Source organism: uncultured Dysgonomonas sp., from assembly GCF_900079725.1.
Taxonomy (GTDB): Bacteria; Bacteroidota; Bacteroidia; order Bacteroidales; family Dysgonomonadaceae; genus Dysgonomonas.
Window position 1 is genome coordinate 1844573 of the sequence record NZ_LT599032.1, and the last position, 230686, is coordinate 2075258.

The following is a 230686-nucleotide window of genomic DNA, read 5'->3' on the forward strand; positions in this document are numbered from 1 at the left end:
CACGAAGATGCAAAATCAGCTAATTACCTGACGGTTATCAACAAGAACGTAAATTATTTACTCGACATAGTCAACCAGCTTCTGGACTTTCAGAAAATAGAAAATCAAAATATACAACTTACACTTAAAGATGAAAAGATAAACAGCCTCTTACAGGAAATATACACCCAATTCACCCATTCGGCAGAGTTGAAAAACATCGACCTAAGCATTTCATTACCGGAAAATGAAACATTCGCCTTAGTCGATAAAGAAAAGATTATGAAAATCATCGTTAATCTTCTGGGTAACGCGATCAAATTTACAAAATCGAAAATAGAGCTTCGATTGGAATCTTTTGACGACCACTTTGAAATAAGTGTATCTGATGACGGACCAGGCATTCGCGATGAAGAAAAAGACAAGGTCTTCGACCCTTTTTATCAAACAGGTACAAAAAGTAAAACAAGTGCCGGAACAGGTATAGGATTGGCTTTCTCTAAAATGCTATCAGAAAACCACAAAGGTAGCCTGTCACTGAGCGATAATGCCTGGGGAGGAGCATCGTTTATTCTGTCCATCCCTAAATTGTATGACGAAGAGGCTCTCATAGAATCTGTTCAAACAGAAGAAGTTTTACAATCATCCGAAATCGCAGATACAGCAATCGACACGGCCTCTTCTTTCAAAGATTTCAGTATTCTATTGGTAGAAGACAATACAGAATTACTCGATATGGTTGCCGATTCACTAACTCCCTTCTTCTCTATATTGAAATCGGGCAACGGGAAAGAAGCCTTAAATATATTATCTGAAAATAACATCGACCTTATCGTAAGTGATGTGATGATGCCCGAAATGGACGGATTCGAATTGTGCAAAACCATCAAATCCGACATTAGCTATAGCCATATACCTGTTGTCTTACTAACAGCAAAAGTAACACTCGATGCTAAGATAGAAGGTATGGAATATGGTGCAGACGTATATCTCGAAAAGCCTTTTTCAATCAAGCAACTACATAAACAGATAGAAAATCTCCTGAAACTCAGGCTATCTCTCCAAAAAATAATTACTACATCTCCTGTTTCCTCGGCTATAGACATAGCTATGCCAAAGAAAGACAAGGAATTTATTGAGAGACTCCATACTGAAATAGAAAAGCACATCACCGAACCGGATTTTTCTATTGACACCATCGCTGAGACTATGTTTATGAGCCGCTCCAGCTTCTACCGCAAAATGAAAGGTGTCACAGGTCTGTCTCCGAATGATTATCTGAAGACATTCCGTCTGAATAAAGCAGCAGAGTTGTTGCGTGAAGGGGAATTACCTATCTCTGAGATATGCGAAAAAGTAGCATTCAGTTCCTCATCCTATTTTGCAAAGTGCTTCAAGGCTCAGTTTGGAGTATTGCCGAAGGATTATCCGGGTAATTAAGTAATCAGGATAAATTAATGCCGTATTTTAATGTTCAATTATTTTCTCCATTTTTTCTACGCGCAATCAAAGATTGCTTGTGTTCCTTTTGTCCAAAGCCCCAAAAGGAACCAAAAACTCTTTAGCGCCCGCTTCAAAGGCCGACCCGTTAACAGCAGAGACGGCTAAACGAAAAAACTCGCTGGAAAGTTTCTGATATCTGAATACTCAGATAAGCTCAAACACGTTTTCGTTTTTTAGCCTTTCTCTTCTGACGGGTACCCGTCTGTGAAGCATACGGCGCAAGGCTGACGCGGATTTAATCACCAATTGGCTTCGCCCTACTCGTGCGTCAGCGGATGCGCATTAGTGACGCAGGCGGGTACCTGCCCGGTGCAGTCGGCGTGAAAAGGGACGGGGCGATAGCCCGTTCGTCACTTTTAGCCGGCAAACCGTTGACAGGTCGCCGAGGAACGAAGCGCTAGCCTTTTGCTTCCTTTTGGGCAATGCCAAAAGGAAGGACAAGCCCGGGAGGGCGCGGCAGTAATGAGCCAAGACAAAAAAGTTATTGCAAAGAACATTTATATGATTTAAATAATTGACCGTTTTCAATAAACAATGAGTAGAAGCAAAATTCATTTTGATTATACCATTGCGAGAAAACGCCTAATGAAATTGAACATTAAAACAGGACAATAAATATTTTTAAAAACTTAATAAGAAGGCTTATATAAAAGAAAACAACATTTTTATTTTTATCTTAGTGCATCGGAAACTCAGACTATAAATCAACTCACTAGAGAAGTTTTCGCTGTATTATTTTTAATTATAAAATCATTATTATGGAAAATCAAGAACAGTATGCCAAAGGCAATAAATCTGTGGTTAGTATGGGAGAATGGCTTGTAACTATGCTTATAATGATCATTCCGTTAGTAAATTTCATAATGCTGTTCGTATGGGCCTTTGGGAGCAATACACCTGAAAGTAAGGCCAACTGGGCAAAAGCTCAGTTAGTATGGATGGTAATAGGTATTATACTTGTTGTCATTTTCTGGGGAGCCATTGCCGCAATATTTGTCGGCGCAGCTTCGCGGTGACAAATATATTTTATAAGGAAGCACGGAAGCCTTTTTTTAAGGCTTCTTTTTTTATTATAAATCGTCCCGCCTTTCTTATTAAGCAATCGAAAGATTCGTACAGTTACAGGGAAATTTTAAATTTATTGAGAGTCTTGATATATCGGTAAATCTTGCACCGGATGCAAATTACTTTATCTATGTAGTAGTTTTTAAACCGATTTATATTTATCCCGCTAGCAGGGACTTATTATACAATAAGCACTACAAGTCCTCAAACAGGTAAAAAAGTGTTACTTGTGTTACTTTTTAACTAAATACGGTTAAGAAAAGTAAAATACAGATATGGCTATTTGCTGATAGTTCTTTGAAGTGTTGATTGGCCCCTCCAACCTCTCTCAAGGGGAGGGTAAAGAGTGACAGATAGAAAATCGTGTAAAATGTGTCAAGTTTTGAGCATAAGCTATTGGCTAAAAGCGATCAACTAATAGCTGAAAAGACTGTTACCTATGTTACCTTTTGAAAAAGTTACATGTTATTTCGCCCTGCCGACAGTTACAAGTAGACAAGATACAAGTTGTTGACTGTTTACTGTTAACTGTAAATAGTGTTACCTTTTAACAAGCAATAAGTTCTAAGCTATGAGTAAAAACAGTTTGTAAATCTGCTAATCTTGAAGTTTGCTGATCGAATTGGCACATTAAAATAAAGGTATATGTTTTTTCTTTTCGAAAAAGGTCGTACTTTTGCACACTAACTAAAAAAGTTACAATTAATAAACTAATTCGATGAATTTTGTTGAAGAACTAAGATGGAGAGGTATGATACAAGAGATCATGCCGGGTACGGAAGAACAACTGCAAAAGGAACTGACTTCGGGCTATGTGGGCATTGACCCTACTGCCGATTCGTTACATATCGGACACCTTGTGAGTGTGATGATATTGAAGCACTTCCAGCGTGCAGGACACCGTCCCATCGCTCTTGTAGGCGGAGCAACAGGTATGATCGGAGACCCCTCTATGAAGTCTGCCGAACGTAATCTGCTGGATGAAGCTACTCTTCGCCACAATCAGGAATCGATTAAGAAACAGTTAGCTAAGTTTCTCGATTTCGAGTCTGACAAGCCGAATGCGGCATTGTTGGTAAACAACTATGACTGGATGAAAGACTTCTCTTTTTTGAATTTTATCCGCGACATAGGAAAACACATTACTGTAAACTATATGATGGCCAAAGATTCTGTAAAGAAACGCCTGAGCGGGGAAGCTTCGGAAGGCATGTCGTTTACAGAGTTTTCATATCAACTGATGCAGGCATACGATTATCTCCACTTATATGAAACATTGGGCTGTCGCATTCAGATGGGTGGTTCCGACCAATGGGGAAACATCACCACCGGAACAGAACTTATACGCCGCAAGGCTTCAGGCGAGGCTTTTGCCCTTGTTTGTCCATTGATAACAAAAGCAGACGGAACTAAGTTCGGCAAGACCGAATCGGGTAATGTATGGCTCGAAAGAAGATATACTTCTCCTTACAAGTTTTACCAATTCTGGCTGAATGTAAGCGATGACGATGCAGAAAAATATATCAAGATATTCACAGCTCTCAGTAAAGAAGAAATAGAAGCATTGGTTGCGGAACAAAAAGCGGCTCCACATCTTCGTCCGTTACAGAAACGCCTGGCAAAGGAAGTTACTGTCATGGTTCACTCCGAAGAGGACTATGATCAGGCTGTTGAAGCATCTAATATTCTGTTTGGTAACGCAACTGCCGATGCTTTGAAAAAACTGGATGAAGAAACATTCTTACAAGTATTTGAGGGTGTACCCACATTCGATATATCCAAAGATGAGTTATCTGCCGGAATCAAGGCTGTGGATTTACTGACCGAAAATGCATCTGTATTCCCATCGAAAGGAGAAATGCGCAAGACAGTACAGGCAGGCGGAGTAATGGTAAATAAAGTGAAAATAGAGAACTTCGATGATATGATAGATTCATCGTTTCTCATCGCCGGAAAATATATTATTGCACAAAAAGGAAAGAAAAACTACTTCCTATTGGTAGCTAAATAAAATTATTATTACTTTTGTACTCGCAAAAGTAATATTGTCTCATGGTGTAATGGTAGCACTGCAGATTCTGGTTCTGCCTGTCTAGGTTCGAGTCCTAGTGAGACAACAGTTTTAGAAAAATCAAGAAGTTATAAAAGTCACTTAACCAGTGGCTTTTCTTATTATAGACCAAGAGTTTTAACCTCCAATAAGTGGCTCCGAATCCGGAGTTATACTTTATAATTCGATATTTCACAAAGAAATCCAATAATCTTGTATTTATTTATCAGAAAGCACTCTGAGATTCTATTGTTAAAAAAAATTGAAACTTTTTTATCTGTTCAATTGTTAAAATAAGGAATTGCACAAAGCTAACGTCCATTTTTCAGGATGAATTGATACATTATCAATCCTGATAAATAAAATCAAAAATAATATGGGGAAAGAAAAAACATTATGTAATAACAACTGGCATTCTCTCGAAGTCGGTGAAGTTTTAGAGTTACTAACAACTAATGCAACAAAAGGCTTACCCGAAAAAGATGCTAATGAACGGCTTGCTGAATTCGGAGAAAATATCCTTCCGGAAAAGAAAAAAGAAAGCCGGCTATTACGTTTTTTCAAACATTTCAACGATATTCTTATTTACATCCTCCTTATAGCTGCTATAGTTACCGCATTCCTGGGGCATTGGGCAGACACAGTCGTAATTGTGATTGTTGCCGTAGTGAACGCCTGTATCGGATACTTTCAGGAAAACAAGGCTGAAAAGGCGCTGGAAGATATAAAGAAAATGTTGTCTCATACAGCCCAAATCGTAAGAGACGGAAAAAGGCTTGAAATAGGAGCCTCGCATTTAGCTGTAGGGGATTTGGTCATCCTCCACCCTGGAGATAAGATTCCGGCCGATCTCAGGCTGATAAAATCAGATAATCTGAGAATAGAAGAATCAGCTTTAACCGGAGAATCCATTCCATCGCAAAAGAATGTAGGAGCAATAGCCGCGGACACCCCTTTAGGAGACAGGGATAATATGGCCTTTTCTACAACCACAGTTAGTGCAGGAACCGGAATGGGTATAGTTGTAGCCACAGGACAAAATACAGAAATCGGAAAGATAAATCGTATGATGTCGGAGGTAAAACTTATTACAACACCTTTGCTGCGACAGACCGCTAAGTTTGGTAAAACCGTATCTTTCGTGATAATTGCCATTGCTGTATTGGTTTTCATCTTCGGATATTTTTATCGCCACTACGATACAGGCGAATTATTAATGTCCGTAATCGGACTTGCTATTGCAGCTATTCCCGAAGGGCTTCCTGCCATTTTATCAATAATATTGGCTATCGGCGTACAGAATATGGCTAAACGAAAGGCTATAGTCCGCACTTTACCCTCGGTAGAGACGCTGGGTTCGGTAGCTGTTATCTGTTCTGATAAGACCGGGACTCTGACTAAAAATGAAATGACAGTCAAGACTCTTGTAACAAGTGACGATCAGTTTGATGTAACAGGCACAGGATATTCTCCTGTTGGAGATGTAGTGAAGGATAATGAGATCGTTGACTTCAATGCTGAATCGGTACTGGATAACCTGATAGGCTGTTTTTACATATGTAATGAAGCCTCTCTGGGAAAAGATGAAGAGGATAACTGGTACATAAAAGGTGATCCCACCGAAGGTGCACTCATTACCTTATATGAGAAGGCTTCTGTAGATCATCACGAAACAGATAGAATTGCAACTATTCCATTCGATTCGGAATATAAATACATGGCTACTCTGGTTGAAGCGGAAGACAAAAATATCATATACATAAAAGGTGCGCCCGACCGCCTGCTGGATATGGCTGGCAAAGAACTATCACTGAACGGAGAGAAACCATTCGACCGAAAGAACTGGGAAAATGCAATTACCGGATTAGCCGGCAAGGGCCAGCGTGTAATCGGGGGAGCATATAAAATAGTAGGTAAAGACCAGAAAAACCTCTCGCATGAAGATTTACACGAGGGCGTTACGTTTCTCGGTCTGGCAGGAATCATCGATCCTCCAAGAGAAGAAGCTATTGAAGCAATAAAACAATGTTCTGAAGCCGGTATAACCGTAAAAATGATAACCGGAGATCATATCGAGACTGCAAAATCGATAGGACTGGAAATGGGAATTGGCGATGGAATCAAGGCTTTGGAAGGAAAAACCATTGAACAGATGACTGATGAAGAATTAGAATCAGCAGCTGTCGAATATAACATTTTTGCACGTACCAGCCCCGAGCATAAACTCCGCTTGGTGAAAGCCTTGCAGGCCCGTAATATAATATGCGCTATGACGGGAGACGGAGTAAATGATGCCCCGGCGCTGAAGAAAGCGGATGTAGGTATAGCGATGGGTATAAAAGGTACAGAGGTAACCAAAGATGCAGCGGAGATGGTATTGGCCGATGACAACTTCTCTACTATTGCTGCTGCGGTAGAGGAAGGTAGAAGGGTATATGATAATCTCAAGAAAACCATCTTGTTTATATTGCCTACTAATGGAGCCGAGAGTTTTCTTATCATAGCCAGCATCCTGTTCGGAACGCTTATGCCACTTACTCCTATACAGATACTTTGGGTCAATATGGTTACATCGGTGACTATTTCTCTGGCTCTTGCCTTTGAAAAACTAGAGCCGGATACGATGAAACAACCGCCGCGTTCTCCCCAAACTCCATTATTAGACGGATACTTTATATGGCGCATCCTGTTCGTATCTGTTCTTATAGGAGGGGGAACCTTGTTATTGAACCTATATTTGTTGAATAATGGAGTGAGTGAAGATATTGTCAGAACTGTAACAATACAAACTATTGTAATCACCCAGATGTTTCACTTGTATAATAGCCGCAGCATCCGCAAGTCTGCCTTCTATGGAGACTTTTTCGGTAATAAGGCAGTATTTGTAGTATCGGGATTGCTTATCTTATTACAACTTTCAATAACATATATTCCATTTATGAATCAAGTTTTCGGAACGGTTAAACTTCCACTGCATTTCTGGATATATCCGTTCGTTTTTGGATTTATTATCTTCATCATAGTGGAGGCTGAGAAATGGGTTATGAGACTAATAGATAAAAAGACTGATAAATAACAAATCAGATAAGTAACAAAATAAAAAAGCTGCATATTTTTCAATATACAGCTTTTTTATTTTGTTGTCTCACCAGGACTCGAACCTAGACAGGCAGTACCAAAAACTGCAGTGCTACCATTACACCATGAGACAAACATTTGCTTTTCTTAAAGCGATACAAAAGTATATGTTTTTTTGTAAAAAACAAAAAAAATATCTCATTTTTCAATTTTATCATGTTAATCGACCGATTCAAAAGGAGTTGTGACCTGATATTTATATTTTTTGAACAATAAGTTTCACCTATTTCGGGTACATCAGACTACATTTGTAATATTCGGCAAACCAAGAAAACACATAAAATATCCAGATGGAAAATTGATATAAAACCATAAAACAAAGGAGTAATAAATGCCTGCATATACAAGAACGCACAATATTTAAAATATAGTCAGTATAAAAAATAAAACAATATTGTATAATACCTAAAAATAAACACCTTATTTAAATGAAGAAGATTCTTATTTTAGCTTTGGTCTTATCGAGCACCAGTTTATTTGCTCAATGGAAGCCTGTAGGGGATAAACTCAAAACCAAGTGGGCAGAAACCCTTAATCCGAACAATGTATTACCAGAATATCCCCGTCCAATCATGGAGCGTACAGACTGGACAAATCTGAATGGGCTATGGGAATACGCTATACTGCCTGTAGGTAAACAAGAGCCTCAGCAATTCGACGGACAGATATTAGTTCCTTTTGCTGTAGAATCAAGTTTGTCCGGGGTACAAAAGGAACTGGGTAAAGATAAAGAACTTTGGTACAAACGTACTTTCGCTGTCCCTTCAAATTGGAAAGGAAAGAAAATTCTATTGCACTTTGGAGCCGTAGACTGGAAAACCGAAGTGTTTATAAATGACATTAAAATCGGCTCCCATACCGGAGGATATACTCCGTTCAGTTTCGACATCACACCTTATCTGGCTTCCGGAAATCAAAAGCTGGTAGTCAAAGTCTGGGACCCTACTGATGACGGTGACCAGGCCAGAGGAAAACAAATAAAAAACCCGCATGGAATATGGTACACTCCTGTATCGGGAATCTGGCAGACTGTATGGATGGAACCTGTAGCGCAAAAGCACATTGCAGCTATTAAAACAATTCCGAATATAGACAATAGCCAGTTATCTATTGATATCTGTACAGAAGGTACTACTCCCGGAGATATAATAGAAGTGACAGTAAAAGACGGGGCGAAAACGGTAGCAACAAGCAAATTTGCCGCAGGACAGTCTACTGATATAAACATTCCTGATCTAAAACTCTGGTCTCCTGAGACTCCATTCCTGTACGATCTGGAAGTTACCCTATACAATAATGGCAAGGCGGCAGATAAAGTGAAAAGCTATGCTGCCATGCGCAAAATATCCTCTAAAAGAGACGCCAATGGCATCTACCGTTTCCAGTTAAATAACAAAGATTATTTCCAGTTCGGCCCCTTGGATCAGGGCTGGTGGCCTGATGGACTATATACAGCCCCTACCGATGAAGCGCTGGCATATGACATTCAGAAAACAAAAGATTTCGGGTTCAATATGATCCGTAAGCATGTAAAGGTTGAGCCGGCACGCTGGTACACACATTGCGACCGTCTTGGAATCCTTGTTTGGCAAGATATGCCTAATGGCGGACCATCCCCTCAGTGGCAAATGCACAATCATTTCAATGGTGTGGAAGTACAACGTTCTATCGAGTCCGAAAATGTATATCGGAAGGAATGGAGAGAAATTATGGATTATCTGATTTCATATCCTTCAATTGTAGTATGGGTTCCGTTCAATGAAGCATGGGGACAATTCAAAACTCCTGAAATTGTAGCTTGGACCAAGAATCACGACCCTTCCCGCCTGGTAAATCCAGCGAGTGGTGGTAATCATTATCATGTAGGGGATATGATCGATCTACACAACTATCCGGGACCGGACATGTTTTTGTATGATACCAAAAGAGCAAATGTATTGGGAGAATATGGCGGCATTGGCCTGCCTCTCGAAAATCACCTTTGGCAGACCGATAAAAACTGGGGATATGTTCAATTTAAAAATGCGAAAGAAGTAACAGATGAATACATCAAATATGCAGAAGCATTGAAAGGCTTTATCAAAAGAGGATTCACTGCCGCAGTTTATACCCAGACAACTGATGTAGAAGGCGAGGTAAACGGATTGATGACATATGACCGCAAAGTCATTAAACTGGAAGAACCGCGACTAAGACAAATCAACCTGGAAATATGTAATTCTTTGAAATAAACTATATAATGAAAAAATTACTTTATCTCTTATGCCTCACCGGACTATTTAGTTGCGGTGGCGCTAAAGAACCGGCACAGATTATCAAAAACGACTTACGGGCGCCTGCTTACCCATTGGTAACGATTGACCCCTATACCTCAGCGTGGTCGGCAGCCGATAATCTGTATGATGAATCAGTGAAACACTGGACAGGCAAAGAATTCCCTCTATTAGGGGTAATACGTGTCGATGGAGAAGCATATCGCTTTATGGGCGTAGAACAAACTCCTATAAAAGCTGTAGCGGGCATGTCTGTAACAACAGCCTGGGCAGGCAAATATACATTCAATGCTCCGGATAAAGGCTGGGAAAAAGCTGAATTTAACGATAACGGATGGAAAGAAGGACAAGCCGCATTCGGCACTTCGGAGGAAACCAATGTAAACACACTTTGGGAAACCAAAGACATATGGGTACGCCGGAATATAAATCTGGAAAAAGACCTGTCGGATAAAAAAGTATTCCTCATATATTCGCATGACGACATTTTCGAGCTGTACATCAACGGTATACAGGTGGTAAAGACAGGATATGAATGGAGGAAAGATGTACAGATCACACTCAGCGATGAAGTGAAAAGCACACTGAAAGCAGGTAAAAATGTCATTGCTGCCCATTGCCACAACAAAATGGGAGGAGCTCTCGTAGATTTTGGTATCTATGTGGAAGATGATATTGAAACATTCCTGAGTACAACAGCAGTACAGAAATCGGCTGATGTACAAGCAACCCAGACCCATTATACTTTCGAGTGCGGAAACGTGGAACTAAAACTCTCTTTCCTTGCACCACTGCTCATGGATGACCTGAATCTCGTGTCACGTCCGGTAAATTATATCTCATATGATATCAATTCATTGGATGGTAAGGACCATGACGTTCAAATCTATTTCGAAGCCGCGCCAAATTGGGCTTTGAATATTCCATCGCAGGAAAGCAAGGCCGAAGGATTTGAAAAAGACGGGCTTTTATTCCTCAAAACAGGAAGTGTAAACCAGAAAGTCCTGGGAAAAAGAGGTGATGATATCCGTATCGATTGGGGTTATTTCTATCTGAGTGGTGAGAAAAGCAACTCTACATATAATGTCGGTAACCCTTATCAGATGAGAAACGATTTTGTAAAGAACGGAAAACTTGCAGGAGACGTAAGCTCCAAAGACAATGCCAGTCTGGCTATATCGCAGACTCTGGGTAACAGTAAATCCGCCTCAGGAAAAGTACTTATCGGATACGACGACATATACTCTATCCAGTATTTTGAAGAAAACCTTCGCCCATACTGGAATAAGAAAGGCGACAAATCTATCGAGCAAGCTTTTGTTGAGGCTAATAAAGAATTTGTCAGCCTAAGCAACAAATGTAGCGATTTCGATTTCAGATTAATGAATGAAGCTGCACAAGCAGGAGGAAAAGAATATGCAGAATTGTGTGCGCTGGCTTATCGTCAGGCGATATCTGCCCATAAACTCGCTGAAGCACCAAACGGGGACTTGTTATTCTTATCTAAGGAAAACAATAGTAACGGATCCATCGGAACAGTAGACGTAACCTATCCCTCCGCTCCGTTATTCCTATACTACAATCCGGAACTGGCGAAAGGCCTGCTCAACCATATTTTCTACTACAGCGAAAGCGGCAAATGGACTAAACCGTTCCCTGCACACGATATAGGCACATATCCTTGGGCCAACGGACAAACATACGGCGGAGACATGCCTGTGGAAGAAGGCGGAAACATGCTGGCTCTTACTGCCGCGATAGCCGCTGTGGAAGGAAATGCAAAATACGCTGAAAAACATTGGGATGTACTGACTACATGGACAGATTACCTTGTGGAAAAAGGGCTCGATCCGGAAAACCAACTTTGTACCGACGACTTTGCAGGTCACTTTGCACACAATGTAAACCTTTCGGTGAAAGCAATTATGGGTATCGCATCTTACGGATATCTGGCAGATATGCTCGGGAAGAAAGACATCGCTGAAAAATATACGACCAAAGCCAAAGAAATGGCACAGGAATGGATAAAGATGGCTGATGATGGCGACCACTACCGCCTGACATTCGACCAACCGGGAACATGGAGCCAGAAATATAATTTGATATGGAACAAGATACTCAAATTAAATATATTCCCTGATTCTGTGGCTCAGAAAGAACTTCCTTATTATCTGACTAAACAGAATGAATACGGTTTGCCACTCGACAGCAGAAAGAATTATACAAAATCCGACTGGATTATCTGGACTGCAACTTTGGCTGATGACAACGCGACATTCCTGAAATTTATTACACCATTGCATAAATTTATGAATGAAACGACCGACCGTGTACCTATGAGTGATTGGTACAATACGGATAGCAAAACACATGTCGGCTTCAAAGCACGCTCGGTAGTAGGCGGATATTACATCAAAATGCTGAATGACAGAATGACAAAATAATTTTCTATAGTAATTAAATAAATACTTTTACATTGTACTGGGCTGCGATAGTCCGGTACAATTATTTTTCTTACTCAGAATATCACCGGTTATACGTTCAGAAAACAGAATAAATTTTAAATAATACATATGAAAAAAGGTCTTTTAAATAGCTTAATCGCAGTCACACTCTTCTTATGCAGCAATAGTATCTCTGCATTGGGAGGCGACATTGATGTTACAATCGTAAATCGTCCGTCAGTAAAGGCCCTCAACAATTATTACACAAGTAACAGGGCTCCATTATTACCCAATAATTTCATAAAATTACCGGTCGGCAAAGTGCAACCCAAAGGCTGGACAAAACGTATGCTCGAACTTCAACGGGACGGGTTGGCCGGACAACTGGGCGAGATCAGCGCATGGCTCAACAAAAAGAACAATGCATGGCTAAATACAGGAGGAGAGTACGGATGGGAAGAAGTCCCATACTGGCTCAAAGGATATGGCAATATGGCCTATATATTTAATGACCCTAAGATGCTTGCCGAAACAAAGATATGGATAGAAGCAGCCATAAAAAGCCAGCAACCCGACGGATACTTCGGCCCTATAAATGAGCGGGACGGAAAAAGGGAACTTTGGGCTAACATGATAATGTTATGGTGCCTGCAATCCTATTACGAATATTCGAACGATAAGCGTGTTATTGATCTGATGACTAATTATTTCAAATGGCAACTGACCGTTCCTGACGAAAAATTTCTAAAAGACTACTGGGAAAATTCCAGAGGAGGGGATAATATCTACAGTGTATACTGGCTATACAATATTACCGGAGACTCTTTCCTACTGGAGCTGGTTCATAAAATACACCGCAATACTGCCAACTGGATGCAGGATTCGACTCTTCCTAACTGGCATAACGTGAATATAGCCCAAGGCTTCCGGGAACCTGCTACCTACTATATGCTCACCAAAGACCCTGCGCATCTTCACGCCACCTATAACGTACATGATCTCATACGCCGCACATTCGGACAAGTATCGGGGGGAATGTTCGGCGCAGATGAAAATGCACGTATGGGGTACATAGACCCTCGCCAAGGCACGGAAACATGCGGTTTTGTAGAGCAAATGGCTTCGGATGAAATGATGCTGTGGTACACCGGAGATCCGTTGTGGGCAGAACATTGCGAAAATATCGCGTTCAATTCCTATCCAGCTTCAATGATGCCCGACCTGAAATCGTTGCGCTATATCACTTGCCCGAACCATGTGCAGAGCGACTCGGAAAACCACAAGCCGGGTATCGACAACGGAGGGCCTTTTCTGGCAATGAACCCGTTCAGCAGCCGTTGCTGCCAGCATAACCACGCGCAAGGCTGGCCTTATTTTATAGAGAACCTGATTCTTGCAACTCCTGACAATGGCGTTGCAGCAGCCATCTATGCGGCCTGCGAGGCAAAAGTAAAAGTAGGTGACGGCACTGAGATCACTATCGGCGAAGATACGCAATATCCGTTTGACGGAGCAATCCGGTTTAAAGTAAACACGCCGAAAAAGGTAAGATTTCCATTCTATCTCCGCATCCCGTCATGGACAAAGGATGCGCAACTGGAAATAAACGGGAAGAAAATCCCTGCGGATCTGGTTGCAGGTAAATATGCGTGTATCAACCGTGAATGGAGCAATGGAGATATCATAAAAGTTACCTATCCGATGGAGTTCTCGCTGAAAACATGGCAAGTGAACAAAAACAGCGTAAGCGTTAATTACGGTCCTTTGACTTTATCTCTCAATATTGATGAAGAATACAAGAAAGTGGATAGTAAAGAAAGCGCCATCTGGGACTCGAAATGGCAGGAAAGTGCTGATCCCTCCAAATGGCCGTCATATGAGATATATCCCAAGACAGCTTGGAATTATGCTTTAGTTCTAGATCCGGAGAAACCATTCAGTAACCTTGTTGTTGAAAAAAGGGCATGGCCTGCGGATAATTATCCTTTTACGCAGCAGAACTCTCCGCTTGTAATAAAAGCAAAAGGGAGACAAATACCATCCTGGAAATTGGACCAATATAAATTATGTGGTGTATTACCCGACGAAGACTGTGAGAAATCATCCCGGGTGGATAATATTACACTTGTCCCTATGGGTACTGCCCGGTTAAGGATAACTTCTTTTCCGGCATCATACGAGTAACTTAGCAATTATTTGAGTTTTATTCGGAACGGGACTATTTCTTGAGAGATAGTCCCGTTTTTATTTGATCTTATTAAAGAATCTTTATCTATGTTATTAGCCGATAGCCTTTAGCTGTTAGCTTATAGTTCTTTGAAGTATTGATGGCCCCTCCAACCTCCCCGAGGGGAGGCTACAGAGAGGGTAAAAGCTAATTATTAATTTTTCATTCTTAATTATTAATTGCTCTTTGTGTTACCTTCTAACTATCATAGTTAACGGATACAAAAACAACAAGATAAAAACAAAGGAAAAACTGTCAGATGTGTCAGGTTTTAACTAAATGTAGTTAATAAACGTAAATGCGATAATAAGTCATGAATTATGAGTTATAAATGATGAATTGGACTTTGCGCCTTAGCATCTTTGCATGAAAATACTATTTACCATAAAGCCACTTATGCGATAGTCTAAGCTAACGGCTGATAGCTATCAGCTAAAAGCTGAAACATGTGTTACTTTTTAAGAGTTACAAGTTACTGCGCCCTGCGGGCAGTTACAAGTTACGAGGGAAAAAATTATTAATTTTTCATTCTTCATTCTTAATTGTTTTTTGTGTTACCTTTGTTACCTTTTCATATATAAGTTGGTAAGAACTGATTATTTTTCAGGATAAAAAGATTGCTAATTTTCATGGCAATTATTTGTCATATTAGTGAAAATAAATAAAAGCTATTCATTAAGAGAAGAATTATAGCTAACTTGCAGCCGTTTTTGAAATAGCCTCTCCTGAGGCTATACTTTTTATCAACTAAACATCTTTTGATGAACGATTTTATTTCACTTATCAAGCGGTTTGTTCCGCCATACAAAAGACAAGTAGTACTCAATATCTTTTTCAATATACTGAGTGCTTTCCTTAATGTATTCTCATTTGCATTGATTGTTCCAATCCTTCAGATTCTATTTAAGGTGAACGACAAAGTCTATGAATACATGCCGATGGATTCTTCAAGTATATTCAACTTTAAGATTCTGGAGAACAATGTATATTATTACCTTTCCCAAACTATGGATACTCATTCGGCGGCCGCTGTTCTGCTTATATTAGGCCTGATTCTGGTAGTAATGACCATATTGAAAACAGGAACTACCTACCTCAGCGCTTATTTCATTACGGATGTGCGCACCGGGGTTGTAAGAGATATACGCAAACAGATAAACGACAAAGTCTTGTCTCTTCCTCTTGGCTTCTTCTCCAATGAACGCAAAGGTGACATTATGGCTCGTATGACCGGAGATGTGGGTGAAGTAGAAAACTCTGTGATGAGTTCCCTGGATATGATCAGTAAAAACCCGATTATGATTATGATATATCTGGGCACATTGCTCTTCATCAGCTGGAAACTTTCTATATTCGTATTCATTCTTTTGCCTGTTTCCGGATACATCATGGGTAAAGTTGGTAAGAGCCTGAAAAGACAATCCGTAGAGGCTCAATCCCAATGGGGCGGTATGATGTCACAGATAGAAGAAACCCTTAGCGGACTGCGTATTATTAAAGCATTTAATGCCGAAGAAAAGATGATCGAACGTTTCGATAAAACAAGTAATATATTCCGTAACATGTCGAACCGTATCGCACGCAGACAACAATTGGCTCACCCTATGAGTGAACTGTTAGGGACAATAACCATTGTTTTGGTGCTATGGTACGGAGGATCCCTCATTCTGGAAGGTAGCGGATATATGGATGCATCGAGATTTATATATTACCTGACTATTTTCTACCTGATTATCAATCCGGCAAAAGATCTTTCTAAATCGGCATATGCCATCCAGAAAGGTATGGCTTCGGTAGAACGTATTGACAAAATATTAAAGGCTGAAAATAATATAAAGAGCCCTGAAAACCCGAAACCAATATCTTTCAACAGGGAAATAACTTATCGGAATGTATTGTTCAGATACGAGACAAACTGGGTAATAAAAGATGTCAGTATCACAATACCAAAAGGCAAGACCATTGCACTGGTAGGGCAATCCGGTTCCGGTAAATCAACAATGGCCGATCTCCTGCCCCGCTTCTATGATGTAAACGAAGGAGGTATCTACATCGACGACACCAATATTAAGGATGCTGATGTACATGATTTACGGGCGCTGATGGGCAACGTGAATCAGGAAGCTATCCTGTTTAACGATACATTTTTCAATAATATATCGTTTGGGGTAGAAAATGCCACAATGGAACAGGTTATCGAGGCCGCCAAGGTAGCTAATGCACATGACTTCATTACCGCCACAGAGAAAGGGTATGAAACCAGTATAGGAGACCGTGGCAGCAAACTGTCGGGCGGACAACGCCAGCGCGTCAGCATTGCCCGTGCAATACTGAAGAACCCGCAGATATTGATTCTGGATGAAGCAACATCGGCTCTGGACACCGAATCGGAACGCCTTGTGCAGGACGCTTTGGAAAAACTGATGAAAAACCGTACAACACTGGTTATCGCTCACCGTTTATCTACTATCAAGAATGCGGATGAAATATGTGTGATGAGCGAAGGTATAATCGTAGAACGCGGACATCACGACGAATTGTATGAGATGAACGGATATTACCGGAAACTGTGTGATATGCAGCAATTTTAATGTGCTGATATGCCGATGTGCCAATTATTCAATGAACTGAATGACAAATTCTAATTATAAAGCGCGAACTTGTTTACTTGTAACTCGTAATTTGCAACTAAAATATGGGAAAGAATAAACTTGCCAAATTTGCCAACATGGAGGAATATCCGCATGTATTCCAATACCCGTTTGCAGTTCTGCAAGAAAAGGGATTTGAAATGAAAGGCAAGTGGAATGCGATGTTTTTCAAAAATGATAATCCTATTGTTCTCGAACTGGGTTGCGGTAAAGGCGAATATACTGTAGGTCTGGCGAAACTGTTTCCTGACAAGAATTTTATCGGAATAGATATAAAAGGCGCCAGAATGTGGACAGGTGCAAAGCAGTCATTCAACGAAAAATTGACAAATGTAGCTTTCCTGCGTACCCATATCGAACTGATAACCCACTTCTTTGCCAAAGGGGAAATTTCCGAGATATGGATAACGTTCCCCGATCCGCAAATGGGTAAGGTAAACAAGCGTATGACTTCAACCCGTTTTATGAAACTGTATCGTCAGATTCTGTCAGACAATGGTATCATACACCTGAAGACCGATAGTAATTTCATGTTTACATACACCTGTGAAATGGTAAAAGCCAATACGCTTCCTGTATTGTTCCAGTCAGATGACCTATATCATTCGGGACTAGTGGATGATATTCTTAAAATACAGACGTTCTATGAACAACAATGGCTTTCGCGTGGTTTAAATATCAAGTATATAAAATTTGAGTGCGCCGGACGTGATAACTGGACCGAACCGGATGTTGAAATAGAGAAAGACCCGTATCGCAGTTACGGACGCAGCAACGAATTAAATCAATCAACTAAAAATGGCTAATATATATCCTAAACTGATTATCGACGCACTACGCAATGTGCGTTATCCCGGTACAGGGAAAGATATTGTAGAAATGGGCTTCGTATCCGACGATATACATATCGATGGTATGAAAGTAAGTTTCTCCATGATGTTTGACAAACCGAACGATCCATTTATCAAATCGGTTGTAAAAGCGGCCGAGACGGCTATACTCACATACGCAGACCCTAATATTGAAATTAAAGGCAATATAGAAGTAAGAACCAAACAGGCGGAGCAACCAAAACCTGCGACACTTCTTCCTCAAGTGAAAAATATCATTGCCATATCATCAGGCAAAGGCGGTGTGGGTAAAAGTACCGTATCGGTAAATCTGGCTGTAGCTTTAGCTAAAAAAGGCTATAAGGTGGGTTTACTGGATGCTGATATATTCGGGCCGTCGCTGCCTAAAATGTTTGCTGAAGAAGAGGCTCAGCCATATTTAGAACCTATAGATGGCAAGGAATATATTATCCCCGTTGAAAAATACGGTGTAAAGATGCTTTCCATAGGCTTCTTCGTAAACAAGAACGATGCTGTGGTATGGCGTGGAGCAATGGCGGGTAATGCTTTGAAACAGCTTATAGCCGATGCCAATTGGGGAGATCTCGATTATTTCCTTATCGACTTTCCACCGGGAACGAGCGACATACACCTTACATTGGTGCAGACACTGGCTATCACAGGAGCGGTAGTGGTAAGTACGCCTCAGGAGGTGGCTCTGGCCGATGCTCGCAAGGGAATCAATATGTTTACTAATGATAAGGTCAATGTGCCGATATTAGGGCTGGTAGAAAATATGGCATGGTTCACTCCTGCCGAACTGCCGGAAAACAAGTACTATATCTTTGGTAAGGACGGAGCGAAGAATCTGGCAGAAGATATGAATGTGCCTCTACTCGGACAAATCCCTATCGTACAGAGTATCTGCGAAGGAGGAGATAAAGGTGTGCCGGTGGCCCTGAATGAGAATACGATAACAGGTATGGCATTCGCTCATTTGGCTGATAACTTTATAGCTTCGGTGGACAAACGAAATAGTCAATTTGCCCCTACCCAGAAAGTAGAGGTAAGTAACAAATAATAAGACGAGAGGACATTCTGATGTCCTCTTTTCATTTGGATCATTAACTCTATTACATTCATATTTGTATATTTGCATTTAGAAAAGCACTATTATATATTACTAAACCAATATCTATGCAACTAATTGACGGGAAAGCCATTTCGGCGCAGATGAAGAAGGAAATAGCAGCAGAAGTAGCGCAAATAAAGGCGGCAGGAGGAAAAACACCACATCTGGCCGCTGTGCTTGTCGGACACGATGGTGGCAGCGAAACCTATGTAGCCAGTAAAGTACGGACATGTGAAGATGTCGGATTTAAATCATCCCTTATCCGCTTCGAAGACAATGTCAGTGAAGAGGATTTACTAGCCTGCGTCGATAAGTTGAACAACGATGCTGATGTGGATGGCTTTATAGTTCAACTCCCTCTGCCAAAGCATATTTCGGAGCAGAAAGTGATTGAGGCAATAGATTACCGCAAAGATGTGGATGGCTTTCACCCTATCAATGTAGGACGCATGTCTATCGGTTTGCCTTGCTTTGTTTCGGCTACTCCGGCAGGCATATTGGAGCTGTTGAAAAGATACGAGATACCAACTCAGGGGAAACATTGCGTTGTTCTTGGCCGTAGCAATATAGTAGGTAAGCCTGTAGCCAATCTGATGATGCAGAAGAGTTATCCGGGCGATGCTACAGTGACGGTCTGCCACAGCCGTACGCCAAATATCAAGGAAGTATGCCAGAGTGCCGATATCATCATTGCCGCCCTTGGTGTTCCGGAATTCCTTAAAGGCGATATGGTCAAAGAAGGTGTTGTTATAATAGACGTGGGCACAACCCGTGTACCATCTACCGAGACTAAATCCGGATTCAGACTAAAAGGCGATGTGGCTTTCGATGAAGTTGCGCCTAAAGCATCTTATATCACTCCCGTTCCAGGAGGTGTAGGACCTATGACCATTATCTCATTGATGCGGAATACATTATTAGCTGGTAAGAAAGAGATATACAGCTGAGAATCAACAAGCTACAATCAACCACAATAAATAAGCCTGTAAACATTTGATTTACAGGCCCATTATTAATCTCTGTGACCCTGGCGGGAATCGAACCCACAGCTAAGGAACCGGAATCCTTTATTTTATCCATTAAACTACAGGGCCATTCATTGGCGACACAAAAATATAAAAATATTCTCAGCTTTTATATTATAACCCATAAAACAATTCGGAAACGGGGCTGAAACTTCATCTCTCCCCTAAATCCATATACATATTCTGGAAAAATGCTTTTGCGCTCTTTTCCAGTTCAACATTTCCTGATTGGTGAATAATCTCCTGCCTGTCATTATCATAAGTAATCGTTCCTGTAGAATCTGTCATACAAAAACCATTTACATAAGAATAAAAAGCAAACTTGCGACTATTCGGATTCAACATATCTGTACTAAATCTAAAATCAGTGTATTTTAAGTTTAACTGAGACAGTAAAGTAGCTGCCAGATCATTCTGTGAACCAAAATCGGATACAACCCTTGGTTCTTTTACAGCTCCACCCAGCCAAACCATTGGAATATGGAATCGTCTGGGATCGCTATTGTTCAACCCACCGGGATATGACTGCATCGCATGGTCTGCAATAAATATAAGGAGTGTATTATCCCATAAGGCTGTTGATTTCAGCCGCTCTACAAAGTTACCCAAACATTCGTCCGTATATGATACTGCATTCAGGAAAGGCTCCTCAAACTTATGCACAGGAACATCGAACGGCTCATGGCTGCTAAGCGTTAACACAGTCTTCATAAATGGTGTATCCTGCTCCTGTGTCGTTATATCTTTATATGCTCTGTCAATAAGAAATTTATCCGGAGCACCCCACTTAGTCATTCGCTCATTCAGCGGAAAATCTTTATCCGAAACAACTTCTTTAATCGCACATGCTCCAACAAAATATGACCGCATATTAGCAAAGTCTGCATCGCCCCCGTAATAAAATGAAAGGTTCTCATATCCTACCTGTTTCAATGTCCTTGGAATAGTAGGCAGATTCTCCGTTTTTTGCGGATACTTCATAATGGCAACCGTTGGATGTGCGGGATAACCGCTGAGAACGGAAACCAACCCTCTGTCGGTTCTGAAACTATTCGCATAAAAATTATCAAATAAGATACCCTCTTTTGCAAAACGGCTCATATTAGGCGCAATTACAGAATCCAAGGCCGCTTCAGCAGAAAAACTCTCCAGAATAAACAATATTATGTTAGGCCGGTCAGTATTTAGCAATTGCGGAATACTGTCTGCGGAGGGTTGCATCATTAATGTATCAAAAATAGCCGTAGCTTCGGCCTTATCATAAAACTGGTATTGCGAACCGAAATTATCCGATTTGAAGAAAGAATACATCAAATTGAACTGAGGATTAATCGCCGCATGATTCAGAAACATATTATCACTAAAATAGGCCTTCCCTACATTCATTGTAGATACAGTGACTCCACCGCGTATAGGTAAGAATAAAGCTCCGGTCAAAAGTATCATAACCAGACAGACTTTCCATATAGATTTAGGTACGGTTAATTTTAATATCTGCTTACGGATTATAAACACATAACCAATATATACAATCAGGCTAAACACTACCGCAGCCAAAAATCCCATAATAATTTCCAGAGCGGAAGCACTTGCAAAAGTTTCTTTCGGCTTTTGTAAATAAAGGAACACAGTAGAATCGAAATGAAAACCCCAATACGGATATACAACAAGGTCAACTACTGCTATAACGACTACCAATGAAAGAATTATTCCAAAAAACACATTCAATATCTTAGCTATGATTTTTGGTTCTATCCAGATGGAAGAAATGAGTATAAGTGCAGGAATGGCTGTAAGATATCCACTCATAGACATATCGAGCGGTAAGCCATGATACAGCACTTGAAAGATTTCAGAAGATGTAATTCCTCCTCCGGCAGAAGAGTGCATCAACATAAAAGCCAGCTTCTCTATACAAAATATAAATATAAAATAGATAAATATAGTGATAAGAAGTAATGCCCTTTGTTTCATTAGTTTAAGTATATATTTATATTATGAATAAAAGAACGTGTTTAATACAACATTATTTAATAGTTAAAAAAAGGTGACAAAAGTTACACTTCTTCCACTATTTCCATCATCGCCACGTTTCCTTTGCTTATTAGGTATCGATCTTATGTCGAAGACATGGAACGAGTCTCCTGTATAGATAAAGATTTCCCAAATACATCACAGACTGCTTTATTCCCCGTCTAAGGAGGTTGCTACTGACCGCTTACAAAACACAAAGATAAAATATATCGGAAAAAAGTACGAGCCTTTTATGGAATTTCAACACAATATTGCTCTATTAAGTAAAAATAGAAGTTTAATCCTTAAAAAATCAAATATTATGGCTAGTATAGATACAAACAGTGGAGGAAAGGACAAAAAAGGAAAACCTCAACGAAGAACTTTAAGAGTGGACTTCACCCCGATGGTGGATATGAATATGCTCCTTATCACATTTTTCATGTTTTGCACCACACTCAGTATACCACAAGTAATGGATATTGCAATGCCTGCACCAGAAGGGGAGATAAAGATTCCCGGATCAAAATCTGTTACCGTAATATTGGGAGAACAGGACAAGATCTACTATTACGCAGATGTTGCCAATTACGATGACTATACATCGCTGAAGGAAACCGATTATATGGGCCTACGGCAGATGCTTCTGGAACGGAACAGCTTTGTAGCTTCCAAAATACAGGATTTGAAAAAGAAATATTACAGAAAAGAAATAAATGAGAATCAGCTAAAAAGTCTAATATCTGAAGCTAAAAGGGCTGACGAGGGACTCAATGTTGTTATTAAAGCGACCAAAGATTCCAATTATAAGAATCTGGTAGATGCTCTCGACGAAATGCAAATATGCGGGGTTGATAAATACTCTATCGTTGACTTGCAAGAAGGGGATAAGTTCCTGATGGAGAATCTAAAAACAAAAGGCGCGCTGACTGCAATGGCCGAAAGGCCAAAATAAGTAACAATCTTCACACATTCATATAAACAGGGAAAAGCCGGCTACTAATATAGTTTCCGGCTTTTTCTCAAATTATATATGGATAGTTGATCTCTAAATCATAAAATGCAGGCGGTTCTGTAAATTCACTTCGGCTATACCTCCATCAATGTCCAGATACAGGATATTCATATTCGGATAAATTTCCTTGATACGTTTTTCCACCCCTTTGGCTACAATATGGTTTGCGATACAACCAAATGGCTGCAAACACACCACCTTATTCACTCCTTTACGGGCATAATGGGCAATCTCCCCGGGTATCAGCCAGCCTTCCCCGAACTGATTAGAGAGGTTGAGAACTTCGGATGCTGCTTCGGCTTTGGCATATATGGATTCTGAGGCTTCATAGAATTTGAATTTGCTCAATATCTTTTCCGATTTCTTTACCTTACCATTGATATACCACCAGATCAGAGGTTTCATAGTTTTTGAAAAAATTGTTTCCTCAGCCAGTCCATTCTCTACATTCACCTTACTGTTCACAAAGAACTGCATCAGGAAGTCGAGAAGCGGAGGCGTGGAAACCTCTACATTCTTAGAGCGAAGCCACTCCGAGATATTTGCCTGCGCATAATTATTATACTTTACAAAGATTTCCCCTATAAGGCCTACTTTAGAATATTCTTTATCAAAAATCGGCACATTATTGAAATCCTCGACTGCTTCTTTCAATAAACGAAACAATGTTTTCACATCTTTTGCCCTAACGGCATCTATTCCTCGTTCGATATAGAAGTCAAACACTTCCTGCGAAGCACCTTCTTTCTTTTCCCTGACGGATATAGCCCCATGCATTTGCTGCAAGCCATCACCATAGAGCACCAGTGGAATAGCCAGCTTCGCAATCTTTTTCCATTCCAGTGTAAACTCACTTTCTCCGTTTTGATAGGTATCACCCGAACTTAATGCGATGACGGGTATATCGTTAAACCCGGCATTTTGCAGTCCGGTCTTGATTTGCGCAATATAATTAGTTGCCCGGCATTGCCCACCGGTTTGGGTTATCGCCAGAACAATATCCTTTACATCGTAATTTCCAGATTGCAAGGTGCTGATGATATCACCAAGAACAAGAGTGGACGGATAACAAACTTCATTATTGCCATACATTAAACCCAGATCGGCGGATAGTTTATTCGATTTCGGCAGGTTTTCCACCTTTAAACCTAGTATTTCACCCAATGCCGGGGCAAACGGAGATATAAAGTCACAGAGCCACGGTATAAGGATTGTTTTATTGCCGTCCTTCGCCTTTTTGTACGGGACAGAATAACCCTTGTATTCCTGAGCAGTAGTTACATCAAAAGACTTTACTGCTTTCAATGACTCTACTAAAGAACGAAGACGCAAACGGATAGAACCCGGACTGGCAATTTCGTCAATACGAAGCACTGTTATATTTTTACCAACGGCCTTCAGTATATCCCGTGTCTCATCCATAAAAAATGAATCGGGGCCACAACCGAATGAATTCAGCTGTATCAATTGCACATTCTGAGGTAATTTTGCGACTTCCATTGCAGCCTGTACCACGCGATTAGGGTACGACCATTGGGATATGATATTCAGTTTTCCGAAGCCATGACTTTCGGGCTTGCGAAAAACATCGTCCGTTAGTACGATAACCCCGAGGTCGGAGAGTATTTGCCCTACTTTCTGATGTATCAGAGGATCGGTATGATATGGGCGGCCTGCAACAACAAAAATCAATTCTCCTGTTTCTATTGCCTTATCCAGCAATTCTTTCTGATAAGCATATAACTCCTGCTTCAATCCGTTCTTTACCTCCAATGCCTTTGAAAAGGCTTTCTCGAAAGAAGACTTGGTTACGCCCAGTCCTGATAAATAATTGAAACAGCCTTTCGCCAAAGCTTTATCACTACTGAAAGTAATCACAGGCTCATCGAATGGGATACCATGACGGCCCGATGGGTCAATTGAACTTTGAATCACATCAGGGTAACCACTGACAACAGGGCAGTTAAATGAGTTGGATGCTTGTCCGAACTCCTTTTCTTCCTTTGGCACTATCGGATAAAATATCCTGTCCACTTTTTGCTCTATCAAAGCAAGGATATGCCCGTGTACCAGTTTGGCAGGGAAACATATATTATCGGACATCACCCCTCCTACCCCTTTCTGATAAAGAGGGAATGTGGATTCGGGTGATAAACGTACATTAAATCCGCATTCTGATAATAATGTATGCCAGAACGGATAATTATCGAACATGTTCAGTACACGAGGGATACCGATGGTCTTCCCCCTCTCTATATTGTCTGCATTGACAGAACGGGTGAAAAGTATCTCATTTTTCTTATCAAAGGCATTATAACCTTCTTTTCGATCATTGCTTTTGTTGTAAAATACCTTTTCACATTTATTGCCTGCATAGCTGATGTTTCCATTATTAAATTTGAAACGAAGTACCGAGCAGAGATTTGTACAGCCTTTACAAGTCAGTTCTTTCGAGTCTATCGAACTTACATCGAACAGAGCGTCCTCCCCTGCAAAAGCAGTTTCTTCCTGTCCTTTCCGCCAAAGGCGTTGCGAATATAGAGCAGCACCCAAAGCCCCCATCAATTCGGGATGGTCGGTAGAACTTACTGTTTTACCCGACAACAATTCCAAGGCTCGATAGACAGCATCGTTACGGAATGTTCCACCCTGCACTACAATATGATCGCCCAGCTGATTCAGATTGGATATTTTCAATACTTTAAACAGGCAATTTTTTACCACAGAATAAGCCAGTCCAGCGGCGATATCGTCATTGCCTGCATTCTCGCGAAGCGACTGCTTCACCTTCGAATTCATAAAGACGGTACAGCGTGACCCTAAATCGCTCGGATATCTGGCAAGACAAGCTGCACGGGTAAAGTCTGCCAACCCCATATTCATTGTGGTTGCAAAATTCTGTAGGAATGAACCGCAACCGGCCGAACATGCTTCGTTCAGTTCTATATTTGATATCAGCCCGTTACTGATAAATATCGACTTTATATCCTGACCGCCGATGTCGAGAACGAAGGATACATCAGGGTCTACATATTGCGCTCCCGAAAGATGGGCAATAGTTTCCACTATACCATAATCAAGTCCGAGTGCAGACTTCATCAGGTCTTCGCCATACCCGGTAGCCGCCGAAGATAGGAACTTTACCGTAACACCTTTTTCTTCAGCTTCTTTATAGAACAACTCCAGCCCCTCCATTACTTTCTTGAGAGGATTACCTTCGTTATTTCCGTAGAATTTATAGATAATATTCGCATCGGTATCCATTATTACCACTTTCGATGTGGTGGAACCTGAATCGATACCTAAGAAGCATTCTACATACTTTTCTTCACCCAATGCTTTAAACTGCAAAGCTTTCACATTGCGGTTGGCATCCCATTCTATATACTCCAGTTCGTCTTTGAACAGAGCCGGCAACGCTTCACTGTGGTTAGACGAAGTAGACTCATTGAGCTTCTCGATCAGACAATTTAATTCAAAAGATTTTGCGCCATCTTCTTCATATAAAGCAGCTCCCCAGGCAGGGAAAAATTCTCCATTCTCAGGTACAATAATATCCGAAGCCTCAATTTTCAATATATCGCGGAAAGAATTACGAAGGGCAGGGATAAATGTCAATGGGCCGCCGATACAGATCACTTTAGGTACCACATCACATCCGCGGGCAAGTGTTGTAACCGACTGCAAGGCTACAGCATGCAAGATAGATGCTGAAATATCCGAAACGGGAATATTACGGCTTATCAGGTTCTGCACATCTGTTTTGGCAAATACGCCACAACGTGATGCTATAGGGTATATCTTATCATAAGTCAGAGCCTTTTCACCCAGTTCATTTACCGATATATTCATTAAACTGGCCATCTGGTCGATAAAAGCACCCGTCCCTCCGGCACAACTTCCATTCATACGGATATCGGGATGACGGCCTTCACTAAAGAACACCATCTTGGCATCTTCTCCACCCAGATCGATAAGTGTATGGGCTGCAGGATAAACATTCTTTACTACCTCTACGGCAGCAACGACTTCCTGTACAAAGGGTATCCCTACACGTTCTCCGATACCCATACCGGCCGAGCCTGAGATATTAATATTAAATATAGTATCGGGATATAGTTCATCCACCTTTTGCAGTTCAGCTACAAGCGTTTGTTGTATATTAGCCTGGTGGCGACAATAGGACTTGTGTATAATTTGTTGATTATTATCTAAAACGACAATCTTCACAGTTGTCGAACCTACGTCAACTCCCATTTTATATTGTTGTCTTCTATTCATAATTATAATGTAGTTTAGTTTGATTCTATTTTTTTATCATATGGCTTTAATGCATTGATTGTAAACTCAATCACATATTTCTCATGATTGGCGATCAACTCATCATAGATATTTCTGGGTATTTCCATTAATGTCATGGCCAGATTACCAAACATGAAAGGGAACATACACAGCGATAATATATTCAGCAGAAAATCGGCAGCAGGAGTATCCCTGATTGTACCTTTCTTTATTTCCTCTTCGATACGCTCTTCAATCTTACTAAAAGAACTATATGGATTACGGGCTTTTATCCTGTTTGTCAGACCAGCAGGGTTAAGACTTACTTCATTCAGTATGAATGCAGCTATTTGCGGATATTCGAAAAGGATTTCATAATAAGTATGTATCCAAGTTTCGATAAGTTCAAAAAATGGCAGGTCGGATGTTATCGTCTCAAATATCCTTTTTGTGAATACATCGAGAGCGTCTTCAAATATGATTTCAAATAAATTATATTTCGATTGGAAATAATAATTTACCATGGCCACATTCGTACCCGAGGCCTTTGCTATATCCCTGACACTGGTTCCCTTAAAACCATTTTTGATAAAAAGCACTTGCGCCTCTTTCAGAATCCGTTTCCTTACTTCCGAAGAATCTTCATTATTAAACATGTGTTCTAAACGATTGTTTAGTTACAAAAATAAAAAAGATTATCGGACTAAACAAGTGTTTAAGTATTCAATAGTATTTTAATACAATAATTTAGAACTTAAATAAATACAACATTAAGCACCTATATTGGTCATTCTTTCAGGAAAAATGACTTAATTGCGACGAATATTTACATCTGTAAAAATTGCCTGATATGATAAAAAATAAAATCCTTCTATTCCTCTTTCTCATTCCATTCAGTATTTCAACTTTCGCCCAAAAGCCGAAAAGCCTTGTAGCCGTAGGCGCAAAAATAGAGAAGTTAGCCGATGGTTTCAGCTTTACCGAAGGGCCTGCCGCAGATAAAAAAGGGAATGTATATTTTACAGACCAGCCAAACGACAAGATCCTAATATGGTCGACAGATGGCAAGCTATCGACATTCATGGAAAATACCGGACGGGCAAACGGCCTCTATTTCGACCGGAACGGAGACTTGCTTTCGTGCTCGGATATGGATAATGAATTGTGGAGTATCGATAAGAAAGGCAATCATACTGTTCTAATCACAGATTTCAACGAAAAGAAGCTAAACGGTCCTAACGATTTGTGGATACATCCAGACGGGGGGATTTATTTTACCGACCCCCTATATAAACGTGATTACTGGACTCGAAGCCCTGAAATACAACAGGAAGGACAATATGTTTATTATCTTTATCCGGACCGGAAGACTGTCATAAAAGTTGCGACAGACCTTGTCCAACCAAATGGCATAATTGGCACTCCTGACGGGAAACAATTATATATTGCCGATATCGGGGCAAATAAAACATATGTTTATGACATCCTTCCCGATGGTTCTCTGACCAACAAAAGACTATTCACCTCATTAGGTTCGGATGGAATGACTATTGATAATGAAGGGAATATCTATCTGACAGGACGGGGTGTCACAGTCTTCAATCCGAAAGGAGAGCAAATAGAGCATATTCCGGTTGAAGCAAACTGGACAGGCAACGTTTGCTTTGGAGGCAAAGATATGAAAACCCTCTTTATTACAGCTTCTCAGTATCTATATAGCTTGCGCATGAATGTAAAAGGAGTCAGATAGTTCACTTTCTGCTACCGAGAAAAGCCAATGCTTTTTCCATATCTTCCGGAGTATCTATACCGATAGTTTCTGCATCTGTATATCCCACACGGATACGGTATCCGTTTTCTATCCAGCGAAGCTGCTCCAACGATTCCGCCTTTTCCAATGAGGACTGAGGTAATCTGGTTATTTCATTCAGAATATCGGAGCGATAAGCGTACATACCAATATGCTTGAAAAAAGTATGTTTATCGAGCCATTCGGTATGGTGCGCATCCCGGATATAAGGTACAATGGAACGGCTGAAATAAATGGCCTCGTTCTTTTTATTCACAACTACTTTAGGCGAGTTCGGGTTGAACAGAACTTCAAAACCATCTTCTTTCTTAAATGGTTTTACCAATGTTGCCAGTTCGACACCTTTATTGTCAAAACAGTTTTTTAGAGTTTCGATCTGTCCGGGTTGAATAAACGGCTCATCACCTTGCACATTGATTATCACATCAAATCCCCCTCCTACTTTAGCATATGCCTCTTGTATACGATCCGTACCGCTCTTGTGATCCGGCGAAGTCATTACAGCTTTACCACCAAAAGATTCTACGACTTCGAATATCCGGGAATCGTCTGTTGCAACCCACACTTCATCAATGGCTTTCTTTACCTGCTCATAAACACGTTGTATCATAGGCGTTCCCGCCATATCGGCAAGAGGCTTTCCCGGAAAGCGCGTAGAGGCATAGCGCGCGGGGATAATAGCTATAAATTTCATATTGAATCTTATCATGTATAATGCACAAATTTAAGAAATAAACTTGTTATTAATTACCAATAAGAATCAGTAAAACTTTTTTCACCGACTCTTAATAAAAATACCCTGTTCCTATACAGAGATAAAGTTATTCCGAAAGATTGCATCTTTAAGATTTTTGTCTACAAAAAAGACAGCCTCATCAGCTGTCTTTTATATTTTAGATTCCAAAGAATAATATCGGCTTATCCCACACTACCTTCCAGACTTATCTGTAATAGTTTTTGGGCTTCTACTGCAAATTCCATAGGCAGATTTTGCATCACTTCTTTTGCATATCCGTTTACAATCAGGCCGACAGCCTCTTCCGTACCAATACCACGCTGGTTACAGTACAGTATCTGGTCTTCACTGATTTTCGATGTTGTAGCCTCATGCTCAATGATTGCACTTGGATTGGCAATATCCGAGTATGGGAAAGTATGTGCACCGCATTTATCGCCCAACAATAAGCTGTCGCATTGTGAGTGGTTACGAGCGCCTTCTGCTTTCGGAGATACCTTTACCAGTCCACGATACGAGTTTTGGCTTTGTCCGGCAGAAATACCTTTCGATACGATGCGGCTCCGGGTATTCTTCCCTATATGAATCATTTTCGTTCCTGTATCAGCCTGTTGGAAATTGTTCGTTACGGCTACAGAATAAAACTCGCCGATAGAATCATCCCCCGCAAGGATACATGAAGGATATTTCCATGTTACAGCTGAACCGGTTTCCACTTGTGTCCACGATATCTTAGATCCGCGTCCTTTACAAACACCCCGTTTAGTCACGAAGTTGTAAATACCGCCTTTACCTTCTTTATCGCCCGGATACCAGTTCTGGACAGTCGAATATTTCACCTCGGCATGGTCGAGAGCGACAATCTCTACAATAGCCGCGTGCAACTGATTTTCGTCACGCATAGGTGCTGTACAACCTTCGAGGTAACTCACATATGAATTATCGTCGGCAACGATCAGTGTGCGTTCAAACTGGCCTGTATTAGCAGCATTGATGCGGAAGTATGTAGATAATTCCATCGGGCAACGAACGCCTTTAGGAATATATACGAACGACCCGTCGCTGAATACTGCCGAGTTGAGTGTCGCAAAGAAATTATCACGATACGGCACTACCGACCCGAGGTATTTTTTCACCAATTCGGGATGCTCCTGTACTGCTTCACTGAATGAGCAGAATATAATCCCTTTTTCGGCCAGTACTTCTTTAAATGTCGTTTTCACCGAAACACTATCCACTACCGCATCTACAGCCATACCCGTCACACCTGCCAATATTTCACGCTCGTGAAGAGGCACGCCTAACTTATCAAAAGTCTTCAACAGTTCGGGATCTACCTCATCCAGACTCTTAGGTCCGTCTTTCTTTTTGGGTGCAGCAAAGTAACTGATGCTTTGGTAATCTATTGGCGGAATCTTGAGCATTGCCCAGTCCGGCATATCCATTGTAAGCCAGTGACGGTATGCTTTCAGCCTATATTCGAGCAACCATTCGGGCTCGTTCTTCTTTGCCGAAATCAGACGGACAACATCCTCGTTGAGTCCTACCGGAATAACCTCTGTTTCTATGTCTGTTACAAATCCGTATTTGTAATCGCCGGAGGTAACATCTTCTAAAATTTTATCTTGAGTTTCTTGCATGAGTAATTATTTATTTAGCCGATAACCCTACTATCGGGCTGTTAACTCTTTCAGTTTGCAAAGATACGATATTCCACGCACTTAAAATACATATATAAATATTTTGCATCACTCATAGAACAGATAGAACAGGCTTTTGTTTGCTCTTTTTCGTTTTTATAAGGACTTACCCCCTTTTAGTATAATATTATTAAAGCAGTACGCAATCGGATGTATTTCTATTTTTCGCTATTCTTAAAAACTTAATCCGTACTTTTGTTCTTCATAAGCAAAAGAAGCTATTTAATACAACATTATTTAATCATAACTGACTATTGCTGTTTTTAAATACGAAAACACAAAATAGGTCCGAGACCTTAATCCGAGACAAAGTGGGAAAAAGCAAATTTTATACAAAAGAGGAAGAATTAGCAAACAGCCTGTCACATGCTGTAGGTATTCTGCTGGGCATCAGCGGAGGATATATACTCCTCGCCACTGCTATTGAGAATGGTAGCGGATGGGCTATTGGTTGTGTTATCGCTTACCTTTTCGGTATGATGGCGTCATATATCACATCTACATGGTATCACGGCTGCAAACACGACCGGAGGAAGATTTTGCTTCGCAAATGTGACCATGCTGCCATTTATCTGCATATAGCCGGCACGTATGTTCCATTTACGCTACTGGTACTGCGTAACGAAGGTGCATGGGGATGGTCACTTTTTGTTTTCATCTGGCTGGCTGCCATAGCAGGCCTGATACTTAGTTTTGCCAGACTAAAAGACCATAGCAACCTCGAAACCATCTGCTTCGTACTAATGGGTTGTGCCATACTTGTCGCTTTCAAACCGCTGGCGGACGCCCTATCTGCCGATGGACGTATCGAAGCCCTTTACTTGCTTATAGCAGGAGGAGTCTCATACATAGTGGGAGCCCTCTTCTACTCGTGGACAAAAAAGAAATATATGCATACTGTTTTCCACTTCTTCGTATTGGGTGGAAGCATCTGTCATATGATTGCAATCTATTTCCTTTTGTAAAAAGGTAACACATATCAGTTAACAGTAAACAGTAAACAGTAAACAATTACAATTCCTTTCAACTTATTACTCAATACTTACTACTTGTTAAAAGGTAACAACCAACGGTCACAGGAGCGAAGCGTATGTAAAGGTAACAATCTTTTTAGCCTTTGTAGGGGCGAATAAATATTCGCATGAATCGACAATGGACGAAAGATGCTTCACTCCTACAGCTTCCCCCAAAAGGTAACAAAGGTAACAGATATATCAGTTAACAGTCATCAACTCATAAGCAGGGGAAGCGAAGCATCCGTAAATAAAAAGACTCCGTGCTACTCCGTTTACTCTGTGGTTAAAAATAAAAGGTAACAAAGGTTACACTATTTCATTCATTTGCTATTATGCTAATTTGTAAATCTGCCAATCAAAACTTCAAAGAGCTATAAGCTATTATTACATAGATAAATCAGTCGAAAGTTTATATACAAATCAGTCCTGCTTTTCAAGATTAATTGTAACACCCCGTTTTTTCTTCCGTCATAATAAAAAAATTAATGTTACATAAATTAAGCTTAATGATGAGAAGCGCAATCATTTTATTATTTATTTCCCTCTTTAGTATTTCTTTGCAAGCAATTGACGTGAAAGGACGTATAATCGACGTGAATACAAAGAAGCCAGTCGAGTTTGTAACGATGGTGTTGCTAAAAGCCGACTCTACATATATTACCGGCTGCCAGACCGATACGTTGGGATTATTTGCAATGGCCGGGCAATTTCAGAAACAGGATTATCTCCTGAAAGCATCCTTTCTGGGATACAGGACTGCATTTATAAAGATAAGTAACTTGTCGTCGCATCTCGATTTAGGCGATATCGAACTGACAGAAGAATCGAAAGCATTGGGAGAGGTGACAGTGACAGCCAATAGAATAATAAATAAAGTGGACAGGCAGATAATTCTTCCCGACTCGATGCAGATAAAAAGCTCAGTGAATGCTTTCGACCTACTCAGCAATATGTCTCTTGCCCGCTTGAACATAGACCCGGTAAATCAGACTATAAAAGTAGGTAATGAAGATGTACAATTACGGATCAATGGCGTACGAGCCACAGTACAGGAAGTGGCAGCTCTTCGTTCGAAAGATATTCTGCGCGTGGAATATTTTGAAGATCCCGGCGTGCGTTTCGGTAACGAAAATGTAGGCGCGGTCGTAAACCTGATCGTGGACAGGCAAAAAGATTATGGAGGATATGTATCCTTCGATGGGCGTAATGCTCCTTATACAGGATTCGGTGACGACAATGTTACTTTTAAGATGAATAATAAAGCGTCGGAATTCGGACTTAATTATTACATAAACTACAGGTCGTACGACAAACGATGGCTTGAGCAGAGCGAACTATTGAATTTCCCGACAAATCCGGTTTCCCGGGAACAGAAAGGAATAGAAGCTCCGATGGCATATCAGTATCACCGTTTCAATCTGACATACAACCTGACATCTGTAGACAAATATGTACTCAATGTGGCTTTTAAAAATCAGCTTTATAACTACGACAATACAACCGATTTCAATAATTTCTACTCGGACAGACTAACCCCGACTTATTCCAGCTCGAAACGAAATGGATTAGAATACACTCCTGCTCTGGATATATATTATAAACAGGAATTAAAGAACAAGCAGTCGCTGGCTGTCAATATAGTGGGCACATACATCAACTCGGACAGTGAAAGCAACTATCTGGAGTCGGAGAGTTCTGTCCCACAAACAGAGATTTACAATAAAATAGACGGTAATAAATATTCTATTATCGGAGAAGCAGTCTACGAAAAGCAATTCGAGAACCTTACCTTTAGTGCCGGAGCAAAGCATACGCAGGGTTTTGCGGATAATACATACAGAGGGAATACGGATACAAAGACAGAAATGAAAAACTCGGATTCGTATGCTTTTGCTCAGGTACAGGGTAAGATCGCTAAAAAATTAGGTTATACTTTAGGACTAGGAGGCTCACGTATCTGGTTTAAGGAGGGAGAGAATGACGCATCATTTTATTCAATGCGCCCGTCAGTACAACTGAATTACCCATTCAATGATAATCTATCGCTAAAATATTCATTTGTAGTCAATAACAGAACCCCTTCTTTAGGGCAACTCAGCAGCGTTGAGCAACAGGTAGATGCTTATCAGCTCAGCAGGGGAAACCCCAATTTAAAACCATCCAATATATACAACAACAAATTGACATTAAACGTCAATAAAGGTTTCTTAAATATTAGTTCAACATTTGGGTATATGTATTTTGACAAAGTAATTGTCAACACATACGCCATAGAAGGGGATAAAATCGTATCTTATTCCGACAACCACAAAAGCCAGCAATACCTCTATTGGTCAGGAGATGTTACCGCAAAACTAATAAAGGATATATGGACGCTGACAGGATGGTTTGGCATGCAGCGCGATATCTTCAACGCAAATTCGGGAATGGCACATACTCATAATTCCATATATGGAGGATTTCGATCAAATGTATTGTATAAGAATCTTAGCTTTGTGGTTGGGGTCAATTCCCGATATAAGGAATTGTGGGGCGAATCTATTTACTACGGAGAAGACTGGAACTATGTAGAAGCCGGATATAAACATAAGGAAGCCAAGCTTTCGGTTGGGATGTCCTATCCATTCAAAGATTATTGGAGTTCGGGCAGCAAAAATATATCATCGGTAAAACCTTCAAAGTCGTGGATATATATAAAAGAAAATGGGCATATGCTCTATCTGCGTTTCTCTTGGAACATGTCTTTCGGACGAAAGCATGAAGCCGGAAAGAAAAGTCTGGATAATGCCGATACAGATAAGGGGATACTGTAGAAACTACTCCCCTCCCACAGTCAACTTGCTCACCAACACCGAAGGTAGTCCCTGACCCACAGGGATACCTTGTCCGTCTTTGCCGCAAGTCCATGCACCTTCATCTATTTTCAGATTGTTGCCTATCATGGTGATGTCGGCCAACGCCTTCGGGCCGTTACCAATGATGTTTATATCTTTTATTGGCTGGGTTAGTTTTCCGTTTTCAATCAGATAACCTGTCTTTACAAAGAATGTAAAGTCTCCGGCGCCGATCTGTACCTGTCCGTTTGTAAAGTTATCCACATACACACCTTGTTTTACAGATGCTATAATATCAGCTTCCGGCGTATTTCCTTCTTCCATATAAGTTACTCGCATACGAGGTAATGGTGCGTAACGGAACGATTGACGCCGCCCGTTTCCGGTTGGCTCCATACCGTAATGCTTTGCGCTGATACGGTCGTGCAGGTAACTTTCGAGAACACCATCTTTTACAATGTATGTCTTTTGGCTTTCCACACCTTCGTCGTCAAAATTGATTGCGCCACGGGCATGTTCTATTGTACCATCATCCACTATATTGATACCGGGCATGCAAATCCGTTTGCCGAACTGGTCGGAGAATATTGATACATTTTTTCGGTTAAAGTCAGCTTCAAAGGTATGTCCGATAGCTTCGTGCAGCAAGATACCCGAACTGCCGGCACCCATAACCACAGGCATTTCGCCACCTTTAGGCTTTATGGCTTCGAACATGAGGGAGGTCTGTGCTACGGCTTCCCGGGCAATGGTTTCTATTAATTCATCATTAAGAAACTCAAACCCTTTACGATAAGCTCGTGAACAATAACCATTTTCTATTTTGCCATCCTGTTCCATCGTACAAGAGCCCGACATAATGCACATAGGACGGTAGTCCCATGTAAGTACCCCTTCGGAATTAAAGAAGAGGACATATGATGTAGAGTCGTTCAGACTTACAGATACCTTAATAACACGTGTATCGAGTTCAAATATCCTGTCATTCAGCTTCTGGACAAATATTTTCTTATCCTCAACTGATACTCCGAGCCACGTTTTCTTTACCTGATAATAATTCTGAAAATGACTTTCCCTTATTTCAATCGAATTATTAGATCGCGTAGGCATAGAAGCAATGCTTGCTGAGGTTCGAGCCGCCTTCAATAAGTCATTCACATTTGTGTTCTCTACATAGGCATATCCGGTCTGATCTCCCGATACCACCCTTACTCCCGCTCCGTAATCGATATTCGAAGCGGCACGGTTTACTTCTCCATCCCGGAGCGAGATATTATTGCTGAATGTATGCTCAAAGTATATATCGGCGTAATCTCCTCCTTTACTCAGGGCTTCGGAGATCACTTTCAGTAAGTCATTTTCCGTGACAGAGAAATGTTGCAGTATATTTTGTCTGTTTATATTATCTATCATAACAATTCTGAAGTCTCCATTTTCTTAAATTTGTTTATCTGCCATATAAACATCCCCGCAGTCAACAATGTTGACAAACCGTCTGCCACCGGCAATGAGAACCAAACTCCATTTAGTTCGAAAAAGTGCGGCAATATAATCAGAGCAGGGATAAGCAACAGAAACTGGCGTGTTAGGCTAAGAAAAATCGATTTCGCCGCCATCCCTATACACTGGAAGAAATTAGTAACCACAATCTGGAAACCGACCAATGGCAGCATCACGGTTATGATGCGTAGAGCTTTCGATGCTTCGGCGGCCAACGGGGCAGAAGGATTGAAAGGTTGCACGATAACATTAGGCAACAGTAATCCGATCGCACAGCCTACTACACCAATACATACCCCTACCTTTATTGTATAATTGAGGGTCTCTTTCACCCTGTTTATTCTTTTAGCTCCATAGTTATATCCCACTATAGGTTGCATACCTTGTGTAAGCCCTACCAGTACCATGATAATAATCATTACCAGCGTATTGGCAATGGCATACGCTTCTATGGCTACATTACCGCCATACACTTTCAGCTTGTTGTTGAGCATGAATACCACAACTGACGCTGCTACCTGTATAAAGAAAGGAGACAGACCGATGCTGGCGATAGCCCATACTATCTTCGGATTCAGTCCTATATTTTTCTTACGTAGGCGCAGCATACTATTCTGATTCATAAAGTGATGCATAACGAAGCACAACCCGATGAACATGGAAATGATAGTCGCGATAGCAGCACCTTTAATACCCCATTCCAGTACAAATATAAATATCGGTGCAATAATAATATTTGCTATCACCCCGATCAGCATCGTATACATTGCCTTGGTCGGATAGCCAGATGCACGCATCATACTGTTGAAATTGAAGCACATGGTGAGAAAGATATTTCCCGGCAAATAATATAAAAGGAATTCTTTTGCATAAGGGAACGTTTCTTCAGTTGCACCTATTTGCATCAGTATAGGATCGAGGAACATAAATAATACTGTAACTAATGTTCCTGTCAGTATTAGGGTCATCAGAAAAGAGTTACCGATGATTTTCTCTGCAGTTTCCTTATCGCCCCTACCCAAACAGATAGATATCCGGCTAGCCGATCCCGCCCCCACCAGCATACCTACTGCTGCCGTGAGGTTCATTATAGGAAGAACGATTCCCAGTCCTCCAATAGCGTGGTCTCCCAGATTGGGGCCATGTCCGATATAAATACGGTCGATAATATTGTATAGCGCATTGACCATTGTTCCCACGATAGCCGGGAGCGCATATTGCCAGAGTAGTTTACTTATCTTTTTATTCTCTAATTCATCTATGTTTGCAGTTTTCAACATTTTTAATCTGTTCTAATGCGGTTAAGGAGTGTAGCCCTCCCATCTTTGAGGGTGCAAAGGTACAACTTATATTACTTATTTCATGTGCAAAGGTCACCGATTTTGTTTATAGCAATTTTCGTTTTTTGTTAAAAAAAGTACCGCTTTAAGGTGTGGCATTTATTAAAGCGAATACAAAATGTGTATTTGTTATTATATTTTTTAACTTTGCGTGGTTATTCACATACGAACCAATTTTTATTTTTGAAATAAAAAAATCTGAAGATAGATTGATAATGAATATACTAGAATTAAGCGAACAGGAAATCTTTCGTAGACAAAGTTTAGAAGAGTTGAGAGCGTTAGGGATAGAACCGTATCCGGCAGCGCTGTATGATGTAAATGCATATTCAAAAGAGATAAAAGAAAGCTTCAAAGACGAAGCAGAGCGTCGTCCGGTAACTATTGCCGGCCGTATCATGGGCCGCCGCATCATGGGTAAAGCTTCATTTGTAGAGCTACAGGATGCTGAAGGGCGTATCCAGGTATATATCTCACGTGACGATTTGTGCCCGACTGAAGATAAAGAGCTTTATAATACAGTTTTCAAAAAGTTACTGGACATAGGAGACTTCATCGGCATCAAAGGATTTGTGTTCCGCACACAAATGGGTGAAATCTCTGTTCATGCCGAAGAACTAACTGTATTGGGTAAATCGCTTCGTCCGCTTCCTGTAGTGAAGGTGAAAGACGGGGTTACCTACGACGGATTTACCGACCCGGAACAACGTTATCGCCAGCGTTATGTCGATCTGATTGTCAACGAAGGCGTAAAAGATACTTTTCTGAAACGTACGAAGGTTTTCAACTCTATGCGTGAATTCCTGAACGGACACGGATACATAGAAGTGGATACTCCAGTATTGCAAAGCATACCGGGAGGAGCTACGGCTCGCCCGTTTATTACTCATCATAATGCATTGGATATTCCATTGTATCTGCGTATTGCAAACGAACTTTACCTGAAACGTCTGATCGTCGGAGGTTTCGACGGTGTGTATGAGTTTTCCCGCAACTTCCGCAACGAGGGCATGGACAGAACACACAACCCTGAATTTACGGTAATGGAGTTTTATGCAGCATATAAGGATTACAACTGGATGATGGATTTCACCGAGCGTATGCTGGAAAAAATCTGTATGGATGTGCATGGAACGACCAAAGTGAAGATGGGTAAAAATGAGATTGATTACAAAGCGCCTTACCCGCGTGTGACTATGATAGATTCCATTAAACATTTTACAGGTGTAGATATTAGCGGAATGAATGAGGTTCAGCTTCGCGATGTTTGCAAGCAGCTTGGCGTGGAACAAGACGAAACAATGGGTAAAGGCAAACTGATAGATGCCATCTTCGGAGACAAGTGTGAAGGAAACTATATACAACCTACATTCATTATAGATTATCCTGTGGAAATGTCGCCACTAACAAAGAAACACCGTAATAATCCGGAACTTACCGAACGTTTTGAATTGATGGTAAACGGTAAGGAACTTGCGAATGCCTATTCGGAGTTGAATGACCCGATAGATCAGCGTGCACGCTTCGAAGACCAGTTGAAATTGTCGGAAAAAGGTGATGATGAAGCTATGTTTATCGATCAGGATTTCTTACGCGCACTGGAATACGGAATGCCGCCTACAAGCGGTATCGGAATCGGTATGGACCGTCTGGTAATGTTTATGACCGGACAGGAAAGTATTCAGGAAGTTATGTTTTTCCCTCAGATGCGTCCCGAAAAAGTAGTGAAGAAAGATCCTGTAGCAAAATATACAGAACTGGGAATTTCGGAAGAATTAGTTCCTGTCCTGCAAAAAGCCGGATACCTTACAGTGGAAGACTTGAAAGATGTAAATCCACAGAAGATAAGACAGGATTTAGGAGATATCAACAAAAAACATAAACTGGAACTGGCATTGCCTTCAGTTGAAGTGATTGAGAGTTGGGTGAAAAAAATTAATTAATCTCCCTATTTCTAACTAAAACGTAAACACATGAGTTTTCCCGGTAAGATTGCAATTTTAGGTGGTGGAACGTGGGCGACTGCATTAGCCAAGATTATGCTGAATCATGAAAAGCATATCAATTGGTACATGCGCCGGCCTGAACAGATACAAGATTTCAAAAAGACAGGACATAACCCGTCCTATTTATCAACGGTTGAATTTAATCTGGACAGAATTTCATTCTATTCTGATATTACTCAGGTCGTTGAGGATTCCGATACACTGATCTTAGCTGTACCATCCCCTTTTCTTAAAAGCCATCTGGAGAAACTGAAAACCAAAATAAGCGATAAGTTTATTATTTCGGCCATCAAAGGGATTATCCCTCCCGAAAACCTGCTGGTTACCGATTATCTGACGCAATTCTACGATATCCCTGTCGAAAATATGGCTATCGTCGGCGGGCCTTGCCATGCCGAGGAAATAGCATTAGAGCGACTGACATATCCTACCATTGCTTGCCCAGATATTGAAAAGGCACAGGCCATTGCCGGAATATTCAATAACAGGTTTGTACGGGCATCCGTATCAAATGATGTATCAGGTATCGAGTTGGCGGCTGTGTTGAAAAATGTATATGCTATTGCTTCGGGTATTTGTCACGGACTCAAATATGGAGATAACTTTCAGGCGGTGCTGGTATCGAATGCAATATCCGAGATGGAACGTTTTGTAGACATTGTATCTCCGATAGAAAGACGGATTCAAGACTCTGCATATCTGGGAGATCTTCTGGTTACTTGCTATTCCAGTTTTAGTCGTAACCGTACATTCGGCTCTATGATCGGAAAAGGTTATTCCGTAAAAGCAGCCCAGATAGAAATGGAAATGATTGCCGAAGGATATTATGGTACAAAATGTATCAGGGAAATGAACGAAAAATATAATGTGAATATTCCTATAGCTGATCTGGTGTATCGTGTATTATACGAAAATGCATCAGCGCGCGAGGGAGTTAAAGTATTGAGAGAACAAATATTAAAATAAATAAAGGTTATGGATAAGGTTATCAAATTAGACATTAGCAAGACTTTAGGTTTTATTAATCAGGCTGATATCAACAATCAGGCTGCTTTGGCAAAGAAATGCAATGAAGCATTGCACGATGGTTCGGGTAAAGGAAACGACTTTCTAGGTTGGCTGAACTTACCGTCATCGATTACAGATGCTGAATTAAAAGATATAGAAGATACTGCAAAAGCGTTACAGGCAAAATGCGAAGTGATTGTACTTGTTGGTATCGGTGGTAGCTATCTGGGATCAAGAGCAGTTATCGATTCTTTGTCAAATGCTTTCGACTGGTTGCAACGCGACCGTAAAACACCTGTAATTCTTTATGCAGGAAACAATATCGGTGAAGACTATCTTGTGGAATTACTTGCATACCTGAAAGGAAAATCTTTCGGCATCATCAATATATCCAAATCGGGAACAACTACAGAACCTGCTTTGGCTTTCCGCATTCTTAAAGCAGAGTTGGAGAAGACTGTAGGTAAGGAAGAAGCGAAACACCGTATCGTAGCTATTACCGATGCTGCACGTGGCGCATTGTTTACGCTGGCTACAAAAGAAGGATTTAAGAAATATGTAATCCCTGATAATGTAGGAGGACGCTATTCTGTGTTGACTCCGGTGGGCTTACTTCCCATCGCATTAGCAGGAATCGATATTCGTCAGTTGGTTGCAGGCGCTGCATATATGGAAAAAGAAACCGCTCCGGCTGTACCTTTCGAAAAAAACATTGCTGAAATATATGCCGTTACACGTAACGAACTATATAAGACTGGCAAGAAAATAGAAATCCTCGCTAACTTCAACCCGAAGTTGCACTACATCGCAGAATGGTGGAAACAACTTTACGGAGAGAGCGAAGGCAAGGAAAATAAAGGCATCTTCAATGCTGCTGTTGACTTTACTGCCGACCTTCACTCTATGGGACAATGGATACAGGAAGGTGAACGTTCTATCTTCGAAACTGTTATATCAGTGGCTCAACCGAACGAAACATTGACAGTGCCTACTGATGAGGAAAATCTTGACGGACTGAACTTCCTTGCAGGCAAACGCATCGATTTCGTAAACAAAATGGCTGAACTGGGCACTCAATTAGCTCACGTTGACGGAGGTGTACCAAATATCAAAGTGGAATTACCTAAGTTGGATGCATACAGCATCGGACAGTTGCTATACTTCTTCGAAAAAGCATGCGGTATCAGCGGGTATATCTTAGGAGTGAATCCATTCGACCAACCGGGAGTGGAAGCATATAAGAAAAATATGTTCGCCCTCCTTGACAAGCCGGGTTTTGAAAAGGATAGCGAAGCTATTAAGAAAAGATTATAATACAAAAGCCATTAGTAAATAAGGGTGTGTCAAAAGCAAATTGCACTATCAAATTGTTACCCTCTTTGTCATTCTGAATGCAATGAAGAATCTCGACCATCCAGACACGAGATGTTTCACTCCGTTCAACATGACAAACAGAATGTGAAAATTACTTTCGACACACCTTCATTCGCTAACAGCTATCAACTAAAAATATGATAGAAAAAAAACACTTACTCGGTATGACCATGGATGACTTCTATGGCGTGGCCGGCGAGTGCGGTCTACCCAGATTTGCTGCAAAGCAAATCGCAGATTGGGTATACAAGAAAAGAGTAACATCAATAGAGCAGATGACAAATATCTCTGTAGCAAACAGGGCTTTGTTGTCGGAAAAATACGATGTGGGAAGATATATCCCGCTCGAATTTCAGCAATCTGTAGATGGCACTGTTAAATATTTATTCAAAACGGAAAACGATAAACTTATCGAAGCCGTGATGATACCCGAAGACGACAGGGCTACGCTTTGTGTATCTTCACAGGTTGGATGTAAGATGAACTGCCTGTTTTGCATGACAGGAAAACAGGGATTTAACGGAAATCTTTCTGCCAACGAAATATTGAATCAACTTTATTCGGTTCGTGAAGCCGAAAATCTGACGAATGTTGTCTTTATGGGAATGGGTGAGCCTCTGGACAATTATGAGCAATTGAAAAAGACACTCGAAATTATGACCGCCGATTATGGCATGGCATGGAGTCCGAAAAGAATAACAGTATCTACAACCGGCGTTACGCCCAAGTTGAAACGTTTTCTGGATGAAAGCAATGCCCATCTGGCAATCAGCATCCATAGCCCGGAGAAAGATCAGAGGCTATCCATTATGCCGGCAGAAAAGGCTTTCCCTATAGCCGGGGTGATGGACTTATTAAAAGAATATGACTGGACAAAGCAACGACGCTTGTCTTTTGAATATATAATGTTTGATAATTTCAACGATTCACTCGTTCATGCCAAAGAACTGGCGCAGATGCTCAGGGGAATCGAATGCAGGGTAAATCTTATACGTTTCCATGCGATACCGAATGTGGATCTGAAAACATCGACAAAGGAAAAGATGGAGGCATTCAGGGATTATCTGACAAGTAAAGGTGTTACTTCGACCATACGCGCATCGCGCGGCGAAGATATATTTGCGGCGTGTGGCATGTTGTCGACAATGAAAAGTAAAAAGAATGAAGAATAATCAGGTTATATTTAACGGGATCCATGATGGGAAGATGACTTTGCCGAAAGACTTTGCCGTTCTTTTTCCTAAAATGACCCGGTTATTGGATAAAGCATATAAAGTAGAATTTACGCTGAACGGCAATCAGCGGTTCCGGCAGTATATATGGACGCTCAACGGCGGAAGTACTATCGGCTGGCTTTGTAAACTGGAACATTGTGTGCCCCAGGGGCGTAATATTATACCCGAGCACATTCTGCTATCCCAAAATATGGGAGGGATTGTAGAATATTGGCTCGAAGATAATACTATGGAGGCGGAGAGTTTCATAGATGCCAATCAGTTTACATTCTCGCTGGTAGATTCCACGGTCGGTATCGGAGGATGGGAACAAAACTATGCTGATGAATGTAAGTTGCAGGGTATAGAACCGATGAATACGTCCGACTTTCTGACTTTTGCTCTCGAAACGAATGGGAATACGACTTTCTATAATCATAAAACAAAAGAAGTTTTCGTTTATTTACATGACGACTATTCACCATTCGAGATTACACCACACAAAGGTCATCCGTTATGTACAATTTATCAATACGATAAAGCCCCGACTTTTGTTGACTTTGTCGAAACCCTGGCCGGACAATGGCTACAGGTTATAGAATCTAAAAACTAAATCAAACTATGATAAAAGTAGGTATAACACAAGGTGATATAAACGGGATAGGATACGAAGTTATTCTGAAAACATTTGCAGATATCCGGATGGCAGAGATGTGCATCCCTGTCATTTACGGTTCGGCAAAAGTAGCATCCTTTCATCGCAAAGCAATGGAATTACAACCTGTATCTTTCAATCAGATAAATAGTGCAAAAGATGCAGTGGTAAACAAAGTGAATATCATCAACTGTATTAATGAAGATACTAAAATCGAAATAGGGCAATCGACCGCAATAGCAGGAGAAGCAGCATATAAATCGCTTGAAAAGGCAGTTGCTGACCTTAAAAGCGGACTGATCGACGTCCTGGTGACCGCCCCTATCAACAAACATAATATTCAGCGTGAAGATTTCCATTTCCCCGGGCATACGGAATATCTTGAAGAACGGTTCGGTAAAGACGGAGATAAAAGCCTGATGATCCTTATCAAGGATTCGCTCCGTATAGCTCTTGTAACAGGGCATATCCCGTTGGCTGATGTACCGAAATCATTGACAAAGGAAAAAATAATGGACGCTGCTATCCGCTTCGAAGCCAGCCTGAAACGCGACTTCAGAATTGGGAGGCCGCGTATCGCAGTACTATCCCTTAATCCGCACGCAGGAGAAAACGGCTTACTGGGAACAGAAGAGAATGATATCATCACTCCTGCCATAAAGGAATTACAGGACAAGAAGGTACTTTGTTTTGGGCCTTATCCTGCCGATGGTTTTTTTGGGGCAGGTGAATTCGCCAAATTCGACGGTATACTGGCAATGTATCACGATCAGGGTTTAGCTCCTTTCAAGACCCTGGCCATGGAAGACGGCGTTAACTTTACAGCCGGATTACCTATTATCCGCACATCTCCGGCTCACGGAACAGCCTATGGTATAGCCGGAAAGAATGAAGCATCGGAAGAGTCTTTCCGCCAGGCCGTCTATATGGCGATAGACACTTTCGGAAACAGGATAGAATTTGATAAAGCACATGCCAACCCTTTGAAGAAACTCTATGTAGAAAGAGGCGGCGATAACGAAGTACTTGATTTGACTACTGAAGAATAATTTTTTTCACTTTCAGATTAAACCTTTTTGATTGACTTTAGTCAAAAAATATTAATATTTATGAATTATGCTATAATAGCAGCAGGAGAAGGCTCCAGACTGGCTCAAGAAGGTGTTACTTTGCCGAAGCCTTTGGTAAAGCTGGATGGCAAGGAAATGATTCGCCGTTTGATTGATATTTTCCTCAAGAATGATGCTTCTTCGATAAGTATTATTATTAACGAGGAAATGATACAGGTTCAGGATTATATATCCAAATTAAAGCTTGATGTACCGTTTAACGTTGTGGTGAAATCTACCCCCAGTTCGATGCATAGTTTTTTTGAACTGAGAAATTTCCTACGGGATGGAAAATTCTGTCTGACAACAGTCGATACCATATTCAAAGAAGATGAATTCGGCAACTTCATACAGGCTTTTGCCTCAGATGAAGATAATGACGGAATGATGGCCGTAACAGACTATATAGACGACGAAAAGCCATTATATGTGGACGTTGACAGTAAAATGAATATAAAGGGATTTCTTGATAATTCGGATAATTGTAAGTATATATCGGGTGGAATTTACGGACTCACCCCAAAAGCAATAGATACATTAGAATCCTGCCTCGAAGCAGGGCAGTCACGGATGCGCAATTTCCAACGACAGCTGGTAACTGATAACCTGAATCTGAAAGCATTTCCTTTTGTTAAGATTGTTGATGTAGACCATGCAGAAGATATTAAGAAGGCGGAGCAATTTGTAAAAAATAAAGATGTCAAAAATTAGAATAGCAGGAGTCAAAAGGAATACTAAATTTTCTCCCAACCATATTGGTAATGATGGTATGATATTCAACCTTACGGCCGAATGTCTGCGTAACATGGGATATGAAGTAAGAGAGTATACCGAATCCGAGTTTGTACTGAGCGAGGAGAACGAGATGTATATTTTCAATATGGCCCGCGACAAAAGCACAATCAAACGGCTGAAACAATATGAGGCAGACGGTGCGATAATCATAAATCCAGGAACAGGTATCGAAAACTGTACCCGCACTACCATGACGCGTTTGCTGATGGATAACAGTATACCGCATCCTGAAAGTATAATCGTAGATGTGACCGACGACCCTACCGAAGAACTGGAGAAAATGAATACCGGTGCTTTCTGGATAAAAAGAGGCGATTCACATACGATTCATCGTGAGGATGTCACTTATGCACGTAATATAGAAGAAGCTAAATCTATTTTACAGGAATTTGCATTGCGTGATATACCCAATGCTGTGATAAACGAACATCTTGTAGGAGATCTGGTCAAGTTTTACGGGGTATACGGAACTGACTTTTTCTATTGGTTCTATCCTTTCGATCTAAGCCTCACCAAATTCGGTTTGGAAGCTGTAAACGGGAGCGCGAAAGAATTTCCATTCGATCTGGACGCTTTGAAGAAGACTTGCAGTAAAGCCGGAGAAGTACTGAATGTGGATATATACGGCGGGGACTGTATCATTGCCGCTGACGGTTCGTTCAAAATTATTGATTTTAATGACTGGCCTAGCTTTGCGCCTTGCCGAGAAAAATCTGTTCCGTATATTGCTGAACGTATTTCGCAAAAGATATCTGCAAATACGGATATGTAACATTGACAAAATGTAAACAATGTCGTATTGACAAACATTTTCAGAAAATTAAATGTAGTCAGATTATATATTTTTAACCACTTTGATATCAATGCATTTTTTGATAACTTTGTGCCTTTATTGAAAAAATGAAACAAAAGAATCTCTTTCATATAATTATCGCATCAGGCTTTGGTACGGGTTTCTCCCCGTTTGCACCCGGTACAGCGGGCGCAGCATTAGCTACTCTTATATGGATTATCCTTTCTTTGTTTGTTTCTCCCCTGCCCCTATTACTGATAACCATTGCATTAATTATCATATTTACAGTTCTTGGCGTTTGGTCGTCAAATGTGCTTGAACCCTCTTGGGGCAAAGACCCGTCACGCATTGTTGTCGATGAAATGGTAGGTGTATGGATAACCCTTCTGGCTGCCGATGCAGGAAATATATATCATGCGCTGATTGCATTTGCCTTGTTCAGGTTATTTGATATATGGAAACCATTGGGTATCCGCAAAATGGAGGGTCTGAAAGGCGGATGGGGTGTAATGATGGATGACGTGCTTGCAGGAGTGTATGGCTTTATAATATTATTAGGAGGAAAATGGCTGATTGGGTAAAGAAGGTCACGAAAACCATCTCTGAAAAAGGAGGGATTTTTATGTTTGTGCGGGCGCAATTCTCCTCACAACTATCTAGTTTGACCGACTTTACAGTAACCATATTACTCACTAATATCTTTGGCGTCTTTTATGGCAACGCTACCCTTTTCGGTAACATTTCGGGAGGAATAGTCAATTGCATTATAAATTATAAATGGACATTTAAGGCACAGGACAGTAAGATAAAACACGTTGCTATTAAATATGTGATGGTCTGGCTGGTGAATCTGTTCTTAAACAGGGAAGGAACCGTACTGGTAACAGAACTGGTGACCAAGTGGCTGCCGATGGAAAGCCTTCCGGAGATTATAGCCAATAATGTGTTCCTGATACCAAAGATAATTGTGTCACTTATCGTGGGTTTTGGATGGAACTACAATATGCAGCGTCTTTTTGTATATAGGAACAGGGATTTCAAAAAGTATTTTGTAAAAAAGAATAAACCGGAAGATAAAAAAGAAGAAGTTATAGAAAGCGAAAAGAAACATACAGATGACATATAGAGAGGTGTTGCTGTATGCACAACTATATATAAACCTTAAAAAGTGGAAGAATAAGAATGAAAGCTAGAGATATTGCTCAACAAATAATTTATAAAATTATTGACCCTCTTGTCAGGGGGATGGTAAAGATTGGTATAACCCCCAATTTTATTACAGCCACGGGATTGATCCTGAATGTCGTAGCTTGTATTATTTTTATTTGTGGTGCTATGCGGGGGAAAGTCTTTTTCGGACATACCTATGGCCATGCAGGAGATCTATCGTTCGTTGGTTGGGGCGGATTCGTCATTTTATTTGCCGGACTATTCGATATGATGGATGGACAGGTTGCCCGTGTTGGCAAGATGAGTTCACGTTACGGAGCTTTGTTCGACTCGGTGCTTGATCGTTACAGCGAATTAGTCGTATTGTTCGGTATTTGCTATTACCTGATTTTGCAAGGCTATTTCTTCAGTTCATTATTTGCATTTATTGCCCTCATCGGATCCATGATGGTAAGCTATGTACGTGCCCGCGCTGAAGGATTAGGGATAGAATGTAAAGGAGGATTCATGCAGCGTCCCGAGCGTGTGGTGACTATTGCTCTGGGATGTATACTCTGCGGCCTGTTCGGATACTTCTTCCCTGATTATCGTGTTGCTGTGCCTCACAAAGAAAGCATTCCTTTGTTTGAACCAATACTAATAATGGTGGTTCCGATCGCTTTTGTTGCCATATTTTCAAATATCACAGCTATTAACCGCCTGAGACATTGCAAAAGAGTGTTGCAGGAACAAGACAGAAAAGATAAAGCAGGAGAATAAATAAATGAAGCTACAAATTTCCTTACCAACTCTGAGAGAGAGCGTTATTGTTGTTGGGATAACCATACTATTTTCTATATTGACAAGTATATTTGTAGGGCTTCGTCCCGAACATTTCCTCTTGATCGCCCTTTTTCTCTTGTTGTTTTTCGTTAATACTAAAACCCGCAAATTAGCTGTAGGATTATTGCCATTTCTCATATTCGGCATTTCTTACGACTGGATGCGTGTTTACCCTAACTATCTGGTAAATCCGATAGATGTAGAGGGATTATATAATCTTGAAAAAGCATTATTCGGGATTACTGTAGATGGAGCAGTACTTATTCCTTGCGAATATTTTAATCTACATACAACTGCAATCGCCGATTTCCTTGCCGGAATTTTTTATCTGGGCTGGGTACCCGTTCCTGTCGCATTCGGTCTGTATTTGTATTTCAAAAAAGACAGGGATATGTTTCTCCGCTTTGCGATGGTCTTCCTTTTTGTCAATTTGCTTGGCTTTGCCTGTTACTATGTTCATCCCGCGGCACCACCTTGGTATGCGATGAATTACGGATTTGAGCCGATATTGAATACACCCGGCAATATGGCCGGCCTGGTTCGTTTCGATGAACTGATAGGTTTCCCTTTATTTAATTCTATCTATGGACGTAATGCTAATGTATTTGCGGCAGTTCCGTCCCTGCATTCGGCATATCTGGTAGTGGTGCTCTTTTATGCAGTAAAGAAGAAATGTAACTGGGGCATTCTGTCCGTTGTCACAATATTCTTAGTAGGTATATGGTTTACAGCAGTATATACATCTCATCATTATATTATAGATGTATTGCTAGGTATCCTTTGCGCAGTTGTGGGAATTGCCTTGTTCGAATTTGTATTGATGAAGCTGAACGGGTTTAAATCATTTTACAGCAAATATCTTAATTATATAAAGTAAGTTACGGGAGGTTCACAGCCGGCTGATAACTGAAAAAAGGCGTATGAAAGAGAAATTAATAAGCAGGGATATGATACAAAGCCTGCATCCTATATTGAGAGGACGCTTTGGAAACGTCCTTACAAATATTGTATTTAGTGTGGGAGGACTAAATAAGGTAAATGCTATTTACGATGCCTCCAAACAGTATACAGGTCTTGAATTTGTGAATGATATGCTCGACAAAATGGGGATCATCCGCAAATATGAGAATTATGAAGTTCTCGACCAGTTTAAAGAAGGACCGTTCATCACAGTTTCGAACCATCCAATAGGTCATATAGATGGAATAATAGCTATTAGTACAGTAGCAGGTAAACGCCGCGACTACAAGATGATGGTAAATTGGATGCTGAGCCAGATAGACACGATGGACGAGCATTTTATCGGAGTCAATCCTTATGCTAAAGGAAATAAGATGAAAGATCTGAAATCGAGTCTGGGAGGTGTAAAGCAATGCCTGGAACATTTGCATGACGGACATCCGTTGGGGCTGTTTCCGGCAGGAGGTGTATCAACCAATCATCTGACTAAGACCGAAGATCGTGAATGGCAACCAACTGTTCTTAAATTGATAAAGAAAGCAAAGGTCCCGGTCATTCCTATGTATATAGATGGAAGCAATTCGTGGATATATCGCACATTAGGATTTATAAGCTGGAAAATAAGGACTATACGTCTATTACATGAAACGACTAACAAAAGAGGTAAGACTATTTATGTACGTTTTGGTAAACCGATTTCGGTTGAGGAGCAAGCCAAATTCACAGATATAAAAGAGTTTGGCGAATTTCTGAAAGCACAGACTTATGCTATGAAGAAGAAAAGATAATTGAACGTATTCCGGCATACTCTTCGACATTAAGATATAAAGGCATCTGAGAAATCAGGTGCTTTTCTTTTGGTTAAATGCAATGTCAAAATATCAAGCTCTTTTCATAAAGGTTTTGAAAAAATTGCTAAATTTACAAAACTTTAAATCTCTAATTATGAGACTTTTATTTTTTTTGTATATTTATCTTCATGTCTATTCATTCCTTTGCCCAAGAATTTGACAAACAAAACATATACTATCAAGCTCTGAAATCGCATTTTGAATATATTGAGGAGCAACATGGCAAACGTCCTGATTTATGGAGAATGGCAAGTATATATTATATTGAGGAGGATTTTATTACAACTAAAGGATTTCCTGATTTTGTTGATAAAAATAAGATTCAAGTTCTATCATTGTCAGATATCAAGGAAAAAACAAAAAATAAGAAGTCTATCAATTTATTAGCTGTACGACCTGCACAATGGGAAGAAGGTAAAGTGATTATAAATGTAATAGAATTCTCAGTATCAAGGAAAGGAAATAATTACTCTTATCTTAATTTGATGGATGGGACATCATATCAGATAATTTATAATTCAAATACTAAACAATATTCTTTAATACCCATCAAATAGAAATCCTCAAACATTATTGTCTGAGGATTTTAAAATTTCATGGAGCACAGCACCAAAGTATCGAATCCTTTTTATGAGGATTTTGAGAAAATTGTTAGCTTTATGGAGAATTTATAGGTACATCATATAATTTTTTTACGTTGTATCTCATCTGCAATTCCTCGTAATTCTGTAGATATAGCATCAATATCCTGATATGCTTGGACTATATTTAGTTCTGTAAGTGATATATTGAACTTTTCAGGTACTCTATTCATATAAAGGATTTCAACATCTATATTACCTTGATATTTTGTTTCCGCCCAATATTGACTTATGATGACATCTTTATATCCATTTGGTTCTATTAATAATCTTATTTCATTATTTATTTTTTCTTCTACATTAAAATGCCATTCAAGCTCATTGGGTGGAGTCTTAATTTTTATCTTGGGAATAACATCATGAGCTGTAACATTAGATATGTTTTTAAATCGCAAAATAATATATCTGTTTTGTCTTAGGATTAATGGTACTATTTTAGGGGTATTTTGTTCTTCCCATTGCCTTTTTAACTCAGAAACTTGTTCTTTGTTTTGTCTTAAACTCCAAAACGTGGCAAACGCCATAAGTAAAGTAGCAAAAGCACTAATTGCAACAAACCAATCTTGTATTTCCATGATATTTTTTTCCAAAGATAAAATAAAAATCCCCAACATTTCTGCCTGAGGATTTATTTCGTGGAGTAATCCGGACTCGAGCTACAAAATAAATATCAGATTATCTGCTTTATTTTCCATCTATCTTTATCTATATTATCGAACAAGTAAAAGCAACGGGATTCACTAAAAAGTAACACTCTGAAAAGACTTTAATTATGTTACCTTTGTTACCTTTTTGAAATAGTTATAAGTTACTTCGCCTTGCAGGCAGTTACAAGTTGTTAACTGATAACTGTTGACTGTTAACTGAAAAAAGTGTTACCTTTGTTACCTTTTAAGATTTGAAAAAGAATGTTGGATATAAGTAAAATAAAAGGAATAATCTTCGACTACGGAGGCACTATCGACAGTAATGGAAAACATTGGGCCGAAGTGCTTTGGGTTGCGTATGTGGATAATGGAGTGCCGGTTTCGAAAGAACAGTTTCGTGAAGCTTATGTCTACGCCGAGCGTTATCTGGCTACACACCCCGTTATTGAAGCAGAGGATAACTTTTTTATATTGCTTAGAAAAAAGATAGATTTACAGGTAGATTACTTAATTAATAAAGGTTTTTTACCCGAAAATGATAAAACAAAGGGCTATAGCCTTGCTATTTCGACACAATGTTATACCTTTGTCAGGGGCTTAATAGAAAAAGAGAAGCCCTTGCTCGGAATATTGAAGAGTCGTTATCCTATGGTATTGGTCTCTAATTTCTATGGAAACGTACAATCTGTTTTGAGCGATTTCGGATTACTGGATTATTTTGATGATATAATTGAATCTGCTGTTGTTGGAGTAAGAAAGCCTGATCCTGCTATATTTGGATTAGGAGTCCAGAGCCTGGAAATTCCGGCTTCTTCGGTAGTGATTATCGGAGATTCTTACACAAAAGACATCGTTCCCGCCCGCAGCCTTGGGTGTCATACTATTTGGCTCAAAGGTACAGGATGGGAAGAGGATGCCGAAGATGCAACAGCCGACCTGATTATAGATGATTTCATAGAGTTGAAATCAGCTTTTCAGCTAGATTGAAAAGTAGTACTTATTTTTTTGATGATATTATAGTGCCAGCTGTATTGTTGCTACCAATAATGGAAGTTGCCGGGCGAATGCTTTGTGATGGAAAATATCGGGTTGGGATAATAAAATGATAGTGAGGGTACACTTGATGCTATTCTATTATATGTTGTCTGATGAGACAGCAGAATTTAATGTAAGCTGCGGGTTGCAGTATAACTTAAAATTTTAATTAAAAATGGGAAAAGTACAAGTAGGAGAAGCCAAGGGAAAACTTGGTATTCTTACAGTAGGAGTTGGAGCTGTTGCTACAACTTTCATGGCAGGAACGTTGTTAACACGTAAAGGACAAGGAGTTCCTGTAGGGTCAATCACTCAATTGGCTACAATGCGCTTAGGGAAAAGAGAAGAAAACCGCTTCCCTAAAATCAAAGATGCAGTGCCTTTGGCTAATCTTAATGATGTCGTATTCGGCGGATGGGACATTTTTGAAGAAGACGCTTATGAGGCTGCTAAACATGCAGATGTTTTAACTAAAGAAGACTTGGACAAGGTTAAAGATGAAATGTCAGCTATCAAACCGATGAGAGCTGTATTCGATCAGGACTTTGTAAAACGCTTGCATGGTACTTGGGTAAAATCGGCTCCTACCAAATGGGAATTGATGGAACAAGTAAAACAAGACATCGAGAACTTCAAAAAAGAAAATAATTGCGATCGCATCGTAGTTATCTGGTGCGGTAGTACAGAAGTGTTCACTCCTCTGGGTGAAGTACACAAAACACTTGCAGCTTTCGAAAAAGGGTTGAAAGAAAACCACAAAGACATTGCTCCTTCAAACGTGTATGCATATGCTGCAGTATCTATGGGTATACCATATATCAATGGTGCGCCTAACCTGACTGTAGACATACCTGCAATGTGGGAACTGGCTGCAAAAACCCAGACTCCGATATGTGGAAAGGACTTCAAGACAGGTCAAACAATGTTGAAGACTGTATTGTCTCCGATGTTCAAGACCCGTATGCTTGGTCTTAACGGATGGTTCTCTACAAACATTCTTGGTAACCGCGACGGTGAAGTTCTTGACGATCCGGGTTCATTCAAAACAAAAGAAGAATCGAAACTTTCGGTTATCGACAACATCCTTCAACCGGAACTTTATCCTGAACTTTACGGTAATGTTTACCACAAGGTTCGTATCAACTATTATCCGCCTCGCAACGACGACAAAGAAGGATGGGATAATATCGACTTGTTCGGATGGTTAGGTTACAAAATGCAGATGAAGGTAGACTTCCTTTGTAAAGATTCTATCCTTGCAGCTCCTCTTTGCTTAGACCTTGTTCTATTCTCAGACTTGGCCAAACGTGCAGGAATGAGCGGCATACAAGACTGGTTGTCATTCTACTTCAAGAGCCCTATGCACGAGCCTAGCAAGGTTGCAGAGCATGACTTGTTTATCCAATATGTGAAGTTAAAAAACACACTTCGTCAGATGATTGGAGAAGAAACAGTAGACTTTATCGACTAATTCTTACCAGAGATAAAATGAGAAAGAGGCATCTATACAGATGCCTCTTTTGTATGTATTAACCCTGTGATAAGACTTATTTTCTTAATCTTACATAATCCACAGCATGCCCTTCCCCCTTGTGAAGTATCAGACTGGCACGCTCACGTGTAGGGAGAATATTTTTACGCAAATTTTTGCGGTTTATTTCCCTCCAAATGGTTTTAGCGGTGTTGATCGCATTCTTATCCGCTAACTTTGCAAAGCTGTGAAAATACGAATCAGGATTCGTAAATGCTCCTTTCCTGAACTTCATAAAACGGGAGATATACCATTCCTCCAATTTCGGTTCATCAGCATCTACATAAATCGAGAAATCAACAAAATCGGAAACGAATATACGAGGCTTCTCATTGGGATAGTCCATTCCACTCTGAAGCACATTCAGACCTTCCAGGATAAGTATATCCGGCTGGTCTATAACCTGATATTCGTTTGGAATAATATCATAAATAAGATGTGAATACTTGGGCACCTTTACATTTCTTTTCCCTGCTTTCAGATCGGTGACGAACTTCAATAAAGTCTTTATATCATATGATTGAGGAAAGCCTTTTTTGAGCATAATGCCCTTTTCTTCTAATATCGCATTCGGATACAGGAATCCGTCGGTAGTTATCAGAGATACACGGGTGTTTTCTTTCCAGCGGCTAAGCAACGCCTGTAATACACGGGCGGTAGTGCTCTTACCCACCGACACACTGCCTGCAATACCTACGATAAACGGTACTTTCATCGATTTTTGATTGAGGAACTTTGTCAGTACCGACTGGCGACTGGTACGCGCATTGAAGTAATAGCTCAATAATCGGGAAAGGGGTAGGTAAATATCTTCTACTTCATCAATGGAAAGCTCGTAGTCGATACCTTGCAGGGTCAATAACTCTTCGTATGTGAGCGTCATCGGTTCCGAGTCGCGAAGAGCAGCCCATTGATTACGGGAAAACTGAATGTAAGGGCTCGAAGGAAATGTTTCCATTCTTTTATTTTTAGAATAAGAATGCTACAAAGGTAGAAAAACTTACAAGTTATGAGTTATTATAACCGGAGTATTTTATCTATAGGTAAAGCTTATGGCTTTGGAGTTCTTTGAAGTATTGGGATAAGTAATAAGTTGAAAGTTATATGAGATACGAGTAGACAAGACACAAATTGTTTACTGCTACAGTAAAGCCACTTATGCGATAGCCAATGCTAATGGCTAATAGCTAAATAGCTAAAAGCTGAAATATGTGTTACTTTTGTTACCTTTTCAAAATAGTAAGTATTGAACAAAAAGTATAAAGGAGTTCTAATTGTTAACTGATGACTGATGACCTGCGAGCCAATTATTAATTTTTCATTCTTAATTATTAATTGCTTTATCTTATTCTGTGTATTTTTGCATGTGAAAACATTATAATATGATTACTGAACAACATAAAGATACTGCGCAATGGGCCATGCGATTTGCTTTGCAAAACGGATGCCAGGCTTCACGTGTTTCGATTATCACGGCAAACAACAATTCGTTTGAATACCGTAATACGCAACTGGACAAATTGCACCAAAGTTCTGAAAACAAATTGTATATCGAATTTTTTATCGATGGCAGATATGGTACATTTTCTACCAATCGCATAGAAAAGTCAGGGTTGGAAACATTTATCAAAGAAGGAATCATTTCCACTAAATATCTGGCCAAGGATACCTTACGCCAACTCCCAGATTCTGACAGGTATTATAAAGGAGGCAGCGACGGATTGGACTTATATGACAACTCATTTGAAAGCATCAGTACCGATAAAAAACTGGATATAGCCGGGCAAGCGGTTGAAGAAATATATGAATCGGATAAACGTATTATCTCCATCACTTCATCATATGATGATGGTGTGGGTGCTGAATACATGATTGCCAGCAACGGATTTGAAGCAGAAAGTATAGACTCGGCCTTCAACCTGACAGTAGAGGTTGCCCTGAAAACAGACAGCGATGCCCGGGCCGAATCTTATTGGTTCGATAGTTCTATCTACTGGGATGATCTGAAAAAGACCGGAATAGGAAAGACAGCGCTAGAGAGGTCGCTACGGAAAATAGGCCAACGGAAAATCAAATCGGGCAGATACGATATGCTGCTCGACAACACCACCGCATCACGTTTATTTTCTCCAATAATGGGAGCGATGTATGGAACAGCATTGCAACAAAAGAATTCGTTCCTGTTAGATAAACTCGGACAGCAGATTGCATCCGACAAGCTGACAATCATTGACACTCCGCATCTTGCACGTTCGTTTGGCGCCAGATGGTTTGATGGCGAAGGAGTCGCCACCAAAGAGCGTATTATCATAGACAAAGGTATATTACAAACATACTTCATAGACACATACAACTCGCTAAAAATGGATATGGAGCCTACAATAGCTTCGCCATCCATTATACAAACTACACCGGGAAGCCAAAATTTTGACGGATTATTACAATCTGTGCAAAAAGGGATCTGGATAACAGGCTTCAATGGCGGCAACAGTAACCCTACAACAGGCGACTTTTCATTTGGCATAGAGGGTTTCCTTATCGAAGGCGGTATAGTAACCACTCCTGTAAGCGAGATGAACATTACAGGCAACATACTTGTTCTATGGAAAAATCTTGCAGAAGTAGGAAATGACCCGCGTGAAAGTTCGCCATGGCGGTTACCATCCCTCTTGTTCAGCGATGTAAATTTTAGCGGATTATAAAGCATGAAATTATTCAGATTACTATCAATATTCTTTTTATTTCCATTATCGATCTTTGCACAAGTTCCTTCCACTGAAGTAAGGGCCGCATGGCTTACGACCAACTGGGGGCTGGACTGGCCTAAACAAGGAACCAGCGTAGATGCACAGAAAAAGCAATTAAGAGATATTCTTGATCAGTTGCAAGAAGAACATTTCAATGTCGTGTTATTTCAGGCACGTGCACAGGGACGTGTGTTCTACAGGTCTAAGATAGAACCTTTGAGTACCTACTTTAATCAGGCGGAAGGTTTCGACCCATTGGCCTTTGCCATTGAGGAGTGCCATAAAAGAGGTATGGAATGTCATGCCTGGCTTGTGACTTACACGATGGATAAAGCTAAGATGAAATACACAGGAAAAGGTAAAAGACGGAGGGGCACTGTAGTCAAAGACAAACCCGATTACTACAAAGAAGTCCACGGAACCTGGTATCTCGATCCCGGAAGGCCTGAATCAAAAAAGTTAGTTTCATCCATTGTAGACGAAATAATAAAGAACTACGACGTTGACGGCATACATTTCGATTACATACGCTACCCCAGTAATACTCAGAAGTTCCCCGACGATGACACCTTCAAGAAATATGGTAATGGGAAAAGTTTGCACGACTGGCGCAGAGACAATATAAACCAATTAGTGGCGGATATTTACGACAATGTAAAAGCAATTAAACCTTGGGTGCAGATAAGCAGTTCTCCTCTGGGACGGTACCAGGTATTGCAGCATGTGGCACCCAATGATGGCTGGACAGCTTATGAAACCGTCTTCCAGGACGCAGGCCATTGGATGAAAAGTGGAAAGCACGACTTGGTATTCCCTATGATGTATTACAAAGAGCACCGCTTCTATCCATTTCTCGACGATTGGGTGGCAAACAGCAACGGACGGATTGTTGTGCCGGGATTAGGAGTTTATCAGATGGATGAGCAGAACTGGTCGTTAGAGGATATCCTGAACCAGATGAAATATACACGGGACAATAATGTAAAAGGACAGGCGTACTTCCGTACCGGAAATATTCTAAGCAATCTGAAAGGGGTCAGGGATTCTATCCGGACCTATTACCCTACCCCTGCTAAATTGCCGCCTTTGACATGGCTGGATAATATATCTCCAAACTCTCCTGTCATTACACAAGTATATAAAGATCAGGGTTATCTGCTTATAAAATGGGATGCTCCCGATAGTAGCGAAACTTATACATATAATATATATGCTTCTCCTACAGAAGAAATAGATATAAATAATTCCCGCAATATATTGGTTACGGGCTTACGTACCAACAGCTACTCGTTTCCGGTAACGGTCGGTGAATTCGGGTTCCATTATTTCGTTACAGCCTCTGACCGATATCACAACGAGAGTGTACAGTCGTTTCCTGCATACTTTGTACATTCAGAAGAAGAGCATTAATCCAGTTCGGTCTTGAGCTGATTGATTGTCTTATGCAAAACAGGATGGATATAATCTCCCGCGATCTCTGCTAAAGGTAATAGGACAAAAGCTCTTTCATGCAGGTGCGGGTGCGGTAAGATCAGTTTTTCATTGGCATACACCTTATCGTCGAATAATAAGAGGTCGATATCGATTATCCTGTCGGCATAAACTTTATTTTCCGATTTGGTAGTACGTCCCATTTCTTTCTCGATTTCCTGTGTCCGTTGTAACAGTTCCATCGGGCGCAATCTGGTCTTTACTTCGCATACTGCATTCAGAAAGCGGTTCTCCGACTCAAAACCTACAGGTACGGTAACGTAAAAAGCGGAAGTGGTAATAACTTCACCAATCCGCTCTTCTATTCTGTTTATTGCATGATTAAGGTTCTCTCCTCTGTCTCCCATATTCGAGCCCAGACCCAAGAATACATCATGCTGAATTTCTTTATCCAGTAACATTTAGATTATAAGCATTGCATCACCATATGTACCGAAACGATACTTTTCTTTCACTGCCATATCATATATATCCATAATACGGTCGTATCCACCAAAAGCGGCTGTCATCATCAACAGTGTAGATTGAGGCAAATGGAAGTTGGTTACCATTGAATCGGCTATACCAAAATCGTATGGAGGAAAGATGAATTTATTGGTCCATCCTTCATTGGTTTTCAAATGCCCGTCTGTACTTACAATGGTTTCTATTGCGCGCATTACGGATGTACCCACTGCACAAACACGATGTCCTGCATCTTTTGCCCTATTTACATGCATGATGGCTTCTTCGGTAATCTGCAATTGCTCCGAATCCATCTTATGCTTGGTCAAATCTTCTACATCGATATCCCGATAGTTACCCAAACCTGAATGCAACGTAATGTATGCAAAATCAACACCTTTAATTTCCATACGTTTAAGCAGTTCACGGCTAAAGTGTAATCCGGCTGCAGGAGCAACCACTGCACCTTCATTCTTGGCAAAGATAGTCTGGTAACGGTCTTTATCGTCGGCTTCTTCACCTCTGTTCAAATATTTAGGTATAGGAGTTTCCCCTAATGCATAAAGAGCCTTACGGAACTCTTCACTAGGCCCATCGTATAAGAAACGAAGCGTACGTCCGCGCGAGGTTGTATTATCAATAACTTCGGCTACCATAGAGTCATCGTCGCCAAAGTATAATTTATTTCCGATACGGATTTTACGTGCAGGATCTACCAATACATCCCACAAGTGAAATTCTTCATTCAGTTCCCTAAGTAAAAACACTTCGATAGTAGCTCCGGTCTTTTCCTTATTCCCGTACAAACGGGCAGGAAAAACCTTCGTGTCGTTAAAGATAAATACATCCTTATCATCGAAATATTCGATAATATCTTTAAAAACCTTATGCTCAACTTCTCCGGTCTTGCGATTGACAACCAATAAACGGGATTCATCCCTGTTTTTCGCAGGATGAGAGGCTATCAATTCCTCAGGCAAATCAAACTTGAATTGAGAAAGTTTCATATTCTATATATAAATTAATTTAGTTTCTATTATAATCTACAAACATACAAGGATATATCCTGATATCCTAATCCATAAGGGCGTCTACCACTTCATCTATCTGTTCTCCGGGAATGCACTGATCGAGAGTAACATCTCCTATCCGGGTACGTTCCAAAGCTGTCAGATGTCCCCCTGAGCTTAAAGCCAAGCCGATATCCCTTGCCAATGCCCTTATATATGTGCCCTTGCTGCACACTACCCTGATCTTTATCTCAGGCATAGTATAATCAAGAAGTTCAATTTCATCTATTGCCAGCAGTTTAGGCTTCAATTCAACCTCCTGCCCCTCGCGTGCAAATTCATAAGCCCTTTTTCCCTCTACCTTACAGGCAGAATATGTAGGGGGTACCTGCTGAATCTCTCCGATGAACCGTATCAATATCTGATTAACCAACTCTTCGGTTATATGCTCTGTAGGATAGATTCCGTCAACTTCCGTTTCTAAGTCGAAAGACGGAGTCGTCTCCCCTAGTCTTATGGTTGCAATATATTCTTTGGTCTGATACTGGAATGTTTCTATCAGCTTGGTCTTTTTTCCGGTGCAGATAATCATCACTCCTGTAGCAAGCGGATCTAGTGTTCCGGCATGACCCACTTTTAGTTTCTTAACCCCCAATCTGCGACAAAGCTTGTTCCGCAATTTTCGTACCAAATCAAACGATGTCCAATTAAGCGGTTTATTTATGTATAAGACCTCTCCTGAAATAAAATCCATTAAATGATAGTTAATTCATGTCCCGAAAGCAATAGAGCCAACAGGATGCCACCAACAATAATACGATACCAGCCAAATAGTTTAAAGCCGTATTTAGTTACAAAACCAATAAAGAATTTGATAGCCAGTAGTGCTACTATAAATGCAACCACATTACCGATAACCAATACGCCTATATTATCTTTTAACAGTTCAAATCCTGTATCGGACATTATCAGCTTCAGCAATTTATAACCTGTTGCAGCAGCCATAGTAGGAACAGCCAGGAAGAATGAGAATTCGGCCGCATTCTTACGGCTGAGCCCGCGGCTCATACCTCCTACAATAGTAGCCATAGAACGGGATACACCCGGTATCATCGCTATACACTGATAACAACCTATTATAAAGGCATTCTTATATGTAATCTCCTGCTCTCCTTCTTCAGGACGGTTAAACCACTTATCTACAAACAGCATAAGGATACCTCCTAAAACAAGCATAATGGATACAACCAATACACTCTCCAGCAGTTCGTCTATCATATCATTAAAAATGAATCCTAATATGGCAGCCGGGATGAATCCCATCAGTAATTTCCAGTAGAACTCATATTTATATAAAACATATTTTAGAAAACCTGTATTTTCAGATTCGGGAACTTCCCTAAAACGAAAAAAACGTTTCCAATATAATACAATTACCGACAAGATGGCTCCAAACTGGATAATTACGGTAAAAGCCTTTACAAACTCGTTACTCTCTACTCCCAAAAGACTTTGGGCGATAATCATATGTCCGGTAGAAGACACAGGAAGAAATTCGGTCAGGCCCTCTACAATAGCAATAATAATTGCTTCAATAATGCTCATTATAAATTATAGTTTTGTGATTAGTCGCGTTCTTTCTTCTCGTCAGCCAATTCCTTCTTACGAGGATATAGAATGCCCACAATCATGAGCAGAAAGCCTGCAAAACAAATCATCGGCGCCACAACGATTCTCCTTGCACTGAAAATATCCGGTTCAAAACCGCCTTCAACACTTGATGCAGGTCCTGTCATCAATATAAATCCTACAATGATGAGAACAACAGATACTGCACAAATGATGTAATTCTGTTTGCCAAATGCAAAATCTTTCTTATCCATATTTTTAGACGTGATAAAGTTTATTCGTTGTCATTCTTAAATACCTGTTTACTGCAGATATTGTAGCAAGAACGGTAATTAATATTCCCAGAATCAATACAAGTCCATATACAATCAGTAATTCGGTCATTGTTACAATTGATATGAGTTCGGGATATTCATTCGTAAAGTAGTATATAACCCCTGTTATGGCTACATTAGCCAAAATAGCAGCTATTATACCAGAAACAACCGTACTCATTATAAACGGACGCCTGATAAAACCATTCGTTGCCCCAACGAGTTGCATTGTATTAATTAAGAAACGCTTCGAATATATATTTAATTGTATTGTATTCCTTATTAATGTAAAAGATATAAGAATAAGTATAACGGCCAATACAAGAAGGATAGAACCCACCTTCGACAGGTTCTGATTAGCCGACGCGATATCCTCTTCTTTAAAAGACAAGCCTTTGGTCAATTTGAAATCCTTAAAGCTGGCTTCAACTTTTTTTATACTGTCTGTATTTACGTATTCCGATTTGATAAACACATCGAAATAACTCCGCGAAGGGTCATAACCTAGCACTTCTTCCGGATCTCCACCCAGATCATCCACCAGTTGTTTCTTAACTTCTTCCTTACTTATGTAAGTTGTTGATTTAACATAGGGGTTGGCCTCTATTTTATCCTTCGTTTTCTGAATAGTAGCGGCGTCCATATTCCCGGTCAATTCGATAGACATCCCCATATTTTCCTTAAAATATGCAGCCAAACCTTTTCCGGTGAAGGCCACTAATATAGTCAGTCCCAACAAAAAAAGCACAAGAGTGATACTTATAGTAGATATTACTCCTGAGGTAAATAAAGATATTGTTCTAGGTTGCCGTTTATCAGACATCTGTACAGAGACAATTAAAGGTCACAGACCTGTTTGTTATTTTGCATGCAACAACATTAGTTATGATTAAGTAATGCTGCATAAATAGTCCTCATTCCGAAATAGTCCTTACATGCGGGCACAACGCACCCAAATTCGCTGCAAAGAAACAAAATAAAAGCATGTATTAGAACTATTTTTGTTTTTTTTAATAAATAAGACTTCTTTTTGCTGAAATATATAATTCATACCTATTAGGAAACAGCCCAAACTGTCTATTTGTTTTAATAATCAGGCTTATTTTTTATACTACTTGTTGATATATGTATTTTATCATACTACTTTTATCTATAAGATACCGACTACCAGCTTTTAGAAGTTAGCCGATAACTCTTTAAATATTTAAATTCAAATTTTAAAATTGATATAGAAACTAGAAAAAGGTGTCAAGTTTGTAAACTTTTAGAAAGGCCGGGATCTTTTTTATATTTCATTTTTTTAATAAACATTCCCTTATATGCACAAAAAGAGGCAATGGATTCGTTAAAATATTATTGTATATTTGCGTTTAACAATTAGTATAGGGCATATATTCCTAACAACTATAAGTGACATATTTAACTAACGAAATAATATCATGCAAACAAATGAAACCAAATCGGGGCTAACCCCGGCTAACTTCTCGGGCAAAGTAGACGGAAAAGATGTACAAATGTATGTTCTTTCCAATAACAAAGGGGCTGAAGCAACCATTATCAATTACGGTGGAAAAATAGTATCGCTTTCTGTTCCCGACAAAAACGGAAAACTAACAGATGTCGTACTGGGACATAATAATCTGGCGGAATACCTGAATTCGGAGGAACCATATTTCGGTGCGGTCTGCGGACGTACGGGAAATCGTATAGCAAAAGGACAGTTTACACTAGATGGTGTGACATATAAGCTGGCTATAAATAACGGGCCTAACAATCTGCATGGCGGATTGAAAGGATTCAATGCCGTAGTATGGGATGCTAAACAAATTGATAATCAAACATTAGAATTAAAATATCTCTCAAAAGACGGTGAAGAGGGATTCCCTGGCAACCTGAATGTAAAAATGACTTATACACTTACAGATAATAATGAATTTTCAATAGATTACGAAGCCACCACTGATAAAGCGACTATCCTTAATCTGACGAACCATTCATATTTCAATCTGTCGGGAGAAGGAGATCCGAGCATAAACGATCATGTACTGATAATGCACGCTTCTAATTACCTCCCTACGGACGATACAGCTATCCCATATGGTAAACCTGAGGCTGTAGTAGGCACACCATTCGACTTTACTACTCCTCATGCGATTGGAGAAAGAATAGAAACTGACTTTGAACAGTTACATTTTGGCAAAGGATATGACCATACTATGATATTGGATAAAAAGGAAGGAGAATGTGCTTTGGCTGTAGAATGCTATTCACCAAAAACAGGTATCCGGATGAATATATCTACGTCCGAACCAGGTGTGCAAATATATACCGGAAACTGGATGACCGGGAACTTCGAGGGTAAACACGGACATCGTTATCCTATGCGTGCTGCTGTTTGCTTCGAAACTCAGCATTTCCCTGACAGTGTTAACAGACCGGAATATCCTAGCGTAATACTACGTCCGGGAGAAGTATTCAAAAGTAATACTATACATGCATTTTCTGTAAAGAAATAATCCTCATTCATATTAATAATACTACAGCAGGTGGTAGTGAATACGCTGCCACCTGTTTATTTTATAAGCAAAAAAATATTTAACGCAACCTTTTAGTCATAACTAATTATTGCCGTTTCAGGCATGAAAGCAATAATTAATAATCGACAGTGCAAGACGAATCAAATAGATCTTTAACCTCAGACTATACCTAAATCGTATTATAATGAAAGTATTCTCTTATATATTTTTTATATCCGTTTTGTGCATTGGTATATCCTGTACTGATAGTAAAAAGAAACAGTTTATCGAAGAAAATACTGTTTTTGCGACACATCAAACTTCAGATATGCTAAGGAATATTGGTGAACCGGACGGCAACAACTATCCGAGAACTACGAATAAAGAAGGTAAACTGGTAACAACAAGTATGTATGACTGGACTCCCGGATTCTTTCCCGGTTCTCTATGGTATTTATACGAGCTATCTGGGGATTCTGTGTGGAAAAACAATGCTGAGAAATGGACCACCAGTCTGGAACCCTTAAAAACATTCACTGCCCACCATGATCTCGGGTTCATGATGTATTGTAGCTACGGGAACGCCCTTAGGCTGGCTCCTAAAGATGAATATAAAGAGATCATCATACAAAGTGCATATTCGCTGGCAACCCGTTACAGTGAGAAAACCAAAGCAATAAAGTCATGGAACTATCACAGATCGTGGGACGGAGAGGAATCTCATTTTCCTGTTATCATAGACAATATGATGAACCTCGAATTATTACTTGAAGCCTCAAAGTTGTCAGGAGATAAAAAACTATATGATATTGCTGTGGCACATGCAAATACAACTTTGAAAAATCATTTTAGAGATGATTACAGCAGCTATCATGTTGTTTGCTATGATTCGCTTACCGGGGAAATACACCATAAAGTTACGGCACAAGGCTTTAGCGACAATTCGACTTGGGCCAGAGGTCAGGCATGGGCAACATATGGCTTTACTATGATGTATCGTGAAACGAAAGACCCGGCTTATCTCGAAGCTGCTATTAAGATTATGAATTTCTATCTAAAACACCTTCCCGAAGATTTGGTTCCTATTTGGGATTTTAATGTAGGACAGAAAAGTTATATACCAAAAGGGAACTCCTATGCAGTGGAATTTCAAGCAAGCTTAAAAGATGCATCCGCTGCAGCAATAGCATGTTCAGCTTTGTTCGATCTGGGCAATTTCTCGAAGAATCAGGATTATACAGATACAGCCATAAATATGTTGAAGAATTTGGCTTCTCCTTCATACAGGGCACAATCAGGAACAAATGGTGATTTTCTGCTTATGCATTGTGTCGGAAGTATTCCCCACCATTCAGAAATTGATGTTCCATTAGTTTATGCTGATTATTACTTTCTGGAGTCATTAGTTAAATATAAGAAGCTATCACGTTAAATAAGTTATCTCACAACCCAAAATAAGCCTGAGATAAATGGATTTATTACAGGCTTATTTATCTATATATATGAGCAGGTAGAATCTGAACCTATCGGCTTTCGTCCTTTGATAAATTGAGTTAGGGGTTAAGGTTTTAAAGCAGGGAAAAAGTGTTACATATGTTACTTTTTAACTGGTAGTATGTTTTAGTTATAAGCCGTTGGTATTTGTTTTTTGGTAAAGGCTAATTAGCTCCGCTGACTGCTGGTTGTTACCTTTTAACAAGTAGTAAGTATTGAGTAATAAGTTGAAAGTTATATGAGACACGAGGTACAAGTTGTTAACTGCTAACTGTTGACTGTTGACTGAAATATGTGTTACTTTTGTTACTTTTTAGATGAAAGTCTTCGGGGATACTGATATTCATCGGTATGGTTTCTGCGATATCCTACAGTGCTTAATTCCGTGGGGGCATGTACTCACAGAGCGACAACAACAAAAAAGTCCCACACTATATCTAGTGAAGGACTTCTCTTCTTAAAACGGCGGTAACCTACTCTCCCACTTGCGCAGTACCATCGGCACGACCGGGCTTAACTTCTCTGTTCGGAATGGGAAGAGGTGGAGCCCCGGTGTTATAACCACCTGAATGCTTTTTATAGTGGATAGTTGATAGTGGACAATGGTTTATATGTAACTGTCAACTCTCAATTTTCAACTATATTGACTGATGTAAAAGAGTAAGTATTGTTATGATTATTGTCTAATATAGCAAACCTCTGGTTTGTTGTTCGGTGCCAGTTTACTACGGTGAGTCTACTGGCACCATTGAAAGCGTCCGGGCAATTAGTACTACTCGGCTATGACATTGCTGCCTTTACACCTGTAGCCTATCTAGGTCGTAGTCTACAACCACCCTTAATGGATATCTTATCTTGAAGTCGGCTTCGTACTTAGATGCTTTCAGCACTTATCCAATCCGGACTTAGCTACCCGGCGATGCTCCTGGCGGAACAACCGGTAGACCAGGGGTCCGTCCAACACGGTCCTCTCGTACTAGTGTCAGATCTCCGCAAATATCCTGCGCCCACGATAGATAGAGACCGAACTGTCTCACGACGTTCTGAACCCAGCTCGCGTGCCACTTTAATGGGCGAACAGCCCAACCCTTGGGACCTGCTCCAGCCCCAGGATGTGACGAGCCGACATCGAGGTGCCAAACCATTCCGTCGATATGAGCTCTTGGGAATGATCAGCCTGTTATCCCCGGAGTACCTTTTATCCTTTGAGCGATGGCCATTCCATACTGAAACCACCGGATCACTATGCTCTAGTTTCCTACCTGATCGACTTGTGGGTCTCTCAGTCAAGCGTGCTTATACCATTACACTCTACGAACGGTTACCAATCGTCCTGAGCACACCTTTAGAAGCCTCCGTTACTCTTTTGGAGGCGACCACCCCAGTCAAACTACCCACCATACACTGTTCCTGCATCCGCAGGTTAGATTCCAAACAATTAAAGGGCCGTATTTCAAGGTTGGCTCCACAAGTACTAGCGTACCCGCTTCATAGCCTCCGGCCTATCCTACACATCAAGTGCCCAGAATCAATGTAAAGCTATAGTAAAGGTTCACGGGGTCTTTTCGTCCCATCGCGGGTAATCGGCATCTTCACCGATACTACAATTTCACCGAGATCACAGTTGAGACAGTGTCAAGATCATTACACCATTCGTGCAGGTCGGAACTTACCCGACAAGGAATTTCGCTACCTTAGGACCGTTATAGTTACGGCCGCCGTTTACTGGGGCTTCAATTCAATGCTTCTGATTGCTCATGACATCTCCTCTTAACCTTCCAGCACCGGGCAGGTGTCAGGCTATATACGTCTTCTTTCAAATTTGCATAGCCATGTGTTTTTGTTAAACAGTTGCCTTGACCTATTCTCTGCGGCCAGCCGTGAAGCTGGCACCCTTTATCCCGAAGTTACAGGGTCATTTTGCCTAATTCCTTAACTGTGAATCGCTCGAGCGCCTTAGTATTTTCAACCCGACTACGTGTGTCCGTTTGTGGTACGGTTGCTATATAGATTAGCGTTTAGCGGTTTTTCTAGGCAGTCTGTTTACCTGCATTATCTACGCTCCCGAAGGATTGTAGTACTATCAGTTTCAACTCTCACGGCGGATTTGCCTACCGTAATCAACGTCTACTTCCTTTAACCAAGTAATCCGTCACTTGGCAGCAGTGTCACTCCTGCGTCCCCACATAACTCTAGATAACAGTACCGGAATATTAACCGGTTCTTCCATCGGCTTCGCCGTTCGGCTACACCTTAGGGTCCGACTTACCCTGATCCGATTAGCGTTGATCAGGAAACCTTAGTCTTTCGGCGAGGGGGTTTCTCACCCCCTTTATCGTTACTTATACCTACATTTGCTTTTCTACACGCTCCAGAAAGGCTTACGCCTCGCCTTCAACGCTGAGTAGAATGCTCCCCTACCGATAATATTTTATCCCATAGCTTCGGTAACATGTTTATGCCCGATTATTATCCACGCACGACCACTCGACTAGTGAGCTGTTACGCACTCTTTAAATGAATGGCTGCTTCCAAGCCAACATCCTAGCTGTCTTAGTAGTCATACTTCGTTAATTCAACTGAACATGTATTTGGGGACCTTAGCTGATGGTCTGGGTTCTTTCCCTCTCGGACATGGACCTTAGCACCCATGCCCTCACTCCCGGTATTAACTTATGCCCATTCGGAGTTTATCTGGACTTGATAGGCGGCGAAGCCCTCGCATCCAATCAGTCGCTCTACCTGACATAAGTAATTCGCCGAGGCTGCACCTAAATGCATTTCGGGGAGTACGAGCTATCTCCAAGTTTGATTAGCCTTTCACCCCTACCCTCAGGTCATCCGAAAGCTTTTCAACGCTTACCGGTTCGGTCCTCCATTTGGTGTTACCCAAACTTCAACCTGCCCAAGGGTAGATCACTTGGTTTCGCGTCTACTCCTACTGACTAAAGCGCCCTGTTAAGACTTGCTTTCGCTTCGGCTGCGTACATCTTTGTACTTAACCTTGCCAGTAAGAGTAACTCGTAGGTTCATTATGCAAAAGGCACGCCGTCACAATTTAATGCTCCGACCGCTTGTAGGCACATGGTTTCAGGGTCTCTTTCACTCCTCTGTTCGAGGTGCTTTTCACCTTTCCCTCACGGTACTGGTTCACTATCGGTCTCTCAGGAGTATTTAGCCTTACCGGATGGTCCCGGCAGATTCACACAGGATTTCTCGTGTCCCGCGCTACTCAGGATACTGCTAGGCTTCGGATATGATTCGTATACGGGATTATCACCCTCTATGATCGTTCTTTCCAAAACGTTCTACTTCAAATCGTTCTTGCCACAGCGCAGTCCTACAACCCCGGTATTGCCTAAACAATACCGGTTTGGGCTCTTCCCATTTCGCTCGCCACTACTTTGGGAATCATTTTTATTTTCTTTTCCTACGGGTACTTAGATGTTTCAGTTCCCCGCGTTTGCTCACTACATACATAGTGTAATATCCTCTTCGGATATTGGGTTGCCCCATTCGGAAATCCACGGATCAAGGGTTATTTGCACCTTCCCGTAGCTTATCGCAGCTTATCACGTCCTTCTTCGCCTCTGAGAGCCTAGGCATCCCCCATGTGCCCTTTCCTACTTTCTTTTTTTCTATCTAATAAACTCCCCGAAGGGGGCTTATTAGCAGGGTTTGATAGATTATATCATAATCTAACTTTACTTGCTCTTTTTTTACATCATGTCAAAGATCGTTTTTCTAATTGAGAATGGATAGTGGATAGTTGACAGTTCTTTTTGTCAATTATTAATTGTCAATCCTCAATTGAAAGTGTGGAGAATAACGGATTCGAACCGTTGACCCCCTGCGTGCAAGGCAGGTGCTCTAGCCAGCTGAGCTAATCCCCCGTAAGGTAATTAATAATGATGAATTAATAATTAAGAATTGGTTTTTACCGTTATTGTTAATTGTTAACTGTTAATTATTAATTGCGATGCCTCTGCATTGCGGTAGTCCCAGGCAGATTTGAACTGCCGACCTCTACATTATCAGTGTAGCGCTCTAACCAACTGAGCTATAGGACTGGCGGTTCTGCCTGAAACTGATTGCCAGCTTCTTGGTTTCTCTTGGTCAGTGAACAGTGAGCAGTGAACAGTTAACAGTATATTTAAACTCTAACCCTCTACCTACTCCCGTAAACTGAGTATATCTTAAAACAACAACATCATTTAAGAGTGCAGCACCTTTTTTTAAAGGTCTACCCAACTCGAACAGTATCTCCAGAAAGGAGGTGTTCCAGCCGCACCTTCCGGTACGGCTACCTTGTTACGACTTAGCCCCAGTCACCGGTTTTACCCTAGGACGCTCCTTGCGGTTACGCACTTCAGATACCCCCAGCTTCCATGGCTTGACGGGCGGTGTGTACAAGGCCCGGGAACGTATTCACCGCGCCATGGCTGATGCGCGATTACTAGCGAATCCAGCTTCACGGAGTCGAGTTGCAGACTCCGATCCGAACTGGGAGTGGCTTTGGAGATTAGCATCTTGTCACCAAGTAGCTGCCCTTTGTACCACCCATTGTAACACGTGTGTCGCCCCGGACGTAAGGGCCGTGCTGATTTGACGTCATCCACACCTTCCTCGCATCTTACGACGGCAGTCTTGTTAGAGTCCTCAGCTTGACCTGTTAGTAACTAACAATGTGGGTTGCGCTCGTTATGGCACTTAAGCCGACACCTCACGGCACGAGCTGACGACAACCATGCAGCACCTACACATCTGCTATTGCTAGCTTACAAGTTTCCTCGTAATTCAGATGCATTTCAAGCCCGGGTAAGGTTCCTCGCGTATCATCGAATTAAACCACATGTTCCTCCGCTTGTGCGGGCCCCCGTCAATTCCTTTGAGTTTCACCGTTGCCGGCGTACTCCCCAGGTGGATTACTTATCGCTTTCGCTTAGTCACATACGGTATATCGCATACAACTAGTAATCATCGTTTACGGCGTGGACTACCAGGGTATCTAATCCTGTTTGATCCCCACGCTTTCGTGCTTGAGCGTCAGTTATAGCTTAGTAAGCTGCCTACGCAATCGGAGTTCCTCGTTATATCTAAGCATGTCACCGCTACACAACGAATTCCGCCTACTTCATCTATACTCAAGACTCCCAGTTTCAACGGCAGTTCCAACGTTAAGCGTTGGGATTTCACCGCTGACTTAAAAGCCCGCCTGCGCACCCTTTAAACCCAATAAATCCGGATAACGCTCGCATCCTCCGTATTACCGCGGCTGCTGGCACGGAGTTAGCCGATGCTTATTCATCAGGTACATGCAATAAGTTACTCGTAACTCTTTTTATTCCCTGATAAAAGAAGTTTACAACCCATAAGGCAGTCTTCCTTCACGCGATTTGGCTGGTTCAGGCTCTCGCCCATTGACCAATATTCCTCACTGCTGCCTCCCGTAGGAGTCTGGTCCGTGTCTCAGTTCCAGTGTGGGGGACAAACCTCTCAGTTCCCCTATCCATCGTTGGATTGGTGAGCCGTTACCTCACCAACTTCCTAATGGAACGCATGCCCATCTACAACCGATAAATCTTTAACAAATATTCCCATGCGGGACCCCTGTTTTATGCGGTATTAGTCCGAATTTCTCCGGGTTATTCCCCTGTTGTAGGTAGGTTGCATACGCGTTACTCACCCGTGCGCCGGTCGCCATCTAAGTATTGCTACTCTCTGCTGCCCCTCGACTTGCATGTGTTAGGCCTATCGCTAGCGTTCATCCTGAGCCAGGATCAAACTCTTCTTTGTATATTCTTTTTTTTAAGTCTTTTGATCCTGTTCAAGCTTTTTTTATTACTATTGGGTAATAGTAATTGACGGTAGCACCTTTTTTAACTATCTCTAGTTTTTTCGGATCTTTAATTTAATAAAAACCCAAATTGTGTACTACACTCTATAATGTTGTTATTTCATTTCCTTCAAAGACCTCTCTCTTTCCCTACGCAAACACCCTTCTTTAAGCGTGCCCTTTAGTGGTAAAGCGGGTGCAAAGATATGTAAAGTTTTAGTATCATTCCAAATATATTAGCAATAATTTTTCAATAAAATTTAAACAAATACACAATATGCTATCAATTAATATGTTGCAAAACATGTTTTTTTCAATACATAGTTATAAAAGTCGGCTTAATCACAAAGCCCAGCCTTATACGCTGCCTATGTTTATTATAATCCAACATAGATTCTCCATAACCATTATAGTACTGAAGGAAGAGATATTGATTATCATCACTGAATAATCGTATCGAAAAATTCAGTTCTATATTTGCATTCAGATTCACTCCCCCCCTTTTTGTTACAACACACCCTATATTATATTTTTTCTTAGGACTTGAATATTCCATAGCCATAAGTCCCCAGCCTGAGTATTTTACAATATCTTTATTATTCGTTCCATCAACAATCGGTATCCAGGCTTTTGTTTGTAGAGTAAAGTGGTCATCTAAGGTAAAATAAGTACCGAAGGATACTTTATTCCAACTACGGGAGTCTTCCCCGTCTTTTCCGTTCGACTCATGCTCGAACTGAAAAGTCAGCGTTCCCAAAAACCTATTATCGCGTACCAAGGCTTTCCCTACCCCCAATGTAGGGTTATAATTCAGATCACGAAAAGGAAACGAATCCTGGAAAACATCCCAAAAAGCTTTCTGAGTATATGTCAGAAAAGCATATGTTTTGAACGGCAAAGTACTATTGGTAATCCTATGCATAATACTTATCTGAAATTTGGCATCCGAATTATATTTCGTTGGCTTACTAAGCATCTGGGTTCCCACGATGAAATAGTTGTCTTTATATATTCCAAAAGAAGGGTTTGCATCAAATTTATTTATTATACTATCTGCATTACTTAATTGTTTGGATGGTCCGAATACTGAGCCTATAATGGCATCTGTCTGATGAGAAATAAATGCTCCAACACTTGTTGTACTGTCTTTCTTCTGCTTTTCAACCTTAATAGTATCCTGCAATACAGTTTCCTGAGCAAAAAGAGAGGTCTGCACCAAAAGCGCAAACATAAATAAGAGATACAAACTCTTCATAAAACGTATTTTATTATTTATTAATAAGCCGGCACAGCACTTCGTATGCTATCGGACAAGTAGCTGAATTTTTAACAGTTAGCTTGTATATTTGTTCAAATCTCTTTCTATCCGTATGCGGATATTCTCTACAAGCCTTGGGACGAGCTTCATATATTGAACAGTAATTGTCCGACAAAAGAAATGGACAAGGCATAGACCGGAAGATATAATCTCCATCTTCATCCATTTTCAGATACTTAGATACAACTTCGGCTGGTTTTATCCGCAATGCTTTGGCCATACGCTCTATATCTTTATCATAGATAGCAGGCCCTAAGGTTTTACAACAGTTGGCACATGACAAACAATCTATTTCAGCAGATACATCTTCATGCAATTGCTGAACAATCGTATCCATCTTCATTAAACGTTTCTTATTCTTCTTATAATATAGCAGAAATGAGGATTCTGCTTTTTCTGCTAACAACTGCAGATTTTCATATTGTTTCATTCATTCTATCTTCAACACGCGTTATCTCTCCAATCAACGGCACCCTCATCCTAATCTGAATATCTTCTTTTGCATATTTGTGTCCAACCAAAAACATGAGTTTTGCTATAGCGGTTTCGAATGTAGCATCAAATCCGCTTACTACTCCGGCTTTAAGTAACTCTTGTCCTGTTTCGTAGCGATGCATATCAACCATACCGGTATTACATTGAGTGATGTTTACTATTACAACGCCTTTTTTTACAGTTTCGCGTACGAGACGGATAAACCACGGAGATAAAGGTGCATTTCCCGAACCGTAAGTTTCGAGAATAATGGCTTTAATATTTTTCAAAGTCAGTATTGTCTCTACTGTTTGCCTGTTAATCCCGGGGAACAACTTCAAGGTTGCAATACGGGTATCCAGCTGATAATGAAATATTGTCTTCTTATCATAATCAGGCTGATGTATAACCTTTCTGTCATACCTAATCTGTATTCCCGACTTTCCCAGATTTGGATAATTATAAGATTTGAATGCATTGAAATTATCTGCATTTACCTTAGTAGCCCGGTTGCCCCTCAGCAGATCATTTTGGAAGAAGATACACACCTCGGGTACAATAGGATTACCCAGAACGTCTTTGTCTGCTGCTATCTCAAGAGCCGTAATAAGATTCTCTTTAGCATCGGTCCTCAGCTTACCAATTGGTAACTGCGCGCCTGTAAGAACCACGGGTTTTTGCAGGTTTTCAATCATAAAGCTCAGTGCAGATGCCGTATAAGCCATAGTATCGGTGCCATGCAAGATTACAAAACCATCATATTTATGATAATTATACTCAATCGTCCGCACTATCTTCTTCCAATGCTCCGGCGTAATTTCCGATGAATCGATAACCGGATCGAACACGATATGGTCTACGTGAAAACGGAAGCGCTGCAATTCGGGTAAGTGACTATTTAAATGAGCAAAATCGAATGGTTCAAGAGAACCTGTAACCGGATTTTCGACCATCCCGATTGTTCCCCCGGTATAAATCAATAGAATATGAGCATTTACGTCTATCATCTCAATTTGTAATCTTTGAATCTGTAAAAATAATGAATTTAATAATACACAATATAATTTTGTCAACTATTTAGAGATAACACTCATATTATCTGCAATAATTTCGACAAATTGATTAAATGAAAGCCCCAAAACTAATGAAACAGCCTCATACACCTTACAAATAGAAATTTCAGATATATCCGTTTCACAGAAAAGAGAATTGATTGGAATATGCCGTATCGCATCTTCGTTAAAAAACTCTCCTACAGAGAATTTGAAGCCAAGTCTCACAAGCTGTTTTGTTTGTTCAATATTTCCTCTATACCCATGAATTATCCATGGAATATCTGACTTATATTCCTTGTACAAAGCCATCAATAGGTCCCAAGCTCTTACACAGTGGATTACCAATGGCTTATTTACGCTCATAGCTAGCTCGATTTGCTGCCTGAACACATTTTCCTGGACTCTCATATCAGGCCCTTTCAATTTATCCAACCCGGCTTCTCCGATAGCCAAAACCAACTTATTCGGTACAACTTCATTTAATCGCGTCAATTGTTCCCCGGCATTGTCTGCGTCCCAGGGATGTACACCACATGAGAACCGGATATTATCAGGCGCCAAAATCTCCTTTTCAAAATCTCCGGGTGAAGTATTCAGTATATACTGTACCTTATATCCGTTCATCTCTTCCGAACCTGCTTTATGTGTATGAATATTGTATAGGTACATATCTTTATCTCTAAATTAAAAACGAGGTTACTCCTTTTACCGGAAAACCTCGTATTGATTTATCTTTTATTCATCTGATTTTATCGGATAAGATTGATAAACTCTTCGCGGGTCTTTGCCTGATTAAATACTCCGGTGAAGTCGGAAGTTGTGGTTGTCGAATTCTGCTTCTCCACGCCCCGCATCTGCATACACATATGCTGAGCCTCTATCACCACCATGACCCCGAGCGGGTTAAGTGTTTTCTGAATACATTCCTTTATCTGAAGAGTCATACGCTCCTGCACTTGCAGGCGTCGGGCAAAAACATCCACGACACGGGCTATCTTACTCAGCCCCGTGATATAGCCATTCGGAATATAAGCTACATGCGCCTTCCCCCAAAACGGCAACATATGATGTTCGCACATGGAATAAAAGTCTATATCTTTAACTATTACCATTTGTCTGTAGTCCTCTTTAAAGAAGGCTTTTCTCAGGATTTCTTCAGGGTCTTCATGATAACCCTTAGTTAAAAACTGCATGGCCTTTGCAACTCTTACCGGGGTACTTAGCAACCCTTCTCTATCCGCATTTTCGCCCAACAGGTTTATAATTTCCTTGTAATGCTTTGCCAGCAGTTCTATATTTTGTTCTTCTTGCATTGTGAAGATTTTTATCGTCTGATTTAAATTTATAATTTATTGTACCGGTTTTTTCACAACATCGGGTACAACATACATCTCCCGCCCGAAGGCCGGGAATGTTTTTTTCATCTCTTTAAGCACACCATCGGCATCTGCCCTGCTTGTAAAATTGCCAACGCGCAAACGCCAGAATGGAGACTGAAAGCTCACTACTGTCTCCAACTCAGGGAAAGCAGATTTAACTTGTGCCTGCTTCGATTCGGCTTCTCTTTTCGAACGTTGTTGGTTATTGCCCGAAAAAACCTGAATCTTAAAGCCCCTTACTTTTGTAAAATTGGCTGTAGGGTCGATTACACCCACTGTTTTTGTAGTATCTATAACAGTAATCTGACGAACCCCCAGTATATTCTGTACAGCTTCGTCCTGCATCACTTTGATATTTCCTTGTCCCCATTTAGATGAATTCAGTTCATCTATAATCGTTTTATTATCATCCTGTGCTAACGCAAAACCTGAAAACAGGCACAGAACAAGAAAGATATAAAGACTTTTTTTCATACTGATTTATTTGAGGTCACTGACCTGTTTATCGTTCGTCCAAGTATAATAATTATATTCGGCTTCGGATAGCCCTTTATTTAAAAGTAATTGCAGGAGCTGTCTCCAGCCCTGCAATTTATAGTACCGAATTAGAATCCTTCAATAACAGGGATAAATTTCTCTACATCGAGAGAAGCACCACCGATAAGTCCGCCGTCGATATCCGGACATGCGAACAATTCTTTTGCATTTCCGCCATTTGCACTACCTCCATAAAGGATAGAAGTGTTATCAGCTACTTCTTTACCATACTTATCTGTGATAATCTGACGGATGTAAGCATGCATTTCCTGAGCCTGAGCTGATGTAGCTGTAAGGCCTGTACCAATAGCCCAAACCGGTTCGTAAGCTATAACGATTTTAGAGAAATCTTCTGCCGAAAGTTCGAATAATGCATCTACAGTTTGTTTTTTAACTACATCGAAATGCACATTTTTCTCTCTTTCATCTTTAGTTTCACCTATACAGAAAATAGGGCTAAGGCCATTTGCCAATGCAAGTAATACTTTTTCTTTCAGGATAGCATCTGTTTCTCCGTAATATGTACGGCGTTCAGAGTGTCCAAGGATAACATATTTTGCACCGGTAGATGCTACCATAGCAGCCGACACTTCTCCGGTATAAGCACCAGAAGCTTTATCTGCACAATTTTGTGCGGCAACTCCCAATTTAGTAGATGATGCAACACTAGCAAGATGAATAAATGGTGTTCCGATAATTACATCACATTTCAATGTCTTACCTGCCAACGCAGCTTCCAGGTCTTTAGCAAAAGCTACTCCTTCCTGTAGGTTCTTATTCATTTTCCAGTTTCCTGCAACAATGTTCTTTCTCATAATTAAAGCGTTTTATTTATATTATTATACTGAATTTATTCTTCGGCTTCCTTCCGGGCTTCCTCCTTTTTCTTTCTCCGCCTGAAAAACAGGAAATCCAGCCCTTTAAGACCGAGCAAAGGCAATGCGAAAGCTACACTTATACAAAAGAGGTTTTTCTTACCCTGTCTTTCGGTGTCTATTAGCTGACCATAAGGCAATTCCTCCAAAGGCTTTATCAAGTCTTCCTCAGCAGGAACTTCTACATTTGCCCATTTATTGATTACCACTCCGTCTTTCAGTAATATCATTCCCGGATTGGAACGCACAATGGTTTTTATGGCCCGTTCGTCCATCGTACAGAATTTGAAGTTTATAACGTTTTCTTTCGACCAGCGTAATATTTCATCTGTAGCGGACGATGTTACACAATAGAATTTATATCCTCCGTAATCCGCATAATTGTTTACATCCTCAAAGTTGCTGAGATACCATGTACTCATATCTTCAAGAGACGGCGACAACATCAGAAATACATAACTGCTGTCGGACAATATATCAGCCGTAATATCATTTTGGGCTATAACCTCAGACTTCTTTGCATCAAAAAAGAGTTCAGTTATCACGAAATCCTTTATCTTCGAAGTCTCACCTTCTTTCAGCACTTTGGTCTCCATCCTCACAAAGACCCAGGTACTGTCTTCCCATGGATAATTCTCCTCTGTAAATTCTTTTTCCACTCCGTCTTTGGCATAGACCAGCATCGATACTTCTTCCCTGCCCTTACCTTCTTCCACCCCCATCTGCTCGGGAATGGATGCCCCTATTTTGTATGGGCGGAAATCAAATAGCGGCTCATATATGTAATTACGGAATGTGAATAAACTGATAAAAATAATTATATATAGGAATGCCAGCCAATAAGTTTTACCTGTGAAGAAGTTGCTAATCCGTTCACAATACCTGAATACTATAATGGAACATATCAGCAGCACTATATTCTTATAAAACGTTTGCCAGTTGGTAATCACCAGTGCGTCTCCGAAACAACCGCAATCTTCTACAGGGTCGGCAATGGCCAGATAAAGCGTAAGGATGGTCATAAAAACCATAACCACGAATGTAAGCCGGGAATTCCAACGGCGGTAAAGTCCGAACAACATACAAGCTCCCATTGCAAATTCGACTATACTCTGTAAGGCCGAAAGCGGAAAGGAAAAGAAGGTAAGAGAGGTAAGATTAAACGCTGCAAAATAGTCGTCTATCTTATATGCCGTACCATAAGGATCTACGGCTTTTACAAACCCGGAAAAAATAAAGGTTACCCCGAGAATAACCCTGGAAACCTCTGTTAATATCTTTATCCCAATATCCTTTTTACTCATTAGCAGTTTAGTTTTCGCTATCGGGAAATTCAAGTTTTATAAGCCCGAACAACGAATAATTAATCATATCCATATAGTTGGCATCGACACCTTCCGATACAATTGTCTGACCTTTGTTCTCTTCTATTTGCTTTGTCCTGTATATTTTCGTCAGAATAAGATCTGTGTAAGAGCTGATGCGCATAGCCCGCCAGGCTTCATCATAATCATGGTTTTTCGCATACATCAACTCTTTAGTCTGGGTCATATGCTTATCATATAACGCCAGAACCTGCTCTTCGTTCAAATCCACACTATCTGAGAATCCGAGTTCGAGTTGAATAAGCCCTATGATACCATAGTTGACAATACCGATAAATTCAGGAGCGATACCTTCATCTATAAGGCTTACGCCTTTTTCTTCAATGCTCCTTATACGTTTCGCCTTGATCAGAATCTGGTCTGTAACCGACTGAGGGCGAAGGATTCGCCACGATGCTCCATAATCTTTCAGCTTTTTAGCAAAAAGGTTGCGACATATCGCAATCACCTGCTCAAACTGCGCTTTGGTATCTGCCATGTTAATATCTCTATTTTTCAGGGGACAAAGGTATGAAAAAATGTTTAATCTATGCTTTGCTTCATTTGTCATTTAATTTTTATGAATACCTACGACATAAAAAGTAACATTTTTTCAGTTAATATCATTCTCATGCAGAGGCACTAAAGCACAAAAAGGTAACAAAAGTAACACATATTTCAGCTTTTAGCTGATAGCTATTAGCCACGCACTTAAGCTATCGCATAAGTAACTTTACGGTAAACAGTATTCTCATACAAAGACACAAATTCCAGCCCATCATCATACTTACGTTTATTAACTACATTTAGTTAAAACCTGACATATCTGACAGAATTTTCATCGTTTTCTTCTTGTCATTTTCACGTTCGTTAACCATAAATAATCAAAAGGTAACAACCAACGGTCACAGGAGCGAAACGTATGTAAAAGTAACACGGAAAACAATTAATAATTAGCTTGCTGAGCAGAGCAAAGTCTCCCATCTGTGAACAGTCGTCAGTTAGCAGTTAACAACTTGTACCTTGTGTCTTGTTTACTCGTATCTCATATAACTTTCAACCTATTACTTATCCCAATACATCAAAGAACTATAAGCTGTTAGCTTATAGTCTATAGATAAAATTTCCGATAATTCTTTATAAATCAGAAACTCAAATTATACGTTCCTAAACCAGGACTACGAAAGGGACAAAGAAAAGCTGCAAGACATTTATTCTCGCAGCTATCCCTGATTATTATAAGTAGTTTGTCTGATTATCTTTTACATCTTACACTTAATAGAGCAGAAGGAGCCCAGTTCAAACGGATTACGGCAAAACTGCCTTCAGTACCCATACGACTGTGCGCATTTGTCCTTTGCTGATACGAAGAAGACCAGAAGAGAAAAACATTACCATAAGTCTGAGATGCTCCATACTCTGCATTACCGACAAGCATAGCATTGAATCCTCCTCGTATAACAATATTACTTTTACCATCGACTGGCCCCGTTACTCCGGCAACAGGACAAGGGGACTTCATTGTCGTACTGTGCCCGGTACTTTGTCCCATGGTTGGCCTATTTCCACCAATTTCATAATAATCCTGTGTCCCTGTCGGTTGAGAACCAACCCTACGATCGACCCAAGGAGTCGGTGTAGTAACTGAAGAGTATTCTTCAGGATGTTTTGCTAATTCTTCTTCCAGCTGGCTCCACTCATAATCGCTAGGTATGCGCCAACCATCCGGGCAGATACCTGGAGTCGGATCAGTGACATGCTCGGTTTCATTATTCCCGTAATCGCCCAATACGTCATCCCACTGACCGCCTGTAGCTGCGGAATATGAGTATAGTACTCCCTGTTTCAAATCCCATGTCGGAATTTTAGAATAATCAGTTTCTGTACCTCCCATTGGTTGCGGATAAAAATAACGTTTGAGGCGATACCAGCCGGCATCGTTCTCTTCACCTACTCTGCTTATTTCTATACTATTATCCAGAGGTAAATAGCGCAGATTTTCCAGCATCCATTCACCGGCACTTCCGAACGAACGGTAAGCATAAGTTTGTGTACCATGCACTTGAGGACGATCATCAACCAGTTCATGAACAGCAAGAGATTTATTCGTAGGACCTATATAAACCCACTCAGTTTCGTTCCACACATAAATACCTTTATACATCGGCTCTGGCGTGATACAGAGATCTTCGTTTGTATTGTACACCATCAATCCCACATGAGTAGTCGGATCCCAATCTCCCGTAGCCCCTTCGACAGTAGAGGCCAGACTTGTTTCAGGGCTCACAATTGTCAAAGATTTTAGTCCTACCCGGGGCATCCCCAAGCCTTTTCTCGCGGTCACCATACTGGTTGAGGCATCTTCTTTAAGATCCAGCAATGCGCCTTCTACAGGCGAATCGTCACGACCTACTGTAACCTGTGCATTTACTATTGTCACCGATAATACCAGACTAAACAATAGTAAGATTTGAATTTTTAATTTCATAAGTTTCATAAGTTTGAAAAGCGGATATCCTTACCCTCCGAAACAGGATAAGGAAAATGTTTGTCTTTACCTTTGTTCTATATTAATTTTTGTTCTTCTTACTTTCTTCCAAACAAAGAAAATCTATCCGGACTGAAGATATGTGCACAATCGAGAGTATGTTAAAGAAATAATCGCATTGCACGTCAATTTTAGATAAAAGAAACAACCTGATATGAAATAATCATCCAGACATTTCACTCTATAAACAATTTAGGGAGAAACCTTTCTTATACAAAAACCGATATAGAGGATAAAATAAAAAGGTATGTTATCTGCAGATATTTTATAGATAATATTATCTGCAATTATTATGTTCAGGGTATTATCTTTTTCATGCGATATAAATGGATATCTGTAGCGTGCAAACTATCAATAACAACATAACGGTTATCTAATGATTGTCTGTATTGACTAAAATCGTCCTGTATGGCTTCCCTATCCTGATGCACAAGAATAAATTCCGTTGCAACAAATTCCGTTGTCCTTCTTTCTTTAAAACGGAATGGCCGGAAATCTTCGGATTTCTCACCCGTCAAGACAATATATTCATTTTCAGGGAGAATCAGTTGCAACCGGGGCATAGCATAATATGAAAAATCATTTATAACAAGAGGACTACCTCCTTCAATATTTATAAACTTGCGGATTTCCTGATACGCCGATTCTGTATGCCTATAATAATTCACGCCTGAATAGAACCTCACTACGCCGGTAAAAAACAAAAGAAGTAAAAAAATATATGAGAGTTGCTTGTATTTAGGATGCTCCATAGCCCTTGCCAGGACAAAAGCAAGACTTAAAACGAAAAGGCCAAATGAACAGGTCATATAACGCGTCACTAATATAGGCAGGTATGCAACAGAGATGATAAACCCTATCGCTATGGGGATAAGAAATGTAATAAAAGAAAAGATCGCCAGTAAGGACATTTTATCTTTCTTTATATTATCGGATAGTAATACTTTTATTGTCAGCACTAATTGTGTTACCATCAAAATTATTAATCCGCACATCATTTCCCCTTTTGTAAAATTAGTAAAAGGCTGCCATATTTCCTTTGGTGAATAGAAATAGTAAATATGTAGAAATATATCGTTCAGGGTCAACGGCTTTATCCAGTAACCGGATGAAACATTATCGATTTGCCCCCACAATTGAATAAGCCATGGAAGATAGGCAATAAAAAAGGCGACTCCGCAAAGAACCAGATAAGTCAACTTCTTCTTTGTCCGTATCAGGAAGAAGAAAAAGATCACATATATGCCAAAAACACTCAATAGCCCATAGTTATGGAGGTATGCAGCGCAAAGGCCTGTTCCGAAAAATAGTACCCAATGAATCCCGGTCCCTTTTTCGGAAGCCTGATAAGCTGATAATGCGCATGCCAAGACAAAAAACATTGTCCACGAATACATTCTTATTTCTGTTGCCATATACTGGGTAACAGGGAATATAATAATCAACAGCATAAAGGTAATAGCGACCTTACCCCCGAATAAACGCCGTATAGGAAAACAGCCCAAAAGAAGAGCCGCAATAACTCCCAGTGTAGAAAATAGCCTGAGGGCAAAAAGAGAATCGCCAAAAAGAGAACTGAAAAATTTTAAACACCAGTAATATAGTGGAGGGTGTACATCCGATGCCGTTATATTTATAATATCAGTATATGATGTTTTCGCCATAAAGATTGAATATACATCGTCGTACAAAAGAGTTGTGTTCTTTATGTCAAGGTATATAAATAAAGAAACCCCGAAAGTAAGCAGGCAGATATATATCAGTGCTTGGGGAATCTTCATGGCACTACTTTTGAGTTTTTCCATTCGAGAGATTGCATTAGGGCGACAATATCTTCTCGCAGAAATCCTACTATCGGAGCAATAGAATCGGTATTGACCTGCTGGTTGAAATATAATGAGCCTCTCAGAAAGTTAGAGGTATTATCAGTCAGATAAAATTGTAGCGGACTTGCTACCGAACCTTTTACATCATAGATTATTCCCGACATATGCCCTAAGGAATCAGTATATTGTGATTGTTGTATACCATTCGCCTTCAACGCCTGGCTATATGCCAACTGGTAGCTATCTTCCAATGCTCCGGAAAGCTTTTTCTTATCGACCGGAAAATATGTACAATATAAAACCGCATCATATTCAGGATAAGAGATATTGAACCAAAAGCCTGACTCATCATTTTTCTTTACTTCTTCTATCCGGGCATTTGCCGGATACCGGAAAGAGAATGCAACATGTTCAAATCTCACCACTCCGGACTCTACCCTGTCTTTCCGCGGATACCCTACAGGCTTCGGCGTATATTCGTTACAAGAAATGAATACACAACAGATGATTAAGAATAATGTTGTTTGCTTCCCCATATATGCGCTATGTAAAAAAAGTTCTTTGGCTTAAAATAAAAACAGATTAAAGCAAACAGTCTCCTATTTGTATTAACCTGTCCAATATTTTTGATAAATCTCATTCCACGAGATCATACTCTCTTTTTAAAAAGGCAAATCATCCTCCTCTGATATATTATTGGAAGAATTATATGAATTCGGTGATTGATAAGATTCGTTTGCAGGTTGGGAATATGGCATATTTTCAGCACCCTCTCCACCTTCTCTCCTACGGCTGCCCAGTAGCTCGAGATTATCTGCATATATCTCATTTACATACCGTTTCATTCCGTTGGCATCGTCATATGTGCGTGATCGTATTTTACCTTCAACATATACCTGAGTCCCTTTTTTAACAAATTGTTCTGCTACTTTTGCCAAACCTCTCCAGCAAACTATATTATGCCATTCGGTACGGTCGGGGATCTGCGTCCCGTTAGCAGCAGTGTATCCTCTCTCTGTAGTGGCCAAAGTAAAATTAGCAACTACGCTCCCATTATCAAAATATTTCACATCAGGATCTTTCCCTACATTTCCTATCAATATTACTTTGTTCACTGACATATACAACTATCTATTTTGTTTATAATATCACAAATATAGGAAAAAAATCCACAATCAATGAACAGTAAACAATAAACAGTAAACAGTGGCTGACGCATGATAGTAAAGATTCTATTAAAGTAGTAAACTGCTTACTGTTTACTACTTACTGCTCACGGACTATCATCTTTCCATTTTCCCCACAGAAACTATTTTTTGCAAGAAAAGTGAGTTTGGAATGATAATAAGTTCATTATCTTTAGTCCTGAGATGGGTATGAAATGTAAGAATATTCTCTATTATGGCATCTATAGGAGTATCTTTATCCAGAATATGTATCTCGTCCCCGATCTTGAATGGGGTAGTAAAAAATATTATAATTCCGGCTGTGATATTACTCAGGATAGACCATTGAGCAAACATCGCAACACCTATCACTGCAAATATAGAAGACAAAGCCACCAGCATATTCTGCGGCTGTACTCCCCAGATAATAGCAAGGGTAACCAGACAAGTAAAGTTGATAAGAATATTTATCACTTGTATGATATGCAATGTCCGGGGCTCTGACTTCAGCGTAAGGGAGCCATATTTTCTTATTATCTTACCTACTATATATTTTGAAGAAGGTGTCAATAAAATTATAATCGCCGAAGCTATTATCTGCGGCAAATGATCTGTTAATATGGTTAAGATATCTTTTTCCAACATTTCTTTATACATAAAAGAGACGTAGTCCACGGGCTACGTCTCTTACTTCTATTCTCGGTTATAGATTATTTTTTGAATTGAATATAGTATGCATTACTACCCGACAACTGCCAGTTACCAATATAAATTACTTCTGCCGGTTGCCCCGAAGAGGTATATTTCTGGTATCTGAATTTTACAGGAACATTTACATAATCGGTAGTCACGCCACTAAAGTTTGGAGAGAAACTGTTTCTGAGGTAAGACAAGTTCCCAACAGCAGAAAAAGAATCGGTTACATTATTATCACCTGTTCCTTTATCTGTTATACCAAATCTTACATCAATAATAATCTTGTTATCTTTAGCCGGATCAATTTCACCTTCCGAATCTTTCTGGTTAGTTACATCATAATAGAAGAAAGCTTTCACTTCATCCCTTTCTTTCTTGGTAAGGCTGTAACCAATCATCCAGTTATCCCCAATTGTATTTACCGGAGACCATGCTGCAATACTTACGCTTGTAGGGACAATGGTATCGTTTCTGCTAACTAAACCGCTATTTTCATATGGTTTGTCCAATCTCAGAGATTCCTTAGCTATAGCATTTCCATTATTCAGTATATTCACATACTCTGCATTGTAATATCCATCGGCCGAAGAAGATGATATCTTATAACCTATAAAATAACATTGATTTATTTCGGTTAAAGTCGTAATATTATCATGCATTATATATCCGTTTGATGTAACGGCAAATTTCCGGCCATAATCATCGCTTGTTATATAAGCGAAATCCTTCTCAATAGTAAATGAACTGTCCCCATCTCCCAAGCATGATGACATCAGCAACACCACGGAGAACACACTACAAAAAATTTTCAGTAAAGATGTTTTTTTCATGTTTATTTTTTAATTGTATTAATTTTTTAAAAGTCAAATTTAATTCCCAGATTCAGGTCTAACTGAGTCTTTCTGTCAGAATATATAGTTCTGTACTTATTTCCGGCATCGAAGTAATATGCCCCTCCTATCGTCCCATAAAGATACATTTTTTTATACAAAGGATAGGAAATACCCAGAGATGATCTTACCGAGAACTGAGGATTTGATTGTTTCACAGACTCTCTTATATAATATGGCTCAGAATAAAAGACATGTCCTGCAAGATCTTTATCTTGAATATCGAGCATAGAAAAGCCCATATTGCTTACATATCTTCCATTTATATCTTTCTGTACCATTCCTCCCAGTGCAAAATAGAATTTAGTCTTACCTAATTCAAAGAACGTATAATTCAGAGATAATGGTATACCCAGATAGTTAAAATACTGCGATTCACTTATATTGAACACACTACCTGATTTTATCTTCGATGACAGGTGGGTATAAACCAGCCCCGTTTCGAATGATAATTTTGGCGCTATCTGCTTACTGATTGTTACTCCAAACGAAACAGGTTGCTTATGTTCAAGTTCAAATTCACTATTTTCCTTATTCAAGGCTGACCTGAAAGTAGAAGATCTTGCTTGACGAGAGAACAGGATATCCCCACCTCTTTGATTTACATTGTCGGCAAACAACCCTGCATCAACAGTTACTCCTAGAGACAGCCCTTTCGACGGCAATTCTACTTCCGGTAATATAACTGTCGTTTGTGCCAACATTGGCGCTGCTTTTACTTCTTTTTTCTCTTCTTTAGGTTCTTCTTTCTCTAAAGGTTCAGATACCACTTCTGGCTCTGGTTCAGGTTCCGTTGCTATTACAGTTTCTACAGGTTCGATCACAGCCCGTGCCTTGGCCAGCAGTGGCGGCACAGCTTTCGGAATCTCAATCACAGTATCCACTTCCTGAACTTCTACAGGAGGCTTAACATCTTCTGTTACAACAACATCAGCATCTTCCATTATCGGTTTATCATCTGTTGGAATAAATAATATACCAATTACGATTGCTGCTGCTACACCTACAGCAATAGCGATGGTCTTTATAGTAGATGCTTTTGAGGTCGAAGAAGCTGCATTGGCTGTCGAAGAATTTGCAGATGAAGATGAAGATGATGCATCAGGCGCTTGTACAGGCTGATTAGACAAAAGCTGATCCAGCCCACCCCAAATGGATGCAGGCACTTCCGGCTCAAAGTTTCCTAACTTTGAGGAGAATAGATCCTTTATTTTGTCTTTATCTTCTATCATTAGTTACGATCTCTCTTTAATATATTGTTTCACCTTCTCCTGTAATATATTTCTGGCTCTTACATATTGAGAACGTGAAGTACCTTCACTAATACCCATCATTTCTGCTATTTCCTTGTGTGAATAATCTTCTATCGCATACAAGTTGAAAACTGTAGAATAACCACGCGGCAGGTCTTGTACCATTTTCAGTAACTCACCCTCCGATATTTTATACATTTGTTCGTCTTCTGTAGAATCGTCCACTACATCGGGAAGATTCTGAACATCATCGGAAGTCTGAATTATTGATTTTTTCTTTCTTAAGTTTTCTAAAGCAAGGTTTATAAATATGCGCTTGAGCCAACCTTCGAAAGAGCCTCTATCCTGAAATGAATCAATATTGGCAAACACTTTCATGAATCCGTCCTGCAATAAATCCTGAGCAGCGTCTTGATCAGAACTATAGCGTAAGCAAATGCTATACATCTTACGGGCATACACCTCGTATAGCATTTTTTGAGCTTCACGCTTTTGTTCCTTACAGCCTGCTATAATTTGCAGTTCATTCATATTGGTCAAGCTTCATTTTAGAGATGCATTTTTTGTAGAAATGTTGCATCATCTATACTAAATTTCATCTACTATTATCTTTTTTTAGTAATAATGAAATTTTAGTTTTTATCTTTTTAATTTTAGAATTTATTTATTCCGGTTTTTGGGTAAAAAGTACCATCTTTACCTGCAATTTATTCCCGATATCAATTACATCAACAACATTCTGCAGACTCAATGATTTATCTGCTTGTAATAGAACATTTACTTCGACGTTATTGTTCTTTTCTTTTTCCTTTGTAATAGCTGCCATCAAGGCCGGTTCGATCTCTTCTTTTGTAACTTCCTTATCATTGACATAATACCTCAGATCCTGAGTTATTATCAAATTAATATTTTTCTTGGTTACAACTTGCTCCGAAGTTGCAGCATTTGGCAAAAGAACTCTGATTGCCGCAGGAGTAACCATTGTGGATATTATAAGAAAAAACAACAACAGGAAGAACATTATATCATTCAACGAAGAGGTATAAACCTCGGCAGCCCTTGTTTTTCTCCGTTCTATTTTCATGTTTTCTCTTTTTTAAGAATAAGCTTAAAAATTAAGCTTCTATATTGCCTCTTTTATAAGCTCTGATTGCTTTCAATACTTCGTTCGATTCTTTATCGATATTGACTACCACTTTATCGATACGCCCATTCAGCACGTAATATCCGGCATATGCTATAATCCCGACAAGCAACCCCGCTCCGGAACATATCATTTTCTGATAAAGTCCTGTAGAAATCGTATCAATCGCCAGATCGTTTGTCTTTGCTATATCATAGAATATCTTTATCACCCCAAAGATTGTACCCAAAAACCCGAGCATTGGTGCAATAGAAGCTGTAATCCCAAGCCAATTCATCTGGCTTTCCAATATGCTTATTTGCTGGCGGGCTTCGACTTCCATCGACTCCTGTATTTCTTTATCATCACGTTCAAAGTCTTTAAGCCCAGCGGCAATCACTTTAGCCGAGGCATAAGGACGTTCCACGCAAAATTTCAATGCCTTATCCACTTTTCCTTCGTGTATCAGTTCCACAACACGGGATAACCAGACCGAATCCTTTTTACCAAGACGATTTACTACCAGCCACTTATTTATAATGACATATATAGCTAAAAGCGACAAAAGAAAGATGGGTAACAGAATCCATCCACCTTTCATCACAAGGCTTAAATAACTCTCTTCGGGAGCAACTTGGGCTGTTTGCTCTGCCATTTCTACAACGGGGGTAGCCGCCTGAAGTAAAACAAATAAATTCATAAATGATATTTGTTGCAAGGTCTCAGACCTATTTATTATTTCGTTAATTTAAAGTAGTTAGACTGCCTATTATATCATTAAACACTCTCCTACTAACATGTTTTTTATTGTACAAAATTCGACAGAAGCTCAAAGATACAGTCTTCCGTCGAATTCTATTTATAAATTAATAATCTTTAATATATACCAAAGCTAACTTTATCTATATATTGGTAGAAACAGCTTACCATACCGATTACAAATATTCCTACCATCGATACTACCAATGATATCTTCAAGTATCCGTCTGTATTAACAGCCTCAATAGGTGAATTGTTCTTATTGATAAACATTGCTTTTACTACCAATAAATAGTAATACAAAGATATTACAGTATTCAGGAATGCAAGGAAAACAAGCAGGACATGCCCTTGCTGCATTGCTGTCATAAACACGAACAACTTACTGAAGAAACCAGCTGTCGGCGGAATACCTCCCAACGAGAACATGGCAATCATCATAGCCAGTGCCAGCTTCGGATTGGTATAATATAATCCGTTGTAGTCATCCATATTTACCTTTCCGGTCTTATCTTCTATCGCCGAAATTACACCGAAGGCAGCAAGATTAGAGAATACATATACGAAGATATAGAACATTGATGCAGCCATACCTTCGGCTGTTCCAGTAAATACACTCAACATGATATAACCGGCCTGCGATATGGAAGAGAATGCCAGGAAGCGTTTCATATTCTTCTGACGAAGGGCAAACAAGTTACCTATTGTAATCGTAAGCAGAATTATGATCCATATTATGTTTTGCCAAATATCTGCAAGTACCGGAAATACCTTGAACAGGATTGCCATCAGAGCAAATACTGCAGCTCCCTTCGATATCGTAGATAAATAAAGGGTTACATTCGTAGGTGCACCCTGATAAGTATCCGGTGCCCAAAGATGGAACGGAACAAGGGATATTTTAAAGAATATTCCGGCAAGAATAAATATCATTGCCATTATTACCATTGGCGTAGAATATATATTTGTAGCTATATCTGCATAATATAGCGTTCCGCAAGCTCCATAAAGGAACGACAATCCGAAAACCATCATACCTGACGAGAAGATAGCATTAAATATATATTTGGCTCCGGCTTCTGCCGATTCTTGTCTGTATTTATCAAACGCAACCAAAGCCGCGATAGGTAAAGATGCTGTTTCAAGTCCAATATAGAATAATAGAAAGTTTCCGGAAGAAACCATCAGATTCATACCTATCAGGGTAAGTATCGTGAGCATGAAAAATTCTCCGCGCTTAATTATCGAATCTGGCCTGTTGAGCCATGAATTTGCTTGTAAGAAAATAAGAAATACACCTATATTCAGTATATTCTTTATTGTAAGATAAGCCGGACCGGTAACATACATTCCCGCAAAGGATGCTCCATTGTCTTTAAAAAAGAAGCATAGGACAGTATGTGCCAGAAATAATGTACAGGCTACAGGGAAGAAATATTTCTTTGCGTTGTCCGAAGCAAACAAATCATAAATAATAAGTAAGAGAAATACCACTATCAGCGATAGCTCGTGCTTCATCAACAAATAATTACTCAAATCCATTTTTATATCTTATAATTTCAATGTTTACAATCTATTTCTTACTTATTTTATATATCCCAAACTTGAGGTGATCAAATCGGAAATCCATCCCGGGAACAATCCCATACCTGCAACACAGATTATCAATCCTACTGTTGCTATTTTTTCATGCCATACGGCATCAGTCAATTCCAGATGATGCGGATCCTGAACCGGACCGTATAATATTTTACCAACCACTTTCAGTATATAAACAGCAGTTACTACGATTGATGATATAGCAGCAATCGTAAATATCCGGTGGAACATATCGTTGTGTTCAAATGCACCAACAAAAATAGTCATCTCAGCAACGAAACCACTCAATCCCGGTAGTCCCAAAGATGCCAGACCGGCAATCACATAACATACGCTCAGGAATGGCATAATCTTCATCAGCCCCCCCATCTGACGGATATCACGTGTATGTGTACGCCCGTATATCATACCAATCAGGGCAAAGAAAAGAGCCGTCATCAGACCGTGTGAAAGCATCTGCATCACAGCACCTGTCATAGCCGTCTGGTTCATCATTAATATAGCGAACAATACCAATCCACAGTGACTCACTGAAGAATAAGCATTGATATATTTCAAGTCTGTTTGAGCAATAGCTCCTAATGCTCCGTATATAACACTAATACCTGTAAGTATAATGAATATCCAAGACAATTCGTCAGCAGCTTCCGGCATCAGACGCATTGCGATACGGAAACACCCGTATCCCCCCAGCTTCATCAATACACCTGCATGAAGCATAGATACAGCAGTCGGTGCTGATGCGTGACCATCAGGCGACCATGTATGGAATGGGAACAAAGCACCAAGAACTCCAAAGCCTAAGAATGTAAGAGGGAATGCCCAGTATTGGACTGAGACAGGAATCGAATTATTAGCAGCTATTTCCAGTATATTAAATGTATAATCGCCTGTTGTAGATGAATGGAAGTATATACCTAGAATACCTACAAAGAGGAATGCCGAACCTCCCATCAACATGAGGGTAAGTTTCATTGCCGAATATTCTTTACGTCCCGTACCCCAAAGGCCGATCAACAAGTACATCGGTATCAGAGCTATCTCATAGAAGAAGAACATGGTAAACATGTCCAAAGATATAAAGAAGCCATATACACCGATAGACAGAAGTGTCAGCCACATGAAGAAGTCTTTTGGCAACGGATTCATATTCCATGAGGCAAAAGTCCCCGTAAATATAATGACAGCGGTGAGCAGTATCATCAGAACAGAAATACCATCAACACCGATAGCGTAATGTATATTCATGCTTGCTGCCTGAAACCAGACTGCATCGAATGTGAACAGCATTTCCGCTGCATTCCCTGCTGCACGTTCCTGATAGAACATGAACAGGAGAACCAAAGCTAAAATAACTTCTATAACTGCACCTACTACACCCACGGTGCGTACTTGTTTGATGTTGCGGCAAGGTATAAACGCAAGCAACATCACAACAGGAACCAGAACAAATAATGAAAGAATATTCATATTCTTATATTTTTAACTATATCTTATTTACAAATAAAAGCAATTAACCATCCGCCAAAACCGACTACCAGTATCAACGCTCCCAGCAGGTACGCAAATGCATATTGCTGAATGTATCCCGACTGGAAGTCTTTGATTGCGCTCGACGCAGCCTGTGTTACATAAGCCAGTGAATCCATAAAACCGTCTACAAACTTCTTATCGAACCATGCTATCGTTGCAGAGATACGTTTGAAGATAATATTACGAGTTACATATAGCCACAGTTCGTCAAAATAGAACTTATTGTACGCCCATTTGTAGAATGTGCTGATGCTTGCTGTAATTCTATCAGGTATATCGTTTTTCTTATAATACATCCGCACTGCAACCCCCATCCCTATAAATGAGATAATGATACTTGTTATTGCTACCTGCCAATTGATATGAATATCATATGGTGCACCGTCAGATGTTACAAAGTGTCCGAATGGAATATACCCTGCACCAAATGCAAATATGGCTAATATAATGAGAGGTATAAACATCATAGGGCCTGCTTCGTGAGGCTTGTGATGATAGTGCTTATCACTTTCGTAGAAGAATATGCGTAGGAAAAGACGTGTCATGTAGAATGCAGTCAGTCCCGCAGCAAAACTCAATATAAAATATATTGCTTTATTGTGTTCGAAAGCCGAAGCCAGAATTTCATCCTTACTATAGAATCCGGAGAAGAATGGTACGCCGGCAATTGCAAACAATGCGATTGCAAATGTTATACACGTAATCGGCATATATTTTTTCAGACCGCCCATATCTCCCATCTCATTACTGTGTACCGCATGGATAATAGCTCCTGCTCCAAGGAACAACAGAGCCTTGAAGAATGCATGCGTAAACAAGTGGAACATACCAGCCATATAACCCAGTCCTTCGTGTTCTCCAAATTTGGAAACGCCTAAAGAGGTAAGCATGAATGCAATCTGAGATATAGTAGAGAATGCCAATACACGTTTAATATCAGTTTGGGTACATGCCACTACCGCAGCAAACAATGCTGTGATCGCTCCTACCCATGCTATAACGGTTAAAATTTGTTCAGCTCCAAAATAATATATCGGGAACAAACGCGCTACAAGGAATACTCCGGCTACCACCATCGTTGCGGCATGGATAAGGGCTGACGCAGGGGTCGGGCCTTCCATCGCATCGGGCAACCAAATATGGAACGGCATCATCGCCGATTTTCCGGCACCTCCCATAAATATCAGAAGCATTGCCCACGATAGAACAGACATTCCGAGGAATGATATCCCGGCTGTAGACGATACACAGATATCTGCATTCGATGCTGTCAATGTGGCAAAATCAAATGTACCTGTAAAATATGATAGTAACAGAATACCTACAAGGAAGAAAAAGTCAGCAAAACGGGTAACAATAAATGCTTTCTTTGAAGCTGCTACTGCCGACGGTTTTACATAATAGAAACTGATGAGCAGGAATGAAGATACACCCACAAGTTCCCAGAAGATATACATCTGGAATATATTGGTGGCCACAACAAGCCCGAGCATGGCGAAACTAAACAGGGATAGAAAAGCATAATAGCGTTGAAAACCTTTTTCACCCTTCATATAGCCCAAGCTATAAACATGTACCATCAGAGATACGGTAGTAATCACAACCAGCATCATCACCGAGATAGGATCGAGATACATACCTAAATCGATATGTAATGTATCCGTAAATCTTAACCACTGGAAGTGGAATACATTTATAGCCTGATAAACGCCATCAGCACCTTTTCCAACTTCGAAGAAATACTGATAAGCTGTAGTATAAGCCAACACCGCCATTACAGCAAGGGAAAGGCTCCCCAGTGTTCCGGCAATTACAGGCTTCATATATTTTCCGCCCAGCCCCAGAATGAGGAACATTACGACAGGAAGTACAAGTATCAGTATAGAATAATTAAATGCGTCCATATTTTATATCTTTTCCTTGCTTAGTTTTTCATTTTAGTAATATTCTCATCTATATATATACTCTTCACATGGCGGTATATATTGATAATAATGGCGATGGCTATTGCTGTTTCTGCTGCAGCTATTCCTATAGCAAACAGCGTAAAGAAAAATCCTTCGAGCTGTCCCGGATATAGATAACGATTGAACACCACAAAATTCAGGTCGGCAGCATTGAGCATCAACTCCACAGAAATCAAAACCATCAACATGTTTTTACGCGAAAGGAAACCATATACTCCGGCAAAGAACATAATCGTACTTACTGCCAGATATGCCTCGATAGGCACCGGTCCTGATAGAAAACTTGTTATAAAATCACCCATAATGTCTATTTATCTTTTTCTGGCAATCATTATACCACCAATAATACAAGCTAACAACAACACGCTTATAGCCTCGAACGGCAACAAGTATTGGTATTTATCCGTACCCATCATCGCCATACCTATATCCTGCATCTGCAATTCACTCTGCGTAACATAAGTATAGAATTTATTCACATTGTAGAAGATAATGTGACCACAAATACCAAGTCCGGCCAGAGCTGTAATAGCAGCAACAAACATCCTGCCCGGTTTTTCGAATTTTACATCCACACCCGGCTCATGGGTGAGCAGGATAGCAAAGATGAACAATACCATCACCCCTCCTGCATAGACAGCTATCTGTACTGCCATCAGGAAATGATAATCGAGTAGTAAATACAAACCTGCTGTACCTAAAAGGACAAATAACAGGAATGTCGCCGAGCGGATAATCTTCTGTGTTGTAACCGCCATGATGGTGGAAAACACAATGATTGTCGCTATAATGTAAAATATAATCTGTTCTGCCATAATCTGTTGATTATCGTATATTATTTATTCTTTATCTTCTTTTGGCTCAATATCTCCATCTGTTTTCGATGCAGGTACTGTCTTGGTTGTCACATCCTTTTTCACATCCAGTTCGGGATGGCTTCCATCTGCCGTTTTTATATCCTGTGCAGGTATAGGTTCGAGCGGAGTCTGAGGAACATTTTCCGGTGCAGCACTCTTTCCATGCACAGCTTCTTCGGCTTTAGCCACAGGAGCTGAAACTACAGCAGGAGCCGGTTTTTCTTTTTTCTTTTCACGAAGTTTAGATCCCTCATGGTTTAACTGCTGGATAAGCTTGCTACGAGTGAAAAGCGAATTTTCAAACGTATTCGCAAAAACAATTGCATCCGACGGACAAGTTATCACACACAGATTACAGAATGTACACATTCCTAAATCGTAGATATAACGGTCTATTATTTTTTTCTTTTTCCCGTCTTCTGTCTCTATACTCTTCGATATAACCTGTATTGTCCCGTTCGGGCAATTCATCTGACAGATACCGCAAGCAGTACAGGCATGCTCGTTATTTTCATCGTGCGGCATGATCAGCTCGCCACGGAAACGGTCAGGAATTACAAGGGTCGCACGGTTTTCAGGGTATTGCTCCGTGATCTTTTTTGTCCACAGCTCACCCCATGTCACCCTCATACCTGTGAGCAATGACTTGATACCTCCAAATAAACCTGAAAAATATTCTGATACTGAACTCATTGTCGTATTTTCTATAAATTAAGGTCTGAGACCTTTTTATTATTTTTTATATCTGTAACAGTATTAAATACTATCTTTTACTCATTTAAGAGTCCAACCCAACAAAACCATAGCTACCATCAATAATATGTTTACCATATTGATAGGTAATAAATATTTCCATTCCAGGTTCAATAGCTGGTCGATACGCAAACGCGGAAACGTCCATCTTACCCACAAGCTAAGGAAAACGAGGAATCCTGCTTTCATAAAGAACCACATGAATGAAGGAATATAGTTCATTATCTGGTTAAATCCATCCCAACCTTCAATTTGTATAGGCATCCATCCTCCTAAGAATACTGTAGCGGCGATACCTGCAACGATAAACATATTCAGATACTCTGCCAGATAGAAAAACCCGAATTGCAATCCTGAATACTCCGTATGATAACCTGCTGTTAACTCCGATTCAGCCTCCGGCAAGTCGAAAGGCCCACGATTAGTCTCAGCATGTCCTGAAATCAGATAGATAATAAATGCAATAAATGCGGGCACGTGTCCTGCTATTATATTCCATTGGTGAAGATATGTCTGTCCCTGTATTATCTGAGAGAAACTCATTGTGCCCGAAAGTACAACTACTGTCATCAAAGCAAATCCTGCTGACAACTCGTAGCTAATAAATTGCGCACCGCTTCGCATGGCACCGATCATCGAATATTTGTTGTTACTAGACCATCCTGCAAGTAATACCCCGATGATACCCAACGATGAAACGGCAATTACATAGAATACGCCGATATTGAAATCCACGACTTGAAGCCCCTGCCCGAATGGTAACGCACCGAATGTAAGCATGGAAGCCACAATCATAAAGAAAGGTGCTGTAAAAAACAGGAACCTGTCGGATTGCTTAACATGAATAATTTCCTTTAGCAATATCTTAACCATGTCGGCCACACTCTGAACGAGCCCGTACTTACCTACACGGTTCGGACCTAAACGAGCCTGGAAAAATGCCGTAATTTTACGTTCTACATATATTAATATCAAGGCCAGTACTGCATAAAGAGTCAGTAGGACAATACCTATCAGTACAAATTCTATTGTCAGAGCTGCCCATGTAGGCAAATTGGCGTGTAGCCATGTATCAAGCCATGTGGTCAATTGAGAGGGCTCTAACGAAAATTTTAACAGCATATGTTTTTATATTGATAAAATGAATAAGCAAAAAAAGCATTTAATGCAACATTATTTAACCGCAACCTATTATTGCTGTTGCAAATACAAAAGCAACAAATAGGACTGAGACCTTAATCTGTATTTAACGGTCGATGTCAGGAATTACATAGTCCATAGAACCACCGATACCGATAAAGTCTGAAATTTTCTCATCTTCACAAATCAAAGGCATCACCGATACGGCAGCCATCGACGGAGAACGGAATTTCAGACGGTATGGAACTTTGTCGCCACGGCTTTCGATGAATACACCGAATTCTCCACGGCCGGCTTCCACTCTCTGATAGAATTCTCCTTCAGGCAATTTGATGATAGCTTTTGTTTTAGCTAAGAATTCGCCATCAGGTATATTGTCTACCAATTGTTCTATAATTTTCAGAGACTCTTCTATTTCATCCAGACGGTTTAGGTATCTGGCAAAAGCGTCTCCCTCTTCGCGTATAATTTCTGTAAATTCTACTTTGTCGTAAAGAGCATAAGGTACATGCTTACGAACATCAGAAGCAAATGCAGAACCGCGTCCTGCAGGCCCTGTAACCGCATAAGAGATAGCATCTTCTTTAGACAGAAGGCCAATTCCCTTCATACGTCCCAAAGCGATAACATTACCGGTAAATAACCTGTCATATTCTTTCAGGCGCTTGCGCATGAGTGGAATAAATGCTTTTACATCTTTCTGAAAATCAGGATATATATCGAACATGACACCACCGATGACGTTGTAGTTGATAATCAAACGTCCACCTGATGTTTGTTCAAATATTTTAAGGATTTCCTCGCGTTCACGCATACCATATATAAAGGCTGTAGTAGAACCTAAGTCCATACACATGGTCGCCCAGGCTACAAGATGGGAATCGATACGATTCAACTCATCCATAATGGTACGGATATATTGCGCTCTTTCCGGAACTTCTATCCCTGCGGCTTTCTCCACACACATACATAATCCGTGACGGTTGATGTTTGCGGAAAGATAATCCAAGCGGTCGGTCAGGTGTAGTATTTGCGGATAAGTCATGTTCTCACACATCTTTTCTATTCCGCGGTGAATGTATCCGCTATGAACATCTATCTTCTTCACCATCTCACCTTCCAACGCAACACGGAAGTGCATTACCCCGTGAGTAGAAGGATGTTGTGGCCCTATATTTATTATATAATCGGTTTCTTCGAATACCCTTACAGTTTCCTCCTTCAATCCGTTAGGAGTTTCCATAATCCGGGGAGCGATATCAACGATATCTTTACTCTCTACCGAAACGGGATTCAATACAGGATTTGCATCATAATCTTTTTTCAAGGGAAAACCATTCCAATCGGAATTGAGAAAGAAACGGCGCATATCCGGATTATTGATAAAACGGATACCGAACATTGCATATACCTCACGTTCGTTATAATGGGCAGTTTCCCATATATCTGTAACAGTATAAAGCAAAGGATTTTCTCTATCGGCTGTACCTGTTTTCATGACAACCTCTTTGGATAAATCTTTTGATGATGCCAAGAGGTAGTTTACTCCAAGTTTTTCACCCCAGTCCATTCCGGTCAGCATAGCCAGATAGTCGAAAGGATACTCTGCATGACAACGAAGAGCTTTTGCCAAATGGCGTAATTTGTCCGGTTCCACAGTAACCGTAAGCCTTCCGGCTTCTTCGATCACCGCTTCGGGTACGGCTTCCAATATTACTTTCCTGATGTTTTCCATCGATATATTATAGTTGCGAATTACATGTTCGTTTTATATGGGGAATAACCATCCCCTGGTGTAACCAGAAAGAGGTTACTTATTCTTTTTATCCACTTTGAACAAAAAGCGTTCTACCTTGATTTTACGTTGCAGCTGCATCAAGCCATAGAATAGTGCTTCCGGACGAGGAGGACATCCCGGCACATATACATCTACCGGCATTATTTCATCTATTCCTTTCACTACATGGTATGAATCTACAAACGGACCGCCGGAAATAGCACAACTGCCCATAGCCACAACATATTTCGGCTCTGCCATCTGGTCGTACACACGTTTCAGCAGCGGAGCCATTTTATGTACGATCGTACCTGCTACCACCATTGTATCGGCCTGACGGGGACTGTTACGCGTAACCTCCATCCCAAAACGGGCAAGATCGTAACGAGCAGCAGCTGAAGCCATAAACTCGATACCGCAACAACTGGTAGCGAATGCCAGAGGCCAGACAGAATTGGAGCGTCCCCAGTTAATAAGATCATCCAACTTTCCTACAACAACGGGAACTCCGTTTTCATTCAGTTCCTTTATATAATCTTCAAGGTACTCATTATCCTTAAACTCATCGTTAGGAATACCTTTTATATATATCTTCTTTATTTCCATTGCAATGCTCCTTTCCTCCATGCATAGGCCAGTCCAAGACCTAAGATTAATACGAAAAACAATATGCTATATAATCCGGGCATCCCTAAATTCCGAACGACAGTCGCCCACGGAAATAAGAAGATCGCCTCAACATCGAACATCAGATACAGGATAGCATAAAGGTAATATCCTACCTTAAACTGCATCCATGAAGTACCGTGAGTAGGAACCCCACATTCATAAGGCTCTCCTTTTTGTGCATTAAATGATTTTGGTGATAACAACAATGCCATGCCAAGCCCGGCACACACAAGCATAATTCCCGTCAAAAGAACTACTAAAAAAAGAGCAGAAGAACTCATATTTTCATTTTAAGATTAAAACTTTTCTATCAATTGTCAATCACTTTCGATGGTATTCGTGACACTTTGCTAAAAGCGTAGAAAGCGCACCAAATGAGAGTCTGCGGACAATCGGCGCAAAATTACAGTTTTATTTTTTAAACACAAAAATTTATATGCCAAATTATTCAAATTTGACAACTAAAGATTGCAAAATAACCTTTTATGCTTTTTCCTTTACGATGTAAATAGGACGTTTTTTGGCTTCCAGATAAGTTTTGGAAAGATATTGCCCCAAAATACCAAGACAGAATAATTGAATGCCTCCGATAAAGAAGATCACACACATAGTGGAAGGATAGCCCTGAACATCGTCTCCAAAGACCAACGTTTTGAAAATGATAACACAAATCATCACAAATGCGATAAGACAAAACAAGATACCAAACAGGGAGGCAATAAGCAAAGGCCGGGTAGAGAAAGCGATTATCCCTTCCAGCGAATATAGAAACAACCCGATAAACGACCATTTGGTTTCGCCCGCAACACGTTCTACGTTTTCAAAAGCGATCCATTTGGTTTTGAATCCAACCCAGCCAAATATACCTTTTGAGAAACGGTTGTACTCACTCATTTCAAGAATGGCATCTACCATCTGCCGGGTCATCAAGCGGAAATCACGCGCACCGTCGACAACTTCCGTATCTGAGATTTTGTTTATCAGTTTATAAAACTGTTTAGCAAAAAATGAGCGCATAACAGGCTCACCCTTTCTGTCGACACGCCTTGTGGCCACACAATCAAACTCTTCCGTTTTAAGACTCTCATACATCTCCTTCAAAAGAGATGGAGGGTCCTGCAAGTCAGCATCGATCAATGATATATAATTACCTGTTGCCGCTTTTAGCCCCGCATATATACCTGCTTCCTTTCCGAAATTCCGGGAGAAAGACACAAAATGCACCCTATCGTCTGATTCTTTCAATTCTTTTACCAACTCCAATGTCTTATCCCTAGAACCATCATTGATGAAAATAAATTCAAATTCCTGTTCCGGCATTTCGTCTGTCAGTTTCACTAATTCTTTATATAGGAAGGGGAGAGCTTGTTCTTCATTATAGCAAGGAACAATTAAAGATATCTTATCCATGTTTCGATATTTGTTTATGTTTCGTACAAAGTTATAGTGTTTTGCGGCTTATGCAAATACCAGACCCGAATAGTTACATTTTTTCTAAATATTTATGAACCAGACGAGACACAGGATATTCATCTACATCGCTAGCTCTCACCTCTATATATTCATCCACAGCCGACACCTTTCGAACCGACACCTGATAAAATGCTGCATATATAGTCTGATGAGAAAGAATGTGCTTCATTTGCGTTATATATTTAATATGGAGCTCATCTCCATTTTCGAATATATGCCTGAAACCATCTGTCCTGTGCAACTCCTCTATAGACATAACCTCTGCGGTTTCTATCAACGGTAATTCATACAAGCCTTGCCAGATATCTTTGGCCGTACGTTTATGCAGAAGCATATATCCATCGTCGGACCTGACATCAAAATAATTGAAAAACCGGGCACGCACCTTTTGCTTCCCGGCTTTAACCGGATATGCATTCGCCTTATCCTGAGCATAGGCAAGACACATTACCGAAGCCGGACAATTGATACAATCGGGAGATACAGGCACACATTGCAATGCCCCAAATTCCATGATTGCCTGATTGTGCAAACCTGCCCTTTTATCATCAAGAAGTTCCTGAGCAAGCTGAGAGAACAATTTCTTACCTTTTGTACTATCTATAGGCTCTTCCACTGCAAATATACGCGACAGCACTCTGAATACATTACCGTCGACAACAGCATACGGCTGATTATAGGCGAAAGATAGGATTGCAGCAGCCGTATATTCTCCCACTCCTTTCAGGCTCAAAACATCAGTATAGCCCTGTGGAAAAACTCCCTGATATTTATCTAAAACCATTTTTGCAGCAGCATGGAGGTTACGCGCACGGCTATAGTATCCCAAACCCTGCCAAAGCTTCAGAACCTCATCCTCTTCGGCCTTTGCCAGCAAATCTACAGAAGGAAATCTTTTTACAAACCGGTCAAAATACGCATACCCCTGATCTACACGCGTTTGCTGTAATATAATTTCTGAAATCCAAATAATATAAGGGTCTGTAGTCTCACGCCAGGGCAGGTCCCGCTTATTCCGATCATACCACCTTATTAATATAGAGCTCAATCTTAAATCTTTTTCTTTACTCATTTACAATTATTTACCATAAGCAAAAATCATCTGTCGCCGAAAGTTAATTTCTGCATTATTTAGAAAAAATGGTTATTATTTGTTTCAAAGGTAAATAAAAAGCTATATATTTGCAGTCCAAAAAATTAATTGTTTTGAATCTAAAAAAATAAGAAAATGACAAAAGCTGACATCGTTAACGAGATTGCGAAAAATACAGGCATAGACAAAGCGACTGTATTGAAAACAGTTGAATCATTCATGGACGTAGTTAAAGACTCCCTGAGCAAGAATGAAAATGTTTATTTAAGAGGTTTCGGTAGTTTCATCGTGAAGACAAGAGCTCAAAAAACAGCTCGTAACATCTCTAAGAACACGACTATCATCATACCAGCACATTCAATTCCGGCATTCAAACCGGCTAAAACTTTCGTAATCCAAGTAAGAAAGTAATTGAGACGCACATAATTATTAATTACTAAATATATAAATAACATGCCAAGCGGAAAGAAAAGAAAAAGACATAAAATGTCTACGCATAAGCGCAAAAAAAGACTGAGAAAGAATAGGCACAAAAAGAAAAAATAAGCCTTATTTCTTTCTTTAACAGAAATATACAGGAACAAACTTACAAATTGTTGAATTTTAAGTTTGTTCTTTGTGTATTATATGAAACCCGCTTCTCGGACATAAAGAAGCAACCCTATTTTCAGGTTTAAATACTGAATATATTTAAATCTAATTTTCAACTTCTAAATTATAGTTATGAATAGCGAACTAGTAGTCGATGTTCAGCCCAATGAAGTCTCGATAGCAGTACTTGAAGACAAAAAACTTGTCGAACTGCAGAAAGAAGGAAGAGACGCTTCATACGCGGTAGGAAACATCTATGCCGGCAAAGTGAAAAAACTTATGCCCGGACTAAACGCTGCTTTTGTAGACATTGGATACAAAAAGGACGCTTTTCTTCACTATTTAGATCTTGGTGCTCAATTCAAATCTGTTGATAAGTTCTACAAACAGGCACTGGCTGATAAGAAAAAATTCCCGAACATCTCCAAAATGAAACTGGAGAATGATATCGACAAGGATGGCTCTATCAGCGACATACTGAAACCCGGACAGGAAATCCTGGTACAAATAGCCAAAGAACCTATATCGACAAAAGGCCCCCGCCTTACATCGGAATTGTCCCTGGCCGGACGTTTCCTCGTTGTTATACCTTTCAATGATAAAGTCTCCGTATCGCAAAAAATAAAGTCGAAGGAAGAACGAGCCCGACTACGCCAACTGATACAGAGCATAAAGCCTAAAAACTTCGGCGTAATAGTCAGAACTGTAGCTGAAGGCAAAAAAGTAGCCGACCTGGATACTGAGCTGAAAACACTCGTAAAGCGATGGGACGACAATCTACCCAAAATACAAAAAAGCAAATTACCGACACTCGTCTTTGAAGAAACAGGACGTATTGTTGCACTTTTGCGCGATGTATTCAACCCTAGCTTTCAAGAGATTCATGTAAACGATCCCGATACATGTAATCAGATAAAAGACTATATTTCATTCATTGCTCCCGAAAAGAAAAATATTGTAAAACAATATGATGGTGATCTCACCATATTCGACAACTTCGGCGTTACAAAACAAATAAAAGCACTTTTTGGTAAAACAGTGACATTCCGCAATGGAGCATATCTGATTATAGAACACACGGAAGCATTACACGTAATAGACGTAAACAGCGGCAACAGGTCAAAGAATCCGGAAGCCGGACAAGAAAATAACGCCTGGGAAGTGAATTCCGCGGCAGCAGAAGAAATAACCAGACAGCTAAGATTACGAGACATGGGGGGCATAATCGTAATCGACTTTATAGATATGACTGAAGGCGAGCACCGCAGTCAACTGATAACAAGAATGCAGGAATTAATGGCCAACGACCGCGCCAAGCACAACATTTTGCCTTTAAGCAAATTTGGATTGATGCAAATCACAAGGCAGCGCGTTCGTCCCGAAATGGAAATCACCACAACCGAGATTTGTCCCAACTGTTTCGGAAAAGGAGAGATAAGGCCATCCATATTATTCACAGACACCTTGCGTATGAAAATCAGTTATCTTGTGAAAGATCTGAAAGTGAAGAAATTTACCTTGCACGTACATCCATACGTTGCAGCGTTTATCAATCAAGGTCTTGTTTCCCTCAAATGGCAGTGGAAATGGAGATACAGTATGGGAATAAATATATTACCAAACCAGAATCTGGCTCTTCTCGAATATCATTTTTATGATGAAAACAAAGAAGAAATAGATATGAAACAAGAGTTTGAAGTAAAATAATTATTACCTAAAATACATAAGCCCCCGCTTTGATAAATCGAAGCGGGGGCTTTTTTCATTATACAAGAATCTGATGTCCGATTCAATGGTCTTATTATTAAGATCACCTTCACCTTTCAATTTATTACTCCAACAGTTTCATAAGTAAAAGGATTATAACTAAATTTGCTCTGAACTAAACCCAGTGTCACACAATAAATGAGCTCCGAAAAGAATATATATAAGCTAGGAATAGCTCTGAGTGGAGGAGGAGCAAAAGGTTTTGCCCATCTTGGTGTACTACAGGCACTCAATGAAAGAGGGCTTTATCCTGAAATCATATCGGGTACCAGCGCAGGAGCTTTTGCCGGAGTACTATATGCTGACGGACACACGCCCGAAGAGATAATATCATTTTTTAAGAAAAAGGTTTTTCGTGAGTTTGCCGAATTTGCAATACCTCACGGAGGATTCTTTAAAAGTGAAGGTTTCCAGTCTTTTCTGAAAAAGCATTTAAAATCAAAAAACTTCGAAGATCTGAAAATACCCCTGCATGTGGTGGCTACGGACATAGAGCATGGAGAAAGTATGGTGTTTACCTCTGGTCCGTTAATACCGGCAGTAATAGCCTCATGCTCCGTCCCTATTATATTCAGGCCCGTGGAGATCAACAAACATTATTATGTAGACGGAGGGCTATTCAAGAACTTCCCGGTTTCGACCATACGCCGCGAATGCACAAAGATAATAGGGGTAAATGTAAGTCCGATTACTAAGTCCGAATTCCGCAGCTCGATAAAGTACATTGCAGAGCGCTCGTTCCACTACATGTCCGGTTCGAATACGCTGCTCGATCGTAATCTATGCGATTATCTGATAGAGTCGGTGGCGCTCTCCCGCTATTCAATGTTCGACCTCGACCACGTGGAAGAGATATATCAGGCCGGCTATGAATTGACTATGGCATTCTTTAAAGATAATGAAGATGCACTACTAAAGGATTTTCCTTATCTTGCAGTACAACCGACAGAAAGACATTTATAATATTAAGATACCAAATACTTTTTTTGTGACAACTATCTATCCATAAGACACAGATACTTTAAGACACTATATTGACCTATAAATATTCTATCCCATGAAAAAAAATCTTTCATTATTTTTACTTTGTCTCCTATTTATCAGTTGCGGACAACAAAAAGTGACTGAACGGTCATCTTTCATAAAAACAGAAGTTCCTACCCGTCCTGCCGGACAAAGCGATGTTTTAGAATTGAAAACCGATCCATTACCGACTGTCCGTGTAGCTTTCATCGGTCTGGGAATGCGTGGTCCGGGAGCTGTAGACCGTATGACACACATAAAGGGTGTGGAAGTTATCGCTCTCTGCGATGTGGAGCAAAAAAACACGGAAAAGGTGAATAAGATGCTCATGGAAAAGGGATTACCAAAGGCACAGGAATTCTACGGCGACACCTCGGTCTGGCGTAAGGTTACAGCTTTGCCGAATGTAGATCTAATATATATCGCTACTGATTGGAAATCGCACGCGACCATAGGTGTGCAAGGTATGAAAGATGGAAAACATGTGGCCATAGAAGTACCTGCAGCTATGGCAATGGATGAAATATGGGCATTAATAAATACCTCGGAACAGACCCGGAAACATTGTATGCAACTTGAGAATTGCGTATATGACTTCTTCGAACTGACCACCCTCAACATGGTTCAACAAGGGCTGCTTGGCGAAATCGTACATGGTGAAGGTGCGTATATACATGGCCTACAACCTTTTTGGGATCAATACTGGAACAACTGGCGTATGGACTATAATAAAAAACACAGAGGAGACCTATACCCTACACACGGGCTGGGACCGGTATGTCAGGCGATGAATATACATCGTGGCGACAAGATGAATTATCTTGTATCTGTAGATGCCAAACAAATATCGAGTATCAATTATATAAAAAAGAAAACCGGCGAAGATGTAAAAGATTTCCGCAATGGGGAGCATACTTCGACCCTTATCTCTACCGAAAAAGGTAAATCTATCCTTATCGAGCACAATGTGAATTCGCCACGTCCTTACAGCCGTATGTACCAGCTTACAGGGACAAAGGGTTTTGCCAATAAATACCCGGCACAAGGTTATGCTCTCGATGGAGGAGCAATAGACCCGACTGTGGCTGCCAACCATGAAAACCTGAATGCGCACAGTTTTGTACCGGATGATGTACGGAAAGCTCTGATGGAAAAATACAAACATCCTATAGTTAAAGATATAGAAGTCAAAGCCAAAGAAGTAGGCGGACATGGAGGAATGGACTTCGTAATGGATTACCGCCTGATATATTGCCTGCAAAAGGGATTGCCTCTGGACATGGATGTGTATGACCTTGCCGAGTGGTGCAGTCTGATACCTTTGACCGAAATATCTCTTGATAACAATTCGGCTCCGGTAGAAATACCTGATTTTACACGAGGAAGCTGGAATAAGTTACAGGGACTTAAATTTGCGGAATAAGAAAATAAAAAGAACACTTGCAATCATGCTGCAAGTGTTCTTCATTTATATTTGATCTGATATTATGCTAATTTAGCCTGTAAACTGTGACTGATTGTATCCAGAAAATCTTCTGTATTCAGATAATTTGAACGCTCCATTTTATCTCCATATACAAGCAAGGCCAGGTCTTTAGTCATTTTGCCCTGTTCTACTACTTCTACACAGGTTTCTTCGAGCTTATTAGCAAAATCGATCAATGGTTGATTTCCATCCAGTTTTCCTCGATGTGCCAAACCTCTTGTCCATGCAAAGATAGAAGCTATTGGATTCGTCGATGTCTCTTTACCTTGCTGATGCTGACGATAGTGGCGTGTTACCGTTCCATGAGCAGCTTCCGCTTCCATTATCTGCCCGTCAGGGGTAAGCAGCACTGAAGTCATCAGGCCAAGAGAGCCGAATCCCTGCGCCACTGTATCGGACTGTACATCACCATCATAATTCTTACAAGCCCAGACAAAACCTCCGTTCCATTTCAGGGCAGAAGCCACCATATCGTCAATCAAACGATGTTCGTATGTAATACCGGCTTTTTCATATTCTGCCTTATACTCGTTATCATAGACTTCCTGAAATATATCTTTGAAACGGCCGTCATAAGCCTTCAATATTGTATTTTTTGTGGATAGGTACAACGGATATTTCTTCTGTAACGCCAATCTGAAACAAGAATGGGCAAACCCATATATAGACTCATCCGTATTGTACATACCCATAGCCACTCCATCACCACTGTAATTATAGACAGTGTATGACTGAGGTTCACCCTCTTCGGGTGTAAAGGTAAGAGTTAATGTACCTTTCCCTTTTGTTACAAAATCGGTGGCTTTATACTGATCGGCATTTGCGTGACGCCCTATAATAATCGGCTGTGTCCATGTATTCACTAAACGTGGGATATTGCTGATAATAATCGGTTCGCGAAAAACTGTACCCCCTATTATATTACGGATAGTACCATTGGGAGATTTCCACATTTTTTTCAGATCAAATTCTTCTACACGGGCCTCATCCGGAGTAATGGTGGCACATTTTACAGCTACTTTGTATTTTTTAGTGGCCTCAGCACTGTCTATTGTTACCTGATCGTCTGTTGCATCACGGTTCTGAATGCTCAGGTCATAATATTTCAGGTCGATTTCTACATAAGGGAGAATTAGTTTATCCTTAATATATTGCCAGATGATACGGGTCATTTCATCGCCATCCATCTCCACAATGGGATTCGCTACTTTTATTTTTTGCATCTTAGTTATACTGGTTTTTGATTAAATATTATTGTTTGTTTTGTATATCTTTCAGCCACATAGCCAACAAGTCCAGCATTTGTGTATGATATTTGAAATTCTCTCTCATACCCCAGCCATGCCCTCCTTCGGGGAATATATACATTGTTGCCGGCACATCATTCTGTTTCAGGGCATCGTAATATAATATGCTATTAGCCGGCGGAACCGCCTTGTCGTCATCACTCAATAACAATATTGCAGGCGGAGTGTTCACATTTACCTGCCTTTCGTTCGAAAAAGTATACACATCGGTAATAGAAGGATTATCTCCTAATAGATTTAACTTGGAACCTCCATGCGTAGCCACTTCCATTGTGATAACGGGATAGAAAAGGATTGAAAAGTCAGGCCTTGTGCTTGTACCCTCTATAGCATAATGAGTGGAGGCTGTCGCAGCCAGATGACCGCCTGCAGAAAAACCCGCAATACCTATTTTATTGACATCAAAACCAAGTTCACCAGCATGTTCACGCATATAGCGGATTGCCTGTTGTGCATCATCTAATGGGATTTCCTTATGCTTATTTGGCATTCGGTATTTTAATATAGCGGCAGTTATTCCCTGCCCGCTCAGCCATTGCGCAAACTGCACACCCTCATGCTCGATAGCCAGTCCGGCATATCCTCCTCCGGGACATATCACAACAGCTATTCCCGTGCTTTTTGCTTTGTCGGGCTGGTAGATCGAAAGTTCAGGAGAAGATACATTTACAACCCAGCCTCCATCTCTCTCATATTTCTCAGCTTCTGTTATTTCATTACTTGTCGGAGGATTTGTACCCCATAACTTAACGGTCTTTTGAGCATTCATATTTACACATGTAAATAGCAGCAAAGTACTTGCTACTAATAATTGACGGGTGTTTATCATTTTGATCAAATTTTAAAATCAGATTTTTCAAAGATAGATATTTTAAGGTTTAAATCAAAAATGTAATAAGGAGAACGAAGCATAATATCTCTTGAAAAATTTATCTATAGTAGTATAAACTTATAGTTGATAGTTCTTTGAAATATTGATTGACCACTCCAACTTCCCCGAGGGGTAGGGCTGTTAAGTTCTGAATTCTTATACCCTCTGTGTCATGTTGAACGGAGTGAAACATCTCGTTTCTCAGGGTCGGGATTCTTCACTTCGTTCAGAATGACAGCAGAAAATAACAGAATAAGGTGGAGAACTTAACAGCCCTGCCCAAATGGGGAGGTTACAGAGTGGGTAAAAAGTAATAGGTAGAAAAAGTGTAACCTTTGTTACCTTTTTGGGAATAGTTACAAGTAGACAAGATACGAGATACCAGTTGTTAACTAATGGCTGTTAACTGTTCACTGAAAAAACTGTTACTTTTATTACCTTTTTTACTATTGAATAATCAGCAAAACTAACACTCAACTGCCCACAATAGCATTATTGAACGTTTTAATTCAATATAATATTTGCATTAATTGAAAATCGTTACTTTTATAATTCTAAAACTATGTGTTATGGAGATTTTATTAATAGAGGACAATCACCGCATCAGTGAATTTGTGGTGAAAGGTCTGGAAGAAACCGGATACTTTGTTGTTCTTGCCGAAAACGGAGTAGATGCACGTAGCCTGATCAGCGAAAAAGAGTGGAGCCTGATCTTGCTGGACATTATGTTACCAGATATAGATGGTATCGAATTATTACAATATACGCGTTATAAAAAAATCAACACCCCCATACTTGTCATCAGTGCCTTAGGTGATGCGGAGGACAAAATCAGGGCGCTGGACTGTGGAGCAGATGATTACCTGACCAAGCCGTTTCTCCTCAGGGAACTGATAGCCCATATCAATGCATTGACCCGTAGGGCAGGATTAAAGTATGATGTTGCATCCGATGTACTGGAATGTGACGATCTTAAGCTATTTAAAGACAGACACCGGGTAGAAAGAGGAGGTGAAGAGATTAAACTTACAATGCAGGAATTCAAATTATTGAAATTACTGATGGAAAATAAGGACAAAGTATTGTCCCGCGCCCAATTGCTGGATACCGTATGGGGTGTAAACTACGATACGAATACAAATGTGGTGGATGTATACATTTCGTACCTGCGGAATAAGATAGATACGGATGGACATGTAAAGCTTATCAAAACTGTAAAGGGACGGGGTTATATGATAGAAACTTATGATTAGAGGTATCGCATGAAAGTAAAAAATCGCCTGAGCCTGTATTGTTCTCTTATCTTCGGTATAATCTTCGCTATTATATCCTTGCTTATATACGGCCTGTTCTACAACAACTCAAAGAAATCCATTTATAGTAATCTTGAAAAAACGGCTCATATATCAGCTTTGTTCTACCTTGAGGAGGACGAATTAAACGACAGAGAGTTTGCAAAGATTAAGGCACAGTTTGAAGAAATGGTAACCGACTCATATTATCAGGTATATGACATGCACAATAATATAGCATATGGCGTCGGTGTATCCGATATCCCTGTTTCTATTCTGGATAAGATACGGCTCAACAGGCATTTGTCTTTCACTATAGACGAATATCTTTGCTATGGCATATTCTATGAAGATAATCAGGGAGACTTTGTCGTTATCGCCAAAGTGCCCGAAAGCGGACTTACCGAACAGGTGAATCTATTGTTGTGGATATTGATCACATCCTTTGTTATCGGACTTTTAGCTATTGTCGTCCTCAGCCGCTGGGTATCGCGCATCGCATACCGTCCGTTTAGTGATGTGATAAGCCAGGTGAAAAACATATCTACAAAAAATCTGAATGTCCGGATACAATCGCCTGATACAAAAGATGAATTGCAGAACCTCATAGAAACATTCAATGATTTACTGGCAAAGATATCCGAGACGGTTATTATCCAAAAGAATTTTGTAAGATATGTCTCCCACGAATTTAAGACTCCATTGGCTTCCATGATGGGGAATGTAGATTTATTCTCTATAAAAGACCGCAGCCCTGAAGAATACCGGCAACTGTCGGGAAAGCTTATTGAACAGATAGTGCAAATGGAAGAGATATTGGACACTCTCATTATTATTTCCGACCTGAAGAAGGATGAAAAGGAAGCCTCTTGTATGCGGATAGACGAACTGATATGGGAGATTATAAGCAAGATGAAAAGCCTCTATCCCAGTTCTAAGATTCTGGTAAATATGGATATACAACCGGAAGATGAGCAACTGATGTCTGTAGATAAGGATAGGACCCAATTACTGATTGCTTTATTCAATCTGGTGGAAAACGCGGTGAAGTATTCTTCCAGAGAGAATGTCACCATACATCTCTACAAGAAATCTGACAGGCTGTGCTTGTCCATTGCCGACAAGGGTATTGGTATTCCATCAGACCAACTGGCAGATATCAGTAGACCTTTTTATCGGGCAGATAATACGAACGAGGTGCAAGGTAGCGGTATCGGCCTTTCAATAGCCTTACGTATACTGGACAAGAACGGAATTGAATATAAGATAGAGTCAGAAATCAATACAGGGACTACAGTCTCACTCTTATTCTAGCATCAGTGCTTATCTATTTTTATATGGAATCAATGCTTCGATATAAGAAAAGAATGGTCGAGTTTCTATTACAGACAGTATTAAGGGATAAGACTATCAAATAAGAAATCGCTATATAAAGAAACGTCAGTCACTTATCCCGTATCGATAAGACAACTGACGTATATATATAAATGTTAACTTAGTCTCCTATCAGGAAAACTTCGGCTTGCGTCCACCTTTTCGATGTCCTTTATCCGACGGTTTTGAAGATCTGAAATCTGAATTTCTTTTCGATCCCTTATCAGAACGTGAAGAACCACTGTTTCCACGATATCCTCCACTTCTATCGGAACGGGAAGCGCCGGAATTACCACGGTCTCCACCTCCGCCACCTTGGGCAACTTCTACAGATATGCGACGACCGTTCTGTTCCTGACGACTCATTGCGCTTATCACTTTCTGAGCATCCTTTTCAGGTACTTCGAAGAAGGAGAAGTTTTGCATGATATCAATACGTCCGATATTCACCTTCTCTGGTACGAAATCATTTACCAATCCCATGAGTGTTGCCGGATTCACACTGTCTGTACGTCCGATATTAATGAAAAGACGAGAGTATCCCTTTTCCGCACCGCGGCTACCTCCCGAAGAACGATCAGAACGTTCACGGTCTTTGCGACGAGGGTATGACTTATCGTCTCCTTTGGAGAAGCGGTCGGAAGGAGCCTCTATTTCATCTGCATCACGATAATAGTCGATCAAGCGGTTAAACTCAAGAGCCACAACACGCTTTATAATATCTTCTTTTTCCAGCCAGTCGAGTTTCCTGTACACAGATGGGAGAAGGTTCGATATTTCATCTTCGTTTACCTTTACTTTCTCTATTCTGTCAACAAGACTGAACAATTGCTTTTCGCAAATGGCTTCTCCCGAAGGAATTACTCCCTGCTCGAATTTCTTATTGATGATTTTCTCAATTTCCCGGATTTTACCCTTCTCTTTTACATGGACAATAGAGATGGATGTACCTGTTTTACCAGCACGGCCTGTACGTCCGCTACGGTGGGTATATGATTCTATATCGTCAGGCAATCCGTAATTGACAACATGTGTAAGACTGTCAACGTCCAGTCCGCGGGCAGCTACATCAGTTGCAACCAGTAACTGAATATTATGAATGCGGAATTTCTGCATCACATAATCCCGCTGTGCCTGAGACAGATCACCATGCAGAGAATCGGCATTGTATCCGTCCTGTATCAGTTTGTCGGCAATCTCCTGTGTTTCGCGGCGGGTACGGCAGAAAATGATACCATATATATTCGGATAATAGTCGGCAATACGTTTTAACGCCAGATATTTATCTTTTGCATGCACCATATAATATACATGCTTTACATTGTTCGACCCTTCATTCTTACGGCCAATCGTAATTTCTTTAGGGCTTTGCATGTATTTTTTGGTAATCTTGGCAATCTCCTTTGGCATTGTAGCCGAGAAAAGGAGCATTACTCTTTCGTCTGGTACTTTAGATAGTATCTCATCGATACTTTCCGTAAAGCCCATATTCAGCATTTCATCCGCCTCATCAAGCACAACATATTTTATGTTCTTCAAATCTACCGTTTTACGGTTGATAAGGTCTATCAGACGCCCCGGAGTAGCAACGATAATCTGTACTCCTCTTTTCAGAGATTTAATCTGGCTCTCAATGCTCGACCCTCCATATACAGGGAGAACTCTCAGATTGTCAATATATTTTGAATAATCTGCCAGATCACCTGCTATCTGTAAACAGAGTTCACGGGTAGGACACAGTATCAATGCCTGAGGTACGTTTTCTTTTACTTCGATTTTTTGTAGTACAGGCAATCCAAAAGCGGCTGTCTTGCCCGTTCCCGTTTGCGCCAATGCGATTATGTCGCTTGTTTCGCCCAGCAGGTATGGAATCACTTCTTCTTGCACGGGCATGGGATTCTCGTAACCCATTTCTTCGATCGCTTTGCGGATATTCGCTGCAACCCCTAATTCTTCAAATGTTTTCATTAAAAATTATAAATATTCTTATGTGGTAATTAACCCTTCAACAGGCCTACTCCCACCCCAAAGAATATTCGACATAAGAGAGTCAGCCGTTAAGGACGCGCAAAGGTAGTGATTAGTTTTCAAGTTTTTACAAGATTTCACAATAAGTTTATTGAAGTTATTATATAGACGGATAAAAAATACTACTTTTGCATCTCGATATAATATACACATTCTCAGAAACTATAAACATAGAATATCAACAAATAAAATTAGTCATATGAAGAAATTATTACTGTTCTCTTTGGTTGCATGCGCAATATTAAGCCCGGAAGGCCTGCTTGCACAGAAAAAAACAACATCTAAGAAAATCGTGGCGGCAGAGCCTATTCTGAGTACTCAGGCTGATACCATATCTTATGCTCTTGGTGTAAACATGGTACAAAGCGGGTTGAAACCTTATCTGTCTCAAATGGGAGTTATAGCCGATACCGCTGCGGTGAGAGCTGACTATACATCCAAAATAGAAAAAGAGGCTGATGCCGCAAAACAAAGTAAACTGAAGGTGGAAATGGCCTCCAAGTTAGATTCCCTGACAAAAGCCAATGCTGCCAATTTAGAAGAGTTTTTGGTCGGTTTTGCGCAAACGATAAAACAAGATAAAAGTAAATCTGCATTTAATTCGGGTGTGGCAATTGGCAGCCAGCTTTCGACTATGACCGATAATTTCTCGAAAGAAATATTAGGCGGAGCCGGCAAGCTGAATATCGATGCCTTTGTTTCAGCTTTCTCTAATAGCCTGAAAGATGAAAAACTACTAATAGAAGGATCAGAAGGTATTATACAGGATGCCGCTCAAAAAGCACAAGAGGTAAACGAAGCGAAGAAAGCGGAAGAAATGAAAGCCGAATATGCCAGCCAGATTGCCGAAGGTGATAAATTTATGGCAGAGAATAAGGCTGCGAACGGAGTAGTGACATTGCCTAGCGGTTTGCAGTATAAGATAATAACAGAAGGTACAGGAGCCAAGCCGGCTGCAACAGACCGCGTAACAGTTCACTATAAAGGTACATTACTAGACGGAACTGTATTCGACAGCAGTATTGAAAGAGGAGAACCTACTACATTTGGTGTAGGCCAAGTAATCAAGGGTTGGACTGAAGCCTTACTATTAATGCCTGTCGGCTCAAAATGGATGTTATACATCCCTTACGATTTAGCTTATGGAGCAAGAGAACAAGGTTCTATAAAGCCTTTTTCCAATCTCATTTTCGAAGTGGAATTGATTGATATTGCCAAATAAACCATTATAAAAAGTACGATAGAAAACGGCGTCGGTAGTTCAATTACCGACGCCGTTTTTATTATAAAGAGATTGATTATATATTGTCCTATTTGACCTGAATTGTCTCTTCCGCTGACTTCAGCCAAGGAGATGTGAACTGGACTTTAACCTCACCCTGCTCGCCTGTAGCCTGTATGTAAGCCAGAATATGACCATGAAACACACGATGCTTATTATCTGTATAGTCACTCATATCTTCATTATTACTAGCTTCCAATCCTAATAGCTTTGCAGGGCCGCTTATTCTGCAAGTGATTTCATTATCAGATAGCATTACCGGCACACCATTCTCGTCCACTACTTGCACTATTACCTGAATAAGGCCTTTGTCTTTGCAAACCTCTTTTTCTGATTGCACAATGGTCAAAGCATGAGGCTGCGTAGAAGATTGTATCGCATAACGGGCTGTTTCATTCCCATTCTTATCCATTCCTATCACTTCCAGCTTACCTGCCTGATAAGGGATATCCCAGTAGATAATACCTGTATTATCGTCATAATCCTTTGTCTGGCCAACCTCTTTTCCATTCAGTTCCAGTCTCGCTTTCGCTGCATTGGTATAGCTTACTACACGGATAGACTGTCCTTCCTGGTAATTCCAGATAGGCCATGCATCCATCGATGGGGTTTTCTCTTCATAATTACCTTCATTTTCTGCATCCAACTGAGACCATACGTCTTTCATCTGGCTTTTGCTTCCTTTTCCCGGTGTAGGGTAAGTTCCCAGATAAGCCATCGGTTTATCAGACCAAAGTGATTGACGGAAATATCCCCTGGGTTTAATAAAGCCTCCGAAATCAAGCAGGCCCGAGTAAAAGCCTCTTGACGGCCAGCGCCCCGACTCTCCCAGATAGTCTATACCTGTCCACAGGAATTGTCCGAAAATATATTCATTATCTCTTGCCGCTTTCCATGCGCTTAGTTCATGGCGGTTTTCACTACCATAAATTACGCGCTCAGGGTATGTCTGATGATCTTTGGCATACATACCTTCTGTATAGTTGTAACCTGCGATATCCAATGCTCCGGGGTATGCAGTCTGATTAGACATAGCTACTCCCGCCAGTCCGGCTGTTGTAGGGCGTGATGTATCGTACTTCTTAACTACTGCTACCAACCGTTTAGCTATATCTCCCAAACGCATGGCATCAGGAGCATCTTTCTTATATCCTCCAAACATAGCCTGAGTAAAGCCTGTTGCAGCGCCACCATCCAATACCGGGTGAGAATAAGGATCGTTCGGATAATCTACTTCATTGCCGATACTCCATGCAAATACGGATACATGATTGCGGTCGCGGCGGACAACATCTGCTAAGTCTTTTTCTCCCCACTCTTCAAAATAATCGAAATTACCTTGAAATCCGGGAGTTCCCACATTCCAGCCTTCGAGCCATTTGCGTTTAGGAAATTCCCATTCGTCATAGGCTTCGTTGAGTACCAATAGTCCCAATTCATCGCACAGGCTATATAAATCGGGAGCCTGAGGATTGTGGCTGGTACGGATAGCATTCACTCCTATTTCTTTCAGTGTAAACAATCTGCGTTTCCACACATCTTTTGGTACAGCCGAGCCTAATACACCCGCATCATGGTGGATACATACACCTTTTACCTTCATCCATTCACCATTCAGGGCAAATCCTTTATTCGGATCGAATGTATAGTTGCGGATACCTGTAGTAGTAGTGGTTTGGTCTATAACTTTACCGTCTTTGAGCACCGTTGTTTTTAATTGGTACAGATTCGGATTATTCAAATCCCATAACTGAGGATTGTTTACTTTCAGTTCTGCTGACACCTTATTGTTTCCGGCTGCCATTTGCAGCTTCTTCGAAGCTTTTGCAACAACCTTACCATCTGCCGATAATAACTCGTTTGTGATAGTCAGATTTGCATCTTTTACTATAGAATTGTCCATTTCCACAGACACAGACACAACGGCTTGTTTCTTAGTCACTGATTTAGGATATGCAAATACACCCCATTGGGCAATATGCAGAGGATTGGCATATACCATCCATACATTACGATAGATACCCGAACCTGTGTACCAGCGTGAGTCTGCCGACTGACTATGGTCTGCGCGAACAGCGATTACATTATCTTCCCCGTATTTAATGTAGGGAGTGGCATCGTACATAAAAGAGACATAACCATTCGGGCGTTTGCCCAACGACTGTCCATTGATAAACACTTCACTACGATTGTACACTCCTTCGAAGTATAAGTATACTTTTTCCCCTTGTTTAGATTGGGGTACATTGATTGTCTTACGATACCAACCTATACCTCCGGGCAGGTAACCTGTGGCACTGGCAAGTGTAGGACTGAGCTGACCTTTCACACTCCAATCATGGGGTAAATCGACAGTTTTCCATCTTTTGTCATCCAGTGACGGAGTTTGGCCGTCTTTGACATCATTTAACGTAAATTTCCAGTTGGAGTTAATCTTCTCCGGCTCACCGAAACTTACCTGACCAGCTAGCGATAACGTCAGCAGGCATAGAACGGCACTCGAAAGTAATCTTGATAATTTCATGATATATTAAATTTGTTAATTTCAGCGTTAACAAAAATACAATATATGACAGAATGCAATGGGGTATAGATAGGGCAAAATAGGATAGTAAATGAGTCATATATTATAAATCCGGTTGTTTGGATAAGAAATAGACGAAAACCAAATACAGGAAACAATTAATAATGAATATTGAAAAATTAATAATTGGCTTGTCAGTTAACAGTCATCAGTCAACAGTATTCTCACGCAAAGACGCTAAGTCGCAAAGTTCAATTTATAATTCATTGTAATATTTATATTTATTAACTACATTCTGTTAAAACCTGACACATCTGACAGAAAATTCAGTTAACAGTCATCAGTCAACAGTGCTGGATTCTGTCATGCTGAACGGAGTGAAGCATCCCGTTTATAAAAAACTCCGTGTTACTCCTTCTACTCCGTGGTTAAAAATAAAAAGTAACAAAGGTAACAGGAAAATCAGTTAACAGTCATCAGTTAACAACTTGTTTCTTGTCTACCCGTAACTTGTAACTGCCCGAAGGGCGCAGTAACTCGTAACTCTTAAAAAACATTACACTATTTCATCCATTTGCTAATATGCTAATTTACAAATCTGCTAATTCATTTTTTCAAAGAGCTACAAGCTATCAGCTAAAGGCTAACAGCTACATACATAGATAAACTTTCCGTGAAAAGATAAAATATTATTTACTCCCGATTACTTTTTGTTCATTATCTGTTTTATATATTCGGAGGGTACTAAGCCAAATTCTTCTTTGAAGCATTGGCGGAAATAAGTAACACTATTCATTCCTACCATATAGGATATTTCGGAGATAGTATATTTCCCTGTGAGAAGAAGTTGTTCTGCATTTCGTATTCTTACTTTTCTTATAAATTCATTAGCAGACATACCCGTAAGAGCTTTTACCTTTCGGTATAGTGTGGAATGGCTCATGTTCATTTTGTCCGCTATAAATGCAACATCTACATTGTCCGAATCCAGATTCTGTTCAATAATGGACGTTACTTTTTCTATAAACTCATTATCTATTTTGCTTATAGAGTCTATTATGATGGCATTTTTGTTTGCAGTATTATTATTTATCAATTCTGCCACCTTCCGCCGGGCTTCGAGCAAATTGGTTACACGGCTATGCAGCAAGCTGGCACTGAACGGTTTTGTTATATACGACTCTACTCCAATATTATACCCTTCCGTCCGATCCTGAATAGAATCCTTAGCAGTAAGCAGGATGATTGGTATATGACTTGTACGCACATCTTCCTTTAATATTCTGCTTAGTTCGAAACCATCCATTTCGGGCATCATAATATCGCTGATAATAATATCCGGAATATGAGTATATGCCTCTTTTAAGCCTTTTTTCCCATTTGATGCAGTATATACTTTATATTGCTCTGATAAGGAGTTATGGATATAATCCCTGATATCGTCATTGTCTTCGATAACCAGAATCACCTGCTTGGTATCTGTCGGCTCTGATTTTACAATCTCTCCGTTTTCTTCTATGACATCTTTAGCCGTTTTGTCCATATGTAAAGCATCCGGATAAGTATTATCCGTTACGATCCTGAAACGGAAAGACGTCCCTTCACCGGGTTTGCTTTCGACAGATATTTCTCCCTGATGTATGGACGCAAGATTATGCACAAGAGCCAAACCGATACCTGTACCCGATACTTGCTGTTCCCTTTCGGCCTGATAATACCTGTCAAATATTTTAGAGATTGATTCCGGAGGAATACCCCTGCCTGTGTCTCTGACCTCTATTTCGGTATAGTTTACACCACTATTCTCTACGGATCTCAATATAAGGGAGATGCTACCTTTTTGAGTATACTTGAATGCGTTGGACAACAGGTTCTCAAGGATAGTCGTTATCACATCTGAATCAAAGAAAACATCCACATTCTGCGTTTCTATACTGATATTGAAAGAGACTCGTTTGTTCGTATTCAGTTCTTTATACTTCAGTCCTACTTCATGTAACAGTTGTGAAATATCGCTTTTGTAGACACTTAGCCTTTTATTTTGGGTTTCTGTTTTTCGAAATTCCAGTATCTGGTTTATAAGGCTCAACAGCCGTGTAGCACTTCTGTATATGGCTGATATTTTGGATGAGTGCTTTTCCGGCAGGCCCGGATCACTATGCAGATCTTCCAGAGGGCCCAGTATGAGAGTCAGAGGAGTACGCAGTTCATGGGTTATATTTGTAAAAAAGCGAAGCCTTTCGTTATTTAATTCTTGTTCCTGAAGATGGTTTTTCTTTTCCAGAGTGAGAGAATTTTCCAGATCAAGTTTACGTTTGTAAAAACGAAGAATAAGAATTACTATACAAAATATCGTTATAATATACAGCGCTTTAGCCCACCATGTAAGCCACAATGGCGGATTTATATTAATTGTCAGAGAGGTAATATTTTCCGACCATTCCTGATTCTTAACCCGCGATTTGATTAACAGTCCGTATGTACCGGGAGGGATGTTGCGGAACGTTACGGAGTTTTCTCCCTGTGTATTATACCACAAATCCTCCAACCCTTTGAGCATATAAGTATAGTCTACCAGATGATTGAGAGAGTAGTCCAATACATTGAATGATATATTGAATGTATTTTGATTATAGTTTAATTCGATCTCGGATGTAACCGGTATATCCGTATCATTATCCGATATTTTCAACTGGTCGCTATATATCTTGAAACTGGTAATGGCTGTAGGAGGCAAATCTATTTGGGTAGGTACAGCTTCAGGTTTAAAATAACAAACTCCGTTTTGTGAACCGAAGAAGATCGTTCCTTTAGAATCTTTTGTTACCGAACCACTCATAAAATCACCCAGAGGAACCCCATTGTAATGATTGTAATTGTCAAATTTATTATTACTATGTATAAAACGGCTGATTCCACCATTGGTACTAATCCATATGTTACCATCCTTATCTTCGGTTATGGCGCGTATATGGCTGTTTATCAGCCCGTCCTTTTCGTCAAAAACGGTATATTCATCCATTTTATCGGGAGATTTAAAACAGACAAGCCCTTCTCCTGTTGCTACCCACATCTGCCCTTTTGTGTCTTTATATATATGATCTACAGTATTGGATGGAAAGCCCCGGTCAGTCTTCAGAGTTTTAATGACTTTCAAATTCTTGTCAAGAATAGCCAACCCTTCCCCGAAAAAGCCGATCCAGATTTGCCCTTTGTTGTCTCTCGATATGGCACGCACAAGATTATTGGACAATCCAGAGTTATCCGTAGAAAACAATTGTCCTTTTTTTGTATTTATATTGTATTTATATAGCCCGGAGGTACTACCTATCCACATATTTTTTTCGTTATCTTCATAGAAGCATCTGATATCAATGTTGCCATCTATCATAAATTCTGAAACAGCCTTACTTTGCGAATCAAATATATTCACACCTCCCCGGAAGGTGCCGAACCATAAGTTATTTTTAGAATCCCTGATCGCGGCTAATATAGCATCATCAGTTATTTTATTAGTCTTTTTGTCAAAAATATGGGTTCTTTCGCCGTTTTCGAACACATTGATTCCACCACCATCGGTACCTATCCATACACGGTCTTTCTCGTCAGTGCATATCCCCCATGCTATCGGGTTATTTAAAGAATTATTCAGGGTTTGTATAGGTGAGTATGACCATGTATCGAAAAAAGGTGAATAATGGCTGATGAAGTTTATCCCTCCTCCATATGTGGCAAACCAGGAATTGTTGAAAGAGTCCTGATAAATACATCGGATTGTCGGATTCGAGAATCCTTTGCTATCGTCCCGGTAAGTTATATTGTTGAAAGAAACATGCTGAGGGGTCAGGAACATACTTTGCTTTATATCGAGGATGCTTACCCCTCCTTTTTCTGTCCCTACCCATAATTTGCCGTCGTTGAGTTGATTAATTGTATATATGTAATTCGAGATCAGGGATGCTTTATTCTGAGGATCGTGTTTGAATACAATAAACGATTCTTTCTCCGTATTAAAAAGAGCCAGCCCATTGTTCGTCCCTATCCATACATTATCATTTTTATCTACATAGATAGTCCTTACTTCATCGCCGGGCAAACTTTCCTTATCATCCGGATCGTGCCTGAAATTTCTTATCTTTTTGTCTTTCAATGATAGTATGCTCAGTCCCGACGATACATGTCCGATATATAAAAATCCTTTATTGTCTTCATTTACAGACCAGACATTATCATTAACCATTCCCGGAACCGTAGACTGATTATAGTGTTCGAATGTCTTACTCTTTTTATTGAAATATTCGACACCTCTGTAATATGTCGACAGCCATAAGTTACCATCTTTAGAATTTGTGATATCGGTAATGTCGTTTGTTATAATTCCCGATGGATTGGCAGCGTCATGTCTATAATGTGTAAATATTTCAGTATTAGAATCAAACGCATTCAGCCCTTCCCTTTGTGTTGCGATCCAGACTATATCATCGTATTTGTCGGCATATACTTTGTTCAGTTCGTTCCCGCTTATGCTGTTACTTCCTTCAATGTTATTTTTCTTATAAACTTTACATCTATTTCCATCAAACCTATTCAATCCGGATTCGGTTGCAAACCATAAGAAACCCCGCTTATCCTGCGTAATGCTCACAATATAATTGTTTGAGACACCATGCTCTATACCCAGCGTTTTTATCGTATAGAGCTGAGCATAAGATGATAAAAATGACGAAAAAATAAGAATTAGAAGTAAATACGATCTCATACGGTTTATTAGACTTTGACTATTGATATTCAAATGTAATAATAATCTGATAATATAGATACCCTAATTGAGCATTGACCGATTTAGCATTCATTAATGATTAGTTTGCGTTCACGTCTGTAGTCGATCAATATATACATTTGCTGCGGGAATGTGGTGCTGGTACAATTAGAGCAATCACAACTGCGGTTTTAATTGTATTCTTCAAGAAATAAGCTATAGAAAGTATTTAATACAACATATTTTATTTGTAACTGACTATTGCCATTGCAGATACAAAGTAATAAATAGGTCTGAGACCTTAAATTAAAAAAAATCATAAACTAAAATCTGATTTCATGAAAACAAAAAAGTGTATTAGCTTGCTGTTGATCCTTCTATTTCTATTGAATGGATGTAGCGATGATGATGGCTATTCCGATGTAGATGGGTTACCTCCTACAATTGTTATGGGCTCTTCGAATATAAAGACAGAACCCGGTAGGGAAATTACAATCAAAGCAAAAGTAGAAGACAAAGACGGGCTTCGCTCCATCAATCTGAAAAATGCGGCATTCAATCTGGATAAGACGATAGATCTTACATTAGACAGCGTTGTATATTCTTTCGACCTGAACTATAAGTACAAGATAGTCAAAGAGCTGGAGGGAGACAATTTCCAATTGGATGTTACCGCCACCGACCGCGGCGGACGTACCACTACCGAAACTCTACTGGTTACCATGGACGGGGATTTCACAAATCCTGTATTTACCGTATCTCCGGATGCAGCCATAACTGTTCTATTGAAAACAGAAACACGATTGAATGTTAAGTTTACTGTAGAAGATGATAAAGCTTTGGATCTGGTAACAATAGACATACCTGAAATCAATTACTCGAAAGAAATCACAACTTTCACAAATTCAGGCAAGACTCTTGAGTTTAACGACCCTATAACATTACCTTCGGCTGTAGCTACATATAACCTGACATTAAAAGCCGTTGACAAAGCCGGACTCGAAACTAGCAAGACCAGTGTGATCACTGTATCGGAAATGCCGGACTTCCCTAAAATGTACCTTGCGGATGTAGCGACTGTAGCCGAGTTGAACAGTGACGTTTTTGGTGTGCCTATGCGCATAGAGCGTACTGCCGCTTATGAATATAAAGCGAATTATTATTGCCAGAAAGCAGGTACTGAGATTTTCTTCTTACCACAAAAAAGCGATTTCACTCCGATCTGTTTCGGTATCGATCCCGCCGATAACACCAAATTGACTGATGACCCCGATATTGCAGAACCTATAGTGTTAACTCAGGCGAATGTATATTATGAAATTACATTTAATGTAAAAACCGCTATTTACAAAGTCAAGACATATGCCATTGCTGATGCGATTGATCCTGTTCCTCATAAATTCGGTTCTATCAGTCTGGATACTTGGGGTGATGGTGGAAGCTGGCTTCAGGAGTTCTATTTTGGTTATATGACTTCCAATCCGAGAGAAGTAAGCCGCTTTACACAGGATGCGACCAATCCGCACCTCTATTACCTGGCAAACCCATTGTCTTTGGAAGCAGGAGAGAAAATGAATTTTGTTTTCCACAACTGGCACTCTGATGGATGGTGGAACTATTGCTCATGGCGAGTAGACAATTCGGACGAACCGGAAATATTCAATTATTATGGCGACTATAAGAACCCCGCTTGGACCAAACCTAACGGTGCTGATAATTGGGCGAAACCGACAGTAAAACAAACAGGGTCTTATAAATTATACTTTGATGCTCATCTGGGAAGGGCTAAACTTGTCCGTGAGTAAACATAAACAGAAGTAAAAAATATAAATAAATACTTATGAAAAAATATCTGATAATTCTATTACTAACCTTGCCTCTGTGTCTTATGGCACAGACCAAAGTTACACTTACTGGAAAAGTTACGGCTGCCGACAATGAGCCTCTTATTGGCGTCACTGTAATGGAAAAAGGCACAACCAATGGAACAATGACAGACATAGATGGTAATTATACGTTGTTGAATGTTCCGGAAAATGCTACGATTGTATACTCCATGATCGGCCTTATAACCAAGGAAGTGAAGATGGACAAAGGCGGGGTTATAAATGTTGTGATGGAAGATAATACAAAGATGCTCGACGATGTAGTGGTTATCGGTTATGGCGTGGTGAAAAAGAGTGACCTGACCAGTTCCATAACTACCGTAAAAGGAGAAGCATTAAAGAACATGACATCCGGAAATGCCCTATATTCCATGCAGGGCAAAGCCAATGGTGTACAGATCACCGGTTCGGGTGGCCCGGGAGATAATCCGCGCGTGATAATCCGTGGTGTGACCACAATAAACGGTTCCGATCCGCTGTATGTAGTGGACGGAGTACCTATGGCAGACGGAACAAACATAAACTTCCTAAATCAGAATGACATAGAAAGCATCGAAGTACTGAAGGACGCATCTGCTGCTGCAATCTATGGTACAAGAGGTTCTAATGGGGTAATTTTGGTTACTACTAAGAAAGGATCGGAAGGAAAAGTAAAATTTCAGGTGAACGCATCTCTAGGAATGCAAACCCTGAGCAAACCCGATATGGCAAATGCCGCTACTTACGAGAAGGTATTTAAAGAACGTTACGAAAACGACAAAGCTAAAGGCGGAGGTAATGCACCCTGGGATGTTGCCGGTATCGGTTCATTCTCTGATACGGATTGGTGGGACCAGACTGTTAACGATGTAGCATATACTCAATCATACAACTTTAGCTTTCAGGGAGGAACAGATAAATTTGTTTACAGTGGTAGCTTTGGATACTTCCGTCAGAATTCTCAATTCGATGTTGGTTACTGGGAACGTATTACAGGTAGATTCAATACCGAGTATAAATTCAATAGCATTGTAAAAGCCGGAGTAGATTTTGCTCCTCGTTACGAAAACTGGGATGACACCCCTAACCTGTTCGATGCCATTATGCGCATGGACCCTACAACACCTGTATATAGAGCCAGAGAAGACTGGGGTGCAAACGAATACAATAACTATGCACGTTCTTACCACAATCAGGTTTGGAATCCGGCAGGAAGCATTGCCCGTCAAAATAAACACAGCAATGAATACGGACTAATGATGAACCCATATCTGAGCATCGAACCTATAAAAGGGTTGGTAGCCCGCACACAGTTCAGTGTAAATGCACGCTTCAGAATGACCGACAATTATACTCCTAAATTTTACATTGATAATCTTGAACAAAGCGAACAGAGTAAAATTGAACGGAATTCAAATCATTGGGTAGATTGGACGTGGACCAATACATTAAATTACATGCGTACATTCAATGAAAAGCATAATCTGAACCTTATGGGAGGTTTCACTATGGAGAAGTTTGCGCAATACTGGTTGACCGGATCAAGAGAAGCTTTACCTAGCAATCACCAAGATCTTCAATATGTAAGTGCTGGAACATTAAATCCTCAAGCATCCGGAACCGATGTATATACCTCCTTTCTATCTTATTTAGGACGTGTAATGTATAACTACGATAACCGCTACTATCTCACGGCTTCGATTCGGTCCGACGGTTCTTCCTTATTTCCGGAAGGAAGTAAGTATGCTACATTCCCTGCCGCATCTGTTGCATGGAGAGTTTCGGAAGAAGGATTTATGAAAAACCAGAATATAGTGTCAAATCTGAAAATCCGCGCAGGATGGGGACAAGTGGGAAATACCAAAATAGATCCAAATTCTTACCTGAACCTAATTGGTACATCCGACTATGTTTTCAATTCGGACCGCTATGTAGGGACTAGTATTAGTTCTGTAGGTAATACAACTTTGAAGTGGGAAAAAGTAGAAGACTACAACTTGGGAATAGACGCAGGCTTTTTAGATAACCGTCTGGATATTACAGCTGATATTTTCCTCAAAAAATCCAAAGATATGTTGATTAAACAACAAAATCTGATGGTTACAGGTTTTCCTATGTGGAATGCAGAAATGTGGTCTAATATTGGTAGTATGGAAGCCAAGGGTTGGGAATTATCGGTGAATTGGAAAGACCAGATGAGAGACTTTAATTATGAAGTTGGAGTAAACCTTTCCAGTGTAAAAAATATCGCAAAAGGTTTCGGTCTTACTACAGAATACTTAAGGGGAGGATTCTTTAATGAGTACATTATAAAGAACGAAGTTGGAGGCGAGATCAGCCGCTTCTACGGCTATGTAGCAGATGGCATTTTCCAAAATTGGACAGAGATCAATAGCCATACCAGCAACACAGGAGAATTGCTTCAGCCGGATGCTGTTCCGGGAGACATCCGCTTCAAAGATTTGAATAACGACGGAGTATTCGACGAAAAAGATAAAACATATATAGGTAGCGCTTTCCCTGATCTGATGGTTGGTTTGAATATCCGTTTGGGATATAAAAACTTTGATCTGGTATCTAATTTCTACGGTACTATCGGGAACGATATATACAATAGTGCCAAGGGTGGTTTTTATGCCGGAACAGAAGGGCAGAATGTATTTGCAGACGCATACGATAAGGCATGGAGAGGTGAAGGTACAAGCAACTATTACCCACGTCTTTCCTATACTGACGCTAACCTGAATTACCGCAGGGTTTCTTCATTCTTCGTTGAAGATGGATCATATTTCCGTTGCAAATTATTGCAGATAGGTTATACCCTGCCAACAAAAATGACCAAAGGATTAGGTATACGCCTTTCTGCATCGGCTCAAAACCTGTTTACCATTACCAGCTACTCAGGAATGGACCCTGAGCGTGCGGCTTTGGGAAGCGCATTGGAAGCCGGTATTGACAATCTGGGTTATCCTAACCCTCGCACATTCCTATTCGGTCTTAATATTAACTTTTAATCAGTAGCAAACAATGAAAAATATATTAAAAATATTTATTGGCGGGGCTCTAATGCTTTCATTGGGAAGTTGTTCTGACTTTCTCGACAGGCCTGTATTAGGACAGGAAAATCTCGACACTTACTTCCAAACGGAAGAGGAATGTTTGAAACAGGTAGCAGGATGTTACCAAGCCATATTTTTCGACGACTGGTGGCAGGTTCAGGCTCCTTATGTAGGATTCGATATGTGTACCGACGACCTTTGGTTGGGTAATACAACCCAGTCGCAGAGTGACTGGCTTAGAATGGGTCATTACGGAAACCCTAAATTTGACGGGCCTATATCAAATTTCTGGCAATATCGCTACAAAGGTATATTAAGATGTAATATTGTAATAAACAGGGTTGCAGATGCTCCGATTAAAAATGAGACTCTCCGCACAAGAATGATAGCTGAAGCTAAATTTCTTCGCGCATTCTTCTATTTCGATTTAGTAAAGAATTATGGAGGAGTACCTGTTGTGCTGGATATGCTGATGCCTGAAGAGGTACACGGAATCCAGCGTAAAAGCATTGATGAAACATATGCTCAGATAGAGCAGGACCTGAAAGATGCTATCGCCGGACTGCCTAAGAGAAGCGAGTATAGCTCATCAGACCTTGGCAGGGCTACAAAAGGTGCTGCTATGGGATATCTGGGTAAAGCTTATCTATATCAGGGCAAATATAGCGAAGCCGAAACCCTGTTGGGAGAATTGATAGATACACAGGAATATGATTTATGCACCAACTTTAAGGATGTATGGTCTATAGATCATAACAATAGCGTAGAATCACTTTTCGAAGTACAATTCAATTCCGATATCAGCTACAACCTAGGAGGCAGGCTGCCTGTGTTTACCGGTTCTCGTGACGATTCGGGATGGTCTTGGGGATTACCGACCAGTAATCTGGAAAAAGCATTCTTAGATGCGGGAGATACAGAACGTCTTCGCTGGACTATTGTAAAGAATGGGGATGATGTTGCCGGAGACGATTCGGATGAAGGCAAAGATTATCTGATAACTCCATCTAAGCACAAATCGGCACGTATTAATAGAAAATATTATATCCCTCATGCTCAGCGCATTACCCCATACGACTCAAATCATAACAATCTGAATCACAGATTGCTTCGTTTTGCAGATGTATTATTGATGTATGCTGAAGCAGCAAACGAAGAAGGACATGATGAAAACGCCCGTAAAGCACTGAAAAGAGTTCGCGACCGTGTAGAATTGCCCGAGGTAACATCGTCGGGAACTGCCCTTAGAGATGCGATAAGACTGGAAAGACGTCTGGAATTAGCCCTTGAAAATCATCGTTTATACGATCTTCGCCGCTGGACAGACGACAATGGCAAAAAGGCTATTTGCAATGTATTCGGTCAAAACGGAACCTTTGTCAGATATAACCTGTATGAATCTACAGATGAATATGAATTGTCAAACCAGACCGAAAATAGCAACAAAGGAATAACATTCCAGGAAAACAGGGATTTATTATTCCCTATTCCTAATACGGAAGTTCTTTTGTCGGAAGGAAGTATTGCACAAAACCCTAATTTCTGATTTATATATCAGATAAAAATAGTGTGCTCTTTATTCTTTATAATTTCAAATAAAGAGCACACTATTACATATTTAATTTATTAATTAATGACATCATGAAGATTATAAAGCTGTTTTTATTTATGTGCCTGTTTCTATCATGCATTTCATGTAATGATGATCCCACCCCAACCATTGCGCCGGATACCGGAGCAGGTGAAGAAACAGAAGAAGGCAATGAAAATGTCTCCATATCGCTCAGTACAACATATCAGACCATCGAAAGTTTCGCGGCCTCCGATTGCTGGGCGCCTAACTATATCGGTACTTATTGGACTGAAACCGAGAAAGAGGATATTGCTAAATTATTATTCTCTAATAATATTACAGGCGGCAAGCCGGATGGTATCGGACTGTCCGGATGGCGTTTCAATCTGGGAGGAGGTACTGCACAACAGGGCGCAGCCAGTGGAATAGAAGAAGTTACCAGACGGGCAGAATCTTTCATGAACCCGACTGATGGAACGTTAGACTGGACAAAGCAAGCCGGACAACAATACTTCCTCGAAAAAGCAAAGAGTTATGGTTGCGAACAGTTTGTAATGTTCAGCAATACTCCTCCGGTATATCTTACCCGTAATGGAAAAGGATTTTCTGCATCCGGAGCATATTCAAATCTGAAAGACGATGCTTATGACGACTTTGCCAATTATATTGCTTCTGCAATAGATTATTTCAAGACTAATAAGGGAATCGACTTTGATTATATAAGTCCGGTAAACGAACCTCAATACAACTGGGAAAGCGGACAGGAAGGTTCAGGCTGGCAAAACAGTGAAATTAAGAAACTTTCTGTAGAACTTGACAATGCCATAGAGAACAAAGGGCTTAATACAAAGATATTATTGGCAGAAGCCGCCGCTTGGAATTATTTGTATGAAACCGATGGTGATAACGGAAGAAAAAATGTGATATATAATTTGTTCGACAATGCATCTTCCAGTTATGTCGGAGACTTGAAGCATGTAGCACCGATAGTTGCCGGTCATAGTTATTGGACCGATGGAAATTGGGACAACCTGGTAGATGTAAGAACTACGGTTGGAACAAAAGCCGCCGCTGCCGGACTGAAAGTTTATCAGACTGAATGGAGCATGCTTGGCGACGGATACAGCAGCAGTGAGTTTGTTGGATTCGACAATGCTTCATATATGGATATAGCCCTGTATATGTCGAAGGTTATCCATTGCGACCTTGTATATGCCAATGTTTCCTCATGGTCTTACTGGACAAGTATCGATCTGGAACGCTGGAGCCATAAGAACAGATTTTTATTGATAAAAGTGACCCCTGCCGGAGGCGATTATGGCGATATTACCCAAAGCGGAACTCATGCCGCAACCAAAACATTATGGGTGCTTGGTAACTATAGCTTGTTTATACGTCCTGACTATAAACGTGTAGAACTTGAGATGAAGAACACATCAAAAGAACTATTCGGAAGTGCATATGTTTCGCCAGATGGAAAGAAAGTGGTGGCAGTGTACACTAATTTATCTGCAAACCGGTATGACGTGAGAGCCAAGCTGGCAAATGCGGAAATAGAATCGATAAAAACATATACTACCAGCCAGACTCAGGATTTGGAAGAAGAAAGTGTAAAAGACACAGGTAATTCTATTTTTGTAACACCGAACTCTGTTCTAACAGTAGTTTATAACTTAAAGTAAATAATAAATAATATAATAAATCTGACTTCATTGGGAAGATGAAATTCTAATATAGAATCATCCCCAATGAAGTCAGATTGTTAAAAAAACAGACTTTCCCTTTCGTTTGATAGAATTATATATTAAAAACGAATTTTCGGATAAACTCGTCTCCTTCCCATTCTTCTTTACATTTTACATGTATATCTAATATCTGCAACAGACGTTTTAGCTCATTGCCCATAGAATCGATATAAACCAAGCTTATCTCCTTTATTTTCATCAACTTTGAAAAACTACGACTGTCACCGCTTTTCAGTTTTATACTTTCATAACCCGATACTTTATCATTCTCAAGCCGGAATACATTTACTTGCATATCTTCTTTTATCTCCTTCCCGGGTGTTCCTTGATCTGTTATTATTGCAATGGTCTTAATCATATCCTGTGTAAATTATTAAATCGTGCTTATTATTACAGACGTTTTAGCGGCCGATAATATTTTAAAGCTGCTGCTTTTTTAATAATCTTTTCTTTTAGCAAGCTCTATTTCTAAATGAATCTAATAAAAGTATAACAATTATTATGGGGATTTTTAAGTACAACGGAGGGATTTAGGAAGGCGATTAAGCGGGAGTAATGAATCGTTTAATAGAGTCAGGAAAGGGTTTACAGTGAGGTTTACATTTCTCTCTCAAAACCTAGTAAATTCATCAAAATTCAGGCAATAAAAAAAGACCTACATTTTACTGCAAGTCTTTCATTTTCTGTGTGGTCCCACCTGGGCTTGAACCAGGGACCCCCTGATTATGAGTCAGATGCTCTAACCAACTGAGCTATAGGACCTGATTTTCGGCGGTTATCCCGAAATCGGTTGCAATATTACTGCTTTTTGCTGAAAACAGCAAACTTTTGAACAAAAAATACGATAAAAAATATATCTAAAATAAATACCACAGCCTCATTCCGCTTGTTTCCGGCTGTTAATGATTGACATAGCTATATATAGCAATATCCCTCCGGCAATCCCCAATATTCCAATATAAGCGACCAAAGCGATCATAAACACGATCAGAAAGTACCGATATTCGTTTCCTTTAAACTTTATGCTCTTTACTTTCAGAGAAAACATAGGGATCTCGGAGACCATCAGTGATGAGAAAACCAATATAGCTGCCAAAACGGTATACATTAACAAAGGTGTGATCATTGGCGCATCGTGTGTGAGTCCATAACAGAAACTTACCCAGAACATGGCATTCGCAGGTGTATTCAGACCTATAAAAGAGTCTGACTGGCGTTTGTCTATATTAAACTTTGCTAACCTCAACCCGGAAAAAACAGCCAGTAAAAAAGCCATATATGGCAGATATTCTATAATAACCGAATTTTGAGAAATACGAATAGTATTCTCCGATAAGAAGTGGAATACAGCCATGCTTGGCGCCACACCGAAGCTAACCATATCGGCCAGTGAATCCAACTCCTTTCCCATAGGAGAGTATGCTTTCAGTAAGCGGGCCGAGAAACCGTCACAGAAGTCAAAGAAAGCAGCTATTATAACCCATACAACAACCCATGTGTATTCTCCCTGAAAAGCCATCACTGTGGCGATACAACCGGAAAATAAATTAAAGGAAGTAAATACATTCGGGATATGTCTTTTCATTTTATTATTTGAATTTAGCGATAACAGTTTGGTTTCCTGTCACCTTCTGGTCCATTTCTACTAATATTTCGGTCCCTAAAGGAAGATATACATCCACCCGGGAACCTAATTTAATGAAACCTAGATGCTCATCAATATGGGCAGTTTCTCCTACCTGTGCATATGTTACAATACGACGGGCCATAGCTCCTGCAACCTGGCGCAAAAGTATCTGATAACGGCCGTCCTCGGTTTCCATAACAACGGTCGAACGTTCATTCTCCGTACTCGATTTTGGCAAATAAGCAGCCATAAAACGGCCGTCATGGTGTTTAGACATCAGTACTTTCCCATTTATCGGATACCAATTCGCATGAACATTGAACGGTGACATGAAAATGGAAACAATTATTCGCTTATCTTTAAAATACTCACTTTCGTATACTTCTTCTATAGCTACAATCTTTCCATCTGCCGAAGCAACAATGATATCATCCGTATTTCCGGCAAACCGCCGGTATGGACTTCTATAAAAGTTTAACACAATAAGGAAGAGAACGAGAGATACCCCTCCCACAAGATAAGATAGAACGGAATGATGAAAAAAATACCACAAAGCTCCATTTAGCAGAACCAATATGATAAGGTATGTTGTTAAAACGCCGCGTCCTTCGTGATGAACTTTCATTATTGTATTTTGTAAAACAATTTTATTGTAAGTTGCAAAAGTATCTTTATTTGATGATATATACAAATTTGCTATCCGAATTTTAGGGCAAACAAAAAGAGAGATTAGCTAATCTCTCTTTCTTTTAAGATTTATTAATCAGCCTTAAAGCGATTATAACACATATAAGGAACTGATAGATTCGTTCGATAGCACACGTCGTATAGCATTAGCAAAGACGTCGGCGACCGATAAGATAACAACTTTTTCGCACTTCTTAGAATAAGGAATACTATCGGTAAATACCATTTCGGTAAGTCCGGACTGGTCTACACGCTCCGAAGCAGGGTCTGACATCACCGCATGACTGGCAATAGCGCGTACCGAGCGCGCTCCGCTGGCCATCATAATATCCGCAGCTTTGGTTATCGTTCCTGCTGTATCCACAATATCGTCCACAAGTAAGACATCCATACCTGCAACATCTCCGATAATCTGCATTTCTGATATTTCATTTGCTTTTTTGCGCAGCTTGTAACAAATAACCATAGGCATACCGAAATATTTAGCATACGAACTGGCACGCTTAGTACCGCCTACATCAGGAGTAGCAATAACAAGGTTTTCACAATCCAGTGACTTAATATAATCAACAAATATAGCTGAAGCATATAAATGGTCGACCGGAACATTGAAAAATCCCTGAATCTGATCTGCATGCAAATCCATGGTTATCAGCCGACTTATACCTGATGCAGCAAGCATATCTGCAATAAGTTTGGCTCCTATAGATACACGGGGCTTGTCTTTGCGGTCTTGTCTGGCCCACCCAAAATAAGGGATAACCGCAATAATAGAATGTGCAGAAGCTCTTTTTGCTGCATCTATCATCAATAAAAGCTCCATAAGATTATCCGAAGACGGAAATGTAGATTGTACAAGAAATACCTGACAACCTCTGATCGACTCCTCATAAGAGACAGAAAATTCGCCGTCAGCGAAGCGCTCGATGTTCATTTTACCAAGAGGACATCCTAAACTTGTACAAATTTTTTCAGCTAAATAACGGGACTTTGTTCCCGAAAAAATTTTGAAAGGTACACTACTTTCCATTGTTTCGTTAATCTTTAGATAAATATAGGTTATTGTTTTTGTAATAAGCCGTAAAATTAGCAAAAACAAATCACTCTAACGAGTAGTAACTGCTTTAATTTTACCGAAATCGTATCTTATAAAATCTTTATACTTCTCCCTCATCTTTTTCCCGGCACTTTCAAGCACTTATTCTCTTTAGCTAATCGTTACACCGGTAAGAAATATATAAAGATCTATTTCAAAATAGCATTCAGAAAGATATCCATACAGCCTGAACAGGGAACTATTGTCCGACAGTGAACTTAATTATCTTCCCCGAGTAGGACTCCATATTAATATATAAGGCCTTATCCCAGCGGGAACTTAGTGGTATATTCTTCTTTGAGAATAGCTCCTTTGCATTCTTTATCCTCTGCGGTTCAATACCCATATAGTCGAATGCCTCTGACGGAATATGCACTGATATTTCTGACGCATATGGAGCAAAATTAGCAACTACGAGTATAAATTCTTTTTTGCCGGAACGAAGAAACGCATATTGTTTTGAGGAATCAAATTCCGGATTTTCATAATTATGATACATCAGGTCGAAGAACTTGCCCGAAGTGATGCTTTCCTCTTTCGCTATTTGTATTAACTGGACATAAAACTTGCGCAGCTTCACTTGTTCCTGTGTCAGATTTCCGTTGCCAAAGGAACCATTACTCCTCCATTTCCGCACAGAATCTACCGACCAGTAATCGAAAATGGTAGTTCGCCCGTCAAGCCCGCTGAAACCTTCTTTGTCCATACCACGCTCGCCCAATTCCTGCCCAAAATATATCATCACCGGATTGGTGTGCATAGTGGCTGCGGTAATCATACCCGGTATAGCTTTGAATGCATCGCCGGCAAAAAAATCGGAGGCTATACGCTGCTCGTCGTGGTTTTCTAGGAAATTTAGCATCTTTGACTGTAAGTCCCCGATACGTTGCCAGCAAAAAGTAATTTCAGAGGCCGGCTTATATCCGCATATAACATCGCGAAGGGTGTCATACAGATCGACTTTGTCATACAGATAATCGAATAATCCCCAGTGCACATAATTGTGATATTGCGCAGGATCATATACCTCTGCAATGAAAATAAGTGATTTGTTTTTTGCCTTGACCTTAGGAATAACCCAGTTCCAGAACTCTACCGGTACCATTTCTGCCATATCGCAGCGAAATCCATCAACACCTTTCGACGTCCAATACAGTAGTATATCCTGCATCTTTAGCCATGTATCAGGAACAGGCATAAAACAATTGGTTTTACCATGATTATAATCCACTCCGTAATTGAGTTTTACGGTTTCATACCAATCATTGATTCCGGGTTTATTTGTAAAACAATTATTTCCTGTCGCTTTTGCCGGATATTCCACGTAAGCGCCATCGCCCTGCTGAACAGGAAACTGCAATTCCAGTTTTTGATTTGGTATATAATAAAAATTATTATCGGGGTCGAATGCAATTGTGGGATCGTCATCCTCTCCAAAGTCTTTCACTTTACGGGGTTTGGCATCTGAATGATATTGGCGCGCAACATGATTTGGTACAAAATCTATTATCACTTTCATGCCGTTCTTGTGAGTTCTGTCCACCAACCCTTCAAACTCAGCTATTCTGTCTTCAACCACATCGGCCAGATCGGGCGAGACATCATAATAGTCGCGTATTGCATAAGGCGATCCTGCATTACCTTTTATTACGTCCGGATTATCTTTAGATATGCCATGTGCAGAATAATCTGTTTTGGAAGCATGCTCCAATATCCCTGTGTACCAGATATGGGTAAATCCCATTTTTTTTATCTCTTTCAGAGCCTTGTTGTCGAAGGCGGAAAATTTGCCTGTTCCATTTTCTTCCAGCGTACCGTTCTCTTTGTTTATGTCTTTATTATTTCCGAATAGTCTGGGAAGTACCTGGTAAATAAATAGTTTTTCCTTCATTTTTGTGTATTTTGAGATACAAATATCCGAATTTTTTATCGAATAATTATTATGTTTATAGCAAATTGGCACTGTAAACACACGAAAATTGGCAGCAATAACCATTATTTAAATTTACATTTATTAACTATACAGTGTTAAAACCTGACACATCTGACAGTTTTTACTTTGTTTGATTTTATCGATTTCACTTTCATTAACTATATGTAGTTAAAAGGTAACACGGAAAACAATTAAGAATTAAGAATGAATAATTAACAATTAGCTTTTACCCTCTCTGTAGCCTCCCCTCGGGGCAGGGCTGTTAAGTTCTCTACTTTGTTCTGTTATTTTCTGCTGTCATCCTGAGTGGAACAAAGGATCTCGCCCCTGAGAAACGAGATGTTTCACTTCGTTCAACATGACACAGAGGGTCTAAAAAAATTAGAACTTAACAGCCCTGCCCTTTGAGGAGAAACAACGTTCGACGGAACGAAGTGTAGTCAATGGAGGGGCCATCAATACATCAAAGAACCGCAAGCTAACAGCTAAAGGCTATCAGCGTACCTATATAGATAAACTTTTATCAAAACGATTAAGATCCAGCAGAGCACATCGTAAATCCTAGTCCTTCTTCCATAGGCTTTCAATTGCATCCTTCGCATTGGTCGCAAAAGCCTTCATCTTAAGAAATGACACCTCCCCGAGTTTCTCTCGCCCCAACTCATTATCAAAAGAAGCTACGGGGAGCAGTTCGAAAAAGGATGGAGTATCCTTGTCTTTCATCAATTTATTGACCCATACAAGAGAGTACGAACAGGAGTTTATTCTGACAGGATCATTCCCGTCTTTGCTTATATCTATCTTTACCATCATGCCACCTGTTGTATTTACCGGTTTCATGGCAGAAATAAGGTTCCCCATCGAATACACGACAACATTCTTTATCTCATCGCCTTCTTTTTGTATATCTATAGGTTGCACCACATGTGGATGGCCGCCGATAACGAGGCGTACCCCATTACTGATAAGAAAATCGGCAAGTTCTTTTTGCTCTTTATTGTGTTTCAGTACATATTCGATACCCCAATGCATGTTAGCTATAATGATATCCGCTTTCATTATTTTAGCTTGTTCAATATCCTTCAGTATCTGTTTTTTATCGATATAATTGACAATATTGGGTTTTGTTACAGTATATCCGTTTGTATCATAAGTATAGTTTAACATAGCGATACGGATACCGTTCTTTATCATCATCAGGGGATAGTATAAATCCCGTTTTTCTTCATTGGCGAAAACCCCTGTGTGCTTCACCTTTATCGAATCAAGTATTGTAATGGTACGCTCCAAACCTTTTTTTCCTTTATCCAGAATATGATTGTTCGACAAGAGAAATATATCGAATCCGGCATCTTTCAATGCGTATGCGTACTCGTCGGGAGAGCCAAACCGGGGATAACCCGTATATCTTTCACCGGGTAACGTGGTTTCCAGATTGACAACCGCGATATCTGCATGTTTGATTTCATCTGTTACATACCGGAAGTATGGAGAATAGTCGTAACCTTCACTTGTCTTCGCTACATCGAGTTGTCCTTTATGTTGCATGGCATCTCCGGCGAAGAGGAAGCTGACTTTTTGTTCTTGTGCAATCGCAGTGCAAGCTAAGAATATTGCGGCAAGAAGAGTGTAGTGTTTTTTCATTTATATAGAATCGGTTATTATCTTCTCCAGAAAGCAGGCATAAATAAAGAAAGTACCGTAAACAGTTCCAGACGGCCTGTTAGCATCAGAAAGCAAAGATACCACTTAGAAACTGTAGGCACATCCGAAAAATGTCCGTTATGCCCTATCTCAGCCAGTCCTCCGCCAACATTTCCTATACAGGAAATAGCAGCGCCCAGTGAATTCTCGAATTCCATACCCGACAAAGACAGGAGCAGGCAACTGATGATGAGTATCCCCAGATAAAGGAATATGAAGGCCAGTACTTTTGTGACAATGTCTATGGATATCACCCGGTCGTTGAGACGGATGGGGAGTATAGCATTCGGGTGTACCTGCCGTTTAAATTCATTGATGGAGTTCTTGAAAAGGATAATGATACGCACTATCTTGATACCGCCCGCAGTGGAACCGGCACATGCCCCGAAAAGCATAAAGATTACTACTACAAACTGATAGAATGCTCCCCAATTCATGAAGTTCTCCGTCGAAAAACAGGTGGTGGTAAGTATAGAAACAACCTGGAACAGAGATGTACGGAATGTTCTTTCCACACCTTCTATCTTTCCCGAGGAATATAGCCCCACAGCGATTATGGATACAAAGATAAGGATGATAAGGACATACCATTTAAACTCTTCATTCCTGAGGAGTTTTTTAGGGTCGCCTTTCATAAAGAAATAGATAAGAGGGAAGTTAATACCGCCTATAAACATAAATATGGTAATAACATACTCTATATAAGCAGAATTCCAGTAAGCGATACTATCCTGTTTAGTAGAAAATCCGGCAGTAGAGATAGTAGTGAAAGCGTGGCAGACAGAGTCAAATATATTCATCGGCCCCAACCACAACAATAGGACAAGTATACCTGTAAGGAATATATAGACCATCCATAGCCGCTTGGCTATCTGAGAGATACGCGGGCGAAAACGGTCATATCCGATCCCTGTAACCTCAGCGTCGTACAACACTGAAGCATTACCTCCCATGGGTAAAATAGTGGCAACAAATACAACGATACCGAGTCCCCCCATCCATTGGGTTATACTTCTCCAAAAAAGCAGGCCTTTGGGCATGCTCTCTATATCGGTAAGTATCGTCGCGCCTGTCGCCGTAAAACCGGATATTGTTTCGAAATAAGCATTGCTGATGCTCGGTATTGCCCCACTAAAGTAGAATGGTAGCATACCAAAGGCAGAAAGAACAATCCATGACATGGCTACCATCAGAAAACTCTCACGTTTTCCTATCGGTTTAACATAGTCCTCGGTACCGGATAGACGAAGGAATACGCCCGCAAAGAAAGTTATCGTTGAACTTATCAAAATCGCATCGCCTGCTATTTCATGCGAGTAGTATGAAACAACAGTTGCGGCCATCATAAACAGAGACTCTATGATGAGTAAGAAACCTATAGTTTTTAATACAAAACGATAATTGAAATTGCTCATTAGATATTGATTAATGGAATAGCTTTTCTGCTTCGCGCAACGAATCTTCGAGACAGAAAACCACTACATGGTCGTAAGGCTCTATCATGGTCTCCCCGTCAATCATCATTGGTTCTCCATTGCGAATCAGTCCTCCCAAAGTCACATTCTTGGGCAATATAATTTTTTTTACTTCTTTCTTGGTTATCCGTGAATTTGGCCGGGCTATTATTTCAGCTACATCGGCGTTAGCTACTGTCAGAGATTTCACATTAGATACATCCGCACTGAGCAGGAAACGGTAAATATTGCTTACGGTAATAAGCTTCTTGTTGATAATACTGCCGATATCCAGATTTTCAGCCATCGAGATATAATCCATATTCTCTATTTCTGCCACTGTTTTTCTCACACCAAAACGTTTTGCTGCCATACAAGCCAGAATATTGGCTTCGGAATTTCCGGTAACAGCAATAAAGGCATCTATATCTTTTATACCTTCCTGTAAAAGGAATTCGGCATTGCGTCCGTCGTTATGGTAGACGGTTACATTCTTCGGCAGTTTTTCCAGCAACTGATAGGATTTTTCCTTATCTGATTCCAGTAGCTTTATATTTGTGGAGTCGGGCAAATACTGGCAAGTACGGATCGCGATGCGGCTGCCGCCCATTATCATCACGTTTTTTACATCAAAGGTAGCTTTACCCGCGATTCTTGGCAATTCGGCAACATTATCTTTGGTGATAGTAAAAAATACGATATCTCCTGCCAGCACCTGATCACTCCCCTTCGGGATAATCGTAATATTTTTTCGCTTGATGGCTACAATATGGAATATCTTATTTTCCTGTCCCAATTCATACAGGTACTTATTTACTAGTTCGGAATTCTCCCGGACTTTAATTCCGGCCAGAATAATATTACCATCGCAGAGTTCTATCCACTGGCGTACCCACGGACGCTTCAGTGCTGAAACAATTTCTTTGGCAGCCAACATTTCCGGATAGACCATCGAATTCACCCCCAGCTTCCCAAAGAACTCTTTATTTTTTGGTAAAAGATATTCATAATTATCTATCCGGGCGAATGTTTTCTTTGCTCCCATATTCGAAGCCAGCATACAGGCAGTGATATTCACAGACTCATCGGGTGTGACCGCTATGAACAGATCGGCTTCTTCAACATCCACTTCTGTGAGGTCTTTCAGTGATGTGCATGATCCGGCCATAGTCATCATTTCCAAATTTGTATTTGAAAAATTGAGCTTATCCTTATCGGTATCCATCAGTACAATATCCTGATTTTCTACCGATAGTAGTTTTGCCAAATGTGTACCCACTGCTCCTGCTCCTGCGATTACAATTCTCATAGACATATTATCTATTTAAAGTCTCATACCTGTTTGACCCGCCTTCGCGTCGTCGATTGCTAATTGTTACTTTTTTATTTATAACAACAAGAGTTAGTTATAATAAAATTGCATTAAATTCTTTCTCTTACTTATATATATCCTCATGTTGCTGAGGTACGACATTATACCGGATTAATGTTTCATGCATACGTTTTGCCAAGCCCGGGGCATCTATTTCACAAAGCTTATTCAACTCTTTTATTGAACCATGAGTTACAAACTCGTCAGGCAAACCTACACGTGTAACATTTATATTATGATAGTTATTCTCCGAAAAATATTCAAGCACAGCACTGCCCAACCCTCCGGTTTCGACGCCATTCTCTATGGTCATAACATTCTCATAGTTCTCGGCTACTTCTTTCAGTAATGCTTTATCTATTGGTTTCAGGAATATCATATCGTAATGGGCAATGGAATATCCCTCACCTTCTATCACAGCTATAGCTTCTCTGGCCGCATTCCCTATAGGTCCTATCGTGAGAACTGCGAGGTCTTTACCGTTTTTCAGTTTTCGACCTTTACCTATTTCCTGCTTCTCCATCTCACATTCCCAATCGCATAATACGCCCTGCCCTCTCGGGTAACGGATGACGAATGGCCCATCATAACCATAAGCTGCCGTAAACATCAAATGGCGAAGATAATGCTCATTGTATGGCGAGGCAATCACAAGATTCGGAATACAACGCATATATGCAAGATCAAATGCTCCATGATGGGTAGGCCCATCTTCTCCTACCAGACCGGCTCTGTCGAGACACATTACCATATGCAGATTTTGCAAGGCAACATCGTGTATCACCTGATCATAAGCCCGCTGCATAAAAGAAGAGTATATATTACAAAAAGGCAGAAGACCTTCTTTTGCCAGTCCGGCCGAATAAGTTACAGCATGTGCTTCGGCAATGCCGACGTCGAAAGCCCTGTCGGGAAACTCCTTCATCATATACGTCATGGAGGAACCTGTCGGCATGGCCGGTGTAATACCTACTATTTTTTCATCCTGCTGCGCCAGTTCTACAAGTGTATGACCGAATACATCCTGGAATAACTGAGGTTGATTTTTCGATTTCACGATAATCCGTTCCCCGGTTTCTTTATCAAACTTCCCGGGTGCATGCCATACAGTAGCTGATACTTCGGCAGGTTTGAAACCCTTACCTTTTACAGTATGTATATGCAACATCTTAGGGCCTTTCAGATCCTTGATATTTTGTAAGATACGGATCAAACCACGCAAATCATGTCCGTCTACAGGGCCAAAATAGCGGATATTAAATCCTTCAAAAAGATTATGCTGTTTAGTCAGCAATGACTTCAGACTGTTATTAAAGCGGAGGATAAAGTTTTTACCTTTCTCCGTGATCAGGTTCCCTTTCTTAAATTTCTGATAAACATCGTTCCTCACACGGTTATAAGCCGGGGAGGTCGTCATTTTCACCAGATAATCGCGTATCCCACCCACATTATCATCGATAGCCATATCATTATCGTTAAGGATAATAAGTATATCGTTAGGCTGAGAATTTGCATTATTCAGTGCCTCAAAAGCCAATCCTCCGGTCATGGAACCATCACCGATAACTGCTACAACGTGCCTGTCCTCTTTTTTCAGGGCCGAAGCCACAGCCATACCCAGTGCCGCTGAAATGGAATTGGATGCGTGCCCGGCAATAAATGCATCGTATTCGCTTTCTTTCGGATTGGGGAATCCGGCTAAGCCGCCAAACTGTCGGTTGGTATGAAATCTATCTTTTCTCCCTGTGAGTATTTTATGGCTATAAGCCTGATGTCCGACATCCCAAACGATGCGGTCGTATGGGGTATTATATACATAGTGGAGGGCTACGGTTAACTCTACTGTACCTAGACTGGACCCGAAATGCCCCGGATTATTGCTTAGTTGGTCGATAATAAAATTCCTCAAATCGGAGCAAAGAGTTTCCAACTCTTCGATGCTCAGGTTTTTCATATCGGAGGGGTAATTTATCTTCTCTAGTATTGATATATCGTTTTGTTCACTCATAATAGTTTTCTTCAAATATAGAACCGCCCTTTTTTATGGGTATAATAAACAGGCAAATATATAAAACAAATAGCATTTATATGTTAAGTTGCATGTAATTTAACCTGTTGAGGCAGACACTTTTTACATACCGTAAGAAAAGGAGTGCTTCAGACAGAGCATTTTAAAGATCAATCTCCGACAAGCAGATTATTTGTTAATTAAATTAACACGACAAACCATTCAACCTTTACAAATAGATAAACCCTACGGAAAATAATATATCCATCAATCCCTATTTATTGTGATAATTATATAAAATTATCATTATTTTTTGCGATTGCCAGCCTAAGCAATAATCAGGACCTTTGCCCTCGATTATATTTATCTATTCACACATATACAAAATATATAATAACTATGAGGAAAATTATTTTTCTAAGCCTATTACTTATTCTCAATATATCATTTGTTGTTGCACAGACAATAAAGGGAAGAGTACTTGATGATAATGGACAACCTTTAGCTTCGGCTACTGTTGTTATTAAAGAATTGCAAAAAGGAGTATCCACTGATAATGAAGGAAAATTCAGATTTGTACGTCTACCAAAAAGAGAACTTACTGTAGAGGTGAGTTTTGTAGGTTATAACAATAATGAAAAAAAGGTAAATCTTTCTGATGATCAGGAAATACATCTTCAATTTAACATGGTGCCAAATACCAATCTGAATGAAGTGGAAGTATTCGGTGAACGATATAAACAACCTGAAAAGCTGGATGCGATTACACGTATGCCGCTTCGCCCAAGCGAACAGATACAAAGTATATCGGTTATTTCGGATAAAGTGATAGCCGAACAAGGTGCATTGACCGTAACCGAGGCAATACGAAATGTTCCGGGTGTTATTCTTTTCGGCTCATACGGTGGAGTAAAAGAAAGCTTCTCCAGCAGAGGATTTAGAGGCATTCCGGTTTTGAAAAACGGGGTTAGAACAGATTCTCAGTTTCAGACTGCATCGATCCTTACCGACATGCAAGGTGTAGAAAGCATTCAGATGATAAAAGGCTCTGCAGCGATTACACAAGGAGTGATTACCGATATAGGAAATGCAGGAGGCGTGATCAATGTTGTAACAAAGACACCTAAGTTTGTAAACGGAGGAGAGGTTGGCGTACGTGCAGGCAGTTGGGGACAGTTTCGCCCTACATTCGACGTACAGTCTGTACTGGATAAAGGGAAGACTGTTGCTTTCAGATTGAATGGCGCTTATGAGCGTTCGGATAATTATCGCCCGATCGTTTCCTTGAACAAAGTGTATATCAATCCATCTTTGGAATGGAGACCTGATGAAAAAACCACAGTAACTCTCGAGATGGATTATATGAATGATGACAGAACTCCGGTTTCGAGTGCAATAAATCTAGCCGACGGCGGTACAGAAGCGATGTACGAGATACCTCACGATAAGTTCCTTGGCACCAAGGCAGATAATATAAACACAAAAACACTTACATATGCAGCTCGCATAACACGCCAGATTGCGGACAAAGTGAGCGTTAGGGCTGCCTATTTCGGATCTTCTTACAAATTTGATAATTTGAATACATCTATTGGAACAAAAGCTATTAAGGATGATTATAATGTAAGAGGTAGATCATTGACAAGAAACATGAGAGATGACAAGAATTCAACATTCCAGCTGGACCTGGTAGGTAAAGACATCTATACAGGAAGTATTAAACACACATTCCAGCTAGGTTTCGACTATAGAACAGCGGATGTATCCACCACCAGCTATTCGTCTTATCCGTTAGGAAATATAGATATTGTAAATTCTCCTTCTATACCAAATGATATAAGCCAGGACTCCATCATAAAATATATAAAACCAAACACTCCTGTTGATACATACTATTCTACATATGGCATTATGGCTCAGGAGGTAATGACTATAAACGATTACGTAAAAGCAATTTTGGGACTTCGCTACAGTTCTATCTCTACGAATAATACCGGTGGTGGTGTAACTACAGAAGATGCATGGAACCCGATGGTAGGAGTAATGGTTACTCCTTTAAAAAACATGAATTTATTCGGCTCATATACAACTAGTACCAATCTTAGAAATGCAGCAAACATCCTGGAAGATAGAGTAACCCTTGCAGGTCCTGCGACAACAAAACAATGGGAGTTCGGTATTAAATCAGACTGGCTGAATGAAAGATTGCGCTTTAACTTTACGTATTTTGATATACTTACCGATAATCTTACCAATTCGGAATATGAATATAATGAAGAAACAGGGAATCAGGTAACTACAGGCTACTATTACAAAGCAGGAGACCTGAAGAGAAATGGGATAGAAGTGGAATTAAGCGGACGTATACTTACCAATTTACAGGTGATGCTGGGATACTCATACACGAATGCCAAATACAAGAACAGTCCGTCATACGAAGAAGGGTCTGCTCCTATAAATGCAGCTAAACATACGGCAAACGGATGGGTATACTACACTTTGGACAGAAGTCCGCTGAAAGGTTTATCTATTGGCCTTGGCGCCTACTATGTAGGCAAGCGTCCTGTGGATGACTTCTCGCTGAAACCAAATGGACATGAAGGCACGCTTACCGGGACAAAACCGTTCGATATGCCGGCCTATACAACCGTGAATGCTCAGTTGGCTTATACTTACGGCAAGGTGACTACCCGTGTGTTCTTCAACAATATATTTGATGAGGTAGGATATAATTCATACTTCCGTGGAGGCTTTATCAACCAGATAGACCCGCGTAATTTTGCAGCAGTGGTTTCGTACCGTTTCTAAGACGAATCACCATTTATGATTACGGGACAATAAGAAAATCATTATTTATTGGGATTGCAGGTTGTTACAATTAGTCCGAAATTTGCAGAGATGATAGTTGATTTAATCTGCTTCAATTCTCAAAAAGATATAGATTAAAGAATTACTTAACTTTGATGATAGTTGTTCCGATGAATTGTTTGATAGTCAATCCATCGGAACTTTTTTTTAGAATACAGAAATACATTTATGCGTAAATTTCTCAAACAGCTACACAAATGGCTTTCGATTCCGGTGGGAATCATTATTACAATAGTTTGTCTTACCGGAGCAATACTTGTATTTCAGGATGAAATACTTCAACTTTCAAATCCTTCTCATTATTTTGTAAAAGAGGTAAAAGGCAACCCTATACCATTGGATGAACTGATACCAATGGTAAATGCTCAACTAGACAGTAATACTGTGGCCAGTGTACAAATACTGGACAATCCGGAGCGCACCTACACAATGACTCTCAAAGAAGGTTTCCGTATATCAGCCTTTGTTAACCAATATACAGGTGAAGTAACCGGAATGTATAAATTCAGGGAAAGCCCGTTCTTTACCATTATGTCGCTTCACCGTTGGTTATTGGACGGCGGACGCACATGGGGAAAATATACAGTAGGTATTTCTACTCTGATATTCGTATTTATTCTTATCAGCGGTTTTATAGTATGGATGCCCCGGCGACTAAATAAGAGCCGTTTCAAAATTCAGTTTCGTAAAGGAGGGAAGCGTCTATGGTACGACCTGCACAATGTGCTTGGAGCGTACGCCTGCCTCGTATTACTGATATGTGCCCTTACAGGAATGGTGTGGTCTTTCGAGTGGTACAGAAACGGAGTATTCAAGTTGTTTGGAGTGGAAGCACCCAAGGAACATGGACACGGAGGGGGCAACCGCGGAGGCGGAGGAAGAGGTAAGGAAGGCAAAAAAGAAGAACTGAATATAGCAAACTGGCAAACAGTATTCAATACATTAAAAGCAGCCAATCCGGATTATGAATATATCCGTGTGCAGGACAAATCAGCAACAGTACATTTAAAGTCATCCGTCACATCGCGTGCCACTGATAAGTATGACTTCGATAAAAACACCGGAGAGATAACAAAAATCACTCTGTTTAAAGATCAGGAAGGAACAACCAAAGTGTGGGCATGGGTATATAGCCTGCATGTAGGGAATTACTGGGGCATCTGGTCGAAAATATTCACTTGTTTCTTTTCTCTAGTGGGCGCAAGCCTACCCATTACAGGCTATTACATCTTCTTCGCAAAGAGAAGGGAAAGAGCTAAAGTAAGAGCAAGAAAAGAAATACGCAAAAGTTAATTAACGTTTGAGCGTTATCTCACGGGTAAAAAACAGTATCTTTGTCTGACCTATTTAATCAAAAACAATAAAGTCAGAACCCATGATTAACGAACAACAAAAATTGTATCTGAAAGGTACGGTGATACTACTTCTGTTTATGGTATCATCTACAAATTTCAAAGCACAACAGTTAACTAACTTATGGACGGGACTCCGCCAACATCAGCCTCAATCGGAATTACCGAAGGGCAATGCTTCATTTCAGGAAGCAAAAAGAATTGCAAAAGAAAACTTACCTACTAAGTTAATCCCAACCCAAGAGGGAGAATGGATTATTACTCAGGGCTGGGAAATGACCGACGGAGCAACGGCAATTGAATCCGGAAAGTCAATCTTCGATCCGCAACTGAATACGGCAACATGGTACAACGCCACTGTTCCCGGCACAGTACTTACCACATTGGTAAATCAGGGAGTCTATCCCGATCCGTTTTTCGGATTGAATAATATGAATATCCCCGATTCGCTGAGCCGTACCGATTGGTGGTACAGATGCAAATTTACTATTCCGCAAGATATTGCCGACAGGCAATTGCACCTCCTCTTCAATGGTATAAATTACCGTGCAGAAGTGTATCTGAACGGAAAAAGGCTGGGTAGTATAAAAGGAGCTTTCATTCGTGGCGAATTTGATGTAACAAATATCGTAAACCCGAATTCGGAAAATATACTGGCCGTTCACATCCTTCCTCCCAATAATCCGGGAATACCTCACGAGCAATCGATGATTGCCGGACAAGGTTTGAACGGAGGAGTACTCAGCACAGACGGGCCAACGTTCATATCTTCTATCGGCTGGGACTGGATTCCGGGTATTCGCGACCGTAATACGGGTATCTGGCAGGATGTAAGGCTCAGATCGAGCGGTGATGTATTGATCGGCGATCCGTTGGTGACAACAGATATTCTCCTACCTGATACTACCCAAGCAAAAATAACTATCCGTACCAATATCCGTAATATAAGTTCAAAAACAATAAACGGTACGCTCTCTGCCGAAATAGAAAACATCAATATCAGCATCCCTTATTCGCTGAAAGCTAATGAGGAAAAAGCATTGGTTTTCAGCCCGGAGGAGTATAAGGAACTGAATATAAAGAATCCCCGCCTGTGGTGGCCGAATGGCTACGGCAACCCGGAATTATATGATATGAAACTAACTGCCCGGACAAATAGCAGTACCTCGGACACCAAGAAAGTACGTTTCGGCATCCGTGAGATGTCATATGAACTGATGGTGAGTGATAATAACCAAAATAAAAGGGTGCTTTATACGCCAAACTCAACAACAAATAAAGGAAACCCTATATTCGATTATGAAAAAAGGGCTTTCTTTACCAAAGATAATCAACTGCCTACAATTACCAAAGGCGCAGACGTATCCGGATTGGAAACATTGCCAGCCGACGACCCCATTGGCCCTTTCCTTGCAATCAGGGTAAACGGAATGAGGATATTCTGTCGTGGCGGTAACTGGGGAATGGACGACGGCATGAAACGGGTATCGAGGGAGCGTATAGAGCCATATGTACGTTTGCATCGTGATGCCAATTTCAATATTATCCGCAACTGGACAGGAGAATCGACCGAAGAAGTATTTTATAGTCTTTGTGATGAATACGGCATGCTGGTTTGGAACGACTTCTGGATTACCACAGACGATACTGTGGAGCCAAGCGACTTCGACCTGTTTGTTAAGAATGCTACTGATGTAGTACGCCGTTACCGCAATCATCCGTCTATCGCTATCTGGTGTCCGCGCAATGAAGGCTTTGCCCCGGAAGGAATGAGCGAAATGCTAACAAAAATGGTCGCAAAAGAAGACCCTACCCGTCATTATCATGGTCAGTCCCGTTTTCTGAATATGGGAACAAGTGGCCCGTGGGGATACTTTAAAGACCCGTCACTCTATTATACCCAAAACGCAAAAGGCTTTAATACCGAGATGGGTAGTTATGCCATCCCTACAGCAAATACGATTCGCAAATTCATAGCCCCGGAAGATCAATGGCCGATAAATGATGTATGGGCATACCACGACCTGCATCACACAACCCAGAACTTCGGAGACTTTATGAATGCAGTAAACCGTTATGGAGAAGCCGACAGCATGGAGGATTTTGTACGCAAATCGCAATTCGTCACATACGATGCATGGCGCAATATGCTCGAAGCGTGGAATAGCAAAATGTGGAACAATACGACAGGCCTTGTACTATGGATGAGCCATCCGGCATGGCCGAGTATGATCTGGCAAACATACACTTACGATTATGAAACTCCGGGCTCATATTTCGGAGCAAAGAAGGCTTGCGAACCGGTACATATACAGATGAATCTACCGGATAATGATGTGATGATTATTAATACGACATTACACGATTATAAATCGGTGACAGCTAGTATCAGGTATATAAGCCTGCAAGGGAAAGTGTTGTATAAAAAAGACATAAAACTGGATGCTAAAGCAAACTCATCCTCTAAGTGTTTTGTTCCTGAAAATGTGAATAGTTTGCCTAAGCTATATCTGGCCCGTTTAGAGATGAAAGATGTAAAAAGAAAAACGATTTCGACAAATGACTATTGGATGACTGACGGCAATAATGATTCATACAAGGACATGAACACGCTGCCTGCTGTAGATGTAGTTGTAAAAGCTATAAACACTAAAGGCAAAACATTGGTAGAGGTATCAAATCCATCAAAAGTATTGGTCGCCGCCCTAAAGCTGAATGCAGTAGATAAAAACACAAATGAGATACTGCTTCCGGCGTATTTCTCTGATGGCTATATCAATTTATTGCCCGGAGAGAAGAGAACCGTAGAATTGACATTGCCTCAGCATTTAACGGGTAACTATAAGGTTATAGCCGAAGGGTATAATGCCAAAAGCAAGTAACGTATAAAGACTTTTATACAGAAAGATTTGTAACCGTATTTGTATGACAAAAATGCGGTTACTTTTTATAAAAAGCCGCTATCAGTATAGTTGCTTATATTAATCAGTAGTTAAGTTTTAACGTTCGATTTTTTCTAACGCACCTGTCGGCTTGTTTTTCATTTTGCCTTGATGCAAAACGAAACAAAAAATCAAGGCTGCATCCCTCCGGCGACCCAAAACCGCAACTCCGGTGGGGCAAAATAATACGGAATCATCTTTAGCCGGATTATCAGCCGTGTATAACAGCAGCCGTATTTTGCCCTACACCTCCGCTTTACGGATTGGGTACCCCGCCTGCGAGGTGAGGCCGGAATCGCGGCGCGACGACAGGACAAAGGTTCTTCAGGCTCTGGCCATACGTGCGTCAGCCGACTCGTAACTGCCCACAGGCGTAGTAACTTGTAACTAAAAAAACAATATTTAATCCCAACGACTAATCCATTAAACTTTATGTTAAAAAAGACAATCATTTCCATCTGCATTTATCTATACTGAAAAACAATTGATGAAATCGTCTAGACTTTTTATTTTCATATCTTTTTGTCATGCTGACAATAGGAAGCATCTCGTTTCTCAAGAGATTTTTCACTCCGTTCAAAATGACAAAGAGGGTATTTGTCTCATAATGTTACCAGATTCAAAAAAGTATAGACGACTTCGATAATAAAAAATTTTTAATCTTATGGCAAAGTATAACGAGAGTGTGGCAGAAACGATTGTTTCGCTGATAGAGGATGATTTTTGTTCAGTAGCGGAAATTTGCAGGGTGACGGGTATCAGCCGAAAGACTTTCTACTGCTGGAAAGAGACTGTGCCGGGTTTGGCTAAAGAAATATTCGACGCGGAATGCAGGCGTGAAAACAGGGTTAGGCAAATGTTATATTCATCCCTTAAAAAGAGGCTGGACGGGTATATGATGGTAGAAGAGAAAGAAACATTCCTGCCGGACGAACTTGAACCGGAAAAACTGGTTCTACAATCGAAAGTTATCCGCAGGAAATATTGCCTGCCAGATCTGAAAACAATTAAACTGTTACTGGACAGGCAGGATAGAATTGCTCTTTCCAAAAAGAATGAGGAAGATATCCCAGAAGAGATGGATATACATATCATCGACAAAACTACTCCAACTGATATCGAAAATGAAATAACTGAACACATCGAGGAAAGCGAGATTGTTCCGGCAGAGGAAAAAGAAAGCCTTGTTGATGACCCCGAAGAAGCTGAAGTAAAGATAATGCTTGACAGGCTGTACAGGCTCAAGGCTGAGCGGATGCGCACGATAAAAGCGAGTAATAACCATCCGGTATTCAGTCCGGCAGGAAAGAGAGGAAAGAAACGGAGAAAATAATTATTTTATGTTACTTGTGTCACCTTTTTTTAACAGTCTGATATCTCCCGGTTACATTTATATCAAGGATTAATTACATCTCTTAAAATGCTAGAATTTTCGCCTAATATTTTACATTGTAGTTCCTTTTTTATCACTACTTTAACAAATAAACAATTATCTTTGTCTAAAACCTAAAAAAGGAAACACTAAATAAAACAACAGTTTTTCCGTTGAGATTGAGTATGGCTTATTGTTAGCCCTAAAAGATAAGATATGAAATTTCTCTTTATTGTGCTTCTGCTAACTCTCACTTCGATAGCTTTGGCCCAGAACAGATATACAATAAAAGGGCGGATAAATAATGCCGATAGCGGGGATACTCTTGTCGGTGTCTCTGTCGGAATAAAAGAACTACCCCAACAAGGTAGTTTCGGCGATGAATCCGGGAATTACTCTCTTACACTTCCACAAGGAGAATATAGCCTGATCTTTAAACTTATCGGCTATCATACCAAACAGGTTAAAATTAAACTGAATGATGATAAGACGCTCAATGTAGACCTCGATCCGGAAGTAGTTTCGCTTGGAGAAGTGGAAATATCAGCCCAAAGGACCAATGAGAATGTAAAGAATGTTCAATCCGGAGTTGATAAACTGGAAATAGAGATGGTAAATAAAATACCCGTTCTATTGGGTGAACGCGACATATTGAAGACTATACAATTACTACCCGGAGTAATGAGCGCAGGGGAAGGCAATACTGGCTTCTATGTACGTGGCGGTAGTAACGACCAAAATCTGATAATGCTGGATAATGCCACGGTATATAACCCTTCGCATCTTTTTGGCTTCTTTTCTACATTTAACTCGAGTGCGGTAGATAATATGACAATTTACAAAGGTTCTATGCCTGCACAATATGGAGGTAGGCTATCCTCCACACTAGATGTAAGTATGAGGGATGGAGACCTGAAAGGTTACCATGCTAATGGAGGTATAGGCCTCATTTCTTCAAATCTTACTTTCGAAGGGCCTATCCAAAAAGAACGGTCGTCTTTCATTGTTTCGGCACGACGTACCTATGCTGATGCCCTGGCCCGGGTAATCGGAGTAGAACAGGTAAAAGATTCTAAACTATACTTTTACGATCTCAATGCTAAGTTGAGTTACGTGTTGTCGGATAGGAATAAACTTACCTTAACCGCGTATCTGGGAAAGGATAAATTAGGATTGGATAAAGTGGCTATGATAGATTGGGGAAATACAATAGCCAGTCTGAAATGGAATCATATATTCAATGCAAAAGCAGCCTCGGCTACAACCTTGTCATATACCGACTATACCTATAATGTGAGTGTAGACCTCACGACAGGACTGAACGTAGCGTCACATATCAAAGACTTTAACCTGAATCAGGAATTCAGTTTTTATCCGAACGATAAGAATGCAATAAAGGCTGGTTTTACCTCTATATATCATCAGGTTGTACCCGGCGATCTGAGCAGTAAAGATCCGTCTCAATTACAAATCTCCCCATACGAACACCGTAAGTCGTGGGAGAACGCCATCTTTGCCTCGAACAGTATGAAACTGCATGATAAGATGGAGTTGAGTTACGGCCTGCGCGTGTCGTCTTTCAGCGTATTAGGCGGAGGGGACTATTATGAATTCGAAAATCATACTATTACAGATACTATATCCACAAAGAACGGCCAATTCCTTAAAACATATTGGAATATAGAACCTCGGTTGTCCGCAGCTTATCAGCTAAACGACGTATCCTCTATCAAAGCGGCATATACACGCACAACCCAGCATTTACACTTGCTTTCTACGTCAAATCTTTCCAGTCCTACCGACAGATGGATTGCGAATACCAACTATATAAAGCCGGAAATAGCGAATCAGGTTTCGATCGGTTATTTCCGTAATTTCTCAAATAATATGTTTGAGTTTAGCGCTGAACTCTATTATAAAGATCTTCGGAACCAGATAGATTATAAGGATGGAGCAGATGTCCGGGCAAAAGAGATAATAGAGACAGAATTACTATTTGGAAAAGGACGGACATATGGTATGGAACTATTCCTCAAAAAAAGATTTGGAAAATTTAATGGTTGGATTGGCTACACACTTGCCCGCAGTGAGAAGAAAATAGACGGCATTAACGACGGAAAATGGTATGTGGCAAATCAGGATCGTACACATGATGTATCGGTAGTAGGCATCTATGATCTCAATAAGAAGTGGACATTGTCTGCGACTTGGGTTTTTGCAACAGGTAATCCGATGACATACCCATCAGGAAAATACATTGTGGACGGTCATGCAATATATTACTATGAAGGCCGGAACAGTTATAGGGCTCCATCGTTTCATCGGCTCGATCTGGGAGCAATATGCACACTAAAGAAAACAAAGAAGTATACCTCAGAACTGGCCTTTAGTGTATATAACGCATATGGGCGGAAGAACCCCTATATGTTTGGATTCAGGCAAAATGAAGACGAGCGGATGGTCTCGGAATCATATATGATCTATCTATTCAGCGTTATCCCTTCCATATCGTGGAACTTTAAATTTTGAACAGTATGAAGACTATACATCAGCTTATATCTATCATTACTCTTTCTTTCTTACTGTTTTCATCTTGTGAGAAAATTGTGGATTTGGATTTACGCACTGCTGCTCCCAAGCTAGTGATAAATGCGGCTATCACAGAAGGCTCACCGTGTACGGTATACCTGACCAAATCGCAGGCGTTCAAAGATAATAGCGCTTTCAAAACGGTTGCGGATGCCGAGATTATATTAACCGACGAAAATGGAAATACTGAAATTTTGAGGGAGGCTCAAAATATGTCCGGATTGTACCTCTCCAACATGTTAGGAGCAGTAAATAAAAGGTATCACATACAAGTGACAGCAGAAGGAAACACGCATGAAGCCAGTGTAGTAATACCCAATTCTGTACCCATTGAAGAAACCTATATCTATGAGATCAAGGCCGGAAAAGATTCCTGGTACTCGCCGTCTTTCGTCTTTCACGACCCTGTAGATGAAACGAACTATTATTATACAATCCTCTATGTAAACGGCAATGCCATGAAAAGCATATATCTGGATGACGATGAATTCAGAAACGGATTGAAAGTTCACCGCATACTATACTTCGACAAAGACGACAACAATGATAATGATCTGAAAACAGGAGATCAAATCAGGATAGAGATGCAAACTCTTGATAAAGGCATGTACACATTCTATAAATCATTGTTCTCTGTTGCTGCTGATGGAGGAACTAATCCAATAACCAATTTCACGGGAGATGTATTAGGCTGTTTTAAAGGATATAATACAAGCTTTGCCGATTTTATCGTAAGTCCCGATGCTATATATTCCGAATCTGATGAATAATCTGTATATTTGCTTATCCAATTAAGTAAAAGATCGTATTTAATGATACATTATTTCAATCTGACTACTTATTGTACTTTAATTTAATGAAGCAACAAAAAGGTCTGTGACCTTAATATCTGAAATTCGATTATTATATGTTTAAGTTTCTCGGCTTTCTATTAATATTGGGCCTATTCGGTTTTCTGGTAATAGGCGTCCTTTTGGGACGTGTCATCCGCTTTTTCGGTCCAGAAGAAAGAACCAGACCCAATAAAAAACGATCAGGCAGCAAGTCTCAAAATTCGAAAACATCGAATATCTCCCAGAAAAAATTCTCAGAGAACGAAGGCGAATATATCAGCTATGAAGAGGTAAAGGATGATGAGTAAGAATTATTTAATGCTCTCAACGAAATCCCATGTACGGGCAAACTCATAGCCTTTACTCTTTCCCCATTCGATAAGTTTTCCAAATCTTTCTACCATCTTTACATCTGTATTTTTCGTTACATAGAACGGAAAATTATACTTCTCCTTCGGCCCTATATCCATAAATTCCCACGGATGAAAATAGACATTCAGATATCCGTCTTTTTTCAAAGTCCGGTTTGCCAGGCTTGTATAGATCCCTAAAGGCAGATTATGGAAAGATATCCAGAATAATGGGAAACGGAATGTCGGTGTCACCGATGCCGGTAGTTGCCATACCCCTTCACGCATAAAGCATGTACGCGGCTCACTCAGTTTATTATATCTACCGGGCAGATATGTCGGGTTTATTGATGAGTTATATATATACCCTGCCTTGAAGACTTCTTCTTCGGGCACAGGCGCCATGCGTGCCATGCGGTAACCACGTACCGGTACCCCTCCTATTTCTTCCAGTATATCTTTCGACATCTTTAGATGGGGAGGTTCGAAGTGGTCATGTACATATCCGTGCGAAGCCAGTTCGTGCCCTTCGTTAACTATCCTGCTTACTATATCTTTAGCATGACTGGCAAAATTAGCTGTAGTATAGAAGGTCGCCTTTACTCCGTGTTTTGCAAGCAAATCGAGTATACGCGTTGTACCTTTTACGGAAACTTCCATCTGTTGGTCGAAAGGAATAGGGTCTCCGTATTCGCGAGGCATCTCGAATTCCTCTATATCAAAACTTAATAATATCTTTAAACTCATTTGTCAATAATATTTGTACTTCGTATAATATATGGAGGGAAACCTTTAGTCTGCGAGAATATCCGTCCTATATACAATCCGATAATTCCAAGAATGAATAATTGTAATCCGCCCAGAAACCCAACTGTAATTATCAAAGACACCCAACCTGCCATGACATGCCCCGTCCAAAGGCTGATAATAGCATATGGCACCAATAGTAAGGATAATACGGCTATGCCGAAGCCCAGATATAAAGCAAGGTGGAGAGGCTTTGTACTGAAAGAAAGTATTCCCTGTACAGCAAGGTTGCGCATTTTCTTGAACGTATACTTCGTTTGCCCCGACAGCCGCTTGTCAGGCATATAGTCCATTGCGTATTGCTTAAAACCTATCCAGTGAACGATACCTCTTATAAACAAATCACTACCTTTAATATTGATAAGGACATTTGCCGCCCGCCGGTCCATTAACCGGAAATCGGCAACCCCCTGTTCCAGATGTATATCGGATACAATATTCAGAAATTTATAGAAAAGGCTCGAGCTTCCGCGTTTCTTCTTCGATAGTGTCGGATCATCCATACGTCGTGTATATACGATATCGTAGCCTTCTTCCCATTTTTTGATAAAATCGGGTAACATTCGGGGCGGATGCTGCATATCGGCATCCATGGATATGATACAATCGCCCGTGGCATTATCCAGTCCTGCTTTCAAAGCATTCTGATGCCCGAAATTACGGGAAAATTCAATATAGAAAAGCTGCGGGTCTTCCGCACACATTTTCTCCAGTATAGTTTGGCTTGTGTCATTACTGCCATCATTAACGGCTATAATCTCGTACTGGTAGCCTGTTGTGTCCATACTGTCATGGATTGCTTTTATCACTGTAGGAATATTAGATTCCTCGTTATAACAACAGATTACAATTGAGACTTTTTTATTTAATATCATTTCTATTCTCGATCTTATGTAAAGATAAGGTTGAATTATATTATTTGTTTTCGTGACTCGGCATAATCAAAATAAATTTTGCTTCTGCTCTCGCTACTTAAAACGTTCTTATTTTATATAAAGATAAAGTTATTCGGATATCATAATTTCTTTATATCAGTTTTCAAGCAGGTAAATCGAATCACTTGTATATGTATTGTCCGGAGAATATATAATCCAGTCGGTAAGCAGGTCGAAAGGATATGTTTTTATATCTCCTTCGTTCAGCCCCGATATCCAATAAGGTTGATTGAGGAGCTTGCCTTCAATTTTTCCATTCTCTATAGATATCACATCATACCAGAGATGCTCTTTTTCACTTCCCGAATCGGGATTATCTACAGTCAGCCCCAACTTTACAAGGAAAGTCCATCCGGGTTGTTCCTCTTCTTTTTTCGAACCAAAAATATTTTTGAGGAACGATTTCTTCTCCGGTTGTTTATGTTCCTTCCTGAAGACTTTCTCGAACGAAGAAAAACGTTCCTTTGCCAAAGCGCTCATTCTTTCAGTCTCCTCATTCGTTATATAATAAATCGGATTTTCAGCCAACGTAGGCGCGTATATTTCGGGAGAAACCATATTGCCATCTTCCACAGCAAAGAGAATACCCGAAGGCTCGGCATGTACATTATCTGCTTCGTCCCTATCGGCCACACTACCGAGTATACCCTTGGGCAGATCTTTCAGTGCTTCCTCCCACCGGAGCCAGCACAGGTTGATTCCCATACCGTCGTAACCTATCGTAAACCGTTCTTTCTCCTTTGCAGGATGCGACAGAAATTTCTTTACTGTCATGTTTATCAATGTATTCATTTGCTCTGCCCCCTGACTGAAATTAAGAATCTCCAGTTCTACAGATGCGCAGCGATGCAACCCATGCGTATGGAACCAATATCTGCGATTACCATTCTCCCCATTCTCGTCATATACACAATGCAATGTATAGAGATAATCGGGCGAAGGAGGTGTCGGTGATTTAGCAGTCATACTCAGCCATTTGGCAGACAGCAGCCTGTAAGACATGAAGTCGACTACAAGGCTTGCTCCGGGGACAATAGCATCCATTATTTTCAATTGCAAATGAAATGAAGTCAGAGGCTCCAACTCGAAGTACATGGATGTTTCGAGGTAATGTTCCTGCTCCATTGCGATTTGCAGGGATTCTTCATCTATCGAATTTGCAAAACCGTAGTCGCCAAGGTTTATATTTTTGGCCTCACAGACATACAAGTCCACATTAAACACAGTATCCTGATATTCAATTTCTGCGGCAAAACTCATAATAGAAAACTCTATATCGACTTCTGCTTTGTTAAAAGAGATAAGTTTGAAATCTTTTCGAGAAGAAAGTGATTTTTCTATCTGTGCAGCATCGAACTTAAAGCTTTTGCTACGGGGATAAATACCCATTCCGGAAGCCAGCCCTGTTTCGCCTTCAGCCAGCAAGTCATATTTCTCGTTGTTATCCATATATGAGATTGATCAGATGTGTTTATAAAGATTTGTTTATAATCTACTTAGCATTTTTATATATACAAACGTAATGAAAAAAATCGGTATATTATATAAGGAAATCTTAAATATATACCGATTTCTGTATGCTTAGAGGCACAGAGTACATTGGAGGGAAGTCCCGATAATCAGAACTTATGTATCCCCATTATTTCCCTTACTTCGTTTATTGTTTTCCGCGCACTCTCCCGTGCTTTCTCTGCTCCTTCGGTGGCAACTTTATGCAAGTATGCGTCATCGTTCTTAATATCGATAATACGTTCGCGTATAGGAGTCGTAACCTTTATGATGTCTTCGGCCAATTGTTTTTTCAAGTCTCCGTATCGTATCTCACAAGTATTCCACTTGTCTTCGAAATGCTGAACAACATCTTCTGTAGAAACTACTTTCAATATTGTAAACAGATTTTCTATATATTCCGGCTTTTCGGAGTTCGGAGCTTTAGGGCCTTCATCGGTCAGGGCACGCTTTACTTTTTTCTCTATACTTTTCGGATCCTCATCCAGATAGATACAGTTGCCTTCCGATTTCCCCATTTTGCCACTGCCATCCAACCCCGGTATTTTTATCAGTTCCTGTCCGAAGTTATAAGCTACAGGCTCTTTGAAGTATTCCACGCCATAGAGGTTATTGAAACGGCGGGCAAACTTACGGGTCATCTCCAGATGCTGTTCCTGATCCTTACCAACAGGTACTTTATCAGCATTATGCAATAATATATCGGCAGCCATAAGGGTTGGATAAGTCAATAGCCCTGCATTTACATTATCCTGATGTTTTCTTGCCTTTTCCTTGAATGAAACGGTTTTGGATAATTCGCCCAGATACGCGTGCATATTTAAAAGCAAGTACAATTCACAGACTTCGGTTACATCACTTTGTATATATATAGTCGATATTTCGGGGTCTATACCTGCTGCAAGATATTCTGTCAATACACCCTTTACATTGCCGTGCAATATCTTAGGATCGGGATGTGTGGTCAGTGAATGATAATCTGCTATGAAAAAGAAGCATTTGTTTTCATGCTGCATTCTTGTAAAATTCCTCAGTGCACCGAAATAATTTCCAAGATGCAGATTCCCTGTAGAGCGGATACCGCTTAAAACTGTTTCCATATGTGTTTATATTCTGTTTTTGATATGCAAAGATAGTCAAAATCTGCAAAATGCCGGATATATCTTACTTATTGTATCCGGACCGGTAAGTAGTAAACAGTGAACAGTCAACAGTTAACAACTGGTATCTCGTGTCTTGCCTACTCGTATCTCATATAACTTTCAACTTATGACTCAATACTTACTACTTTGAAAAGGTAACAAAAGTAACAGTTTTTTCAGTGAACAGTTAACAGTCATCAGTCAACAACTGGTATCTCGTGTCTTGTCTACTCGTATCTCATATAACTTTCAACTTATTTCTCAATACTTACTATTTTGAAAAGGTAACAAAGGTAACACTTGTTTCAGTAAACAGTAAACAGTTATCAGTCATCAGTTAACAGTGCTGTGCCTTATCATGCTGAGCAGAGCGAAGCATCCCATTTATTAAAAACTCTGTGTTACTCTTTTTTGGCTCTGCCGACCGTTGGTTCTCTGTGGTAAAAAAGTGACAAAGGTAACAGCATTCTCAGTGAACAGTCAACAGTTATCAGTTAACAACTTGTATCTCGTGTCTTGTCTACTCGTATCTCATATAACTTTCAACTTATTATTCAAGACTTACTGCTTTGAAAAGGTAACAAAGGTAACACATTATGTCACCTTTTTGTTGTTACCTTTTTCGTCTCAAACCTTGTTAAAATACAAAAAAACTTAACACACTATATTTTCAAAGAACTTTATCTATAGATAAAGATTCCGGACATTATTCACGCTCATTATTTATCCTTTAGCCGCTTATCTCTCCTGTATGCGAAATAGAACACTTGTGGCAGGACTGTAAAGGATAAAATCATACAAATAAGAATCCCTCCTACTATCATTATTGCCAGCGGTCTTTGAATCTCGGAGCCCATACCCTGAGATAGCGCGGCAGGGAATAACCCCATCGAGCCCATCAGCGCAATCATCAGTACAGGCCTGATACGGCTTTTCACAGCATCGTCGATTGCCAGCCGCAGATTTCGGGTACGTTGCATACGGGTTTTCATCAGGGTAATCAACAATATACTATCAATAGCTGTAATACCAAACAGAATGACAAATCCTATCCCTGCCGATATACCGAATACCGTGCCTGTGACCCACAAAGAAATGAATCCTCCGATAAAGGCATAAGGTATGGCGCTTGCTGCGATAAGCGTATCCTTGACCGTCCCAAAGTTAAGGTAGAGTAAGAAAAGAATAAGAAGCAACACCGCAGGAATGATAACCGCCAACCTTGCCGTAGCCCGTTGCTGGCTTTCAAATTCTCCGGCCCAGACCATTTTGTTTTCAGTCTTAAGCGTTACACTCTCACTCACTTTTTTCTGAGCTTCGGCAATGGTAGACCCTAAATCACGATCACGGATACTGAATCCGATACCCACATACCGGCTGCTGCCTTCGCGGTAGATAAACGTCGGGCCTGTAATAAACCGGATATCGGCTATCTCTTTTAACGGAACATACTTGCCGTCCATTGTCGGGATAAGAATATTCCCTATTTTATCTTCATTGTCCCTGTACTCTTTCTGAAAACGTATCTGGACATCGAATGTGCGTTCGCCCTCATAAAACGTTGTAGCGGCTTTCCCCCCGATAGCCATTTCCACTACGGCCTGCGCATCAGCCATAGATACCGCATAACGGGCCATTTGTGATTCTTCCAGCTTTATCTGTAGCTCGGGTAGTCCTACACTCCTGAAAACATTTACATCCTCTACACCCCTCACATTCTTTATAGCAGCGGCAGTCTGGTCGGCCAAACCTTCCATCTGGGAAAGGTCGGAACCGAATATTTTAATCACCAGAGAGCTTTTCACTCCGGCCACATATTCTTCTACATTGTCCTGGATAGGCTGACTGAATGCGAGTATAATACCCGGATATATATCGAGTGAATCCTTGATCTCGGCTAACAGCTCATCCTTTTTGATTTTTCTCTTCCATTCTTTTTCAGGTTTAAGTTGCGCATGGAATTCTATATTAAAAAAACCTGTGGCATCTGTTCCGTCATTAGGCCGGCCAGTCTGCGACAAGATAAATTCTATTTCATCGAACTGACGGAGTTTTTGCTTCATTTCTTTGGTGGTCCGCACCGATTCGTCAAGATTTACACTATTTGGCAATGTTGCACGGATGTAGATTGCTCCTTCGTTCATACTGGGTATAAACTCAGTACCCCAAAAACACATGCGAACAACACAAACAGTTAACAGCAAACAGAAAGTTATAATTGCGCCTTTGCGGTACCGGGAACTGAACAAATACACTTTATGTAAGGCAGATATGAAAAACCTGCTGATAAAATTCGTTTTCTCCTCAACCGGTTTATTCAACAATATCTTACACATGACCGGCACATAAGTAAGCGAAAGAATAAGGGAGCCCAATAGAGCATATCCGAGCGTGAAAGCCAATGGCGAGAACATCTTACCTTCTACTTTCTGAAACGAAAATATAGGGAATAATGCTACCACAAGGATAACCTGTGCAAAAAAGATGTGGGACGCCACGCTTCCTGCGCTTTTCTTTATAAGTCCGCTTTTCGATATTTTAGTGAAACGCTGCCCAAGCTCTTGCGACCGTTTCTCCATCGCTACAAATATAATTTCTACAATGACGAGCGTTCCCTCCAGCAATAAACCAAAATCGAGCGCTCCCATCGAAATCAGGTTAGCAGGTAACCCCTGTATCCGCAACATAATGATAGCAAACAAAAACGATAGCGGAATCACAGTGGCTACAATTACAGTTGTACGCCAGTTGAAAAGAAATACAAATACAACTATGGAAACTAAGATAATTCCTTCCAGCAAATTTCTCATAACTGTATGCACTGTAGAATCCACTAAAGTAGTACGGTCGAGGAAAGGCTCTATTTTCACATTCTCAGGTAATATGCGGTCATTCAACTCGGTAATCTTCTCTTTCAGGTGCCCTATCACTTCACTTGGATTTTGTCCCCTGAGCATAATTACAATACCCTGCACCACATCATCTTCGTCGTCCAGACCTACCTGCCCGAGTCTGGGCTTGGAGGAAACATCTACTGTTGCCACCTGCTTCACCCGGATAGGAGTCCCACCCTTTACTTCAATCAGTATATTTTCAATATCTTCCACACTCTCCAGCAAACCTATTCCCCTGACTACATAAGCCTGACTCCCTTTTTGAATAATATCTCCGCCGACATTGATATTACTCTTCGACACGGCTTCGTAAACCTCAAGGGGAGATAGGTTATAGTTATTCAGCTCTGCCGGATTTACCTTTATCTCAAACATTTTTTCCTCTCCGCCAAAACTGGCTATACTGGCTACTCCGGGTACCGAAAGCAGCTCCCGCTCTACTACCCATTCGTTTATGGCGGCCACTTCGCGGATAGGCAGATCACTCTTTAACACATACCTGTATATCTCACCCGTGGCACCGGACGGCGGCTCTATCGAAGGGTCTGTCCCCTCCGGCAGATCCAGATCCTGCATCCTGTTGGATGAATACTGCTGGGCAAAAAAATCATCCACCCCGTCTTCGAAAATAACAGTGACTACCGACAACCCGAATAAAGACGTGGAACGTACATCAGTTTTGCGTGGAATTGTATTCATTTCCTTCATAATAGGAAGGGTTACGAACTTCTCTACTTCTTCTGCGCTTCTTCCCGGCCATTGTGTTATTATCCGTACGCGGGTGTTTGTTACATCTGGGTACGCTTCTATAGGGGTATGTATATAACAAACGATGCCCGCGACAAATAAAAGTGTAGTTAAGAAAAGTATGAGTATATGATTGCGAAGCGCAAATGCGATGATATTTTCTACAAATTTATGCATGATTCAATTCTCTTTAAGGCCTGAATATATCAGCAGTTGATTTTTCACGACAACATTCTCGCCTTCCGATAATCCGGATGCAATGTATGTCGTCTTGTTATTGTGACCGCGAAGGCCTACTTCTCTTATCTTAAAGCTATCCGGAGATTCTTCCACTACCACGAAGTAGCGGTCGTTATCAAAAACCAGAGCATCGGAGGGTACAGACACAAACTGCTCATGCGCCTCATTTTTCAATTTAATTACAACCGACATTTCAGGTTTGAACTTCATTTCTTTATTAGACATAATAATCCTTGCCTTCAGAACTTTCTCTTCCGGATCAAAAACCTGCGACAATTGATTTATCTTTCCGGAGAATACCTCTCCCGGATAAGAAAGAGTAGTTATAGCTACATCCATCCCTTCTTTCACAAAAAGAAGATTACTCGCATATACATTGGCCGTTATCCATACCGTGCCGAGATCGGCTACCGTAAACAGAGGCTCGCTGTCGGTCGACACCGTACTGCCCGACGATACATTCTTATTTACTATATAGCCGGTCATCGGCGCCTTAATAGAAAAAGTACCATTTCCTTTATTTATGCCATGTACGGCAATATCACTCTGAGTTTTGTTATACGAAGCCTGCGCCTGCTTCAGCCGTGCCTGCGCTTCCAGTAATTCTTTTTCCGACAGCATATTGTCTTCATACAGCGACTGGGCTGTCTGCAGTTCGCGTCGGGCTATTTTCACGTCCGATTCCGAAACAATAGATTCTGACTGTAATGAACTGAGGTCGGAACTTCTTATATCTAACAGTGTCTGTCCCTTCTGCACTTTATCACCCAGTGAAAAATAGGTACGGTCTGCGATTCCATTCACAAGCGATACATAGTTAATCACTTTGTCAGGATCGTATTCTACCTTTCCGGTTAATACCAATTCTTCGTTCTGATTATCCAATCCGGCCTCTACTGTTTTTACGTTTTGTAAAAATGCCTTATTTATCCTGCCCGGGGTTGTCTCGCTTTCGGTCTTCCCTGAACAAGAAAATAGTAAGACAATACAAAATATCCCCAATCCTTTCTTAATTTGCTTCTTTATCATAGTTCTATCTTATTTCTGTACCAACGGTATATTGTAGTTCTTCAAACTGCATACTTACTTTTTTCTTAGCAGTAAGTACAGTTTGCTTATTTGCTCTGTATGCATCCATAAAGTCTATATATTCGAGCATACTAATATTTCTGTTCTGTAAGTTCTTTGTGTATGTATCGAGCATATTGTCCAGTTCAGGGAGCAGACTGTCATCGTTTATCTTTTTATAGAAGGCATAAGTATAAACATAGTTGTTGTAGGATGCAGCGACTTCGTGCTGTATAATATTCTGTTGTTGCCGGGCCAGATACAGGCTTTGATCCCTGCTTATCCGCGCTGCCCTGATATTCCCCTGATTACGGTTGAATAAAGGCAAATCTATACTGACACCAAAACCTATAAAATCCTTCCATACCCCACCATACCGGTCATAATTTGCACTGATTGTCAAATCGGGTACTCTTAATGATTTTTCGTAGGCAAGTGATTTTTCGTGATATTGTGTTTGCAGATTATGCAATTTCATATCGGGGCGCGATTCTTCAGCTAATTCCATTAAGCGGGCTAATAAAATAGAATCGGGACTTTTTTGAGTATTAGAATTCTCTTCCACCTCAAGATTTGTAAACGGATCTACATTCAATAATACTTTAAGCGTTTTTTGCTGTTCGTTCAGATCAGACCGCAATTCGTTTATTTCATTCTCCAGTTCAAGGAAGGAAGACTGTAGCCGTAGCAATTCGTTTTTGGCAATATTCCCTTGGGACACCTGCTTCTTATGCGATTCGATAAGCCGCGATAATGATTCCCGCTGATTTGTCAATATAGCCAGGTACGCTTGCGAATATTGTATTTCGTAAACAGACTTGCGCAGTTCGACTTTAAGTCCCCGCAATACCTCTTCAAATTCCTGCAATGCTATCTCCTTCGAAACCTTTTCTCTATTAACGAGTTTTCCTCTTTTATTTGCCGTTTGAATCAATTGGCTGAGTTCGATACTGAATTCCGTATTCTTTGCAAAGGAACCGAACAACGGGGGGATAACTTCACTTTCTCCATCCCGTTGCGACCGGGTAGACCATAAGTTTACGTCACTGATAGATAAATTGGGATTGTCCCACAATTTAGCCTGTGCTATAGCGGCATCGGCAATATCGACATCGAAACGGGTTGCAATCAGTTGGAGATTGTTGGACAGGAATAATGACTCAACTTCCCCGGCAGTCAATTTTATTGATTTCTCCTCTTGGGCAAAAAGGCTTAATCCACTGAAAATAAGCAGCAATAAATATAAATATTTTTTCATTAGGTGAAACTGATATTCTTTGCTGCAAAGATATACCTCAAAGATTAGACGCATCTTTGAGGTATATTAGATATAGGTTACAGGTACATTAGAAATGGATTAGAAAGTTTTTATACCATATTTCAATTACTTATTTTACTATCTCCAGATTTAAAGAATGTTTCCCTGCGTCAAGTTTAATAATACGTTCACCTTTTACATTATCCGGCAAATAAAGAGTCGCATTGCTATTTGCAGGAATCTCTATATTACAGATTATATTTTTTTTCTTTCGCTCCCATCTGGAAACAATCTGTCCATAAGGGGAATTATGCTTCGCTTCAAAGTGGTCCAGTCCGCTTACAAAATTAGGGCGCAGGATGATATGTTTAAATCCGGGCTGTTTCGAATCAGGAAATATCCCTCCCAGCCCTTTATAAAACCAGCCTCCTATTTCCCCAAACATCATGTGATTATCGGATATATCCCGTTCGGCTTTCAAATCCCAGTTTTCGAGTAAAGTCGTAGCACCGTTTACAATCCACCAACCCCACGAAGGGTAAGTATCCTGCGCTGCTACTTTATATGCGGTTTCGGCATGGCCATTCTCACTTAAAGCATTCAGTATAGCTTTTGCACCTAATACTCCTACATCCAGATGAAAGCCTGCTTCCTCCACTTTTTTAGCGAGATTGTCAGCCACCTTCACTATCATATCATCCGGAACAACCCGCCACTGCAATGGCACACTCTGCTCCGTCTGAGTTCCAGTGGCATAGATACCTGTTTCGCGGTTCAGGTATTTAGTATTGATGGCATCTTTTATTTTTCCGGCCAACGCAGAGTAGTATTTATAGTCTTCCTGCTTATTGAATAACCTGGCGGCATCGGCCAGTATTTTAGTATCTACATAGTAATATATTGAGGATGTCAGTTCCTTAGATGAGCGGGACTTAACAGGTACCCAGTCTCCCCTTCCCCACGATGTAAGGCCTTCAGGACTCGTACGTTCTATATAGTCCACATACCGTTTTATATTTTCATAACAGTCGGATAACAGCTTACTGTCTCCATAAAACAAATAAATATTCCATGGAATTATGGCAATCGTGCTCGTCCAATCGGTCCCATTATCGGTTCCGTATCCCCATCCACCAGTAGGAATAATATCCGGCAGCACGCCATTCGGTTGCTGCTCGTCGCGATGATCAGCCAGCCATTTTTCGTAAACGGTAATACCATCATAATTATACAGAGCCGTTTCGATAGCAAAATGCCCGTCACCTGTCCATCCGTTTTTCTCCCGTTGAGGGCAGTCGGTAGGGTATCCCATCAGATTTGATAGATACGCATTGTTTGTTGCCCACCACAGCTTGTTCACAAGGTTGTTCGATGTCTTTATCTCTCCCGACTGTGGGACATCGCTATGCATAAAATAAGCAGTAAGGCTCTGTTTATTGAGTTCTATAGGTTCATTACTTGTAACTTCCACATACCGAAACCCTTTGTAATTGAACCTTGCCATGAATTCATCCTCTCCTTTTCCACTCAAAATGAGAATATCCGTCTGGAAAGGATCAGAATCATCCACCGGACGGTGATAGACATCTATATTCGACATGTCCACCCGCCCGTTTTCATATAAGCGTTCCCCGTGCTTCAATCTTACTATCGTCCCCTCTTCTCCCGATATTTTTATCCGGGTAACACCTGACATATTCCGGGCAAAGTCGAATACATAAACGGAATCGTTTATCCGGTTTAAACTTTGAGCAGGAATCGTTTCTACATTCCTGATCGGCTCTACCTGCTGTGATACTATATTCTGAGACGGGACGCCTCTATAACCTACACCATGCCATTTGGAGTCATCAAAGCCTATAGTATTCCAACCCTTTTGTTCCAAACGGGCATCATAATGCTCGGCTGTATAGATACTATTAAAAATAAGGGCACCCGACGAAGTTTTCCAATCCCTTTCTGATGGGATGGTTTCAACAGTACCGTCTTCGTACGTTATGCGCAGATCCATACAAAATGCAGGCCTGTTACGCCACGGAGCCCGGTGAAAATCCCATACGCCCATCGACTGATGATTGTACCATCCGTTACCAAGCAATACACCGATCGCATTTTTTCCGCTCTGTAGTTGGCTGGTTACATCGTAGGTAACATAAAAATTTCGCCTGTCGAAACGGGTATATAGAGGATCTAACCGATGATTGCCTATTTTTTCTCCATTGATATATAATTCGTACAATCCGGCTACAGCAATATAGGCCCGGGCAGATTTTATTCTCTTTTTGGCTTCAAATACTTTACGGAAATAAGGGACAGGTTTATAATTAATATCTTTGCCATCACCAATCCATGCTCCCTGCCAGTTAGAAATATTCATCATACCGGTTTCGAAGTAGCTAACAGCAGAAGAGGCTTGCACTTCATCTTTATCCCATATATTGACTTTCCAATAATAGCGCGTAAAAGGTTTTAGTTCTTTTCCCGCATAGGTCAACAATATATTATCTGAAGCCACCCTTTCAGAATTCCAGCTATCACCCGATCCGTTTGCAACAGTCGCAGAATCGGTCCCTACTATGATTTGATAGGCAGTCTGTACAGCGCCAGGACGTTCATCGTTTATCATCCAAGATAAGCGTGGCGCTTGGGTATCGATGCCTATCGGATTAATTAAATGTTCACATTTAAGATTTTCAGGTTTGGAACTATCCTCTTTCTGAGCATAAAGAGCCGGTAATGAGAACAACAAAGAGAATACAAATAAAAGCGTTTTCATGCTTATTAATTTTATCGTTTAGGTTACATTTTTGATTTTCTATTTTGTATCAGTCAATATAATAATGTTCAGGCCAATACATTATTCTCTTAAAGATAAGAGAAAAATTACTTTTAATTAGGTATATGTTAATTTTTTTTGAGATTAAACCTTTCCTGTCACATTAAAGTACCAATATGGCAGAAATACATTCCAACTACATGGATGAGAACATTCAACCGGCTGTTCCCACAGTATAAATACTGATCCTGCAATCTTTGCATTTCAGTATTTCTCTCGCACACGATTCGAGGGTAGAACCTGTGGTAATTACATCATCGACCAGCAAAATATGTTTTCCCTCAAAATTATCAGTATCAGACAAACTGAAGATATCTTCTACATTCTTCCATCTGTCGAAGCGGGCATTCTTTGTCTGAGACTTATTATTTACTTTCCGTATAAGTGTTTTGTCATCTATGGGGATACCTGTTATATCCGATATGCCTTTACAAATCTCCAGAGACTGATTGTATCCTCTTTCTTTCTGGCGTTTAGGATGCAGGGGAACGGGAACCAGATAGTCTATATCTGCAATGAAAGTACTGTCTTTGATATTCTCTCCGCACAACGCTCCTATAAAACGCCCTATTTCCGGATTACGTTTATATTTCAGTTCGTGAATTATACTTTGAATGCTTCCTCCTTTGACAAAGTAAGCGAACGCCGCTATTTGCCGGAATGGCATCCGTCCCGCAAAGAATTGCTCAAGACGGTTATCAGGCTGTAAATGAAAATTTGTTTTGGGCAATAATAGTAAACAATCGGTACAGATATGCTCTTCGCCTTCGCTTAATCTTTGATTACAGACTACACAAAGGTCAGGGAAAAAGAGATTAAGGAAATCACGAAATAAATTCCTCATAATCACCTCCGAGCAATTTATTCACACATCTGATTGCCAAATCCATAGAGAATCCACGTCCAAGAGCAAAACGGATTAGTTTTGTCTTTCGTTCATATTCTGTCTTTGCTTTTATCAATTTAGCTTTTATAGCCAGGATATGCATCAGCTGTTTCTCGAATTCATCGCCGGACAGGTCTTCCAGTATCGGATTGTAAACCGATTCGGGGATATTCCGTTTTCTTAGTTCATAAACGATTTTCGTCTTTCCCCATTTATTGAATTTCAACTTATCATTAATAAAACTCCCTGCAAAACGGGTATCATCAAGATAGCGTTCCTTCTTCAGGCGGTCAAGTATCCGTTTAACGGCTTCGTCCGGTAATTCCCATGCCACAAGCTTCTTACGCACATCGAGCTCGCATCGTTCTGCTTTGGAACAATAAGCTGCTACACGATTGAGGGCTTGAGGTTCGGAAAGTTTCATTCGGTTTATTGTTTTAGTTTAGCTCTTATCATCCGGTCTTTCTTACTTAAATCCTGAGACAAAGCAACGTCTGTAAAGCCCTTTGTTTCAAGTATTTTTACAGTCTCTGCACCTTTTGCCTGATTAATCTCAAAATAAAGCCTTCCGGCCGGAGTTAATAAATTCAGCGCTATATCTGCTATCCGCTTATAGAACAGGAGCGCATTATTGTCGGGTACAAAGAGAGCCGTATGAGGTTCATATTCCAGTACATTCTGTTCCATTTGCTCCTTTTCACTTTCCAACACGTATGGCGGATTGCTGACAATAATATCATACTTCTTATCGGTGGGATAATCTCCCAGCACATCTACCCTGCCAAACGAAATATCTGTTGAGTTTGCTTTTGAATTAAGTACAGCCACATCCAATGCTTTATACGAAATATCCCATGCCGAAACCAAAGCCCTGTCCATATTTTTCGCCAAGGCAACGGCAATAGCTCCACTACCTGTACCGATATCCAACAGGCTCAACCCTGATTTTTTATTTTCAGAGAGAATAAGCTCTACAAGCTCCTCTGTTTCAGGACGGGGAATAAGTACATTCCGATTAACAAAAAACGGTAACCCATAGAATTCCGTTTCTTCTATAATATATTGTATCGGTTCATATTGCTTCAGACGGTTCAGGATAACATCTATCTGGTCGTGTAATTCAGGTGTAAAAACAGGCGGATCGACACATACTTGCAGATAAGGCTTCTTTGTAATATACTCTATTATAATACGCGTAAATCCCGAAATTTCACTTTCGGGATAATACGCTTCCAATGATTCTTTTATGTGCGAAACTACCTTACGCATCGTTAGCTTCATCGTCATACTTCTGAAAAAGAAAATCATTATACGGATAGCGCTCTATATGAATAGCTTTTACCCGTTCGTAAACTTTCTTTTTCAATTCATCAATATTGATCTTTTGTTTTGCCGAGATAAAGATGCAATCATCGTGCAACTTGTGCATCCACGATTTCTCCAGTTCCTCCAGAGATATATTCTCTTTTGTGGCAGGCGTCAGATCATCCTCATCTTTTGGCGTGTAGGTAAAAGCATCTACCTTATTAAATACCAGAATAGTAGGTTTCTCTTCCTTGTCTATCTCCAAAAGCGTTTTATTCACCACCTCAATCTGTTCTTCAAAGTTTGGATGGGAAATATCCACTACATGAACCAGCAAATCCGCTTCACGAACCTCGTCCAGTGTAGATTTGAAAGATTCTACCAAGTGAGTCGGCAACTTACGGATAAATCCTACCGTATCCGATAACAGAAACGGAAGATTGTCAATAATCACTTTGCGCACTGTTGTATCCAATGTGGCGAAGAGTTTATTCTCTGCAAAAACTTCAGACTTACTCAACAGGTTCATCAAGGTAGATTTACCCACATTGGTATATCCCACAAGGGCAACGCGCACCATTTTTCCTCTGTTCTTGCGCTGAGACGCCATCTGTTTGTCTATATTCTTCAACTCTTCTTTTAGCAAAGCGATCTTGTTGAGAATAATACGGCGGTCGGTTTCCAGCTGGGTTTCCCCTACCCCACGCATCATCACACCCCCGCCTCGCTGACGGTCGAGATGAGTCCACATACGGGTAAGCCGGGGCAACAGGTATTGATATTGTGCCAGTTCTACCTGAGTCTTTGCATAAGCAGTCTGCGCACGCATGGCAAAAATATCCAGGATAAGACTGGTACGGTCCAGTATCTTCACCTGTAACTCCTTTTCTATATTACGAATCTGCTTTGGAGACAGTTCATCGTCGAAGATTACGAGGTCTATTTCGTTGTCTTCCATATACTGCTTTATCTCTTGCAGCTTTCCGGTTCCCACAAACGTGACAGGATTGGAATGTTCCAGTTTCTGAGTAAAGCTTTTCACAGGTATGATGCCTGCCGTCTCAGCAAGGAATGCAAGCTCGTCCAGGTATTCGTTTACCTGTTCTTCGGTCTGGTATTGTGTAATAAGGCCAACAAGAACGGCCTCTTTATTTTTTGATTCTGATATGATAAAATCTCTCATATAAATTTCTTCTGTATTAATTTTTAATACTCCAGTTCCAGAGTACCGCCTTTGACAATGTCATTGTGGCTGATTCTGAGATCCGGTATAATATTCCCGTTAAATGTCGCTTGTCTGATTATATCCGCAGGCGATTTACGATTCTTTACTCTGATGTTCAATTTTTTACCATTATCCAGATGGATAACTACCGAGTCATAGAACGGTGATGTGATTTCGTACCAGGGCTCCCCTATTACGAGAGGGAAAAGACCAATAGATGAAAATACATACCATGCACTCATTGTTCCATCATCTTCATCCATCTCGGGCATAAACCCTTTAGGTTCAACCTTAAACGGCTTGCCATAATATGGAACGGGATATTCGGCATTTCCCCCATAAAGATGGTTCAGGTCTTCTTTTATTATCCGTCGGACAGCTTTCTGAGACTTTGCATATTGCCCTAATCTATTGAAGATATAAGGAGTATGTATCCCGACTTCATTACCCTGATTGAATAGGTTATTAGCAAAGAAATAATCGAGCTGTCCTTCTAGTTTTTCTTTGCCTCCTACACTCTCTATCATTTCATCCAGATACTGTGGCAGTGCCCAGCGGTATTGCCAGCGTGTTCCCTGATATAGACCGCTATTGCGCATTTTCATATAAGAATCGTCAATGTCTTTAAATTCCTTATTCCATGTCTGTATAAATGTATTTTTTGCTTTTTCGTTATAATATTCTGCATCATCAGTCCTCCCCAATATTTCGGCTATCTGTGCCATTGCCCACCAGTCAATACAACTTTCGAGGGTTTGATCGGGACGATTGGCCGGAAGATTATCCATTTCCTTTTTTATGCCGCTATATGCTTCTTCCAAATGAATATTGGGTACACCTTTCTTGTAAGCATCCAATAAGACTGCGATTGTATGCTCGGTACGTACAGTCGGCGTTGATTCAAATTTCGTCGCCCAATCCTTTTTTCCATAAACATAGAGCTTACATAAAGAGTTTGCAATATCATGCATCGACTTCGCATCCAGCAATGTTATTAAGGGAAATTTTGTACGGTATGTATCCCACATAGACCACGAACTGTAATACGTAAAATCTTCTTTCGGGTATATATTGCCATCGGTACCTAAGAATTTATTATCCCACGAAGTAGTGTTAGCCGGGCTAAGGAATGTCCGGTAAATAGAAGTATAGAACAAGGTCTTATCCTCAGTACTCCCACCCTTCACACCCACTCGCGACAAGATATCTTCCCATTTATCGGCAGCCTGTTTCTTTGCTTTATCAAAAGTGAGCTTACCTGCTATGACATTTTCTTCTTTTGCAGTGGTAATATCTATCGGCGATATGGCAATTCGCAGTTCTACAGGTTTGCCGTCTGTGTTCTTGAATAGTAATTCAGTATCATATTCACTTTCTGAGATTAAGCTAAATGCCTTGTTAGTGGTTAAATAAAAATAGAGTTTAAACGCACCATGATCGCATGTGTTTCCGGCATGAATATAGCCTTCTATCTCGGTATCAGAAACAACCTCATATTTCGCATCCAATACCTTGGTAAAAGAAGCTCCGACATTCAATGTCAGATTTGCCTCTTTGTCTGATGGATAATAAAACCGTTCGAAAGCTATATTGTTAGTTGCTGTGAATTCAGTTTTCACCCCATTATCCAAGACCACGGAATAGTAACCGGGTCTAGCAGTTTCTGTCTCCTTATTTATATTCAATCTTTCTTTTTTCAGGGCGGGCCGTACACTTAAGTTTCCACCCGCTCCACTACATCCTATTCCTGAAATACGATTGATAGAGAACCCTGATATTTTAGTTACATCATAATCATAACCGACATGCGTCCTCGGGTCGGAATCGGGGCAGATACGCACCATACCGTAAGGAACGCACGCGGCAGGATCAACCTGACCATTATCCCCTGCTGTTCCGATAAAAAGGTTTACATATTCACTTTTCTTTTGAGCAAGAGTGAAATTGATATTGGCAACAGATATTACCGACAGAATTACAATCAAATAATAAATCTTTCTTATTTTCATAAATCAATGCCTATGGAAATGGAATATAAAAGGTTAAAGATAAAAATATTTTAAGACAAGTACGGAATCGGGATCAGGATAGTAACCATAATTAATTCCGATTGTATTACCGGAATAAAAAAAGAGCCTGTTTGTAGACAGACTCTCCTATATCTTTTTCCGCGCAACCGACAGAATAAAAAATTAAGCTTGCTTTGCAACTCTTTTTTCTTTGATTCTGGCTTTTTTACCTGTAAGACCACGTAGGTAATACAATTTAGCACGACGAACTTTACCAATTTTATTTACAGTGATGCTGTCAATAAATGGAGATTCGAGAGGGAAAATTCTTTCTACACCAACGTTATCAGACATCTTGCGAACTGTGAAACGTTTTTTCTCACCATGTCCTGCAATTTTGATAACTACCCCGCGATACTGCTGAACACGTTCTTTGTTACCCTCTTTAATACGGTAGGCAACGGTCACTGTATCCCCGCTTTTAAATTTAGGATGCTCTTTTCCTGTAGCAAATGCTTCTTCAGCAACTTTAATTAAATCCATGATTATATGATGGTTTTCTTGTTAATATACGCAATATACACGAGCCTCTCCCGTCAGAGATTACGCAAAGCGGATGCAAAGATAAATATATTTTGCAAATATGCAAAGGTCTTACTTCCTTTATTTTAGTATTAAAGAATGAAAATATATCCTCACAGTGTATCAAATTCAGTCTAATAAATGGTCGGATTTAGAATTTTATGAAGAATAAAATCGTATCTATTATTCCCTAACGTTCGTACCTATCCCCTATTGTAAAGGTTATCAATGACAGATTCGGCTACAGGGTTATTTATTTCTACACATAATAATCCGTTCCTGTCCAGAAGACGAACCTTATTTTCCCTCAGCAACCAGCCCAATGCCAAAAATATTATCCTATCCTTATCATGAGTAAAATCACCAATTTCCCGGATCGACATTTTCCCTTTTTCTAATAGCAATAAGAAGATATTGCCGGCTTTCATTCCAATATCATTTTTTGTCATGGCATTTATATATTTAAAGGATTAAACATTCGCAATATATCACACAGGTTATCACAACCTTATACCAAGCAGAAGTTTTTCAAAAGATCGAATTATTTGATTGAGCGGAGATATGGTTATATAAAAGACTGGATTAGGGGCATCTGCTATTTAAAAAGGTTTTCTCAAAACTCAATTATCCATTTGTCTCTTTATAAATTTAAACACCTAAATGAGAAGTAATGTTCACATTTAGGTGTAAAAAAGACGCAATATCTAAATAGTTCCTATTTTTCCTATTTGGTGGAAGGATCAAATATGTATACATTAGCAACACCTCTCGGCGATACTTGCCACATGGCTTGATAATAATTATTTGCACTTCCATTATTTGCAACGATATATACAATATCTTTCGGCTCATTGTAATATACCACCATATTATCAATTTCAGGCTCAAACAGGTGCTCATAAACTTTTTTAGGGAAGATAATATTTTTTCCTTTTATTGTTACCGATATAGACTGGTAACGTAATTTAGGAGCAGCCCATCTTGAAGTCCCTTTAGCTGACTTACCGTTTACTGTATAACCGCCATTATTGCCAAGCTTAACAGAAGTATCTTTTGAGGTTACGTTCGCTACAGCAATATGAACCCTTACGTTATCGTTCTTAAAAGAAATTGTTCCATGAGACGACAGCCTTTCCACCTCTACAATGTCATAATCATCTACACGCATCAGTTTAGTTCCCTGTATATAGCCACTCTTTGTATCCCTCGATGGGAGGTAATAATCTACATATCTCCATGGATCGGTTTCAGGTGTAGGAGGAAACATGTAAAAAACAGAATCATTAGGTACAATTGTTGTATTATTCAGGTCTCCCAAACGAGGGCTGAAATCAATCCTCCCCCTGATCGTATCCTGAGCTACAACAAATTGTGCAGATGCATTATATGCAAAAGCACTCAAGAAAAATAACATGAGTAAAATTGTGTAAGTTTTTTTCATAACCGCTATTCTATTATGTTGTACAATTGTTTAGCTTCGGTCAGCGATACAGCATTAAAATGCCACCACTCGCCCCTTATAGTCAGAAAACCCGCTTGTGTCATTACCTTACGCAGCAACTTTCTGTTTTCTACCTGTTGCCTGGTTAATACCCCCTGTTCTATCAACTCCGTCTCTTTGTTTATTCCGGCAGCACGCCCAAAAAAGTCGAAAGGAGTTCCCATATCCAGCGGTTTACCATTTTTGTCGCAGATAGTCAGGTCTACAGCCATTCCGTAGTTATGCAATCCTGTGCGGGTGGGATTCGCCACATAAGCAGCATACTTCGTATTTTGTACTACCTTGTACATTTTCTTCTGTACGCTCAATGGGCGGACGGCATCATAAACCAATAGGCTTAAACCGGGATGAAGCGCCTTCAGGTACTTCTGCGCTTTAACCAATTTGGCTGCCGCAACGGGATGCATATACACATTAAACAAGGTATCGTAAAGAATTGTTTTTGTAAAGTTATCTGTTGTCGCATACTTCAGGTCCGCACGGATTGAAGTATCCAACGTGTGAATATTTACAAGTTCTTTTGTCTGTAAATATCTTTCGAGAACGGAAACACTCCTTTGCCCTTGTACGGAAAGCCATAACGGGCAAAGAAATAAAAGGAGATATATTATCCTATTCGTCATCCTCCTCTTCATCCTCGTCGAAATCAAATTCCTCATATTCCCGGCTTAGCACCTCATCTATAACCGCACATACTTTCTCAAACTCAGATGTATCTTTCAGTCTGTCGATAGAGGCATACGCCTCCCGTAAAGCCCGTAACATAACAGTATCATCTTCATTCGCTCCCATTTCGGGACTTTCTACAAACCAATGTAATTCGCCTTTAAGATTCTCCTTCACCAGATTATAGAAACTGAGTGCTGCGTCCCGCTCGCCTACTTTCTCCTTTATTTGCGCCGATTCAATCATGTCATGCCCCAGCACATTTTTGTAGTTGCTCATAATGGCCAGCGTGATTTTGGAACGCATTACGATTACAAAATGCAAGGCATCCGTATCATCTTTCCGGCGATAATAGTAAACAAAACTCATTAATGCTGCCCGCAACGTAGACCCTTCTACCAGAATAGTTTCATCTACCCTTCTCATTGGGTATCCGGTCGACTCTTTCTGAATTTGCTCAACCATAGCGGGTATTACATCAAACATTCTGTCAACCAATACAAGACGGGCTTCTTCGAAGTTCCCGTTTATATCCAAAGCGAAGACCAAGCGTACCAAATCTCTGAAAAGTACATTGTTTCCCTCCTCTATTTTTATAAAGTCATATGTTTCGAATGTCTCACTTTTGCCTGTCGATAATAATTCTCTTATTATCATGTCCAATGTATTATCCTCTTCACGGGGTAAAGTAGCCAATAGATCATCAATCTTATTTTCAATGATTAAGTCCCATATTTCTTTGTCATCGGTTTCGAAAAAAGGTTTTACCTCATCATTCAGCGTCAGTTTGGTCGTCGTCATCAGTGTCAATATTAGTATTAGTATTTATGTTAGTTGATTCTGTCAGCTCAGACAAACTTCCACCTTTCCTTGTAGCCCTATACATTTCCTCCTGTATGCGTTGGCGGATATTCATGTTCATAAGCTGTTTATGTGTACGCTTGTCATTTATTCTGTTAGACAAAAATATGAAAATTAAATCATTATCGGGGTCTATCCAGAAACAAGTTCCTGTGAATCCCGTATGGCCGTATACACTTGCCGGCGCGCTTGCCGATGTAGGACCGGATTTATTGGTTCGCATTTCCGGCTTATCAAAGCCCAATCCCCGGCGCGAAGTCGCACTTTTAGTCTTCGTGAAAAGCTGCCAGGTTTTTTCCGACAAATATTCCTCTCCGCCATATTCCCCTTTATTAAGCCACATCTGATATAATTTAGCCAGATCATTTGCATTGGAAAACAGCCCTGCATTTCCCGAAACACCACCCATAAAAGCAGCTCCCTCATCATGCACATATCCCTGAATTAACTGCTTACGAAGAAAATCATCCTGTTCGGTAGGTACAATACGGCCTTTGTCGAATTTCTTGAGAGGGGTATAAGTCGATGTAACAGATCCCAATTTGCTAAAGAAATTATCCTGTACAAAAGAATTCAAATCTTCCTTCGACACTTTTTCCACCACTTCTTTCAATAACATAAAATTGAGGCAGCTATACAAATAGGTTTTCCTCGGCCTTAACTTAGAACTAGCTATAGCCGCTATAATCGTATCGTTATAGGCCTCATTTATAAACAATCCGTCTGCCAGAGGGACAAAACCTGCTTTTTCTGTTGTGGATACTAAATTAGATTTATATTTATAATCTGTACGCGCCCATGTATTGGAATCGAATAACGCAGAATAAAGGCTCGTGCGGCTCCTGTTAAACAACTTTCCGTCATAGCTCGATTTATCAATGGCATCCATATAGTACGGAATGAAAGATGTAAGACCTGTCTCATGCAACAACGCCTGACGAATGGTTATCTGTGACTTATCCGTCCCCTTCAGCACAGGCACATAGGTGCTGATCGGCGTACTCAGTTTTATCTTCGATTCGTCATACAACTTCATAATAGCGGGCACTGTAGCAGTAGCCTTGGTCATAGATGCCAAATCGTAAATATCATCATTTGTCACTTTACGGTTTCCGTTATATTCGAACGAACCGAACGAACGGTTATATATCACGATGCCGTCTTTGGCTATCAATACCTGACAACCGGGGTAGGCCTCTGCCTTTATTCCTTCCTGTACTATTGTATCTATTTTATTAAACCGTCCGGAAGAGATTCCGGCTGCTTCTGGCATGTCATAACTCAACCTTGTCTTTTTTATATCGATACCTTTCCCTTCTTTAAACAGGCCTTTTACTGTTACAGGTATTTTACCATTTACTCTATTGCCCCCAAATATCGCCTGGGCAGTATAATCCTGTGCCAGATCAGAGTTTTCATAAGCAAGGATAACTCCATCGGCAGCTTTGACAGACGCAGCATAAGAAGACATACGATAGGGAACAATAAAGAATGCCATAATTGTCTCTTTTCCCTGGCCAACAGACTGAATCGCAGCATTCGAATTCCCCCTGTTATTATAAACAGACATGATAAGCGTAGTGAATGATGCTAATTTATCTTTCAGCTTTAATAACTCGTCACCATTGGCTACACTAAAACAAGTTACATCCGCGTATAGCTTCAATGTATTGTGAAAGGTATTATCCGCCCGTTCTCCAATAGAAATAGCGGCAATCTTTCGCTTATCCAGTTCTTTTAGAGGGATGATCTTCTGATCATCTTTCAATAACGTAACAGCACTCTTGTGCAACTCCCTGTTGATCCATTCGCCATGGGATGTATTCAGATGTTGTAACAGTCCGTTTGTATCTATAGGCTTGATATCTTTCACACCCAGAATATATTTATAGGCCAGAACCTTTTTACACTTGACTGCTATTAATTCCTCACTGAGAATTTTATCTTCCACGGCTTTTTTTACAGACTCATAATCTTTTACAGGGTTCAGCGGCCCTACTAATATATCATTTCCTGCCTGCAATGCCCTTACACAGTAATTTTCTTCGCCGGAAACCCCTTTCATCTGTAGCCCGTCGGTAAATATTAGTCCGGAAAAACCGAGTTCATCCTGAAGCAGGCCGGTAACTATCGATTCCGACAAAGAACTCGGCTGTTTTTTATCGTCCAAAGCCGGAATATTCAGGTGGGCAATCATCATTCCCGAAAGGCCGTTTTGTATATACTCCCTGAACGGCTTAAATTCTACATCTTCCAGTCGATCTTTGTCATGCGCTATCAATGGTAGCACTTTATGAGAATCGGTGGAGGTATCACCATGTCCCGGAAAATGTTTCGCTACAGCCATCACTCCTCCGGCCTCTAATCCTTTAGCGTACATTACTCCCAGCCTGGACACATTATCAGGTTCTTCGCCGAATGAACGATTACCTATAACCGGATTTGCCGGATTACTGTTCACATCCAATGCAGGGGCGAAATTCACATGGATTCCCATCAGTTTACACTGGCGGGCAACTTCCAGCCCGTAATAATAAAGCAGGGAATCGTTTTGTATGGCACCCAGCATCATATTCCGTGGGAAACGGATCGTATTGGATAAGCGCATGGATAACCCCCATTCTCCGTCGAGAGAAATCATAAGGGGAACTTTTGCGCTACCTTGTGCTTGATTGGTCAGTTCCGCCTGATCGACAGGAGTACCTTTCGAAAAGAGGATACCTCCTACATGCTGATCGTTGACCAATGAGAGCATCCTTCTTTTGTTAGCATCTGTATTATCGCCTGCTACGACAGGCATAAACAATTGCCCTATACGTTCTTCCGGCGACATTTGATTATATACCGAGTCGACCCATCTGCTCATCTTTACAGAGTCCGCTGTTTTGTAGAGTGTCGGGGTCTTTTTTTTATTTTCGGTGACTGGTCCGAATGAGCAAAAAACTGTAAATGATACAGCCAGTGCTGTTATATATCTGATATTCATTCTATTTATTGTCTAAGGATATTGTGCAGTTGTCTGCTACCTATATACAAAAATATAACGAATATGTTTTATGGAAAGATTTAACCCCATTAATTAAACATAGATTAACAAGTAGAATATTACCCGGCAACGATTGACAAAGAAAAATTCTAAATCCACATTCAACAGAAAAAAAGTAACAAAGGTTACACATGTATCAGTGAACAGTCAGCAGTTAATAATGTTGCGCTTGGTTATACTGAAGTGAGATTCATAACTCATTATCTTATTTATATTTATTAACTATATTTCGTTAAAACCTGACACATCTGACAGTTTTCCCACTGTCTTTACCTTATTTATTTCACATTAATTAACCATGTCTGATTAAAAAGTAACAAAGGTAACAGGTTTTGCATTCTTCTGTAGGGGCGAATTGAAAATCGGCGGAGCCAAATATTTTCCGCCCGCAGACCTTTTTCTATTTCGGGCGGAAAATATTCCGTCCCTACAGCTTTTCCAAAAGGTAACAACCGACAGTCACAGGAGCGTAGCGTATGTAAAGGTTACACTATTTCACTCATTTGCTAATATGCTAATTTACAAATTTGCTAATTAATTATTTCAAAGAACTATCAGTTGACAGCGAATGGCTAACAGCTTACTATATAGATAAACTTCTTCCAAAAAAACAAAATCCCGTTTATCCTGATGCATGACTGATTACTAAAAAAATCCTATCTTTGCAGCTTAATAATATAATGCATATCAACAGTAAAACTATGTCACAACCTTCTATCCCGAAAGGAACAAGAGATTTTTCGCCGGAAGAAATGGCGAAACGCAACTATATTTTTAATACTATCCGCGAAGTGTTTAAACTGTATGGTTTCCGTCAGATAGAAACTCCTGCCATGGAGAACCTGTCTACATTGCTAGGTAAATATGGGGAAGAAGGCGACAAACTACTGTTTAAGATCCTCAACTCAGGCGATTTCCTGAAAGATATTTCTGATGAAGAACTGTCGGAAAGAAATGTAAACCGTCTTGCAACCAAGCTGAGCGAGAAAGGGCTTCGTTACGATCTCACAGTGCCCTTTGCCCGCTATGTGGTTATGCACAGAAACGAGATAACTTTTCCTTTCAGACGTTACCAGATACAACCTGTATGGCGTGCCGACCGGCCCCAAAAAGGACGTTATCGCGAGTTTTTCCAGTGCGATGCCGATATTATCGGTTCAGATTCGCTTATCAATGAAGTGGAACTGATACAGATCATAGATGAAGTATTCAACCGCTTTGGTATCAGGGTATGCATAAAGTTGAACAACCGCAAAATACTATCGGGCATAGCCGAAATTATAGGTGAGTCGGATAAAATTACAGACATTACGGTTGCCATAGATAAACTGGACAAAATCGGGCTGGAAAAGGTAAATGAAGAACTGGCTTCGAAAGGCATTCCTCTGAAAGCCATTGAACAGCTTCAGCCGATTATCTTGCTACAGGGTAGTAATGAAGAAAAACTGGACACACTAAAAACAGTACTTAAAGACTCTGATACAGGAATAAAGGGTGTTGAAGAGCTAGGCTTTATTCTAGACAGGCTAAAAATTATAGGCATCCGTTCCGAACTGGACTTGGATTTAACCCTTGCCCGCGGATTAAACTATTATACAGGAGCGATTATTGAAGTAAAAGCACTGGATGTACAAATGGGAAGCATAACAGGCGGAGGGCGTTACGATAATCTGACCGGAATATTCGGATTACCCGGTGTATCCGGTGTAGGCTTCTCTTTCGGAGCAGATCGTATCTTCGATGTATTGAACCAATTGGATTTGTATCCGAAAGATTCGATTCAGAATACGCAGGTACTGTTTGTTAACTTCGGAGAAAAGGAGGAAACATATATATTACCTATAATCACCAAAATGCGTCAGGCAAATATATCCACCGAAATTTATCCGGAACAGTCAAAAATGAAAAAACAAATGTCATATGCCGATTCCAATAAGATTCCTTATGTTGCCATTATTGGGGAAAACGAAATGAACGAAGGTAAAATAATGCTCAAAAATATGGCGACCGGAGAGCAAAATTTATTGAGCCTAGAGGAATGTATATTAAGTATATCCCGGATATAAGGAAAAGCTGACAATAAAATTATACGATTTAGATAGTCATCCGTATTCTTAAATTAAGAATGCGGATGATTTTGTTTATCCAAGTATACATCTTTTACCAAGATAAAAAATTCAGTATCAAAACAAAGGGATAAAGGATAACAGGCATCCTAGGACAAAACTCCCCAAAAGATTATATATCACTGACAACCAACAATCTGCCAATCTATGACATCACAAATAATATAAAAATTGCCTGAGATCACTTCCCTTAGTCAGAACATTCCATATTTATCGATTGTTAAAGAGATAAATACGTTCAAATTACATATATGACTATACCAACTCCTAATATAGAAAAAGCCTTGACCGAATATGAGAATTCTCAACAGAACTATATTTTACCTTTAGAAAAAGATGATTCATTTAAGGTACATTATATAGATAATGACAAAGAATTTACAATAGGTATACCTGGCGAAAACAGCATCATCTTTGTGATGAAAGGCAAAATACTCGTTCAGAAAGACATTTCTGAGCATAAGTTATTCGATGATAATAGTATGTTTTTTATATCTAAGGTATTCGGTCCATATAAAAGTATTACTAAAGAAAGTACCATATATATAGAATTAAAGTCTGATAACCTTCTCCCGTTTATCGATCAGGTTTTGCTGAATCAGATCGTGTCACTATACGCCCCAGACCCGATAGAGCTCAATAAATTACTCATAAAAAAAACTTTACGCTATTTCTTGTCGGGAATTATCTATTACAGACGAAATAAGATATTTTCAAAATATGTATATGACATCAAGAAAAAAGAGTTTGTCTTCCTGATGCGTACATTATATGACAAACAGACTCTTGCGGCTTTCTTCTCCCCGGTACTACTTAGCCAAAATCATTTCAGGATAGGTGTGCTAACTAATTACACACATAACAGTACGGTGAAAAGCCTGGCTAAGAACTGCTTTATGACCACCAAAACCTTTACGAGAAAATTTAAGTCTGAATTCGGGACTACTCCTCATAAATGGATTGTGCTTCAGAAAGTGAAAGGACTGGAATATTACCTGGCCCATCAAACCGTGTCGATAGACAAAGTCCTGTCTGAATTCCATTTCTCCAACATGGCCGAACTTCTCCAGTTCTGCGACAAACACAACCTAAAGACTAAATTATTAAGCAAATAGAGATTTTATCTTTGTCCCTTTTAATAGATATTTTGTCCCTTTTTCTTATTATGGGGCATAAATATTCGCATTACTTTTGTGCCGTAATGTAAATGTAAGCGTATTGATTTTTGCGGACAAACTGTAACCCTCTTTACAAATCATAAAAGAGAATATTTTCCGAATCCGTTTAAAAAGGAACAGAGAAGAACCGGCCATTCATCTCAGGAAATTCATTGTCTCAAAACTCACAAGGAAAATCAAAAAAGTATCTATTAAACCTATTAAAAATGAATTCAAAAAAACTATTTCTATTTGCAATTATTATTGCACTTTTCACTGTGTCATGCGATAAAATAGAAGAAAGCGATGCACCTGTTGTAGTAGCAGGCCAAAAAGCTAGCATAAGTTTACAAATTTCAGGAACATCACAAACTAAGGCCTCAGGCAATCCTACTCAAGAAGATAAAGTACTCAAACTAGATGCATTTGTTTTTAATGCTGACGGTACACTAGAAGCTATAAAAAGCCTTACAAGCCAAAACAACAGTATAACTAAACTGGACAACATCGCTGTAACCAGCGGGGCTAAAAAAGTATTCGTTCTGGCAAACTATGCAGGAGATGTATCAGCAATAAAGACTCTTACTGAGTTGCAAAAAATCACATCGGATCTCAAAAATGAAAAAGAAAACGGACAACTGACAATGTCGACAGATATGATCGAAATCTCTGTTCTTCCGGGCAAGAATTATCTAGGCTACTCTACAAGTCCGTCCGATGGTACTTCTCTGGAGCCTCACACTTTCGTTCTTAGCAGATTAGCAGCAAGAGTAAAAATAGAAGATATGCAATGGCAAAGCTCTGAATATACATTTGAGGAACCAACAGCTTTCATCCTGAATGCAGTGCGAAACTATAATGTTAGCAGTCCTTCATTATCTTCTCTACCTGTTGATTATTACCAGGGATTTTCCGGAAATGGAGATTTGTATCCTTCAACAAGCACAATATTGTCTGGCGCAGAGAACTTCTTAACTTCTCCTGCATCTAACAATAACACATACTTCTATCTTTATGAGAATCAACCTGTGGATGGCAAGATATACCCTACAATGATCGTATTGAGAGCTAGAGTTAAACAAAGCAACAAATACATCAGTAATGTACCTGGACGTGTCGATGCTAACGGCTACACATACTTCCCTGTAATTATAAACTTGGAAGGAACTAACTCTTCTGTATCAGGTGGAGGTTCTAACAGTCACCAATATGTAAAACGAAACAATACATATAACATCAAGACTGTTGTAAAAGGTTTAGGAACAAGTAATCCTTTCAGCTCTGAAGCTCCGTCATCATTGAATGTACAGATTACAGTTGCACCCTGGGCTTTAACTATTTCACAAACCAGAATATTCGAATAAGATCTCTTTTAATATAAGCAAGAGGCTCAATACATCGTTGTATTGAGCCTCTTTTTTATAGCTTAACTCACAATGTTACAGCCTGGTAATATTATTATGAAGGATTCCCGATTATATTTTATTCGAGTATTTTTTAGAATTAAAAAAATAAGTTATCAATCCCAATATAACATTCATCAATCCGGCTAAACTCTCATAAGTATTATTAAGGAAAGCAAATATAATCATCCAGATAGCCACTATTGCAAATATAATTTGGAAAAACGGAAAAAACGGGCTCTTATAACCTTCAATAATCTTTCCCCTATTCCGATATCTTAAAATAAATACTCCCACAATAACCAATAAAGAAGAAAAGGTCAACAAAATGCCACAGTAAATCATTATCTGATTAAATGTTCCGGTAATAATTAATATAGAACTAATAGCGAACTGCAACCATAACGCTTTTACAGGAATTCCTTTTGAGTTATTTTTAAAATACCGCCATAGATGATGTCTTTCTGATATACTTGCTGTAACTCTGGGCCCAACCCATACCATAGCACTAATACCGGAAATAAGCAATAGTGAAATTCCCGTGCTGAACATTTTCGCAAATCCGGGTCCTAGCATATATTCACTGGCAATAGTTCCAATATTCAATTTACCCACTAATTCCGATAAGGGTACATGACTAAGGAAAGTAATCTGTAGTAACGTATATAAGATTGTAACAATCAAAGTTCCTCCAATCAATGCAATAGGTAGAGATCTCTGAGGGTTTTTAAATTCTTCAGTTATATATGCAGCAGCATTCCATCCTGAATAAGAATAAGTAACATATATAAATGAAACAGCAAATGTCGCAGATGTAATTTCATTCACATACGGCGATTCAAAACTAATCGCACTATTAGGTTCGGTTGGGACTATTACTCCTACCAGTATAATAACCAGAATCAGAAATACCTTAAAAAAAGTAGTTATATTCTGAAACTTAGAACTTGAATTTAGATTACGACTATGTATTAATGTTATTATTGCAATGAGAGCAATACAGATTATTTGGGGATACCCGGTTTTGACAGGAAAATATTCAGTAAAAGCTAAAGCGGACAATGCTATGGGAGCAGCAAAACCTACAGTTAACGATATCCACCCGGACAAATATCCTATTACAGGATGATATATGCCGGAAAGAAAAGTATACTCACCTCCCGATTTCTTAAAAAAAGTTCCAACCTCGGCATAACTAAATGCTCCACATAATGCCAATATGCCGCCAAGTATCCATAAGGTAATAATTGAGGCTGTATTTGTTATACTTTCGAGTTGAAACCCGAGACTTGTAAAGGCCCCGGTTCCAATCATATTCGCTACAACTAGCGATATACCAGTGTAAGCACTGATCTTAGTTATCTTCTCTTTGTTCATCAAAAATCAAACGTCTATTTATTTTGATGATCTATGAAAATCCTGAAGTAATTTGAAAGATTGTACAGTGCTGTCTGCATTCAGATATTTATTACGCAATGTCTTATAATTATCCAGAATATGCACACCTTTATAGTAAATAACCGAATCGACTTCCGCTGTAGGAACATGGTCTTTGGGATAAGTATAGACAAAGTTCCCCATTTCGGGCATAGAATATGTAGGTATTCTGAATGCGTTTCTTTCCACAAATTTACCAGTGGATTCAGTTTCCAAAAATGCATTAATAAAGAAGTCTACAGCATAATCGGGATAGCCAAAAAGATAGCCGTATCCTCTCCAACGCTCAAATTTGTCACTGCATTCAATTGTACTGACAACTACATTAGGATCAGTCCCCGGTACTAATCCAAACTGGCCAAAAAATTCTTCTTTAGCTTTCAATAAGCTGTCCAGTGAACTTTTTCTAACAACACTCAATTGCAATATTCTATTTTTCTTCTGAGGGCTTTGATATGGAATAAGCACTAATTGAAGATCAGGGATGCTCGATTTGTTTATAGCTTTCACAATCGCGTATAACCGATCCAGATATTTTCCATGAATAGATCTGTCCAATATTTTAGAACTTGAGACCTTTGTACTATCATTATTCGCTATCGGATAATTGAATGTAACCAACGAGCTCATTGGCTTTAGATCCCCTAACAATGTAAACAAAGCCTCATTGTCAAGACCAACCTGTAAAACTGAATCTATAAAATGTTGTTCGTAAGAATCGAAAACTATATTTGCCAATGGCTTTACTCTTTGTGAACTACATCCTACAAATATGGTAACAAGCAATGTCAATAAAGATATTGTGATATATTTCATTTTTATTTAGATTTTAGTCTGTTTATACTTTTAGTTGTTTCATTGATTAAATCGCTGTCTTTTTCAGTAGACAAAATTTCGTTTAACTTTTTAATAAGATATCCTTTTCTATATGAGTAGTTAAACCATCCCAGTGCTTCTATCGTTACAGAACGGATTGCTTTTTCGTTCGCAGTATCAGCAGCAATTGACAATAGCGTATCTATACCATCCGATGCGGGCTGGTTACGAAATCTTGTTATATCAAAGATTCTGTTCTTCGCCTTTTCCTCCGTGTTGGTAATCAATGAAAGGCTACTATTCTTACTTTTCTGTGCAGATTCTATATCTTTCAGCGTTTTGTCCAGCATATCACGGCTGTAAAATGGTCTTCCTGCAGCTTGTAATTCTAATTCTGCTTTCAGTTTCTCGAGATTGACCATTCTTAGCCCCGATGAAATTTTAAAGTTTATACGTTTTGAAGTATTATCGTTCAATATAGCTTTCGCAAGAGATGGAATTAGCTTTTCCGACCCGTTCTTTACAATATATTCTGCTGCGTAACGGCGGGTTAGTTCGTAGCTGTCGGACATGGCAGCAGCTAAAACCTCAATAAAATCATCATTGTCTATTCTCGATAATAACTGTAAGGCTTCAAGTCTTACAACCATATCCTGAGATTGGAAATAAGTCTGTTTCAACAGATCTGAAATGTTTCTGTAATCGTTATCAAAAAGGACACGTAGTGCTATTGTTTGTATATCTGCATCTGCTTCCGATAATGCTTCCTTCCAGTATGCGATATCATTCTTATGGATTGTAAGCGCTTCATTGATATTCAAATTCGAATTCAGATTCTTCGCAAAATGATACGTTGGATCTCCGATGATATGTGTTTCAAGAAAATGGACATATTTCCCCCATAATCCGATGCGAATACCACTGTTTAGTAAGCCTAAAAATTCATCAGGCCATTTATCCTGAATAGTATTTACTGTATTTCCTTGTGTAACGATGGTTTTACCACTATTAAATAAATATGCGCCGGCAATGTATTCATCCTCATAGAACGACCCGTTGTAGCAGGCATCAAACATCACAAAACGTGCATTAGGTGTTATTTTATAAATATCCCTTACCAGAATATCCAGAGAATCATTCAATATGGAATCCTGGGCAAGTATTGCCGGATCAAATGCCTCCTCGCACCAAGACCGGGGAACATCTAACGATTTCATATAATACTCAATTGTCTCTTCTTTATCCTTTCCTTTTTTTACAGCTCCGGAGATTTTACTTCGTAGATACAGTTTTATGTTTTCTTTAGATGTATTTACATCGCTTCCCTCTTTATATCCGTTTATATACTGATAATCATTCGATCCATGATGATGAAATAACATTACATCTAAATCAGGGCGTTGAACCTCATTCAGCCAATAAGCTTTCATTGGCCAATAAGAATCGAACTCCATGAATTTCACAAAATTATTTGCAGCAAATAAATTAGGGAATTGCTCCTTTAGTGCAAGTTGCTCTCCGGACCATGCTACTCTCGACTCTGAATTGTATCCATGTCCTCGTGCTACAGTCAGATTATCGATAATATTACTTTTTTCAGAAGAACGTATATCTACTACTTTTTGTAGATAGGCTCGCAACTGGCTGTATTTATCCGTTTTACCGTTTTCAAGAGGTTTTATTCGTGCTGAATAAATATTAGAAGAAAGTACTTGTTCCGAGTCTGCCCGAAGTGAGTAATAAAAGTATAAAGGTTTTATCGAATCTTGTTTTAGATAATCGAATTTTAAATCAAAATCATCGTAAAACCTGTCAGAAGGCACACTCGACTGTTGCCAGTTTCGTTTCTGGTCCATTTTGAATGCTGAGGTTAAATGCTGGGCATCGCGTAGCATCGCAATTGGAATATCTCCAACCAGAACAGTACCCTCCAGTGGTGCTTTTTTATCATTATATAGTTTGATTAATATCTCGCGTATCTCATCAGGCTTGGTCCATGTATGAGATATTATATATGTACCTAATCCATCATTCTCGATGATCTTCTTATATTCGTCTACTTCTTTTTTAGCTTCTGCATAGCTTTTACTATCAATTATTATTGCAAAAGTTGTCTTCGTATTAATTGATGGCTTCACAATGCTTTGCCCGCATACTATGCTGGATAATAGCAAACTAATGGCCAATAACAAATAAGTTTTTTTCATCTCTATTTTAGTTTTTTTGATCTTTATAAATGAAGTAAAGGAAATGAAGTGATTTCTTCATTTCCTTTACTGAATTATTTAGAAATTACATCCTATTGATATTTGTAATCGATTTCGATTACCAAACTCATAAGAAGTAGCTTTCGTATATCTAAATTCAGCCTTAGCAAACAAATTGGCGAGCATATCTCCTTTTATCTTTTGTGAATATGTTAGATTTGCGCCCAAGGAATAAAAGTTGGAATTAAGATAATCTGTATCAGTCTGTTCAAATTGGGTAACAACTATATATTCAGGATGGCTGCCATTGTAACTGTATCCTCCCGACAGATTGTTATTATAACTATAGTCAGCACCCAGTAACACTCTTCTCTTTAATACATCATCTGAAAGAATAAAATTCTTTTTTATTCTGAATTGAACAATAAGATTTTCGGCATTTTTTTCAGATCGCGGAGTAAGATAGACATCTTCTTTGTTTGTATATTTCACTCCAATTCCGAATTTCCAATTATATTCCAAGTCTCGGTCAATTGTAAAATCATAATCGAGCGATGCTTGTTGAAGCTTATACTTTGAGCGTATATCTTTATATATAGTTATATATCCACTCTGATTCTCAGTATTATCATATTGTGTTATAGCTTCAATTCCGTCTATTTTCTTATCTGCATAATTCAGGGTTAAATAGTGAGTGGTTTTATTGAGCCGTTTATTCAATTGCAACTTACCACTCCATATTTTACTCTTGACTGTTGCATTTTGTTCAGGCGATGTAAATGATATTTTTACATCCTCTACTTTATAATTATAATTTGATGAAAATAGCAAATTGAAGAATCCCTGATAATTATACTGAAATCCTCCCCCAACGCCATTTCCCTCATAATTTGTTGTGCGCCCGGATCCCAGTCCCCTGGTAGCTGTCCCCAATCCATACAAAGCATAGTAGTTCTGATCTACATAGACATTCACATTGGACATATTCGACTCTTCCTTTAATGTTTGGAAATCAAAATTTGCACCTACGTGATGGTTATTATTGATAGAGTATACAACTCCCGGTTTCACCTGTAATATATAGAAGTAGTTTTCGGTGCGAATATCCCGTTGCTTGGCTCCACTAGCTGCATTGTAGCTACCTTCTAGCCCCAGGGACAATCTATTCCATATTTTAGGTGTCACCACTTTAAATTGTAAATCGTAGATCTGATTGTTCCACTTACTCATATTAGTATCTGCAACCATATATGGCATATCGCGGTACGGATCAATAATAGAAGCATTAAATAGGGCATCTTTAATATTAGAACGAGTATAGTTAAACTTACCCCAAGCATATACATTTCCCACAAATACAGCTCCTTCAACATCAAACTTGAGATCATTGATTTTCTCTCCTGTTTGTGGACGATGGAAACCACCCGAATGAGAATCGTATGAGAATTTTACCTCCGCGTAATCTATCGGTTTATCCAGTAACAAACCGGCGGCATTATTTGTATACATCCATTGGCTTCTATCCTTGAATGTTTCAAATGCAGCAGGAGTGTTTATTTTATCTTGTCCGTACGCAACCATTGAGAATGCAAATAGGATAATTGCCGAAACAAGTTGTTTAATATTCTTCATCTTTTTCTTTTTTAATCTTCAATCTTTATTTATTGGTCAACGTATGATTCCAACTTGGCATCTTTGATCCATAACGTCTGAATTCAGGAACCACTCCTCTATCGAAGTCCTCTGTACTATTATTGAGGTCTTGCAAAATAGGTGTCCCATCTTTATGCTCTCCTATTTTTTTACGAGCCACTCCCTGTGAATTATACGTAGCCCCAACATATGTCATACCTTTGTCTAGCGCTGCCGGAACACGTTTAGCTGTCAACATACTCTCATTATGTCCTGCTTCTACTGCATCTATAACATAGGTTATCGGAATTTTGGCATACAATTTGGTCGCCGTGACAGATAAATCCTTGGTTCGCATAGACAGATCATTTACAGGGTCGTAAACATCCCCCGCAAGAGGTTTAAAAATAACGTATGCTCCTCCAAAGACAGATGTCAAATATTGAGGTAAACTTCCTTTTGTCTCTAATCCGTCATAGAATACATGCGTCATATCTATGGCTGGCTGATCCGGATAATTCGCGTTATCCATATTGAACTCAAATTCAGAGGAAAATCCATTTATCGGGGAGTTCGGATTATACTGAGGCAGCTGGTGGTTAGCAGCAAACTGAGAAATAACACACGATTCTCCCGGTGCCAGAGGGTAATCTGTCCCATTTCCGGGAAATTTCCATACACGTTCTGCATACACATATCTATCTCCATCTTCTTCCGGCCATAGAGGAAGTTTTGTTGTAGCTGTAAGTGGGGCTAAATTGGCAAAGTGGACTCCATCGAGATATATTATCTGATCTTCAGAGTTGTTATATATTTCGTAAAATTGATTTCTAAAATAGAAATTTGCAGTACCTGCATAGAATATTTCCTTAAACATCAAATCATTCTTACGCAATCCATTTACAGTTATATCTATCGTAGCTCCGTCTTCAACAACCGGGAAGTTTACTTTATTTCCATTCAATAAATAAGTATCATGGGAATCATCGATAAACTCTCCGCTTACGTCAATCTGATAAATGCCCGGAATAACTTTCAATTGCGTTATTGAACTTTCATTAAGTTCGGAGGTATAGACAGTACCGTATTTTACATTTTTAAATGTAATAGTAAAACCTTCGTATGAAGTTACTCCGGGAACTAAGGACTGTACACTAATCTTCACATCTATTTCGCTAACTTCCCCTGCATCGGATGCTTCTTCAAAAGAATTGCATGCCATAAATAAAAGCGAGCTAAATAACAGGATATATGCTAGTATGTTTTTTGTTTTCATCTTCTTATTACTGGTTTATATTACTTTTACAATGTTAGAGATAGTTCCATACCAAAAAAGAACTGTTGCTGTTGTTTCCTATTCCTGTAAGTACTAGGTTCCCGGTTAGATCTAATTTTGTAATAAGTTCGAAACATATTATTGGCAAAGAATGAGACCCGCATATAATTGCCTAATTCCTTCGTTACATTTATATTAAATGTATATGCAGGAGGATAATTCTCTCTGATATAGTATTTATCATTAACCTGTCGGATTAATGGCTTAAATTCAGCTTCATCTTTCCTACCCGGATCAAAATCATATACTAATCCATCATTCTTCGATATATATTTTACGGGAATAGAGTCGTTTCCGTAATTGTACCATTGCGATTCGTTCCAGATAGCCTGCGCTGTCAGAGTAACTACAAAACCTATTTCAGGAATATTGTGCGTGGCTCTCAATGTAGTAGTAAATCGCTGGTAGTTATTCTTTTCCATTCCTTTCTCATACAATGCTATATGAGTCCGGTTTTTCTCACCCGTTCCGCTATTACCATCAAAAAAGGTATAATCGCTCGAATAACTTTGATTCCTGATCCACATACCATTTATAGAAAATGCAGTCCTGATAGCATCAAAACGTCCCAAGTTCAGATCAAATTCAACTCCTTTAGCTTTAGATTGTATATTATTAGTCGGTGTATAATATTTTGCTAAAACAGGTAAGGCCTCTGTTTGTACAATCTCGTCATTAATCCTTTGGTAAGCATAATAGGTGACCGGTTTGAAACTATTTATTGTTGGAGACATGGAGTAACCATCTTGTAGTCTGTCAATGAAGCCGGTTACTGATAAGGTAGCTTGCTTTATATTTAAGTCAAAACCGACCTCAGCTTTTTTACTTTTAGCTATTTTCAGGTTTTTATTCTGCGTATCGAATACGCGCGTAGTTGTAATATATAATCTTTCACTTTCAGGGATAGCCTCATTGCTTAACTCATCCATATTTACATATTCAAAATATGCTAATTCGGGATATAGAAACAGGGTGCTCGGGGCTTTTGCTGTTACCCCATATCCTCCCCGGATAGAGAGTTTTTGAGGAATTATTTCGAAAGAAGCATTTACCCGGGGAGAGAAAACTTCTTTTACTACCGATATTTTATCATATCTGAGTCCTCCGGTTATCTGAAGTTTGTGGTTTCCAAAGCTGTATCTAAAATTTTCTTCGGCAAATAAGCCTAATTGTTTAACATAGGGAATATCTTTATAACTTCTTGGTCGGAAAGAGGCATTTGGAGCACTTAGATTCCTATAAGGAGGCTCTGTCTGGCTAAAAGTTTTACCAGCTCCTTCATTTCCGTCAGTTTTGAAATCAGCCCCGACTAAGATAGTATGGTTTGTATTTCCCAATCGCTTAAAGAGAGTACCCATCAGTTTAGCAAACACATTCACTTCTTTTCCTTCTATATCATATCTACCCTCATAACTAGCAGGCAGTTGTACTGCATATAAATTAGCATCGGCATTACTGAAGTTTGTAATTTTATTACCATTATTGTCAAAAATATCGACTCCGGGTCTGTTAGACAAAACAGTTCCGTCATTTGTCGTCATCGAATAGGGAGATGTCGCATTTGTATACAATTGGGACATATAACTCTTTTTGGATGTATAAGAGGCAGATACAACATATCGTATATTCGACAACCAAGGGGTAGCGATCCGTAAGATACCATTCGTATTAAGGGTCCCGCCAATGTTATCTCCTTTTTGATGCAACTTGGTTATTTCATCGTCGGGATTCTGCCTTCTTCTATCAGCACCATAAACAAAATCAATTGATGTATTTGTAAACAATCTATCAAAGAACCGATTAGAATAAAGAACTTTAATATTACTACGTTCGTAAGTTTGATATGATTCTGTAGGATCATTGGTGTTATGCGCATAATCTCCACTTACATTTAATGCACCTTTATTACCTCCCAGATTGAATCCTGATGCAGCAGAAAATTGATAAACATTTGAATTGGTCTTGGCTGCAACTCGTAGAGGTTGATAACCTGCTTTTGAATTTATAATAACAGCACCGGAGGTGAGGTCGCCATATTGTACAGAAGGAATACCCCTTATGATCTCTACCGATTCTATATTATCAGTAGAAATCAGCCGTAGATCCGTTCCGCCGGTTGGAGGACTACCACCGGCTAAAGTTGTTGTTGCTCCGGCTACAGAAGGACTCATTAACTGCAAATTAGCATTATTAGAGATAGGTGAGCCATCTTTGATAATAGATAAACCAAAAGTATTCATCATAGAAACTCCCAAGTTATCGGCCGAGACTTCTCTAATTTTAATCTGCTTAGCATTTGTCAGATCAGGATTAGATGTCAGACCTCCCGGCAGTAATGATGCAATATCTGATAAGTTAGTTGCCTGAAGGTGATCAATCGCGTTACGGGATATGAAAGATGCTGTAGATTGTCCGGCTTTGTTATTAGTGGCAGTAACAACTACTGTCGATAATCTGAAGTTCTCTTTTTTCAATGTAAATGATAATGAAATATCTTTATTGACGTCGAGCAATGTGTCAATCTCGAGCATACCTACGTACTTGGCTCTAAATCTTACTTTTCCGGAAGGAATATTCTGCATGGCAAAATATCCATCCTCATTAGTTACTGTCCCCATCGCATATTCAGGAATAGAAACCGTTACATATTCCATCCCTACCAATTTTTTTTGGTCACTTTCCTCGAGAATTTTTCCGGAAATACTATATTTCGGACTTTGAGCATTAGCAAAAGATATGCAAGAGAAAAAGAGGAAGAGAATGGAAGCTATGATTTTGAATGGAGAGTTTAATTTAATCCAAATATTTTGGATATTCTTAATCTTTATCTTATTCATTTTTTTATTGTTATTTTCACAAAAATTAAAACACCATGCAAAATTCGTTCTTTCTTTTATCTATATAAATACCTAGAAATTGCGATTTATAATATAAAATATCATTATTTATAGCTATTCGACCGATAGCATTTTTACTATTTAACATAAAATGAAAAGAAAAATCAGAAAAAAGAAATGAAAAAAGACAAAGATTGTAAGAATCATCTTGTAAAATAAATCTTTTGAGAAAACATTGTATTCCCTAAATATATAACTTCGTATAGTAATATTTAAAAAACAAAACTGATGGAAATATTATCTAAAATATTAATAGGGTTTGTCGCTCTTGAACATATCTATATCCTTTGGCTTGAAATGTTTGCATGGACAACAAAAGGGCGCAAGACATTCAAAAGTATACCGGATGAATTATTCGAGAAGACTAAAGGTTTAGCAGCAAATCAAGGTTTGTACAATGGCTTTTTGGCTGCCGGACTTATCTGGGCTCTGTTGATCGAGAATCCCGGTTGGAGCCAAAATATAGCATTATTCTTTCTTAGCTGTGTAGCTATTGCAGGCATTTATGGAGCGATCTCTGCTCAAAAATCAATTTTCTTCAAGCAAGCCTTGCCTGCTCTGATCGCAATTGTTGTTTTATTATTGAAATGTTGAAAGTTTATGCATGAAACGAGTAAAGGATATTTCAATAAAAATCACCACAGTCTAATCTAAAATCGTTTGAGATTGTTGTATATGGTAAAACAAGTATTATGAGTATATATGATTTTACCGTAAAGGATAGCAAAGGCAATGATATTCCGTTATCCAACTATAAAGGAAAGGTGCTACTTATTGTTAATACCGCTACAGCATGTGGCTTCACCCCACAATATAAAGATTTACAGGATCTATACCTTAAATACAAGGATAAGGGCTTTGAAATATTGGATTTTCCGTGCAATCAGTTTGGGAAGCAGGCTCCCGGAACAAATGATGAAATTACCTCCTTTTGCGAAATGAAGTATAAAACGACATTTACCACATTTGGTAAGATTGAGGTAAACGGAGATAATGCCGATCCTCTTTATAAATACCTGAAGCAAAATAGCAAAGGCATCCTAGGGGATTCTATAAAATGGAACTTTACTAAGTTCCTGATCGACAGAGAAGGAAATGTCATCGATCGCTATGCTCCGATAACTAATCCGTCAAAGATTGCCGGGACTATCGAAAAACTCTTAGCAAAATAATACATGCGGTTATGGTCTTTACATCCTCAGTATCTTGACTCGGCAGGGCTTAATGCCTGCTGGCGTGAAGGGTTATTGGCTAAGAATGTACTCTTGGGCAATACAAAGGGATATACGAATCATCCTCAGCTGATTCGTTTTAAGAATAGCCCTGATCCGAATTTTTACATCGATGCTTTCCTTACCGAAGTATACAAAGAAGCTATGAGAAGGAATTTTTCATACAGTAAAGAAAAGATTCGTATGATTGAGAATTTTTCTCCCATCCCTGTAACTAAAGGGCAATTGGAATATGAATACGAGCATCTGAGGCGAAAACTTCAAAAACGAAGTCTGGAGCTTTTAGAGAAGTTACCTGCATTGACTGAGTTAAAACCGCATCCTTTATTTGAAACAATAGAAGGAGAAGTTGAGCATTGGGAGATCATAACATAACAGTAATAACAAGAATTAATATTCATATGAGAAAAATTTTATACATATCACTTCCTGTAATTATCTGTTTCTTTGTCGGATTCACAGCCAGTTATTTTCAGACGGAATCTATACAGACATGGTATCCGACATTGAATAAACCGGAAATAACTCCGCCCAATATAGCTTTTCCTATTGCTTGGAGTATAATATACCTATGTATTGGCATTTCTATTGGGCTGATATTGAACTCAAAAGAAAGGAACAAGAAATTTCTCACCTCATTATTTGCGGTTCAGTTGTTCCTTAATTTTACATGGAGCATTTCATTCTTCTATCTGCAAAATCCTCTTTTAGGTTTTATCAATATTATCTTGTTGGATCTGGCTGTTTTATACTACGCTTTCAAATGTTATCCTGTGCAGAAGGTGAGTGGAATATTGTTTATTCCTTATATTCTTTGGTTGTCCTTAGCAACATACCTGAATGCTTATATCGTGATATACAACTAACGGAGATCAATCCGCCTATAAAGTCTCTTTAATAGAAACTAAGCAATTATTAGATTTTTCACATCTGATATTTATGGCTGAGTACTTTTTCTTTTCACCCAATATCCGAGGCGATTTTCATCAATATAGAGGAATAATTAATCAAGTTTTTTTATTGCAGGAGGGTGTAATGTTATTGTTTCGATCATCTGATATTTAGAATCAGTTATTTGATCGAATAATAGCATTAAGGCTTTTTCACACATAATATCGAGAGGTTGCTCTATCGCGAAAAGACTAATATAAGAGAATTTACACTCTTCGAATAAATCGATACTGGCATATTTCAATTTTTCTAAGACCTTACGGGATTTCAACGATACCAAGGACTGCCTCCCTGTTTTACTCGTAGCGAAGAATATAGAATCAATACTGTTTTCCAATAAAATATCCAGTGCATTATCTATATTTTGTTCAAAATCATCTAAGCCCACAAACTGTACAAGATCGTCAGCAGTTTTTATTCCATATTTGCTTAAAGCTTCTTTATATCCCTCATATCGTGAAATTACATTTGTAAAATTCTTGTTATGACCGATTAAACCAATTTTGCGGCATCCTTCATTTATCAAACGTTCAACCAATAAATAGCCAGCTTTAAAGTTATCCATCATTACAGTATTTAATGGAACTTGCTCGGTTTCTCGGTCTATCACTACCAGAGGCATTTTATTTTCTGCCAATTTTGTTAAAGCTGCAGCAGCTCCCATAGGAGGGACGACAATCATACCATCAACAGATTTGCCGATAAAGACATCACACAATTTTTCAAATTTTTCATCTGATTCGTCCGAACTGGCAAAAATTACCTGATATTTCTCTCTTGTCGCTATATTTTCTATATGACGAGCCATTTTAGAAAAAAATGGATTTGATATATCAGCGACAATCAGCCCAATCGTTTTTGTCTTCCTTGTACGCAAACTCCGGGCGGCCATATTAGGCGTATAATTCAATGCTTTAGCCGTATCCCTCACCTTTTCTGCCAGCTCTTTACTTATACGCACCTCTCTTTCTTTTCCATTCAATACAAATGAGACTGTTGAAGGTGATATATTTAAAATTTCAGCTATTTGTTTAATTGATGCACGAGCCATGTTTTTGCTTTGTTTTATCGATTTAGCAGTTGAACAACGGTCAAAGATAAAAATATTTTGTGTAAAAATAGGTTGTTATCCGCGGCAAACAAAGTATAATACATATTTACTATCTTCTATAATAGAATAATGTAGAAATATGCCGAATATTTTTATGCTATAATGATTTAGCCAACCTTATTTAAACTAAAGTGCACAAAAAACTACTATTATGATTATATTTCGAAGCAAATATTCTTCATTATACCCATATAACATAACAATGTTAAAAACAAAAAATAATTTGGCTAAAACGTTTTAGTTTTATATGTTTGTATTAAAATCTTAATATAACTAATACCTAAAGCTAAGTCTAACAACATGAAAAACATTCAAAAATATAGATTTTCGAGGCACAATTTCTTTATAGTGTTTTTATTTTGGATGTATTCGGGTTCAATTATCGGGCAAGAAAACATCCGCGTAAAATACAACAATCCCGACCTGTCTGTCGACATGGGAGGTGGCCTATGGGGAACTCCGATCCCTGTTGATTACGATGGGGACGGCGTAATGGATATAATAATTTCTTGCCCGGACACTCCATTCCGCGGGTTATATTTCTTTAAGAATATAGGTACCGCTGACAATCCTTTTTTTGATGCTCCACAGCAGATATCCACAGAGGCTTATGGCAATACACAGGCATCGTATGTCAACGGAAAGCTTTATGTAATGAATCCTGCAAAACTATATAGTGATTTCAAAAATAATTTGATGAATAATCCTCAAAAAATAAAATATGATATATATCCTGGCCATGATATGCAAAAAGCAAGGAGTAATATGTGGTCTATGGTCGATTTTGATGGTGACGGGGATCTAGACATTGTTACAGGAATAGACACCTGGTCTGAATATGGATGGGACAATGCCTACAGTAAAGAAGGAGTCTGGCTGAATGGCCCATTACGAGGGTATATGTATCTACTTGAGAACAAAGATGGTGAATACTTGAATAGGGGACGAATTATGGCTGGTGATATCCCGTTGGAAACATATGGTGCACCAGGTGCTAATGTAGCTGATTTCGATGGAGATGGTGATCTGGATATCATTTGCGGTGAATTTTTGGATAAGTTGACATGGTTCAGAAACTCTGGAACAAGAAAGAACCCTAAATACGAAAAAGGACAAATATTGCTGGATAACAAGGGTGACACTATGCGGCTGCACACACAAATGATAGTTCCTGTAGCTGTCGATTTCAATAATGATGGCCATATTGATTTAATAGTCGGAGATGAAGACGGACGGATTGCTTATATAAAAAACACAGGCAAAGTAAAAAACAAAATGCCGATATTTTGCCCGCCTGTTTATTTTAAACAGAAAGCATACTATTTAAAGTTTGGAGCATTAGTATCCCCATTTAGCGCCGATTGGGATGGAGATGGACTTGAAGACCTAATTTGCGGTAACTCAGCAGGGAATATTGCCTTTATCAAAAATTTAGGAGGTAAAGATATCCCTAAATGGGATGCTCCTGTTTTATTGAAATCAAGAGGAAAAGAAATCCGTTTGATGGCTGGGAATAATGGATCGATACAAGGTCCGGCTGAAGCTAAATGGGGGTATACAACACTATCTGTTGCTGATTGGGATAATGATGGCAAGCCCGATATTATCGTTAATTCTATATTCGGTGAAATCATATGGTACAAGAATAACGGAGATTTACTTAATCTGGAAGGGCCTTACCCTGTTCTGGTAGATTGGGATACGACAAGCATACCAAAACCTGTGTGGAACTGGTGGAATCCAAACCCCAATACATTGGTTACCCAATGGAGAACTACACCTGTGGCTATCGATTGGAATAAAGATGGCTTAGTAGACCTGATAGTTCTCGATCAGGAAGGATACTTGTCTTACTACGAACGATTCGACAAAAACGGAGTTTTATATTTAAAGCCCGGCAAGAGAATCTTTTACATGGAAGATGTTTCTGAATATGATCCCAATAACAAGATGGTAGGGAAGAATACTTTTCATCTAAGGCTTAACGCATTGGATGCCGGTCGTTCAGGCAGACGCAAATTATGCTTGACCGATTGGAACAATGATGGCCGTCTCGATATTATTGTAAATAGCAAAAATGTTTGTTTGTTCGAAAACATCCGACAAGTTGGCGATACTGCATATTTTGTAAACAAGGGCGACCTATCCGACTACAAACTTGCAGGCCACGATACAAGTCCAACTCCCGTAGACTGGGATAAAGACGGGATTTTCGATATTCTTGTTGGCGGCGAAGATGGACATTTCTATATAATTAAGAACACATTAAAAAAATAAATTATTATGCAAACCACTTATCATGGAATTATTCCGCCACTGGTAACCCCTCTGCTCGACAATGATACACTAGACATCAATGGTCTTGAGAAGTTGATAGAGCATGTAATAGCCGGAGGGGTACATGGACTCTTTATTTTAGGCACAACAGGCGAAGCTCAAAGTTTAAGCTTTGATTTACGGGCTAAAATGATAAAAGAAACTGTTCGCATATTGAGGCATCGTTTACCATTGCTGGTAGGAATTTCTGACACGTCAATTTCCGATAGCATCAGCCTGTCTCACATTGCGAAACAGGCTGGTGCAGAAGCTGTAGTATCGGCCCCTCCTTATTATTATGCCACCGGGCAGCCGGAGTTGGGTGAATTTTATGAAGCACTTGTAGAGCAATTACCTCTGCCTGTTTTCTTATACAATATGCCTATACATACCAAGGTTTCTTTTGCCCCATCTACTGTAAAACAGATAGCACAAAATCCCAAAGTAGTAGGATTCAAGGACAGTTCTGCCAACGGGGCATATTTTCAGGCAGTAATGTACGAAATGCGTGGACACAAGGATTTTTCAATATTTGTTGGACCCGAAGAAATGACAGCAGAAGCCGTACTATCCGGAGCAAGCGGAGGGGTTAACGGAGGAGCAAATATATTCCCTGAACTTTACGTAAGGTTATACAATGCTGCTTCCAGAAAAGATCTGGATGAAGTGAAGAAATTGCAGGAAATAGTGATGCAAATCAGCTCGATTATTTATACACAAGGTGCGTTTGGCTCCAGTTATCTTAAAGGAGTAAAATGTGCGTTATCCGTATTAGGCATTTGCAACGATTACCTCGCCCCTCCTTTCAACAGATTTGGAATAGAACACCGTGCAAAGATAGAGCAGGGATTGCATGAAATTGCAATCTGACAAATCTAATATATAAAATACTATGAAAAAGATAATCTTGAGGAGACAAATATTTTCCCCATATAATTGAGTCTCTTGAATATCTTTTGAAATTACAACAAAAAAATGTTCATTAGTTCGCTTATTTCTAGATTATTCTGTCATTTAAAATCAGAGTAACCAATTGTTTTTCAATATAGAATATTAGTGAAGATGAGCATATCGAAACCGACTGATTTTTTAGCCGGATGGGCTTTGTATATATAAATTATAAACAAAATATACATATATGCGACCAAGAATATTTGGATTATTAGGACTGATTATCATTTTATTATCGGTATGTTCCGGCACAAATAATAAATATGGTTTATTAGATAAAGATGACTTTTATTTATCTGATACACTTTCCTGTGAAATAAAAACAATTCTTTGGTATTCAGCAAATGCAGATACAACTATTATTGTAGACATATACAGGTCAGGAGAGATAAATGAGGATGTCCATGTAAATATAAGCATCAATCCTGATTCCTCAGATAGAAAGATTGAGAATGCAAGATTGGATGCGAAACCAAATATATTCAAATATTCTGCCCTGCTTGCCTCTGATTACTATAGGTTGCCGGGATCATATCTGTTTAAGAAGGGAGAACAAAAATGTTCGATAGCACTTCTTGTTAAAAAAAATGCGTTATTAAATAATTGGGATGGAGCATTAGAAAGTTATATTTTGCCGGTTACCCTCTCCCCATCTAGTCCATACGCCAATATCAAATCTTCAACAGCAATGGTTGTTTTCAGCAGAATGAAAGCGCCCGGAACGGTTATTGCTCATATTCCGGCTAGCGAAAAAAAGTTTATTGGATCACCGAGTATTTGCATCATGCCCAATGGCAACTATATAGCATCTCATGATGAGAATACTGTTGTAAATCCAACAACCAATAACATTACGCATGTGTACAGATCTGAGGACAAAGGCAAGACCTGGGCTTATATGTCGAAAATAACCGGGCAATTTTGGTCTTCCGTATTTGTTTATCAGGGCGATTTATATATACATGGGCCTGATAAGGTCGCCGGCAAACTAGTCATCCGTAAATCTACTGATTACGGGAAAACATGGACAAACCCCGATAAGGATACCAATGGTCTTCTTCTGGAAAGACGTATCAGTGGAGCACCTACTCCGGTTATTTTTCATAAAGAACGGATATGGAGGGCAATAGAGGATGCTTCTTTCTCTGGTAATAATTCGGAAGGGAAATGGCGATATCAGGCAATGATGACTTCAGCTCCTATGGGTTCAGACTTATTAGACGCCTCTAATTGGACTACTTCAAATACTTTGCAATATGACAGCACATATTTAGATGGAAAATTCGGAGGTTGGCTCGAAGGAAATGCGGTTGCCGGACCTGATGGAAAACTGCATAATATCCTTAGAGTGGAAGTCCCTGTTGGTTGTTATCAATACGCCGCATTGGTCTCAATATCTGATGACGGAAAAACAGCCTCATTCGACCCACATACCGGATTTTTCAGGATGGCAGGAGGAGCCAGCAAATTTACAATCAGGTATGATGAACTAAGTAAGAAATATTATACTCTCACTAATTACAACTATGAAGAATATACTGATATAAGACCTACCAGAATAAGAAATGTACTCGTATTGATGAGTTCTGATAACATCCGTAACTGGAAAATCAACAGAATATTACTCAGACATTCGGATGTAAGGAATGTCGGATTTCAATACGTCGACTGGCAGTTCGATGGTGAAGATATCATTTTTACTTCACGAACGTCATATCCCGATGAATTTGGGGGAGCGATGAACTACCACAATGCAAACTACCTTACATTTCACCGCATTTTCAGATTCAGAGACACAAAAGAGACCGATCTCAATCGGAATACTACTTAAACACTAAATATATAATTATGGAAAAGAAAACTCATTTAAAACTTTGCGATGAAGACGGATCATTATTCCCAGAAAAAGATAATGGTTTTGGAGCAACGGTAAACAACACAAATGCATTGCCGGAAACACTGAGAAACTACCATTACAGTATCTCGAAACAAAAAGAGAGTCTGTAGCTACACCTTCTGTAAGATACGATTTTATGAAGAACTATTTCTATGAAAAATACAACAAAAAACAAAAGAAAACAAACCCGTATCAAAGTCTATTTGATATGGATGATAGTATTGGGCGGAGTATTTCTAGCGACTGATTTGCCGGCTCAGAACAAAAAAAGTCCGAATATCCAACAGGACAATAAACATAAGATTTCGGGAATTATAAAGGATTCTGAAGGTATTCCTCTGATTGGTGTTGCCGTAGTAGAGAAAGGCAATCTTAAAAATGGTACCGTAACCGATATAGAAGGAAAATTTGATCTTATTATTTCCGGAGGTGGAACTATTATCTGCTCATACGTAGGCTACAAAACACAAGAAATCATAGTCGAAAGCCCGATTCTGGATATTGTTATGGCTGATAATGTAGAGACACTTGCCGATGTCGTGGTAGTAGGGCATGGTATACAGAAAAAGGAAAGTATCACTGCGGCTCTTACTACTGTTGCGACAAATGAATTGATAAAATCTCCGGTAAGCAATGTCAGCAATGCATTGGCAGGTAGAGTACCGGGATTGACGATGATTCAGAAAAGCGGAGAACCAGGCAAAGACCAGTCTACAATGCGGATAAGAGGTATTGGAACATTATCGGATCAATTGAGCTCTCCTCTGATTATTATAGATGGAGTAGAAAGGGAATCTATGGATGCTATAGACATGAACGAAATAGAAAGCATAAGTGTGCTGAAAGACGCCTCTGCAACAGCCGTATATGGGGTAAGAGGAGCCAACGGGGTAATCATCATAAGTACCAAAACAGGAGGAGAATCGAAACCGGTAGTCAGTTTTAGTTCCAATGTAGGGATACAGCAATTGGCCAATTCTCCGGCTTTTCTCAGCAATAGTAATTATGCAAGGCTAAAAGATGAGGGACTTGAAAATGATGGCATGGATAAAGTGTTCACCGATATGTATGACAAGTTTGATGGAAGTGACCCTATATTTTTTCCAACAAGGGATCTTTACAGCACTTTTATAAAAAAAACATCACTCAGGCATCAGCACAATGTAAACATAACAGGGGGTACAAAGATGGTTAAATACTTTGTTTCGCTGGGTTATATGAGTCAGGAAGGGCAATATAACACGGAGGGTATTGAAAATCTCAATATTGGTTTTGACCCGAATCCGCTCTACGAGAGGTATAACGTTAGGGCAAATGTAGATTTGGATATAACCAAAGATTTGAGCATAAGTGTAAAGCTGGGAAATCAGTTATCATACGCAAATTATCCCAATCAAGATACAGAAAGCTTATTCCTTTCTTTTCTGCAAACTACCCAGCTGTCGGGTGGTGGAATTTATGATGGAAAACTCGTAAGTGGCTATTTAAACGACCCTATGGGAAGTTTTCTTCCCTCAAGGACATCTTCTCCTGCTTTGTTCCTGTTGCAAAACGGCGCAAATAAACAGAAATCGAACACTTTGAACCTAAATATCGGGGCAAAGTATAAATTAGATAAATTGACTAAAGGCCTGTCCATCAGGGCAATGTTTGCATATGATAATTACTATACTAAATCGGAAACAAGAAGTAAGGAAATTGACCGATATAGTGTATATAAAGATCCTGAGACAAATGAAAATAGATTAATACAGACTCATTTTGCTGGAGAATTTACAAACTATAATGTAGGGACTACAAATAACAGGATAGATTATTTTGAAGCTGCAATAGATTATGACCGAGCCTTTGGTTTATTTAAGGTAACTGGCCTTTTCCTATACAATCAACGGAAAAGACGGAACCCTACTCTTTTATATAATGTACCCGAAGGACTCCAAGGCCTGGTAGGACGCGCCACAGTATCGTATGCAAATAAGTACCTCGCCGAATTCAATATCGGTTATAATGGTTCTGAAAACTTTCCCGAAGGGAAGCGTTTCGGAGTATTTCCTGCATATTCGTTAGGATGGGTACCTACAGAAGAGGCTTTCTTCCCTAAGAACGAAATTATCAATTATATAAAAATAAGGGGATCATACGGGGAAGTCGGGAATGATAAGATAGGAGGCAGCAGATTCCTTTACTTGCCATCTGTCTATTCATACACCTCAGCTCCGACCTACAATTTTGGGACTTACATGGTAGATCAACTACAATACTCTGGTGCAGTAGAGGGTAAGCTGGGAAATCCGAATGTGACGTGGGAAAAGGCTGTCAAAAAAAATATAGGGGCAGATATACGCTTATTCTCCGAAAACCTGACTATCAATGGGGATTTGTTTAAAGAAGACCGTGACAATATATTGATAAACAGAGCTACTATCCCTACTATAGTAGGAGTGACCTCCCTTCCTGCTATAAATATGGGAAAAGTAACAAATCACGGGTACGAACTCAGCGTCCGTTGGGATGGTAAAGTTAGAGACTTCACATATTATATAGGAGCCAATTATGCTTACGCCAAGAACAAAATATTGTTTAAAGATGAGGCTAACGCCCTGTATCCATGGATGATGCAAACCGGATTTTCGGTAGGACAACTCAAAGGCTATAAAACTTCAGGTTTATATAACTATTATTACGAAACCGAAAGTCGCCCATATAACAGCTTCTATGGGAATAAAGTACAGCAGGGTGATATAAAATATATAGATATCGATGGCGATGGTATTATCGACCAAAATGATGTAGTACCAATAGGATACAGCACATACCCAGAAATCAACTATGGGATAACACTAGGAGCCCAATGGAAAAACTTTGATATATTCATTCTTTTCCAAGGTGCTTCACATAATGCCCTTATGCAAACAAGTTCCATTGGATGGGCTTTCGATAATCAATGGCGGCAGACCCTCAACGAACATCTGAACAGGTGGAATCAGGAACGTTTCGATAACGGGGAGAAGATAACGATGCCAAGGTTAAGCAGCGACGGATCTCAAAGCCCCAATAGTGTTACTTCCGACTATTGGTTGCATAATGCAGACTATCTAAGATTGAAGAATATAGAAATTGGATATTCTTTTCCTTCTAAATGGATATCAAAAATGGGTATATCAAGCTTCAGAGCCTACGTAAATGGAAACAACGTCTTTACTTTCACTAAACTTAAAAATTTCGACCCTGAATATTCGGGGTCAACATCAAGAGGAGAAACATATCCATTGATCAAGGTATTCAATTTTGGAATTAATCTTAAATTTTGAAGATATGAATAAGATAATAAAACATATAAGTATAACAACTGCCACAATTCTTACCTTATCACTTCTGTTTGTCAGGTGTGGCGACTTTCTGGAAATGCCGCTCGTTTCATCAGCCGTAAACCAGGACACGATATTCTCGTCAAGGGCTAAAGCTGAAATGTTCCTGTGGGACACATATCAGCAGATAATGCCTTTCGGGCTACCTCTCTACAAATCAACAAACAATGATAATTACGATCAGATTGACAGATGTATAAGGGCAAATCTGACAGATGAATGTAATCAGTCGATAGGGGCATGTCCTGCCACAGAAATGAATAATGTAGGTTACACAGCAGCCGGTTCTCAGACCACACCAAGCCGATATTCTGAAACCAAAATGATAAAGTGCTATAGCGGAATAAGGAAAGCCTGGACTTTTATTGAAAATGTAGATAGAGTACCAGATATACCACAGGAAGAAAAAGAAAGGATGAAAGCAGAATGTAAAACTTTAATAGCACTGAGATACTTTACATTGGTAAGAACTTTTGGTGGAGTCCCTCTGGTGAAAAGAGTATTAAGTCCCGAAGATGATTTAATGATAGGACGTAGTTCTTTCGATGAATGTGTAAATTATATTGTATCCCTATGTGAAGAAGCTGAGCTTATACTTCCCGACCAGTATCCGACTCAATGGCGCGGACGTGTAACTAAAGGCGCAGCACTCTCTGTTAAAGCACGGACATTATTATACGCCGCAAGTCCACTGTTTAATACTCAGAACCCTGTATTGAACTATGGAAATCCGGAACATAATAAATATCTCTGTTACATGAATTACGATGTTACCCGATGGGAAAAAGCATATAAGGCCAATCTGGCCGTGATCGACTGGGCCACATCCAAAGGGGGCATAAGCCTGATAAATACGGGAAATCCGTTTGATGACTATGGAACTGCTACATCAGTACCCGATAATACCGAAATTATATTAGCCAATAAGACTTCTACATTGGGGCATTCCAATACCGGAGGCTTCACAACATATTACTTACCGAATCTAGGCGCGTTCAACAAAGGAAGTTCAATCATGGTGAATGCTCTATATCAGTTTTACAAAGCTGATGGAACAGAGCAATCATGGCCTGCAGTAGGGGAAGAAAAACCATTTAGCGAATATACTGAAAAAATGGCGCAAATGGAGCCACGCTTTAAAGCAATAGGCTGGATTTATGGGGAAAAGCCGGCCATGTGCCCTGACAGGTATGCCGGATGGAACTATGTTATCACCGGAGCCAATTCGGGAGATATACAAGGATGCGCAGTGATGATGAAGTTTACATATAAATTCAGTGGGTCTAATGACCAGCCGTTTCCCATATTCCGATTATCCGAATTTTATTTAAACTGTGCAGAAGCCATCAATGAATACTCAGCTAATAATCCGATAGCATATGAGATGTTGAACCAAATAAGGAGACGTGCAGGCCTGCCTGCCATTTCATCTTCAGATTCGAGATATAATACCCAGAATAAATTGGGCGAACTGATAAAGAGAGAGAGATTCATTGAGCTTTTTGGTGAAGACCACAGAATATATGATGTAAGGAGGTGGCGAATAGCGGATACTCCCGGTATAATTGGCGGTAATATGCTCGGCTTTGTATTGAAACAAAATACAACGAAAACCGATTATTTGACCTATACCACCAAGAATTTTGAGAACAGGTATTGGAACGACAAGATGTTTTATCATCCGTTCCCACAACTGGAAGTTAATAAAGGATATCTGGTTCAGAACCCCGGATATTAATATAGAAACCAGACAATTAAATGAATTATGATGAAACACACAAAATATAAAATTCTGCTCGCAAGCTTGCTATCCATTATTACAATAATCGGAGCTAATGCACAATCGATAAGTGGAATCATAAAGAATCCGAAAGGAGAAGCTGTTCCTAATGCCATTGTAAAACTGGATGGTCTGGAAGTGACAAGAACTGACGAAATGGGTGAATTTCAAGGAGTGGATATTACATCGAAGCAGACATTAAGTATTGAGCATGATTTGTTCCAGAAAAAAGCGATTGATGTGAACCTTGTTCCCAACATAATAATCTTGACTCCTCTTAGCCATAAACAGGGCATTCAGATAGGGTATGGCGAAATAGAACAGATGAAGTCCACACAGGCTACGTCGGCAGTATCAGGAGAAAACCTGAAAGGATTTTCTACATTCACGTTAGGCAACAGGCTGTCGGGAAAAATAGCCGGACTAACTATTGTAAGAAACGGGAACGAGCCCGCCAGCGACATTCCGGATATGTTTATTCGAGGTACAAGTACTTACAACTCGAACAATATTTTAGTCATGGTAGACGGTTTTGAAGCCACGATAAATAACTTATTACCCGAAGAGATTGAGTCTGTGACAGTGCTGAAAGATGCAGCTGCATTGGCTATTTACGGAATGAGAGGCGCTAATGGCGTTCTTCTGATAACAACCAAACGGGGAGTAAATAGCAGAGTGCAAGTAAAATTAGACACCAAGCTAGGCTTCTCCAGCCCTGCCAGAAGGATGAAGTTTACAGACTCCTATACTTATGCATCTCTTTATAATGAAGCGATAAGCAACGACATAGGCTATTGGTCTCCTATATATAGTAAGGATGATTTGGAGTTATACAAAAACAACTCAGACTCTTATTTTCATCCTAATGTGAGCTGGTATGATGAGGTCATGCGTTCTTCGGTTCCATATACAGAGAATACGCTTTCCTTTACCGGCGGAAACAATTTTGCCAAATATTATGTGATGCTAGGATATGTGAGTTTTGATAAACTATATGGAAAGAATAGTAAGGCCAAAGCAGACGAACTCAAGAATATGAGTGAAACCTCCCGTTTCAATTTCAGGACCAATATAGACCTGAATATCAATAGCTTTTGGAGCGCATCCGTGAGTATAGGAGGAAATATAATAGAAAACTCCAAGCCAAACCATAGCAATATGTCCGACTTACTTGCTTCCACTCCGCCCAATGCTTTCCCTATAAAAAACATGGGAGGAACCTGGGCGGCGAATAATATACATACTGAAAATCCTCTGGGAACATTGTATGAGTCGGGCAAATTATCTAATCATGATGTAAATGTACAGACTGGCATTACTCTAAATCAGAATTTGGATAAATTAATCAAAGGCCTCAAATTATTCGAGTCTGTATCATTCGTGAGTTGGACAAGAAAAAACTATGACAGAAAAAGAGATTATGAAAGATACCAGATGAATAAAAGTGCGGATGGGACAATTTCGACAGAAAAAGTAGCTGGAACCAATACCGACTACCAGATAGATGAAAATACCAGGGAACAATCGTTACGCACGGCATACAATCTGGGAGCGAGCTATAGCACTAAATTCAATTCGGTGCACGAGGTATCAGGCTTATTAGGTTTTACGTATAGTAATTACGAGATAGAAGGTAATAATGCACCATATCGGAATACAGGGCTTTACGGACGATTCGGTTATTCGTTCGATAATCGTATACTGAGTGAGTTTTCATTTGCTTATAATGGGTCCGAAAATCTGCCTCCAAACAAACGGTTCGGATTTTTCCCGGCCGTTTCGCTTGGTTGGATTGTTTCGAATGAAAACTTTGCAAAAAAGATAAATTTTCTCAATTATATGAAGATCAGAACTTCTGCCGGCATTGTAGGAAACAGTCATTTCGGAATTTCCCGGTTTGCATACCAAACCTACTATGCCAATATGCAAGACAAGTTTAATATTGGTTCTTCAGCCAATGTTTCTCTAAACGGACTACAAGAAGGCCGTATCGGAAACTCAGATATTACCTGGGAAAAGAATTATAAATATGATTTGGGTGTTGACCTAAGGCTGTTCGACAAACTGGATGTATCAGCTGACGTTTTCTATGAAAAAAGGACTGGAATTTTGTCTACATATGCCTCTACAACCCCAAGTACTATTGGAGCCATACTGCCGTACGAAAACATAGGAAAGGTTTCAAATAAAGGGTTTGAACTCACTCTAGAGTATAGCGATAATCTAGGGAAAGTAGATTATTATATCGGAGGAAATATATCTTACGCTAAAAATAAGATAGACTATCAGGCTGAAGTAACCCAACCCGAATCGTATTTGTACAGGACAGGAAAATCAGCAAACCAATTTTTTGGATTAGAGGCGATAGGTTTATTCCAGTCTTATGACGAAATAAATAACCCGAATACGCCGGTACAATTATTTTCGCCGGTACAACCGGGTGATATCAGGTATAAGGACCAAAACGGAGACGGATATGTGGACGAAAATGATATGATAGCAATAGGAAAACCTACTATCCCGGAAATAAATTATGGTTTCTATCTGGGAGCAGCTTATAAAGGTCTGGATATTAAAGCAGATTTGTATGGACAAGCGAATCGTAGTATTATGCTTTCAGGAAATCATGTGTGGGCATTTTACAACAATGGGCAAGTACCGGAAATAGCAACCGAAAGATGGGCTTATTATCCTGAACAAGGTATTGATACGCGTACAAAAGCAAAATATCCTCGTCTATCGACAGCAAACAATGACAATAATTACCAAAGTTCAACCTTTTGGCAACGGAACGGATCTTTCCTCAGATTACAAAATCTTGAGCTTGGTTACACTCTCCCCGAAAAGGTATGCCGTAAAGCTTACCTGAATAAAATACGACTTTATGTACAGGCTTCAAATTTGCTGACAATTTCATCAATCTCAGATTATGATCCTGAAATCGTATATGGTTATCCTATCACAAAATCGTATAGTGTAGGATTAAGTATCCAATTTTAACATTCTTACTACTATGAATAAAGTAATAAAATTATCATACCTATTTATCGTGCTGTTGTGTACAGGATGTGACAGCTTGTTAGATAACGATTTGGAAACAGAACTAAAGCCCGAGCAAGTTTATGTGAATTATGACCGGATGAGAAGTGTAGCCAATGGGGCATATACTTATCTGGATATACCTGCCGGATTCTATCATATGGGAGGTTCATTACGTGCAACTACAACCGACGAAGCAGTAGAGGCATCATATAACACCCAGGTTCAAAAATTCAATCTAGGTATATGGAACAAGTTCTCTAATCCTGATGACGTATACAACCAATGCTATGAAGCTATAAGGCAATGTAACATGTTTTTGGAAAACTCTACCGATTACAAATCTATTCTTGCTACCGATACTGTTACAGCTACAGGTAAGGCCAATTACCAGAAATACTGTGACGATATAAATTGGTATCGTCATGAAACCCGCTTTCTCAGGGCATTCTATCATTTCGAATTGGTAAAAAGATATGGTGGCATTCCTCTGGTAAAGAAAGTACTAAATAGTAAAGATAACTCAAAGATACCTCGCAGTACTTTTAGCGAGTGTGTCAATTATATCACAGAAGAATTGGATGACATAAAAAATAACGTTGTTGAAGACTGGTTGTCCATAAACTCGGCAGAACGGCAGGGACGGGTCACAAAAGGAGCAGTTTTGGCTCTTAAAAGCCGGATTTTATTATATGCTGCCAGCCTGCAAAACAATCCGGAAAAAAACCGTGAGAAATGGATTATTGCCGCCGAAGCTGCCCGCGAGATTATCGACATGGACAAATATTCATTGTATAGCAATTATCAGAATCTATTTTTAGCTCCACAGTCATACAATTGCTCTGAAATAATAATGTATTATCGGTATACAAATTCTAACACCCTCGAAAAGGCAAATTACCCTATCGGTACGCCCGGAGGGAAAAGCGGAGTTTCTCCAAGTCAGAATCTGGTTGATGCTTATGAACATCTTTCCGGTTGGGACGAAAAATCGCCTTATCAGAATATAGACCCAAGATTAGGCATGACAATCGTTTTGAACAATACCTCATGGAATGGGCGTACAATAGAAAGTTACATTGGAGGAAAGGACGGAATGGATCAAAAAAATGCATCGCCAACAGGCTATTATTTAAAAAAGTTTTTGAGCCCTAATCTCGACTTGGCAGGCAGTCCGGAGGGAGTTTCCATGAAAGCATGGATATTATTCAGATATGGGGAAGTTCTTTTAAATTATGCTGAAGCTATGAATGAAGCATATGGCCCTGCAACTGTTCCTCCAAACTATAAATATTCCGCATTGCAGGCTATCAATATCTTGAGGAAAAGAACGGGAGTGGCTTTGCCTGAACTGACGATAACAGACAAAGATTCTTTCAGGGAAGCAATCTACAGAGAAAGAAGGGTTGAGCTGGCTTTTGAAGATCACCGCATGTGGGATTTACGCCGTTGGAACAAGGGCAGTACATTAGGAGATGAGATAAAAGGTGTAGAAATAATAAAAGATACTGATTGCAATGAGTTCAATTATGAATACATCACAGTCCAGAAACGGATTTATGACAACTCTAAAATGAATTTGTATCCGATACCACAAAGCGAGATTAATAAATATCCAGATATACTAAAACAAAATCCTAATTGGTAAACAGATTATGAAAACAACAATCAACTTTTTTAAGATAGGAATGATTGCTCTGATCGCTTTATTGTCTACATCTTGTGACGACATAGATAGCGAAAAAGAGTGGGGAAATGCACTATTGTATATTTCTCAGTCAACGATACAGTCGGGAGGTACAAATTGTAATTATACTGTTGTTGTCAAAAATATAGCGTCTGACACAACAGTTGTTGTAGGAGTGTACCGTAGCGGGTTACAGGAATTGAAGGCGGTAGAAGTTAATCTAAGCATCGATAATGATTCTCTGACACAAGCAATTGCCAGAAGTAGTGACCCTGCAGCATCTAGTGATTTTAATATTTATAAAACAGCAAAACTACTGCCTGCGAACTATTACACCATACCCGAAAAGATATCTATAAAAAATGGAAACCGGGAGGGATACGCTGACATAATATTAAACAGAAAGGCTCTATATGCCGATCCTTTCTTTGTTGCGGGTAATAGATATATATTACCATTGCGGATAAGTAACCCTACACGGTATGAGCTAAATTCTAAATTGAGCCTCACAATGTTCATTTTCGAACCATTCTGAGTAAATGGGGGTAGGCAAATAGAATGTTTATGAAACAGTTAGTAAAAAAGGAAGTTAACTAAACATGATAACATATAAAATATGAAAAATTTAAAAAAAGTATTATTAATCTTTACACTATTGGGCAGTTCTCTCTTTACTTCATACTCCCAAACTGTGCCTAATATAGGTGCTGAAATCTGGATAGAGCCCGGGCAAACGAAAGAGCAGATCTATGATTGGTTTCGACTGATGGATGAAAATAAAATGTATTCAGCCAGATTATTTGTTATGTGGAATTATATCGAAACCCAACCTGGTACTTTTGATTTTTCGTTATACGACTGGGCTTTCGATGCAGCCAATAAATATGGAGTTAAAATAGAAGCTACTTTGTGCGCTATACATGGCCCTGTATTTTATAATCAGAAATTTCATGGTCGTCCACAGTATAACGAACTGTTCGATTCTGAATATATAAAAGAAAAAGCCGCAGTATTTATAGAGAAAACGGTCAACAGATATAAAGCAGATAAAGCATTAGGCTATTGGTGGATATTGAACGAACCCAGAAGTTTTTTGCCGGATTCGGAATTAGCAACAAAACGGTTACAAGAATGGGCGAAGAACAAATACAAAAACATAGAAGAAGTTAATAATCAATGGATTGAAAGCTACAAAGATTTCTCGGATATAAAATTCGACCCTTTATGGACAAAAGGTTCTTATTTCTATTGGCCTGTTCCAGCCATCGACTGGTATCTGTTTCATCGCGATTTCCTTACAGAAAATCTGAAATGGATAGCCGATGAGGTTCGGAAGCATGACAAAAGCACCCCATTAACCACCAATCCGGCCGGAGTATTCGAATATGCACATTTATACGATTTTCCCAAACACAGGGAAATATTCAATGTACTGGGAGCGTCTATGCATGCAGCGTGGCAACTGAGAAGCCTGCAAAGGGAACAATACGCATATGCAGTCGCCGGTATATCTGAAATATTGCGAGGATCGAATATGGATGGTGAGTTTTGGATGAGCGAATTGCAGGGAGGAAATAATATTTGGAGTGGGAGGAGTCCTATGTGTCCCGACCCTAAAGATTTGTCCCAATGGATATGGACAGGTGTAGGATCAGGGGCTAAGAAGATCATTTATTGGTCATTAAATTATAGAAGGCAAGGTATCGAATCCGGAGAGTGGGGACTATTAGGTTTTCGTAACGAACCTACCGAGAGATCTGTTGAAACGAAGAACCTTAACTCTGCAATGATTGACAATCAGGACTTCCTTAAAAATGCAAAACCTTTGAAAAACAAAATATCGCTCATACTTAGCCCCGAATCGATGCGTGTACTTTTACACATAAACAGTTTCAATGCCGGAGCTAGAGGTCTGGATGCCCATGGGCATATGCGCAGTTTGCTGATGTGGTTTATTGCATTGCAGGAAAAAGGATATCAGATAGATATTCGTCACCTGAGGGACTATGAGTGGGACTCGGAAGAAGTGGGTAGGGTTGCAATACTATCTAATATTGTTGCTGTTCCAAATGAAATGGTACCGAAACTAGAGAAATTTGTGAACGATGGTAATTATTTGATAGCTGAGGGTTTAACCGGTTTTTTTGACGAATATGAAACCAATACATTCCAAACAGGATTCCCTCTCGAAAACCTTTTAGGAGGGAGAATGATAGATATCCCTTATAGGAATGACAAAACAATCTCCTTTAAGTTTAACGGTATCGATATTCCGGGTTATGTATTCCAGCCGATACTTCAGCCATTGACCGGAGTTTCAGCAGGCGAAATGAATGGTTCGGTGTTTGCCATAAACAATAAAACAGGGAAGGGTAAAACTCTTTGGTTGCCCGCGGTGGTCAGCATGGGGGCGTATCCAAACAATACAGAACCTTTATCATTAGTAGCCAATAGCTTATTAGAAGAATACCTGCAGAAACAACCATTTTACTTTCAAGAATACACAAAAGGAGGTTTGCTTAGAATATTAAAAAATGGCAATAGTTATCTGACGGTAGTAACAAATAACAGGCAGTCTGATATTGCTCTTACCTTAGTGAATCAGACTAATCTGAAACCTCAGGTGATATATGGGAATGAAACCTCCTATTTAAATGGGAAGCTATCTCTGAAAGACCGTGAAACGATTGTTATTTTATGGAAGTAATGATTAAGAGAAAAAAATGATGATAAAATTACAGCAGAAACGATCCTACCCATGGCTGGTAGTAAGTATGTTATGGGTAGTAGCCTTGCTAAACTATCTGGACAGGCAGATGCTCTCTACCATGCGTCCATTTATGGTAGAAGATATTGCCGAGTTGGTTTCTGCAACCAATTTCGGGCGCTTGATGGCAATCTTTCTCTGGATATATGCTTTGATGAGTCCTATCTCAGGGATGATAGCTGACCGGATGAATCGTAAATGGCTGATAGTAATAAGTTTGTTTGTCTGGTCTGGTGTAACTATGGCTATGGGGTTTACTCACGATATGAACCACCTCTATATCCTGCGGGCCATCATGGGGATAAGCGAAGCTTTCTATGTTCCGGCAGGACTATCACTCATTGCAGATTATCATCAGGGTAAGACACGGTCTCTAGCTATTGGTGTTCACACATCAGGTATTTATCTTGGACAGGCTTTAGGTGGTTTTGGTGCAACTCTGGCCAGTATCACTTCATGGCATTTCACATTCCATACATTTGGAATTATAGGTATGATATACAGTATTGTCCTGATTTTGTTCCTCCGCGAAAAGAAAACATATCAAGTGAATACAACAGAAAAAAAGACATTCAGAATGGAATTATCGGCAGCTTTTAAAGGGTTGAGTATGTTATTCAGTAATATTGCATTCTGGGTTATCCTATTTTATTTCTCCGCCCCTAGTTTACCTGGATGGGCTACAAAAAACTGGCTTCCGACCTTATTTAGTGAATCATTGAATATGGATATGGCGCAGGCCGGACCATTATCCACCATGACTATGGCCTTGGCTTCGTTGGTAGGCGTTTTATTAGGTGGATATATTTCAGACAAATGGGTTGCTAAACACCTGAAAGGGCGTATATACACAGGTGCAATTGGTTTAGCTTTGACTTTGCCTGCGTTATTGCTGATAGGATATGGAAGCGGTTTGTTTGTAATTGTTACAGGAGCTATTATGTTTGGTCTTGGCTTCGGTATATTTGATGTTAACAACATGCCTATTCTTTGCCAGTTTGTCCCATCACGTTATCGGGCTACAGGCTATGGTTTACTTAATCTAGCTGGAATATCGGCAGGGGCTGTCATTACCAATGAATTGGGTAAGGCTTTGGATGCAGGATATATGAGTCTGGTATTTTGTATTATGATAGTAGCCGTTGCGTTAGCATTGTTGTTACAGCTAACAGTTCTACGGCCTAAAACAATAGATATGAAAGATTAAATAAATGGAGATAGATTCGTAGTAAAAGGGAGGGCGATGCCCTCCCTTTATTCATTAATCTCAATTATGTATAATATAATTGAAAAGTATACATCTGTTAGGTAAAATCTATTAGTGCTTCTAATAAGGCCATGTATTTTACTAATAAATATTCACATTATAAATTCCTTTGTATATTGAACACTAACACAGAGGTTAAAATGATAACAATGGTAGAAAAACAAGCAATTATACACATGTACTCTACCGCGCATCACAGTAAACTAATCATAATAAAACAGTTATAAACATCAGCCTGGATATATAAGAGTTTTCCTTCCAGATGTTTATTTTAATCTTTGAGGCTTAATTTCTTGTTTTTCCATTTTATAAGGCAACTTCCATACGTTACCTTTACTATCTCCAAAGTATAGTTCCGATATACTCAATTTATCGGTATCTCCATCTCCCCAGAAATACATAAATGGATCTATTCCATTTACTACTTTTCTTATATAATTATTGTTTCTCTTACTGCTTCTTGTTACCTGTTTTTTCTTTTTCCATGTTTTGCCTTTGTCTTTGCTTTCCCACATAACTACTTCTCCGCCAGCGCCCCATTTTTGAGGGCCTTCTTCGGATGGAATCACCGCAAGCCATCTTTTTTCATCAATCCAAAGACTGCCTGTATCATAATTATTGTTGGATGTCGTAATATGTTTGTTTATCCACTCTTTACCATTCCAACGAATGGTAGACCACTGCCTTGGTCCATTATCCGGTCCGGGCTCGGGACCTTTCCCTGAAAGATAAAGAGCTACAGGAAACCCATTTTCGTCAAATGACATGTCTTTTATATATACATTTTCACCTTTACTAAAAAACTCTTTCACCATAGTAGCATTACTAACTTCAGTGATAGGTAAATTCAGAGGAGTATTCTCTACCGTTGTCCATGTATTACCAAAATCGGTAGTTTGCATATAATAAATATTAGTTCTACGATTTCCAACTCCATCAGGATGCCAATTATAGAAGAACCCTACCTTATCACCATCCTGTCCGCTGATTTGATAATGTCCTGCGTATTTGTCTGTCTTGCGCTTTATTGCTACCAATTGTTTATCTTGCGTCCATTTCATACCCTCCTTATCGCTTGTATTAAAATACAATAGCCTTGCTCCATGATATTTTGTAAAAAGATGAAGAAAGCCTTTGTCCTTTATATATTTCGGTTGAGGATACGTCATTTCGTCTTCACTGATAAGATCAAATTTATCGACAGAATAAGGCACCGAACTTCTATATTTATAACCCGGACGTTCTACCCCACGACCGCTGACAAAAACCCAAATATATCCTTTGGGGTCTAAGGCAATAGATGGATTATCATGGGGATCGTATACTCCCCCTTTATCATGAACTACTGTTGGCCTCGATACCGTTTTCGTCTTATGATCGAAACATGCTGCCATGCACAATAAGTAATTTCCATAATCTTTAGCGGTGTGTTTTTTCTCAGCGATATCCGCATTTGATGATCTACCTTCGGCGATTCCACCATAAACGAAAAATGTTTTATCCACTTCGGGTGCATAAATAGCCAACGGTATATGTTTGGCAGTGTATGTCCCTAATCCTCCCGAATATTTATCTCCATACTTTGAATACTGTCCGAGGGTAAACCATGCGCCCTTAAATCCATCTATCTTAGTGTTACTCATGGATTCCTGCGCATTTATCTCAACAGTTAAGAAGAGGATACTTAGAATTAAAAATATCTTTTTCATATCTCGTTTTATTATAATCTCAAATATTTATTTTTATGATTTGTATACCCCAAGCTTCAATTTCTTCAATGTTTGTTCTTTTCTTAACTTTTAAGCCTTTTTGTTTTGCTACAGAGGGATTGATACTCCATTTTACATTATTCACCTTTTGCTGTTGGTTAAGTAAAACAAGATAGAATGATTCTGTATTTTCCGCCTTCATGAAAAAATAATCTATATTTGGATTATCCACTTCCAGTAAATCGGGATATAATAACAAAGAGACTTTTTCATCGTTGAATGTCCCTTTCTCGAAACCAACAGGTTGGTGAGGACCTACTTTAGGAGACACGTATCCTCTAGGAAAAGAAATAGTATTCCCCGATCTAATTTCAGCTTCTGCTACCAGATAATCCGTAATCCAGCCCACTTGCCACCAAGCATGATGGGGAAATACGCCCGGCCCTTCATCAAAACGTTTCCAATAATATGATGCTACATTATTTCCTTTATTCACAAAAGCATCCCGGCCTATCGCGGCGGCTCTCGCCATATCCAGAAAAATAGCTTCTTTCGTCAATTGATATATTCTAACAAACATACCCGCGTGGCTAGACAACAATATGGGACCATGATTGACAGCAGAACCGATAGTACCGCCATGTTCGAATCCGAGCCCTACTTGCGAAAGTTGCCAATCTTGTACCTGTTTTCCCTTAAATATTTTCATTTCCGAACTAGGTGTAGGATATGTATAGATAGATGTTGTGTATATTTTTGCCGTTTCTATCGCTGCGTCCAGATAAGTTTGTTCGGGTACTATTTCATACAAATCTAACAATGCTTGTGCGCTTTGTGCAGTGGCAAAGTCGTTTACAAACCTAACGTCCCCACATACACCTGTAAAAGAACCATTTGCCACAGCATTTTTCACATACCAATCTGCGCCTTTTACCGCTGCATCGAGATACTTTTTATCTTTTAGCATTTTGTAAGCAACAAACATTCCGTAAAACGTAGGTCTATAATCTTGTAAATCTTTATATATTACTTCATGCGTATCTTTGTCAAAGGCTAAAGGCCAGCTTCCATCTTCTCGTTGCCAAGATATTAATCGCTCAGCTCCATCTTTCAATTTTTCTAATAATACACTGTCATTGGGTTCGTACAATAAAATGTTCGCAATATCTATAAGTGTATAATAAGTCAGCCCGATAGGCTCGTAATGATTCCCCCATTCTTCTATGAATTTTTTCTTCTTCATCAAATAGTACTGCCCTTTAGCTGCTCCATGAAAGAAACCATCATTTTCATCCTGCTGAGCAATCTTAAAATTGCGTAAATATGGAAGTCTTGCTGTTTTTATTTTCTCATCATCAGTAATAGAAGCCAGCATCCACGCAGCAGCAATATCCGAATTTTTAATAGCATCATTTTCAGCTTCCGATACTGCACTCATGTATAATTGAGCTCCTATTTTAAGATTATTATAATCTGCAGTATTCCAGAAAGAAGTCTTATCGTCGGTCAGATATTTTCTCATGGATAAAATGCGATCAGTCAAAGATTTCGTAGATTCCTTGAGTGCTACTGATTGGTTGAAATCATAGATATTGTATACTGCATGTTTGTAAACATCGAACCAATCGGACTGTTTGAGAGTAAACCTATATGCAAAGTTTATTGTATCGCCCTTTGTTTTTTGAGAACCTTCTTCCCCTAAAATCGGATGGTAAGCGGTGGGAGTCAGTTTTGATTTTTTATTCATATGCGACAAAGCTATTTTCCATATTTTATTATGTATTTCTTTGTCTTCGACATATCTTTCACTCACATGTTCGGGATTTACAATTACAGCCAAGGTATTTCCTGTCTTATTAGTAATAGCAGACATAGGAGATGTAATAGTACTTTCCCTGCATAGCACTGGAAATTCCGGTAATCCTTGTGCATACACATAGCTTAGATCGAAGTCTTCGTTTATTTTGTTGCCCTGAAAAAAACCGGGAACTACCCCCCATTCCAGCATATCTCTATCTATATTACCCAACGAAACCGATGCAAGTGAAAAATATCCGTCTTTGTAAGCAACAAATGAAGTTTTTACACAGATATCATGGGAATAATTCTCATCAAACATATAAGTGATCAATACCTTACCTATTTCCAACTCCTTGCTAAAAACAGCCGAATTATCGGATAAAGTTTCCAGCTCAGGATAAAAAGAATAGGGTTTGCCTGCTCTGTTCATTGGAACTTCGGATATTGCCCGCTTATATTTATCTATAACATATTTGAAATCTTCAGGAAAACTAGCCGTATCTCCATTTTGTTGTACCACCGTCAAAGCAGTATCGGTTGGTTTTGTTTCCGAAAATAAGATTGTAATTTCTCCATCCGGGTTCCCCCATGATTTCCAAACATCCTGATTCTTATTTTTGACAGAAGAAATGATCCATCCATCCGATGTTTCTTTCCATTCTATTTTTATCTCTCCATTTGTCAATTCTGCTTTTCGGCTACATGCAAGAGTTAAAATGGGAAAAATAAATATGATTAAAATCTTAAATAATTTCATATTATTCTATTTTATTAGTTTAATCCTAGTCCTCCACCTCAATTATAAAACCATACCTATATTCTTTGTCCTTAAATCTATATTGTCCCAAAGGATGTTCGCTCCATGAGTTTAGTCCGCCTACTCCTCGTTGAAACAAATCCACGCAAAGCACTGTTTCTTTACGGGGAATGACATCCGACCAATGTTGCTGTTTCTTGGTCAATCCTGCATCTAAGTCTTCGGGAGTGAAATTTGTCGCACTTACAGATATGGGTTGTAAACCGCTTACTTTGACTTTTCTACCCATGTTATTTGTTAAGCTCAACCATCTGACATCGGTTTTATTTCCTGTCTCTTGTGGACGATAATATTCAAATGCTTGTTCTCTAACTTTACCTTCCCAAACACCCATAAAGGTATCGCTATTGCGGTCGATATAATTCTCACCCGGACCGCGCCCATACCATCCGAATTGATTGTATTCCTCTGGCAAGGTCATTATCATGCCAAACCTCATCATTTCAGGTATATCGTCCGATAAAGCTTTATAATGTGCATCTACTGTCAGGCTTCCATCCTCATTGACAATATATATTAAAATAACTTTCGCTTCTATTCCTCTCGGTTTTGCCTCATATTCAAAAATTTGTTTTCCCTCCAGTTTTTTGTGTTGTATAAAAGTATATGCCAGATTGTGTGCGGCACCATCCCACAGGCGATAACTATGATTGGGGCGCGAACCCAAATCATTATCAGTAGGAGCTCTCCAAAAATTAAGTCGGGGTAAAGCGTTGAATAAAGGTTTATCATTTACATTCATTTGTAATAGAGCATTACCATTCTTAGTCGAAAACTCATATGTAATATCTCTGGATTTTATAATTACACTATTTACCCTTTTTTCTACATTTAAGGAACCTTTAAAACGTCTTACTGCAAAATAATCATTTGTTTCAAATGCGAACTCTTCCCTAGCAACTTCAAACGCGATTGGAATAAACTCTGTTGCTTCTTTTGTATAAGCAAATACTTGTAAGAAATATTCGTTACCATTTGCACTGCTTAGTTGAGGTAAATTTAATTTCACATCTTTGCGGGAGTCTGCCGAGATTGTAACATCAAAAATTTCATCAGCCACTTTACTGCCATTTTGCAATAATACCCATTTGAAAGAATAGTTTTCAGGAGATAAATCTGTAAATTTAAAATCATTGATGACTGTAATAATCCCTTTAGACAAATCTTTAGCTTCGAACAGGATATTTTGATAAACCTTCTTAACGATCTTAGTATGAGGAATGTATTGTTGATCGGGGCTAATAAGCCCATCCATACAAAAATTCCCATCATTGTAAAGATGATATCCACCAAGGTCTCCCCCGTATGCCCAATATTCTCTCCCTTGCTCGTCTTTAGCCTTATAGCCTTGGTTATACCATTCCCAAATGAAACCTCCTTGCATATTTTTACTAGACCGTATCAGGTCCCAGTATTCTTGAAAATTACCCATACTATTCCCCATGGCATGAGCATATTCGCACATGATATATGGACGGTCTAAAACGTTCTTAGCAGCTTCCGTCATCTGTATCCAAGTAGGGTACATTGGACAAATAATATCTGTATTACGATATGAAGACTTTGCCTCTTCATACTGAACAGGACGACTGTTATCTCTTGCTTTAGCCCAATCGTACATATCATACAAAGCTTGCTCATTACTGGATTCATTGCCTATCGACCAAAATATTACAGATACATGATTTTTATCTCTTTCCACGAGACTTTTAATTCTGTCTATATGTGCAGCATTCCATTCCTCGAAATTAGCCAGGTTTTCTTTTCCATGGCCCATCCCATGAGATTCGAAGTTTGCTTCATCTACCAAGTAGATTCCATATTCGTCACACAGTTTATACCACAATGGAGGTTGAGGATAATGCGATGTCCTGACAGCATTTATATTCAATTCTTTCATCAACTGAATATTTCGCATCATCACTGTTCTGTCCACAACTTGCCCTTTATAAGCATTAAACTCGTGAAGATTTACTCCTTTGAAATATACTTTCTTTCCATTGATAAACAATTGACCGTCTGCTATCTCGATCTTCCTGAATCCTATTTTATGTGATGTAATTTCAATCGTTTTTCCTGTATTATCTTTCAGGGTTAATAAAAGAGTGTACAGATTTGGAGTTTCAGCTGTCCATTTACGAGGCGAAGGTACTTTTCCCGAGAGAGTCAGATCCAGGGTATTTTTTGCTGGTATTGTCACATCCTTGTTAAGCTTCAAAATATTCCTACCATCTTTATCCCAAAGGCTCACTTCCAATTTTTGAGGTTTTGGAGTTTCTTCATAGTTGTTTAGCTTGATATCTATGTCTAACTTTCCATTTTTATAATGGCTATCTAAGTCTGGATGAGCAAAAAAATCTTGAATACGTGTGTGTTCCGTGCTGTATAGGTAAACGCTTCTATTGATCCCTCCCAGTCGCCACATATCTTGATCTTCGAGATAAGACCCATCGCTATATTTAAATACTTGGCATGCTATCGTATTATTCCCTTTTCTGACATAAGGAGTTATATCAAATTCGGCAGGACTTTTTGCATTCTCTGTGTAACCTACTTTTTGCCCATTTATCCATACATACATAGCAGTCGTTCCTCCTTCGAAATGTAGATACACTCTTCTGCCATTCCATTTGTCCGGAATGGAGAATTTGTGACGATAATGCCCCACAGGATTATCATCTTTATTTACAAAAGGAGGATTTTTTGGGAAAGGATATATTATGTTTGTATAAATGGGAATGCCATACCCGTTAAACTCCCAATTTCCCGGAACGGATATTGTTCCCCATTGGCTCACATCATAATCTTCTTTGTAGAAATCATGTACAATATCAGATGGTTTAGCCACCCATTTAAACTTCCAATCGCCATCTAACAATTGGAAATAGGGTGATTGGTTAAAATCGTCAACTAAAGCCTCTTTTATGGACGAATACGGAATTACTGTTGTGCGCGTCTCCTCTTTATTGATTGCAAATATTCCAGGATTCTCCCAGTCCGGATGACCCCCTTGACCAAAAGCTAAGCAGGTAAACAGTAGAAACAAAACAATCAATATGTATATGTTTTTCATTTGGTTACTTATATTTTCCGGTTAAATGTGAAAAATAAAGATTAGAAACAGATTCAGCACTTAATTATTTAAGCACTAAATCTGTTTTCTATTTTTAAGAAACTAATAACCAGGGTTTTGTTTTATATTATCATTAATAAGAATTTCTTTTGATGGGATTGGCCATAAGTACTGACGATTAGCATCAAATTTACGTTCTACGAGTAATTTAATTTTTTGATTCTGATATAATGACGAAAAATCAGTAATCCCATCCTCATCTATTTTAGGAGTTTCGGAGAAAAACCATAATCCCTCATCTACCACATCACTTTTCAAATTAGCAGGATCTAACAATCCATATATTGGCAAGTTTAAAACTTTTTCAGCCAGTTTCCAGCGAATAATATCCATATATCTGAGTCCTTCGAAAGCAAATTCCATTCGTCTTTCTAATCTTACAATCTTTCTCAATTTTGTGGCATCTGTTGTAGCGACAGATGGATATGCTGTGGTTTGAGTTCTTTCTACTCCGTAAGCTCTGGCTCTGATATCATTAATAGCATTTAACACTGTTTGATCTATTTCACCCAGCTCTATTTTGGCTTCAGCATACATCAACAAGACATCTGCATATCGCATGACGATCTCATTCTTGTCGGCTTTGTGCCCATTCTGATTCCATGTATCGTCTACCCATTTTTTCCACACCAAACCGTTATATGATGCATACTGGGCAACTGCTCTATTGTCAGTGTTTTTTATTTGTGCTCCTGTATTGTAATTTAATACCGTAAGAGCATCTGGATGAGGGTTATATTCAATACCCACATGTCTCGTTTTAAATTCAACAATCGTTTTTGTACATCTTGGATCTCTATTTAAGAATGGTTCTCTAGGATTGAATAAAGGTGATTCGTCAATAGGTTTCCCGTCGGTACATAAAAAAGCACAAAGCAAATCCCACGATGGAACGTATTGCCCCCATCCTCCGGCAGTACGTGGAGTGAAAGCTTGTGTACCGATATAAATACTTTGTTCTATGGAACGAGGCCGGGTGAGAATAAATTCTTTGTTGCTTTTTGTTGAACTTAAAAAGATTTCAGTAAAATCATTATGAAGAGAGTAAACCCCTAAATCGATACATTTTTTTGCAGCATCGGCAGCTATGGCGTAGTCGCCTACATAAAGAGCTGCTCTCGCCTTGAAAGCATAAGCTACTCCTTTACTGTTTGCCCTTATTTCTCCTTCTATCTCTTTATCAAGTACTGCAATTGCATTATCAAAATCTTCATATACATATCGCATCACCTCTTTTTTATCTGTTCTGCCGATTTTAAAAGCTTCACTAATTGAAGGAATAGTATGTGAAACATATACTACATCTCCATAATGAGCCACAAGCGAAGCATGCTGTATTGCTTTGACTAACTTTGCTTCAGCTTCCAATTTTTTGACCAAGTCAGCAGGCACTCCAAGCTCTCGTGCTTTATCTAAATTGGCCAATAGTTCATTTGCTCTTCCTATTGCCGCATATTTATTAGTCCATGTAGTAGTAGGGATTGATGACAATCCGTCGATTGTCCCTCCTGTAATATTATTTACCTCGTTTCTATTTGTCCAGTCATCGGTGTACGAATCATCATCGAGCGACCAATAAGCAATGTTGTACAAACTACGGACAGACATCATTAGCTCTTCTTCGGTTGTATACCAGTTCTCACTCGAACCCTCGGATAGTGGATTCAAATCCATATCATAACAAGACGTAAGCAATAATGTTATAAATATATATATAATCGTTCTTTTCATTTTCGTTCTTTTTTAAAAGTTAACAGATGCTCCAAAAATAAATGAAGTTGTTATAGGTTGGGAACCTCCTGCAGTTTCCGGATCCCATCCTTTAGGGTAATTATCAATAGAGAACAAATCATTTATCGCTGTATATAATCGTATATTTTGTACCTTGAGAGTGTTTTGCAACCACGGCAATTGTAGTGTATAGCCTACTGTGATATTTTTCAATCTCAGATATCTCCCATTGAACATCCAAAAATCTGATGTCGCATAGTTATTAGTAGCTCCGGAATATGTCAAGCGAGGATATTTTGCATGTACATTTTCTTCTGCCGGGTTATAATGACTCCAATATCCGCTTTCTATGACATCTGTGATGTTACCTCTATTCTCAATCAAAGGTTGTACCATATATGTACTCATTATTGAGTTTTTCTTCCCCACACCTTGTATTGTCAAGGAAAAGTCAATATTTCTATACCCCAGAGAGAAATTAGCTCCATATAGATATCTTGGTAAAGAACCTCCTAGCAAGGTCCTGTCATATTCCGGAGAAATAACTCCGTCAGGCACTCCGTTCGGTCCGCTTATGTCTTTATACTTGATGTCGCCGGGTTTTACTTGTTTATTTAAGACGGGAGAATTATCTACCTCTTCTTGTGTTTGAAAAATTCCATCTGATAGATATCCATACCATTCGTCAAACTCACTTCCTTGTTTTTTAATCTTGCTTCCCAAAAATTCAGTACCGCCCAATTCTCCCATCTTTGACCTGAAATCGGACAGGTTCGCCGATAATGAGTAAAACCAGTCTTTCCCAATCTGATCACTCCAACCTACTTCGATTTCGAAACCTTTAGTACTCATTTTTCCGGCATTTACATCCGGATTTGTAGAGAATCCCATATACCGTGGGATCTCCAAGGCTAAAAGCATATCTTCTGTCGATTTATCAAAATAGTCGGCACTCAGTCTGAGCCTGTTATTAAATAAATAGGTATCGATCCCGATGTTCCATGATTTTGTTGTTTCCCAGGAAATATCACTTACAGCATATTTATTCTGTGATGCGGTTTGTTGAGGTACAACATTATCTCCATTAATAAATAACACATTACTAAAAGATATTGCAGCTTGATATGGATAATTGCTCCCAATACGCTCATTCCCTAAAGTACCCCACGAGCCTCGGAGTTTGAGAAATGAAAGTATATTATTCTCCGGGAAAAAAGATTCTTCACTAATTACCCAACCTGCTGAGACAGAAGGAAAAACACCCCATCTATGATCTTTATGGAAACGGGAAGAACCATCTCTTCTTACATTTGCCTGAAGTAAATACCTGTTTTTGAAATTATACATTATTCGTCCGAAGAAAGACTGATAGGCTGTTTCGTATGCATTCCCCGAATTGGAAAGTTCGGTAAGAGGGCCGATATCCAAATATGGATACTCTAAGACGTATTGATTACGGCCTGCATACAAATTCTCGTTAAATGTTTTATAGCCTTCATATCCAGCCATAAAATCGAAATTATGGTCGCTGAAAGATTTGCTATATGTTGCAATTAATTGAGAAAGCAAGCGATAGGAGTCGTTCCGGTTTTCTTCTAATCTGGAATTATCAAAAGATGCATTATAACCTATAAATAAATTGGGATCTTTGGCATCATAAAGTTTTACCTTCTTTTTGAACATCTTGCTTTTACTGTTATTATAAGTAGGAGAAAAAACAGCCGAAAGTTTAAATCCTTCAAATGGGGTAAAATCTAATGAGGCTTTCCCTAAAAAGTGATTGTGAGTATTTGTTGTTGTTCCTCCTTCTTTGCTAGCAGCATAAATATTACTTTTTCCACGTCCGTTTCCATACCTTCCATCACTCCATACCCCTGCCTGTACAGCAGTAGCCAGATTAATCTGAGGAAATGGATCGGCAACAGGAGATAGATTTTTCTGATTCCTGAAGTTTATATCCAATCCTACCGAAAGATATTCGTTTATTTTTATATCATTATTTACACGAAGAGTATATCTTTCAATATTCTTGTTAGCATACATTCCTTCTACTTTGTCATAACCAAAAGAAGCTTTTGTTCTCAATTTATTAGTTCCTCCCATTAAACTTACCAAATGACTTACACGAGGTGCCGTTTTGTCCAACACTAGATCGTACCAGTCTGTAATCGGATACAAGTCTGCATCTTCTGCATGGAGAGCATAATAATTTTCAATAAGTTCTTGAGCATAGGTTGGGTATTCATTTTTTCCATTTCCTGCATCATTCCATCTCAACTCGTTTTCCATTTGCATAAAACGTGTAGCTGAAACAAATTTAGGTGTCCTTGCCAATTTCTCCAATCCATATTCAAATGAATAATTTAGCTCAAACTTGTCCGATGTTCCACGTTTGGTAGTAATCAGTATTACGCCCGATGCTGCTCTAGAACCATATATGGATGCAGAGGCTGCGTCTTTCAGCACGGATATATTTTCCACATCATTAGGATTGATATAATCAATATTGTCAACCGGTACGCCATCTACTATATAAAGAGGGTTGCTGTCACCAATAGTAGTTATCCCTCTTATTCTGATAGTACTACCACCTCCGGGTGCGCCATTATTACGAGTAACCATCACTCCGGGAATAGCCCCTTGCAAAGCTGTAGATAATTGCATAACCTTTCTGTCTGAAACAATATTTCCCGATATTGCACCTACAGCACCGGTCAGGTCTTTTTTCTTGACAGTGCCATACCCCACAACAACAACCTCATCCAAATCCTTCGTGTTCTCATGTAGTATGATTGGATATGAATTTGCTCTGTCAACAACAAATTCCTGAGTAATATAGCCCAAATAGCTTATAATTACAATTGAGCCTTCAGAAACAGTTAGTTTAAATAATCCATCAGCATCCGTTAGAGTACTATTCATAGAATTATTTTTTTCTATAACTGTGGCTCCCGGTAAAGGGAGTTCATCAGTATCATATACTGAACCCGAAATCTCCTTTTTTGTAGCTTGTTCCGAATCCTTTGTTTCACCATATACAGGTGTTCCTGTAACCATTTGCATAATCAGACACAAGGAAAATAACAGAGCT

Annotated in this window: 162 protein-coding genes, 4 tRNA genes, 3 rRNA genes and 1 pseudogene (2 of these 170 cut by a window edge); 71 read left to right on the forward strand and 99 right to left on the reverse strand. The window is 39.7% G+C overall.

Annotated elements, in window-relative coordinates; genetic code table 11:
• Positions 1-1419, forward strand: the 3' end of a protein-coding gene (locus QZL88_RS07890; RefSeq protein ID WP_296939888.1) for a two-component regulator propeller domain-containing protein. It extends 2559 nt beyond the left edge of the window; the window shows 1419 of its 3978 coding nt (coding positions 2560-3978); its start codon lies beyond the left edge, outside the window; its stop codon occupies positions 1417-1419.
• Between the two features lie 345 nt (positions 1420-1764).
• Here QZL88_RS07890 and QZL88_RS07895 read toward each other — a convergent pair whose 3' ends face one another.
• Positions 1765-1953 (reverse strand): hypothetical protein, encoded by a 189-nt coding sequence (locus QZL88_RS07895; protein WP_296939890.1) that lies wholly within the window; start codon positions 1951-1953, stop codon positions 1765-1767.
• A gap of 287 nt (positions 1954-2240) precedes the next feature.
• On the opposite strand from QZL88_RS07895, the gene QZL88_RS07900 reads away from it, so the two are divergent.
• The 10 genes from QZL88_RS07900 (at position 2241) to folD (ending at position 20239) form a co-directional block, all read left to right on the forward strand.
• Positions 2241-2498 carry a hypothetical protein gene (locus tag QZL88_RS07900; protein ID WP_006801376.1) on the forward strand — a complete coding sequence of 86 codons (258 nt, stop codon included), beginning with the start codon at positions 2241-2243 and terminating at the stop codon, positions 2496-2498.
• A gap of 767 nt (positions 2499-3265) precedes the next feature.
• Positions 3266-4558 carry a tyrosine--tRNA ligase gene (tyrS, locus tag QZL88_RS07905; RefSeq protein WP_296939893.1) on the forward strand — a complete coding sequence of 431 codons (1293 nt, stop codon included), beginning with the start codon at positions 3266-3268 and terminating at the stop codon, positions 4556-4558.
• Between the two features lie 415 nt (positions 4559-4973).
• Positions 4974-7673 (forward strand): cation-transporting P-type ATPase, encoded by a 2700-nt coding sequence (locus tag QZL88_RS07910; protein ID WP_296939895.1) that lies wholly within the window; start codon positions 4974-4976, stop codon positions 7671-7673.
• Positions 7674-8163: 490 nt separating this feature from the next.
• Complete coding sequence (locus tag QZL88_RS07915) at positions 8164-9966, forward strand: sugar-binding domain-containing protein (RefSeq protein ID WP_296939897.1); 1803 nt, start codon at positions 8164-8166, stop codon at positions 9964-9966.
• A gap of 8 nt (positions 9967-9974) precedes the next feature.
• Positions 9975-12452: a glutaminase family protein gene (locus tag QZL88_RS07920; RefSeq protein WP_296939899.1), complete on the forward strand. Its 2478-nt coding sequence runs from the start codon at positions 9975-9977 to the stop codon at positions 12450-12452.
• A gap of 129 nt (positions 12453-12581) precedes the next feature.
• Positions 12582-14636 (forward strand): beta-L-arabinofuranosidase domain-containing protein, encoded by a 2055-nt coding sequence (locus tag QZL88_RS07925; RefSeq protein ID WP_296939901.1) that lies wholly within the window; start codon positions 12582-12584, stop codon positions 14634-14636.
• An 804-nt stretch (positions 14637-15440) separates the two neighbouring features.
• Positions 15441-17270, forward strand: coding sequence for an ABC transporter ATP-binding protein (locus QZL88_RS07930; protein ID WP_296939903.1), 1830 nt, complete (start codon positions 15441-15443; stop codon positions 17268-17270).
• Positions 17271-17374: 104 nt separating this feature from the next.
• A complete protein-coding gene (gene trmB, locus QZL88_RS07935; RefSeq protein ID WP_296939905.1) occupies positions 17375-18136 on the forward strand; it encodes a tRNA (guanosine(46)-N7)-methyltransferase TrmB in 762 nt (253 codons plus the stop codon).
• The gene (locus QZL88_RS07940) at positions 18129-19241 is read left to right on the forward strand and encodes an Mrp/NBP35 family ATP-binding protein (RefSeq protein WP_296939907.1); all 1113 of its coding nucleotides are present in this window, start codon (positions 18129-18131) and stop codon (positions 19239-19241) included. Before trmB ends, QZL88_RS07940 begins: the two co-directional genes overlap by 8 nt.
• Positions 19242-19357: 116 nt before the next feature.
• Complete coding sequence (gene folD, locus QZL88_RS07945; protein ID WP_296939908.1) at positions 19358-20239, forward strand: bifunctional methylenetetrahydrofolate dehydrogenase/methenyltetrahydrofolate cyclohydrolase FolD; 882 nt, start codon at positions 19358-19360, stop codon at positions 20237-20239.
• A 75-nt stretch (positions 20240-20314) separates the two neighbouring features.
• Here folD and QZL88_RS07950 read toward each other — a convergent pair.
• Both QZL88_RS07950 and QZL88_RS07955 read right to left on the reverse strand, forming a co-directional pair.
• A tRNA-Arg gene (locus tag QZL88_RS07950) sits at positions 20315-20386 on the reverse strand.
• Between the two features lie 84 nt (positions 20387-20470).
• Positions 20471-22291 (reverse strand): LTA synthase family protein, encoded by a 1821-nt coding sequence (locus QZL88_RS07955; RefSeq protein WP_296939911.1) that lies wholly within the window; start codon positions 22289-22291, stop codon positions 20471-20473.
• Between the two features lie 361 nt (positions 22292-22652).
• On the opposite strand from QZL88_RS07955, the gene QZL88_RS07960 reads away from it, so the two are divergent.
• Positions 22653-23285 carry a biopolymer transporter ExbD gene (locus QZL88_RS07960; RefSeq protein WP_296939913.1) on the forward strand — a complete coding sequence of 211 codons (633 nt, stop codon included), beginning with the start codon at positions 22653-22655 and terminating at the stop codon, positions 23283-23285.
• Positions 23286-23378: 93 nt separating this feature from the next.
• On the opposite strand, the gene QZL88_RS07965 is transcribed toward QZL88_RS07960, so the two are convergent.
• On the reverse strand, positions 23379-27626 hold the full coding sequence (locus QZL88_RS07965) for an acyl-CoA dehydratase activase (RefSeq protein ID WP_296939915.1): 4248 nt from the start codon (positions 27624-27626) through the stop codon (positions 23379-23381).
• A 14-nt stretch (positions 27627-27640) separates the two neighbouring features.
• Positions 27641-28282 carry a TetR family transcriptional regulator gene (locus QZL88_RS07970; RefSeq protein ID WP_296939918.1) on the reverse strand — a complete coding sequence of 214 codons (642 nt, stop codon included), beginning with the start codon at positions 28280-28282 and terminating at the stop codon, positions 27641-27643.
• A 194-nt stretch (positions 28283-28476) separates the two neighbouring features.
• Here QZL88_RS07970 and QZL88_RS07975 point away from each other — a divergent pair, with 194 nt between their 5' ends.
• Positions 28477-29376, forward strand: coding sequence for an SMP-30/gluconolactonase/LRE family protein (locus QZL88_RS07975; protein WP_296939921.1), 900 nt, complete (start codon positions 28477-28479; stop codon positions 29374-29376).
• 1 nt (position 29377) lies between these two features.
• Here the strand turns inward: QZL88_RS07975 and kdsB are convergent, their stop codons facing one another.
• Together kdsB and sufB are read right to left on the reverse strand one after the other, a co-directional pair.
• A complete protein-coding gene (gene kdsB, locus QZL88_RS07980) occupies positions 29378-30130 on the reverse strand; it encodes a 3-deoxy-manno-octulosonate cytidylyltransferase (protein WP_296945042.1) in 753 nt (250 codons plus the stop codon).
• Positions 30131-30354: 224 nt separating this feature from the next.
• Positions 30355-31812 (reverse strand): Fe-S cluster assembly protein SufB, encoded by a 1458-nt coding sequence (sufB, locus tag QZL88_RS07985; RefSeq protein ID WP_296939923.1) that lies wholly within the window; start codon positions 31810-31812, stop codon positions 30355-30357.
• A 371-nt stretch (positions 31813-32183) separates the two neighbouring features.
• On the opposite strand from sufB, the gene QZL88_RS07990 reads away from it, so the two are divergent.
• Both QZL88_RS07990 and QZL88_RS07995 read left to right on the forward strand, forming a co-directional pair.
• Positions 32184-32837 carry a hemolysin III family protein gene (locus QZL88_RS07990; RefSeq protein ID WP_296939926.1) on the forward strand — a complete coding sequence of 218 codons (654 nt, stop codon included), beginning with the start codon at positions 32184-32186 and terminating at the stop codon, positions 32835-32837.
• Positions 32838-33394: 557 nt separating this feature from the next.
• Complete coding sequence (locus QZL88_RS07995) at positions 33395-35701, forward strand: outer membrane beta-barrel protein (RefSeq protein WP_296939927.1); 2307 nt, start codon at positions 33395-33397, stop codon at positions 35699-35701.
• 3 nt (positions 35702-35704) lie between these two features.
• Here QZL88_RS07995 and QZL88_RS08000 read toward each other — a convergent pair whose 3' ends face one another.
• Both QZL88_RS08000 and QZL88_RS08005 read right to left on the reverse strand, forming a co-directional pair.
• Positions 35705-37135, reverse strand: coding sequence for a TldD/PmbA family protein (locus QZL88_RS08000; RefSeq protein WP_296939928.1), 1431 nt, complete (start codon positions 37133-37135; stop codon positions 35705-35707).
• Positions 37132-38502, reverse strand: coding sequence for an MATE family efflux transporter (locus tag QZL88_RS08005; protein ID WP_296939930.1), 1371 nt, complete (start codon positions 38500-38502; stop codon positions 37132-37134). The genes QZL88_RS08000 and QZL88_RS08005 overlap by 4 nt, the downstream gene beginning before the upstream one ends.
• Before the next feature lie 275 nt (positions 38503-38777).
• Between QZL88_RS08005 and lysS the strand changes: the two genes are divergently transcribed.
• The 14 genes from lysS to QZL88_RS08075 all read left to right on the forward strand — a co-directional run bounded on the left by lysS (position 38778) and on the right by QZL88_RS08075 (position 51876).
• A complete protein-coding gene (gene lysS / locus QZL88_RS08010) occupies positions 38778-40505 on the forward strand; it encodes a lysine--tRNA ligase (protein ID WP_296939933.1) in 1728 nt (575 codons plus the stop codon).
• A gap of 30 nt (positions 40506-40535) precedes the next feature.
• The gene (locus tag QZL88_RS08015) at positions 40536-41534 is read left to right on the forward strand and encodes an NAD(P)H-dependent glycerol-3-phosphate dehydrogenase (RefSeq protein ID WP_296939935.1); all 999 of its coding nucleotides are present in this window, start codon (positions 40536-40538) and stop codon (positions 41532-41534) included.
• A 9-nt stretch (positions 41535-41543) separates the two neighbouring features.
• A complete protein-coding gene (locus QZL88_RS08020) occupies positions 41544-42890 on the forward strand; it encodes a glucose-6-phosphate isomerase (RefSeq protein WP_296939937.1) in 1347 nt (448 codons plus the stop codon).
• Between the two features lie 197 nt (positions 42891-43087).
• The gene (rlmN, locus tag QZL88_RS08025; RefSeq protein WP_296939940.1) at positions 43088-44122 is read left to right on the forward strand and encodes a 23S rRNA (adenine(2503)-C(2))-methyltransferase RlmN; all 1035 of its coding nucleotides are present in this window, start codon (positions 43088-43090) and stop codon (positions 44120-44122) included.
• Positions 44112-44777: a hypothetical protein gene (locus tag QZL88_RS08030; RefSeq protein WP_296939941.1), complete on the forward strand. Its 666-nt coding sequence runs from the start codon at positions 44112-44114 to the stop codon at positions 44775-44777. The genes rlmN and QZL88_RS08030 overlap by 11 nt, the downstream gene beginning before the upstream one ends.
• An 8-nt stretch (positions 44778-44785) precedes the next feature.
• Positions 44786-45868, forward strand: a complete 1083-nt coding sequence (pdxA, locus tag QZL88_RS08035; RefSeq protein ID WP_296939944.1) for a 4-hydroxythreonine-4-phosphate dehydrogenase PdxA — start codon at positions 44786-44788, stop codon at positions 45866-45868.
• A 60-nt stretch (positions 45869-45928) separates the two neighbouring features.
• A complete protein-coding gene (locus tag QZL88_RS08040; RefSeq protein WP_296939946.1) occupies positions 45929-46639 on the forward strand; it encodes a sugar phosphate nucleotidyltransferase in 711 nt (236 codons plus the stop codon).
• Complete coding sequence (locus QZL88_RS08045; RefSeq protein WP_296939947.1) at positions 46626-47495, forward strand: hypothetical protein; 870 nt, start codon at positions 46626-46628, stop codon at positions 47493-47495. The genes QZL88_RS08040 and QZL88_RS08045 overlap by 14 nt, the downstream gene beginning before the upstream one ends.
• A gap of 128 nt (positions 47496-47623) precedes the next feature.
• Positions 47624-48097 (forward strand): phosphatidylglycerophosphatase A, encoded by a 474-nt coding sequence (locus QZL88_RS08050; protein WP_296939949.1) that lies wholly within the window; start codon positions 47624-47626, stop codon positions 48095-48097.
• Positions 48082-48642, forward strand: coding sequence for a GtrA family protein (locus QZL88_RS08055; protein ID WP_296939950.1), 561 nt, complete (start codon positions 48082-48084; stop codon positions 48640-48642). The genes QZL88_RS08050 and QZL88_RS08055 overlap by 16 nt, the downstream gene beginning before the upstream one ends.
• Before the next feature lie 56 nt (positions 48643-48698).
• Positions 48699-49445, forward strand: coding sequence for a CDP-alcohol phosphatidyltransferase family protein (locus QZL88_RS08060; protein ID WP_296939951.1), 747 nt, complete (start codon positions 48699-48701; stop codon positions 49443-49445).
• 4 nt (positions 49446-49449) lie between these two features.
• Complete coding sequence (locus QZL88_RS08065; RefSeq protein ID WP_296939952.1) at positions 49450-50385, forward strand: phosphatase PAP2 family protein; 936 nt, start codon at positions 49450-49452, stop codon at positions 50383-50385.
• A 43-nt stretch (positions 50386-50428) separates the two neighbouring features.
• Entirely contained in the window at positions 50429-51256 is an 828-nt protein-coding gene (locus QZL88_RS08070) for a lysophospholipid acyltransferase family protein (protein WP_296939959.1), read from the forward strand.
• Between the two features lie 191 nt (positions 51257-51447).
• Positions 51448-51876: a hypothetical protein gene (locus QZL88_RS08075; RefSeq protein WP_296939961.1), complete on the forward strand. Its 429-nt coding sequence runs from the start codon at positions 51448-51450 to the stop codon at positions 51874-51876.
• A 122-nt stretch (positions 51877-51998) separates the two neighbouring features.
• Here the strand turns inward: QZL88_RS08075 and QZL88_RS08080 are convergent, their stop codons facing one another.
• Entirely contained in the window at positions 51999-52535 is a 537-nt protein-coding gene (locus QZL88_RS08080; protein WP_291109417.1) for a hypothetical protein, read from the reverse strand.
• 333 nt (positions 52536-52868) lie between these two features.
• Between QZL88_RS08080 and QZL88_RS08085 the strand changes: the two genes are divergently transcribed.
• Both QZL88_RS08085 and QZL88_RS08090 read left to right on the forward strand, forming a co-directional pair.
• Positions 52869-53594 (forward strand): HAD family hydrolase, encoded by a 726-nt coding sequence (locus QZL88_RS08085; protein WP_296939969.1) that lies wholly within the window; start codon positions 52869-52871, stop codon positions 53592-53594.
• 223 nt (positions 53595-53817) lie between these two features.
• Positions 53818-55113: an inositol-3-phosphate synthase gene (locus QZL88_RS08090; protein WP_296939970.1), complete on the forward strand. Its 1296-nt coding sequence runs from the start codon at positions 53818-53820 to the stop codon at positions 55111-55113.
• Positions 55114-55189: 76 nt separating this feature from the next.
• Here the strand turns inward: QZL88_RS08090 and coaA are convergent, their stop codons facing one another.
• Positions 55190-56131, reverse strand: a complete 942-nt coding sequence (gene coaA / locus QZL88_RS08095; protein ID WP_296939971.1) for a type I pantothenate kinase — start codon at positions 56129-56131, stop codon at positions 55190-55192.
• Positions 56132-56555: 424 nt separating this feature from the next.
• Here coaA and QZL88_RS08100 point away from each other — a divergent pair, with 424 nt between their 5' ends.
• Together QZL88_RS08100 and QZL88_RS08105 are read left to right on the forward strand one after the other, a co-directional pair.
• Positions 56556-57875, forward strand: coding sequence for a TldD/PmbA family protein (locus tag QZL88_RS08100; RefSeq protein ID WP_296939972.1), 1320 nt, complete (start codon positions 56556-56558; stop codon positions 57873-57875).
• Between the two features lie 3 nt (positions 57876-57878).
• Complete coding sequence (locus tag QZL88_RS08105; RefSeq protein ID WP_296939973.1) at positions 57879-59330, forward strand: family 10 glycosylhydrolase; 1452 nt, start codon at positions 57879-57881, stop codon at positions 59328-59330.
• On the opposite strand, the gene folK is transcribed toward QZL88_RS08105, so the two are convergent.
• From folK to QZL88_RS08135, 6 genes are all read right to left on the reverse strand, one after another.
• Entirely contained in the window at positions 59327-59812 is a 486-nt protein-coding gene (gene folK, locus QZL88_RS08110; protein WP_296939974.1) for a 2-amino-4-hydroxy-6-hydroxymethyldihydropteridine diphosphokinase, read from the reverse strand. The genes QZL88_RS08105 and folK overlap by 4 nt on opposite strands.
• Positions 59813-60862: a tRNA preQ1(34) S-adenosylmethionine ribosyltransferase-isomerase QueA gene (gene queA, locus QZL88_RS08115; RefSeq protein ID WP_296939975.1), complete on the reverse strand. Its 1050-nt coding sequence runs from the start codon at positions 60860-60862 to the stop codon at positions 59813-59815.
• 67 nt (positions 60863-60929) lie between these two features.
• The gene (gene truB, locus QZL88_RS08120) at positions 60930-61619 is read right to left on the reverse strand and encodes a tRNA pseudouridine(55) synthase TruB (RefSeq protein WP_296939976.1); all 690 of its coding nucleotides are present in this window, start codon (positions 61617-61619) and stop codon (positions 60930-60932) included.
• Positions 61619-62470 (reverse strand): undecaprenyl-diphosphate phosphatase, encoded by an 852-nt coding sequence (locus QZL88_RS08125; protein ID WP_296939977.1) that lies wholly within the window; start codon positions 62468-62470, stop codon positions 61619-61621. The genes truB and QZL88_RS08125 overlap by 1 nt, the downstream gene beginning before the upstream one ends.
• A gap of 20 nt (positions 62471-62490) precedes the next feature.
• Entirely contained in the window at positions 62491-62748 is a 258-nt protein-coding gene (locus tag QZL88_RS08130) for a DUF3098 domain-containing protein (protein ID WP_006801434.1), read from the reverse strand.
• 4 nt (positions 62749-62752) lie between these two features.
• Positions 62753-63631, reverse strand: coding sequence for a permease-like cell division protein FtsX (locus QZL88_RS08135; RefSeq protein WP_296939978.1), 879 nt, complete (start codon positions 63629-63631; stop codon positions 62753-62755).
• Positions 63632-64247: 616 nt separating this feature from the next.
• On the opposite strand from QZL88_RS08135, the gene QZL88_RS08140 reads away from it, so the two are divergent.
• The gene (locus QZL88_RS08140) at positions 64248-65324 is read left to right on the forward strand and encodes an aldose epimerase family protein (RefSeq protein WP_296939979.1); all 1077 of its coding nucleotides are present in this window, start codon (positions 64248-64250) and stop codon (positions 65322-65324) included.
• A 205-nt stretch (positions 65325-65529) separates the two neighbouring features.
• Positions 65530-66756, forward strand: coding sequence for a glycoside hydrolase family 88 protein (locus tag QZL88_RS08145; RefSeq protein WP_296939981.1), 1227 nt, complete (start codon positions 65530-65532; stop codon positions 66754-66756).
• Positions 66757-67278: 522 nt separating this feature from the next.
• Here the strand turns inward: QZL88_RS08145 and rrf are convergent.
• The 36 genes and pseudogenes from rrf to mutY all read right to left on the reverse strand — a co-directional run bounded on the left by rrf (position 67279) and on the right by mutY (position 102757).
• Positions 67279-67387, reverse strand: a 5S ribosomal RNA gene (rrf, locus tag QZL88_RS08150).
• A gap of 176 nt (positions 67388-67563) precedes the next feature.
• Positions 67564-70452 (reverse strand): 23S ribosomal RNA (locus QZL88_RS08155).
• A 185-nt stretch (positions 70453-70637) separates the two neighbouring features.
• Positions 70638-70711: transfer RNA gene (locus QZL88_RS08160), tRNA-Ala, on the reverse strand.
• A gap of 103 nt (positions 70712-70814) precedes the next feature.
• Positions 70815-70888, reverse strand: a tRNA-Ile gene (locus tag QZL88_RS08165).
• A 199-nt stretch (positions 70889-71087) separates the two neighbouring features.
• Positions 71088-72614, reverse strand: a 16S ribosomal RNA gene (locus QZL88_RS08170).
• The 16S, 23S and 5S rRNA genes sit together here with 2 tRNA genes alongside, the layout of an rRNA operon.
• A 353-nt stretch (positions 72615-72967) precedes the next feature.
• Positions 72968-73909: a phospholipase A gene (locus QZL88_RS08175; protein ID WP_296939983.1), complete on the reverse strand. Its 942-nt coding sequence runs from the start codon at positions 73907-73909 to the stop codon at positions 72968-72970.
• 13 nt (positions 73910-73922) lie between these two features.
• On the reverse strand, positions 73923-74402 hold the full coding sequence (locus tag QZL88_RS08180) for a YkgJ family cysteine cluster protein (RefSeq protein WP_296939984.1): 480 nt from the start codon (positions 74400-74402) through the stop codon (positions 73923-73925).
• Positions 74389-75453, reverse strand: a complete 1065-nt coding sequence (locus QZL88_RS08185; protein WP_296939986.1) for an asparaginase — start codon at positions 75451-75453, stop codon at positions 74389-74391. The genes QZL88_RS08180 and QZL88_RS08185 overlap by 14 nt, the downstream gene beginning before the upstream one ends.
• Before the next feature lie 66 nt (positions 75454-75519).
• Positions 75520-76170 (reverse strand): TatD family hydrolase, encoded by a 651-nt coding sequence (locus QZL88_RS08190; protein WP_296939987.1) that lies wholly within the window; start codon positions 76168-76170, stop codon positions 75520-75522.
• A gap of 80 nt (positions 76171-76250) precedes the next feature.
• The gene (gene folE / locus QZL88_RS08195; protein WP_296939989.1) at positions 76251-76814 is read right to left on the reverse strand and encodes a GTP cyclohydrolase I FolE; all 564 of its coding nucleotides are present in this window, start codon (positions 76812-76814) and stop codon (positions 76251-76253) included.
• Positions 76815-76850: 36 nt separating this feature from the next.
• Positions 76851-77354, reverse strand: a complete 504-nt coding sequence (locus tag QZL88_RS08200) for an SPOR domain-containing protein (protein ID WP_296939991.1) — start codon at positions 77352-77354, stop codon at positions 76851-76853.
• 131 nt (positions 77355-77485) lie between these two features.
• Positions 77486-78232, reverse strand: a complete 747-nt coding sequence (gene tpiA, locus QZL88_RS08205; RefSeq protein ID WP_296939993.1) for a triose-phosphate isomerase — start codon at positions 78230-78232, stop codon at positions 77486-77488.
• A 35-nt stretch (positions 78233-78267) separates the two neighbouring features.
• Positions 78268-79596, reverse strand: coding sequence for a BT_3928 family protein (locus QZL88_RS08210; protein ID WP_296939994.1), 1329 nt, complete (start codon positions 79594-79596; stop codon positions 78268-78270).
• Positions 79597-79603: 7 nt separating this feature from the next.
• The gene (locus QZL88_RS08215) at positions 79604-80155 is read right to left on the reverse strand and encodes a DUF1599 domain-containing protein (protein WP_296939995.1); all 552 of its coding nucleotides are present in this window, start codon (positions 80153-80155) and stop codon (positions 79604-79606) included.
• Between the two features lie 756 nt (positions 80156-80911).
• Positions 80912-82144, reverse strand: a complete 1233-nt coding sequence (locus tag QZL88_RS08220; RefSeq protein WP_296939996.1) for an FISUMP domain-containing protein — start codon at positions 82142-82144, stop codon at positions 80912-80914.
• Between the two features lie 356 nt (positions 82145-82500).
• The gene (locus QZL88_RS08225; protein WP_296939997.1) at positions 82501-84009 is read right to left on the reverse strand and encodes a glycosyltransferase family 39 protein; all 1509 of its coding nucleotides are present in this window, start codon (positions 84007-84009) and stop codon (positions 82501-82503) included.
• Positions 83982-84566 (reverse strand): hypothetical protein, encoded by a 585-nt coding sequence (locus QZL88_RS08230; protein WP_296939998.1) that lies wholly within the window; start codon positions 84564-84566, stop codon positions 83982-83984. Before QZL88_RS08230 ends, QZL88_RS08225 begins: the two co-directional genes overlap by 28 nt.
• A gap of 126 nt (positions 84567-84692) precedes the next feature.
• Positions 84693-85151: a single-stranded DNA-binding protein gene (gene ssb, locus QZL88_RS08235; protein ID WP_296939999.1), complete on the reverse strand. Its 459-nt coding sequence runs from the start codon at positions 85149-85151 to the stop codon at positions 84693-84695.
• Positions 85152-85313: 162 nt separating this feature from the next.
• Positions 85314-85841 carry a mechanosensitive ion channel domain-containing protein gene (locus QZL88_RS08240; protein ID WP_296940001.1) on the reverse strand — a complete coding sequence of 176 codons (528 nt, stop codon included), beginning with the start codon at positions 85839-85841 and terminating at the stop codon, positions 85314-85316.
• 65 nt (positions 85842-85906) lie between these two features.
• The gene (locus QZL88_RS08245; RefSeq protein ID WP_296940002.1) at positions 85907-86722 is read right to left on the reverse strand and encodes a hypothetical protein; all 816 of its coding nucleotides are present in this window, start codon (positions 86720-86722) and stop codon (positions 85907-85909) included.
• Between the two features lie 26 nt (positions 86723-86748).
• Complete coding sequence (locus QZL88_RS08250) at positions 86749-88014, reverse strand: hypothetical protein (protein ID WP_296940004.1); 1266 nt, start codon at positions 88012-88014, stop codon at positions 86749-86751.
• Positions 88015-88017: 3 nt separating this feature from the next.
• The gene (locus tag QZL88_RS08255; RefSeq protein WP_296940005.1) at positions 88018-88566 is read right to left on the reverse strand and encodes a sigma-70 family RNA polymerase sigma factor; all 549 of its coding nucleotides are present in this window, start codon (positions 88564-88566) and stop codon (positions 88018-88020) included.
• A gap of 133 nt (positions 88567-88699) precedes the next feature.
• The gene (locus QZL88_RS08260; RefSeq protein WP_296940007.1) at positions 88700-89119 is read right to left on the reverse strand and encodes a biopolymer transporter ExbD; all 420 of its coding nucleotides are present in this window, start codon (positions 89117-89119) and stop codon (positions 88700-88702) included.
• 31 nt (positions 89120-89150) lie between these two features.
• Complete coding sequence (locus QZL88_RS08265) at positions 89151-89858, reverse strand: MotA/TolQ/ExbB proton channel family protein (RefSeq protein ID WP_296940009.1); 708 nt, start codon at positions 89856-89858, stop codon at positions 89151-89153.
• 176 nt (positions 89859-90034) lie between these two features.
• Entirely contained in the window at positions 90035-91459 is a 1425-nt protein-coding gene (locus QZL88_RS08270; protein ID WP_296940011.1) for an NADH-quinone oxidoreductase subunit N, read from the reverse strand.
• A gap of 42 nt (positions 91460-91501) precedes the next feature.
• Positions 91502-92986: an NADH-quinone oxidoreductase subunit M gene (locus tag QZL88_RS08275; protein WP_296940013.1), complete on the reverse strand. Its 1485-nt coding sequence runs from the start codon at positions 92984-92986 to the stop codon at positions 91502-91504.
• A 23-nt stretch (positions 92987-93009) separates the two neighbouring features.
• Positions 93010-94953, reverse strand: coding sequence for an NADH-quinone oxidoreductase subunit L (gene nuoL, locus QZL88_RS08280; protein ID WP_296940015.1), 1944 nt, complete (start codon positions 94951-94953; stop codon positions 93010-93012).
• Between the two features lie 20 nt (positions 94954-94973).
• Positions 94974-95318 carry an NADH-quinone oxidoreductase subunit NuoK gene (nuoK, locus tag QZL88_RS08285; RefSeq protein ID WP_296940017.1) on the reverse strand — a complete coding sequence of 115 codons (345 nt, stop codon included), beginning with the start codon at positions 95316-95318 and terminating at the stop codon, positions 94974-94976.
• A gap of 9 nt (positions 95319-95327) precedes the next feature.
• Entirely contained in the window at positions 95328-95831 is a 504-nt protein-coding gene (locus QZL88_RS08290; protein WP_296940018.1) for an NADH-quinone oxidoreductase subunit J, read from the reverse strand.
• A 261-nt stretch (positions 95832-96092) separates the two neighbouring features.
• Positions 96093-96566 (reverse strand): annotated as a pseudogene (locus tag QZL88_RS08295) (4Fe-4S binding protein); the annotation flags it as partial.
• Positions 96567-96647: 81 nt separating this feature from the next.
• Positions 96648-97748: an NADH-quinone oxidoreductase subunit NuoH gene (gene nuoH, locus QZL88_RS08300; RefSeq protein WP_296940023.1), complete on the reverse strand. Its 1101-nt coding sequence runs from the start codon at positions 97746-97748 to the stop codon at positions 96648-96650.
• 124 nt (positions 97749-97872) lie between these two features.
• Positions 97873-99501, reverse strand: coding sequence for an NADH-quinone oxidoreductase subunit D (locus QZL88_RS08305; protein WP_296940025.1), 1629 nt, complete (start codon positions 99499-99501; stop codon positions 97873-97875).
• A gap of 75 nt (positions 99502-99576) precedes the next feature.
• Complete coding sequence (locus QZL88_RS08310; protein ID WP_044216933.1) at positions 99577-100149, reverse strand: NADH-quinone oxidoreductase subunit B; 573 nt, start codon at positions 100147-100149, stop codon at positions 99577-99579.
• Positions 100140-100493, reverse strand: coding sequence for an NADH-quinone oxidoreductase subunit A (locus tag QZL88_RS08315; RefSeq protein ID WP_291110978.1), 354 nt, complete (start codon positions 100491-100493; stop codon positions 100140-100142). The genes QZL88_RS08310 and QZL88_RS08315 overlap by 10 nt, the downstream gene beginning before the upstream one ends.
• A gap of 202 nt (positions 100494-100695) precedes the next feature.
• Positions 100696-101622 (reverse strand): glycosyltransferase family 2 protein, encoded by a 927-nt coding sequence (locus tag QZL88_RS08320; protein WP_296940027.1) that lies wholly within the window; start codon positions 101620-101622, stop codon positions 100696-100698.
• Positions 101623-101695: 73 nt separating this feature from the next.
• A complete protein-coding gene (gene mutY / locus QZL88_RS08325) occupies positions 101696-102757 on the reverse strand; it encodes an A/G-specific adenine glycosylase (RefSeq protein WP_296940029.1) in 1062 nt (353 codons plus the stop codon).
• Positions 102758-102913: 156 nt separating this feature from the next.
• Here mutY and QZL88_RS08330 point away from each other — a divergent pair, with 156 nt between their 5' ends.
• The 4 genes from QZL88_RS08330 (at position 102914) to QZL88_RS08345 (ending at position 107582) form a co-directional block, all read left to right on the forward strand.
• The gene (locus tag QZL88_RS08330; protein WP_006801658.1) at positions 102914-103189 is read left to right on the forward strand and encodes an HU family DNA-binding protein; all 276 of its coding nucleotides are present in this window, start codon (positions 102914-102916) and stop codon (positions 103187-103189) included.
• A 312-nt stretch (positions 103190-103501) separates the two neighbouring features.
• On the forward strand, positions 103502-105076 hold the full coding sequence (locus QZL88_RS08335; RefSeq protein WP_296940031.1) for an Rne/Rng family ribonuclease: 1575 nt from the start codon (positions 103502-103504) through the stop codon (positions 105074-105076).
• 198 nt (positions 105077-105274) lie between these two features.
• Entirely contained in the window at positions 105275-106099 is an 825-nt protein-coding gene (locus QZL88_RS08340; RefSeq protein ID WP_296940032.1) for a patatin-like phospholipase family protein, read from the forward strand.
• A gap of 94 nt (positions 106100-106193) precedes the next feature.
• Positions 106194-107582: a Gfo/Idh/MocA family oxidoreductase gene (locus tag QZL88_RS08345; protein WP_296940033.1), complete on the forward strand. Its 1389-nt coding sequence runs from the start codon at positions 106194-106196 to the stop codon at positions 107580-107582.
• A 62-nt stretch (positions 107583-107644) separates the two neighbouring features.
• On the opposite strand, the gene QZL88_RS08350 is transcribed toward QZL88_RS08345, so the two are convergent.
• Positions 107645-108868 carry an isocitrate dehydrogenase (NADP(+)) gene (locus QZL88_RS08350; protein ID WP_296940034.1) on the reverse strand — a complete coding sequence of 408 codons (1224 nt, stop codon included), beginning with the start codon at positions 108866-108868 and terminating at the stop codon, positions 107645-107647.
• 28 nt (positions 108869-108896) lie between these two features.
• Positions 108897-109781 carry an alpha/beta hydrolase gene (locus QZL88_RS08355; RefSeq protein ID WP_296940035.1) on the reverse strand — a complete coding sequence of 295 codons (885 nt, stop codon included), beginning with the start codon at positions 109779-109781 and terminating at the stop codon, positions 108897-108899.
• A 611-nt stretch (positions 109782-110392) separates the two neighbouring features.
• Between QZL88_RS08355 and QZL88_RS08360 the strand changes: the two genes are divergently transcribed.
• Complete coding sequence (locus QZL88_RS08360; RefSeq protein ID WP_296940036.1) at positions 110393-111076, forward strand: response regulator transcription factor; 684 nt, start codon at positions 110393-110395, stop codon at positions 111074-111076.
• 9 nt (positions 111077-111085) lie between these two features.
• Positions 111086-112429, forward strand: coding sequence for a HAMP domain-containing sensor histidine kinase (locus tag QZL88_RS08365; protein ID WP_296940037.1), 1344 nt, complete (start codon positions 111086-111088; stop codon positions 112427-112429).
• A gap of 192 nt (positions 112430-112621) precedes the next feature.
• Here QZL88_RS08365 and QZL88_RS08370 read toward each other — a convergent pair whose 3' ends face one another.
• The gene (locus tag QZL88_RS08370; RefSeq protein WP_296940038.1) at positions 112622-114457 is read right to left on the reverse strand and encodes a DEAD/DEAH box helicase; all 1836 of its coding nucleotides are present in this window, start codon (positions 114455-114457) and stop codon (positions 112622-112624) included.
• Positions 114458-114716: 259 nt separating this feature from the next.
• Here QZL88_RS08370 and QZL88_RS08375 point away from each other — a divergent pair, with 259 nt between their 5' ends.
• Positions 114717-115739 carry an FKBP-type peptidyl-prolyl cis-trans isomerase gene (locus QZL88_RS08375; protein ID WP_296940039.1) on the forward strand — a complete coding sequence of 341 codons (1023 nt, stop codon included), beginning with the start codon at positions 114717-114719 and terminating at the stop codon, positions 115737-115739.
• A gap of 88 nt (positions 115740-115827) precedes the next feature.
• Here QZL88_RS08375 and QZL88_RS08380 read toward each other — a convergent pair whose 3' ends face one another.
• Both QZL88_RS08380 and QZL88_RS08385 read right to left on the reverse strand, forming a co-directional pair.
• Positions 115828-118323, reverse strand: coding sequence for a sugar-binding domain-containing protein (locus QZL88_RS08380; RefSeq protein WP_296940041.1), 2496 nt, complete (start codon positions 118321-118323; stop codon positions 115828-115830).
• A gap of 703 nt (positions 118324-119026) precedes the next feature.
• On the reverse strand, positions 119027-123082 hold the full coding sequence (locus QZL88_RS08385; RefSeq protein ID WP_296940043.1) for a two-component regulator propeller domain-containing protein: 4056 nt from the start codon (positions 123080-123082) through the stop codon (positions 119027-119029).
• A gap of 338 nt (positions 123083-123420) precedes the next feature.
• On the opposite strand from QZL88_RS08385, the gene QZL88_RS08390 reads away from it, so the two are divergent.
• The 4 genes from QZL88_RS08390 to QZL88_RS08405 all read left to right on the forward strand — a co-directional run bounded on the left by QZL88_RS08390 (position 123421) and on the right by QZL88_RS08405 (position 131261).
• Positions 123421-124887 carry a hypothetical protein gene (locus QZL88_RS08390; RefSeq protein WP_296940044.1) on the forward strand — a complete coding sequence of 489 codons (1467 nt, stop codon included), beginning with the start codon at positions 123421-123423 and terminating at the stop codon, positions 124885-124887.
• Between the two features lie 35 nt (positions 124888-124922).
• The gene (locus QZL88_RS08395; protein WP_296940046.1) at positions 124923-127961 is read left to right on the forward strand and encodes a TonB-dependent receptor; all 3039 of its coding nucleotides are present in this window, start codon (positions 124923-124925) and stop codon (positions 127959-127961) included.
• Positions 127962-127974: 13 nt separating this feature from the next.
• The gene (locus tag QZL88_RS08400) at positions 127975-129552 is read left to right on the forward strand and encodes a RagB/SusD family nutrient uptake outer membrane protein (protein ID WP_296940047.1); all 1578 of its coding nucleotides are present in this window, start codon (positions 127975-127977) and stop codon (positions 129550-129552) included.
• 95 nt (positions 129553-129647) lie between these two features.
• Positions 129648-131261, forward strand: a complete 1614-nt coding sequence (locus QZL88_RS08405; RefSeq protein WP_296940048.1) for a glycoside hydrolase — start codon at positions 129648-129650, stop codon at positions 131259-131261.
• 115 nt (positions 131262-131376) lie between these two features.
• Here the strand turns inward: QZL88_RS08405 and QZL88_RS08410 are convergent, their stop codons facing one another.
• The 10 genes from QZL88_RS08410 to dxs form a co-directional block, all read right to left on the reverse strand.
• Positions 131377-131682: a hypothetical protein gene (locus QZL88_RS08410; RefSeq protein WP_296940051.1), complete on the reverse strand. Its 306-nt coding sequence runs from the start codon at positions 131680-131682 to the stop codon at positions 131377-131379.
• A 330-nt stretch (positions 131683-132012) separates the two neighbouring features.
• Positions 132013-132086: transfer RNA gene (locus tag QZL88_RS08415), tRNA-Ile, on the reverse strand.
• A gap of 115 nt (positions 132087-132201) precedes the next feature.
• Entirely contained in the window at positions 132202-132909 is a 708-nt protein-coding gene (locus QZL88_RS08420; RefSeq protein WP_296940053.1) for a CDP-alcohol phosphatidyltransferase family protein, read from the reverse strand.
• 4 nt (positions 132910-132913) lie between these two features.
• Positions 132914-133576, reverse strand: coding sequence for a phosphatidylserine decarboxylase family protein (locus QZL88_RS08425; protein WP_296940054.1), 663 nt, complete (start codon positions 133574-133576; stop codon positions 132914-132916).
• A gap of 153 nt (positions 133577-133729) precedes the next feature.
• Positions 133730-134668, reverse strand: coding sequence for a ribose-phosphate pyrophosphokinase (locus QZL88_RS08430; RefSeq protein WP_296940055.1), 939 nt, complete (start codon positions 134666-134668; stop codon positions 133730-133732).
• A 265-nt stretch (positions 134669-134933) separates the two neighbouring features.
• Positions 134934-136625 carry an alpha-amylase family glycosyl hydrolase gene (locus tag QZL88_RS08435; protein ID WP_296940056.1) on the reverse strand — a complete coding sequence of 564 codons (1692 nt, stop codon included), beginning with the start codon at positions 136623-136625 and terminating at the stop codon, positions 134934-134936.
• A gap of 603 nt (positions 136626-137228) precedes the next feature.
• Positions 137229-138311 carry a CapA family protein gene (locus QZL88_RS08440; RefSeq protein WP_296940059.1) on the reverse strand — a complete coding sequence of 361 codons (1083 nt, stop codon included), beginning with the start codon at positions 138309-138311 and terminating at the stop codon, positions 137229-137231.
• Positions 138312-138328: 17 nt separating this feature from the next.
• A complete protein-coding gene (locus tag QZL88_RS08445; protein WP_296940061.1) occupies positions 138329-139786 on the reverse strand; it encodes a TrkH family potassium uptake protein in 1458 nt (485 codons plus the stop codon).
• A 10-nt stretch (positions 139787-139796) separates the two neighbouring features.
• Positions 139797-141134 carry a Trk system potassium transporter TrkA gene (gene trkA / locus QZL88_RS08450; RefSeq protein ID WP_296940063.1) on the reverse strand — a complete coding sequence of 446 codons (1338 nt, stop codon included), beginning with the start codon at positions 141132-141134 and terminating at the stop codon, positions 139797-139799.
• Positions 141135-141261: 127 nt separating this feature from the next.
• Entirely contained in the window at positions 141262-143205 is a 1944-nt protein-coding gene (gene dxs, locus QZL88_RS08455) for a 1-deoxy-D-xylulose-5-phosphate synthase (RefSeq protein WP_296940065.1), read from the reverse strand.
• Positions 143206-143604: 399 nt separating this feature from the next.
• On the opposite strand from dxs, the gene QZL88_RS08460 reads away from it, so the two are divergent.
• From QZL88_RS08460 to QZL88_RS08490, 7 genes are all read left to right on the forward strand, one after another.
• On the forward strand, positions 143605-146013 hold the full coding sequence (locus tag QZL88_RS08460; RefSeq protein ID WP_296940067.1) for a TonB-dependent receptor: 2409 nt from the start codon (positions 143605-143607) through the stop codon (positions 146011-146013).
• Positions 146014-146241: 228 nt separating this feature from the next.
• Positions 146242-147366: a PepSY-associated TM helix domain-containing protein gene (locus QZL88_RS08465; protein ID WP_296940069.1), complete on the forward strand. Its 1125-nt coding sequence runs from the start codon at positions 146242-146244 to the stop codon at positions 147364-147366.
• Between the two features lie 82 nt (positions 147367-147448).
• Entirely contained in the window at positions 147449-150307 is a 2859-nt protein-coding gene (locus QZL88_RS08470) for a sugar-binding domain-containing protein (protein ID WP_296940071.1), read from the forward strand.
• A 724-nt stretch (positions 150308-151031) separates the two neighbouring features.
• Positions 151032-151700: a helix-turn-helix domain-containing protein gene (locus tag QZL88_RS08475; RefSeq protein WP_296940073.1), complete on the forward strand. Its 669-nt coding sequence runs from the start codon at positions 151032-151034 to the stop codon at positions 151698-151700.
• A 255-nt stretch (positions 151701-151955) separates the two neighbouring features.
• A complete protein-coding gene (locus QZL88_RS08480) occupies positions 151956-154268 on the forward strand; it encodes a TonB-dependent receptor (protein ID WP_296940077.1) in 2313 nt (770 codons plus the stop codon).
• Between the two features lie 5 nt (positions 154269-154273).
• Entirely contained in the window at positions 154274-155098 is an 825-nt protein-coding gene (locus tag QZL88_RS08485) for a DUF4249 domain-containing protein (protein ID WP_296940078.1), read from the forward strand.
• Positions 155099-155235: 137 nt separating this feature from the next.
• On the forward strand, positions 155236-155469 hold the full coding sequence (locus tag QZL88_RS08490) for a DUF4834 family protein (protein ID WP_296940079.1): 234 nt from the start codon (positions 155236-155238) through the stop codon (positions 155467-155469).
• Between the two features lie 3 nt (positions 155470-155472).
• On the opposite strand, the gene QZL88_RS08495 is transcribed toward QZL88_RS08490, so the two are convergent.
• The 19 genes from QZL88_RS08495 to QZL88_RS08585 form a co-directional block, all read right to left on the reverse strand.
• Complete coding sequence (locus QZL88_RS08495; RefSeq protein ID WP_296940081.1) at positions 155473-156258, reverse strand: polysaccharide deacetylase family protein; 786 nt, start codon at positions 156256-156258, stop codon at positions 155473-155475.
• Positions 156255-157193, reverse strand: a complete 939-nt coding sequence (locus QZL88_RS08500; RefSeq protein WP_296940084.1) for a glycosyltransferase family 2 protein — start codon at positions 157191-157193, stop codon at positions 156255-156257. Before QZL88_RS08500 ends, QZL88_RS08495 begins: the two co-directional genes overlap by 4 nt.
• Positions 157194-157349: 156 nt before the next feature.
• The gene (locus tag QZL88_RS08505) at positions 157350-158702 is read right to left on the reverse strand and encodes a DUF4026 domain-containing protein (protein WP_296940086.1); all 1353 of its coding nucleotides are present in this window, start codon (positions 158700-158702) and stop codon (positions 157350-157352) included.
• Between the two features lie 170 nt (positions 158703-158872).
• The gene (gene trpS / locus QZL88_RS08510; RefSeq protein WP_006800979.1) at positions 158873-159862 is read right to left on the reverse strand and encodes a tryptophan--tRNA ligase; all 990 of its coding nucleotides are present in this window, start codon (positions 159860-159862) and stop codon (positions 158873-158875) included.
• Between the two features lie 761 nt (positions 159863-160623).
• On the reverse strand, positions 160624-163722 hold the full coding sequence (locus tag QZL88_RS08515; RefSeq protein WP_296940090.1) for a CusA/CzcA family heavy metal efflux RND transporter: 3099 nt from the start codon (positions 163720-163722) through the stop codon (positions 160624-160626).
• A 3-nt stretch (positions 163723-163725) separates the two neighbouring features.
• Complete coding sequence (locus QZL88_RS08520; RefSeq protein ID WP_296940091.1) at positions 163726-164814, reverse strand: efflux RND transporter periplasmic adaptor subunit; 1089 nt, start codon at positions 164812-164814, stop codon at positions 163726-163728.
• Between the two features lie 4 nt (positions 164815-164818).
• On the reverse strand, positions 164819-166111 hold the full coding sequence (locus QZL88_RS08525) for a TolC family protein (protein ID WP_296940093.1): 1293 nt from the start codon (positions 166109-166111) through the stop codon (positions 164819-164821).
• Positions 166112-166241: 130 nt separating this feature from the next.
• Positions 166242-168887, reverse strand: a complete 2646-nt coding sequence (locus QZL88_RS08530) for a glycoside hydrolase family 78 protein (protein WP_296940094.1) — start codon at positions 168885-168887, stop codon at positions 166242-166244.
• Between the two features lie 214 nt (positions 168888-169101).
• Entirely contained in the window at positions 169102-169791 is a 690-nt protein-coding gene (locus QZL88_RS08535; protein WP_296940096.1) for a phosphoribosyltransferase family protein, read from the reverse strand.
• Positions 169772-170257, reverse strand: a complete 486-nt coding sequence (locus tag QZL88_RS08540) for a regulatory protein RecX (protein ID WP_296940098.1) — start codon at positions 170255-170257, stop codon at positions 169772-169774. Before QZL88_RS08540 ends, QZL88_RS08535 begins: the two co-directional genes overlap by 20 nt.
• 5 nt (positions 170258-170262) lie before the next feature.
• Positions 170263-171114, reverse strand: a complete 852-nt coding sequence (gene prmC / locus QZL88_RS08545; protein ID WP_296940100.1) for a peptide chain release factor N(5)-glutamine methyltransferase — start codon at positions 171112-171114, stop codon at positions 170263-170265.
• Positions 171095-172321 carry a GTPase HflX gene (gene hflX, locus QZL88_RS08550; RefSeq protein ID WP_296940102.1) on the reverse strand — a complete coding sequence of 409 codons (1227 nt, stop codon included), beginning with the start codon at positions 172319-172321 and terminating at the stop codon, positions 171095-171097. The genes prmC and hflX overlap by 20 nt, the downstream gene beginning before the upstream one ends.
• Positions 172322-172344: 23 nt before the next feature.
• The gene (locus QZL88_RS08555; protein ID WP_296940103.1) at positions 172345-174372 is read right to left on the reverse strand and encodes a glycoside hydrolase domain-containing protein; all 2028 of its coding nucleotides are present in this window, start codon (positions 174370-174372) and stop codon (positions 172345-172347) included.
• A gap of 183 nt (positions 174373-174555) precedes the next feature.
• Positions 174556-174915 (reverse strand): 50S ribosomal protein L19, encoded by a 360-nt coding sequence (gene rplS / locus QZL88_RS08560; RefSeq protein WP_296940105.1) that lies wholly within the window; start codon positions 174913-174915, stop codon positions 174556-174558.
• 242 nt (positions 174916-175157) lie between these two features.
• Positions 175158-175403 carry a winged helix-turn-helix domain-containing protein gene (locus tag QZL88_RS08565; RefSeq protein WP_296940107.1) on the reverse strand — a complete coding sequence of 82 codons (246 nt, stop codon included), beginning with the start codon at positions 175401-175403 and terminating at the stop codon, positions 175158-175160.
• Between the two features lie 275 nt (positions 175404-175678).
• Positions 175679-176395, reverse strand: coding sequence for a hypothetical protein (locus tag QZL88_RS08570; RefSeq protein ID WP_296940110.1), 717 nt, complete (start codon positions 176393-176395; stop codon positions 175679-175681).
• Positions 176396-176400: 5 nt separating this feature from the next.
• Positions 176401-177114, reverse strand: coding sequence for a M15 family metallopeptidase (locus tag QZL88_RS08575; protein WP_296940112.1), 714 nt, complete (start codon positions 177112-177114; stop codon positions 176401-176403).
• The gene (locus QZL88_RS08580) at positions 177068-177922 is read right to left on the reverse strand and encodes a hypothetical protein (RefSeq protein ID WP_296940114.1); all 855 of its coding nucleotides are present in this window, start codon (positions 177920-177922) and stop codon (positions 177068-177070) included. The genes QZL88_RS08575 and QZL88_RS08580 overlap by 47 nt, the downstream gene beginning before the upstream one ends.
• A complete protein-coding gene (locus QZL88_RS08585; RefSeq protein ID WP_296940116.1) occupies positions 177894-180968 on the reverse strand; it encodes a glycoside hydrolase family 3 N-terminal domain-containing protein in 3075 nt (1024 codons plus the stop codon). Before QZL88_RS08585 ends, QZL88_RS08580 begins: the two co-directional genes overlap by 29 nt.
• Positions 180969-181729: 761 nt before the next feature.
• Between QZL88_RS08585 and hisS the strand changes: the two genes are divergently transcribed.
• The 3 genes from hisS (at position 181730) to QZL88_RS08600 (ending at position 185675) form a co-directional block, all read left to right on the forward strand.
• Entirely contained in the window at positions 181730-183094 is a 1365-nt protein-coding gene (gene hisS, locus QZL88_RS08590; RefSeq protein WP_296940118.1) for a histidine--tRNA ligase, read from the forward strand.
• A 311-nt stretch (positions 183095-183405) separates the two neighbouring features.
• Positions 183406-184269 (forward strand): helix-turn-helix transcriptional regulator, encoded by an 864-nt coding sequence (locus tag QZL88_RS08595; RefSeq protein WP_296940120.1) that lies wholly within the window; start codon positions 183406-183408, stop codon positions 184267-184269.
• A 269-nt stretch (positions 184270-184538) separates the two neighbouring features.
• Positions 184539-185675 (forward strand): fimbrial protein, encoded by a 1137-nt coding sequence (locus tag QZL88_RS08600; RefSeq protein ID WP_296940122.1) that lies wholly within the window; start codon positions 184539-184541, stop codon positions 185673-185675.
• A gap of 111 nt (positions 185676-185786) precedes the next feature.
• Here the strand turns inward: QZL88_RS08600 and QZL88_RS08605 are convergent, their stop codons facing one another.
• From QZL88_RS08605 to QZL88_RS08630, 6 genes are all read right to left on the reverse strand, one after another.
• The gene (locus QZL88_RS08605; protein WP_296940124.1) at positions 185787-187091 is read right to left on the reverse strand and encodes an amino acid permease; all 1305 of its coding nucleotides are present in this window, start codon (positions 187089-187091) and stop codon (positions 185787-185789) included.
• Positions 187092-187109: 18 nt separating this feature from the next.
• The gene (locus QZL88_RS08610; RefSeq protein WP_296940127.1) at positions 187110-187967 is read right to left on the reverse strand and encodes a hypothetical protein; all 858 of its coding nucleotides are present in this window, start codon (positions 187965-187967) and stop codon (positions 187110-187112) included.
• 2 nt (positions 187968-187969) lie between these two features.
• Positions 187970-190174 (reverse strand): HEAT repeat domain-containing protein, encoded by a 2205-nt coding sequence (locus QZL88_RS08615; protein ID WP_296940129.1) that lies wholly within the window; start codon positions 190172-190174, stop codon positions 187970-187972.
• Positions 190175-190252: 78 nt separating this feature from the next.
• Positions 190253-191806: a DUF6850 family outer membrane beta-barrel protein gene (locus tag QZL88_RS08620; RefSeq protein ID WP_296940131.1), complete on the reverse strand. Its 1554-nt coding sequence runs from the start codon at positions 191804-191806 to the stop codon at positions 190253-190255.
• 25 nt (positions 191807-191831) lie between these two features.
• The gene (locus tag QZL88_RS08625; RefSeq protein ID WP_296940133.1) at positions 191832-193082 is read right to left on the reverse strand and encodes a DUF4876 domain-containing protein; all 1251 of its coding nucleotides are present in this window, start codon (positions 193080-193082) and stop codon (positions 191832-191834) included.
• Between the two features lie 26 nt (positions 193083-193108).
• Positions 193109-195979, reverse strand: coding sequence for a TonB-dependent receptor (locus QZL88_RS08630; protein ID WP_296940135.1), 2871 nt, complete (start codon positions 195977-195979; stop codon positions 193109-193111).
• A 288-nt stretch (positions 195980-196267) separates the two neighbouring features.
• On the opposite strand from QZL88_RS08630, the gene QZL88_RS08635 reads away from it, so the two are divergent.
• The 4 genes from QZL88_RS08635 (at position 196268) to QZL88_RS08650 (ending at position 198137) form a co-directional block, all read left to right on the forward strand.
• Positions 196268-196633 carry a DUF1304 domain-containing protein gene (locus QZL88_RS08635; protein WP_296940137.1) on the forward strand — a complete coding sequence of 122 codons (366 nt, stop codon included), beginning with the start codon at positions 196268-196270 and terminating at the stop codon, positions 196631-196633.
• Between the two features lie 98 nt (positions 196634-196731).
• Entirely contained in the window at positions 196732-197211 is a 480-nt protein-coding gene (locus QZL88_RS08640; RefSeq protein ID WP_296940139.1) for a glutathione peroxidase, read from the forward strand.
• A 3-nt stretch (positions 197212-197214) separates the two neighbouring features.
• A complete protein-coding gene (locus QZL88_RS08645; RefSeq protein WP_296940142.1) occupies positions 197215-197646 on the forward strand; it encodes a pyrimidine dimer DNA glycosylase/endonuclease V in 432 nt (143 codons plus the stop codon).
• Between the two features lie 26 nt (positions 197647-197672).
• Positions 197673-198137, forward strand: a complete 465-nt coding sequence (locus QZL88_RS08650; RefSeq protein WP_296940144.1) for a TspO/MBR family protein — start codon at positions 197673-197675, stop codon at positions 198135-198137.
• Positions 198138-198274: 137 nt separating this feature from the next.
• On the opposite strand, the gene QZL88_RS08655 is transcribed toward QZL88_RS08650, so the two are convergent.
• Positions 198275-199273 carry a LacI family DNA-binding transcriptional regulator gene (locus tag QZL88_RS08655; RefSeq protein ID WP_296940146.1) on the reverse strand — a complete coding sequence of 333 codons (999 nt, stop codon included), beginning with the start codon at positions 199271-199273 and terminating at the stop codon, positions 198275-198277.
• A gap of 360 nt (positions 199274-199633) precedes the next feature.
• On the opposite strand from QZL88_RS08655, the gene QZL88_RS08660 reads away from it, so the two are divergent.
• From QZL88_RS08660 to QZL88_RS08710, 11 genes are all read left to right on the forward strand, one after another.
• On the forward strand, positions 199634-201610 hold the full coding sequence (locus QZL88_RS08660) for a VCBS repeat-containing protein (protein ID WP_296940148.1): 1977 nt from the start codon (positions 199634-199636) through the stop codon (positions 201608-201610).
• A gap of 6 nt (positions 201611-201616) precedes the next feature.
• Entirely contained in the window at positions 201617-202519 is a 903-nt protein-coding gene (locus QZL88_RS08665; RefSeq protein WP_296940149.1) for a dihydrodipicolinate synthase family protein, read from the forward strand.
• 268 nt (positions 202520-202787) lie between these two features.
• Positions 202788-204431, forward strand: a complete 1644-nt coding sequence (locus QZL88_RS08670) for a DUF1735 domain-containing protein (protein ID WP_296940151.1) — start codon at positions 202788-202790, stop codon at positions 204429-204431.
• A 17-nt stretch (positions 204432-204448) separates the two neighbouring features.
• Positions 204449-204607: a hypothetical protein gene (locus QZL88_RS08675; protein ID WP_296940152.1), complete on the forward strand. Its 159-nt coding sequence runs from the start codon at positions 204449-204451 to the stop codon at positions 204605-204607.
• 42 nt (positions 204608-204649) lie between these two features.
• Positions 204650-207808 carry a TonB-dependent receptor gene (locus QZL88_RS08680; protein ID WP_296940154.1) on the forward strand — a complete coding sequence of 1053 codons (3159 nt, stop codon included), beginning with the start codon at positions 204650-204652 and terminating at the stop codon, positions 207806-207808.
• A 4-nt stretch (positions 207809-207812) separates the two neighbouring features.
• Positions 207813-209603, forward strand: coding sequence for a RagB/SusD family nutrient uptake outer membrane protein (locus QZL88_RS08685; RefSeq protein WP_296940157.1), 1791 nt, complete (start codon positions 207813-207815; stop codon positions 209601-209603).
• A gap of 27 nt (positions 209604-209630) precedes the next feature.
• On the forward strand, positions 209631-212645 hold the full coding sequence (locus QZL88_RS08690; RefSeq protein ID WP_296940159.1) for a TonB-dependent receptor: 3015 nt from the start codon (positions 209631-209633) through the stop codon (positions 212643-212645).
• 13 nt (positions 212646-212658) lie between these two features.
• Positions 212659-214332, forward strand: a complete 1674-nt coding sequence (locus QZL88_RS08695; protein WP_296940160.1) for a RagB/SusD family nutrient uptake outer membrane protein — start codon at positions 212659-212661, stop codon at positions 214330-214332.
• A gap of 7 nt (positions 214333-214339) precedes the next feature.
• Positions 214340-214906 carry a DUF1735 domain-containing protein gene (locus QZL88_RS08700; RefSeq protein WP_296940162.1) on the forward strand — a complete coding sequence of 189 codons (567 nt, stop codon included), beginning with the start codon at positions 214340-214342 and terminating at the stop codon, positions 214904-214906.
• A gap of 81 nt (positions 214907-214987) precedes the next feature.
• Positions 214988-217078 (forward strand): beta-galactosidase, encoded by a 2091-nt coding sequence (locus tag QZL88_RS08705; protein ID WP_296940164.1) that lies wholly within the window; start codon positions 214988-214990, stop codon positions 217076-217078.
• A 16-nt stretch (positions 217079-217094) separates the two neighbouring features.
• Complete coding sequence (locus QZL88_RS08710) at positions 217095-218345, forward strand: MFS transporter (protein WP_296940166.1); 1251 nt, start codon at positions 217095-217097, stop codon at positions 218343-218345.
• A 326-nt stretch (positions 218346-218671) separates the two neighbouring features.
• Here the strand turns inward: QZL88_RS08710 and QZL88_RS08715 are convergent, their stop codons facing one another.
• From QZL88_RS08715 to QZL88_RS08735, 5 genes are all read right to left on the reverse strand, one after another.
• Entirely contained in the window at positions 218672-220114 is a 1443-nt protein-coding gene (locus tag QZL88_RS08715) for a BNR-4 repeat-containing protein (protein ID WP_296940168.1), read from the reverse strand.
• A 19-nt stretch (positions 220115-220133) separates the two neighbouring features.
• Positions 220134-222671, reverse strand: a complete 2538-nt coding sequence (locus QZL88_RS08720) for a glycerophosphoryl diester phosphodiesterase (protein ID WP_296940170.1) — start codon at positions 222669-222671, stop codon at positions 220134-220136.
• 25 nt (positions 222672-222696) lie between these two features.
• Positions 222697-225804, reverse strand: coding sequence for a glycoside hydrolase family 2 TIM barrel-domain containing protein (locus QZL88_RS08725; protein WP_296940172.1), 3108 nt, complete (start codon positions 225802-225804; stop codon positions 222697-222699).
• A gap of 102 nt (positions 225805-225906) precedes the next feature.
• A complete protein-coding gene (locus QZL88_RS08730; RefSeq protein ID WP_296940174.1) occupies positions 225907-227595 on the reverse strand; it encodes a RagB/SusD family nutrient uptake outer membrane protein in 1689 nt (562 codons plus the stop codon).
• A 12-nt stretch (positions 227596-227607) separates the two neighbouring features.
• Positions 227608-230686, reverse strand: the 3' portion of a protein-coding gene (locus QZL88_RS08735; protein ID WP_296940176.1) for a TonB-dependent receptor. Its footprint extends 62 nt past the window's final position; 3079 of the gene's 3141 nt are visible here — the last part of the coding sequence; its start codon lies beyond the right edge, outside the window; the stop codon is at positions 227608-227610.

Excerpts from the sequence above, each read along its gene's own strand:
- QZL88_RS08605 (WP_296940124.1), bottom strand. The coding sequence starts at position 187,091 with ATGAACAAAGAGAAGATAACTAAGATCAGTGCTTACACTGGTATATCG.
- QZL88_RS08145 (WP_296939981.1), top strand. The coding sequence starts at position 65,530 with ATGAAAGTATTCTCTTATATATTTTTTATATCCGTTTTGTGCATTGGT.
- truB (WP_296939976.1), bottom strand. The coding sequence starts at position 61,619 with ATGGATTTTATTTCAGGAGAGGTCTTATACATAAATAAACCGCTTAAT.
- QZL88_RS07975 (WP_296939921.1), top strand. The coding sequence starts at position 28,477 with ATGATAAAAAATAAAATCCTTCTATTCCTCTTTCTCATTCCATTCAGT.
- QZL88_RS08335 (WP_296940031.1), top strand. The coding sequence starts at position 103,502 with ATGAATAGCGAACTAGTAGTCGATGTTCAGCCCAATGAAGTCTCGATA.
- QZL88_RS08040 (WP_296939946.1), top strand. The coding sequence starts at position 45,929 with ATGAATTATGCTATAATAGCAGCAGGAGAAGGCTCCAGACTGGCTCAA.
- QZL88_RS08570 (WP_296940110.1), bottom strand. The coding sequence starts at position 176,395 with ATGAAAAAAACTTACACAATTTTACTCATGTTATTTTTCTTGAGTGCT.
- sufB (WP_296939923.1), bottom strand. The coding sequence starts at position 31,812 with ATGCAAGAAACTCAAGATAAAATTTTAGAAGATGTTACCTCCGGCGAT.
- QZL88_RS08685 (WP_296940157.1), top strand. The coding sequence starts at position 207,813 with ATGAATAAGATAATAAAACATATAAGTATAACAACTGCCACAATTCTT.
- QZL88_RS08050 (WP_296939949.1), top strand. The coding sequence starts at position 47,624 with ATGAAACAAAAGAATCTCTTTCATATAATTATCGCATCAGGCTTTGGT.
- rlmN (WP_296939940.1), top strand. The coding sequence starts at position 43,088 with ATGATAGAAAAAAAACACTTACTCGGTATGACCATGGATGACTTCTAT.
- QZL88_RS08720 (WP_296940170.1), bottom strand. The coding sequence starts at position 222,671 with ATGAAATTATTTAAGATTTTAATCATATTTATTTTTCCCATTTTAACT.
- QZL88_RS08060 (WP_296939951.1), top strand. The coding sequence starts at position 48,699 with ATGAAAGCTAGAGATATTGCTCAACAAATAATTTATAAAATTATTGAC.
- QZL88_RS08575 (WP_296940112.1), bottom strand. The coding sequence starts at position 177,114 with ATGAGGAATTTGATTTCGACGAGGATGAAGAGGAGGATGACGAATAGG.
- QZL88_RS08475 (WP_296940073.1), top strand. The coding sequence starts at position 151,032 with ATGGCAAAGTATAACGAGAGTGTGGCAGAAACGATTGTTTCGCTGATA.
- QZL88_RS08200 (WP_296939991.1), bottom strand. The coding sequence starts at position 77,354 with ATGAAAAAAAGTCTTTATATCTTTCTTGTTCTGTGCCTGTTTTCAGGT.
- QZL88_RS08710 (WP_296940166.1), top strand. The coding sequence starts at position 217,095 with ATGATGATAAAATTACAGCAGAAACGATCCTACCCATGGCTGGTAGTA.
- coaA (WP_296939971.1), bottom strand. The coding sequence starts at position 56,131 with ATGGAAACATTTCCTTCGAGCCCTTACATTCAGTTTTCCCGTAATCAA.
- QZL88_RS08190 (WP_296939987.1), bottom strand. The coding sequence starts at position 76,170 with ATGTACCTATACAATATTCATACACATAAAGCAGGTTCGGAAGAGATG.
- QZL88_RS08315 (WP_291110978.1), bottom strand. The coding sequence starts at position 100,493 with ATGAGTTCTTCTGCTCTTTTTTTAGTAGTTCTTTTGACGGGAATTATG.
- QZL88_RS07970 (WP_296939918.1), bottom strand. The coding sequence starts at position 28,282 with ATGTTTAATAATGAAGATTCTTCGGAAGTAAGGAAACGGATTCTGAAA.
- QZL88_RS08580 (WP_296940114.1), bottom strand. The coding sequence starts at position 177,922 with ATGACGACGACCAAACTGACGCTGAATGATGAGGTAAAACCTTTTTTC.
- QZL88_RS08395 (WP_296940046.1), top strand. The coding sequence starts at position 124,923 with ATGAAAAAATATCTGATAATTCTATTACTAACCTTGCCTCTGTGTCTT.
- QZL88_RS08660 (WP_296940148.1), top strand. The coding sequence starts at position 199,634 with ATGAAAAACATTCAAAAATATAGATTTTCGAGGCACAATTTCTTTATA.
- QZL88_RS08305 (WP_296940025.1), bottom strand. The coding sequence starts at position 99,501 with ATGGAAAACATCAGGAAAGTAATATTGGAAGCCGTACCCGAAGCGGTG.
- QZL88_RS08105 (WP_296939973.1), top strand. The coding sequence starts at position 57,879 with ATGAAATTATTCAGATTACTATCAATATTCTTTTTATTTCCATTATCG.
- QZL88_RS08090 (WP_296939970.1), top strand. The coding sequence starts at position 53,818 with ATGGGAAAAGTACAAGTAGGAGAAGCCAAGGGAAAACTTGGTATTCTT.
- QZL88_RS08290 (WP_296940018.1), bottom strand. The coding sequence starts at position 95,831 with ATGGCAGAACAGATTATATTTTACATTATAGCGACAATCATTGTGTTT.
- QZL88_RS07955 (WP_296939911.1), bottom strand. The coding sequence starts at position 22,291 with ATGAAACAAAGGGCATTACTTCTTATCACTATATTTATCTATTTTATA.
- QZL88_RS08375 (WP_296940039.1), top strand. The coding sequence starts at position 114,717 with ATGAAGAAATTATTACTGTTCTCTTTGGTTGCATGCGCAATATTAAGC.
- folK (WP_296939974.1), bottom strand. The coding sequence starts at position 59,812 with ATGTTACTGGATAAAGAAATTCAGCATGATGTATTCTTGGGTCTGGGC.
- QZL88_RS08210 (WP_296939994.1), bottom strand. The coding sequence starts at position 79,596 with ATGAGTAAAAAGGATATTGGGATAAAGATATTAACAGAGGTTTCCAGG.
- QZL88_RS08065 (WP_296939952.1), top strand. The coding sequence starts at position 49,450 with ATGAAGCTACAAATTTCCTTACCAACTCTGAGAGAGAGCGTTATTGTT.
- QZL88_RS08380 (WP_296940041.1), bottom strand. The coding sequence starts at position 118,323 with ATGAAATTATCAAGATTACTTTCGAGTGCCGTTCTATGCCTGCTGACG.
- QZL88_RS08715 (WP_296940168.1), bottom strand. The coding sequence starts at position 220,114 with ATGAAAAAGATATTTTTAATTCTAAGTATCCTCTTCTTAACTGTTGAG.
- QZL88_RS08725 (WP_296940172.1), bottom strand. The coding sequence starts at position 225,804 with ATGAAAAACATATACATATTGATTGTTTTGTTTCTACTGTTTACCTGC.
- kdsB (WP_296945042.1), bottom strand. The coding sequence starts at position 30,130 with ATGAAATTTATAGCTATTATCCCCGCGCGCTATGCCTCTACGCGCTTT.
- QZL88_RS08655 (WP_296940146.1), bottom strand. The coding sequence starts at position 199,273 with ATGGCTCGTGCATCAATTAAACAAATAGCTGAAATTTTAAATATATCA.
- QZL88_RS08630 (WP_296940135.1), bottom strand. The coding sequence starts at position 195,979 with ATGAATAAGATAAAGATTAAGAATATCCAAAATATTTGGATTAAATTA.
- QZL88_RS08445 (WP_296940061.1), bottom strand. The coding sequence starts at position 139,786 with ATGAGCAATTTCAATTATCGTTTTGTATTAAAAACTATAGGTTTCTTA.
- QZL88_RS08410 (WP_296940051.1), bottom strand. The coding sequence starts at position 131,682 with ATGATTAAGACCATTGCAATAATAACAGATCAAGGAACACCCGGGAAG.
- QZL88_RS08460 (WP_296940067.1), top strand. The coding sequence starts at position 143,605 with ATGAGGAAAATTATTTTTCTAAGCCTATTACTTATTCTCAATATATCA.
- QZL88_RS08005 (WP_296939930.1), bottom strand. The coding sequence starts at position 38,502 with ATGTTGAAAACTGCAAACATAGATGAATTAGAGAATAAAAAGATAAGT.
- QZL88_RS08615 (WP_296940129.1), bottom strand. The coding sequence starts at position 190,174 with ATGAAAAAAACTTATTTGTTATTGGCCATTAGTTTGCTATTATCCAGC.
- QZL88_RS08505 (WP_296940086.1), bottom strand. The coding sequence starts at position 158,702 with ATGGATAACAACGAGAAATATGACTTGCTGGCTGAAGGCGAAACAGGG.
- QZL88_RS08355 (WP_296940035.1), bottom strand. The coding sequence starts at position 109,781 with ATGATAAACACCCGTCAATTATTAGTAGCAAGTACTTTGCTGCTATTT.
- QZL88_RS08555 (WP_296940103.1), bottom strand. The coding sequence starts at position 174,372 with ATGAAAATAAGAAAGATTTATTATTTGATTGTAATTCTGTCGGTAATA.
- lysS (WP_296939933.1), top strand. The coding sequence starts at position 38,778 with ATGAATATACTAGAATTAAGCGAACAGGAAATCTTTCGTAGACAAAGT.
- QZL88_RS07940 (WP_296939907.1), top strand. The coding sequence starts at position 18,129 with ATGGCTAATATATATCCTAAACTGATTATCGACGCACTACGCAATGTG.
- QZL88_RS08240 (WP_296940001.1), bottom strand. The coding sequence starts at position 85,841 with ATGTTGGAAAAAGATATCTTAACCATATTAACAGATCATTTGCCGCAG.
- QZL88_RS07930 (WP_296939903.1), top strand. The coding sequence starts at position 15,441 with ATGAACGATTTTATTTCACTTATCAAGCGGTTTGTTCCGCCATACAAA.
- QZL88_RS08405 (WP_296940048.1), top strand. The coding sequence starts at position 129,648 with ATGAAGATTATAAAGCTGTTTTTATTTATGTGCCTGTTTCTATCATGC.
- QZL88_RS08045 (WP_296939947.1), top strand. The coding sequence starts at position 46,626 with ATGTCAAAAATTAGAATAGCAGGAGTCAAAAGGAATACTAAATTTTCT.
- tyrS (WP_296939893.1), top strand. The coding sequence starts at position 3,266 with ATGAATTTTGTTGAAGAACTAAGATGGAGAGGTATGATACAAGAGATC.
- QZL88_RS08100 (WP_296939972.1), top strand. The coding sequence starts at position 56,556 with ATGATTACTGAACAACATAAAGATACTGCGCAATGGGCCATGCGATTT.
- QZL88_RS08125 (WP_296939977.1), bottom strand. The coding sequence starts at position 62,470 with ATGAGCATTATTGAAGCAATTATTATTGCTATTGTAGAGGGCCTGACC.
- folD (WP_296939908.1), top strand. The coding sequence starts at position 19,358 with ATGCAACTAATTGACGGGAAAGCCATTTCGGCGCAGATGAAGAAGGAA.
- QZL88_RS08520 (WP_296940091.1), bottom strand. The coding sequence starts at position 164,814 with ATGATAAAGAAGCAAATTAAGAAAGGATTGGGGATATTTTGTATTGTC.
- QZL88_RS08215 (WP_296939995.1), bottom strand. The coding sequence starts at position 80,155 with ATGGCAGATACCAAAGCGCAGTTTGAGCAGGTGATTGCGATATGTCGC.
- QZL88_RS08730 (WP_296940174.1), bottom strand. The coding sequence starts at position 227,595 with ATGAAAAGAACGATTATATATATATTTATAACATTATTGCTTACGTCT.
- QZL88_RS08470 (WP_296940071.1), top strand. The coding sequence starts at position 147,449 with ATGATTAACGAACAACAAAAATTGTATCTGAAAGGTACGGTGATACTA.
- QZL88_RS08535 (WP_296940096.1), bottom strand. The coding sequence starts at position 169,791 with ATGAGGAATTTATTTCGTGATTTCCTTAATCTCTTTTTCCCTGACCTT.
- QZL88_RS08000 (WP_296939928.1), bottom strand. The coding sequence starts at position 37,135 with ATGATAGATAATATAAACAGACAAAATATACTGCAACATTTCTCTGTC.
- QZL88_RS07925 (WP_296939901.1), top strand. The coding sequence starts at position 12,582 with ATGAAAAAAGGTCTTTTAAATAGCTTAATCGCAGTCACACTCTTCTTA.
- QZL88_RS07960 (WP_296939913.1), top strand. The coding sequence starts at position 22,653 with ATGGCTAGTATAGATACAAACAGTGGAGGAAAGGACAAAAAAGGAAAA.
- QZL88_RS08390 (WP_296940044.1), top strand. The coding sequence starts at position 123,421 with ATGAAAACAAAAAAGTGTATTAGCTTGCTGTTGATCCTTCTATTTCTA.
- QZL88_RS08670 (WP_296940151.1), top strand. The coding sequence starts at position 202,788 with ATGCGACCAAGAATATTTGGATTATTAGGACTGATTATCATTTTATTA.
- QZL88_RS08250 (WP_296940004.1), bottom strand. The coding sequence starts at position 88,014 with ATGATAGAAGATAAAGACAAAATAAAGGATCTATTCTCCTCAAAGTTA.
- QZL88_RS07965 (WP_296939915.1), bottom strand. The coding sequence starts at position 27,626 with ATGAATAGAAGACAACAATATAAAATGGGAGTTGACGTAGGTTCGACA.
- QZL88_RS07995 (WP_296939927.1), top strand. The coding sequence starts at position 33,395 with ATGATGAGAAGCGCAATCATTTTATTATTTATTTCCCTCTTTAGTATT.
- QZL88_RS08485 (WP_296940078.1), top strand. The coding sequence starts at position 154,274 with ATGAAGACTATACATCAGCTTATATCTATCATTACTCTTTCTTTCTTA.
- QZL88_RS08675 (WP_296940152.1), top strand. The coding sequence starts at position 204,449 with ATGGAAAAGAAAACTCATTTAAAACTTTGCGATGAAGACGGATCATTA.
- QZL88_RS08075 (WP_296939961.1), top strand. The coding sequence starts at position 51,448 with ATGTCTATTCATTCCTTTGCCCAAGAATTTGACAAACAAAACATATAC.
- QZL88_RS08340 (WP_296940032.1), top strand. The coding sequence starts at position 105,275 with ATGAGCTCCGAAAAGAATATATATAAGCTAGGAATAGCTCTGAGTGGA.
- folE (WP_296939989.1), bottom strand. The coding sequence starts at position 76,814 with ATGCAAGAAGAACAAAATATAGAACTGCTGGCAAAGCATTACAAGGAA.
- QZL88_RS08640 (WP_296940139.1), top strand. The coding sequence starts at position 196,732 with ATGAGTATATATGATTTTACCGTAAAGGATAGCAAAGGCAATGATATT.
- QZL88_RS08680 (WP_296940154.1), top strand. The coding sequence starts at position 204,650 with ATGAAAAATACAACAAAAAACAAAAGAAAACAAACCCGTATCAAAGTC.
- QZL88_RS08260 (WP_296940007.1), bottom strand. The coding sequence starts at position 89,119 with ATGAAAATAGAACGGAGAAAAACAAGGGCTGCCGAGGTTTATACCTCT.
- QZL88_RS08350 (WP_296940034.1), bottom strand. The coding sequence starts at position 108,868 with ATGCAAAAAATAAAAGTAGCGAATCCCATTGTGGAGATGGATGGCGAT.
- queA (WP_296939975.1), bottom strand. The coding sequence starts at position 60,862 with ATGAAACTTTCTCAATTCAAGTTTGATTTGCCTGAGGAATTGATAGCC.
- QZL88_RS08490 (WP_296940079.1), top strand. The coding sequence starts at position 155,236 with ATGTTTAAGTTTCTCGGCTTTCTATTAATATTGGGCCTATTCGGTTTT.
- QZL88_RS08495 (WP_296940081.1), bottom strand. The coding sequence starts at position 156,258 with ATGAGTTTAAAGATATTATTAAGTTTTGATATAGAGGAATTCGAGATG.
- QZL88_RS08180 (WP_296939984.1), bottom strand. The coding sequence starts at position 74,402 with ATGAAACAATATGAAAATCTGCAGTTGTTAGCAGAAAAAGCAGAATCC.
- QZL88_RS08020 (WP_296939937.1), top strand. The coding sequence starts at position 41,544 with ATGGATAAGGTTATCAAATTAGACATTAGCAAGACTTTAGGTTTTATT.
- QZL88_RS08695 (WP_296940160.1), top strand. The coding sequence starts at position 212,659 with ATGAATAAAGTAATAAAATTATCATACCTATTTATCGTGCTGTTGTGT.
- QZL88_RS08345 (WP_296940033.1), top strand. The coding sequence starts at position 106,194 with ATGAAAAAAAATCTTTCATTATTTTTACTTTGTCTCCTATTTATCAGT.
- QZL88_RS07910 (WP_296939895.1), top strand. The coding sequence starts at position 4,974 with ATGGGGAAAGAAAAAACATTATGTAATAACAACTGGCATTCTCTCGAA.
- QZL88_RS08265 (WP_296940009.1), bottom strand. The coding sequence starts at position 89,858 with ATGAATTTATTTGTTTTACTTCAGGCGGCTACCCCCGTTGTAGAAATG.
- QZL88_RS08385 (WP_296940043.1), bottom strand. The coding sequence starts at position 123,082 with ATGAGATCGTATTTACTTCTAATTCTTATTTTTTCGTCATTTTTATCA.
- QZL88_RS08635 (WP_296940137.1), top strand. The coding sequence starts at position 196,268 with ATGGAAATATTATCTAAAATATTAATAGGGTTTGTCGCTCTTGAACAT.
- QZL88_RS08625 (WP_296940133.1), bottom strand. The coding sequence starts at position 193,082 with ATGAAAACAAAAAACATACTAGCATATATCCTGTTATTTAGCTCGCTT.
- QZL88_RS08600 (WP_296940122.1), top strand. The coding sequence starts at position 184,539 with ATGAATTCAAAAAAACTATTTCTATTTGCAATTATTATTGCACTTTTC.
- QZL88_RS08310 (WP_044216933.1), bottom strand. The coding sequence starts at position 100,149 with ATGGAAATAAAGAAGATATATATAAAAGGTATTCCTAACGATGAGTTT.
- QZL88_RS08275 (WP_296940013.1), bottom strand. The coding sequence starts at position 92,986 with ATGAATATTCTTTCATTATTTGTTCTGGTTCCTGTTGTGATGTTGCTT.
- tpiA (WP_296939993.1), bottom strand. The coding sequence starts at position 78,232 with ATGAGAAAGAACATTGTTGCAGGAAACTGGAAAATGAATAAGAACCTA.
- QZL88_RS07920 (WP_296939899.1), top strand. The coding sequence starts at position 9,975 with ATGAAAAAATTACTTTATCTCTTATGCCTCACCGGACTATTTAGTTGC.
- QZL88_RS08140 (WP_296939979.1), top strand. The coding sequence starts at position 64,248 with ATGCAAACAAATGAAACCAAATCGGGGCTAACCCCGGCTAACTTCTCG.
- hflX (WP_296940102.1), bottom strand. The coding sequence starts at position 172,321 with ATGAGAGATTTTATCATATCAGAATCAAAAAATAAAGAGGCCGTTCTT.
- nuoH (WP_296940023.1), bottom strand. The coding sequence starts at position 97,748 with ATGCTGTTAAAATTTTCGTTAGAGCCCTCTCAATTGACCACATGGCTT.
- QZL88_RS08175 (WP_296939983.1), bottom strand. The coding sequence starts at position 73,909 with ATGAAGAGTTTGTATCTCTTATTTATGTTTGCGCTTTTGGTGCAGACC.
- QZL88_RS08440 (WP_296940059.1), bottom strand. The coding sequence starts at position 138,311 with ATGAAAAAACACTACACTCTTCTTGCCGCAATATTCTTAGCTTGCACT.
- QZL88_RS08255 (WP_296940005.1), bottom strand. The coding sequence starts at position 88,566 with ATGAATGAACTGCAAATTATAGCAGGCTGTAAGGAACAAAAGCGTGAA.
- QZL88_RS08540 (WP_296940098.1), bottom strand. The coding sequence starts at position 170,257 with ATGAAACTTTCCGAACCTCAAGCCCTCAATCGTGTAGCAGCTTATTGT.
- nuoL (WP_296940015.1), bottom strand. The coding sequence starts at position 94,953 with ATGGACGCATTTAATTATTCTATACTGATACTTGTACTTCCTGTCGTA.
- QZL88_RS08425 (WP_296940054.1), bottom strand. The coding sequence starts at position 133,576 with ATGAAAGTTCATCACGAAGGACGCGGCGTTTTAACAACATACCTTATC.
- QZL88_RS08500 (WP_296940084.1), bottom strand. The coding sequence starts at position 157,193 with ATGATATTAAATAAAAAAGTCTCAATTGTAATCTGTTGTTATAACGAG.
- QZL88_RS08225 (WP_296939997.1), bottom strand. The coding sequence starts at position 84,009 with ATGGAAAAACTCAAAAGTAGTGCCATGAAGATTCCCCAAGCACTGATA.
- QZL88_RS08270 (WP_296940011.1), bottom strand. The coding sequence starts at position 91,459 with ATGGATTTGAGTAATTATTTGTTGATGAAGCACGAGCTATCGCTGATA.
- QZL88_RS08360 (WP_296940036.1), top strand. The coding sequence starts at position 110,393 with ATGGAGATTTTATTAATAGAGGACAATCACCGCATCAGTGAATTTGTG.
- pdxA (WP_296939944.1), top strand. The coding sequence starts at position 44,786 with ATGATAAAAGTAGGTATAACACAAGGTGATATAAACGGGATAGGATAC.
- QZL88_RS08330 (WP_006801658.1), top strand. The coding sequence starts at position 102,914 with ATGACAAAAGCTGACATCGTTAACGAGATTGCGAAAAATACAGGCATA.
- QZL88_RS08610 (WP_296940127.1), bottom strand. The coding sequence starts at position 187,967 with ATGAAATATATCACAATATCTTTATTGACATTGCTTGTTACCATATTT.
- QZL88_RS08320 (WP_296940027.1), bottom strand. The coding sequence starts at position 101,622 with ATGGATAAGATATCTTTAATTGTTCCTTGCTATAATGAAGAACAAGCT.
- trpS (WP_006800979.1), bottom strand. The coding sequence starts at position 159,862 with ATGGAAACAGTTTTAAGCGGTATCCGCTCTACAGGGAATCTGCATCTT.
- QZL88_RS08430 (WP_296940055.1), bottom strand. The coding sequence starts at position 134,668 with ATGGAAAGTAGTGTACCTTTCAAAATTTTTTCGGGAACAAAGTCCCGT.
- QZL88_RS08525 (WP_296940093.1), bottom strand. The coding sequence starts at position 166,111 with ATGAAAAAATATTTATATTTATTGCTGCTTATTTTCAGTGGATTAAGC.
- nuoK (WP_296940017.1), bottom strand. The coding sequence starts at position 95,318 with ATGGGTGATTTTATAACAAGTTTTCTATCAGGACCGGTGCCTATCGAG.
- QZL88_RS07900 (WP_006801376.1), top strand. The coding sequence starts at position 2,241 with ATGGAAAATCAAGAACAGTATGCCAAAGGCAATAAATCTGTGGTTAGT.
- trkA (WP_296940063.1), bottom strand. The coding sequence starts at position 141,134 with ATGAGAATTGTAATCGCAGGAGCAGGAGCAGTGGGTACACATTTGGCA.
- QZL88_RS08185 (WP_296939986.1), bottom strand. The coding sequence starts at position 75,453 with ATGATAGACGTAAATGCTCATATTCTATTGATTTATACCGGGGGAACA.
- QZL88_RS08700 (WP_296940162.1), top strand. The coding sequence starts at position 214,340 with ATGAAAACAACAATCAACTTTTTTAAGATAGGAATGATTGCTCTGATC.
- QZL88_RS08055 (WP_296939950.1), top strand. The coding sequence starts at position 48,082 with ATGGCTGATTGGGTAAAGAAGGTCACGAAAACCATCTCTGAAAAAGGA.
- QZL88_RS08645 (WP_296940142.1), top strand. The coding sequence starts at position 197,215 with ATGCGGTTATGGTCTTTACATCCTCAGTATCTTGACTCGGCAGGGCTT.
- QZL88_RS08135 (WP_296939978.1), bottom strand. The coding sequence starts at position 63,631 with ATGTCTGATAAACGGCAACCTAGAACAATATCTTTATTTACCTCAGGA.
- QZL88_RS08015 (WP_296939935.1), top strand. The coding sequence starts at position 40,536 with ATGAGTTTTCCCGGTAAGATTGCAATTTTAGGTGGTGGAACGTGGGCG.
- QZL88_RS08245 (WP_296940002.1), bottom strand. The coding sequence starts at position 86,722 with ATGAAAAAAACATCTTTACTGAAAATTTTTTGTAGTGTGTTCTCCGTG.
- hisS (WP_296940118.1), top strand. The coding sequence starts at position 181,730 with ATGTCACAACCTTCTATCCCGAAAGGAACAAGAGATTTTTCGCCGGAA.
- QZL88_RS08690 (WP_296940159.1), top strand. The coding sequence starts at position 209,631 with ATGATGAAACACACAAAATATAAAATTCTGCTCGCAAGCTTGCTATCC.
- rplS (WP_296940105.1), bottom strand. The coding sequence starts at position 174,915 with ATGGATTTAATTAAAGTTGCTGAAGAAGCATTTGCTACAGGAAAAGAG.
- mutY (WP_296940029.1), bottom strand. The coding sequence starts at position 102,757 with ATGAGTAAAGAAAAAGATTTAAGATTGAGCTCTATATTAATAAGGTGG.
- QZL88_RS08030 (WP_296939941.1), top strand. The coding sequence starts at position 44,112 with ATGAAGAATAATCAGGTTATATTTAACGGGATCCATGATGGGAAGATG.
- QZL88_RS08650 (WP_296940144.1), top strand. The coding sequence starts at position 197,673 with ATGAGAAAAATTTTATACATATCACTTCCTGTAATTATCTGTTTCTTT.
- QZL88_RS08400 (WP_296940047.1), top strand. The coding sequence starts at position 127,975 with ATGAAAAATATATTAAAAATATTTATTGGCGGGGCTCTAATGCTTTCA.
- QZL88_RS08665 (WP_296940149.1), top strand. The coding sequence starts at position 201,617 with ATGCAAACCACTTATCATGGAATTATTCCGCCACTGGTAACCCCTCTG.
- QZL88_RS08595 (WP_296940120.1), top strand. The coding sequence starts at position 183,406 with ATGACTATACCAACTCCTAATATAGAAAAAGCCTTGACCGAATATGAG.
- QZL88_RS08465 (WP_296940069.1), top strand. The coding sequence starts at position 146,242 with ATGCGTAAATTTCTCAAACAGCTACACAAATGGCTTTCGATTCCGGTG.
- QZL88_RS08365 (WP_296940037.1), top strand. The coding sequence starts at position 111,086 with ATGAAAGTAAAAAATCGCCTGAGCCTGTATTGTTCTCTTATCTTCGGT.
- QZL88_RS08705 (WP_296940164.1), top strand. The coding sequence starts at position 214,988 with ATGAAAAATTTAAAAAAAGTATTATTAATCTTTACACTATTGGGCAGT.
- trmB (WP_296939905.1), top strand. The coding sequence starts at position 17,375 with ATGGGAAAGAATAAACTTGCCAAATTTGCCAACATGGAGGAATATCCG.
- QZL88_RS08370 (WP_296940038.1), bottom strand. The coding sequence starts at position 114,457 with ATGAAAACATTTGAAGAATTAGGGGTTGCAGCGAATATCCGCAAAGCG.
- QZL88_RS08515 (WP_296940090.1), bottom strand. The coding sequence starts at position 163,722 with ATGCATAAATTTGTAGAAAATATCATCGCATTTGCGCTTCGCAATCAT.
- QZL88_RS08080 (WP_291109417.1), bottom strand. The coding sequence starts at position 52,535 with ATGGAAATACAAGATTGGTTTGTTGCAATTAGTGCTTTTGCTACTTTA.
- QZL88_RS08070 (WP_296939959.1), top strand. The coding sequence starts at position 50,429 with ATGAAAGAGAAATTAATAAGCAGGGATATGATACAAAGCCTGCATCCT.
- QZL88_RS08620 (WP_296940131.1), bottom strand. The coding sequence starts at position 191,806 with ATGAAGAATATTAAACAACTTGTTTCGGCAATTATCCTATTTGCATTC.
- QZL88_RS08085 (WP_296939969.1), top strand. The coding sequence starts at position 52,869 with ATGTTGGATATAAGTAAAATAAAAGGAATAATCTTCGACTACGGAGGC.
- QZL88_RS08220 (WP_296939996.1), bottom strand. The coding sequence starts at position 82,144 with ATGAAATTAAAAATTCAAATCTTACTATTGTTTAGTCTGGTATTATCG.
- ssb (WP_296939999.1), bottom strand. The coding sequence starts at position 85,151 with ATGTCAGTGAACAAAGTAATATTGATAGGAAATGTAGGGAAAGATCCT.
- QZL88_RS08565 (WP_296940107.1), bottom strand. The coding sequence starts at position 175,403 with ATGACAAAAAATGATATTGGAATGAAAGCCGGCAATATCTTCTTATTG.
- QZL88_RS08480 (WP_296940077.1), top strand. The coding sequence starts at position 151,956 with ATGAAATTTCTCTTTATTGTGCTTCTGCTAACTCTCACTTCGATAGCT.
- dxs (WP_296940065.1), bottom strand. The coding sequence starts at position 143,205 with ATGAGTGAACAAAACGATATATCAATACTAGAGAAGATAAATTACCCC.
- QZL88_RS08585 (WP_296940116.1), bottom strand. The coding sequence starts at position 180,968 with ATGAATATCAGATATATAACAGCACTGGCTGTATCATTTACAGTTTTT.
- prmC (WP_296940100.1), bottom strand. The coding sequence starts at position 171,114 with ATGAAGCTAACGATGCGTAAGGTAGTTTCGCACATAAAAGAATCATTG.
- QZL88_RS08420 (WP_296940053.1), bottom strand. The coding sequence starts at position 132,909 with ATGAAAAGACATATCCCGAATGTATTTACTTCCTTTAATTTATTTTCC.
- QZL88_RS08130 (WP_006801434.1), bottom strand. The coding sequence starts at position 62,748 with ATGGATAAGAAAGATTTTGCATTTGGCAAACAGAATTACATCATTTGT.
- QZL88_RS08530 (WP_296940094.1), bottom strand. The coding sequence starts at position 168,887 with ATGAAAACGCTTTTATTTGTATTCTCTTTGTTGTTCTCATTACCGGCT.
- QZL88_RS07915 (WP_296939897.1), top strand. The coding sequence starts at position 8,164 with ATGAAGAAGATTCTTATTTTAGCTTTGGTCTTATCGAGCACCAGTTTA.
- QZL88_RS08230 (WP_296939998.1), bottom strand. The coding sequence starts at position 84,566 with ATGGGGAAGCAAACAACATTATTCTTAATCATCTGTTGTGTATTCATT.
- QZL88_RS08435 (WP_296940056.1), bottom strand. The coding sequence starts at position 136,625 with ATGAAGGAAAAACTATTTATTTACCAGGTACTTCCCAGACTATTCGGA.